General features: G+C 55.2%; 207 protein-coding genes, 5 tRNA genes and 7 pseudogenes (1 of these 219 cut by a window edge). 97 read left to right on the top strand and 122 right to left on the bottom strand.

Annotated elements, in window-relative coordinates; all coding sequences use genetic code 11:
- A protein-coding gene (gltA, locus tag AB3175_RS01095; RefSeq protein WP_367359092.1) for an NADPH-dependent glutamate synthase crosses the window boundary here: on the top strand, nucleotides 1–320 show its end. Its footprint begins 1,096 nt before the window's first position; only the last 320 of its 1,416 coding nucleotides appear in the window; its start codon lies beyond the left edge, outside the window; it ends in the stop codon at nucleotides 318–320.
- A gap of 122 nt (nucleotides 321–442) precedes the next feature.
- On the opposite strand, the gene AB3175_RS01090 is transcribed toward gltA, so the two are convergent.
- Both AB3175_RS01090 and AB3175_RS01085 read right to left on the bottom strand, forming a co-directional pair.
- A complete protein-coding gene (locus tag AB3175_RS01090; RefSeq protein ID WP_367359091.1) occupies nucleotides 443–739 on the bottom strand; it encodes a hypothetical protein in 297 nt (98 codons plus the stop codon).
- Between the two features lie 488 nt (nucleotides 740–1,227).
- Entirely contained in the window at nucleotides 1,228–2,490 is a 1,263-nt protein-coding gene (locus tag AB3175_RS01085; protein WP_367359090.1) for a hypothetical protein, read from the bottom strand.
- 488 nt (nucleotides 2,491–2,978) lie between these two features.
- Between AB3175_RS01085 and AB3175_RS01080 the strand changes: the two genes are divergently transcribed.
- Complete coding sequence (locus AB3175_RS01080; protein ID WP_367359448.1) at nucleotides 2,979–3,077, top strand: toxin-antitoxin system HicB family antitoxin; 99 nt, start codon at nucleotides 2,979–2,981, stop codon at nucleotides 3,075–3,077.
- A 439-nt stretch (nucleotides 3,078–3,516) separates the two neighbouring features.
- Here the strand turns inward: AB3175_RS01080 and AB3175_RS01075 are convergent, their stop codons facing one another.
- From AB3175_RS01075 to secA, 28 genes and pseudogenes are all read right to left on the bottom strand, one after another.
- Nucleotides 3,517–3,744: a hypothetical protein gene (locus tag AB3175_RS01075; protein WP_367359089.1), complete on the bottom strand. Its 228-nt coding sequence runs from the start codon at nucleotides 3,742–3,744 to the stop codon at nucleotides 3,517–3,519.
- A gap of 141 nt (nucleotides 3,745–3,885) precedes the next feature.
- Nucleotides 3,886–3,962: transfer RNA gene (locus tag AB3175_RS01070), tRNA-Pro, on the bottom strand.
- Between the two features lie 13 nt (nucleotides 3,963–3,975).
- Nucleotides 3,976–4,590 carry an XTP/dITP diphosphatase gene (locus tag AB3175_RS01065; RefSeq protein ID WP_367359447.1) on the bottom strand — a complete coding sequence of 205 codons (615 nt, stop codon included), beginning with the start codon at nucleotides 4,588–4,590 and terminating at the stop codon, nucleotides 3,976–3,978.
- Entirely contained in the window at nucleotides 4,587–5,309 is a 723-nt protein-coding gene (gene rph, locus AB3175_RS01060; protein ID WP_367359088.1) for a ribonuclease PH, read from the bottom strand. Before rph ends, AB3175_RS01065 begins: the two co-directional genes overlap by 4 nt.
- Nucleotides 5,310–5,361: 52 nt before the next feature.
- Nucleotides 5,362–6,096 carry an N-acetylmuramoyl-L-alanine amidase gene (locus tag AB3175_RS01055; protein WP_367359087.1) on the bottom strand — a complete coding sequence of 245 codons (735 nt, stop codon included), beginning with the start codon at nucleotides 6,094–6,096 and terminating at the stop codon, nucleotides 5,362–5,364.
- A gap of 58 nt (nucleotides 6,097–6,154) precedes the next feature.
- The gene (locus AB3175_RS01050; protein WP_367359086.1) at nucleotides 6,155–8,326 is read right to left on the bottom strand and encodes a bifunctional (p)ppGpp synthetase/guanosine-3',5'-bis(diphosphate) 3'-pyrophosphohydrolase; all 2,172 of its coding nucleotides are present in this window, start codon (nucleotides 8,324–8,326) and stop codon (nucleotides 6,155–6,157) included.
- Nucleotides 8,327–8,478: 152 nt separating this feature from the next.
- Nucleotides 8,479–10,224, bottom strand: a complete 1,746-nt coding sequence (locus AB3175_RS01045) for a proline--tRNA ligase (protein ID WP_367359085.1) — start codon at nucleotides 10,222–10,224, stop codon at nucleotides 8,479–8,481.
- A gap of 74 nt (nucleotides 10,225–10,298) precedes the next feature.
- On the bottom strand, nucleotides 10,299–11,387 hold the full coding sequence (ispG, locus tag AB3175_RS01040; RefSeq protein ID WP_367359084.1) for a flavodoxin-dependent (E)-4-hydroxy-3-methylbut-2-enyl-diphosphate synthase: 1,089 nt from the start codon (nucleotides 11,385–11,387) through the stop codon (nucleotides 10,299–10,301).
- A 264-nt stretch (nucleotides 11,388–11,651) separates the two neighbouring features.
- The gene (locus tag AB3175_RS01035) at nucleotides 11,652–13,055 is read right to left on the bottom strand and encodes an amidophosphoribosyltransferase (protein ID WP_367359083.1); all 1,404 of its coding nucleotides are present in this window, start codon (nucleotides 13,053–13,055) and stop codon (nucleotides 11,652–11,654) included.
- Nucleotides 13,056–13,112: 57 nt separating this feature from the next.
- Nucleotides 13,113–14,306, bottom strand: coding sequence for a pyridoxal phosphate-dependent aminotransferase (locus AB3175_RS01030; RefSeq protein WP_367359082.1), 1,194 nt, complete (start codon nucleotides 14,304–14,306; stop codon nucleotides 13,113–13,115).
- Between the two features lie 8 nt (nucleotides 14,307–14,314).
- Complete coding sequence (gene coaD / locus AB3175_RS01025) at nucleotides 14,315–14,809, bottom strand: pantetheine-phosphate adenylyltransferase (RefSeq protein ID WP_367359081.1); 495 nt, start codon at nucleotides 14,807–14,809, stop codon at nucleotides 14,315–14,317.
- A 10-nt stretch (nucleotides 14,810–14,819) separates the two neighbouring features.
- Complete coding sequence (gene rsmD, locus AB3175_RS01020; RefSeq protein WP_367359080.1) at nucleotides 14,820–15,380, bottom strand: 16S rRNA (guanine(966)-N(2))-methyltransferase RsmD; 561 nt, start codon at nucleotides 15,378–15,380, stop codon at nucleotides 14,820–14,822.
- Nucleotides 15,377–16,393 (bottom strand): aspartate-semialdehyde dehydrogenase, encoded by a 1,017-nt coding sequence (locus AB3175_RS01015; RefSeq protein ID WP_367359079.1) that lies wholly within the window; start codon nucleotides 16,391–16,393, stop codon nucleotides 15,377–15,379. Before AB3175_RS01015 ends, rsmD begins: the two co-directional genes overlap by 4 nt.
- A 143-nt stretch (nucleotides 16,394–16,536) precedes the next feature.
- Nucleotides 16,537–17,301 carry a CDP-diacylglycerol--serine O-phosphatidyltransferase gene (gene pssA / locus AB3175_RS01010; RefSeq protein WP_367359078.1) on the bottom strand — a complete coding sequence of 255 codons (765 nt, stop codon included), beginning with the start codon at nucleotides 17,299–17,301 and terminating at the stop codon, nucleotides 16,537–16,539.
- On the bottom strand, nucleotides 17,301–17,942 hold the full coding sequence (locus tag AB3175_RS01005; RefSeq protein WP_367359077.1) for a phosphatidylserine decarboxylase family protein: 642 nt from the start codon (nucleotides 17,940–17,942) through the stop codon (nucleotides 17,301–17,303). Before AB3175_RS01005 ends, pssA begins: the two co-directional genes overlap by 1 nt.
- 219 nt (nucleotides 17,943–18,161) lie before the next feature.
- A complete protein-coding gene (tsaB, locus tag AB3175_RS01000; RefSeq protein WP_367359076.1) occupies nucleotides 18,162–18,863 on the bottom strand; it encodes a tRNA (adenosine(37)-N6)-threonylcarbamoyltransferase complex dimerization subunit type 1 TsaB in 702 nt (233 codons plus the stop codon).
- A gap of 10 nt (nucleotides 18,864–18,873) precedes the next feature.
- Entirely contained in the window at nucleotides 18,874–19,974 is a 1,101-nt protein-coding gene (gene rseP, locus AB3175_RS00995) for an RIP metalloprotease RseP (protein ID WP_367359075.1), read from the bottom strand.
- A gap of 5 nt (nucleotides 19,975–19,979) precedes the next feature.
- Nucleotides 19,980–21,143, bottom strand: a complete 1,164-nt coding sequence (locus tag AB3175_RS00990; protein ID WP_367359446.1) for a 1-deoxy-D-xylulose-5-phosphate reductoisomerase — start codon at nucleotides 21,141–21,143, stop codon at nucleotides 19,980–19,982.
- Nucleotides 21,140–21,946: a phosphatidate cytidylyltransferase gene (locus AB3175_RS00985; protein ID WP_367359074.1), complete on the bottom strand. Its 807-nt coding sequence runs from the start codon at nucleotides 21,944–21,946 to the stop codon at nucleotides 21,140–21,142. The genes AB3175_RS00990 and AB3175_RS00985 overlap by 4 nt, the downstream gene beginning before the upstream one ends.
- A gap of 75 nt (nucleotides 21,947–22,021) precedes the next feature.
- A complete protein-coding gene (locus AB3175_RS00980; RefSeq protein WP_367359073.1) occupies nucleotides 22,022–22,768 on the bottom strand; it encodes an isoprenyl transferase in 747 nt (248 codons plus the stop codon).
- Nucleotides 22,769–22,856: 88 nt separating this feature from the next.
- Nucleotides 22,857–23,414, bottom strand: a complete 558-nt coding sequence (gene frr, locus AB3175_RS00975; RefSeq protein WP_367359072.1) for a ribosome recycling factor — start codon at nucleotides 23,412–23,414, stop codon at nucleotides 22,857–22,859.
- Between the two features lie 4 nt (nucleotides 23,415–23,418).
- Entirely contained in the window at nucleotides 23,419–24,132 is a 714-nt protein-coding gene (gene pyrH, locus AB3175_RS00970; protein WP_367359445.1) for a UMP kinase, read from the bottom strand.
- Nucleotides 24,133–24,199: 67 nt separating this feature from the next.
- A complete protein-coding gene (tsf, locus tag AB3175_RS00965) occupies nucleotides 24,200–24,805 on the bottom strand; it encodes a translation elongation factor Ts (RefSeq protein ID WP_367359071.1) in 606 nt (201 codons plus the stop codon).
- A 2-nt stretch (nucleotides 24,806–24,807) separates the two neighbouring features.
- Nucleotides 24,808–25,662, bottom strand: a complete 855-nt coding sequence (gene rpsB, locus AB3175_RS00960; protein ID WP_367359070.1) for a 30S ribosomal protein S2 — start codon at nucleotides 25,660–25,662, stop codon at nucleotides 24,808–24,810.
- Between the two features lie 204 nt (nucleotides 25,663–25,866).
- On the bottom strand, nucleotides 25,867–26,535 hold the full coding sequence (locus AB3175_RS00955) for a polysaccharide deacetylase family protein (RefSeq protein ID WP_367359069.1): 669 nt from the start codon (nucleotides 26,533–26,535) through the stop codon (nucleotides 25,867–25,869).
- A 14-nt stretch (nucleotides 26,536–26,549) separates the two neighbouring features.
- Nucleotides 26,550–27,662, bottom strand: a complete 1,113-nt coding sequence (locus AB3175_RS00950; RefSeq protein WP_367359068.1) for an NADH:flavin oxidoreductase — start codon at nucleotides 27,660–27,662, stop codon at nucleotides 26,550–26,552.
- Between the two features lie 89 nt (nucleotides 27,663–27,751).
- Nucleotides 27,752–28,945: a bifunctional glutamate N-acetyltransferase/amino-acid acetyltransferase ArgJ gene (gene argJ, locus AB3175_RS00945; protein WP_367359067.1), complete on the bottom strand. Its 1,194-nt coding sequence runs from the start codon at nucleotides 28,943–28,945 to the stop codon at nucleotides 27,752–27,754.
- A 64-nt stretch (nucleotides 28,946–29,009) separates the two neighbouring features.
- Nucleotides 29,010–31,525, bottom strand: a pseudogene (gene secA, locus AB3175_RS00940) (preprotein translocase subunit SecA).
- 448 nt (nucleotides 31,526–31,973) lie between these two features.
- Here secA and AB3175_RS00935 point away from each other — a divergent pair.
- Together AB3175_RS00935 and recJ are read left to right on the top strand one after the other, a co-directional pair.
- Nucleotides 31,974–32,417: a universal stress protein gene (locus tag AB3175_RS00935; RefSeq protein ID WP_367359066.1), complete on the top strand. Its 444-nt coding sequence runs from the start codon at nucleotides 31,974–31,976 to the stop codon at nucleotides 32,415–32,417.
- A gap of 195 nt (nucleotides 32,418–32,612) precedes the next feature.
- On the top strand, nucleotides 32,613–34,313 hold the full coding sequence (gene recJ / locus AB3175_RS00930) for a single-stranded-DNA-specific exonuclease RecJ (protein WP_367359065.1): 1,701 nt from the start codon (nucleotides 32,613–32,615) through the stop codon (nucleotides 34,311–34,313).
- Nucleotides 34,314–34,316: 3 nt separating this feature from the next.
- Here recJ and AB3175_RS00925 read toward each other — a convergent pair whose 3' ends face one another.
- Complete coding sequence (locus tag AB3175_RS00925; protein WP_367359064.1) at nucleotides 34,317–35,687, bottom strand: sigma-54-dependent transcriptional regulator; 1,371 nt, start codon at nucleotides 35,685–35,687, stop codon at nucleotides 34,317–34,319.
- 19 nt (nucleotides 35,688–35,706) lie between these two features.
- Complete coding sequence (locus AB3175_RS00920) at nucleotides 35,707–37,413, bottom strand: nitrogen regulation protein NR(II) (protein WP_367359063.1); 1,707 nt, start codon at nucleotides 37,411–37,413, stop codon at nucleotides 35,707–35,709.
- A gap of 163 nt (nucleotides 37,414–37,576) precedes the next feature.
- Between AB3175_RS00920 and AB3175_RS00915 the strand changes: the two genes are divergently transcribed.
- The 4 genes from AB3175_RS00915 (at nucleotide 37,577) to AB3175_RS00900 (ending at nucleotide 45,193) form a co-directional block, all read left to right on the top strand.
- Nucleotides 37,577–40,045 (top strand): DNA internalization-related competence protein ComEC/Rec2, encoded by a 2,469-nt coding sequence (locus AB3175_RS00915; RefSeq protein WP_367359062.1) that lies wholly within the window; start codon nucleotides 37,577–37,579, stop codon nucleotides 40,043–40,045.
- Nucleotides 40,046–40,152: 107 nt separating this feature from the next.
- Nucleotides 40,153–41,418 (top strand): histidine--tRNA ligase, encoded by a 1,266-nt coding sequence (gene hisS / locus AB3175_RS00910; protein WP_367359061.1) that lies wholly within the window; start codon nucleotides 40,153–40,155, stop codon nucleotides 41,416–41,418.
- Between the two features lie 6 nt (nucleotides 41,419–41,424).
- Nucleotides 41,425–43,200, top strand: coding sequence for an aspartate--tRNA ligase (gene aspS / locus AB3175_RS00905; RefSeq protein ID WP_367359060.1), 1,776 nt, complete (start codon nucleotides 41,425–41,427; stop codon nucleotides 43,198–43,200).
- A gap of 103 nt (nucleotides 43,201–43,303) precedes the next feature.
- Nucleotides 43,304–45,193: a histone-lysine N-methyltransferase gene (locus AB3175_RS00900; RefSeq protein ID WP_367359059.1), complete on the top strand. Its 1,890-nt coding sequence runs from the start codon at nucleotides 43,304–43,306 to the stop codon at nucleotides 45,191–45,193.
- A gap of 45 nt (nucleotides 45,194–45,238) precedes the next feature.
- On the opposite strand, the gene AB3175_RS00895 is transcribed toward AB3175_RS00900, so the two are convergent.
- Nucleotides 45,239–45,703 carry a hypothetical protein gene (locus AB3175_RS00895; RefSeq protein WP_367359058.1) on the bottom strand — a complete coding sequence of 155 codons (465 nt, stop codon included), beginning with the start codon at nucleotides 45,701–45,703 and terminating at the stop codon, nucleotides 45,239–45,241.
- Between the two features lie 218 nt (nucleotides 45,704–45,921).
- On the opposite strand from AB3175_RS00895, the gene AB3175_RS00890 reads away from it, so the two are divergent.
- On the top strand, nucleotides 45,922–47,118 hold the full coding sequence (locus tag AB3175_RS00890) for an FAD-dependent oxidoreductase (RefSeq protein ID WP_367359057.1): 1,197 nt from the start codon (nucleotides 45,922–45,924) through the stop codon (nucleotides 47,116–47,118).
- A 10-nt stretch (nucleotides 47,119–47,128) separates the two neighbouring features.
- On the opposite strand, the gene AB3175_RS00885 is transcribed toward AB3175_RS00890, so the two are convergent.
- Nucleotides 47,129–48,232 carry an MBL fold metallo-hydrolase gene (locus AB3175_RS00885; protein ID WP_367359056.1) on the bottom strand — a complete coding sequence of 368 codons (1,104 nt, stop codon included), beginning with the start codon at nucleotides 48,230–48,232 and terminating at the stop codon, nucleotides 47,129–47,131.
- A gap of 434 nt (nucleotides 48,233–48,666) precedes the next feature.
- On the opposite strand from AB3175_RS00885, the gene AB3175_RS00880 reads away from it, so the two are divergent.
- Nucleotides 48,667–49,083, top strand: a complete 417-nt coding sequence (locus AB3175_RS00880; RefSeq protein WP_367359055.1) for a DUF2177 family protein — start codon at nucleotides 48,667–48,669, stop codon at nucleotides 49,081–49,083.
- A 317-nt stretch (nucleotides 49,084–49,400) separates the two neighbouring features.
- On the opposite strand, the gene AB3175_RS00875 is transcribed toward AB3175_RS00880, so the two are convergent.
- The 3 genes from AB3175_RS00875 to AB3175_RS00865 all read right to left on the bottom strand — a co-directional run bounded on the left by AB3175_RS00875 (nucleotide 49,401) and on the right by AB3175_RS00865 (nucleotide 53,505).
- Nucleotides 49,401–50,141 carry a hypothetical protein gene (locus tag AB3175_RS00875; protein WP_367359054.1) on the bottom strand — a complete coding sequence of 247 codons (741 nt, stop codon included), beginning with the start codon at nucleotides 50,139–50,141 and terminating at the stop codon, nucleotides 49,401–49,403.
- A gap of 726 nt (nucleotides 50,142–50,867) precedes the next feature.
- Nucleotides 50,868–52,841, bottom strand: coding sequence for an ATP-dependent helicase (locus AB3175_RS00870; RefSeq protein ID WP_367359053.1), 1,974 nt, complete (start codon nucleotides 52,839–52,841; stop codon nucleotides 50,868–50,870).
- 22 nt (nucleotides 52,842–52,863) lie between these two features.
- The gene (locus AB3175_RS00865; RefSeq protein WP_367359052.1) at nucleotides 52,864–53,505 is read right to left on the bottom strand and encodes an adenylate kinase; all 642 of its coding nucleotides are present in this window, start codon (nucleotides 53,503–53,505) and stop codon (nucleotides 52,864–52,866) included.
- Nucleotides 53,506–53,714: 209 nt separating this feature from the next.
- Between AB3175_RS00865 and AB3175_RS00860 the strand changes: the two genes are divergently transcribed.
- The 4 genes from AB3175_RS00860 to AB3175_RS00845 all read left to right on the top strand — a co-directional run bounded on the left by AB3175_RS00860 (nucleotide 53,715) and on the right by AB3175_RS00845 (nucleotide 57,576).
- Nucleotides 53,715–54,128: a GNAT family N-acetyltransferase gene (locus tag AB3175_RS00860; protein WP_367359051.1), complete on the top strand. Its 414-nt coding sequence runs from the start codon at nucleotides 53,715–53,717 to the stop codon at nucleotides 54,126–54,128.
- Entirely contained in the window at nucleotides 54,125–55,072 is a 948-nt protein-coding gene (locus tag AB3175_RS00855) for a DUF2156 domain-containing protein (RefSeq protein ID WP_367359050.1), read from the top strand. Before AB3175_RS00860 ends, AB3175_RS00855 begins: the two co-directional genes overlap by 4 nt.
- A 31-nt stretch (nucleotides 55,073–55,103) precedes the next feature.
- A complete protein-coding gene (locus AB3175_RS00850) occupies nucleotides 55,104–56,444 on the top strand; it encodes a YihY/virulence factor BrkB family protein (RefSeq protein ID WP_367359049.1) in 1,341 nt (446 codons plus the stop codon).
- A gap of 112 nt (nucleotides 56,445–56,556) precedes the next feature.
- Nucleotides 56,557–57,576, top strand: a complete 1,020-nt coding sequence (locus AB3175_RS00845) for an endonuclease/exonuclease/phosphatase family protein (RefSeq protein WP_367359048.1) — start codon at nucleotides 56,557–56,559, stop codon at nucleotides 57,574–57,576.
- A gap of 83 nt (nucleotides 57,577–57,659) precedes the next feature.
- On the opposite strand, the gene purB is transcribed toward AB3175_RS00845, so the two are convergent.
- Nucleotides 57,660–58,973 carry an adenylosuccinate lyase gene (gene purB, locus AB3175_RS00840; RefSeq protein WP_367359047.1) on the bottom strand — a complete coding sequence of 438 codons (1,314 nt, stop codon included), beginning with the start codon at nucleotides 58,971–58,973 and terminating at the stop codon, nucleotides 57,660–57,662.
- A 235-nt stretch (nucleotides 58,974–59,208) separates the two neighbouring features.
- On the bottom strand, nucleotides 59,209–59,436 hold the full coding sequence (locus tag AB3175_RS00835) for a hypothetical protein (RefSeq protein ID WP_367359046.1): 228 nt from the start codon (nucleotides 59,434–59,436) through the stop codon (nucleotides 59,209–59,211).
- Between the two features lie 213 nt (nucleotides 59,437–59,649).
- Between AB3175_RS00835 and AB3175_RS00830 the strand changes: the two genes are divergently transcribed.
- The 7 genes from AB3175_RS00830 (at nucleotide 59,650) to AB3175_RS00800 (ending at nucleotide 68,132) form a co-directional block, all read left to right on the top strand.
- Nucleotides 59,650–61,353, top strand: a complete 1,704-nt coding sequence (locus AB3175_RS00830) for an FG-GAP-like repeat-containing protein (protein ID WP_367359045.1) — start codon at nucleotides 59,650–59,652, stop codon at nucleotides 61,351–61,353.
- Between the two features lie 134 nt (nucleotides 61,354–61,487).
- Nucleotides 61,488–61,564: transfer RNA gene (locus tag AB3175_RS00825), tRNA-Met, on the top strand.
- Nucleotides 61,565–61,747: 183 nt separating this feature from the next.
- Nucleotides 61,748–62,632, top strand: a complete 885-nt coding sequence (locus AB3175_RS00820) for a CoA pyrophosphatase (RefSeq protein ID WP_367359044.1) — start codon at nucleotides 61,748–61,750, stop codon at nucleotides 62,630–62,632.
- An 89-nt stretch (nucleotides 62,633–62,721) separates the two neighbouring features.
- A complete protein-coding gene (locus tag AB3175_RS00815; RefSeq protein ID WP_367359043.1) occupies nucleotides 62,722–63,375 on the top strand; it encodes an HAD family hydrolase in 654 nt (217 codons plus the stop codon).
- Nucleotides 63,376–63,661: 286 nt separating this feature from the next.
- Nucleotides 63,662–65,260 (top strand): citramalate synthase, encoded by a 1,599-nt coding sequence (cimA, locus tag AB3175_RS00810; protein WP_367359042.1) that lies wholly within the window; start codon nucleotides 63,662–63,664, stop codon nucleotides 65,258–65,260.
- A gap of 236 nt (nucleotides 65,261–65,496) precedes the next feature.
- On the top strand, nucleotides 65,497–66,108 hold the full coding sequence (locus AB3175_RS00805; protein ID WP_367359041.1) for an L-threonylcarbamoyladenylate synthase: 612 nt from the start codon (nucleotides 65,497–65,499) through the stop codon (nucleotides 66,106–66,108).
- A 122-nt stretch (nucleotides 66,109–66,230) separates the two neighbouring features.
- Nucleotides 66,231–68,132, top strand: coding sequence for a ribonuclease E/G (locus AB3175_RS00800; protein WP_367359040.1), 1,902 nt, complete (start codon nucleotides 66,231–66,233; stop codon nucleotides 68,130–68,132).
- A gap of 140 nt (nucleotides 68,133–68,272) precedes the next feature.
- Here the strand turns inward: AB3175_RS00800 and proC are convergent, their stop codons facing one another.
- Nucleotides 68,273–69,091: a pyrroline-5-carboxylate reductase gene (gene proC / locus AB3175_RS00795; RefSeq protein WP_367359039.1), complete on the bottom strand. Its 819-nt coding sequence runs from the start codon at nucleotides 69,089–69,091 to the stop codon at nucleotides 68,273–68,275.
- 320 nt (nucleotides 69,092–69,411) lie between these two features.
- Here proC and AB3175_RS00790 point away from each other — a divergent pair, with 320 nt between their 5' ends.
- The 7 genes from AB3175_RS00790 to AB3175_RS00760 all read left to right on the top strand — a co-directional run bounded on the left by AB3175_RS00790 (nucleotide 69,412) and on the right by AB3175_RS00760 (nucleotide 73,462).
- Nucleotides 69,412–69,711, top strand: a complete 300-nt coding sequence (locus AB3175_RS00790; protein ID WP_367359038.1) for a YggT family protein — start codon at nucleotides 69,412–69,414, stop codon at nucleotides 69,709–69,711.
- Nucleotides 69,712–69,745: 34 nt separating this feature from the next.
- Nucleotides 69,746–70,099 (top strand): DUF167 domain-containing protein, encoded by a 354-nt coding sequence (locus AB3175_RS00785; protein ID WP_367359037.1) that lies wholly within the window; start codon nucleotides 69,746–69,748, stop codon nucleotides 70,097–70,099.
- Nucleotides 70,096–71,670 carry a murein biosynthesis integral membrane protein MurJ gene (gene murJ / locus AB3175_RS00780; RefSeq protein WP_367359036.1) on the top strand — a complete coding sequence of 525 codons (1,575 nt, stop codon included), beginning with the start codon at nucleotides 70,096–70,098 and terminating at the stop codon, nucleotides 71,668–71,670. The genes AB3175_RS00785 and murJ overlap by 4 nt, the downstream gene beginning before the upstream one ends.
- Nucleotides 71,671–71,774: 104 nt before the next feature.
- On the top strand, nucleotides 71,775–73,052 hold the full coding sequence (gene serS, locus AB3175_RS00775) for a serine--tRNA ligase (protein ID WP_367359035.1): 1,278 nt from the start codon (nucleotides 71,775–71,777) through the stop codon (nucleotides 73,050–73,052).
- Nucleotides 73,053–73,079: 27 nt separating this feature from the next.
- A tRNA-Ser gene (locus AB3175_RS00770) sits at nucleotides 73,080–73,165 on the top strand.
- A gap of 81 nt (nucleotides 73,166–73,246) precedes the next feature.
- A tRNA-Ser gene (locus AB3175_RS00765) sits at nucleotides 73,247–73,340 on the top strand.
- A gap of 45 nt (nucleotides 73,341–73,385) precedes the next feature.
- A tRNA-Arg gene (locus AB3175_RS00760) sits at nucleotides 73,386–73,462 on the top strand.
- A 203-nt stretch (nucleotides 73,463–73,665) separates the two neighbouring features.
- Here AB3175_RS00760 and AB3175_RS00755 read toward each other — a convergent pair.
- On the bottom strand, nucleotides 73,666–73,863 hold the full coding sequence (locus AB3175_RS00755; RefSeq protein ID WP_367359034.1) for a hypothetical protein: 198 nt from the start codon (nucleotides 73,861–73,863) through the stop codon (nucleotides 73,666–73,668).
- A 718-nt stretch (nucleotides 73,864–74,581) separates the two neighbouring features.
- Between AB3175_RS00755 and AB3175_RS00750 the strand changes: the two genes are divergently transcribed.
- Nucleotides 74,582–75,886 (top strand): DNA polymerase IV, encoded by a 1,305-nt coding sequence (locus tag AB3175_RS00750; protein WP_367359033.1) that lies wholly within the window; start codon nucleotides 74,582–74,584, stop codon nucleotides 75,884–75,886.
- A 17-nt stretch (nucleotides 75,887–75,903) separates the two neighbouring features.
- On the opposite strand, the gene AB3175_RS00745 is transcribed toward AB3175_RS00750, so the two are convergent.
- From AB3175_RS00745 to AB3175_RS00725, 5 genes are all read right to left on the bottom strand, one after another.
- Nucleotides 75,904–76,392 carry an aminoacyl-tRNA deacylase gene (locus AB3175_RS00745; protein WP_367359032.1) on the bottom strand — a complete coding sequence of 163 codons (489 nt, stop codon included), beginning with the start codon at nucleotides 76,390–76,392 and terminating at the stop codon, nucleotides 75,904–75,906.
- A 43-nt stretch (nucleotides 76,393–76,435) separates the two neighbouring features.
- On the bottom strand, nucleotides 76,436–76,642 hold the full coding sequence (locus AB3175_RS00740) for a hypothetical protein (RefSeq protein ID WP_367359031.1): 207 nt from the start codon (nucleotides 76,640–76,642) through the stop codon (nucleotides 76,436–76,438).
- A 56-nt stretch (nucleotides 76,643–76,698) separates the two neighbouring features.
- On the bottom strand, nucleotides 76,699–76,974 hold the full coding sequence (locus AB3175_RS00735; protein WP_367359030.1) for a hypothetical protein: 276 nt from the start codon (nucleotides 76,972–76,974) through the stop codon (nucleotides 76,699–76,701).
- 132 nt (nucleotides 76,975–77,106) lie between these two features.
- A complete protein-coding gene (locus AB3175_RS00730; RefSeq protein ID WP_367359029.1) occupies nucleotides 77,107–77,313 on the bottom strand; it encodes a hypothetical protein in 207 nt (68 codons plus the stop codon).
- Nucleotides 77,314–77,396: 83 nt separating this feature from the next.
- Nucleotides 77,397–77,699 carry a hypothetical protein gene (locus AB3175_RS00725; RefSeq protein ID WP_367359028.1) on the bottom strand — a complete coding sequence of 101 codons (303 nt, stop codon included), beginning with the start codon at nucleotides 77,697–77,699 and terminating at the stop codon, nucleotides 77,397–77,399.
- Nucleotides 77,700–77,966: 267 nt separating this feature from the next.
- Between AB3175_RS00725 and AB3175_RS00720 the strand changes: the two genes are divergently transcribed.
- Both AB3175_RS00720 and AB3175_RS00715 read left to right on the top strand, forming a co-directional pair.
- On the top strand, nucleotides 77,967–78,149 hold the full coding sequence (locus AB3175_RS00720; protein ID WP_367359027.1) for a hypothetical protein: 183 nt from the start codon (nucleotides 77,967–77,969) through the stop codon (nucleotides 78,147–78,149).
- Between the two features lie 746 nt (nucleotides 78,150–78,895).
- A complete protein-coding gene (locus AB3175_RS00715; RefSeq protein WP_367359026.1) occupies nucleotides 78,896–79,171 on the top strand; it encodes a hypothetical protein in 276 nt (91 codons plus the stop codon).
- A gap of 217 nt (nucleotides 79,172–79,388) precedes the next feature.
- On the opposite strand, the gene nadD is transcribed toward AB3175_RS00715, so the two are convergent.
- Nucleotides 79,389–80,039, bottom strand: coding sequence for a nicotinate-nucleotide adenylyltransferase (gene nadD, locus AB3175_RS00710; RefSeq protein ID WP_367359025.1), 651 nt, complete (start codon nucleotides 80,037–80,039; stop codon nucleotides 79,389–79,391).
- Complete coding sequence (locus AB3175_RS00705) at nucleotides 80,036–81,292, bottom strand: glutamate-5-semialdehyde dehydrogenase (protein ID WP_367359024.1); 1,257 nt, start codon at nucleotides 81,290–81,292, stop codon at nucleotides 80,036–80,038. The genes nadD and AB3175_RS00705 overlap by 4 nt, the downstream gene beginning before the upstream one ends.
- Nucleotides 81,293–81,516: 224 nt before the next feature.
- Here AB3175_RS00705 and AB3175_RS00700 point away from each other — a divergent pair, with 224 nt between their 5' ends.
- Nucleotides 81,517–82,584: a hypothetical protein gene (locus tag AB3175_RS00700; protein ID WP_367359023.1), complete on the top strand. Its 1,068-nt coding sequence runs from the start codon at nucleotides 81,517–81,519 to the stop codon at nucleotides 82,582–82,584.
- A 499-nt stretch (nucleotides 82,585–83,083) separates the two neighbouring features.
- The gene (locus AB3175_RS00695) at nucleotides 83,084–83,428 is read left to right on the top strand and encodes a hypothetical protein (protein WP_367359022.1); all 345 of its coding nucleotides are present in this window, start codon (nucleotides 83,084–83,086) and stop codon (nucleotides 83,426–83,428) included.
- Between the two features lie 685 nt (nucleotides 83,429–84,113).
- Here the strand turns inward: AB3175_RS00695 and AB3175_RS00690 are convergent.
- Nucleotides 84,114–84,542: a hypothetical protein gene (locus tag AB3175_RS00690; protein ID WP_367359021.1), complete on the bottom strand. Its 429-nt coding sequence runs from the start codon at nucleotides 84,540–84,542 to the stop codon at nucleotides 84,114–84,116.
- A 437-nt stretch (nucleotides 84,543–84,979) separates the two neighbouring features.
- Between AB3175_RS00690 and AB3175_RS00685 the strand changes: the two genes are divergently transcribed.
- Nucleotides 84,980–85,552, top strand: coding sequence for a TMEM165/GDT1 family protein (locus AB3175_RS00685; protein WP_367359020.1), 573 nt, complete (start codon nucleotides 84,980–84,982; stop codon nucleotides 85,550–85,552).
- Nucleotides 85,553–85,578: 26 nt separating this feature from the next.
- Here the strand turns inward: AB3175_RS00685 and AB3175_RS00680 are convergent, their stop codons facing one another.
- Nucleotides 85,579–86,298, bottom strand: a complete 720-nt coding sequence (locus AB3175_RS00680; protein WP_367359019.1) for a murein L,D-transpeptidase family protein — start codon at nucleotides 86,296–86,298, stop codon at nucleotides 85,579–85,581.
- A gap of 165 nt (nucleotides 86,299–86,463) precedes the next feature.
- On the opposite strand from AB3175_RS00680, the gene AB3175_RS00675 reads away from it, so the two are divergent.
- A complete protein-coding gene (locus AB3175_RS00675) occupies nucleotides 86,464–87,342 on the top strand; it encodes a L,D-transpeptidase family protein (protein ID WP_367359018.1) in 879 nt (292 codons plus the stop codon).
- A 149-nt stretch (nucleotides 87,343–87,491) separates the two neighbouring features.
- Here the strand turns inward: AB3175_RS00675 and AB3175_RS00670 are convergent, their stop codons facing one another.
- A complete protein-coding gene (locus AB3175_RS00670) occupies nucleotides 87,492–87,860 on the bottom strand; it encodes a hypothetical protein (protein WP_367359017.1) in 369 nt (122 codons plus the stop codon).
- 405 nt (nucleotides 87,861–88,265) lie between these two features.
- Between AB3175_RS00670 and AB3175_RS00665 the strand changes: the two genes are divergently transcribed.
- Nucleotides 88,266–88,604, top strand: coding sequence for a hypothetical protein (locus AB3175_RS00665; RefSeq protein ID WP_367359016.1), 339 nt, complete (start codon nucleotides 88,266–88,268; stop codon nucleotides 88,602–88,604).
- Between the two features lie 46 nt (nucleotides 88,605–88,650).
- On the opposite strand, the gene AB3175_RS00660 is transcribed toward AB3175_RS00665, so the two are convergent.
- Entirely contained in the window at nucleotides 88,651–90,630 is a 1,980-nt protein-coding gene (locus AB3175_RS00660; RefSeq protein ID WP_367359015.1) for an EAL domain-containing protein, read from the bottom strand.
- 14 nt (nucleotides 90,631–90,644) lie between these two features.
- Nucleotides 90,645–91,292 (bottom strand): transglutaminase-like cysteine peptidase, encoded by a 648-nt coding sequence (locus tag AB3175_RS00655; protein WP_367359014.1) that lies wholly within the window; start codon nucleotides 91,290–91,292, stop codon nucleotides 90,645–90,647.
- 377 nt (nucleotides 91,293–91,669) lie between these two features.
- On the opposite strand from AB3175_RS00655, the gene AB3175_RS00650 reads away from it, so the two are divergent.
- Nucleotides 91,670–92,494, top strand: coding sequence for a hypothetical protein (locus tag AB3175_RS00650; RefSeq protein WP_367359013.1), 825 nt, complete (start codon nucleotides 91,670–91,672; stop codon nucleotides 92,492–92,494).
- An 81-nt stretch (nucleotides 92,495–92,575) separates the two neighbouring features.
- Here AB3175_RS00650 and AB3175_RS00645 read toward each other — a convergent pair whose 3' ends face one another.
- The 3 genes from AB3175_RS00645 to AB3175_RS00635 form a co-directional block, all read right to left on the bottom strand.
- Nucleotides 92,576–93,070 carry a septal ring lytic transglycosylase RlpA family protein gene (locus tag AB3175_RS00645; RefSeq protein ID WP_367359012.1) on the bottom strand — a complete coding sequence of 165 codons (495 nt, stop codon included), beginning with the start codon at nucleotides 93,068–93,070 and terminating at the stop codon, nucleotides 92,576–92,578.
- Nucleotides 93,071–93,342: 272 nt separating this feature from the next.
- The gene (gene rnk / locus AB3175_RS00640) at nucleotides 93,343–93,759 is read right to left on the bottom strand and encodes a nucleoside diphosphate kinase regulator (protein ID WP_367359011.1); all 417 of its coding nucleotides are present in this window, start codon (nucleotides 93,757–93,759) and stop codon (nucleotides 93,343–93,345) included.
- Nucleotides 93,760–93,825: 66 nt separating this feature from the next.
- On the bottom strand, nucleotides 93,826–95,058 hold the full coding sequence (locus AB3175_RS00635; RefSeq protein ID WP_367359010.1) for a DEAD/DEAH box helicase: 1,233 nt from the start codon (nucleotides 95,056–95,058) through the stop codon (nucleotides 93,826–93,828).
- Nucleotides 95,059–95,246: 188 nt separating this feature from the next.
- On the opposite strand from AB3175_RS00635, the gene AB3175_RS00630 reads away from it, so the two are divergent.
- From AB3175_RS00630 to epsC, 3 genes are all read left to right on the top strand, one after another.
- The gene (locus AB3175_RS00630) at nucleotides 95,247–97,136 is read left to right on the top strand and encodes an ATP-binding cassette domain-containing protein (RefSeq protein ID WP_367359009.1); all 1,890 of its coding nucleotides are present in this window, start codon (nucleotides 95,247–95,249) and stop codon (nucleotides 97,134–97,136) included.
- Nucleotides 97,137–97,161: 25 nt separating this feature from the next.
- A complete protein-coding gene (gene larE / locus AB3175_RS00625; RefSeq protein ID WP_367359008.1) occupies nucleotides 97,162–97,974 on the top strand; it encodes an ATP-dependent sacrificial sulfur transferase LarE in 813 nt (270 codons plus the stop codon).
- 105 nt (nucleotides 97,975–98,079) lie between these two features.
- The gene (gene epsC / locus AB3175_RS00620; RefSeq protein ID WP_367359007.1) at nucleotides 98,080–99,036 is read left to right on the top strand and encodes a serine O-acetyltransferase EpsC; all 957 of its coding nucleotides are present in this window, start codon (nucleotides 98,080–98,082) and stop codon (nucleotides 99,034–99,036) included.
- 17 nt (nucleotides 99,037–99,053) lie between these two features.
- Here the strand turns inward: epsC and AB3175_RS00615 are convergent, their stop codons facing one another.
- A complete protein-coding gene (locus tag AB3175_RS00615) occupies nucleotides 99,054–100,190 on the bottom strand; it encodes an MFS transporter (protein WP_367359006.1) in 1,137 nt (378 codons plus the stop codon).
- A gap of 437 nt (nucleotides 100,191–100,627) precedes the next feature.
- Between AB3175_RS00615 and AB3175_RS00610 the strand changes: the two genes are divergently transcribed.
- From AB3175_RS00610 to AB3175_RS00600, 3 genes are all read left to right on the top strand, one after another.
- On the top strand, nucleotides 100,628–101,590 hold the full coding sequence (locus AB3175_RS00610; RefSeq protein WP_367359005.1) for a L,D-transpeptidase family protein: 963 nt from the start codon (nucleotides 100,628–100,630) through the stop codon (nucleotides 101,588–101,590).
- Between the two features lie 104 nt (nucleotides 101,591–101,694).
- Nucleotides 101,695–103,014, top strand: a complete 1,320-nt coding sequence (locus AB3175_RS00605) for a L,D-transpeptidase family protein (RefSeq protein ID WP_367359004.1) — start codon at nucleotides 101,695–101,697, stop codon at nucleotides 103,012–103,014.
- A gap of 182 nt (nucleotides 103,015–103,196) precedes the next feature.
- Nucleotides 103,197–103,484 (top strand): Lpp/OprI family alanine-zipper lipoprotein, encoded by a 288-nt coding sequence (locus AB3175_RS00600; RefSeq protein WP_367359003.1) that lies wholly within the window; start codon nucleotides 103,197–103,199, stop codon nucleotides 103,482–103,484.
- Between the two features lie 233 nt (nucleotides 103,485–103,717).
- On the opposite strand, the gene cysK is transcribed toward AB3175_RS00600, so the two are convergent.
- From cysK to AB3175_RS00570, 6 genes and pseudogenes are all read right to left on the bottom strand, one after another.
- Nucleotides 103,718–104,674, bottom strand: coding sequence for a cysteine synthase A (gene cysK / locus AB3175_RS00595; RefSeq protein WP_367359002.1), 957 nt, complete (start codon nucleotides 104,672–104,674; stop codon nucleotides 103,718–103,720).
- 116 nt (nucleotides 104,675–104,790) lie between these two features.
- A pseudogene (locus tag AB3175_RS00590) lies at nucleotides 104,791–105,237 on the bottom strand (PLP-dependent transferase); the annotation flags it as partial.
- Nucleotides 105,238–105,353: 116 nt separating this feature from the next.
- Nucleotides 105,354–106,424, bottom strand: coding sequence for a tRNA 2-thiouridine(34) synthase MnmA (gene mnmA, locus AB3175_RS00585; protein ID WP_367359001.1), 1,071 nt, complete (start codon nucleotides 106,422–106,424; stop codon nucleotides 105,354–105,356).
- 237 nt (nucleotides 106,425–106,661) lie between these two features.
- Nucleotides 106,662–107,345, bottom strand: a complete 684-nt coding sequence (metW, locus tag AB3175_RS00580; protein ID WP_367359000.1) for a methionine biosynthesis protein MetW — start codon at nucleotides 107,343–107,345, stop codon at nucleotides 106,662–106,664.
- A gap of 196 nt (nucleotides 107,346–107,541) precedes the next feature.
- Nucleotides 107,542–107,987 (bottom strand): annotated as a pseudogene (locus tag AB3175_RS00575) (alpha/beta fold hydrolase); the annotation flags it as partial.
- 282 nt (nucleotides 107,988–108,269) lie between these two features.
- A complete protein-coding gene (locus tag AB3175_RS00570) occupies nucleotides 108,270–108,698 on the bottom strand; it encodes an Rrf2 family transcriptional regulator (protein WP_367358999.1) in 429 nt (142 codons plus the stop codon).
- Between the two features lie 241 nt (nucleotides 108,699–108,939).
- Between AB3175_RS00570 and AB3175_RS00565 the strand changes: the two genes are divergently transcribed.
- On the top strand, nucleotides 108,940–110,313 hold the full coding sequence (locus AB3175_RS00565) for a cytochrome c biogenesis protein ResB (protein WP_367359444.1): 1,374 nt from the start codon (nucleotides 108,940–108,942) through the stop codon (nucleotides 110,311–110,313).
- Complete coding sequence (gene ccsB, locus AB3175_RS00560; RefSeq protein WP_367358998.1) at nucleotides 110,310–111,155, top strand: c-type cytochrome biogenesis protein CcsB; 846 nt, start codon at nucleotides 110,310–110,312, stop codon at nucleotides 111,153–111,155. The genes AB3175_RS00565 and ccsB overlap by 4 nt, the downstream gene beginning before the upstream one ends.
- A 40-nt stretch (nucleotides 111,156–111,195) precedes the next feature.
- Here the strand turns inward: ccsB and AB3175_RS00555 are convergent, their stop codons facing one another.
- The 13 genes from AB3175_RS00555 to gspG are packed head-to-tail and all read right to left on the bottom strand — an operon-like array spanning nucleotide 111,196 to nucleotide 123,281.
- The gene (locus tag AB3175_RS00555; protein ID WP_367358997.1) at nucleotides 111,196–112,308 is read right to left on the bottom strand and encodes a Kelch repeat-containing protein; all 1,113 of its coding nucleotides are present in this window, start codon (nucleotides 112,306–112,308) and stop codon (nucleotides 111,196–111,198) included.
- A gap of 17 nt (nucleotides 112,309–112,325) precedes the next feature.
- Nucleotides 112,326–114,437 carry a type II secretion system secretin GspD gene (gspD, locus tag AB3175_RS00550; RefSeq protein ID WP_367358996.1) on the bottom strand — a complete coding sequence of 704 codons (2,112 nt, stop codon included), beginning with the start codon at nucleotides 114,435–114,437 and terminating at the stop codon, nucleotides 112,326–112,328.
- Nucleotides 114,434–115,108, bottom strand: a complete 675-nt coding sequence (locus AB3175_RS00545) for a lytic transglycosylase domain-containing protein (RefSeq protein WP_367358995.1) — start codon at nucleotides 115,106–115,108, stop codon at nucleotides 114,434–114,436. Before AB3175_RS00545 ends, gspD begins: the two co-directional genes overlap by 4 nt.
- Nucleotides 115,105–115,806, bottom strand: coding sequence for a hypothetical protein (locus AB3175_RS00540; protein ID WP_367358994.1), 702 nt, complete (start codon nucleotides 115,804–115,806; stop codon nucleotides 115,105–115,107). The genes AB3175_RS00545 and AB3175_RS00540 overlap by 4 nt, the downstream gene beginning before the upstream one ends.
- Nucleotides 115,803–116,384, bottom strand: coding sequence for a hypothetical protein (locus tag AB3175_RS00535; RefSeq protein ID WP_367358993.1), 582 nt, complete (start codon nucleotides 116,382–116,384; stop codon nucleotides 115,803–115,805). The genes AB3175_RS00540 and AB3175_RS00535 overlap by 4 nt, the downstream gene beginning before the upstream one ends.
- Nucleotides 116,344–117,528: a hypothetical protein gene (locus AB3175_RS00530; protein WP_367358992.1), complete on the bottom strand. Its 1,185-nt coding sequence runs from the start codon at nucleotides 117,526–117,528 to the stop codon at nucleotides 116,344–116,346. Before AB3175_RS00530 ends, AB3175_RS00535 begins: the two co-directional genes overlap by 41 nt.
- Nucleotides 117,529–117,533: 5 nt before the next feature.
- Nucleotides 117,534–118,463 carry a general secretion pathway protein GspK gene (locus AB3175_RS00525; protein WP_367358991.1) on the bottom strand — a complete coding sequence of 310 codons (930 nt, stop codon included), beginning with the start codon at nucleotides 118,461–118,463 and terminating at the stop codon, nucleotides 117,534–117,536.
- Complete coding sequence (locus AB3175_RS00520) at nucleotides 118,438–119,109, bottom strand: prepilin-type N-terminal cleavage/methylation domain-containing protein (RefSeq protein ID WP_367358990.1); 672 nt, start codon at nucleotides 119,107–119,109, stop codon at nucleotides 118,438–118,440. The genes AB3175_RS00525 and AB3175_RS00520 overlap by 26 nt, the downstream gene beginning before the upstream one ends.
- Nucleotides 119,093–119,530, bottom strand: a complete 438-nt coding sequence (locus AB3175_RS00515; protein ID WP_367358989.1) for a hypothetical protein — start codon at nucleotides 119,528–119,530, stop codon at nucleotides 119,093–119,095. The genes AB3175_RS00520 and AB3175_RS00515 overlap by 17 nt, the downstream gene beginning before the upstream one ends.
- On the bottom strand, nucleotides 119,527–119,946 hold the full coding sequence (locus AB3175_RS00510) for a Tfp pilus assembly protein FimT/FimU (protein WP_367358988.1): 420 nt from the start codon (nucleotides 119,944–119,946) through the stop codon (nucleotides 119,527–119,529). The genes AB3175_RS00515 and AB3175_RS00510 overlap by 4 nt, the downstream gene beginning before the upstream one ends.
- Nucleotides 119,947–119,956: 10 nt before the next feature.
- On the bottom strand, nucleotides 119,957–121,156 hold the full coding sequence (locus tag AB3175_RS00505; RefSeq protein ID WP_367358987.1) for a type II secretion system F family protein: 1,200 nt from the start codon (nucleotides 121,154–121,156) through the stop codon (nucleotides 119,957–119,959).
- Nucleotides 121,156–122,832, bottom strand: a complete 1,677-nt coding sequence (locus tag AB3175_RS00500; RefSeq protein WP_367358986.1) for a GspE/PulE family protein — start codon at nucleotides 122,830–122,832, stop codon at nucleotides 121,156–121,158. Before AB3175_RS00500 ends, AB3175_RS00505 begins: the two co-directional genes overlap by 1 nt.
- A 2-nt stretch (nucleotides 122,833–122,834) precedes the next feature.
- Nucleotides 122,835–123,281 (bottom strand): type II secretion system major pseudopilin GspG, encoded by a 447-nt coding sequence (gspG, locus tag AB3175_RS00495; RefSeq protein ID WP_367358985.1) that lies wholly within the window; start codon nucleotides 123,279–123,281, stop codon nucleotides 122,835–122,837.
- A 289-nt stretch (nucleotides 123,282–123,570) separates the two neighbouring features.
- Here gspG and AB3175_RS00490 point away from each other — a divergent pair, with 289 nt between their 5' ends.
- Nucleotides 123,571–124,827, top strand: coding sequence for an FG-GAP repeat protein (locus AB3175_RS00490; protein WP_367358984.1), 1,257 nt, complete (start codon nucleotides 123,571–123,573; stop codon nucleotides 124,825–124,827).
- An 84-nt stretch (nucleotides 124,828–124,911) separates the two neighbouring features.
- Nucleotides 124,912–126,435 carry a GEGP motif-containing diheme protein gene (locus AB3175_RS00485; RefSeq protein WP_367358983.1) on the top strand — a complete coding sequence of 508 codons (1,524 nt, stop codon included), beginning with the start codon at nucleotides 124,912–124,914 and terminating at the stop codon, nucleotides 126,433–126,435.
- Between the two features lie 75 nt (nucleotides 126,436–126,510).
- Here the strand turns inward: AB3175_RS00485 and ftcD are convergent, their stop codons facing one another.
- The 4 genes from ftcD to AB3175_RS00465 are packed head-to-tail and all read right to left on the bottom strand — an operon-like array spanning nucleotide 126,511 to nucleotide 129,443.
- Complete coding sequence (ftcD, locus tag AB3175_RS00480) at nucleotides 126,511–127,401, bottom strand: glutamate formimidoyltransferase (RefSeq protein ID WP_367358982.1); 891 nt, start codon at nucleotides 127,399–127,401, stop codon at nucleotides 126,511–126,513.
- Between the two features lie 47 nt (nucleotides 127,402–127,448).
- Nucleotides 127,449–128,078, bottom strand: a complete 630-nt coding sequence (locus AB3175_RS00475; protein WP_367358981.1) for a hypothetical protein — start codon at nucleotides 128,076–128,078, stop codon at nucleotides 127,449–127,451.
- Between the two features lie 33 nt (nucleotides 128,079–128,111).
- On the bottom strand, nucleotides 128,112–128,999 hold the full coding sequence (locus tag AB3175_RS00470; protein ID WP_367358980.1) for a hypothetical protein: 888 nt from the start codon (nucleotides 128,997–128,999) through the stop codon (nucleotides 128,112–128,114).
- A 15-nt stretch (nucleotides 129,000–129,014) separates the two neighbouring features.
- On the bottom strand, nucleotides 129,015–129,443 hold the full coding sequence (locus AB3175_RS00465; RefSeq protein WP_367358979.1) for a hypothetical protein: 429 nt from the start codon (nucleotides 129,441–129,443) through the stop codon (nucleotides 129,015–129,017).
- 337 nt (nucleotides 129,444–129,780) lie between these two features.
- Here AB3175_RS00465 and AB3175_RS00460 point away from each other — a divergent pair, with 337 nt between their 5' ends.
- A complete protein-coding gene (locus AB3175_RS00460; RefSeq protein WP_367358978.1) occupies nucleotides 129,781–130,263 on the top strand; it encodes a hypothetical protein in 483 nt (160 codons plus the stop codon).
- A 362-nt stretch (nucleotides 130,264–130,625) separates the two neighbouring features.
- Nucleotides 130,626–131,189, top strand: a complete 564-nt coding sequence (locus tag AB3175_RS00455; protein ID WP_367358977.1) for a hypothetical protein — start codon at nucleotides 130,626–130,628, stop codon at nucleotides 131,187–131,189.
- Between the two features lie 52 nt (nucleotides 131,190–131,241).
- On the opposite strand, the gene ftsY is transcribed toward AB3175_RS00455, so the two are convergent.
- The gene (ftsY, locus tag AB3175_RS00450) at nucleotides 131,242–132,186 is read right to left on the bottom strand and encodes a signal recognition particle-docking protein FtsY (protein ID WP_367358976.1); all 945 of its coding nucleotides are present in this window, start codon (nucleotides 132,184–132,186) and stop codon (nucleotides 131,242–131,244) included.
- 375 nt (nucleotides 132,187–132,561) lie between these two features.
- Between ftsY and abc-f the strand changes: the two genes are divergently transcribed.
- Complete coding sequence (abc-f, locus tag AB3175_RS00445) at nucleotides 132,562–134,559, top strand: ribosomal protection-like ABC-F family protein (RefSeq protein WP_367358975.1); 1,998 nt, start codon at nucleotides 132,562–132,564, stop codon at nucleotides 134,557–134,559.
- A gap of 11 nt (nucleotides 134,560–134,570) precedes the next feature.
- On the opposite strand, the gene AB3175_RS00440 is transcribed toward abc-f, so the two are convergent.
- The 3 genes from AB3175_RS00440 to AB3175_RS00430 form a co-directional block, all read right to left on the bottom strand.
- Nucleotides 134,571–135,089, bottom strand: coding sequence for a ferritin family protein (locus AB3175_RS00440; RefSeq protein ID WP_367358974.1), 519 nt, complete (start codon nucleotides 135,087–135,089; stop codon nucleotides 134,571–134,573).
- A 142-nt stretch (nucleotides 135,090–135,231) separates the two neighbouring features.
- On the bottom strand, nucleotides 135,232–136,830 hold the full coding sequence (locus AB3175_RS00435; protein ID WP_367358973.1) for a Na/Pi cotransporter family protein: 1,599 nt from the start codon (nucleotides 136,828–136,830) through the stop codon (nucleotides 135,232–135,234).
- A gap of 115 nt (nucleotides 136,831–136,945) precedes the next feature.
- The gene (locus tag AB3175_RS00430; protein ID WP_367358972.1) at nucleotides 136,946–137,443 is read right to left on the bottom strand and encodes a rubrerythrin family protein; all 498 of its coding nucleotides are present in this window, start codon (nucleotides 137,441–137,443) and stop codon (nucleotides 136,946–136,948) included.
- A gap of 379 nt (nucleotides 137,444–137,822) precedes the next feature.
- Here AB3175_RS00430 and AB3175_RS00425 point away from each other — a divergent pair, with 379 nt between their 5' ends.
- The 3 genes from AB3175_RS00425 to AB3175_RS00415 all read left to right on the top strand — a co-directional run bounded on the left by AB3175_RS00425 (nucleotide 137,823) and on the right by AB3175_RS00415 (nucleotide 140,801).
- Nucleotides 137,823–138,479 (top strand): VPLPA-CTERM sorting domain-containing protein, encoded by a 657-nt coding sequence (locus tag AB3175_RS00425; RefSeq protein ID WP_367358971.1) that lies wholly within the window; start codon nucleotides 137,823–137,825, stop codon nucleotides 138,477–138,479.
- Nucleotides 138,480–138,704: 225 nt separating this feature from the next.
- Nucleotides 138,705–139,697: an SIS domain-containing protein gene (locus AB3175_RS00420; RefSeq protein WP_367358970.1), complete on the top strand. Its 993-nt coding sequence runs from the start codon at nucleotides 138,705–138,707 to the stop codon at nucleotides 139,695–139,697.
- A gap of 69 nt (nucleotides 139,698–139,766) precedes the next feature.
- A complete protein-coding gene (locus AB3175_RS00415) occupies nucleotides 139,767–140,801 on the top strand; it encodes a hypothetical protein (RefSeq protein ID WP_367358969.1) in 1,035 nt (344 codons plus the stop codon).
- An 18-nt stretch (nucleotides 140,802–140,819) separates the two neighbouring features.
- On the opposite strand, the gene AB3175_RS00410 is transcribed toward AB3175_RS00415, so the two are convergent.
- Genes AB3175_RS00410 through larC form a run of 3 tightly spaced genes read right to left on the bottom strand, consistent with a single transcriptional unit; the run spans nucleotide 140,820 to nucleotide 143,199 of the window.
- Nucleotides 140,820–141,224 carry a secondary thiamine-phosphate synthase enzyme YjbQ gene (locus AB3175_RS00410; protein ID WP_367358968.1) on the bottom strand — a complete coding sequence of 135 codons (405 nt, stop codon included), beginning with the start codon at nucleotides 141,222–141,224 and terminating at the stop codon, nucleotides 140,820–140,822.
- Between the two features lie 13 nt (nucleotides 141,225–141,237).
- A complete protein-coding gene (gene larB, locus AB3175_RS00405; RefSeq protein ID WP_367358967.1) occupies nucleotides 141,238–141,978 on the bottom strand; it encodes a nickel pincer cofactor biosynthesis protein LarB in 741 nt (246 codons plus the stop codon).
- 24 nt (nucleotides 141,979–142,002) lie between these two features.
- Nucleotides 142,003–143,199 (bottom strand): nickel pincer cofactor biosynthesis protein LarC, encoded by a 1,197-nt coding sequence (gene larC / locus AB3175_RS00400; protein WP_367358966.1) that lies wholly within the window; start codon nucleotides 143,197–143,199, stop codon nucleotides 142,003–142,005.
- Nucleotides 143,200–143,420: 221 nt separating this feature from the next.
- Here larC and nikR point away from each other — a divergent pair, with 221 nt between their 5' ends.
- The gene (gene nikR, locus AB3175_RS00395) at nucleotides 143,421–143,840 is read left to right on the top strand and encodes a nickel-responsive transcriptional regulator NikR (RefSeq protein ID WP_367358965.1); all 420 of its coding nucleotides are present in this window, start codon (nucleotides 143,421–143,423) and stop codon (nucleotides 143,838–143,840) included.
- 329 nt (nucleotides 143,841–144,169) lie between these two features.
- On the opposite strand, the pseudogene mtgA reads toward nikR, so the two are convergent.
- A pseudogene (gene mtgA / locus AB3175_RS00390) lies at nucleotides 144,170–144,963 on the bottom strand (monofunctional biosynthetic peptidoglycan transglycosylase).
- Between the two features lie 436 nt (nucleotides 144,964–145,399).
- Between mtgA and AB3175_RS00385 the strand changes: the two are divergent.
- From AB3175_RS00385 to AB3175_RS00365, 5 genes are all read left to right on the top strand, one after another.
- Nucleotides 145,400–146,422, top strand: coding sequence for a LysM peptidoglycan-binding domain-containing protein (locus AB3175_RS00385; protein ID WP_367358964.1), 1,023 nt, complete (start codon nucleotides 145,400–145,402; stop codon nucleotides 146,420–146,422).
- Between the two features lie 395 nt (nucleotides 146,423–146,817).
- A complete protein-coding gene (locus AB3175_RS00380; RefSeq protein WP_367358963.1) occupies nucleotides 146,818–148,749 on the top strand; it encodes an aconitate hydratase in 1,932 nt (643 codons plus the stop codon).
- 96 nt (nucleotides 148,750–148,845) lie between these two features.
- The gene (locus AB3175_RS00375) at nucleotides 148,846–150,069 is read left to right on the top strand and encodes an NADP-dependent isocitrate dehydrogenase (protein ID WP_367358962.1); all 1,224 of its coding nucleotides are present in this window, start codon (nucleotides 148,846–148,848) and stop codon (nucleotides 150,067–150,069) included.
- A 67-nt stretch (nucleotides 150,070–150,136) separates the two neighbouring features.
- Nucleotides 150,137–151,201, top strand: coding sequence for a 23S rRNA (adenine(2503)-C(2))-methyltransferase RlmN (gene rlmN / locus AB3175_RS00370; protein ID WP_367358961.1), 1,065 nt, complete (start codon nucleotides 150,137–150,139; stop codon nucleotides 151,199–151,201).
- On the top strand, nucleotides 151,189–153,939 hold the full coding sequence (locus tag AB3175_RS00365; RefSeq protein ID WP_367358960.1) for a UPF0182 family protein: 2,751 nt from the start codon (nucleotides 151,189–151,191) through the stop codon (nucleotides 153,937–153,939). The genes rlmN and AB3175_RS00365 overlap by 13 nt, the downstream gene beginning before the upstream one ends.
- On the opposite strand, the gene AB3175_RS00360 is transcribed toward AB3175_RS00365, so the two are convergent.
- From AB3175_RS00360 to AB3175_RS00340, 5 genes are all read right to left on the bottom strand, one after another.
- Nucleotides 153,936–154,403, bottom strand: a complete 468-nt coding sequence (locus AB3175_RS00360; RefSeq protein ID WP_367358959.1) for a lytic transglycosylase domain-containing protein — start codon at nucleotides 154,401–154,403, stop codon at nucleotides 153,936–153,938. The genes AB3175_RS00365 and AB3175_RS00360 overlap by 4 nt on opposite strands.
- A gap of 419 nt (nucleotides 154,404–154,822) precedes the next feature.
- Complete coding sequence (locus AB3175_RS00355) at nucleotides 154,823–155,563, bottom strand: hypothetical protein (protein ID WP_367358958.1); 741 nt, start codon at nucleotides 155,561–155,563, stop codon at nucleotides 154,823–154,825.
- Nucleotides 155,564–155,649: 86 nt separating this feature from the next.
- Entirely contained in the window at nucleotides 155,650–156,477 is an 828-nt protein-coding gene (locus tag AB3175_RS00350; RefSeq protein WP_367358957.1) for a tetratricopeptide repeat protein, read from the bottom strand.
- On the bottom strand, nucleotides 156,474–157,079 hold the full coding sequence (locus AB3175_RS00345) for an HD domain-containing protein (RefSeq protein ID WP_367358956.1): 606 nt from the start codon (nucleotides 157,077–157,079) through the stop codon (nucleotides 156,474–156,476). Before AB3175_RS00345 ends, AB3175_RS00350 begins: the two co-directional genes overlap by 4 nt.
- Nucleotides 157,076–157,297 carry a hypothetical protein gene (locus AB3175_RS00340; protein ID WP_367358955.1) on the bottom strand — a complete coding sequence of 74 codons (222 nt, stop codon included), beginning with the start codon at nucleotides 157,295–157,297 and terminating at the stop codon, nucleotides 157,076–157,078. The genes AB3175_RS00345 and AB3175_RS00340 overlap by 4 nt, the downstream gene beginning before the upstream one ends.
- A gap of 524 nt (nucleotides 157,298–157,821) precedes the next feature.
- Between AB3175_RS00340 and AB3175_RS00335 the strand changes: the two genes are divergently transcribed.
- From AB3175_RS00335 to AB3175_RS00325, 3 genes are all read left to right on the top strand, one after another.
- Complete coding sequence (locus AB3175_RS00335; protein WP_367358954.1) at nucleotides 157,822–159,483, top strand: LysM peptidoglycan-binding domain-containing protein; 1,662 nt, start codon at nucleotides 157,822–157,824, stop codon at nucleotides 159,481–159,483.
- On the top strand, nucleotides 159,483–160,457 hold the full coding sequence (locus AB3175_RS00330) for a tRNA 4-thiouridine(8) synthase ThiI (protein WP_367358953.1): 975 nt from the start codon (nucleotides 159,483–159,485) through the stop codon (nucleotides 160,455–160,457). The genes AB3175_RS00335 and AB3175_RS00330 overlap by 1 nt, the downstream gene beginning before the upstream one ends.
- 279 nt (nucleotides 160,458–160,736) lie before the next feature.
- Nucleotides 160,737–161,084 (top strand): IscA/HesB family protein, encoded by a 348-nt coding sequence (locus tag AB3175_RS00325; protein WP_367358952.1) that lies wholly within the window; start codon nucleotides 160,737–160,739, stop codon nucleotides 161,082–161,084.
- A gap of 253 nt (nucleotides 161,085–161,337) precedes the next feature.
- Here the strand turns inward: AB3175_RS00325 and AB3175_RS00320 are convergent, their stop codons facing one another.
- Together AB3175_RS00320 and AB3175_RS00315 are read right to left on the bottom strand one after the other, a co-directional pair.
- Nucleotides 161,338–162,873 carry a DUF4301 family protein gene (locus tag AB3175_RS00320; protein ID WP_367358951.1) on the bottom strand — a complete coding sequence of 512 codons (1,536 nt, stop codon included), beginning with the start codon at nucleotides 162,871–162,873 and terminating at the stop codon, nucleotides 161,338–161,340.
- A 136-nt stretch (nucleotides 162,874–163,009) separates the two neighbouring features.
- Complete coding sequence (locus tag AB3175_RS00315; RefSeq protein WP_367358950.1) at nucleotides 163,010–163,228, bottom strand: hypothetical protein; 219 nt, start codon at nucleotides 163,226–163,228, stop codon at nucleotides 163,010–163,012.
- Nucleotides 163,229–163,408: 180 nt separating this feature from the next.
- Here AB3175_RS00315 and AB3175_RS00310 point away from each other — a divergent pair, with 180 nt between their 5' ends.
- From AB3175_RS00310 to AB3175_RS00290, 5 genes are all read left to right on the top strand, one after another.
- A complete protein-coding gene (locus AB3175_RS00310) occupies nucleotides 163,409–164,263 on the top strand; it encodes a 3-hydroxyacyl-CoA dehydrogenase family protein (protein ID WP_367358949.1) in 855 nt (284 codons plus the stop codon).
- A gap of 17 nt (nucleotides 164,264–164,280) precedes the next feature.
- The gene (locus AB3175_RS00305) at nucleotides 164,281–165,060 is read left to right on the top strand and encodes an enoyl-CoA hydratase/isomerase family protein (protein ID WP_367358948.1); all 780 of its coding nucleotides are present in this window, start codon (nucleotides 164,281–164,283) and stop codon (nucleotides 165,058–165,060) included.
- 185 nt (nucleotides 165,061–165,245) lie between these two features.
- A complete protein-coding gene (locus AB3175_RS00300; RefSeq protein ID WP_367358947.1) occupies nucleotides 165,246–166,625 on the top strand; it encodes an FAD-binding oxidoreductase in 1,380 nt (459 codons plus the stop codon).
- Between the two features lie 19 nt (nucleotides 166,626–166,644).
- A complete protein-coding gene (locus tag AB3175_RS00295; protein WP_367358946.1) occupies nucleotides 166,645–167,913 on the top strand; it encodes a (Fe-S)-binding protein in 1,269 nt (422 codons plus the stop codon).
- 503 nt (nucleotides 167,914–168,416) lie between these two features.
- The gene (locus AB3175_RS00290; protein ID WP_367358945.1) at nucleotides 168,417–170,054 is read left to right on the top strand and encodes a mechanosensitive ion channel domain-containing protein; all 1,638 of its coding nucleotides are present in this window, start codon (nucleotides 168,417–168,419) and stop codon (nucleotides 170,052–170,054) included.
- 344 nt (nucleotides 170,055–170,398) lie between these two features.
- Here the strand turns inward: AB3175_RS00290 and AB3175_RS00285 are convergent, their stop codons facing one another.
- Nucleotides 170,399–170,614, bottom strand: a complete 216-nt coding sequence (locus tag AB3175_RS00285) for a hypothetical protein (RefSeq protein WP_367358944.1) — start codon at nucleotides 170,612–170,614, stop codon at nucleotides 170,399–170,401.
- Between the two features lie 419 nt (nucleotides 170,615–171,033).
- Here AB3175_RS00285 and AB3175_RS00280 point away from each other — a divergent pair, with 419 nt between their 5' ends.
- On the top strand, nucleotides 171,034–171,666 hold the full coding sequence (locus AB3175_RS00280) for a hypothetical protein (protein WP_367358943.1): 633 nt from the start codon (nucleotides 171,034–171,036) through the stop codon (nucleotides 171,664–171,666).
- Between the two features lie 37 nt (nucleotides 171,667–171,703).
- Here the strand turns inward: AB3175_RS00280 and AB3175_RS00275 are convergent, their stop codons facing one another.
- Nucleotides 171,704–172,381: an ankyrin repeat domain-containing protein gene (locus AB3175_RS00275; RefSeq protein WP_367358942.1), complete on the bottom strand. Its 678-nt coding sequence runs from the start codon at nucleotides 172,379–172,381 to the stop codon at nucleotides 171,704–171,706.
- Nucleotides 172,382–172,787: 406 nt separating this feature from the next.
- Between AB3175_RS00275 and AB3175_RS00270 the strand changes: the two genes are divergently transcribed.
- The 5 genes from AB3175_RS00270 (at nucleotide 172,788) to AB3175_RS00250 (ending at nucleotide 178,563) form a co-directional block, all read left to right on the top strand.
- The gene (locus AB3175_RS00270) at nucleotides 172,788–173,525 is read left to right on the top strand and encodes a class I SAM-dependent methyltransferase (protein ID WP_367358941.1); all 738 of its coding nucleotides are present in this window, start codon (nucleotides 172,788–172,790) and stop codon (nucleotides 173,523–173,525) included.
- A gap of 158 nt (nucleotides 173,526–173,683) precedes the next feature.
- The gene (locus tag AB3175_RS00265; RefSeq protein WP_367358940.1) at nucleotides 173,684–175,174 is read left to right on the top strand and encodes a helicase HerA-like domain-containing protein; all 1,491 of its coding nucleotides are present in this window, start codon (nucleotides 173,684–173,686) and stop codon (nucleotides 175,172–175,174) included.
- A 232-nt stretch (nucleotides 175,175–175,406) separates the two neighbouring features.
- Complete coding sequence (gene folE2, locus AB3175_RS00260; protein ID WP_367358939.1) at nucleotides 175,407–176,174, top strand: GTP cyclohydrolase FolE2; 768 nt, start codon at nucleotides 175,407–175,409, stop codon at nucleotides 176,172–176,174.
- A 4-nt stretch (nucleotides 176,175–176,178) separates the two neighbouring features.
- Nucleotides 176,179–178,245, top strand: coding sequence for an NAD(+) synthase (locus tag AB3175_RS00255; protein WP_367358938.1), 2,067 nt, complete (start codon nucleotides 176,179–176,181; stop codon nucleotides 178,243–178,245).
- 33 nt (nucleotides 178,246–178,278) lie between these two features.
- The gene (locus AB3175_RS00250; protein WP_367358937.1) at nucleotides 178,279–178,563 is read left to right on the top strand and encodes a hypothetical protein; all 285 of its coding nucleotides are present in this window, start codon (nucleotides 178,279–178,281) and stop codon (nucleotides 178,561–178,563) included.
- A gap of 48 nt (nucleotides 178,564–178,611) precedes the next feature.
- On the opposite strand, the gene AB3175_RS00245 is transcribed toward AB3175_RS00250, so the two are convergent.
- From AB3175_RS00245 to AB3175_RS00235, 3 genes are all read right to left on the bottom strand, one after another.
- On the bottom strand, nucleotides 178,612–178,989 hold the full coding sequence (locus AB3175_RS00245; RefSeq protein WP_367359443.1) for a YajD family HNH nuclease: 378 nt from the start codon (nucleotides 178,987–178,989) through the stop codon (nucleotides 178,612–178,614).
- Between the two features lie 358 nt (nucleotides 178,990–179,347).
- Nucleotides 179,348–179,722 (bottom strand): hypothetical protein, encoded by a 375-nt coding sequence (locus AB3175_RS00240; RefSeq protein WP_367358936.1) that lies wholly within the window; start codon nucleotides 179,720–179,722, stop codon nucleotides 179,348–179,350.
- 57 nt (nucleotides 179,723–179,779) lie between these two features.
- A complete protein-coding gene (locus tag AB3175_RS00235; RefSeq protein ID WP_367358935.1) occupies nucleotides 179,780–180,163 on the bottom strand; it encodes a YtxH domain-containing protein in 384 nt (127 codons plus the stop codon).
- Nucleotides 180,164–181,212: 1,049 nt separating this feature from the next.
- Between AB3175_RS00235 and AB3175_RS00230 the strand changes: the two genes are divergently transcribed.
- Genes AB3175_RS00230 through AB3175_RS00220 form a run of 3 tightly spaced genes read left to right on the top strand, consistent with a single transcriptional unit; the run spans nucleotide 181,213 to nucleotide 184,670 of the window.
- On the top strand, nucleotides 181,213–182,889 hold the full coding sequence (locus AB3175_RS00230; RefSeq protein WP_367358934.1) for a hydantoinase/oxoprolinase family protein: 1,677 nt from the start codon (nucleotides 181,213–181,215) through the stop codon (nucleotides 182,887–182,889).
- A complete protein-coding gene (locus AB3175_RS00225) occupies nucleotides 182,886–184,196 on the top strand; it encodes a histone deacetylase (RefSeq protein WP_367358933.1) in 1,311 nt (436 codons plus the stop codon). Before AB3175_RS00230 ends, AB3175_RS00225 begins: the two co-directional genes overlap by 4 nt.
- Before the next feature lie 57 nt (nucleotides 184,197–184,253).
- A complete protein-coding gene (locus AB3175_RS00220; RefSeq protein WP_367358932.1) occupies nucleotides 184,254–184,670 on the top strand; it encodes a carboxymuconolactone decarboxylase family protein in 417 nt (138 codons plus the stop codon).
- Between the two features lie 78 nt (nucleotides 184,671–184,748).
- Here the strand turns inward: AB3175_RS00220 and AB3175_RS00215 are convergent, their stop codons facing one another.
- A complete protein-coding gene (locus AB3175_RS00215; protein WP_367358931.1) occupies nucleotides 184,749–186,308 on the bottom strand; it encodes a methylenetetrahydrofolate reductase C-terminal domain-containing protein in 1,560 nt (519 codons plus the stop codon).
- Between the two features lie 24 nt (nucleotides 186,309–186,332).
- Nucleotides 186,333–187,214 carry a bifunctional 5,10-methylenetetrahydrofolate dehydrogenase/5,10-methenyltetrahydrofolate cyclohydrolase gene (locus AB3175_RS00210; protein WP_367358930.1) on the bottom strand — a complete coding sequence of 294 codons (882 nt, stop codon included), beginning with the start codon at nucleotides 187,212–187,214 and terminating at the stop codon, nucleotides 186,333–186,335.
- 355 nt (nucleotides 187,215–187,569) lie between these two features.
- On the opposite strand from AB3175_RS00210, the gene AB3175_RS00205 reads away from it, so the two are divergent.
- Nucleotides 187,570–188,466 carry a carbohydrate kinase family protein gene (locus AB3175_RS00205; protein ID WP_367358929.1) on the top strand — a complete coding sequence of 299 codons (897 nt, stop codon included), beginning with the start codon at nucleotides 187,570–187,572 and terminating at the stop codon, nucleotides 188,464–188,466.
- 207 nt (nucleotides 188,467–188,673) lie between these two features.
- Nucleotides 188,674–189,699, top strand: a complete 1,026-nt coding sequence (locus AB3175_RS00200) for an endonuclease/exonuclease/phosphatase family protein (protein ID WP_367358928.1) — start codon at nucleotides 188,674–188,676, stop codon at nucleotides 189,697–189,699.
- Between the two features lie 132 nt (nucleotides 189,700–189,831).
- On the opposite strand, the gene AB3175_RS00195 is transcribed toward AB3175_RS00200, so the two are convergent.
- The 7 genes from AB3175_RS00195 to AB3175_RS00165 all read right to left on the bottom strand — a co-directional run bounded on the left by AB3175_RS00195 (nucleotide 189,832) and on the right by AB3175_RS00165 (nucleotide 196,126).
- Entirely contained in the window at nucleotides 189,832–190,449 is a 618-nt protein-coding gene (locus AB3175_RS00195) for a carbonic anhydrase (RefSeq protein ID WP_367358927.1), read from the bottom strand.
- 50 nt (nucleotides 190,450–190,499) lie between these two features.
- The gene (gene coaE / locus AB3175_RS00190) at nucleotides 190,500–191,123 is read right to left on the bottom strand and encodes a dephospho-CoA kinase (RefSeq protein ID WP_367358926.1); all 624 of its coding nucleotides are present in this window, start codon (nucleotides 191,121–191,123) and stop codon (nucleotides 190,500–190,502) included.
- Between the two features lie 67 nt (nucleotides 191,124–191,190).
- Nucleotides 191,191–191,493: a GYD domain-containing protein gene (locus AB3175_RS00185; protein WP_367358925.1), complete on the bottom strand. Its 303-nt coding sequence runs from the start codon at nucleotides 191,491–191,493 to the stop codon at nucleotides 191,191–191,193.
- 74 nt (nucleotides 191,494–191,567) lie between these two features.
- Entirely contained in the window at nucleotides 191,568–192,032 is a 465-nt protein-coding gene (gene grdA, locus AB3175_RS00180; RefSeq protein ID WP_367358924.1) for a glycine/sarcosine/betaine reductase complex selenoprotein A, read from the bottom strand.
- Between the two features lie 29 nt (nucleotides 192,033–192,061).
- Complete coding sequence (grdC, locus tag AB3175_RS00175; protein ID WP_367358923.1) at nucleotides 192,062–193,510, bottom strand: glycine/sarcosine/betaine reductase complex component C subunit beta; 1,449 nt, start codon at nucleotides 193,508–193,510, stop codon at nucleotides 192,062–192,064.
- A gap of 14 nt (nucleotides 193,511–193,524) precedes the next feature.
- Nucleotides 193,525–194,829, bottom strand: coding sequence for a glycine reductase complex selenoprotein B (gene grdB / locus AB3175_RS00170; RefSeq protein ID WP_367358922.1), 1,305 nt, complete (start codon nucleotides 194,827–194,829; stop codon nucleotides 193,525–193,527).
- A gap of 7 nt (nucleotides 194,830–194,836) precedes the next feature.
- The gene (locus AB3175_RS00165) at nucleotides 194,837–196,126 is read right to left on the bottom strand and encodes a glycine/sarcosine/betaine reductase component B subunit (RefSeq protein ID WP_367358921.1); all 1,290 of its coding nucleotides are present in this window, start codon (nucleotides 196,124–196,126) and stop codon (nucleotides 194,837–194,839) included.
- Between the two features lie 636 nt (nucleotides 196,127–196,762).
- Between AB3175_RS00165 and AB3175_RS00160 the strand changes: the two genes are divergently transcribed.
- The 3 genes from AB3175_RS00160 to AB3175_RS00150 all read left to right on the top strand — a co-directional run bounded on the left by AB3175_RS00160 (nucleotide 196,763) and on the right by AB3175_RS00150 (nucleotide 199,213).
- Entirely contained in the window at nucleotides 196,763–197,665 is a 903-nt protein-coding gene (locus AB3175_RS00160) for a lytic murein transglycosylase (protein ID WP_367358920.1), read from the top strand.
- A 75-nt stretch (nucleotides 197,666–197,740) separates the two neighbouring features.
- Nucleotides 197,741–198,367: a hypothetical protein gene (locus AB3175_RS00155; protein WP_367358919.1), complete on the top strand. Its 627-nt coding sequence runs from the start codon at nucleotides 197,741–197,743 to the stop codon at nucleotides 198,365–198,367.
- Nucleotides 198,368–198,559: 192 nt separating this feature from the next.
- Nucleotides 198,560–199,213, top strand: a complete 654-nt coding sequence (locus AB3175_RS00150; RefSeq protein WP_367358918.1) for a DUF4412 domain-containing protein — start codon at nucleotides 198,560–198,562, stop codon at nucleotides 199,211–199,213.
- A gap of 226 nt (nucleotides 199,214–199,439) precedes the next feature.
- On the opposite strand, the gene AB3175_RS00145 is transcribed toward AB3175_RS00150, so the two are convergent.
- From AB3175_RS00145 to ydiK, 3 genes are all read right to left on the bottom strand, one after another.
- Nucleotides 199,440–200,303 (bottom strand): prohibitin family protein, encoded by an 864-nt coding sequence (locus AB3175_RS00145; protein WP_367358917.1) that lies wholly within the window; start codon nucleotides 200,301–200,303, stop codon nucleotides 199,440–199,442.
- 229 nt (nucleotides 200,304–200,532) lie between these two features.
- Nucleotides 200,533–202,758 carry an ATP-dependent RecD-like DNA helicase gene (locus tag AB3175_RS00140; protein WP_367358916.1) on the bottom strand — a complete coding sequence of 742 codons (2,226 nt, stop codon included), beginning with the start codon at nucleotides 202,756–202,758 and terminating at the stop codon, nucleotides 200,533–200,535.
- 154 nt (nucleotides 202,759–202,912) lie between these two features.
- Nucleotides 202,913–204,004 (bottom strand): AI-2E family transporter YdiK, encoded by a 1,092-nt coding sequence (ydiK, locus tag AB3175_RS00135; RefSeq protein ID WP_367358915.1) that lies wholly within the window; start codon nucleotides 204,002–204,004, stop codon nucleotides 202,913–202,915.
- A 286-nt stretch (nucleotides 204,005–204,290) separates the two neighbouring features.
- On the opposite strand from ydiK, the gene AB3175_RS00130 reads away from it, so the two are divergent.
- Together AB3175_RS00130 and AB3175_RS00125 are read left to right on the top strand one after the other, a co-directional pair.
- Complete coding sequence (locus AB3175_RS00130; RefSeq protein ID WP_367358914.1) at nucleotides 204,291–204,518, top strand: biotin/lipoyl-binding protein; 228 nt, start codon at nucleotides 204,291–204,293, stop codon at nucleotides 204,516–204,518.
- Entirely contained in the window at nucleotides 204,515–205,171 is a 657-nt protein-coding gene (locus AB3175_RS00125) for an efflux RND transporter permease subunit (RefSeq protein WP_367358913.1), read from the top strand. The genes AB3175_RS00130 and AB3175_RS00125 overlap by 4 nt, the downstream gene beginning before the upstream one ends.
- Nucleotides 205,172–205,235: 64 nt before the next feature.
- Here AB3175_RS00125 and AB3175_RS00120 read toward each other — a convergent pair whose 3' ends face one another.
- The 6 genes and pseudogenes from AB3175_RS00120 to nrdD (AB3175_RS00095) form a co-directional block, all read right to left on the bottom strand.
- Nucleotides 205,236–205,913 (bottom strand): orotidine 5'-phosphate decarboxylase / HUMPS family protein, encoded by a 678-nt coding sequence (locus AB3175_RS00120; protein ID WP_367358912.1) that lies wholly within the window; start codon nucleotides 205,911–205,913, stop codon nucleotides 205,236–205,238.
- Between the two features lie 78 nt (nucleotides 205,914–205,991).
- On the bottom strand, nucleotides 205,992–206,615 hold the full coding sequence (locus AB3175_RS00115) for a DUF3334 family protein (RefSeq protein ID WP_367358911.1): 624 nt from the start codon (nucleotides 206,613–206,615) through the stop codon (nucleotides 205,992–205,994).
- Nucleotides 206,616–206,898: 283 nt separating this feature from the next.
- Entirely contained in the window at nucleotides 206,899–207,543 is a 645-nt protein-coding gene (locus tag AB3175_RS00110) for a hypothetical protein (protein ID WP_367358910.1), read from the bottom strand.
- Between the two features lie 120 nt (nucleotides 207,544–207,663).
- Entirely contained in the window at nucleotides 207,664–208,263 is a 600-nt protein-coding gene (locus AB3175_RS00105) for a cyclopropane-fatty-acyl-phospholipid synthase family protein (protein WP_367358909.1), read from the bottom strand.
- Nucleotides 208,264–208,403: 140 nt separating this feature from the next.
- Nucleotides 208,404–209,615, bottom strand: coding sequence for an anaerobic ribonucleoside-triphosphate reductase (nrdD, locus tag AB3175_RS00100; RefSeq protein WP_367358908.1), 1,212 nt, complete (start codon nucleotides 209,613–209,615; stop codon nucleotides 208,404–208,406).
- Nucleotides 209,534–210,487: pseudogene (gene nrdD / locus AB3175_RS00095) on the bottom strand (anaerobic ribonucleoside-triphosphate reductase); the annotation flags it as partial. The pseudogene nrdD (AB3175_RS00095) and the gene nrdD (AB3175_RS00100), both read right to left, overlap by 82 nt.
- A gap of 144 nt (nucleotides 210,488–210,631) precedes the next feature.
- Here nrdD (AB3175_RS00095) and AB3175_RS00090 point away from each other — a divergent pair.
- The 13 genes and pseudogenes from AB3175_RS00090 (at nucleotide 210,632) to AB3175_RS00030 (ending at nucleotide 224,519) form a co-directional block, all read left to right on the top strand.
- The gene (locus AB3175_RS00090; protein ID WP_367358907.1) at nucleotides 210,632–211,762 is read left to right on the top strand and encodes an SPFH domain-containing protein; all 1,131 of its coding nucleotides are present in this window, start codon (nucleotides 210,632–210,634) and stop codon (nucleotides 211,760–211,762) included.
- Nucleotides 211,749–212,975 carry a hypothetical protein gene (locus AB3175_RS00085; protein ID WP_367358906.1) on the top strand — a complete coding sequence of 409 codons (1,227 nt, stop codon included), beginning with the start codon at nucleotides 211,749–211,751 and terminating at the stop codon, nucleotides 212,973–212,975. The genes AB3175_RS00090 and AB3175_RS00085 overlap by 14 nt, the downstream gene beginning before the upstream one ends.
- Nucleotides 212,976–213,104: 129 nt before the next feature.
- The gene (ettA, locus tag AB3175_RS00080) at nucleotides 213,105–214,790 is read left to right on the top strand and encodes an energy-dependent translational throttle protein EttA (RefSeq protein ID WP_367358905.1); all 1,686 of its coding nucleotides are present in this window, start codon (nucleotides 213,105–213,107) and stop codon (nucleotides 214,788–214,790) included.
- A 123-nt stretch (nucleotides 214,791–214,913) separates the two neighbouring features.
- A complete protein-coding gene (locus AB3175_RS00075; RefSeq protein ID WP_367358904.1) occupies nucleotides 214,914–215,381 on the top strand; it encodes a thioesterase family protein in 468 nt (155 codons plus the stop codon).
- A gap of 103 nt (nucleotides 215,382–215,484) precedes the next feature.
- Complete coding sequence (locus tag AB3175_RS00070; RefSeq protein ID WP_367358903.1) at nucleotides 215,485–217,326, top strand: carbon starvation protein A; 1,842 nt, start codon at nucleotides 215,485–215,487, stop codon at nucleotides 217,324–217,326.
- A gap of 256 nt (nucleotides 217,327–217,582) precedes the next feature.
- Nucleotides 217,583–218,929 carry a cytochrome ubiquinol oxidase subunit I gene (locus AB3175_RS00065; RefSeq protein WP_367358902.1) on the top strand — a complete coding sequence of 449 codons (1,347 nt, stop codon included), beginning with the start codon at nucleotides 217,583–217,585 and terminating at the stop codon, nucleotides 218,927–218,929.
- Nucleotides 218,930–218,948: 19 nt separating this feature from the next.
- Entirely contained in the window at nucleotides 218,949–219,974 is a 1,026-nt protein-coding gene (gene cydB / locus AB3175_RS00060) for a cytochrome d ubiquinol oxidase subunit II (protein ID WP_367358901.1), read from the top strand.
- Between the two features lie 98 nt (nucleotides 219,975–220,072).
- The gene (mscL, locus tag AB3175_RS00055; RefSeq protein ID WP_367358900.1) at nucleotides 220,073–220,531 is read left to right on the top strand and encodes a large conductance mechanosensitive channel protein MscL; all 459 of its coding nucleotides are present in this window, start codon (nucleotides 220,073–220,075) and stop codon (nucleotides 220,529–220,531) included.
- Between the two features lie 1,316 nt (nucleotides 220,532–221,847).
- The gene (locus tag AB3175_RS00050; protein WP_367358899.1) at nucleotides 221,848–222,090 is read left to right on the top strand and encodes a hypothetical protein; all 243 of its coding nucleotides are present in this window, start codon (nucleotides 221,848–221,850) and stop codon (nucleotides 222,088–222,090) included.
- Between the two features lie 159 nt (nucleotides 222,091–222,249).
- Nucleotides 222,250–222,771, top strand: a complete 522-nt coding sequence (locus AB3175_RS00045) for a hypothetical protein (RefSeq protein ID WP_367358898.1) — start codon at nucleotides 222,250–222,252, stop codon at nucleotides 222,769–222,771.
- A gap of 396 nt (nucleotides 222,772–223,167) precedes the next feature.
- Nucleotides 223,168–223,731: pseudogene (locus tag AB3175_RS00040) on the top strand (Eco57I restriction-modification methylase domain-containing protein); the annotation flags it as partial.
- Between the two features lie 409 nt (nucleotides 223,732–224,140).
- On the top strand, nucleotides 224,141–224,290 hold the full coding sequence (locus AB3175_RS00035; RefSeq protein WP_367358897.1) for a hypothetical protein: 150 nt from the start codon (nucleotides 224,141–224,143) through the stop codon (nucleotides 224,288–224,290).
- Nucleotides 224,291–224,309: 19 nt separating this feature from the next.
- On the top strand, nucleotides 224,310–224,519 hold the full coding sequence (locus AB3175_RS00030; protein WP_367358896.1) for a hypothetical protein: 210 nt from the start codon (nucleotides 224,310–224,312) through the stop codon (nucleotides 224,517–224,519).
- Between the two features lie 136 nt (nucleotides 224,520–224,655).
- On the opposite strand, the gene AB3175_RS00025 is transcribed toward AB3175_RS00030, so the two are convergent.
- The 4 genes from AB3175_RS00025 to AB3175_RS00010 form a co-directional block, all read right to left on the bottom strand.
- Entirely contained in the window at nucleotides 224,656–224,961 is a 306-nt protein-coding gene (locus AB3175_RS00025) for a type II toxin-antitoxin system RelE/ParE family toxin (protein WP_367358895.1), read from the bottom strand.
- Nucleotides 224,952–225,179, bottom strand: coding sequence for a DUF6290 family protein (locus tag AB3175_RS00020; RefSeq protein WP_367358894.1), 228 nt, complete (start codon nucleotides 225,177–225,179; stop codon nucleotides 224,952–224,954). Before AB3175_RS00020 ends, AB3175_RS00025 begins: the two co-directional genes overlap by 10 nt.
- Nucleotides 225,180–225,428: 249 nt before the next feature.
- On the bottom strand, nucleotides 225,429–226,427 hold the full coding sequence (locus AB3175_RS00015) for a diguanylate cyclase (protein ID WP_367358893.1): 999 nt from the start codon (nucleotides 226,425–226,427) through the stop codon (nucleotides 225,429–225,431).
- Nucleotides 226,424–229,750 carry a response regulator gene (locus AB3175_RS00010; RefSeq protein WP_367358892.1) on the bottom strand — a complete coding sequence of 1,109 codons (3,327 nt, stop codon included), beginning with the start codon at nucleotides 229,748–229,750 and terminating at the stop codon, nucleotides 226,424–226,426. Before AB3175_RS00010 ends, AB3175_RS00015 begins: the two co-directional genes overlap by 4 nt.
- A 422-nt stretch (nucleotides 229,751–230,172) precedes the next feature.
- Here AB3175_RS00010 and AB3175_RS00005 point away from each other — a divergent pair.
- Nucleotides 230,173–230,686: pseudogene (locus AB3175_RS00005) on the top strand (CRISPR-associated protein Cas6); the annotation flags it as partial.

Raw genomic sequence — 230,686 nt, 5'->3', positions numbered from 1 at the left:
TCGAAATGGAACTTGGCGAACCCGATGAATCCGGTCGCCGGAGACCCGTCGAAAAGAAGGGGTCTGAATTCGTCATCGATGTGGACACGGTCGTTGTTTCCGTGGGAACCAACGCCAACCCGATCATCCCCATGACAACGCCCGGTCTTGAAACGAACAAGTGGGGCTACATCGTGGCCGACGAGGAAACTGGAAAAACGAGCCGCGAGGGCGTTTACGCTGGCGGTGATATCGTCACCGGATCAGCAACCGTCATCCTGGCCATGGGTGCCGGGAAGAAGGCCGCTGCATCAATCCACGAATATCTTTCCAATAAATAGAATCAGGAAAAACGAGGAGAGATCCTCAGCCTTTTAAAACAAAACCCTTCCCTCAGCGTTCTTTGGGGGGAAGGGTTTTTTCTATCGTTATCGCCACACGTCGCACAGACACAGAGGCCTCATCAATCAAAGCCCAAATAGGGCATCGGAGGCAAATAGCCACTGTTCTCCCACATCCTCGCCGCTTCCGAGATGGAGATCCCCTCTGGTTGGCAACGCTCACCGTCATGCTCTCGCGGCCGCAGCATACGGCATCCATAGGGGCGTTCCTGCCAGGACAGTTCGCAACCGTTATCATTGTGGAAGATGCAACCAGCCATCCGGTCACGATATTTGTAATGCGGACGAATCACCCGAGCCCTTATGTCTGAATCCAAGAGCAGGATTACACCGTACTTGCCGCTGTTCAATGCCTCCATGACCGCCTCCGCGGACCCAAACTCCGAAGGCAGACAGTGTCCGGGCTGTATCTGACAGCATTTACCTCTGCAGCGCACGCACATCTCGGTCTCCCGGTATCCTTCTTTCATTTCCCCGGCACTTACCGGATTCCCTGATAAAAATGAATGATCTTCGGCCATGGTATGTTTGTCCTTTGCTGACAACAGCTTCTGAAATCGTGAGAACTCTTTTAAAGAAAAGAGGAGCCATGTAATACTTTATTAGGATCATCTGGTTGCTGAATTTTTTCCTTGATTATGTTGAATCCGTTTTTCAATGACTTTATCTACCAAAGCGACGAAAAAATTGATCATTCACTTGATTTCTTAATGTTCGAGAATAGCTGTCATATTCAGTGAACAGCCCGATGTGGACCCTCATGCCGGTGGGTGTGGAAGGGGTTTGGAAGGCTGAAGAAGAGCCCCCCCGCCCACTCGATTAGCCATCATTCATTCGTTGGCTAACATCAAATAGCCTCGCATACCTTAGTGAGAATCTCTTGCCGACTCTGCTCGTCTTGTTTTTGGAAAAATTCACGAATTTGCCTTTTTACGTCTTCCTTGTCAACCAGATCACACAAGGCCTCAATTGCTTCCTCTCCACCCCCCCCAAAAAACTGACCCCTCGGGTAACGCATGGTTTGGTGTGTCAATTCCAAAACCACCTTCAATGCACCATATTGTTTCTCTGCCTTTATCATACGCGCCACAGGCGGAATGAAACGATCGAGCACGTAAGGTAAATAACCCAAGCCCATGAAAAAGCCGATTTCATGGAGTTTCTCATCGATGAGTTTATAATGCGCCGCATCATCAGATGGTGACGTTTCTTCAAGTATCAATCTTGCTATGCCGAAAGTATTGATAATCTCAGTGAGCACTGCCTCGCGTCCAAGCATATTATCGGGAGTGACATGCCTATCCCAACATGGCGCATAGGGAAAGGACACGGGAATAGGAGGCTTGTCTAACGGTGGGTAAACTAGTTCCTTATCCTGATCGGTAGTCATTTCTTTGTATGGAATGCGAATCCTGGTATAGTATCGCGCATTCGTCTCTGACGACATTTGGACACATACATCCTCGGCGCCTTCCGCATGAGCGCCGTAGCGACGGAATGGTTCATTGTTAAGCTGCAAAAGTGGATAATGAAATGTATTAGGGGACAGCCTGACTTTAAGCCGAAGGAAAATAGGAGGTGCCGCTGGTGCGGTGTAATCGATTTTCGTTTCTGGTTCACACTTTTCAACAATCAAATTCATCTCAGGAACTTTTACGGCTCCACCACCTATATTCATCAGACAAAAGTTCAGTTCATTATCAGATACCGGATATTTGGGATTATATTCAGGCTCACTGATTATAAGCTTAGGTACAGTCAATGCGCTTTTCGTCTCTTCGACCAATTTTACAACAGAGCCAATAAGAGCATTCAGACGGTCTACATCCTCGCCTAATGCAGTCAGCCCATGAAGAAAATCATCGTCAGAACGTTGCATATCCTGTAGAAGTTCCAAAACATCCCCTATGCCCGGTCCGCCTGCAGCTCTTGACTTTAGTGCTTGTTTGACCGCTTTCGAAAGAATCGTGCCCACCAGGGGCACCGGTATTTTTTTTAGTTCCTCGCTGAGCAATTCAACTGCTGTTTCTTTGGCGGCTTCAGCCAAATCACGTGGAAATTTGGATAGTATTCCGTCGACTTGCTTTCGTGCTTCTGTGAGCCATTCCATTTTCAGCCTCCTTGATAGGCATTTTGGGAATCTTGGTGCAAGAGATGGCTAATAATTAATATCCGAACTTCGCTTTTTTCCGATTTATTGTTACCATAATTAGGAATTTAAATTTTTTAAAATAAGTTTTATGTCTTATATTTTCATACATATAGCAATCTACGGAACTTCGAATATCATGGAAATAAGGACTAAAAGCGATCTTCTTAATTTATGGAAATTTTGTCAAAGATTGTCGTTCGAAATCAAGTAATTTTATCCATAGCGACGCGTAACTGACTAGAGGTGGTCTGGGTGGTCAATTTTGGGTTATCACAACCACCAGACAAACTGTTTAAACTGTCTATCTGGATTCCATGGATCCCAATCCCACTATTGCCATAACTCCCAATCGAATTAACGCCAAAGAAATGAGTCAAAGAAATGATTTCTATCCAATGTCAAAATTGATAAGCAACTATTTTTAGTTTTCTCTTTACGGCAATGAAATTGAATTCTGTAAGGAACACGATAGGCATCCGGAAAAATCTTTCAAGGGTTCCTTCAACATCCGTCTCACCTCAGAACTTCATCAAATACTTGTGTAGCACGCCTTGTCGGAAGGGTTGACACTGAATAATTTTGTATGATCGTCTGCATCGTTAAGTCCGCTCACCATGGGTTCGATTCCCATGCACTCCCGCCATTTATTCAATAATTTCAAAATATATTCTGGGCATGAAAAGAACACGGAACGAACATGCTTTGCTGTGATTGGCCGAATTCGTCCTACGGCATAAAAAAAAGAGAGTACGAATAATCCGTATCCTCTTTTTTATTGGTCGGGGCTGCTGGATTTGAACCTGAATAACGTTGCAATATAATCTATCAATTTAAATATAAGTATGTAAAAAAAGATTTAGTGGCTATCTAGAGGCTTTCTAAGAACATATGAGCCTCAATGGATCAAATACGCTCCTGAGACGTTAGTTCAAAAAACCCCGACGGATTTCTCCATTGGGGGTTTTTTGATAATGCAAGTTCAGACTATTGGTTAATTATTTCTTTGATTATTTGTTCACATCCAGCCATGATTTCATCAAATACTACCGGGGGGACATCGAGTCCCAATTCTTCAAAATGCTTTTCGCCTTGAGTCTTAATTTCTTTCAACGTTGCCAGGGGGTCTTCGGTTGCCAAACATTCTCCGATAACATCGTTGAATGCCAGTATCATCTGCTTCTTCTGTTCTTTTTTCTTTTGCCTTTTATTCATATGAAGTATCTCCTTTGCCTTCTTATTAACATATCGTCTCCAAGGGACGAAATAAATTAAGCTGTTTGTTCATATATTTTCCCCGATTTGATTACAAAATAAAAAAAGGGCTATGGCATACCCATAACCTCTTGATAATATTGGTCGGGGCGGCAGGATTTGAACCTGCGACATCCTGCTCCCAAAGCAGGCGCGCTACCAAGCTGCGCTACGCCCCGTATTTATATGTGCTTATGATTCTTTTTTGGCCGGATATGACCGTTTTCTTAAATGATCCTTCAGTGCTTGAAGGGCTTTCGCCCGATGGCTGCTTCTGTTCTTTTCCTCGGATGTCAACTGCGCCACGGTTCTGCCGGATTCCGGAAGCAGGAAGACCGGATCATAACCGAAACCGCCGGTTCCTGCAACCATTTCGCTGATGAATCCATCCCATCTTCCGTCAAACGATTCGTAGTTCCCATCCGGATGATAAAGAACCAGCACACAGCGAAAGGCAGCCGACCGGTCCTTCGCTGGGACCCCATTCAACAGCTCCATCAGTCTCTGGTTGTTCTGATTGTCATCCGCACCCTCACCGGCAAAGCGGGCAGAATAAATTCCCGGTTGGCCGTTGAGTGCATCGACTTCCAATCCTGAATCGTCAGCCAGGGCGATTTCACCCGTGAATTCAGATATGACTCTGGCCTTTTTCAAGGCATTTTCGAAAAATGAGCTTCCGTCCTCGACAACGTCAGGGGCATTCGGATATGCCTCCAGGGATTCCAGGTTGACGTCCAGTTCCTCGAGAATCGCCCGGACCTCCCGGACCTTTCCTTTATTTTTAGAGGCAAAAACGATCTTGATCAGAACTGGCCTCCCAGTGTCTGCTTCTGAATTTCAGTCAGTGCCTGGATTCCCCTTCCGGCCAGCTCGATCATTTCCGTCAATCGGTCCCGGGAAAAGGGGACTTTCTCTGCGGTTCCCTGCACCTCGATAAATTTCCCCATGCCCGTCATGACCACATTCATATCGACGTCCGCCTGCGAATCCTCGACATACTCCAGGTCGAGCATAAGCGTGTCGTTAATAATCCCGACGCTGACGGCACTGACGTAATCCAGCAGCGGCATGGAGCCGCACCTTCCCTCTTCCTTCATCTTGCGGAAAAGGTCTGCAAGGGCGACGAAACTTCCCGTAATGGACGCCGTGCGTGTACCGCCGTCAGCCTGGATGACGTCACAATCGATATATACGGTGTTTTCCCCGAAACTCTCCAGGTCGGTAACAGCACGCAGGGAGCGCCCTATCAACCTCTGTATTTCATGAGTCCGCCCTCCGATTCGACCCTGCGCGGCCTCTCTTTTGTTTCTCTCCTGAGTCGCCATGGGAAGCATGGCGTATTCAGCCGTCAGCCAACCCTTTCCCGAATTCTTCAAGAAAGGCGGAACTCTCTCTTCCAGCGTGGCCGTGCAGATGACCTTCGTGTCCCCCATCTCAATCAGGACGGAACCCTGTGGATGTTTCAAGTAATTCCGCGTGATTTTCACGTCCCGGATTTCATCGTGTCTGCGGTCGTTTTTCCTCAAACTTAGAAGGCTCCCCGAATAGATATGACTGCTGCAAAGGAATGCGGACTGTTCAGTAAAGTTCTTTGATGCTCTTGCTGATGGCCCTGGCAACGGCGAGCTGGATTTCCTTTTCCAGCATCTGCTTCTTGTCCTCCGGGTTTGAAACAAAACCAAGCTCAACAACGACGGCCGGCTTGACGATGCCCTCCAGAACGGGAACCGCTGCCTCTCGAAGCCCGCGGCCTTTCCTGGGAAATACCTGCTCCAGGTTCTTTTGCAGGATATAGGCGAACCGCACGCTGTCATTGAGATGTTTGTTTCTCGCCATGTCCGTCAGGATCACAGACGAATCCTCATTCTCACCTTGCGTGTTCCGCTTGAACCCCGGGAAATAAATTTCGAATCCCGATGCCTTTTTTCCGAACCCGGCGTTTACGTGCAGGCTGAGAAAAAGATCCGGGGCTGCATTGCGTGCGAATTGTTCCCTCTCGCGAAGGCTGAGCGTCCGATCCGAATCACGGGTCAGCTGCACGCGTATGTTCTGAGACGTCATCAATTCTTTCTGAACGCTGCGGGCAATGGCCAAGGTCACGTCCTTTTCATAAACGTCGTCCGAAAACCGCACCCCTTTTTCTGAACCGCCGTGGGCCGGGTCAAGGACGACCAGCATCCCCTCCCGCGCTGCCAATGCCGAAAGGGGCAGCACATACATGGCCAGAAGCAGCAGAATCAGCCATGAAAAAACGTTATTGAGACGAACATACGGAAACGCCTGTCGCACCATCTTTCCTGTACTCTTCAACATAAATTGAGCCTCTCATACAGCAAACAACAAATCTCTGTCAACACATATATGGGAAACATCAGCCGGATAGGCGTGGATGCTCCTTTACCTTGTGCACCCTTTCCACTGAAAGGACTTCCTTGATCTGCTGAATCGCCGAGGTCAGTGTTTGCAGCTGCCTCAGCCCAGTGACATCAAGCCGGAAAAAGCAATTCACCCGCATGTCCCTGCTGGTATCCACTCTGGCGGTGCTGATGTTTACGTCAAGGGAAGAAATCACCGAGCTGATTTCCGCCAGGATGCCTTTCTTATCCTTGCATGTGACGACCATATTCACGGAATAGGTCTGCGATGCCTTCGCACTCCAGGCCACGTCCACAAACCTTTCGGAATCCAGCTCCGAAAGACGTTCACAATCGGCCGTATGAATCGTAACGCCCCGCCCCCTTGTTATGTAACCGACGATCTCATCTCCGGGGATAGGGTCGCAGCAGTGGGCAAACCGCACCATGATGTCCTCAATGCCGGTAATCAATATCCCCTGGGAGTCCTCTTTTTTGGTCCTTTTCGCTGCCCTGTCGGCAGGCACCCTTTCAGGGGCGCTGATTTCATCATGGATAAAATGATGGACAACCCTTTTCGGGGAGACTCGTCCGTAGCCCACAAGGGCGAACAGATCGTCCGGGGTGTTAATCGATAATTCCGTGAAAAGATCGCGGATTTCATCCGATTTAACCGCCGAGCTCAACTTGAGGGAGTTCTTGCGGAACTCCTTCTCCAGCAGTTCCCTGCCGAGGGTGATGCTCTTTTTGCTTTCCTCTGCCTTGACCCAGCCCTTGATCTTTGACCGCGCCCTTGATGTGACGGCGTACTTCAGCCAGTCCTTGCTGGGATGGTGTCCGGCCTGCGTGATGATCTCAACGGCGTCACCGTTTTTAAGCTCATATTTCAGGGGGACGATGCTCCGATTGACCTTGGCCCCGACACAGGTATGCCCCACGTCGGTATGGATGCTGTAGGCGAAATCAATCGGTGTGGCCCCCTTCGGAAAAGACCGGACATCGCCGTCGGGCGTGAACACATAAACCTCATCGGGAAACAGGGCCAGCTTCAGGTTCGTCATGAACTCGCGGGGGTTTTTCAAGTCCTGCTGTATTTCCAGCAACTCCCGCAGCTTTCGGATCTGCTCCTCGTCGGCGCCTGGAAGCATCCGTTTTTCCTTGTACCGCCAGTGTGCGGCAATCCCCTCTTCCGCCCATTCATGCATCTCTTTCGTCCGGATCTGGATTTCCACCCGCTGGCCGGACGGACCGATGACGGTCGTGTGGAGGGAGCGGTAGTTGTTCGCCTTGGGCATGGCGATATAATCCTTGAACCTTCTTGGAACCGGTATCCACAGGGCATGCACGATACTGAGGGCTTCATAGCAGTCTTTTTCCTTGTCGGAATCCAGGATGATGCGGAAGGCCGTCAGATCATAAACCTCGTCGAAATCAATTTTCTGTTCGTGCATTTTCTTGTGGATGCTCCAGAAATGCTTTGCCCTGCCCTCGACTACGCCTTTAAGGCCGTACTCGTCGATCTTTTCCTGGATCATCCTCTTGACTTCCCTGGTATATTGATCCCTCTTTTCCCGCGTTGAGTCTATCCGCTTTGTCAGATTGGAATAGGCGTCGTAATCCAGGTAGCGGAAGGCCATGTCCTCCAGTTCAACCTGCATCCGGTAAATGCCCAGCCGATTGGCCAGGGGCGCATAGAGTTCCATGGTTTCCTTCGCAATATACCGTTGCCTGTCCGGTGTGTGGAACTCAAGAGTTCTCATGTTGTGAGTGCGGTCCGCCAATCTCACCAGGAGAATCCGGGTATCCGCGGACATGGCCAGAATCATCTTGCGGAAATTCTCCGCCTGCCGCTCCTCCTGACTTCTGAAGGTGATCTTGCTGATCTTTGTCAACCCGTCGACCAGGAAGGCGACATCTTTTCCAAAGAGCTCTTCTATCTGTTCAAGGGTCGTCAGCGTATCCTCAACGGTGTCATGGAGGAGTCCCGTCGCTATGGACGCGGCATCAAGCTCCATGTCGGCGAGGATTCCGGCAACTTCCATGGGATGGGTCATGTAGGGCTCACCGGATAGGCGCACCTGCCCCTGGTGAACAGAGGCCGAAAAGATGTAGGCCTTTTCGATCAGCTCCTGTTCTCCCGGAGTGAGATATTCCTGTGTTTTGTCAAGGATATCGATGATCCGCAGCATGACGTCTCTTTAATTCCAGCCCTTCATGTTCCCGGCTACCTGACCTGGTCCCATTTTCTTTAACGTGCAACCCGCGGCCTGGCCGATGGCCCCCGACAAAGAGCGCATTGATCGCAAAGTGGTCTGTAAATCCAGGCAGAAAGGGTTTCCGGCTATTCGCTGCCCGCTGAACCGCTGTTTTCCAGGTTCATTTTCCCGCTGATCAGTTTCCGGATATAATTCTCAACCTCTTCCAGGGGGACGGCGGTCACCTCGCCGGTGTCCCTCAACCGGATTTCAACCTTTCCCTCGGCCAGTTTCTTGGGACCGATCGTCACCCGGATCGGGATGCCGATCAGGTCCGCATCCTTGAATTTAACGCCGGCGCGCTCATCGCGGTCATCGAGCAGCACCTCGAATCCGCCGGCGGCGAATGAGCCATAAAGTCGCTCCGCAGCCTCGGCAAGGGCGGAGTCGTTCATATTCACAGGCGTGATGATGACATGGAAGGGCGCAATCGGCATGGGCCATACAATTCCATTTTCATCATTGTTCTGTTCGATGCATGCCGCGACGGTTCTTCCGGTTCCTATCCCATAGCAGCCCATAATCATCGTCTGCTCTTTACCGTTCCGATCGAGAAAAACGGCCTCCATGGCCTTGCTGTATTTTGTTCCCAGTTTGAAGACGTGCCCGACCTCGATGCCCCTGGCGAAGGACAGCGCCTTCCCGCAGCGGGGACAGTCGTCCGTTTCCCTGGCGATCTTCAGATCCGCGAAAGCCTCAATCTGGAAATCACGGCCGGGATTGGCATTGCGCAGATGATAGTCCTCCTTGTTTGCACCCATGACCACGTTCCTCATGTTGATCAGCGTGTTGTCCGCAATGATCCGGCCCCGAAGCCCGACGGCCCCGGCAAATCCGCGGGGGGCGCCCGTAATTGCTTCAATCATGTCATCCATGGCCAGTTCGAGCTCGTCACAGCCCAGGTAATTCCTGACCTTGATCTCGTTGACCTCTTCATCTCCACGAACCAGCACGGCCACAGGCTTCCCGTCGGCGCTGAAGATCATGGTTTTCACGATCTCCCGGGGGGACACCCCGAGAAAGGCGCAGACCTCTTCGATGGTTCGGATGTCCGGGGTGTGTACTTCCGTCAGGGGCAGCTCTTCCACTGCATCCAGGTTTTCTTTCTCCGGCGGATGCACCTCCGCCTTTTCCAGGTTGGCCGCATAGGAACATGAGCTGCAGAACACCAACCCGTCCTCCCCTGAATCGGCCATCACCATGAACTCATGGGAAAAGCTTCCGCCGATCGTCCCGGAATCGGCCTCGACGGGGCGGAATTTCAGTCCGCACCGGGAAAAAATCCTTTTGTATGCTTCAAACATCTTCGAATAACTGATCTCGGCCCCTTCCTCATCGGCATCGAAGCTGTAGGCGTCCTTCATCCCGAATTCCCGGCTCCGCATGACTCCGAAGCGGGGGCGGATCTCATCCCGGAACTTGGTCTGGATCTGGTAGAGATTTTTCGGAAGCTGCCGATAGGTTTTGAGCTCATGGCGGACCAGGTCTGTAATGACCTCTTCGTGAGTCGGCCCCAGGCAGTATTCCCGGTCATGTCGGTCCCGGAAGCGCAGAAGCTCTTTGCCATAATGCTCCCAGCGCCCGGACTCCTGCCACAGTTCCGCCGGCTGGACCATGGGAAGAAAAACCTCTTGGGCACCGGCCCGGTTCATTTCTTCACGGATGATCTGCTCAACCTTTCTGATGACCCGGTAACCCAGGGGGAGATAGCAGTAAACCCCGGCAGACAGTTTTCTGATCATCCCCGCTCGGAGCATGAGCTGATGACTGATGACTTCGGCATCTGAAGGGACTTCTCTTTCTGTGGGCAGGAACATTTCCGAATAGCGCATTTAACCTCCTTGTCCTTGCATAGGCGATAGAATGAACGGAGTTAAAGAAAAATCAGGGCCACCACCGGTCCCGTTTATTTCTCTTCGATATTCCTTTTGTTTCTTGTTATTTCCGAAATTTCTTCAAGCAGTACTTCAAGAAATTCCTCCTCCTTGATCTTGCGGATGACGTTTCCCTTTCTGAACAGGAGACCCGCCCCCCGGCCGCCGGCGATTCCAACATCCGCCTCAGCCGCTTCTCCCGGTCCATTCACGACGCAGCCCATGAGGGCGATCTTCAGGTCGTCCTTCATCCCGACCAATGCCTTCTCGACCCTTTCAACCAGGGAGAACAGGTCGATTTCACAGCGTCCACACGTGGGGCAGGAGATGATATCCGGTCCGACCCTGCGAATGTCCAGTGCCCGGAGAATGCCGTAGGCCAACCCGACCTCGGAAACGGGGTTGCCTGTGACAGAGACGCGGATCGTGTCGCCGATTCCCTCGTAAAGGAGCACCCCCATGCCGATGGAGGATTTGATGGCTGAATTTACCAGCGTCCCTGCCTCGGTCACCCCCAGGTGCAGCGGGCAGTCCGTTTTGGCCGCAACGATCCGGTAGGCGTCGATCATGGTGGGGACGTGGGAGGATTTAAGGGAAAGCTTGATGCGATCGAATCCCAGATCTTCCAGAAGGGCGAGATTATTGAGGGCGCTTTCCGCCAGGGCTTCAGCGGTAGGCCCGCCATACTTTTCCAGTATGGGCTTCTCCAGCGAGCCGGCATTGATGCCGACCCGGATGGCCGTGTTGTAATCCCTGGCGGCGCGCACAACGTCGGCAATGTTCTCTTTTCCCATGTTGCCTGGATTGATGCGGATGCCGTCCATATGCTGCTCGATGGCCATGAGGGCATAACGGGCATTGAAATGGATGTCGGCGATGATTGGGATGTGGATGGCCTTTTTGATCTCACCCAGAACCGATGCCGCTGCCTCATCGGGCACCGCCACGCGGACGATTTCACAGCCGGCGTTTTCAAGGGCTTCGATCTGGGCTACCGTTTCAGGGACATTTCGTGTATCCGTACACGTCATGGACTGAACGGCAACGGGTGCATCTCCTCCAATCTGAACATTTCCCACCCAAAGGGCCTTTGTTTTTCTTCTCCGGAACGGGCGATTCAATGTAAATCCTTATATTTTTCGATTGGTTTTTTGTATAGCACAAAGATGCGAATGCCTTCAACGGGGAATATCTTTCCGAGCATTGAAGGATAGTGACTTCGGGATGTCTGTTCTTCTGATTGAATTGAGGAGCTCTTGGAGGTGCGTTTTCTTTTCCGGTATTTCAGCAAAAAATCGTGAGGAATCGGATTTTCCCGTCAACGAACCTTCCGGATCCTTCGCCCTCGGTAAGCCCGATCCTCCGCCTTTTCGCGGCAGACCTGATCAGAGGTCACCCCCCCGCCAGCAGTGGAGGCAAAGCTGATCTTCCGGAAGGCCGATCGCCTCGATCATGGCTTCAATATTCAAGAATTTCAAAGTCGTCACGTTGAGGTCCCTGCGGATCCACTCGACCATTCTTGAATATTCCTTCGAGCGGCAATCCAGATAGGGGGTGATATCGGAGGGCTCCTTTCCCTCGATGGCCAGGATCGCCCTCCGGGCAGCCAGTTCCGATGTAGAGCGCGTTGAAGATCCGTAAAGGCAGGTAAACATGAGCGGGGGGCAGGCCGGCCGAACATGAATTTCCCGGGCACCATTCTCCCACAGCTTCTTCACTGTGTAATTCTTTAACTGTGTTCCGCGGACGATGGAATCATCACAGACAATCATCCGGTTGCCGTTGATGACGTCATGGACCGCGCTGAGTTTCATGGTGGCGACGAGGTCCCGGATATCCTGTGACGGCGGGGTATAGCTCCTGCCGTACCCGGGGGTGTATTTGACCAGGGGACGGCGATAGGGGATTTTTGATTCGGCGGCGTACCCCAAAGCGTGCCCGACACCTGAGTCGGGAATGCCGCAGACAAGATCCGCGGAAATGTCATCCTGCCTGGCCATCGCCCGGCCGCAGCGCTCACGGGTATTCTCCACGGAAATTCCCTCGTAGGAGGAGGAGGGATAACCGGTATAGATCCAGAGAAAGGCGCAAACTTTCCGCTGGTTGTTTGCAGGGCGCAGAACCTTGTATCCGTCGGCGGTCAACAGGACAATTTCTCCCGGGCCGATCACCTTGTCCAGCTCATAGTTCAGGTTGGGGAAGGAACTGGATTCCGTTGCCACGGCAAATCCCTGCCCCGCCCGCTCCCTGCCGATTGCCAGAGGAAACCGTCCATATTTGTCCCGTGCGGCATAAAGGCCCTCCTCCGTCAGGATCAGAGTGCAGATGGACCCCTCGATGGCCTCCTGCATCCGCACAATGCCTTCGACAAGGCTTGTCCCTCTGCTGATCAGCTTGGCCACGAGTTCCACGGTGTTCACGACGCCGTTTTTTATCTCACTGAACGAGGTCCCCTCCCGAAGCAGCTCCGCCGTCAAACGATCCTTGTTCGTTATCAGGCCTGATGCCGCGATGGCAAAAGTCCCGAATCTGGAGCGGATGATCAGCGGCTGCGGCGAATCGTCGTCAATGGCCCCAATTCCCGCTGTCCCTCTCATCTGCCGGTAGTGATCGACGAACTTGGATTTGAATTGCGCCTGACTGATGCTGTGAATGGCCTTCTTGAAATTGTTTTCCCCGAATACGGCCAGACCGCCATTTTCCGTTCCCAGATGGGAGTGGTAATCCGTTCCGTAAAAAAGGGTCTTTATGCAGCTTTCTCTCGCTACGACTCCAAATAAACCGCCCATGAAATAAACGCCCGCCCCTATTGATGTGTTGACATTACAAAATTCCGCTGATGGTTCTCATTTCAAACGCATCAGCGCATTCCCGATCCGCTCCAGTCCCTTTTCAATCAGCTCCATCGATGTTGCGTAGGAAATCCTGATGTAGCGGTCATCTCCGAAGGCAGCTCCGGGCACGACGGCCACCTCGGCCTCCTCGAGGAGATATTCCGCCATTGCAGCGGAATCGTTGATCTTCCGATCCCCACAGCTCAATCCATACAATGTGGAGACATTGGGAAAGACGTAGAAAGCCCCTTGGGGTTTCAGGCAGGAAACGCCATTAAAGGAATTCAGGACGGAAACGATGTAATCCCTCCGCCTCTGGAACTCCTTGACCATTTCCGAAATGACCTGCTGATCCCCGGTCAGAGCCTCAACAGCAGCCTTCTGGGAGATGGAAGCCGGATTGGAGGTGCTCTGGCTTTGAATCTTTCCCATGGCCGCGATGACGGCCTCCGGCCCCGCGGCATAGCCGATCCTCCAGCCCGTCATGGCATAGGCCTTGGAGACACCGTTGACAACGATGGTCCGGTCCTTCAGAGCGGGAGCAACGGCCGCAATATTCCAGAAATCCAGCCCGTCGAAGAGGATCTTTTCATAAATATCGTCAGAAATGATCATCATCGAATGGCGGAGCACCACCTCGGCCAGCGCGGCAAGCTCCTCCCTCGTATAGGCGGATCCTGTGGGGTTTGACGGGCTGTTGATGATGAGCGCCCTGGTTCTTTCCGTGATGGCGCGTTCCAACCCTTCCGGGGTTAATTTAAAGCCGTCCTGTTCCCGGGTGTTGACAATGACAGGTTGCGCCCCGGTATAAAGCACGAGGTCCGGATAGGAAACCCAGTAGGGTCCTGGAATAACGACCTCATCCCCCTCCTCGAACAGGACCTGGGCAAGATTGAAAAGCGTGTGCTTGGCCCCGCAGGAGACGACGATCTCCGAACGCCTGTAGGAAAGGTGGTTATCCTTTTGAAGCTTCCGGATAATGGCATCCTTCAGTTCATCGATGCCTCCGACCGCCGTATAGCGCGTAAAATTTGATTCCACCGCCTGGATGGCTGCGGCCTTGATGTGTTCCGGGGTGTAGAAGTCCGGCTCTCCCGCCCCGAAATCGACGATGTCCCGGCCCTCCGCGCGCAAAGCGGCCGCTTTGGCGGTAATGACCAGAGTTGGAGACGGTTTGATTAGCGATACTCTCGATGCTAGCTTCATAATACTCTCTAAATTTTGATCATTTTGGGAAACTTTTCCTGCATTCTCCGATAAACAACCTCTGGAACAAGCCCTTTCGGAGAGCCGCCGAGACGGGCAACTTCCTTGATGATCGTAGAGCTTGTATAAAACCATTTGTAGCCGGTCATAAAGAAAACCGTTTCCACATTGCGGTTGAGGCGACGGTTCATCAGGGCGAGCTGAAACTCATACTCAAATTCCGACATGGCTCTCAAACCGCGGAGAATGATGTTTGCTCCGGCATTTCGGACATAATCGACCAGCAGACCGTCATGACTGTCCACCAGGACCCGTTTCCGGTCACGAAGAGCCTCTTGGATCATCTCTATCCGCTCCTCCACGGTAAACAGGGACGTCTTACTGGCATTGTAGGCAACAAGGACGATGATTTCATCGAACATGGACAGGCCTCTTTTGATTATATCAAGATGGCCGTTGGTTATGGGATCAAAAGAACCGGGATATACAGCAACCTTTTTCATATCATCCTCTTTAATTTTCTGAATGCCTCATGAACGACAACAGGGTATCTCCATATTTTCTCTCATCGACCAGCGTCATTCCCTGGTCTCCTTCGATCACCAGGGGCTCTTCCCGGGCGCGTTGGAGAATGGCCACCCCTCCGGGGGCCAGCAGGGACACATGAAAATTCAGCAGATCGACCGTCCGGGCTATCTGCCCTTTTCTGTACGGCGGATCAGCGAAAATCACGTCAAATTGAAGCCCTTTCTCAACCATGCGACTGAAGGCCGGCCCTATGTCCGAGGCAATAATCTCATATCCTCCGGAAAAGCCGAAGACCTCCAGGTTCCGCTTGAGGGCTGCAACCAGGGAAGGAATCCTTTCAACGAAAACCACCTGCCGGGCTCCCCGGCTGAGGGCCTCCAGGCCCACGCTTCCCGTCCCCGCGTAGAGATCGAGAAAGGTCTGACCTTCCAGGGGCCCCAGGATATTGAACAGGGCCTCCTTGATTCGGTCTGAAGTCGGACGGACGGTATAACCGGGCGGTACGGCGATGCGCCTACCCTTTGCCCGCCCTCCGATGATCCTCATAGATAATCCCGGATCAGCACCTCGGCGATCTGAACGGCATTGGACGCCGCGCCCTTGCGGATGTTATCCGCCACGACCCACAGGTTGATCCCGTTGGGAATGGATTCATCCTCCCGAATCCTGCCGACAAAGGTGTCATCCTTTCCTGCCGCATGGATCGCCAGGGGATAGGCGTTTTCTTTCGGATTGTCAATCAGCGTTACTCCGGGAGCCGTTGACAGGAGCTTTTTGACCTCTTCCGCCGATATCTTCTTCTCCGTTTCGATATTCACCGATTCCGAATGTCCATAAAAGACGGGAACCCGGACTGTCGTGGCCGTCACCCCGATCGACGGATCATCGAAGATCTTTTTTGTCTCGTTGACCATTTTCATCTCTTCCTTGGTATAGCCGTTATCGAGGAAGACGTCGATATGGGGCAGACAATTGAAGGCAATCTGATGGGGATAGACCTTCACTTTGACCTCCTGGCAGCTCATCAGCGCCCGGGTCTGTTCAGCCAGTTCGGTAATGGCCTTTTTCCCTGTTCCTGATACCGCCTGATACGTGGATACAACGACCCGCCGGATACGAACGGCATCGTGAATCGGCTTGAGGGCTACGACCATCTGGATGGTGGAGCAGTTGGGGTTGGCTATGATCCCCTTCTTTTTGTACTGCCCGATGGCCTGGGGATTGACTTCGGGAACGACCAGGGGAACCTCCGGATCCATCCGGAAGGCACTGGTGTTGTCGATGACCACGCATCCCGCCGCCGCGGCGATGGGGGCATACCGTTCGCTGACGCTTCCTCCCGCCGAGAACAGCCCGATCTCGATTCCCTTGAAGGAATTCTCATCGAGGACCTTCACCGGTATGGGTTTACCGCGGAAATCAATTTCAACGCCTAGTGAACGCTCAGATGCCAGAAGGGTCAGCTCCCGGACAGGAAAATCGCGTTCCTCCAAAACCCGGATCATTTCATTGCCTACCGCGCCGGTCGCACCGACTACGGCTACGTTATATGAATCCATCTATCCACTTCTCCTTATTTCGCAGGTCTGATCTTAAAAGCTTTTCATCGGTCCGGCAGGCCATTCTGCTGCCGAAGCGACGGGATAAGCCGGGCCCCGGCTATTGCACCTCCCGTGTCTTCCGCACCCCGGTGGACCCGTCTCTAGGTCCCTTGAGCTTCCGTCGCCGGCCGGCGATGGCGCTTCACCAATCTCAGAAGAAACCAGGCAGGTCCCGAAAGGGCATACCCCGTCATCACCGTGAACAGCATGACCTGAGGCTCAGCAACAACAATCAGCAAAGCCAGGACAATCACTAAAAAAGACATGAAGGGCTTGCGGGCAAAATAATTCAGGTTCTTGAAGCTGTAATATTTCACATTGCTGACCATCAGCAGCGACAGGATGACGACAGCGGCAAGAACAAGAATGTGAGGATAGGGTCCCTTACCCACCTTGTCTTCATAGAGCAGAATTCCCGTCACGATGACCGCGGCCGCTGCCGGTATCGCCAGACCCTTGAAGACCTTGCTTTCAACAATGCCGATCTGGATATTGAACCGGGCAAGGCGCAGAGCCCCGCACAGGACGAAAAGGCAGGCCGTCACCGATCCCCATTTTCCAAAGGATGAAAGAGACCACAGGTAAATGAGCACGGCAGGCGCCACGCCGAAAGCCACCAGGTCGGACAACGAATCGTATTCGATTCCGAATTTGCTCACCGAATTGGTCATTCTGGCAATCCGGCCGTCCAGGCTGTCCAGGACAATGGAAATCAGGACAAAAAAAGAGGCCTCGACAACGGCTCCGCGGATGGAATAAAGAATGGAATAAAAGCCGAAAATGAGGTTCGCCGATGTAAAAAGGTTTGGTAAAATATACACCCCTTTTTTCATGTGGCTTTTGCCCAGTTTCCCTTCCTTTTTCATCAAAACGTCCCTATCGGCGTCTGCCCTGCCTGCACCTTGTCCCCTCTGGCTACACAGAGTTTTGCCTCCATCGGCAGAAACACCTCCAGACGGGAGCCGAAACGGATCAACCCGAAGCGCTCGCCCCGTGTGAGACCATCGCCCTCTTCCACCCAGCAGACGATTCGGCGGGCGATCAACCCCGCGATCTGAATGGTCAGAATTTCCTTGCCGTCGTCCGTCAGGATCAGAACGGAATTTCTTTCATTCTGCTCCGACGCCTTGTCCAGGTTTGCAGAAAGAAAGCGTCCCGGATGGTAGACGATTCGGGATACCTTCCCGGAGTAGGGAATCCGGTTCACATGAACATTGAAAATATTCATGAAAATGCTGACCTTCCTGCACGGCCCGGAAAGGAGTTCGTGATGGACACCCTCGTCGATTCGGATGACTTGACCATCGGCGGGCGATACAATCATCCTCTCATCTCCGGGAACCCGCCTCTCGGGATTGCGGAAAAACCAGGCTGAAAAGAGCGTAGGGGCAAGAAAAACGGCTGCAATTCCGTATGATTTTAACAAGACGACCGCCAGGATGGTCGCAGCGCCGAAAAGAGCGATAAAAGGTATTCCCTCAGGAGCAATCAGGCTGTCATGCTTCATCTCGAAACAATCCTAAATAAATTCATGATTCTTCACGAGGGTCCCATCAGAATGAATATGAACAATTCGTCACTGTTGATAACGTGTATGTAACAACTTTCCTGGTTTTTTCTTCCAAGCCAGAGTGACTTATCTTAATTAAAAAAGCTTGTCAATCATTCTTGTCGGACGGCGGAAGCGCACTGCCGGAACGGCAGAATCCCTGATTCGCCGGGCCTTTCAACCCTGCTGATCCTGCTGCAGGCGCTTCACTTCCGCTTCAGAAAGGCGCAGGTAACGGGGCGTAAAGGTTAACAGATCGAGAATCTCGCCCCGGCGGTGGCTCTCTCTGCCCAGGAGGCCGACAGCACAGGCCCGGACGGCATGAAGATGAGGGGCGGCAAAACAGGCCCGATCAGGCAGGCATTCCACAATCCGCTGCTGGTTTTTCAAGGCCCCGTCACCCAGGAAGAGGGCCTTTTCCGTAATCCGGGGCAAAAAGGCCTCCAGGTCGGCCAGCCTCTCTTCTCCGATTCTTCTCAGGGAGAAATCGCTTTCGGCGGTGTACAGGGCTGTGTAAACCTGGTTTCTCTGTGCGTCCATCATGGGGCAGATCACCCTAGAGGAATGGATGCCGTTAAACGCCAGGGCCTCGAGGGTGGAAACTCCGGCAATGGGCCGTCCCGTGGCCAGTGCCAGCCCTTTCAGGGTGCCGAGCCCGATTCTCAAGCCGGTGAACGAACCGGGCCCCGTGGTGCAGGCCCACAGGTCGACATGTTCCGCGTCCATTCCCGCCTTCTGGAAGACATCCCTGATGGCCGGCAGCAGCAGAATGGAAGAATTGACCCCCAGATTAAAAAAGCTTTCCACAAGAGTCTCGTCGTCCTCCAGGAGCGCAATCCCGACGGTCTTTGACGATGAGTCCAGAGCCAGAGTTATCATGAGTGTTCTTTCACCTGCCGATCATTTTAAGAAAATCATTGACAAAACCGAGATTCAAGCGGTCAATGTCCATGGCGAAGGCGAACGCCATCAGGAGAATCAGGATGATGAGCCCTACCTGCTGCGCCCGCTCTCTCCAGCGGACACTGACTTCCCGGCCTATGACCGCCTCGATCATGAAGAACAGGAGGTGGCCTCCATCGAGAACGGGGATTGGCAGAAGATTGAGAATGGCCAGATTGATGCTGAGAAGCCCCATGAACATCACAAAGGGGGTAATCCCCTCCTTCACCTGGGCACCGGCGATCTGTGCGATCAGGATCGGGCCTCCGATGTTTTTCGGAGAAATGACCCCTTCGATCATCTTGACGATTCCCACCATGGTCAGCTTGGATATCAGCCAGGTCTGCTTCAGACTCATCCAGAAGGCGTCTATGGGACCTTTTCTCGCAACCAGGATATAGGAAGAGGCACTGATTCCGATCCGGTACTTCTCCACTTCCTCCTCGAAGATATTCTTCGCTTTCATCAGCTTCGGAACGAGGGTCACGTCCCGGGTGGCGCGGTCCCGCTCGATCCGCAGCGTCAGAGGCTTTCCCCCGCTTCTACTGATCTCTTCGGCCATCTCATCCCATTGGGAGACGGCTTTTCCGTTGACGGCAAGAATGGTGTCATCCTTAAGAATCCCCGCCTGGTGGGCCGCGCTCCCCTCTTCGACCCCCCCCACCTTGGCCGAAAGAACGGGTACACCGGTCATATAAATGATCGTAAACACAAAAATGGCAAAAAAGACGTTGAAGAGCGGTCCGGCCGCCACGATCATGATCCGCTTCCAGACATTCTGTTTCAGAAAGGACCGCTGATTCTCTTCAGGTGGAAGCTCATCATCGGGAGATTCACCCAGAAGCTTGACATAGCCTCCGAGAGGTATAAGAGACAGGAGATATTCCGTCTCCCCCACTTTCCGTCCAATGAGCTTCGGTCCAAATCCCAGCGAAAATTTCAGAACGCCGACACCGGCATATTTCGCCGCCAGAAAATGCCCCAGTTCATGCACGAAGATGAGAACGCCCAGCAGGACGACAACGGATAGAATGCTGATTCCGATCATTCTCTTTAATCCCTCATGTTCTTAAGAAGTTTCTGCGCTTCCCGCCGCGCCCAGGCATCCGCTTCGAGAATGTCCCCCAGATCCGGAAGTCCCTTGATTCCATGGGAATCCATGACCCTTTCAACAAGCCGGGGTATTTTCATGAACGGCAGGCGTTCCGCAAGAAAGGCCTCAACGGCCACTTCATTGGCCGCGTTCAGCACGGCCGGCATGGTTCCTCCCTCCCTCGCCGCCTTGTAAGCCAGTCCAAGGCACGGGAACATTTCGATATCCGGAGGAAAAAATTCCAGGGTGCCGATCTTGAAAAGATCGAGGGACAGCTCCGGACAGTCCATCCGCTCCGGAAAGGAAAGGGCGTAGGCGATGGGGATTTTCATGTCGGGAATGCCGAGCTGCGCCAGCACCGAACCATCCGTAAATTCCACCATGGAATGGACGATGCTCTGCGGATGGATGCAGACCAGGATCTGATCGACCTCGACGCCGAAAAGCCATTTTGCCTCGATCACCTCGAGGCCTTTGTTCATCATTGTCGCGGAATCAATGGTGATTTTGTCTCCCATGAGCCAGTTCGGGTGCTTCAAGGCGTCCTTCGGCCCCACCGTTTCCAGGCGTTCTCTTGAGCAGCGGAAAAAGGGGCCTCCCGATGCCGTCAGGTGAATATTCCGGATCCGCTGAGATCCCTGGCCTGACAGACATTGGAAAATGGCGCTGTGCTCGCTGTCCACGGGCAGAAGATTGACCCCTCTGCTTTTTGCCAGTTCAAGAACGAGGCTGCCCGCCATGACGAGGGTTTCCTTGTTGGCCAGAGCAATATCCCTGCCGGCCTCAATGGCCGCCAGGGTCGGCAGAAGACCTGCAGCCCCCACCATGGCCGAGATGACCAGATCGGCATCGGGCAGCGAGGCAACCTGGCGATAGCCTTCAGATCCGTAGAGAACCTCCAGGCCCGCCAGCGAGGGCAGTTGCCTTTTCAGCTCGAGGGCGTGGTGCTCATCGATAACGGAAACGGCCGATGGCTGAAATTCCTCGATCTGCCGCTTCAGTTCGGAAAGATTCCGCCCTGCGGCAAGGGCGATGATTTTGAACCTGTCCGGGTTTCTGCGAATCACATCCAGGGAACTTCGGCCGATAGACCCGGTAGAACCCAGAAGGGATATTTGTTTTATGGAATGCATAACATACGATAATAATATACGAAAGGCACAAGAAATATCAGGCAATCCAGCCGGTCCAGCATCCCGCCATGCCCGGGCAGAATCGTTCCGGAATCCTTGACGCCGGCAGCCCTCTTGATCATGGATTCAAAAAGATCCCCCAGTTGGCTGATGCCGTTGCCGATCACGGCCAGGACCGCGGCATGAAGGAGAGGCAGGGAAGTCAACACGAAGGAGGAATACACCATGACCGCCAGAACGCTGCCCACCATTGAGCCGATAGAGCCTTCAACGGTCTTCCCCGGACTGATCCTCGGATAGAGCTTATGCTTTCCCAGGGTCCTCCCGAAATAAAAAGCGGCGATATCGCCCGATATCGGCAGCAACAGTACGAAGAAAATCCACAAAACCCCGTTTTCCGTCTTCCGGAGAAGGATAAAATAGGAAAGCATCAAGGGGAGGTACGCAAGGCCGAACAGGACTTTGCCCACGGGTTCGAGCGATATTCCGCCCTCTTTGACGCGAAACAGGGAGGCCAGGAATACCGCCACGGTCAGCAGGGCCAAAATGGCCAGCAGAAGCTTTTCCCCGCCGAGGAAGGCTCCAAGAGGCAGAAGCAGAGCCCCGCAGAGGACTTCCCCTTTTTCCCAGGAAAACCCCTTCCCGAAACTCAGAGCATTGTACTCCAAAGCGGCCACCAGGACGATCGCCGTCAATACGCCCGAAAAAAGCGCCTCGGAGCCGAAGAAAACCAGGGCAAAGACGATGGGGACTGCAACGATGGCCGTTATCCATCTCTTAAGGTGTGGTGTCATGCTCGTTCTTCCCGGGGTTCAGGGTGGATCCTCCGTCTTCTGCAAAGGGGCGGCGATTCCGCGAAAGCCATGGAACTAGGAGGTTCCGCCGTTTGTCCGGACCTGTTCACTCGTCATCCCGAAGCGCCTTTCCCGCGATTGGTAATCAGCGATGGCGCTCACAAGATCCTCGCGGCTGAAATCCGGCCACAATACTTCGGTGAAATGAAACTCGGTATAGGCCATCTGCCAGAGGCAGAAGTTGCTGATGCGCTGTTCACCGCTGGTCCTGATGAGAAGATCCGGGTCCGGCATGCCGGCGGTATAAAGATAGCGGGCGAAGAGCTCCCGATCGAGATCCTCCGGCGTCAGTTTCCCGTCCATGCAGTCCCGGACGATCTTTCGAAGGGCGGAAACGATCTCTTCCCGTCCTCCATAACTGAGGGCCAGAGTCAACGTCATCCCCTTGTTCCGAGCGGTTTTTTCCATGACCTCATGGAGAATCTCCTTCACGGAATCCCTCAACTGTTCGATTTCGCCCATGGTTTTCAGACGGATCCCGTTTTTCATCATCTCCCCGAGCTGGTTGCGGAGATACTCTTCCAGGAGATCCATGAGCGCATGAATTTCGCTTCGAGGACGGGACCAGTTTTCCGAGGAAAAGGCGTACAGAGTCAGATACTCGACTCCCAGCTCCCGACAGGTCCGGACTGCGATGTTTACCGCCTCGGCTCCCCGTTTGTGTCCAAAGATCCGTCCAAGGGCATGCCTTTTCGCCCATCGGCCATTGCCGTCCATGATGATCGCAATATGGCGCGGCATTTTTTTCGGGTCAAGATTCATTCGATGTGATTCCCATCTTTGAACAAAATGGGGAGCCTCAGGGCTCCCCTCATGTCATTCCCAACGAATAGAGACCTCAAGAAACCGATCAGATCTCCATGATCTCCTTTTCCTTCTGCCCCAGAATCCCCTCGGCCTTGGCGATGTAGCTATCCGTTATTTTCTGGACCTGTTCCTGGTAGTCATGCATCTGATCCTCGGAGATGTCATTCCCCTTTTTCAGGGATTTGAATTCCTCGTTGGCATCCCGCCGGTCATTCCTCAGTTTGACCTTGCATTCCTCCGCCATCTTCCGCACAACCTTGACCAGTTCCTTTCTCCTGGCTTCCGTCAGCGGGGGGATCGAAATGCGGATGACTTTGCCGTCATTGTTCGGCACCAGCCCGAGGTCCGCTTTCTGGATCGCCTTTTCGACGGCATTCAAAGCGCTCGTGTCCCAGGGGGAAATCAGGATCAGCCGGCTTTCCGGAACGGAAAGCGTGGCCACCTGGTTAAGCGGCGTCGGGGTGCCGTAATAATCCACTTTGATCCCGTCAAGCAGCGATAGCGAAGCCCTGCCCGTACGGACCTTGTTGAAGGACTTTTCCAGGGCCTGCAGTCCCTTTTCCATATTCTGTTTCAGTTCTTCAAAGATAATATCCTTCATAATCTCAATCTCCAACAAGAGTTCCTACGCGACTTCCGGAAACCCCCCGGACGATATTGCCTGACTTCTGCAGATTGAAGACCAGAACCGGCAACCCGTTGTCCCGGCACAGAGAGATCGCTGTTGCATCCATCACTTTAAGATTCTTTGCCAAGACATCGTTATAACTGATTTTCTGGTACATGACGGCATCGGGATGCTTTACGGGATCCTTGTCATAAACCCCATCCACCTTGGTGGCCTTCATGATGACGTCGGCCTTGATTTCCATCGCCCGCAGCACGGCGGCCGTATCGGTGGTAAAATAGGGATTCCCCGTCCCCGCGGCAAAGATCACGACCCTCCCCTTATCCAGATGCCTCATCGCCCTTTTCTGGATAAAGGGTTCCGCGATTTCCCTCATGGCAATGGCCGTCTGTACCCGGGTCTCGATACCTGCCCCTTCGAAGGCGCTCTGCAGCGCCAGGCTGTTGATCACCGTGGCCAGCATGCCCATGTAATCCGCCGAGGTCCGATCCATCCCCTTGGAGCTGGCTTCCACCCCGCGAAAGATGTTTCCGCCGCCGATCACGACACCGAGCGAAACGCCCAGGCGGACAACCTCCCGGATCTCACCGGCAATGGCCTCGACCACCGCCGGATCGATGATGCTGCTTCCCCGGGATTCGCCCATCAGGGCTTCACCGCTCAGTTTCAACAGAACCCTTTTGTACGCCATTGGTTCCAAGGATTATATTCCGCTCCCCTTCATGTATGGCCGTCGGTTCAGCACTCCCGTGAAATCCTTATTTCTTGATTTCCTCTCCGAGCTGAAATCTTGCGAACCGGCGGACAAGGATATTTTCACCCGTTTTTGCGATCAGGTTGTTGATCAGCGTTTCGACGGTCACATCGGTATTCTTGATGAATTTCTGCTTGGTCAGGCAGACTTCCTCGTAATATTTGTTCAGCTTTCCCTCTATGATCTTGTCCCAGATCTTCTCCGGCTTCTTCTCGGCCAGGGCCTGGCTGCGATAGATCTCCTTTTCCCTTTCCAGTACATCTTCCGGGACATCGGCAGGACCTACGTACGTTGGATTGGAGGCGGCCACGTGCATGGCGAGGTCCCTGGCGATCGTCTGGAACTCTTCGGTCTTTGCGACAAAGTCGGTCTCGCAGTTGAGCTCGACCATCACCCCGATCTTGCCCCCCATATGAATGTACGAGGCAACGGTTCCGTCCTTGGCCGCTTTGGAGGAGCGCTTCGTTGCCGCGGACATCCCCTTCTTGCGCAGAAAATCAATCGCCTTATCAAAATCCCCGTTTGATGCGTTCAGGGCTTCCTTACAGTCCATCATCCCCGCACCGGTTTTTGTTCTCAGTTCCTTAACCATTTCTGATGTAATAGCCACTTTTATTCCTCCTCTACATTTGACTGCCCGGTGACTTCCCGATCCGAACTTGCCGCAGCGGAAACGCCTTCCTTGGTCTCGACGCTCTCGGGAACATCCGACTCCGAATTATCTGCCGCTTGCAGCGCCGCAGGTTCCGTATCCTTGTCCGTTTCCGCCTGAAGTTTTTCTTCGTAGCGCCGCTTGCCTTCGAGCACCGCGTCCGCAAATTTCGAAGAAAAGAGCTTGATCGCCCGGATGGCGTCGTCATTTCCGGGGATGATGTAATCGATGGCGTCAGGGTCACAGTTGGTGTCGACAATGGCTACGATGGGGATGTTCAGTTTTCTGGCTTCATTGACGGCAATGGTTTCCCGCTTCGGATCGACGACGAACATCGCCGACGGCAGTCTCTTCATCTTCGAAATGCCCCCGATGACCTTCGACAGCTTTTCCTTTTCCTTCTGAAGCCCCATGATTTCCTTTTTGGGGAAAGCCCGGACGCTGTCGTCCTCGAACATCTGATCCAGAGAGTTCAAACGGTCAATCCGTTTCTTGATGGTGACGAAATTGGTCAACATGCCGCCCAGCCACCGCTGGTTGACATAGGGCATACCGCATCGCGATGCCTCGTCGCGGATGGAATCCTGAGACTGCTTTTTTGTGCCTATGAACAAGAGCTCACCGCCCCCGCTGACGGTGTCGATGACAAAATTGTAGGCCGTCTGAAAAAGGCCCACCGTCTGCTGAAGATCGATGATGTAGATATTGTTCCTCGCCCCGAAAATATAGGGCTTCATCTTCGGGTTCCATTTGTTGGTCTGATGTCCGAAATGAACACCCGCCTCGAGTAACGACTTCATGGAAATGATCGCCATAAAAATCTCCTTTTCTGTTTTTTGTTTTCCTCTACCCTCTTCATCCCGAGCGGAAACTCTTGTTTTTTCAAAAGCAACGTCCTCTCGGTCCAAGGATGTGTGAAGTTGGCAGGCGAATAGCACAAAGATGGATAATACGCAAGATAAAACAAAAAATGATCACCCTGATGAAATGCACCGTTTAGAACATGTTGTCAGAGTTCCTTAAATCGGCATGAGAGGAGGCTCAAACAGATCGCCGATAAACGACCATTCCGTATCGCCGTCGGACGATATCCTTTCGATCCGCCTTTCAAAATCGTCCCACAGGGCCTCCGTGCTCAGTTCATAGCTGTGCCCCCAGAAGAAAAAGCCCCCCCCCGTCTTTTTCGCACCTTCGTATTTCCGCCAGAATTCCGGGTCGAGGACGCGGCAGGTGGGGGAAAACTCCAGGGGATCTACCGGCGGGAAACGGTGCAGCCCCTCCCTTTTGCCCCGGCCCCAGCGATAGCCGGCCGAGCGGACGGCGGAAAGCACCGGGTCGTTGTAGGCATTGAAGGGATAACAGAATCCCGTAACGGGTCTTGAAAAGAGCTGCTCCAGGAGATCCCGGCTGGCCCTGATTTCCCAGTCCAGCCGGCTGCCGTCGAGATCCGTCAAATACGGATGGGTCATGGAGTGGCTGCAGATCTCAAATCCCTGGTAAACCGCCGGAAGTTCCTGAAGGCCGAGCCTCCAGATCTCCCGGCCTTCCGAAAGCCATCCGAAGGATCGATTGTTCTGATACAGCCCGGGATTCAGGCTGAATGTCGCCTTTGCCCCATGGCGCCGTAGAAGATCGACGAGGCGGGCATCGCTGACCACGCCGTCATCCCAGCATTGAAGTATTTTCATACAAAATCAGGAATTCACGAAATCTGCGCCGCTTCCCTCTCCCGGGTAACGCAGTACACGCCGTCGCCCTTAAAGCCGGGCGCAAAACAGAGATTGTCGGAGGTGCATTCCGCCCGGCGGCGATCCCCTGCCTTCCAGCGGCTGATCAGGTCGGGCTCCCGGATAAAGGGCCGGCTCATGGCGATGTAGTCGGCTTCCCCGTACTCCAGGAGCTCTTCGGCAACCTCGAGAGAGCGTATTCCGCCAACGAGGATCAGGGGAATGTTCAATTCCCTTTTAAAGAGCCGCGCATCCTCCCGGAAATAGACCTCCTTCTGCACGGTGTCAATCCGCGGCCGGCTTGGGGATGTCTTGATGCTCTTGAGCAATCCTCCGCTCAGTTCCAGGGCGTCGAGGCCCGCTTCTTCCAGGAGCTTGGCCATCTGGACGGACTCTTCCCGCACAAGCCCGTCTCTGCTGTAATCCTGTCCGTTCATTTTCATGAGAACGGGATAGTCACTACCCACGCTCTCCCGGACAGCCGAGAGGATTTCAAGGCCGATCCGGGCCCGATTTGATGTGCTTCCGCCGTAGGCATCCTTCCTCCGGTTATACAGGGGCGAGAAAAACTGGCTCAGGAGATAGCCGTGAGCGGCATGAAGCTCCACGCCGTCAAAGCCTGCCGCTTTCGCCCTGCGGGCGCCGTCCGCGAAGGCGGCAACAAGCTCCGTGATATCCTGCAGGGAAATTTCCCTTCGGGGAGACTCGGCCAGGCCCTCGTAATTCGACACGGCCAGGGGCGGATGGTCCCTGAGGGATTCGACGGCAAAGGCGCCGGCATGAGCCAGCTGCAGGACGATCCGTCCGCCGCATTCGTGAACGGCCTCAGCCATTTTTTTCAGGCCGGGGATCAGTTCGTCCTTGTAGATGCCCAGCTGCCAGGGTGTCGCCTGACCTTCAGGACTCACGTAAGTGTGGCTGCTGACGATCAGTCCGACCCCCCCCCTGGCGAGTCGGGTCATTGTTTCAATCAGCCTCGGCGTCACCTCGCCCTCGGCGGTCGCCATTCCCTCCCAGGTCGCCGAACGGACAAAGCGGTTGGGTAGCTCCATCCCGTTAATCCGGCTGGCCTCGAATAATGTTTTCATGGAAGTTCCCCTCTGATGCCTGAAATCGAGACGTCTGGAACTGAAGGGCGAACATTGGGGATCCTGTCGCCCCGAAAGCCGCTGCTGAATCAGGTATGATAATGGGCGTTGATTTTTACGTACTCGAAGGAAAGATCGGAGGCATAGATCCTGAAGCTCCCGGTTCCCATCCCCAGTTCGAGCCGGACCCGGATCGTCTCCTGGGCCATGATGGCGGCCACCCGGTCGGTTGGAAAGGCCGTCCCCTGCCCGGCCTCAAACAGGCAGACCTCTTCAAAAAAGAGCCGCACGGACTGTGTTGGAAGGGGGATGCCGATGGAACCGGCCGCGGAGATGATCCGCCCCCAGTTGGGGTCGCCCCCGTAAAAGGCCGTTTTCACCAGGTTGGAATTGGCCACGGCGTAGGCCACACGACGGGCCTCTCCCCGGGTGCGCGCACCGTCAACCACCAGTTCGATGAGCTTCGTCGCCCCCTCGCCGTCGCGCACCATTCCCCGGCAGAGGTCGTCCAGAACGGTGGAAAGCATCTCCCGGAAAGGGGCATACTCCCGGGAGCGGCGGCGAATCTGCCGGTTTCCGGCCCTGCCGTTGGCCAGGATCAGGGCCGTGTCATTGGTGCTCATGCAGCCGTCCACGGTGATGGCATTAAAGCTCTGCGCAATTCCTTCCGAAAATACAGCGTGCAGCGCTTCGCCGTCAATGTCGGCATCCGTCATCAGGTAGGCCAGCATGGTGGCCATGTTGGGCTGGATCATGCCCGCCCCCTTGGCGATGCCGCAGAGGGTCACTTCCCTTGAGCCGATCATACCTTTCCGGCAGGACATCTTGGGAAACCGGTCCGTGGTCATCATCGCCGCCTCGGCATCGGGAATCCCGTCCCTGCGCAATCCGGCAACCAGGGGCTCCATTCCCCGTTCAATGATCTCCAGCGGCAGGGAATGGCCGATCACGCCGGTGGAGGCCACCAGAACGAGATCTTCGGAAATCTTCAGCTCCTTCGAAGCGGCGCGGGACATGGCCAGGGCGTCCCGGTATCCCCGTTCTCCCGTCGCGGCGTTGGCATTGCCGCTGTTGGTCACGATGGCCTGTGCCGCTCCCGCGGACATGCGCTCCATGTCCACCAAAACGGGGGCCGCCTTGAAACAGTTCGTTGTGAAGACGCCGGCAGCCCTCGCCGGAACTTCCGAAAAAATCAGGGCGAGGTCCTTTCGCCCCTGCTCCTTGATTCCGGCGGATATTCCGTTGGCCAGAAATCCGGGAACAGCATATTCGTCACAATTCACGGTGCACCCTGCCTTTCCATCGTTATTCTCCGGAAGAACCCCGGGGGTTTCTTCGCGTTGGCCCTTATGCCCCACAGCACTTTTTGTACTTCTTCCCGCTTCCGCAGGGACAGAGATCGTTTCGGCCCACCTTCTGGGTCTTGCGGCGGACCGTTGAGGTAGCAGGGGTATCCTCACCCCGGTTCATGATGTAATCCTGCCGTTGCTGCTCCCTCATCTCCTCCACCTCTTCTTCCCGCTGAATCTGGACAAGGCAGAGCTTTCGGACCGTGTCTTCCTTGATCCGCTGAATCATGTCCATGAAGAGGTCATATCCCTCCTTCTGGTACTCCCGGACCGGATCCTTCTGGCCGTACCCGCGCAGGCCGATGCCTTCCTTCAGATGATCCATGCCCAGCAGATGATCCTTCCAGTGGATATCGATGGACTGCAGGCTGATCATGCGGACAAGATAATCCATCAGAGGGGTCCCGAACTCCGCCTCTTTCCTCTTCAAGAGATCGTTGACGGCGGCAACGATCCTCTCTTCGATATCCTGGCCGCTTCCCAGGTCGTCGCCTCCCAAATCCATCTTCAGCGCAAACTGGGCGTAGACCCTTTCCTCCAGACCCTTGAGGTTCCATTCGTCGGGGTGCTTCTGTCATCCACATACTCAGGAACGAGATCCTCAACCGTCTCCTCAATGATGTCCTGAAGATCCGCCCTCAGATTGTCCCCCTTCAGAACGCTCTTCCGCTGTTCGTAGATGACCTGGCGCTGCCGGTTCATGACGTCGTCATATTCCAGCAGATGCTTGCGGATGTCGAAGTTCTGTCCTTCAACCCGCTTCTGGGCATTTTCAATGGCCCGGGAAATGAGCTTGTGCTCAATGGGCTCGTTTTCCTCGATGCCGATTTTATCCATGATGGAGGAAATCTTTTCGGCTCCGAAGATCCGCAGCAGATCGTCTTCCAGGGAGAGGTAAAACCGCGAAGAGCCCTGGTCCCCCTGCCGGCCGGAACGTCCCCGGAGCTGGTTGTCGATGCGGCGGCTTTCATGCCGCTCCGTACCCAGGATGTGCAGGCCGCCCAGTTCCGCGACGTCTTCACCCAGCTTGATGTCCGTTCCGCGTCCGGCCATGTTGGTGGAAATGGTCACCTGGCCGCGCTGGCCGGCCTGGGATACGATCTCGGCTTCCCGTTCATGGTTCTTCGCATTGAGAACATGGTGCTGAATTCCGGTCTGGTTGAGATACTTGCTGAGAAGCTCCGACTTTTCAATGGAAATGGTGCCCACCAGGACCGGCCGCCCGGCCTTGTTCAGCTCCCTGATTTCCTCGATGACCGCCGCGAACTTTTCCTTTTCCGTTTTATAGATCACATCGGTATGATCCACCCGGATCATGGGCATGTTGGTGGGAATCACCACGACATCGAGGTTGTAAATCTTCTTGAATTCGGCGGCTTCGGTATCGGCGGTTCCCGTCATCCCCGCCAGCTTGGAATACATCCGGAAGAAATTCTGGAAAGTGATGGAAGCCAGAGTCTGGTTTTCCTGCTCGATCTTGACTTTTTCCTTGGCCTCCAGGGCCTGGTGCAACCCATCGCTGTAGCGTCTGCCGGGCATGATGCGCCCGGTGAATTCATCCACGATGATCACCTGCCCGTCCTTCACCAGGTAATCCACATCCCGCTTGAAGAGCGTATGGGCCTTCAGGGCCTGGTTGACATGATGCAGCGTGTCGATGTTACGGGGTTCGTACAGATTCGAAACCTTGAGATGGGACTCCACCCGGGCCACGCCCTCCTCCGTCAGGACGACCGTCCGGCTCTTTTCATCGATGCTGTAATCCGTGTCCCTCCGGAGCCGGGGGATCACCTGGTTGATCCGGTAGTATTTGTCCGTGGATTCTTCAGAGGGGCCGGAAATGATCAGCGGGGTTCTGGCCTCGTCGATGAGAATGCTGTCCACCTCGTCCACGATGGCGTAATGAAAGTCCCGCTGGACATAATCCTCGATGGCGAACTTCATGTTGTCGCGCAGGTAATCAAATCCGAACTCGTTGTTCGTGCCGTAGGTGATGTCGCAGCCATAGTTCTCCCGCCGTTCGTCATCATCCAGACCGTGGACGATCACACCGACGGAAAGGCCGAGAAACTTGTAAATCGGGCCCATCCACTCGGCATCGCGACGGGCCAGATAATCGTTGACGGTGACCAGGTGGGCGCCCCTCCCCTCCAGGGCATTGAGATACAGTGGCATCGTGGCCGCCAGCGTCTTTCCTTCACCCGTCTTCATTTCGGCGATTCTGCCTTCATGAAGGACCAGGCCGCCGATGACCTGGACATCAAAGGGGCGCATTTTCACCGTCCTGCTGGCTACTTCGCGGACGACGGCGAAGGCTTCGGGAAGGATCGTGCTCAGGGAGGCGCCATTGTCCAGCTTCTCCTTGAAATAAGGCGTCTTCGCCTGAAGTTCTTCATCGCTCAATCTTGAAATGGAAGATTCCAGATCGTTGACTTCACGGAGGATTGCCGAAAGTTTCTTTATTTCTCGGTCATTTTTTGTACCGACAATCTTTTTCAGTACGGATGCAAACATAGGTCAACCTTTTTCTGCTGGGAAATACTGACTCGATTGGTCAGTTTATAGTTTACCGGCTTTTCATACACCATTTTGCTAGGATGTCAACCGTTCATCAGATAGTCCACGCCCCCCGATCCTCACCCACCGAGCGTCAAGCGAGCAGAATACGCCTCGTATTTATTCGCTTTTCACCGATTCCGGACCTTGGCGGACAACATATTGACAGCCATCATACAAGTCATGTGCCATGCACCCTTAAGTCCTCTGCTTCCGTCGAGCCGGGATGCGCCTCATAGCTGATTTCCAACCCTTGCGCCTCCTGCTCCCCGGTCCGGCGGATAAAAAATTCGACAAACAGAAGGGAATGTGAGAAAAATAGGCACATCGTTCAATGCGGGAGGAATGCCGTTCCATGGGTGACCCTTTTACCTGGGCGTCTTGACGGGATGATACCGGAGAGGAGATGAAAAGAATGTTTCAGAAGATTCTATATCCTACGGATTTTTCAGACACTTCCAAAAAGGCCCTGGAATATCTCCTCCGCCTCAGAGAGGCCGGGGCAAGGGAAGTCGTCATCGTTCATGTCGTTGACACGAGAAGCCTCCACATTCCCGAGGTCTACTCCCTCCTGGACCTTTCCCGGCTGGGAGAAAAGCAGGAAATCTCCGCACGGGAGGAGGCGGACAGAATAGCGGCACGACTCAACGAAAGGGGAATCGGCAGCCGTGTCAGGATCGAAAAAGGCATCCCCTTCAGGGAGATCCTTCGAGCGGAGGCGGAAGAGGATGTATCGATGATCGTCATCGGCTCCCACGGCATGAGCAACGTCAAGGAAATGCTCATGGGATCCGTCTCCGAGCAGGTCATCCGCAAGGCCAGAAAGCCGGTCCTCGTTGTCAAGCGTTGACAGCCCTGAACAGGATGCGCAGCGCTCAAGCGGCGCGCCTCCTGCGTCCGCTCCATCCGGGGCAACCTTTTCCTTGACATCGGAAAAAACCTGACTATCATTTGACAGTTTATATTGTGGTCTTCCCGATAACCCTTCTCTTTTCCAATTTAGCCGATCATGTTTAGAAACTGTTTACCGACAACAAACTGGATTATGCCGGACGGCAATGAGGAAGAGCGGAATCTTCTTGTCAGAGAACTCGGAATTCACTGGATTATCTCATCCATCCTGACCGGACGGCACATTCTCACCCCCGACGAGGCCCGAAAATACCTGTATCCTTCCCTCCACGACCTGCATAACCCTTTTCTCATGAAGGACATGCTCCCCGGAGTCGACCGGATGATTTCGGCTGTCTACAGGAAAGAAAAGGTGGTCGTTTACGGCGATTACGATGCCGACGGGATTACCTCCGTCGCCGTGCTGGTCAAGTTTCTCCGGGAGATCCAGGCCGACGCCGGCTATTACATACCCGATCGGATCGAGGAGGGATATGGCCTGAACCGGAAGGCGATCGACAGGATCAAGGACGGCGGTGCTTCACTGATCGTCACCGTCGATTGCGGCATTTCCGACCGCGACGAGGTTCTCTATGCCGCTTCCCTGGGGCTGGATACCATTATCCTGGACCATCACGAGGTTTCCGGGCCTCTGCCCAATGCCGTCGCCTCGATCAACCCCAAAAGGCCCGATGACACGTTTCCCCTGAAGCACCTTGCCGCCGTGGGCATCGTTTTTAATTTCCTCATCGCCCTTCGCGGGAGCCTCCGGAAGAACGGCTTCTGGCACGACAAGCCCTACCCGAATCTGAAGGAGTACCTCGATCTCGTCGCCCTGGGAACAATCGGCGACATCTGCCCCATGGTTGATGAGAATCGAATCTTTTCCCGTGTGGGCCTTGAGCTCCTTACAGAGGGCAAACGAACCGGGATCCGCGCGCTGAAAGAAATCAGCGGAATTGACGATTCGACGGTCGATTCCGAAAAGGCCTCCTTTTGCCTGATCCCCCGGATCAATGCCGCCGGCAGGGTCGGATTGCCTGGAGAGGCCGTTGAGCTGCTCTTGAGCGACTCGGTAACCGAGGCAAGGGAACTGGCCTTGAAGCTGGAAAGCTACAACCGGAAGCGGAGGGCCCTGGAGAAGGTCATCCTGGACGAAATTGTCGAACACATCGACAGCACCATCGATTCCAGCAACAGAACGTCCTTCGTCATGGCATCGGACAAATGGCACCCCGGCGTCATCGGAATTGTGGCGTCAAAAATCGCCGACCGTTACGACCGTCCGGCGATTTTGATCAGCCTGAGGGACGGCGTCGGCAAAGGATCAGGACGAAGCATCGCCAATTTCAACATTTTTCAGGGATTAAAGGAATGTGAAGACTACCTGATCTCCTACGGCGGCCACCGCTATGCGGCGGGCATTTCCATTCTTGAAGAGGATATTGCGCAATTCTCCGATCTTCTCGATGAAATCGTCCGGGAAAATGTGCAGAAGTCGGATTTCGTCTCCGCAACGTTCATTGACGCTCAATGCCACTTGAACGACATCACCCATGAACTGTTGTCCCAGATGGAGCTGCTGGCCCCCTTCGGAAGTCGGAACCCGGAGCCGGTCCTCTGCGTGAGGAATGTCAACGCCTTGTCCCCGGCCATCGTGGGCAAGAATCATCTCCGGATGCGTGTGTCCCAATCCGGTGTGTCCCGAAACTCGATCTGGTTCAGCCAGGGCCATTTTATCCGCGATCTTCACGATTCCTTCTTCGACATCGCCTTTACACCGCAGATCAACTACTGGAACGGCTCCTCGGATATTCAGTTGAAGATGAAGGATATCAAGGTCAGAGAAAACTGACGTTCACATCCCCAGCTTTTCGATGCGGTAACGCAGCGAATCGAAACTCACCTGCAGGAGCTCCGCCGCCCTTGTTTTTGAGCCGTTGGACTTTTCCAGGGCTCTCTCGATCATGTCCCGTTCGAATCGTGCCATCTCCGCACCCAGGTTGATTCCCTGATCCGGAAACGGCCCCGGGTTACTGCAGCCGTCGCCCTGATCCGCCGAGTGGCTTCCGGAAATCACCAGGTTTTCAGGGAGGATGATGTTGGACTGCTCCAGGGCCACGCTTCTTTCAATGATATTCTCCAGCTCCCGGACATTGCCCGGGAAGGAATAGTCCATGAGGAGTTCGAGTCCATAATTGGAAATATTCCGGATGCCCTTCCCGAATTCCCTGGCATATTTTTCAATGAAATACCGCGTGAGGATCGCGATGTCCTCCTTTCGTTCCCGAAGGGCCGGAATTCGCACCGGGATCACGTTGAGGCGGTAATAGAGGTCCTCCCGGAATTCTCCCTTCCGGATCATCTCTTCCAGGTTTCGGTTCGTTGCCGAAATAATCCGGACATCCACCCGGATGCTTTCCGTTCCGCCTATTCTCAGAAACGTCTTCTCCTGAACCACCCGCAGGAGCTTGACCTGCAGAACGGGGGGCAACTCTCCCACTTCATCGAGAAAGACCGTCCCTCCCCTGGCAATCTCGAAAAGGCCGGCCTTTTCCGCATAGGCGCCGGTGAAGGAACCCTTCATGTAGCCGAACAGTTCACTCTCCAGCAGGGTTTCCGGTATACCGCCGCAATTGATCGCGATAAAGGGCTTATCCTTCCGCGGACTGTGCGCATGAATAGCCTTGGCAACAAGCTCTTTGCCCGTTCCGCTTTCTCCGAGAACGAGGACATTGGCCGTCGTCTCGGCCACCTTCTTGATCAGGGTATATACCTTGCGCATCTCCCTGCTCTTGCCGATCATCTCCCCAAAGGAAGCGGCGTTTTCCATATCCCTGATAAACTTGGCGTCATCGCGCATCCGGCCATTGGATTCCAGGGCGTTGCGGATGGTCGACGTGAATTCTTCAATGTTGAAATTCTTTTCGATATAGTCATAGGCGCCTTCTTTCATCGCCCGGACGGCGGTTTCACCGGAGGCATAGGCCGTAATCAGGATGACCAGAGATTCCGGGGATATCTCCTTGACCGCCTTGAGAAACTCCAGGCCGTCCATCCTGGGCATCTTCAGATCTGTCAGGATCAGGTCATAGGAGCGCTTTCTGCACGAGGTCAGCGCTTCCGCGGCATTTGACGCACATCGGACGTCGTATCCCTCACGGGTCAGCATGATGTCGAGAAACTCCCGCATTCCCTTGTCATCATCCACCACAAGAATGGTAGCCATGTTCCCTCCCTTTGAAATATCAGGCAGCCCGGCTGTTTTCCAGAAGGTGCAGGGGGGCGTTCTGAACTTCCCGGTTCCTCGGCAGGCAGACGCGGAAAATGGCGCCCTTCCCTTTTTCGCTTTCCACCGCCAGAGTTCCCGAGCCGTTTTCAATAATCCTGCCCACAATCGCCAACCCCAGACCCGTCCCCCTTTCCTTCGTGGTAAAGAAAGGTTGAAAGATCTTCTCCATGATCTCCTTCGGGATGCCCTCTCCGCTGTCCCCGATCCGCACCTCCACGGATTCCTCCCCCGTATCGGCAGTCGCCGTGCCCGTCCCGACAGACAGGCGGCCTCCGCAGGGCATGGCCTGCAGGGCGTTGACAATCAGGTTCCACAGCACATGCTGCATTTCGGTCCTGTTTGCGCAAAGCGTGGCGCTTCCGGACAGGTTCTTCTCGACCGTGATTTTCTCCGTCCAGTCCGGAAGATAAACGAGAGATTCCAGAATCTCCTCGATCAGGTCATCCAGGTTTATCCATTCCCTGTTTCCCGCTGCCGGCCGGGCCAGGAGGAGAAAGTCCTTCATGACATTTTCGAGCTGATCTTTGCCGCGCAGCACGATCTTCATCAGCCGCTCATCCATGGGATCCAGCTTCAAATCCTTTTTCAGCATCTGGATCGAGCCGCTGATGGCGGCAAGGGGATTGCGAATTTCATGCGCAAGGGCCGCAGCCATCTCGCCGACGAAGGCGAGACGCCTGCTCTTTTCGTAGGCCGCCTCGATTTTTTTGATGTCCGTCAGATCCTGGAATATCAGGATGTGCCCGAGGTGTTCTCCCCGGCTGCCCTTGAGCACCGAGAGAGAACAGCCAAGAATCTGCTCCTCCCTTTCCCCTTTCCTGATCCTCATCTCCATCCGCCTCTCCGATCCGTTGGCCGCCGGAATCCTGGAAGAGCGCTCCTTCAGAGCATTGAACTCGGGAAATACGGATTGAACATCCCGGTTTAGAACGCTCTCCACAGACAGCCCGGATATCCTGGCCGCCGCCTGGTTGAACGATTGGATCCGCCCCTCCAGGTTGACGGTGAGGATGCCGGTGTCAATCGATTCAATGATGCTCCGATGGAGCATGCCAAGCTTGTCCAGGGCGCTCTCCTTTTCAGCCAGGAGGGTTCGGGTCGCTTTTTCCTGCTCGATGACAAAGCTGGCCAGGAAGGCGATGATGTAGAAGGAAAGGGCATGGATGCTGATCCTTGAGTACATGTAGCCGGAATTCCATGGGGTTTCCATCATCAGCTCTGAAGGGGTGCGCTCCAGAAAACCGTTGAATTCCAGGAGCAGCAGGGATCCATAGAAAAGGCTGCAGGCGGTGGCTGCGAGAAAGCCGCCCCGGCGATCGGAAAAAATCACCGTATAAATAATGACCATGGGATAAAGAACGGAATAGACGCTTCCGGCCCCGCCGGTCAGGTGAACAAGGACGGTGATCAGCAGGACGTCGCATGCCACCTGAAGACAGGCGGACACCAACCAGGATTTGACGATTTTTACGAGAAAGACATAGACAAAGGAAAGGAGATAGGTGACGAGGATCAGGCTGTAGAACGGCTGAAAACGGATTCCCGGGTGGGATGAAGTTTGCTTGAGATCAAAGAATACAAATATTCCCAGGAGAATCGTGGCGACAACGATCCGGGATAGAATCAGCCAGTGTAATCTGTGGAGAATATTTTTCTTCTGCAAGGCCGGTTTCTCTGCAGGATTCAATAAAAAGCGGCTCCTCTCTTCTCAAGGGAAAATACCGCTTCAGGATTTACTTATTCGAAGATCCCGTCGGGGAATTCTATCGTCATTGACAGTGCCAAGATCCGATAAATTCAACCGATTGGGCAGACAACCCTGACACATGCAAAGGCCTTTCCTTTTCCTTCTGGCAGCTCTGATTTCCGGCATTCTCGCCGGAGAGTTTTTTTCTCCCCCGGCATTCCACCTCCTGATCTGCCTGGTTCTCCTTCTCGCCCTTCTTCTTGCCGGCGTCCGCCTGAAAAAACCCTTTTTGATCCTTCTGGCTGTACCGGCCATCCTTTTTCTTCAGGGGAGCCTCAACATTCTGCGCTTCGAGCCCTCCTCCCCCTCTTCCGCGATCCTTTCCCTGCAGGAACGGGGAAAGAGCACGATCCTGGAGGGAATCATCTGCGAATCACCGGAATTCGCCCCGGACAAAACCAGGCTTGTCCTGCAGGCAACGGGCATCTCAGCGGGCGGCATCCACAAGCCCGTATCGGACAGGGTTCTGTTGACCGTCAAGGGACAGCAGGCGTTGAAATACGGAGACGTCATCCGCTGTGGCACCCGCCTGCACAAACCGCATAACTTCAACAATCCCGGTGGTTTTGATTATGAAAGGCGCCTGCGCTTTGAAAAGATCTCCTCTGCCGGCTTCGTCAACGACGCATCCCGGGTGATTGTGCTGCGGCATGGCCAGGGAAATCCGATACGATACTCGCTCGAAATATTCCGGGGTTACATACGCGACCTAGTTAACAGGCATGCCCCCTATCCGGAGCGGACGATTCTTGCCGCGATGATTCTCGGCAGTTCGAGGGAAATCCCGCCGCCCATCCTGGAAAAGTTCAATCTGACCGGAACGTCCCACATCCTTGCCGTTTCCGGTTTCAATGTCGGGCTGATCGCCTTGTGGACAATCATGGTGATGCGCTGGATTCTCAAGAGATCGGAATATCTTCTTCTTCGCTTTAACGTCATCAAGCTGTCCCTTGTGTCAGCATTCCTGCCGGTCCTGTTGTACGCCTTTGTCGCCGGCGCCGGCATGTCCGTTCTGCGGGCGACCCTCATGGCCATGGTGTTCATGATCGCCGTGCTCCTGGACCGTCGGCAGGACATGATCAATACCCTGTCCGCTGCGGCTGTGCTGATCCTGACGGTCTCCCCCGAAGCCCTCTTCGATCTCTCCTTCCAGCTCTCCTTCGCCGCCGTTGCCGCCATCATCCTGATGGTCCCCCTTTTCTCCGGGCATCGCCACGAGGTCCAGTCGTTGCCGCGCTCATCACCGGCGGCGCTCCGGATCAACAAAATTCAGGGCCAGGTCTGGCTGTTTCTGATCACCACGATAAGCGCCACCCTGGGAACATTGCCCATCCTGGCCTACTACTTCAACCGGGTCTCCCTTCTCGTTATTCCCGCCAATGCGGTCCTGGTTCCGATCCTCGGTCTGCTGGCCCTTCCGCTGAGCATGCTGGTCATCGCCGTCAGCCCCTTTTCAGAGCTCCTGGCTGGCCTCTTGATTTCGAGCTCCGCCTGGCTGGTCAAGGTCTCCCTTTTCCTCGTCGACTTCTTCGCCTCCCTTCCCGGGGCCTCCTTTTACGTCTGCACCCCTTCCCTCTGGCAGTTGGGGTTGTTCTATCTCCTTCTTCTCTGCGCCGTCGCGCTGATCTCTATGGACAGGAGGCAGGGCGTTCCCGGTCAGGACGAGAGAAAGCGACGGCTCCGGATTCTCTTCGTCCTCATACTGATTTCCCTTTCGGCTTCCTTGGCCTGGAAGTATCTCCGGCCTTTTCAGGACCGGGGGCTCACGGTAACCGCCATCGATGTCCATCAGGGCAATTCCGCCCTCGTCCGCTTTCCCGGCGGAAAGACGATGCTCCTGGATGGTGGTGGAGTCCCAGGTGACGGATTTGACGTCGGCCGTTCCGTGGTCGCCCCCTTTCTCTGGCACGAGGGAATTCGAAAGATCGACATCGTTGTGCTCAGCCACGCCCATGTCGATCATCTCGGTGGCCTCCCCTTTATCCTGGAACATTTTTCCGTTTCAGAAGTGTGGTCCAGCGGGGAAGGCGACGATTCGGAAGCGTATCGCCGTTTTGTGGAAATCATCCGGCGCAGGAACATCCGCCATCGGATTATAAGGGACCGGGAAACCTTCCTGAAGGTCGGAAAGGTCGGGATTGAACTTTTCAATCCGGGAATAAGGAGCCCCTCCGGTGGAAATCTCAACGAAAAGTCCCTGGTCATGAGGCTGACCTATGGAACAGTGCACCTGCTGTTCACCGGCGACATATCGGCTGACGAGGAGAAGCATCTTCTCAGCCGCTCATCGGATCTCCGCAGCGCGGTCCTGTTTGTCCCACATCACGGGAGCCGCTCATCGAGCAGTCTTCCTTTCCTGAACGCCGTACAGCCGCAGATTGCCGTGATCAGCTGCGGTCCTGACAATGTCTTCGGCTTTCCCCATGGGGAAGTTCTGGCGAGATACCGGAGTGCCGGGGCCAGGATCTTCCGCACGGATAAGCAGGGGGCGGTCACCGTGTCGACGGACGGAAAAAAACTGCTGGTGAAAGGGTTCAGGAAGGAGTAGAAAACCACCGTTGTTCATGAGGCAAAATGACATAATTTCATTGTCATCCAATACGTTCTATGTTAAGCATCTTGGCCTTAAAATAAGGCTGGGTAGAGTTTATAAAAATGGAAATCATTACGGCAGTTAAAGGGTTTAAGGATATTCTGCCCGAGGAAACGGAAAAGTGGCGCTTCGTGGAGAACGTCGCCAGGGAAGTTTTTTCCCGTTTCGGGTTCAGGGAAATCCGCCTGCCCGTCCTGGAAAAAACCGACCTTTTCAAGAGGGGAATCGGCGAATCCACGGACATCGTTGAAAAGGAAATGTACACCTTCCTGGACCGTGGGGACGAGTACCTGACCCTGCGGCCGGAGGCAACGGCCTCCGTTATCCGGGCCTACCTGGAGCACTCGCTCCACAATGCCCAGGCGGTAACGCGGCTTTTTACCATCGGCCCCATGTTCCGCCGCGAACGGCCTCAGAAAGGCCGGTTCCGGCAGTTTCACCAGATCGATGCGGAACTGCTGGGCCTCGATGATCCCCGGGCCGATGCGGAAATCATCCTCATGCTCATGCACTTTCTCGACCGAGTCGGCCTGAAGAGGGTCAGCCTGGAGCTGAATTCCCTGGGGTGTTCATCCTGCCGTCCCGCGTTCAGGAACGTCATTACGGAATTTCTTCAGGGAAAGGAGGCGGGACTCTGCGACGACTGCAAGCGACGCCTGGGCACCAACCCCCTCCGGGTTTTCGACTGCAAGTCGAAAGAGTGCCAGGAGATCATTCGCGGCGCGCCTCACCTCGGCGACTTTCTCTGCGGAGACTGCCGGGAGCATTTCGGAAAGGTGACTTCCGCCCTGGAGGAATTCGCCATACCCTACACGGTGAATCCCGGAATGGTCAGGGGGCTGGATTACTACACGAAGACGACCTTCGAAGTCACAACGGAGCATCTGGGCTCCCAGAATGCCGTGGTCGGCGGCGGCCGCTATGACCGCCTTGTCCAGGAACTGGGCGGCCCGGATATCCCCGGCATTGGATTTGCCGTCGGGTTTGAACGGCTGCTTGCCCTTTTGGAGGTGCCGGAGTCCGCTTCTGAGCGCCCACCGGACATCTTTCTGGCCTCCCTGGGGGAACAGGCCCGGAATTTGGCCTTTACCCTGTGCAATCAATGGAGATTGAAAGGGATTTACGCAGAGCAGGAATTTTCGTCTAAAAGCCTTAAAAGCCAGATGAAAAAGGCGGGTCGGTTGAACTGCTCCTATACGCTGATACTTGGGGACAGGGAAATCGAAGAACGGAAGGTCGAGCTGCGGGACATGAAAACCGGAACTCAGCAGACCGTTTCCCTTGATGATCTGGATCAGCACATTCTGAATCTTATAAAAGAGAGGTAACGACCTTTGTCGGATTTTCTAACGACCATGAAGAGAACGCATTACTGTGGACATCTGGGCACCAATCAACTCGATTCGGAAGTCATTCTCATGGGTTGGGTGCACCGCCGCAGGGACCACGGCGGGGTCATTTTTGTGGATTTTCGAGACCGTGAAGGCCTTGTTCAGATCGTCTTCAACCCGGAATTCAGCCCCGATGCCCACCGCGAGGCCCACAAGATCCGCAGCGAATATGTCCTGGCCGTCCGGGGAACGGTTCGCGGTCGTCCTGAAGGAATGATCAATCCCGACATGAAGACGGGAGCCATCGAGGTGATGATCGAGGAACTGGAAATCCTCAACGAATCGCAGACCCCACCTTTCAGCCTCGAGACGGACAGCGACATCTCGGAGAACGTCCGGCTCAAGTACCGTTACCTGGATCTGCGCCGACCGCATCTGCAGAAAAACATCATGCTTCGGAGTCGGGTGGCGGCGGAAGCGCGCCAATATTTCCAGGAAGAGGGCTTTATTGAAATCGAGACCCCCTTTCTCACCAAAAGCACCCCGGAAGGCGCCCGGGACTATCTGGTCCCCAGCCGGATCAACAAGGGGAGCTTCTACGCCCTTCCCCAGTCGCCGCAGATCTTCAAACAGCTGCTCATGGTGTCCGGCTTTGACCGGTATTACCAGATCGTCAAATGCTTTCGTGACGAAGACCTCAGGGCGGATCGCCAGCCGGAATTTACGCAGATCGACGTGGAAATGTCCTTCATTACGGAGAACGACATCATCGAAATCATGGAAGGCCTGATGGCGCACCTCTTCTCGCGCTGCCTGAACCGGCAGGTCTCCCTCCCCTTCCCCCGCCTTTCCTATGCGGAAGCCATCAGCCGCTTCGGCAAGGACAACCCGGATGTCCGGTTCGGTCTTGAACTCCGGGACCTCACCGATATCCTGGCCAATACGGGATTTACGGCATTCCGTGATGTGGTCGCCGCCGGCGGCGTCATCAAGTCCATCCGCATCCCCGACGGGAAGCGCCTCTCACGGAAAGATCTTGATGATCTCCAGAATGTTGTCGCCATCTACGGGGCCAGGGGGTTGGCCTGGGCCCGGATCACCGCCGAGGGATGGACGTCACCGATCTTCAAATACCTGACGGCGGAAGAAGTTTCCAAGATCAATTCGAAAATGGAGGCCGCTGAAGGCGACGCCCTGGTTTTTGTCGCCGATACGCCTGCCGTGGTGACCGATTCCCTCGGGAACCTGCGGGCTCATCTCGCCAGGAAGCTCAATTTGATCGACCCCGGCGAGTTTGCCTTCGTCTGGATCACCGAGTTTCCCCTCATGGAATTCAGCGATACGGAAAAGCGCTACGTCTCAACCCACCACCCCTTCACGTCCCCGGTCCCGGAGGATGTTCCGCAGCTTCGGGAGAACCCGGGCAGAGTGCGGGCCCGGGCTTACGATCTCGTCCTCAATGGCTCCGAGGTTGGTGGAGGAAGCATCCGGATCCACAGAAAAGAGATCCAGTCTCTCATCTTTGAGGCCCTGGGCCTCCAGAGCGAAGAGGTCCGCACCAAATTCGGATTTCTCCTCGATGCCCTGGAATATGGAACGCCGCCCCACGGGGGGATCGCCTTCGGGCTGGACCGGCTGATCATGATGATGACGGGTGCGGAATCCATTCGCGATGTGATCGCCTTTCCCAAGACCCAGAAGGCTACCTGCCTGATGACGGACGCTCCTTCCAAGGTAAGCATCGAACAGCTGATGGAATTGTCCCTCAAAATTGTCTAGAATTATTACGATTGACATCCAATAATAACCTCTTATATTTTAGAATATAAGTGCAGGGAGAACTGTCTCTGCAGAGAGACTTTTATGATTTGGAGTTTAAGACATGGCAAAATGGAATCCCGAAAAAAGAGTCCTGAATCACCAGCATACCCGGTTCTGGCGCTTCGAGCTGCGGGATGTGGACGAACCGAATCTGCAGAAGGAAGTCTTTCCCTATGAAGAGGTCAGCCGGATCGACTTCGACCATCGGATTATTCCCATTCAACCGGCCGAAGAAATTTTCATTACCGATACGACCTTCCGGGATGGGCAGCAGGCTCGGCCGCCTTACACCGTCCAGCAGATCGTCGACCTCTATTCGCTGATGAACCGGCTGGGCGGAGAGAACGGGATCATCCGCCAGACGGAATTTTTTCTCTACAGCAGGAAGGATAAGGAAGGCGTCGCCCGATGCCAGGACCTTGGACTCCGCTACCCGGAGATCACCGGCTGGATCCGGGCGGCCAAGGAGGACATCCCCCTGGTCAAAGAGGCCGGCTTGAAGGAAACGGGGATTCTGACCTCCGTTTCCGATTATCATATCTTCCTGAAATTGAACAAGAAGCGCAGTGAAGCCCTCAACGATTACCTTGACATCGTCAGAGCAATTCTCGACACAGGGATTGTTCCCCGCTGCCACTTTGAGGACATCACCCGGGCCGATATCTACGGCTTCTGCATCCCCTTCGCCCTCGAGCTGATGAAGCTCCGGGAGGAAAGCGGCATCGACATCAAGATCCGCCTCTGCGACACCATGGGATACGGGGTGACCTATCCGGGGGCCTCGCTGCCCCGCAGCGTTGACAAGCTGGTCCGGGCCTTCATTGACGATGCAGGCGTCCCCGGGCATCTCCTGGAATGGCATGGCCACAATGATTTCCACAAGGCTCTGATCAACGCGACCACCGCCTGGCTCTACGGCTGCAGCGCCGCCAACTCCACCCTCCTCGGGCTTGGTGAGCGGACGGGCAATCCGCCCATCGAAGGGCTGATCATGGAATACATCGGCCTCATGGGAGGGACCAACGGGATCGATACGACGGTCATTACCGACATTGCTCAGTATTTCCGGAATAAGATCGATTTCAAGATTCCGGCCAATTTCCCCTTCGTCGGTTCGGATTTCAATGTGACCCGGGCGGGCGTTCATGCCGACGGCCTCATCAAGAACGAGGAGATCTACAACATCTTTGACACGACCAAGATCCTGAAGCGTCCCATCGTCCCGATGGTGACCGACAAGTCCGGAAAAGCGGGCATCGCCTACTGGATTAATTCGCACTTCGGCCTGACCGGCGACAGCGCCATCGACAAGCGGCATCCGGGAATTTCCAAGATCAACAAGTGGATCAACGAGGAATACGAAGACGGGCGCATGACAACGATCTCTTCCGAGGAGCTGGAAGCGAAGGTCCGCAAATATCTGCCGGAACTCTTCATGTCCGATCTCGAACGGATCAAATTCCAGGCTGCGGAGGCCGCCATTGCCGTCCTTCGCAAAATCATCGACGATCCGGCTATGAAGACCATGAAGCCCGAGCTTCAGGAGCCCGTGATGCAGCGGTTTATCGAAGAGTATCCTTCGATCCAGTTCGCCTATGTCGTCGACATGAACGGAAAGAAAACCACTAAGAACATCACGAATTTCGTCGATCGGGCCAAATATGAGAATTACGGAGTCGGCACGGACCAGTCCGACCGCGAGTGGTTTATCGAACCGATGCGTAAAGGAAAACTGCACGTCACGGATTTCTACATCTCCAAGATGACCGGCGCCCTTTGCTTCACCGTTTCCGAACCTATTACGGACGACAACGACGAGATGGTGGGGATTTTCGGCGTGGACATCAAGGTGGAAGACCTCGTCAAGGAACCGGAGTATATCGCCGAAGCGACCCAGATCGCCCTGAAGGCGGAGTATGACGCAAAGTACAAGTCCGATCGCTGGATGTAGCTTAAATTCAACAGCGGCGGCCGGATCGATTCTTTTCGCGTCCCCTCACTTCTCCAGGGTAAGCTTGACGAGATGCCAGCGGCCTTTTTCCGGTTCATAGCGAAGGACGCATTCATAATTCTTCCGCTGAATGGCTCCTTCCCAGGTTCTGGCTTCTACATAGGAGTTTACGGTGTATTGGTCGTTTTCTCCCTTGGTCACCCTTGTTTGAGCAGGTGATGGAAATTGTGCCGTCCATGGCGCTTTCAACTTTCTCATGATGAATTTCTGGGACACCTGAACGGCTTCTGTTTCCCGATCCTGTTTGGAGGATGTTGCGGCAAATTTTCCACTGTGAATGATCGAAAAGACAATGACAAACAAGACGATCCCGATGGCGGAAAAGGCAATCCCCCGCAGGTACCTGGATATCCCCCCTGAAGAAGGCCTGATAGGGCTTCCGCATTGGGGACAGGCCGTGGATCCGCTGTCTGTTTCTTTTCCGCATTGACTGCACGTACGAATGGACATCTGCCCCCCGCTATGAACACCCGCGTTTTTCAGAGTTCCTCTTCCCCCACGCTTTCCTTTGCCGTTGCGGGAAAACGAATCAACAGATACGCGGTTTCTTACAAGCACCTTGCAGCTTCTGTGAACGGTGCCCTGACGATCTTCAAATAGCACGGGAGCTCTGGAAAGGCAACGATTTGACAGAAGATTACCAGTGCTCCTCGTTGAGGATGGTTTTTTTGAGCAAAAAACATCTTTCATCCAGATTTTTAAGGGCAACGAGGTATTTTATTTTTGTATATGGCGGATTAAGCCCCATGATTGAATGTGATGTCGCTATCGTCGGCGCAGGTCCGGCAGGATGTTCGGCTGCCCGCGAATGCACCCGAAGGGGATTGAAAGCAGTCATTCTGGAGAAGAAAAGAATCCCACGCCACAAGGCATGCTCGGGTATCCTCGTGCCGGATTCAATCAGAACTCTTTCGGAACATTTTGGCGACATGGCACAGGATGTCTTCGCCTCCCCATCTCACGTCCATGCCATGCGGATGCATTTTCCGAGCGGCAACGCGGGAGATATACCAATCCAGGGATTGATGATTTGGCGGGATCGTCTCGATGCATGGTTGTGCAAGTCTTCACAGGCAGTAGTTCTTGATGAAACAAAGATGCTCTCCTTTAAAGAGGGCATTGATGGCGTCGATCTCCTCTGCATCAAATCGAATGGAGAGCTTCTTGAAGTTCACAGTCGAATACTGATTGCCGCTGATGGCGGTGCGTCACGCACTGTGAAGCAAATTGATCCGTCATTAACGGCGAAATTGACCTGGTATGTTGCCCTGCAGGAAACCTATGCCTGCGAGTGTCATCTTGAGCCCGGTTTATTCCATTTTTTTGCCTTTCCTGGAATTTCTTTGTACCCATCCGCTTATGTCAAAGACGGCCTGCTGGTGATGGAAGTTGTCGCCCAGCCGAAAGACAAGGCCACCTCGGCCATGGCCAGATTTAAGGAACATCTTTGGAGGCGAATCGGCATCCAACAGGCGTGTTTGATTAGGCGGCTCGGGTGCAGGGTCACTTATGCAGCGCCAAAGGGATTGTTTTGTTTCGGTTCAGAGCGCATCCTCGTTTCCGGAGAGGCAAGCGGGCTTTTGAATTTCTTCGGCGAAGGTATTTCATCTGCCTTGGCATCGGGCAGGATAGCTGGGAGTGTTTCCTTCGAGAGCATTCGTCAAGGGGTATCCCCGGGGCGGCTTTATCGACAGGAAATTGAGACAGAAAAAAGAAAGACGGTGAGCACGTTCAATTACAAGACGCTTCTTTTCCAAGAGGGCAACGCTTTCAACTTCAAAAAGGGTTTGCAGGTGCTGAATTGGAGGGAACGTGTCAGATTATCAAAGAATCTGTTGAAGTGGTTTCTGGCGGTAAAGGGATAAAAGCCCTTCGTTACTTTGGATCTCGACTGCCTAGAGGCAAAAGCTGGCCGATGCCCATGACGATGATCCGGGCCGGATCGGTGTCGCTGAATTGCGCGGCCTTGGAAAGCGCAGAAGGCGCCTGCCCGACCGGTTCGTCTCCCAGCCGGAAGGTACCCCATTGGGTCGGGATGAAGTAACGTGCTTCCAGGTCGCGGAATGCATCGAGGGCCTCCCGGGCATCCATATGGGCATAATACATGAACCAGCGTGGGTGATAGGCGTTGACGGGCAACAGGGCGTAATCAATGCCGGGATAGCGGCGTCCGATTTCCCGATAGCCGATAAAGTATCCGCTGTCGCCGCCGTAATAGATTTTCCTGTCGGAACTCACCAGCAGAAAACTCGCCCATAGGGTGGTATTAGTGTTTTGCGTGATCCTTCTCGACCAGTGCTGGGCGGGAAGGCAGACGACCTGGCAGCGGTCGCCGCAGGAAACCGTTTGCCACCAGTCCATTTCCACCACGTCCTGTTTTCCTAGGCCATTCATCAGAGCCTTGAGTCCCAGGGGGACATAGATCCGAGTGTCGGCGGGGAGACGTCGGATGCTTTCGGAATCGAGATGATCGTAATGGCTGTGGGAAATCAGCACGTTTTTCTTTCCGGGCAGGGCCGCAAACACATCAAGGGAAAGACCGGGCGGGGTTTTCCGTTTCGGCAGCAGTGCCCGCTCCGAAAAGATCGGATCGGTAATCCAGTATGCCCCATCGATTCTGATCAGAAACGAGGAATGACCGATCCAGGCGATAAAATCGCCCGGTGTTGACCGGATCCGATCAGAGAGGTCCAATAAAACATCGAGAAGCTCCTTTTCCTCCTCCGGAGCATAGAGGGTCCTTTCGGAGAGCTGCCAGCGTAGGAAATCACGGAAACCCTTCTCCATGGGCATCCAGGGATTGAAATAGCGTCCGTCTTCCCGATGCGGGGCATAGAGAAGCGCCGGGTCTGCAGACTCCACTTGCGCCCACCACCTCTGTTCATCGAAGGGCCTGACAGGCAGCAAGCAGGAAGCCAGCAGCAGGGCCTGCAAAAGGATCGCAGCCGCAGAGACCGTTTTTCGATTAGAAACGTTCATGCGCTCAGATGGGCTGATTCGATGTGGTTTCCCTGCCCCATTTCTTCTTTTCCTCCTTCCTAAAGGATCCCGAAACAGGTCGTTTGGCTTAGCGGTGATCAACGGGCCTCCTGACTTCCGATCAGCGGCAAGACGTTCTCGGCGCTGAAATAAACGACCAGACGGTCCTTGACGTTTTAACGGGAATAATCGCACTACCATCAGATCTCCGGAATGAGCTCCTCCTTCTGCTCTTGTTTCAGTTTTTTCAGATAAATCTTCTTGCCGGACCATCCCCCTCCCGCCTCCATGAAAAGGAAGCGACCTGTTCGTTTGATTTGAGGTTCTCGAATGTTGACTCTTCAGATCAAGGACCTTATATTTGAAGCAAATCTATGTCAATTCAGCCGGCAAAGGTTATTTGACCTCACTTCAAAGAAAGGATGGTTATGCCGATGTTATCCTATGTAAAACTTTATGTCATCAGCCTATTTATTTTCATCGTTGTTGATCTCATCTGGATTGCAGGGATCATGAAGAATTTTTACCGGCTGCAATTGGGACCCTTGTCCAGGATGACGGGAGGAAGCATGAGCCCGAACATCCCCGCCAGCATCCTTGTTTGGATGCTCATTGTTCTTGGTTTGATCCTTTTCGTTCTGCCGAGGATTCCAAGAACAGGAACCGGTATTGAGGGTGTCCTCTGGGGGGGCCTTTTTGGTCTTGTTGTATATGGAGTTTATGATCTCACAAATTACGCTCTCTTGAAAGATTGGCGCCTTTCCATGACGATTGTAGATATGCTTTGGGGCATGGCCGCCTGCGGAATCTCCGGCTTTGTTGTCGGGCATCTGGCGCGAAGGCTTCTATGATTGGATATTGGATCAGATTTGAATAAATTTGAAACAGGCATTGGCAAATGTTCCGGAAATGACCAGTAAGTTGATTCAATCTTTGATCGAACGCTTTTTTAAGAACCTTACGCCAATTGATGGGGTGCGTTGGCTACTTGACCGACGATATGGCACCATTTCTTGTTAATGAACAAATAGTTAAGAGCATTTAAGCTTGTGCGAAGGTTGATAAACCATGCTTTAAAACCCAACGAAAAGGCCAGATACCCTTTGCCCCCAGAGCGGGGAACGAGCGGTGGGGTGCAGCGACAGCCGTACCTACTGGTTCGACAACGCTATTCTTCCGGCGGTTCGTCCATCATCCACCAAGGGGTATTGATTAACCTGGCTCCGTCGTCCTTCTCGTAGAAGGTATGCATGGCGTCATTCGTGAAGTAGCGCCAGAACCCCGCCTCGTACTGCTTGTCGATGATCTGGAATGCACCCTTCTTCTCCTGTTCCTTCAGAAAATCCCGATATGCGTCCAGTGGCTCGACACCAGCCTGCTGAAAGATGACTCGTCCCCCGTACTTTTCGTACAAGGCCTTGTTGATCATCCACAACTTGACGATCTGCTGTGCTATTTCGCGCTTCATGGGGCGCATCTCTTCTTCCATCCCCTTGGTCCGCTCATTCATCTCTTGCATCGCCTTCAGGTTGCTTTCAATTGACTCCAGATGGGAGGCCTTCTGCTCACGCTCTCGATCTGACAGGGATGAGCTTTTGAGTTCCTCAATCAGCTTCTTCCTGTCCGCATCCATCTTGATCTGGTGCTGCCTCTCCTTCTCCTCGATCTTCAGAATAAAGGCGTCCAGTTCTTCCTCTGTCGGCTCGATCTTATTCTCCGTGGCGAACTGCTGCAAGAGTGAGTCAAATATGAGTTCGTTGAGTTTGTCCTTTTCCGCTGCGGTGATCTTCTTCCCGAGGACAACTGCGACAACATTTGTATCCGTCGCACCCGCCTTGGTGCTATCGGTCTGCGCGAAACACGACACTGCCAGAACGAACGTCACAACCGCTGCGATCACATGCTTCACATCTCTCCCCTTTCTCTCTCGAACGACTCCGCTCACCGGTGTGGCGCTAAGTATTGTCTATTCCAGATGATACACTCCACCCCACTGCCGCTAACACCATGTTGAACAGTTCCTGCGGACTATCGGTCGCACCCAAGGCTCCGTGGCGTTTCACATCCGCTACATACTGAGGGGCTCGCGAACCTGCATAGATGATAAAAGGAACTTCATATTTCGCCGCGCGAAGTTTATCAAGAAGCCCAAATCCGAACCTGAAGTTAATGGCCCAAGTCTGTGAAGTCCTCAGATATCACCACTATGCATATCGCACAGAGCAGACCTCTTGTTAACGGATTCTTCGTTATATCCATTACTTCGGCGATAAAACCCATCCGCGTTGCAGAAAGCCGTCAAACGGGCTGCAGAGTAAGTCGGGATTGTCAAAAAAGTGGGATGTCACGCGCTGCGCATCAGTTTTGCCGCACACATAGTGGAAAACGGCGTCACGATCCGCTTCATCAGGAACTCCTCGGCCACGCGGATGTCAAGACCACGGAGATATGTCCCCATGTGATCTCCCACGATATCCGCGGTCTGTATATTCCACTGGATAAACTCAGACCGGTGCCTACGATTGAGGTCCTGGCTGAAACCGTCCCACGCTCATGGCAGGAGGAAGAAAGAGATTAAAAGTTCATTAGCTGGATGAACCGTCTTTATTCGGGATTTGAATAAGCGGAGAGGAGGTTACCAGTGCTCCTCGACAATCCAGTGTTCAAAGGGGAGTTCCTTCTTCCGTGAAGACGGGATCAGTTCCCTGATGAACCGCGAAGGGCTGAGGTTGGAAAACCCGGTCCACCCCGATGAGGCGGTCTGGGGATAACAGAGATAGAGATAATCCTTGGCCCTTGTGGCGGCCACGTAGAACAGCCTCCGCTCTTCCGCTTCGCCGCCCTCCTCCCGCAGCGCCCGATCCAGCGGAATCATGCCCTCGGCGCATCCCACCAGCAGAACCACCGACCATTCCAGTCCCTTGGCCTGGTGAATGGTGCTCAGAACGACCTTGTTCTCCGCTGCCTCCCCGCTGTCCGTTTCCTCCCGCCCGTCGGCATCCATGTTGGTCAGGAGGGACAGTTCGCTCAGGAAATCCCCGAGAGAAGAAAATTTGCCGGCAAACTCCGCCAGCTGTTCCAGATCGTCCTCGCGTGAAGCTCCGTCGCTGTACGTTTCCTGCAGATACTTCCGATAGCCCCTGTCCAGAATTCGATCAACCAGGCCCGGAAGAAACGACGCATCCCCATTCTCGCCCCCGAGATCCGCCATTAATTGCTGAAAACGCACCAATCCGTCCCTGGCCGATTTCGAAGCGGCCTTCAGAAACCCTTCCGTTAAAGCAGCCTCCAGCGGTTTGTCCGATGCGGCGAGAAAGTTCCAGATTTTTTCGGCCGTTTTTTTCCCGATCTTCGGGTAAAGGCCCAAAAGCCGTTTCCAGGCCAGTTCATCCCGGGGGTTTTCCAGGATCCGCAGATAGGAGACGACATCCTTGATATGGGCCTGCTCGAAGAAGCGGACGCCGGAGCGGATTTCGTAGGGGATTCCCCGGCGGGTCAGCTCCATCTGAACATCCATGGCATGGAAATGGGCCCGGTAAAGGACGGCCATTTCCGAAAGGGGAACGCCGTCCCTATGAAGCTCGAGGATCCGTTGGGCGACGAATTCGGCCTGCTGCAGGGCATTCCGGGAGGGGACGACCACAGGCCGCACACCGGCTTCGCGGACGGCGCGCAGGGATTTGGCAAATTGATTTTCGTTGTTGACGATGCAGAGGTTCGCTAAGTGGAGAATTTCCGGGGTGCTGCGATAATTGGTCTCCAGCTTGAAAATCCGGCAGTCCGGATACTTTTCCGGGAAGGACATGATATTGGCGTAATTGGCTCCCCGGAAGGCGTAGATGCTCTGGGAGTCGTCTCCCACCACCATGATGTTGCGGTGCCGGGAAGCCAGCAGATCCATGATCTCCGCCTGGAGAAGATTGGTGTCCTGGTATTCGTCCACCAGGAGATGCTCAAACCGTTCGCTGTAACGCTCCAGGACGTCGGGACATTCCAGCAGCAGTCGGCGCCAGTTGAGGAGGAGATCGTCGAAATCCATGAAAGAGGACTGGCGTTTGCGCAGATCGTAGAGAGCGGCCACCTTCCCGATCTCTTCCCTCCGGTGACTGAAAAAGGGATAGCGCTCCTCTAGAATCGTGGCAAGATCAAGCGCCGTATTGGCGGACAGACTCAACATCCCGTAAAGGACATTGGCCTTGGGGAAACTCGTCCCCTTCGTTTCGATGCCCGCCTCGACGATGCAGGTGGAAATCAGCTGCCGAACATCCTCCGTATCCAGAATGGAAAAATTCCGCGAATAGCCCAGCCGTTCGGCATGGGCCCGCAGCATGACGTGGCCGTTGTGATGAAAGGTTCCGCCGAGCAGACGGCTGAGATCGACGGGAACGAGTTCCCGCACCCGGTTGAGCATGGAGCGGGCGGCCTTGTTCGTAAACGTGGCGAGGAGAATCCGCTCGGGTTTTATCCCGGTTTCGATCAGCCGGGCCACCCGGTAGGTCAGTGTCCGGGTTTTCCCGCTCCCGGCCCCGGCAATCACCAGCATGGGGCCTCCCGGTTCCAATACAACCCGGCACTGTTCTTCGTTCAGTTCTTTCTTGTAGTCGATCATGGCGGAACATTCCGTAAAAAACTCAGAGGGCCTTTTTAACCGCTTCCACCGTTTCGGCGCTGTTGACGGATGCAAAGGTCTTGAGCAGTCCTTCTTTCTCGTAGAATCCGATCAGGGGGGCTGTCTTTAAATTGTAGGTCTCCAGGCGGTTGAGAATGGCCTCCTCCGTTTCATCGTCCCGCTGGATCGTCATGCTTCCGCATTTTTTGCACGTGCCGTCGGGCAGAGGGGGGTTGCTCTTGATGTTGTAGATTTCCTGGCAATCCGGATTGGAGCAGGTCCTCCGGGTCGTCAGACGGTCCAGGATCACGTCCCGCGGGACTTCCAGGTTGACGACGAAATCCAGACGGATGTGAAGCTTCTCAAGAAGCGACTTCAGGGCCTCGGCCTGGGGTATCGTCCGGGGAAAACCATCCAGGATGAACCCTTTTTCGCAGTCCGGCTGCTGAAGGCGGACCTCCATCATCTGCATGATGAGCCCATCGGGAACCAGATCGCCCCGGTCCATGTACCCTTTCGCTTCCCGTCCCAGATCGGTGCCTTCCTTGACGGCTGCACGCAGGATATCCCCGGTGGAAATCTGAACGGATCCGTCATAATCGGTCAACAGTTTGGCCACCGTTCCCTTGCCGGCCCCCGGCGCTCCCAAAAGAATGATCTTCATGTCGAAATAACCTCCTTCGTGTTTTAATGACGACCGTTAAGGTCGATCGCAGGGTTGGGACTATAGGAAAAAACCCGCGCAGGGTCAAGGAAATAGAGGTCCGCGGAGGCATTAATTCTTGACTTACCCGGCGGACCTTTTCTATAGTTGACGGACTATGGCTGAAAGGAACAGGCTGAATTCCCCGAATTCGCCTTAGCCCGGCTCTCATGATTCGATATTCCTTCGTTGAAAATGCTGAAGCGGAGCTTTTAGATCAGGTCCTCGACCTGTACCGGATCGCCGGCTGGTGGCCCGAAGAGCCGAACCGGCTCCTGGCAGCCCGCATGATCTCGGGAAGCCATTTCTTTCTTGCCGCCATGGACGGTCAGCGCCTGGTGGGAATGGGCCGGGCTATCAGTGACCGCGCCAACGATGCCTACATTCAGGACCTGACGGTGCATCCCGATTATCGTCATCGCAGGATCGGCACCTGCCTGGTCAAAATGCTCCTGGCCCGCCTTCAGGCAGAGGGCCTCTCCTGGATCGGGCTGATCGCCGAACGGAATTCGTCTTCTTTTTATACCCCCTTCGGCTTTGAACCCATACCGGACTCAACCCCCATGCTATTCAAAAAATCATGATGTCATCGAAATCGTTCAAGCTGCTTTCCCTGGCGGATTTTCCTCGTCTGAAGCCGTTTTTTGAGTCCCTGAGGTTTCCCCTGGCGATTTATTCCCTGCCCTCCTTGATCGCCTGGAACAGCGAGGCCAATCCAACCCATTACCTCCTGGAGGAGGATCTTCTCCTCTTGAAAATGGGGGGGATGCTTCTCAGGGAGCCGGAACGCGATTGCCTGCTGCTGCCCCTTTCCCCCGCCCGGGACGTGACGCCGCCTGAACTGGAGGATATCGCCCGGCGCCATTGCATTCCCACGCTTTGCTTCGTTCCTGAAAATTATGTGGATCATTTCGGCGCTTCCACCGTGTTCGATCGGTTTTCCCTGACAGAACAGCCGGATTACAGCGATTACGTCTACAGGACAACGGATCTTGTCGAGCTCAGGGGGAACCGTTACCGGTCAAAGCGGAACCATATCTCGAAATTCCGCAAGATGTACGTGGAAACGGGCCGGGCAGCCGTCGAAGCCCTCTCGGCCGCCAATATTCCCGATGCCCTCATTTTTCTGGAGCGCTGGTGCGCGGAGAACAATCGCTGCCATCCGGAAGAGAACCCCAATCTCGCCCTGGAAAGCCAAGCCAGCCGCATTCTGTTGGAGTACCTGGAATTCCTGGAGGCCCAGGGGATCGCCGTCCGGATTGACGGAGAGATCCTCGCCTTTGGAATCGCCACGACCCTGACCGGTTCGATGAAGATTCTCAACGTTGAAAAGGCCGATGCGCACGTCAGGGGGCTTTACCAGTTTCTCGATCAGGAATGCGCCCGACATCTTTTTGGAGGGGTTGAGTTCATCAACAAGGAAAGTGACATGGGGGTCCCGGGACTTGCTTCCTCTAAAAAATCCTATGATCCGGTGAAACTGATCCGGTCCTACGAAATGTCGCTGCGGAACAGAGCAGGAATCTGACTCGAACGGGCGGGTCTTAGGGGAGGAGCTCATGAAACCTATCGGAACACGTCTTCTAAGGGGCGTCGAGTTTATCCGGCGCGATATTTGGAGAATACGAAGAATCCACCTTCCCCCGGGAAAATCCTTCTTTCTGAATCTCCTGAGGGTCCTGCTGCTCTCCGTTCGAGAATTTCTGGAGGACAAGTGCTACCTCCATGCGTCGGCCCTGACCTTTTATTCCCTGATCTCCATCGTCCCTGTTGCGGCCATGGCCTTCGGAATCGCCAAGGGGTTCGGATTCGAGAAGGTGCTGGAGGCTCAATTGCGGGAAAGACTGGCCGGCCATGAGGAAGTCCTCGCCAACGTCATTCAGTTTTCTCATTCTCTTCTGGAAAACACAAAGGGGGGATTGATCGCCGGGGTCGGCCTGCTTGTTCTCTTCTGGGCCGTCATCAAGATGCTCAAGCAGATTGAAGACTCCTTTAACGACATCTGGGGCATAAAAGAACGGCGGTCCATCAGCCGGATGTTCACCGATTATCTGGCCATCATGCTGATCGGCCCTGTCTTCGTTATCCTTTCCAGCAGCATGACCCTGTTTATCACGACCCAGGTAATCCTGATTCTGGAGACGTTCCCGTTCCCCGGATTTTTAAGCCCCCTGGTCTTCGTGCTGCTGAAGCTTCTGCCCTTCGGTCTTCTGTGGAGCTTTTTCACCTTTCTCTACATCTTCATGCCGAACACAAAGGTCCGCTTTTCTTCAGGCCTGCCGGCAGGCATTTTGGCGGGCACACTGTTTCAAATGCTCCAGTGGGTCTATTTCTCCTTTCAGATCGGCGTCGTTCAATACAATGCCATTTACGGAAGCTTTGCCGTTTTTCCCCTCTTCCTGATCTGGCTTCAGCTCAGCTGGCTGATTGTCCTTTACGGGGCGGAACTATCCTTTGCCTGCCAGAATGTGGATACCTACGAATTCGAGTCCGACGCCCTTCAGGCAAGCCACCGTGTCAAAACCCTTCTCGCTCTTCTGATCGCCTCTTCCCTGGTAAAAAACTTTGCCGCGGGGGGGCCCCCTTTGACGGCGCCGGAGATCTCGCGACGGCTCGAAATTCCAATTCGCTTTGTTCACGGCATCCTTTTTGAACTGGCTCAGGGCCATATCGTCGTTTCCGTATCGGGGGGCGATGCAGACGGGGAGGAGGCTTATCAGCCGGCTCTTGACATCAGAAGGCTGACGGTCCTATATGTCCTGGAGGCACTGGACCGCAGGGGTCTCAATACGCTCCCCTTCATCCATTCACCCGAATTTATGCGGTTGTCGGAAACCATGGAGCTCTTCGGTCAGACCCTTGAAAAGCTTCCGACCAACAGGCTATTGAAAGATGTATGATTTTCCGATCTCGTACCGAGGATTCCAGAAATGATGGGACATTTGGATTGCCCGCTTTCCAGGGTCGGCCGTCGCCTTTCCCGGCGCGGGGCCCTTGAAAGCAGCCTTTGTAGTGCGTTTTCTCAGCTTGATCTATGGGCTGATCCTGGCCGCCATCTCTTTTCTGAACTGGAAAGGTCCGGACTTCTTCTGGCTTGGCGCCTTGAATCTGTATCTTCCCCAGGTCTTCTGGACAGTGCCGGGAATCCTGCTGACCCTGTTGAGCTTGAAGGTCGACCGCTCATGGAGATGGATTCCGATCCTGTGCATCCTCTGGGTCCTTGGCCCCATCATGGGGTTCTGCTGGTCGCCGGACCGCCCCGAGCCGGCACCGGGGGACGCGACGTTGAGGATCATGACCTGGAACATCAAGTACAAGGCTCCAAAGAGCACCATTCTTCTTGACGAGATTACCCGCTGCAGCCCGGATGTCGTCCTCTTTCAGGACGCGTACCGTTCTCTGCGGGGGCCGCTGGGGAACTACTTCCGCAAATGGCACGTTTATACCTCGGAACAGTACGTTATTGCCAGCAGGCATCCCCTGTCCCACCTGGAGGTGATCGAGCTTCCCCTTGCCGGAAGGGGAAAGCAGCAGTTCCTTCGCTGCCGCGTTTATCTCGGCCCCCGGGTTGTATCCCTGTACAACATCCATTTTGTGACGCCCAGGCAGAGTCTCAATGCCATCAAGGCAACGAGGAAACGAATAGGAGACCTGCCCGAAGCCGGTTCAACCCTGGTCCGCAACGCAAAGATCCGCACCGCCCAGGCCGAAGCGGTGGCAAAATACCTCCGGGACGAACCGGGACCGGTCATCCTGGCCGGCGACCTGAACGCGCCTGATCCGTCCCGCGTCTGCGCGACGCTCCGGGAAGCCGGCCTGCACGATGCCTTTGCCGAAGGGGGAAAGGGTTACGGCTATACCTACGGACACTTCCTGCTGAAGGACAGATACCCCTGGCTTCGCGTCTCATGGATGCGGATCGATCACATCATGGCCAGTTCCGGTTTCACAGCGCGGCGCTGCTGGACCGGAACCGGAAGGGCATCCGACCATCGTCCGGTTATCGCCGATCTGATCTTGAAAAGCCTCTGATTCGTTTCAGGAATGTGCCCCCTTTCAATACCCGTCTGCCCTTGCCCGCCGGGGATCGAAGGCTCTGCGTCTCCTTTTGAGCCTCAGCCGGAAACCGACGGCTTCCCACCAAAAACCCTCTGGAAAATGAAGTCCACATGCTTCAGGAAGTTTTCAATACGGAAGACATCCTTCAATTCCCCTTCCGAAAGGTACGAACGGACCTCATCGTCCTGCATCAGCAGCTGCTGAAAGGAAATCCCTTCCTGCCAGGCCTTCATCGCGTTCTTCTGGACGAGGGCGTAGCCCTGTTCACGGCTCATTCCTTTATCAATGAGGGAAAGAAGGACCATCTGGGAAAAAATCACGCCATGGGTCCTGTTCAGGTTGTCAAGCATCCGTTCCGGATAGACGACCAGCTTATCCACCAGACCCGTAAAGCGTCCCAGCATGAAGTCCATCAGGATGGTGGCATCGGGGCCGATCACCCTCTCCACGGAGGAATGGCTGATGTCACGTTCATGCCACAGAGGGATATCTTCAAGGGCCGCCAGCGAATAGGAGCGCATCAGACGCGCCAGACCGGAGAGATTCTCCGAAAGGACGGGATTACGCTTATGGGGCATCGCCGAGGAGCCTTTTTGACCCGGCGAAAAATACTCTTCGGCCTCCCGCACCTCTGTCCTCTGAAGCAAACGAATCTCCTGGGAATATTTGTCTATGGAGGAGGCAATGATGGCCAGGACCGCGAAGAATTCGGCATGCCGGTCGCGCTGCACAATCTGTGAAGAGATGGGAGCCGGTGTCAGCCCGAGGCGACGGCATACATAAGCCTCCACCTCGGGATCGATAAAAGAGAAGGTTCCTACGGCCCCGGATATCTTGCCGGCACTGACCGCTTCCCTGGCTCGAACAAGACGTTCCCGGTTGCGGATCATTTCCGCATACCAGAGCGCCATTTTGAGGCCGAAGGTAATCGGCTCGGCGTGTATGCCGTGCGAACGGCCGATCATGACGGTGTCCTTATGCTGGAAGGCCTTCCTCTTGAGAGTCTCCAGGAGCTGATCCATATCTTCGATCAGGATATCCGAGGCCTGCTTCAGCAAAACGGCAAAAGAGGTGTCCAGGACGTCGGACGAGGTCATTCCCATGTGAATAAACCGGCCATCCTCCCCGACTTTTTCCGTCACGGAGGTCAAAAAGGCGATCACGTCATGCTTCGTTGTTTTCTCGATCTCGTCAATTCTGTCACTATCAAAAGCGGCCCTGCTCTTGATATGTTCAAGAGAGTCCGGGGGGATCAGGCCCAGTTGAGACATGGCTTCGCAGGCGAGAATTTCAATATCCAGCCAGGTCTGGTACCTGTTTTCCGGTGTCCAGATGGCAGTCATTCGATCTCTGGAATATCGCGGGATCAATATGCTTCTCCTTGTCTTTATTTTTTTATGTTAACAAAATTTCGGTCCCTCTCATAAACTAAAATAATCCAAAAAGGAATTAAAAAACTATCCATCCCCAAATAAATATATTATAGGAACGGCTCTTTGCGAATAATAAATGACGGGGTTTGCACTTTACAATCCGCCCGTTCGTCTCTAAGGACATGACCGTTAACAACATCGGCTTCCTCTCGATCTGATGGACAAAACGCTTCTAAAAAAATTTCTCCGGCATTCCCTGGGATGGTCCTTTATCCTGCTTGGAATTCTGGGTTGCTTTCTTCCGATTCTGCAGGGGGTCCTCTTTCTCTTTGTCGGCTCGCTCATCCTTGCGCCCGAAGTCCCTTTTTTCCATCGACAGCTCGGCAGATTCCGCACCCGCCATCCACAGATTTTTTTTAACGCCCGTCTGCTCATTCGCCGCGTTAAACGGTTCTTTCACCGGCGCCGCCCGCCACTGTAGCCATGTGACACTGAAGGATCCCGGCTGGAAATGAGCCCTGTGTCGGGGCAGTGGATGGGCATTCAAAATCCCTCAGCCTTTGTGAGAACTTGGAATAAGGGTTGAATTTTGTTGCATCTGCCGGATGAAGATGTTAGGAGCGTGGTGTATGTTGAATAGCAATGCGATGACCATCTGGTGGAGGTTCCTTCCATGAAAAAGATTTTGCAGCTGCTGGTACTTGTTTTCTTGACAGCCATGGCCTTGCCGCTGGGGGCGAAGGATAGAGCAACGGTGGCCGTCGTGCCCTTTACCGTCCACAGTGCCGATAACATCGACTATGTAAGGCAGGGCATCTCGGATATGCTGGCGTCCCGCATCGCTGCCGATGGGAAAATCACCGTACTCGGCAAAGAGCTGATCCATGAAGCCATCAAGGACAAAGCCGGGAAGGACCTGACCTTGACAGATGTGACCGCCCTGGGGAAAAAATTGAACGCCGATTATGTCGTCTCGGGAAGCATCACAAAAATTGGAAACAGTCTGAGCATCGACGGAAAGCTCGTTGATACCGCCACCTCCAAATCCTCCGTCGGTATCTTCGCCCAGACCCAGGGCATGGATGAAGTCATTCCCAGGATTAACGATTTCGCCCAGCGCATTGTGCAGCAGATTTCAGGGGCCGCGCCTTCAGGCTCCTCCCCTCCAGCCGTTGCGGCCCCTGCGCCGCCGACCTCACCTGCCGCCCCTGCCAGGCAGCTCCGCGGCGACCGTGAGTCCGGGATTGTCAGCGGCATGAAAAGCAGCAGGAAGGGAACGTTCACCTCCATTATCAACCCCGATTTCATCGAAGGTGCCCAACCTCTGGATCGAAAGGGATTCTGGATCAGCCAGAAGTACCCCGTTGAATTTCGAGGAATCTCCATTGGAGACGTAAACGGTGATAAACTGCAGGAGGTCGCCGTCGTTGATCGCAGCAACCTGTATATCTACCAGAAGAAAGACAAGGATTTCAATCTTCTCCATAAGATTCCAGGATCCATCCAGGACAGCTACATCGCGGTGGACGTGGCGGACATCAATCAGAACGGCGTTGCGGAAATTTTTGTGACCAGCGTCAAGGAAAAGCAGCTCAACAGCTTTGTCGTTGAATGGAAAGAGGGCAAATATCAAGTCATAGCCAAAAATCTGAGGCTGTTTTTAAGGGTGATCGAGCCTTCCGTCTCCTCCCCTCAACTCCTCGGTCAAGCCTGGGGTCTGGATGGAACGTTCAATACGCCCATACATGATATTATCTGGGACGGGACTCAGTACAAACCGGGAAACAGGATGAAAATTCCCCAGGGCTTATCGGTGTATGGATTGACCCTGGATGATATGGGGATGGGTGGGGGTGAAAAGATCATTGCCCTTGACGACTACGACTATATCCGGATCTATCAGCAAACGGACAAGCCGCTGTCAAAACTCAACGTTTTCGGAGGAAGCGACGAGCTGCTTTGGAAGAGCGACGATGTCTTCGGTGGAAGCAATACCTACGTCGAGGACATCAACAACCCGAATCCCCTGGATGACGTGAAACGGACCTACATCAACCTGCGGATCCTGACCTACGACATCAACAAGGATGGGAAAAAGGAGATTATCCTGGTCAAAAATCTCTCTTCGGTCGGCCGGGTTTTGCAAAACATGAAGCTTTTCACCTCCAGTGAAGTCTACAACCTGGAATGGGACGGTCTCGGTCTTCTTGAAAACTGGAGAACGAGAAAGATCAACGGGTATGTGTGTGACTACGCCTTCAAGGATATCGACAATGACGGCCAGAACGAGATTGTTCTAGCCATGGTTTTATCCACGGGGGTTTCCGTTCAAAATCGAAGCGCCCTGGTCGCCTATAAATTATCAACCCCGCAATAAGGGGGTTGACAACGGCAAACAGGTAGTATATGGAGGTTCTTCCCAAAGTATAACGGCACAATACAGTCGAGAGATCATTTTTTTGAGAGGATATCCGCAGAGTATTTTATAAGCGGTTCCTTAAGAGAGTACGAGGCGGTGTAGCTCAGGTGGTCAGAGCATGCGGCTCATATCCGCAGTGTCCGGGGTCCGAATCCCTGCACCGCCACCAAAACAAAAAAACCCGGTCGGAAAACCGGGTTTTTTTATGATCCATATCCTTTCCGGATCATCGACGCTCAACAAGACAAGACAGGACCGCCGCAGTCGTCAACAGCCCTGCATCGCCGGGGGCGTGCAGGTCGTCTGCCGGACAGAGCGCCTTTTTCAAGATCCCCCGCATCACGGAAACAACATGAATGCTGTCAGAAATGAAATCGCTCCCGCTCTTTTGCAGCAGCGGGCTTCCCTTCGTTGCCGCATCGAAGAGAAGCTGGGAAATGCCCCCCTGGATTACGCAGATCAATTTTCATATATCAAGAAGACCTGGAAGGAGCACAAGAAGCATCTCGCCGCCGGCGTGTTTCTCCTCCTCGAGTACCGGGGCGGGCCCGAACGGGCAGAGGATGCGGAACCCCTCATCGTTCTGATCAAACGTTCTTCAACGGTGTCGCAATCGGGAGATATCAGCTGTCCCGGAGGAATGTTGAACCCCCTGTTCGATTCCCTGGTCAGCTGTTTTCTCACAGTGGGAGTTCCTCCTATGCTAAGGGGAGAGGCTTTGAAGTTCGCTCGCCGGAGAGACAAGCGCACATTTCGTGCGATACGCCTGTTTCTGGCCAATGCGGCCAGGGAGTCCTGGGAGGAGATCGGTTTGAGCCCTTTCAATGTCTCCTTTCTGGGTGCGTTGCCGACCTATTCCCTGCGTCTTTTCCGAAGGACCATTTTCCCCGTGGTCGGACTTATAAAACATTCCTGGCAATACAAATCCAACTCCGAAGTTGAAAAGATCATAGAAATACCGTTAAATGCCTTCTTCAATCCAGGCAATTACGGCCGTTTTTACTTCCAGTCCGATCGTTCATGGCAGAAAAGCGATGAATATCCAGACTATTTTCCCTGCCTGATCCTCAGGCAGGAGGATGATACGGAAGAAATTCTATGGGGAGCCACCTTCAATATCGTTACGAACTTTTTGCGTATCGTGTTCGAGTCACCCCTGCCCATGTTCCATGAAAACACCAGGTACGTCAGCAAAATCTTTCCGCCTAACTACCTGAAGGGGAATACCAGGGAATAGCGGAGGGGCGTTCATCCCGACCAGGGGAAACGGGGTCTTTTTTTTGCAGAAGGGAATTTCTCTGCAATTTCCAGAGGAACACAAAGAAGATGAACATGTTTAAAGCCTTTGTTTTCGATTTTGACGGGACGCTTGCCGAGCTGAACATCGACTTTACGTTCATGAAAGAAAGCATCATTTCCCTTGCAAAGGGGTACGGAGTCGCACATGAATCCCTGGGGAACCTGCTGATCCTGGAGTTGATCGATGCGGTCCGGGAAGAGATTTCCAGGGAAGCCCCGTCCAGGTCCGCGGTCTTTTACCGGGAGGCGCATCACCTGATCGAGGAGATTGAACTGGAGGCCGCCCGCAGAAGCGTTTTACTGAGCGGAACGCTGTCTCTTCTGTCTACATTGAAAAAACAGGGCCGTTCAATCGGAATCATCACCAGAAACTGCCATGCCGCCCTGACCCTCGTTTTCCCGCAGATTGAAGACTATTGCGATGTTCTTCTCAGCAGGGACCACACCGAAAAGGTCAAGCCTCACCCGGATCATCTTCTGAGAACCCTTCGCCTTCTGGATACGGCACCGGACCGGGCGGTCATGGTCGGGGATCATCCCCTGGACATAGGCCTGGGCCGCAGGGTGGGGACCTACACGATCGGCGTTCTGACGGGAAACTCGTCCGCCGACGCTCTGGCCGCGTCCGGCGCCCACCGGGTTCTCAACTGTGCCGTCGACATTCTTGACTTCATAAGCTGAACTTTCAGCCGCTAAAATTATCTATTGACAAACATTTTGAAACTCAGTAATAAAAATCTCATAGAAAAGAAAATGATGTTCAGAAGACAGAATGGACGAAGGCTTTTAGAAATGACAATCCTCACCCCCAATATCCGCATCGCCATAATTATCGGCATAATTAGACCCGATCGTGATCGGGGCCTGATAGGGGGGTAGTCTTTTTCTGTATAGAATCGAAAAATCCGTTATCAGGTCGAACTGATAACGGATTTTTTTTTGCCGGAACTCAAGGAGAGCAAAAAAGATGACACAGCCAACAGACGTATTAATCTACGACACCACCCTCAGGGACGGAACGCAGGGGGAACGCGTCAATTTCTCCGCAGAAGAGAAGCTTCGGATCGCCCAGAAACTCGACGAGCTGGGATTCCACTATATCGAAGGAGGATGGCCTGGCTCCAACCCCAAGGACATGAGGTTTTTTGATCTTGCAAAGCGAATCCCTTTCAAGAACACCCGCTTGACGGCTTTTGGCAGCACCAGACGGCCCAATATCCGCGTCGAAGACTGTGAAAATATCCGGACTCTTCTTGCGGCGGAGACGCCCGCCGTTACGATCTTCGGAAAATCCTGGGATCTTCATGTCACCGATGTACTGGTCATTCCTCTGGAGGAAAACCTTTCAATGATCCGGGATTCGGTCGCGTATCTGAAGGCGAACGGCAAGGAAGTCATTTATGATGCGGAACACTTCTTCGACGGCTACAAAAAAAACAGGGACTACGCCCTCTTGAGCCTCGACACGGCCTGGAAGGCGGGAGCCGACTTTCTCGTCCTCTGCGACACCAACGGCGGCACCCTTCCCCATGAACTGACTGAAATCGTGGCTCACATCCGGAAGATCCTGCCTGAGGCTCCCCTGGGGATCCATGTCCACAACGATGGAGATCTCGCGGTAGCAAACTCCATTGCCGCCGTTCATGCCGGAGCGACCATGGTTCAGGGCACCATAAACGGCTACGGTGAGAGGTGCGGCAACGCCGACCTGATTCCCATCATTGCCAATGTCCAGATTAAAATGAACCGGCGGTGCCTGCCTGACTCCTCGGTCCGGCAGCTGACGAACCTGTCTCATTACATCAGCGACGTGGCCAACATTCCGCCGCAGAATTCAAGGCCCTTCGTCGGCCGCAGCGCCTTCACCCACAAGGGAGGCGTCCATGTAAGCGCCATTCTGAAGAATTCTGCAGCGTATGAACACATCAAACCGGAGCTGGTGGGCAACCAGCAGCGCGTCCTCGTCTCCGACCTCTCCGGTAAGAGCAACATCGAGTACAAAGCCAGGGAGCTCGGGATCAGCCTGGGAACCAAGGACGCCATCAGCACAAAGATCGTCAAGAAGATCAAGATCATGGAAGATGAAGGCTATCAATTCGACGCTGCGGACGGATCGTTGTCTCTGCTGATGAAAAAGATCACCGGCGAATTCAAGGAGCCCTTCGTGCTGGAATGCTTCAATGTCATCAACTCCAAAACGGAAAACAATCCTTCCTTGACGCAGGCCACCATAAAGATCGTCGTGGGCGATGAGGTGGAGTTGACCGCCGCCGAGGGCAACGGGCCGGTCAATGCCCTGGACAACGCCCTGCGCAAGGCCCTGGTCAAATTCTATCCCCAGATCAGCGAAGTTCACCTGGTGGATTTCAAGGTCCGGACCCTCGAAGGCGCCGACGGAACCGCGGCCAAGGTCAGAGTTCTCCTTGATTCAAGGGACGACGAGGAGGTCTGGAGCACCATCGGAGTTTCCACCAACGTCATTGAAGCAAGTTGGCACGCCCTTGTGGACAGCATTCAGTACAAACTCTGCAAGGATAACGTCAACAAGCACCATACAAAGGAATGAGGCCGCATCAAAACGGCTTCTTCCCCGCCAGGCACCTGCCCCGAGGCGGCACCAGCACCCCTTGTCTTTCCTGAAATTCTGCAGGGTGACAAGGGGTTGTTTTATTTCACCCTGCCACGCGACCGATCCACAAAGTTTTATTTCAACAGCACTCCGTAATATTGATATATTCATTATTTTATGTTATTAATCCAAGTTAATGAAATTATATCCGTGACACTGAAAGCACCTTCTCTATGCTGTTATCAATAAACAGTCAGAACCCCCAGGCCCGACTGATCAAGAAAGCTTCCGAAATCCTGCAGAACGGAGGGCTTGTCATTTATCCAACGGATACGGTTTACGGTCTCGGATGCAGTCTCTTCAATAAAAGAGGGATTGAAAAGATATACGAAATAAAAAAAAGAAGCAAAAAGCAGCAGCTCAGTTTCATCTGCTCCAACCTCAAGGACATCAGCCAATACGCCCAGGTGACCGATTTCGCTTATAAAACCATGAAGCGTTATCTCCCCGGGCCCTACACCTTCATTCTCAAGGCTTCAAGGCTCGTTCCGAAAATCATTCTGCCAAAGAAACAAACAACGGGAATTCGAATACCGGACAATCGGATCTGCATGGCCCTGGTGGCTGAGCTGGGGCAACCCATCATCAGCACGAGCGTCAAAGCGGATGACGATTCCTATCTGAATGATCCTGAAGAAATTGAAAAGATGTTCAAAAACCGAGTGGACATTACGATTCATGGGGGCATCATCTCGCCTGAACCCTCCACGGTCATCAGCCTGATCGACGATACCGTGGAAGTTCTGAGAGAGGGCAAGGGAGATGTTTCCGAATTTACCTATTGACATTCCCACAGGCCGAACCAAGGCGGCCAGGAATAATAAAAGACGCCGGAAGGAAAGCCCGGGAACAAAAGTCCGGGCTGCAGTCCGCAGGAGCGGATGCCTGACGCAATAAAAGGAATCTTATGAAACATATCATGTTGATCAACGCTGTTCATCAGGAACAGAAACGCATGGCCATCGTTGAAGACGGCAAACTTGTGGAATTTAACATCCAGATGTCCCTGCGGGAACCCATTACAGGAAATATTTACAAGGCCATCGTCCTGAAGGTTGAGCGTGGCCTGCAGGCCGCCTTCGTCAATTTCGGCGTCGGCAAGGACGGGTTTCTCCCCCTGCGCGATGTCAGTCCGGAATACTTTACCGAAAAGAAAGATAATGGCCGGGACGGTTCCGGTTCCCGGAGCGCATTAAAAACCGGGCAGGAAGTCATCGTCCAGGTGGCCCGCGAAGTCAGCGGGCGGAAGGGAGCTCTGCTCACTACGTACCTGTCCCTTCCGGGACGCTATCTTGTCCTTCTGCCCAACAAGCACAGCAGCGGAATCTCCCGGAAAATCGAGGACGAAGAAGACCGGAAACAGTTAAAGACCCTTGTGGAGCAGATTAAAATCGATGAGGGAATGGGCTTTATCGTTCGCACCGCAGGGATCAGCCGGACCAAGCAGGAGCTGTCCCGCGATTATCAGCACCTGCTGAGACTCTGGAAGGAAATCAAGAAACGGGCGGAAACAGAGCCGGCACCGTCACTGATCTATCAGGAAAGCGATTTCGGTGTGCGCAGTCTCAGGGATTACTTCACTTCAGAAATTGAAGAAATCCAGGTGGACGATATCGACACCTATCGCAAGATGAGGGCCTACTGCAAGACCGTCGTCCCCCGGAATCTCAGGATGATCAAGCAGTACAAGGAAAGGTTGCCCATTTTCGGCCGCTACAACCTCGAGGAGCAGATCCGGGAAATCTACCAGGAACGGGTGGAGCTCAAATCCGGCGGATCCATCGTCATCTGTCCGACGGAAGCGATGATCACCATCGACGTCAATTCCGGAAGGGCCTCCAACAAAAAGAATGTGGAAGACACGGCCTTCAAGACCAACCTTGAAGCCGCCGAGGAAATCGCCCGGCAGCTTCGGCTGAGGGATCTTGGAGGGTTGATTGCCATCGATTTCATTGACATGATGGACAGGAAACACGAGGCTGAGGTGGAAAAAACCTTCAAGAAGGCCCTCACCCTTGACCGCGCCCGCATTCAGCTGTCCCGAATTTCGAAATTCGGGATTCTTGAACTTTCACGTCAGAAGAAGCATTCCACAATCCAGGAAATCAGCTACACCTCCTGCCCTTTCTGCAGCGGTCGAGGCGCGCGCCCCTCTCTCGAATACACGGCTCTAAGCGCCTTCCGAAAGATTGAAACGGACGCGGCCAAGGAAAAAGCCAGCGCCCTGAAGATATGCGTTCCCCACGAAATCGCCGACTACCTGCTCAACCAGAAGCGCAGCGACATTCAGAGGATCGAAGGCATGTACGATCTCTCCATTCACGTATCGGGAAAAGCGGACATGGTCTGGGACCACGCGATCATTACATCTGTTCCCCGAGAAGCGGTCACAGATTTGTCCGATCTGAACGGAGAGGGCAAGATGGTCCTGTCGTCTGAAATGCCTTTCGCCAGGGAAAGCGACCTTGCCGCTCTTGAAATCCCTGAAGAACAGCCACAGAGCGCCCCGGAAGCCGACACTTCGGAGGAGCGCTCCGCTGCCGCCGAACCGGCCAAGAAGAAGAGCCGGCGTCGTCCGCGCCGTCGACGTAGAAAACCGGAAGAGAAGACCGAGATCGCCCTGTCGGGTTCCCAACAGGGCAACCCGGATGAGGTTCTTACGGAAGAGGGGGCAGACATCAAAGAAGGCATCGGCATTCCTCCCCAGCCCATCGCCGAGCCCATCGAAACCGGCCCTTCGGATCCGCCGCGCGCGCGGGAGAGCGAGAGCGAACATCACGATGTTGCCGAAAAGGAACCGTCCGCTTAATTGCGGCATCCTTTTCCATACGGGTGCAGGGGCGTTTCGCCCGGACAGTGGACCTGCCGAAGCTTCCGGGAAAGACGACGCCTTTCTTCCATTAACGGTGTGACCCGTTGAATGGAAGGCGACTGCGCCTCACCAGTTCCTTACTCGTCCCCGGCCAGGGCTCTGGATCGAAGGGCAGCCTTTTCAACAGCCGACATCAGCGTTGCTCTCACTCGGCCTTCTTCCAGGGCCTTTAACCCGGCGATGGTCGTTCCGCCCGGAGAGGTGACCATATCCTTGAGCTCTCCCGGATGTCGACCGGTTTCGAGACAGAGCTTTGCCGACCCGAGAAGGGTCTGCGCTGCCAGTTTTAGAGCGATGTCCCGCGGCAGCCCCAGAAACACGCCGGCATCGGCCAATGCTTCCAGCATGACGAACACATAACCTGGACCGCTGCCGCTGAGACCCGTGACGGCATCCATATGATTTTCAGAAATGGTCACGGTCAACCCCACAGACTGAAAGACCCGGTCAGCCGTTTCAAGGTCCTTCTCCGTGGCGTGAGAACCCGCAGCGAGGGCCGTCATTCCTTCCCCGACCAGAGCCGGCGTATTGGGCATGGCCCGCACGACCCGCACCGGCCCGGAGAGTCGTTTTTCAATCGCCCTCGTGGAGACGCCCGCGGCAATTGAAATAATCAATTGACCCGGATGGGCGTCGCTTGAAATCTCGTCCAGAAGAGCCGGCAGATTCTGGGGCTTAACCGCCAGGACCAGGATATCCACCTCCCGGACAAGCTCGCGGTTTGCCGCCGGAACGACCAGGGGATAGGCCTTGGATATTTCCTCAAGACGCTCCTTGACGGTATCCGCAACACGAATCTGCGCTGAAGACACCGGATAGCGACCGAGAATTCCTTTCAGCAGAATCGTTCCCATCTTTCCGCAACCGATCATCCCGATTTTCTTATCTTCCAACATGCCTCTGATCTTCCTCCTTCCTCTCCTTTCACCGCCTATCCCGCATGGCGGCGCTCGTCCCGGCACCCCGGCTGGGGCAAGAGCACCGCACGTCAACAGGCGGTGCGGATTCGCAATCTCCGCCACGCCGCAGGCACTTCAACGTCCTGTCGGCGGGCATTCCCGTGGCCGTTTCCCGGCGGGTTCGACGATGGCCTATTTTCCCGAAGCTGTCAACCATGAAATCGCTTCGAGGCAAGAAAACGTTTCCTTTGCACTCTGACCGTCTTTATGGTAGCAACAACTCTTTATTATTTATATCAGCTCCCAAAGGAGTCGCTATGTTTATCGCTGAAAACCTTCTTATGGCCATAGCAAAAATTCTGGATATCGCACTGACGCGCTATATGTGGGTCCTGATCGCTCGGGCTGTCATTTCATGGGTCAATCCCGATCCTTACAATCCCATCGTCATGTTCCTTTATCGGGCCACCGAACCCGTTCTGGCTCCGGTCCGGCGGTGGCTTCCCTTCCGGAACCTGGGCATTGATCTCTCCCCCTTGATCGTCATTCTAGCCATTATTTTTCTGCAGACCTTTCTGATCGGAAGCATGAAGCAGATGGCCATGCTCTTCCGCTGAAGCTCGAAAAAGTCGAAACCCTCAAAGGCTCTTCGTGGTCGATATCCAGGAAAGAAAAAACGCCCTCTCCTTCTCCGTTCAGGTGCTGCCTCGCTCCCATAAATGCGCCCTGGTTGGAATCCAGGAAGGATCTCTCCGGCTTAAACTCACCGCGCCGCCGGTCGACGGCAGAGCCAACGAAGAATGCCTGGAATTCCTCGCCGAACAGCTGGGGTTGAAAAAAGGGCAGTTGGACATTATTCACGGACACAAGTCCAGGAAGAAAGTGGTCCAGATCGAAGGATTGACGCGGGAGCAGCTTGAAGCCCGCCTCTCCCTTCTCATGAAGGCTGAATTTCCCAATGAGCAGACAGCCCCGGAAGTCGCACGGATCAGCAAACGAAGATGACGCATCGCGGCGAAAATGAAAATGTAGCCCGGGCTGCCGGCATCGTGGGAATGGCCACGATGTTGAGCCGAATTTTCGGATTTATCCGGGACATGGTGGTGGCCGCCTTCTTCGGCGCAGGCATCGCCACGGACGCCTTCTTCGTCGCCTTCCGGATCCCCAATCTGCTGCGGAGACTTCTTGGGGAGGGTTCCCTCACCGTCGCCTTCATTCCCGTGTTTACGGAATATCTGAAAACGAAGTCCAGGGAAAGCGCCCTGGAGCTGGCAAGCATCGCCCTGACCTTCCTTTCGATCGTCCTGGTGCTGGTCTCCATGGCCGGCGTGCTTTTGTCGCCTCTCGTCGTTTCCCTCATGGCTCCCGGATTTCTCAAAAACCCGGAGCAGTTCGACCTGGCGGTTTTTCTCACCCGGATCATGTTCCCGTACATCTTCTTCATCTCCCTGGTAGCTCTTTGCATGGGGATCCTCAATTCACTGCGTCATTTCGCGGCCCCCGCCCTGGCGCCTGTTGTTCTGAACATTTCCATGATCTTGACCACGCTGCTTCTCCACCGGTCTTTTGAGCAGCCGATCACCGCTCTCGCGGTCGGGGTCATGCTGGGCGGAGCCCTGCAGCTGGCGATGCAATGGCCTGTTATGATCCGGATGGGTGCCATCCTGAAGCCGAATTTTCATTTTCGACATCCCGGCATGAAGAGGATTGGACGCCTGTTGATTCCCACCCTGGTCGGTTCGGGCATCTATCAGATCAACATTTTTATCGGCACCATCCTGGCTTCCATCCTGCCCAAGGGCAGCGTTTCCTTCCTTTACTATGCCGACCGGGTCGTCGAACTCCCGCTGGGCGTATTTGCCATTGCCGTGGGCACGGCAAGTCTTCCCAGCCTTTCCGCCCAGGTCGCAAAAGGGCTTTTCGAAGATTTTAAAAAAACCATTTCCTTTTCCCTGCGCCTTATTCTCTTTATTACGATCCCAGCCACGATAGCCCTCATTGCTCTGCGTGAACCGATCGTTTCCGTTCTCTTTCAACGAGGCGCCTTTGATGCCTATTCAACCCGGATGACCGCCCAGGCGCTTCTTTTTTATACCGTCGGCCTGTGGGCCTTTTCCGTAATCCGCGTGATCGATTCAGCTTTTTTCTCTCTTCAGGACAGGAAATCGCCGCTGAAGGCCGCTGCCGTGTCTCTGATTGTCAATGTCGGGCTGAGCGTTCTTCTCATGTTCCCCTTAAAGCATGGGGGGCTTGCCCTGGCAACCTCTGCGGCCTCGGCTGTGAACGTTTTGATGCTTTCCTACATTCTCTGGAAGAAAATCGGCACCTTCCTGGATACGCAATTCTACTCCTCCGTGGCCAAGGCCTGCGTTGCCTCTGTCGTAATGGCCGTCAGCTTCTATCTCGTTACTCTTTTCTTCCCCTGGAATATTGAAGCCCCCTTTGATGCACGGGTGCTCTTTCTCTCGACCTCCATCGCCGCAGGAATCCTGACCTTTTTCGGAACGTCCTTCCTCCTGAAAAGTGACGAAATGGTGGCCCTTCTCAACGTGATCCGCCGGAAGCTCAAATCGTGAGTGTGCTGAAATCCCGTTGCAGGCGGATAAAATGATTGACTTCAAAATTCCAAAATGTTAGGAACAACGTCTCTTGCAGAATGAAATCCTTCTAAGGCATTCCCATGCTTGACATCAAATTTCTGAGACAGAACCTCGATTTTGTTAGGACCAGAATCGCGGAGCGAGGGCAGGACATCGATCTGGATGCCTTTGTTCGCCTGGATGGCAAGCGGCGGGATATTCTTCAGGAAGTCGAGGCACTGCGCAACGAACGAAATGCCGTGTCCAAACAGGTCGGCGAAAAGAAGAAGCGAAAGGAAGATTCCCAGGATCTGATCTCCAGGATGGGGGAGGTTTCCGCCCGTATCCGGGAGCTTGAGGACGCGCTCAAGGGAACGGAAGAGCATCTGCAGAACCTGCTGATGACGATTCCCAACATCCCCCACGAATCCGTTGTCTGCGGAACGAACTCCGAGGACAATCCCGTTATCCGGGTCTGGGGTGAAAAGCCGAAATTCGAGTCTGCTCCAAAGCCCCATTGGGAAATCGGGGAAAATCTCAATATCCTTGACTTCGCCCGGGGCGCAAAAATTGCGGGTGCCCGCTTTACCCTCTACCGGGGGGCAGGTGCTATGCTGGAACGGGCCATCGTCAATTTCATGCTGGATCTCCATATAACGGAGCACCGATACACGGAAATCCTGCCTCCCTTCATGGCCAACAGGGAAAGCATGACAGGAACGGGCCAGTTGCCGAAATTTGCAGAAGATCTTTTTAAAATTGAAAACCAGGAGTATTATCTTATTCCTACAGCGGAAGTTCCCGTGACCAACATTCACCGCGATGAAATTCTGGATGAGAAGATTCTCCCTGTCTATTATGTGGCCTATTCGCCCTGTTTCAGGGCTGAAGCAGGGTCCTACGGGAAAGACACCCGCGGCCTGATCCGCCAGCACCAGTTCAACAAGGTGGAGATGGTCAAATTCACTACCCCGGAAACGTCTTATGACGAATTGGAGATGCTGACGCTTAACGCGGAAGAGGTTCTGAAGCGCCTCAATATCCCCTACCGGACGGTCAGTCTCTGCACCGGCGACCTGGGCTTCAGTTCAGCCAAAACATATGATGTAGAGGCATGGCTTCCGGGGCAGGAAACATACCGGGAAATTTCTTCGTGCAGCAATTTCGAGGATTTCCAGGCCAGGAGGGCTTCTATTCGCTTTCGCCGGACGTCAACGGGGAAACTGGAATTTGTCCATACCCTCAACGGCTCCGGACTGGCGGCCGGCAGGACGCTGGTGGCCGTTCTGGAGAATTACCAGCAGGCAGACGGCAGCGTCGTAATTCCCGACGCCCTGCGTCCCTACATGAGAGGAATGGATAAAATTCCCGCAGCGTAAATCGGGAATGCAAAGAAATAATGATTCGGAGGGATGGCCGAGTGGTCTATGGCGGCGGTCTTGAAAACCGTTGACCGAAAGGTTCGCGGGTTCGAATCCTGCTCCCTCCGCCAGAAAAACAAGAAAAACTTGGCAGGATGCGGTCTATCCGGCCTTGTCGCTCTTTATGGCTTTTGTTCCAACTTAAAGTTTGCGGAGAGATGGCTGAGTGGCCGAAAGCGATCGCCTGCTAAGCGATTGTACGCCCTATAAGGTGTACCGCGGGTTCGAATCCCGCTCTCTCCGCCAGCTACTTCTTTCAAATGTGCAGCAGAATCATCGCACCCAATAGATGCGCCCATGGCTCAGCTGGATAGAGCGTCGGACTACGAATCCGGATGTCGCAGGTTCGAATCCTGCTGGGCGCACCATTTAAAAAAAGGACTTAGCCATATCTGGCTAAGTCCTTTTTATTTAAAGCCATTTTATGCCACTCAAAATCGGCTTTCCTGTTCGATCAGTTCCGGAAACCGTGTCAGTTCAAATCGGAATCGGTGTCCAGTATCCTCCCCATTGTGCAATATCAGACAAATCCACTAGAAGGACAAAGCGGCCGCACATTTTTTCTCTTTTTTTACTTCCTTTTGCTGAACACATCTATTGCCAGGGGGATTGTGCTTATCACCCCTATGAGAAACATCGCCCATCCAAGTTTCTTTCGCCGTTTCGTATCCAGCTTGTCTGCCAGCAAAAGGGCGACCCCGGCTCCACAGATTAAACGGGTTCCAGCAATAATTCCGATTTCGGGAATCGTCAGGGCCGATGTTTTCATGACAACCTCCTTGAATGCTATGTAAAGGTTAATACAGAGGGAATTTATTCATGTAAAAAGAAAGGCCACTTCAGAGCGTATCCCGTGATGACATGGCAACGTGCACTCTTTCGTGGTCTGTGAAGAAAAGAGAAAAACCACCCTGGAAGTTTGAAGGCCAGGAAGCTGAAGCCGCTTGAACCTCCACGGCAGAGTTCATGAAGGAAAGGATAAATCCCTGGCCCCCCTTCAATGGGGGAAGCGTTCTGCTGTTTCCCGTTTCAGCATCCAGCGCCAATAGGCACGCGCCATATGTGAACGTAGCCAGGGTATTTTCACCAAAGGGAATCAACCGCCAACTTCAAGGCAACTGGTACGCTCCAAAAAGAATTTACCAGATACACGGCTTTTTCCCCTTGGGACCTGTTGAAAAGAACTTTTAAAAGAGAGCCGCTGCGCCGTTTGCCGTTGACTGGAGTCGTGTCCTAAAAGACTTGGTCTATTTGGGGTGACAATCACCACGAAGACCCTTTGCCTTCTTATCTCATTCAAACCCAGTACTATGACTCATCCCGTGCGCCGCAGCATCTCTTTTCTTTCACCTATAATTTATTCCTCTTCTCCTAATTTGTCAAGAGAATCGACGTGTTAATTCCTCAGAGCCGACCCTTCCCGCTCGCCTGCGAGGCTCTATTGGACTCTTCTTGACAGTAGAACATTTGTTCTATAATATAAGGCCATGAACGATATGATTTTCAGCCATCATTCCTGGCCGCGGGCCATTGTCCATATCGACGGGGATGCTTTCTTCACCTCCTGCGAAGAGGTCATCCATCCGGAGCTTAAGGGAAAGCCCATGATTACAGGCGGAGAGCGTGGAATTGTGGCCTGTGCCAGCTATCCGGCTAAAAAGATGGGAATCACCCGGGGCGTCCCTCTGCACCAGGCGAAAAACATCTGTCCAAATCTTATCATCCTGCCCTCCGACTATGAAACCTACAGCCTGTTTTCCCGGCGGATGTTCAACATTATGCGGCGCTTTACCCCGGATGTGGAAGAGTATTCCATTGATGAGGCCTTCTGCGACATCACGGGAATGCGCCGGGCCTTGCGCTCTTCCTATACTGGAATTGCCGAACAGATGAAACGGGCCATCGAAAGGGAACTGGGGCTCGGGGTTTCCGTGGGGATCAGCCTGACCAAGGTGCTTGCCAAGGTGGGTTCCAAACATCAGAAACCAAGTGGCTTAACGGTCATTGCCGGCCGCTCCATCGCCCGGTACCTGGAGCATCTTCCCGTGGGAAAGATCTGGGGAATCGGCCCGGCCACAACCAGCTATCTGGCGAAGATTGGCGTTAAAACCGCCTTGGAGTTTGCCAGAATGCCGGAAGCTGCTGTGCGAAAACGCCTTACCAAACCCGGCGTCGAAATCTGGAGGGAGCTGAGGGGAGATTCCGTCTATCCCGTGATCTCCGAGGAGAAAAGCGTTTACGCATCCATCAGCAAGATGAAGACCTTTGCTCCTCCAACATCCGATCGGGAATACCTTTTTGCACACCTGCTGCGGAATCTGGAATCAGCCTGCATCAAAGCCAGGCGTTACGGGTTGGCCCCCAGGAAGATCATATCCCTTCTCAGGACCCGGCAGTTCGGGGATGTGGGCAGCGAGGCAACACTTGTTCGTCCCTCGGCCCTTCCGCTGGAACTGTCCGGTCTTCTGCGGGAGCTGTTTGATTCACTCTACCGGGAAAAAGAGCTCTATCGATCAACAGGCGTCATCCTTCTGGAACTGACGCATGATGTCACTATTCAGTACTCCCTTTTTGAAAGCCCGATGAAAGCGGAGAAGATTCGGGAACTTTATGAAGCCATGGACAGCTTAAGTGGAAAATATGGAAAACATTCCCTGCATCTGGGCGCTTCTCATCCCCTGGAACAACTTGGCAAGGGAAAACGGGGAACGCCAACGGTCCGGGAAGAGACGAAGTTCTTCGGTGAGACCAAACGCCGTCATCTCGGCCTGCCGATTCTCCATGTGAAGTAGACAGATTCTGCCGGGCATCAGGGGCTTACGCCGACTTTGACGGAAATGGGGTGCAGCACGCGGATCAGCTCGGACGGCGGCATTTCCGCCAGAAGCCCCCGGCTGCCGGCGTTGATCAGGATGCGGGGCAGTGCGGCAATGGTTTCTTCCATATAGATGGGCATGGTCTTTTTCGTACCGAAGGGCGACGTCCCTCCAACCTTGTAGCCGGTGTACTTCTCCGCGATTTTGGGATCACAGGGATGAACCGTTTTTACCCCGAGAAACCTTGCCAGGTTCTTCGTAGAGACCTCCCGATCGCCGTGCATCAGGATAATAAGAGGGGCCTTCCGTTCGTCCTCCATGACCAGCGTTTTGATCACTTCATGTTCATCAACCCCCAGCGCCTTTGCCCCCACGCGGGTCCCGCCATGTTCCACATACTTGTAGGTTCGAGGCACGAAAACCACCTGGTTTTTCTTCAGGGCCAGCAACGCAGGCGTAAGGGGGATTTTTTCCCGTGACATACCCGGAATCCCTCTGTTGATCTCCTGTTCTTATCGTTCTTCTTTATCGCCCTTCCCTTCTTTGAGGTCTCTTATCTTGAGCTTCCAGAACATTGCTTTCGGCAATGCGCATTGAAAGCTTCGATTTGAGCATCGTGTTCTCCCGGATGAGAACCGCCATTTGCTCTTTAACAAAAGCGACATGATCTTTCAATTTGGATGACGCTCCATGTTCATTCAGAAAATTCTCTATCTCATCAAAAATGGTCATGTTGGAACTCCTCCGAAAACTGCTGAATGACGGCATCGAATTAGCATACAACGGAATCAACTTTTTCCCTGAGAAGTTTGCTCTTTGAATTGTATTTCGATTTGTTCAAGAAGCTTGGCCTTATGAAGATTGTAGGTTGCTTGAAACATGACGCTTTGATCATCTTCCCTCTTTAAAGACCGAAGCCCGTCCAGGAGCGCCTGACGGTCGATGCACGGCTGCTGCGCCAAAAGGCAAAATGCGTCCTGAAGCAGTGCAGCCATGGCAGTAGAAGACTTCAAGCACGTTTCAGTCACGCGTTTGACGGCGTCATTTATTTCTTCATCAGTCAATGTTCATTCCCCCGGTAGGATGTGAAACGATCGAACGTCTTGCTGAACCGCCGTTTCCGATTCATAGACGGTGGTGACTCACCACCATGACCTTACCCATAGAGACGAAACAGCCTGCCGCACGGCAGCCGCTCATCCCCAGCAATCTTCCTCGCGTGTCCCGTAAGAAATCCAGGATGAATTTTCCGGAGCGGAAGGAGAATCGGGATGCTTAACCGCATATTCCCTCTTCGCCTTTTCTACAGCTTCCTTGTCGCACTGGGCATAAACAACCACGTGGAACAGTTCTTTCTGCGCTCCGGTCCCGGACACGTCAAGAAGCTCAACTCTGAATCGCATAGTGGCTATTTGCTTTCGATGCCGCCCTTATCCGAAAAGGGCGACCCTCATGAATCATGAAATAACGGAACATGGAGAAACCATTAATGACACCCGTCGGAATATTCCGAAAAATCCGAGTGCAGCTCTTCGAGCAGTGTCATGACATGCTGCCGTTCGGATTCAAGCAGGGCAAGGGCTTTTCTTCGATCTTCTATCGTGATCGGAGTTTTGGCGATTTCCTCTTGGCTCGCGCCCTCTAATTCCATTTGCTGTTGTCTGTTTCTTCTCATGGCCTGCGCAATTTCAAGAACAATTTCCGTAAAGATATATTCATTGAGAAGCTCGGTTTTCATATGATTCCCTTTCAAAACGTAATGATCAAAGTCATTACCATAGGTATCCAAGGGAAACAAGGTAAGATTCAGATAAATTCAGGCTGTTAGCTTCGTCTATTTTCTGGGCGGCCAGGAGCGAATTGCCAATGATATCAGATTTGAGAATGTTCAACTGACCCCCTTCGCCACAAACCATGAGGCCGGTGGTTCATTTTCTTTTATACCAGTATTGTGCAAGTATTTTTTCCGTAATTAATGTGGGTTTCATTATTTTAACGGTTTGTCCATAATGAAAATTGAAAGATTGCTAAATTACACGCTGAGGAGGGATTCATTGTGAAGAGGAAAATGAAGGCGGATGAATTACAGAAACTGGGCATCGTTGCAAAAAAAAGAGGCAATGACTGGGAAATATTTCTCAATGGCCACTTGGCCATGATAGGACTGTCCGATAAGGATGTTGAGCTTTTTCAACAAAAGTCTCCAAAAGAAATGGTCAACATTCTTTCAATGATATGAAGCCCTCTTATCATGGCCGTTATCCCGATTCTGTTCGAGTTTTCTTTTCTGGATTCGAAAGGCGCAAACGTTCCTCTGCATCGCTCAGAAAATAGGCCGGATTTTCCCTGGAATAAAGCCCCCTTTCAAGATGCCTGATCTCTTTGAGTGACACTCGAAATGAAACGTTACTTCATCAGGATGGCAACCCACAACTGGTTCTGAACCACTCACCGGAGAGTCTTTTTATTTTTTAACCCATTGATTCTGAACCGGTTTTTTGCCGGGAGGCCATTGGGGCTGATATCTCTGTATCATGTAAGGTCTCTATGAACCGTGTCTCCATCCGCCAGGCATGGGACGACGTCATGCATCCCTTCCCCAGCGGAATGGCCATATGCCCCTTGACAGCGAATCCTCGGGGATGGTATTAGGTACACCGTGCCGAAGTTGCCCGAAGGCTGTTTTAAGACGGGTCGAAGGAAACCTCGAAGAGATACCGGGCATGGAAGCTGCCGGAAACAGCCGCCAAAGTATTCCTGGAGTCACTCAGCTGTGGGAAGATGCCATCCCAATTCAGACTTACAATAAGGATTGCCTTATCTGTCTGGTTGCCTGACTTGAAAACGCAGGCGTAAAACAGTGATCTCAGCTCTCTAAAAAGACATGCTCCGAGGCACACGTGCGGGAGTGGATTCAGAAAACATGGATCCTTCATTCTGCCTTCGACCTGTCCCGCCCAACGATACTGTTATTCAGGAGGTTCAATGCAATATTACTGGCTTAAAATATCCGAAGAAGAAGAAGGCGAAGTTCAACGCCACCACTATATCGTATCTGCCGAAGACGCCACCGAGGCACGTAAAATCGCCCGCGAATTCATGAGGAATTTCTGTGAGGATGATGAAAATCCCGAACCGATCAAGGACGGATTTTCTTTTTACAACAACGCGGTTCAGGTGAGACTGACGGATGTGAAGGAGACCACCAAGGAGGAATTCACCCAGTTTATTTTCAAACTGCACTCAATTGCATGGCGCTGAGAGGATCCTCATTGAAGGCAAATAGTCCAAGGCCGGCGCACATCCCGGGTCCCCTTGATCCAGCCCGCCCGGTTGAACGCCCGGGGGGGCTCCTGCCGATGGGTCTCCATTGTCGTGATGAGAACTTGCCAACCAGGCACCAAAGGAGCTTACGCTTCTTTTTCCTGGAGGCGCTGACAGGGGAGCTGCGTCACAGCCCGCAAAGATTTTCCGGAAATCAGTCCATCTGAAAGAGATTATTTTTCTGGATATAGTGCCTGACCGGATCCGGCGTCAGGTACGTAATCGATTTTCCATGCCTGACCCTTGACCGGATGTCCGAAGATGAGATATCCAGGAAGGTCACCTTGCGGAAATAAATATGATGGCCTGTGGGCCCCCGATACCCGGAGGTTTTCTCATCATAGGTGAACTGAGCAGAAAATTCTTCCGGCAGCGCCCCGGACAGACCCATATTTTCGTATCCCGGCCGTGTGAGAACGGCAAAATTGCACAAAAGCAGAAGCTTCTGCCACTCCTTCCACGTCTGGATGGCCTGAAAGGCATCCTGACCGAGGATGAAATAGATTTCAATCGACTTCAGATATTTGTTCAAAAAATACTCCACCGTTTCAATGGAGTAAGATTTTCCAGCCCGCTGATGCTCGACATCGGAAAAAGAAAAGGAGGGATTTCCTTCAATGGCGAGCCGAACCATCTGCGCCCGGTGATAGAAAGAGGTAATCTCCGCATCCAGCTTGTGGGGCGACTTCGACGCCGGAATAAAAACAATCCGGTTCAATTCAAAGATCTCCCTTATTTCTTCGGCGCAGCGCAGATGCCCCATATGAATCGGATCAAAGGTTCCCCCCAGCAACCCCCACTTCATACTCTCACCTGTCCATTTCCGTAAATGATGAATTTGGTCGTGGTCAACTCTTCCAATCCCATGGGGCCGTAAGCATGGAGTTTCGTTGTGCTGATCCCGATTTCCGCCCCAAGCCCCAATTGAAATCCGTCACTGAAGCGGGTAGAGGCATTCACCAGCACGGTGGAGGAGTTCACTTCGCTCAGAAACCTCTGAGCGTTGGCATAGTCCTTTGTGACGATGGCTTCCGTGTGGAGCGATCCGTAACGGGCGATATGATCCATGGCCTCATCCATATCGTCCACCACCCGGATTGCGAGGATCAGATCCAGGTATTCCCGGTACCAGTCGTCTTCTTCCGCCTTATCGGCATCGGGAATGAAGACGCGGGTTTTTTCACAGCATCGAAGTTCGACCCCCTTCTCCCTGAGTTGACGGGCGATTTCCGGAAGAAAGCGTGGGGCCGCGTCCCGGTGAACCAGCAAGGTCTCCAGGGCGTTGCAGACGCCCGGACGCTGAGTCTTGCCGTTGATGCAGATGTTTGCCGCCATGTCCAGATCCGCATCGGCGTCTACAAAGACATGACACACCCCTTTGTAATGCTTGATCACGGGGATTCTGGATTGCCGGACAACGGCACGGATGAGGTCCTCCCCGCCGCGGGGAATGATCAGGTCGATGTATTCTTCAAGCTGCAGCAGTTCATACACCGCCTCGCGCTCCGTCGTTTCAACGACCTGAATCGCCGCTTCCGGAAGCGAATGCTTTTTCAGAACATCCTGGAGAAGCCGCCCAATGGCGATATTGGAGTAAATGGCTTCAGATCCTCCGCGAAGGATGACGACATTCCCCGATTTCAGGCAGAGCGCCGCTGCGTCAGCCGTGACATTGGGGCGCGACTCATAAATAATCCCGATGACTCCCAGGGGGATTCTCATCCGGCCGACCATGAGGCCGTTGGGCCTCCGCCACATTGAGGTGACCTTTCCCACCGGATCGGACAGCGCCGCGACTTCGCGGATGCCGGTGGCCATATCCTGGATGGTTGATTCCTTCAATGTCAGCCGGTCGATCATGGCGGAAGCAAGACCGCTTTTTACCGCAAAGGTCACATCCTTCTTGTTCTCCTGCATCAGGTGGCTGGACTGCTGAAGAAGCTGTTCCGCCATATCCATCAGGGCCCGGTTCTTAACTTCCGTCGAGATTCGGGACAGTTTTCGGGAAGCCTCGCGGGCGCGATCCGCCACTTGCCTCATTTCTTCGCGAATATCCATTTGCCGTTCCTTTCCAGGTTGCACAAAATCAGATTTTCTGGTGCCCGGATACAATAGCCGTTGACAGGAGATGAAATATTCGTGTAAAAACCCCAATCTTTCCAAATATCGATGGCCGGTTGCCTTGACGAACCCATCCCTTGTCGCGAGCGGTGCTACTCTACAAAAATGCGTTCGTTCATGTCAAGGTCAAATGCCCGTGGCCCGGCGGGAAAAGCAGAACCATGAACAGCATCCGCATCAAAGCAGGCCGGAAAACCTACGAGTTGATTCGCGATGGCGGGTTTTCCCTGGACCAGGTATCGACCTTTTTTGCTCCGGCGGCGGGTCCGCGATGGCTTGTTGCAACGGGCTTCGATCTGACCCTTCTCAAGGCGGGCTTTCTGGGGCGGAAAAGGCCGATCCAGCTGATCGGCTCCTCTTCCGGGGCTTGGCGTTTCGCGGCCTGGCTGCAGCCCGAAGCCGAAAAAAGCTACCGGAAACTCATGGATGCCTACATCCGGATGTCCTTCAGCCGCGAGGATTCCGCCCGGACGGTCATGGACAAGTTGATTGATGTGGTGAACGCCTATCTTGAAGACGACGCCCTCCCCTTCGCCCTGGCTTCCAAACAATACCGGCTGGCGGTCGTAACAGCCCGATCGAGACATCTGGTTGCCTCCGAAACCATCTGGATACAGTCGTCGGGACTGCTTCTGTGCTTTCTCTTGAACGCCCTGAGCCGCTCCCGTCTCTCTTCATTCCTCGAACGGGTAGTATTTTTCAGCGGACCGACCCGGCCCCGCTTCAGCTTCCACCGCTCCTTTCACGGCTCTTTCGTTCCCTTGAATCAGGCGAATTTCAAGCAGGCGGTTCTTGCCTCCGGTGCCGTTCCCCTTGCCGTGGCCGGAATTCGAGACATTTATGGCGCGCCGCGGGGAATCTATCGTGACGGCGGCCTGGTGGATTATCACCAGACCCACGATTTCGCCGAGAGGGACGACGAAGTGACCCTGTTTTTCCACTACCAGGGCCGCATCATTCCAGGATGGTTCGACAAGCGGCTCACGTACCGCAGCACACCCGCCGACGTCCTCGATCATACCCTGCTGGTCTTTCTCAGCGACGAATTTGTGGAACGGCTCCCCTTCGGCAAAATACCGGACAGGGACGATTTCCGGACGTTCGCCGATGACCCGGAAAGGCGGATCCGCTATTGGCAGGAAACGGTGAGACTTTCTGAGTCCCTTGGCGAGCAGTTTCTGGAGCTTCTCGAAAGCGGAAAACTCAGAGAGGCCGTTGAGCAGCTATGAATTGAGGCGTCAGATCAAAGACGTTCTTCATACGGTCTTTCTTTCGATACATCGTAACGTTCGTCAAGATTTTCAGCCCTGGTATCATCTGATCAATTAACCCACAGAAAAGCTAAAAGCCCGCATGCGCGTCTAAGATTCCAGCTTTCTGTCTCGAAAACAAATATCGTTGACAGTGCGGTTTTAACAGAATAGTATACTACCATGGTGGGAAAGTCGTTCTGTAAAGATTGCTTAGTTGTTGCCTAATAATGAACGTCGAGACATTCCTGTCGTTTTCGAGCACAAGATCTATATCGGCCTTGAACCGGAGTGAGTGTGAGCAACATGATCAGGGAGTGCCTTAAATTACCGTTAGACCGTCGCCCTTGGGGAAAATAGCATCAAGGGCGACAAGCTCTTGAACTCCGCTTCTGTAAAATAAAGGCGGATACAAACAGGTTCATTTAAGGACATCCATTGAAAAAACATTTAAATCAGAAATAAAGGAGAGGTCATCATGAAGAAAAGTCTGATCGTTTTGCTGGTTGCTGCAGCCGTTGTACTGAGCCTTTCGTTTGGTGCGGGGGCTACTTGCACCATAATCGGGACAATAAAACATACCATTGCCACCTCAGGTGGACAATATATCGATGTTGCGCCCTCCAATACAGGTTCTGTCTCTACTTATGTTTACAGGTACTGGATTCCCAACAGCTATAGCGGAATGGCAAGTGCAGCATCGTCAGCCAGGGGCGGTCATCAAACTGTGAGAGTGGTCGGCAGTGCTGCCAGCTGCCCAGCATCAGGTACGATAAGAAGTGCGGGAACCGCCACAACGCTGTATATTTTGATGAATTATTAACGGTAATTCTGTCGCTTCGATTGTCCTGTGAACAGATGGTATTATGAAAAAGGACCTATTCTTTCTCCAACGGGTTCTGCGTCCGGCGATTGCGTATATGTTTCGGCAAAATCAGAGGCCCGGACATGACAAAAAGATCCGCTAGTCGCAGATCTGCTGACGAAAAACGAGCCTTCCTGAACCAAAGGAGGGAATCAAGCCTTTCATGGCGAGGACAATCCGGCATTCAGCAGCGGAAAAACAGACGGGTAGTGCCGATCATGTCTCTAACCCCTTACCTCCAGGAACCAGGATGCTTCCCAGCCAAGGCCCTGATTGAACTATTCAGGGCCTTGGCGATAAAAAGGGGAGAAACAGCCCCCCGCGAAGTCATCAATTTTTCCAGGACAGACCCCAATTTAGGAATACCCACCTAGGAAGTCAGAGCATCATCCAACCGCAACACAGAAAGAACGCATTGAGCTGAAAGACCACTGGCAGGAAGAGTTTCCCCAAATCCGCCACCTCCATTGGCGGAATGAAACATTCATCAAAATTATCCGTGAGGGAATTTCGGCTTTGATGCAGATCCATCAATTCTGGGCTTACATGTTTTCAACAAGACTTGAGTTGACGGCAACCCGATCCTGCCCCATTCTTAAGAACATTTAAGCTGCTGTCATTTCGCAGAAAATCTTCCCGAGCTTCAACTGTCCTGACCCTGGTCCGGGGGGAGGACGTCCGAGTTGGGCGGCATGACGTCCTCGTCTGGCGGGTTGACGCCCTCGTCAGGGGGTACGACATCCTCGTCTGGCGGCATGACCTCCTCGTCTGGCGGCATGACATCCTCGTCTGGCGGCATGACCTCCTCGTCTGGCGGCATGACCTCCTCGTCTGGCGGCATGACCTCCTCGTCTGGCGGCATGATGTCTTCCTCTGGCAGGATGGCGTCCGACTTCGGTGGGATGACGTCCTGGTCCGGCGGTACGATGTCCGAGTCCGGCGGCACGACGTCATGAGTCAGGCTCATGTATGCAGACTTGGCATGAGGGATATTATGTGGCGAAATCACAAAAAAGGCGAGAAAACCACACATCGCTAAAAATATGTTAAGAGGATTCTTTTTTCTGTTCATATGTTTTTCCGAATGGGAGCGGCCAAGCGGTTATGCCATGCCGGGAAATTAGTACTATCACTTTGAGCCTCTTTGCAGCATTGTTTTTCAGTTAATCTCTCCGGATTCGTTTTAATGAAGGGAAAGTTAATTCCTGATTTTGTACAGGATGACCGTTGAAAATTTTTTCCGACACGACAGGCTGATGTTTGATTTATCCATTTACCCTTGGCTTTCCGTGGATGGCATAATATCTCAACCATAGATCCCTCTGGATAAGGACATCCCCTTTCCTTTTTTCAAAATGCTCAGCTCTCAGATGCATTGACTTCGCATATACGGGAGTGGTAAAGGCACCGTTTAGAACGACTCAAAAGCTTCTACGAAGATCCCTTAAAAGACTGACGTGATCCCCCTCTTCCTTTAAAGGCTTATTCTTCCAAAGAAGGAGAAAGATTTTGGAGACCCTCTTCTGGTCCACTGCCATTGTTGCCATTGCTGAAATGGGCGACAAGACTCAGCTCCTTTCTTTTGTCCTGGCGGCAAAATTCAGGAGCAGGCTGCCGATCATCCTCGGCATTCTCTTCGCAACCCTGGCGAATCACTTCGCCGCAGGTGCCTTGGGATCCTGGCTTTCAAGTCTTGTGTCTCCCGATATTTTGAGATGGATTGTCGCCCTTTCTTTTTTCGGGTTCGGAGCCTGGGCGCTCGTACCCGACAGGTTGGAAGAAAATCGAAATCTCAAGGGCGCCGGGGTCTTTTTTACAACCCTGATCGCCTTTTTCCTGGTGGAGATGGGCGATAAGACCCAGCTTGCCACGATTGCCCTGGCTGCCCGCTACGACTCACTGGTCGCCGTTGTGCTTGGAACAACGACAGGAATGATGATCGCCAACATCCCAGCAGTCCTGATCGGAGAGTCACTCGCTCATCGAATCAACATGAAGATCATGCGCTGGGTGGCGGCGGCGCTGTTTGTGATCCTGGGTATTCTTGCCCTGCTTGCTCCGGCAGCAGGGATGCGGTACTGATCTTCCCGAAGCCGTGGAATCTTCAATCAGGCGCCCTGCCTGGTTTTGAATTTTGAAAGCTCCCGCCAGATCGTATTATACAGATCGGGCACCCAGGAGGGATCGGACACTCTGCCGGGGTTGGGTCCGTACTTCCGCATATCATGGGGGGTGATGATCACATTGACATTGTTCGGACCTGTCTTTGCGACAAGGACGAACAGCTCCTCAATGGCGGTATCGCCAACGGCAAGGCACCCATGGGATTTATCCTTTCCGTGAATGAATATATCACCTCCCAGATTGGATCTGTTTTCATCACGAGCCCTCTGAAGGTCATAATCATTGGGATAATTGATTTTCATGGACAGATGAAACTGGCTGGCCGGATTCAGGGCGATGATCTGATAGATGCCCTCGGGAACCTGGCGGTCTCCCCTTCTCAGTTTGGGGCCATGCCAGCCGCTTGCAGCCAGGATTTCATAGTCGCGTACATGGGTCCATTTGCCTTCATTTTCAGCCCAGACCTCAAGGACCATTTCTTCTTTCACGACAACAAAACTGAGACGGAAAGAGGGGTATGGGACACCGGTCCGATCGAAAAAGGGTTTTATTCGGGCCTCGGCCCTCGGACCGATCGTACTGAGCACCCTCTCCACTCCGAATTCCTCGTAAAGGGCACCTTCCTGAGGACCGGTAACAGCGGCTTCGCAGCCACATCCGGAAACCATAACGCAAAGCCAAACCGCAACAGCGTAAAGTGCCATGCATCCTGTACGTTTACAATTCAGCATGATTCATGTATGCTCCATTGAAATTTAATCCCGGACAGCCGCCCCTGTCCTCCAATGGCTCTTGCCAAAGATGTTCCAAACTGACATCAGGTCTTCAAAAAGTAAAGATTACGCTCTTAATAGTGATTTATAGCCTTTATGACAAGATTATTTTTCTTCTTTTTACTTCTGGCTCTGTTTCTGCCCCCCGCCGTGGCCCAGGGAGAATTTTTTTCCCTGGCGCCGTCGGACACGGTTGTTGGGGCCGTCAGGACTTACAGCGTTGAACGGGGGGAATCCCTGATTGAAATCGCCAGGAAATTCGAACTGGGGTACAATGAAATCACCGAGGCGAATCCAGGAGTGGACCCTTTTGTACCCGGCGAGGGAACACCGGTGAGGATTCCTACCATGTGGATCCTGCCCGACATGGAGATGTCGGAACAGATTCTCATCAATCTTTCCGAGTATCGCCTGTATTACTTTTTTGAATCCGGGGGGTCACGATTCCTGGAAACGTTCCCTATCGGCATCGGCAGAGAAGGCCACGACACGCCCGTGGGGGAATTCAAGGTGATCGAGAAGATCGCCAATCCGCCCTGGCATGTTCCCGAATCCATCCGGCTTGAAAAGCCTGAACTACCGCCGGTGGTGCCTCCGGGACCCGACAATCCGCTGGGCACTCACGCCCTGAGGCTGTCCGACCAAAGCATCCTCATTCACGGTACAGACAAGCCTTTTGCCATCGGCAGAATGGCCAGTCACGGCTGCATAAGGCTTTATCCTGAGGACATTCCGATTCTTTACACGCTGGTGCCAAACGGTGTCCGCACGATCATCGTGCGCCAGCCTGTCAAAGTGGGCGTCCACGGCGGCAGGGTTTATCTGGAGGTGCACAACGATCCGTACGCTGAAACGACCCTGGCTGATGCCGCGGCATTGCTGATCCGAAGAGGTCTTCTTGGAAGGACGGATGTTTCGAAATTGCGGAATGCCTTTGAAAAGAAAGACGGGATGCCGACCGATATAACCCAGTAATTCCGGAATGCGGCTTACCGGAATGAAAAGCGGGGATCTAAGCCGGCCATGGGAAACACGGGACGTTGCGTTTCTTGAAGACGAGTTTTGATTCTTGCCGGGGCCGCTCCTGCATCCTGGCACAGGAGCCCGGCCCCCGCAAGAATTGCCTATTTTCTCTGGTGCAGTTCAAAAGCCTTTTCGGCTTTCTTTGCAGCAGCCTCCGACCTTCTTGCCGCAGCCTCGGCCCTGTCCGCAGCGATGTCACCCTGATTGCGGCTCTCCTTAGCCGTTTGCAGAGCCTCTGCCGCATCTCTCGCCGCTTTGTCCGCTTCAGCCTTGGCTGCGCTGCAGCCGGCCTCAAGTTTCGTGACCCTCTCTCCCAACTGCGTTGAGGAATCCCTGGATGCGGCTTCCAGCTTGGAGATTCTGTCCGCCAGGGGATCGGTCTGCTGCCTGACATAATCCTTGGATGCACAGCCATAGGAGATGACCAGCACAAGGCTCATCAATAGCATGAAAACAATGGATTTTCTCATTTCTTCACCTCCCTTCCGCCTGAAATATACTGCAGCTTAATGCCAAAGATGAAGAGTTTCAACCCATAAAATGCCTTTTGCCTGTGCGGCTTGAAACTTGTGACCAGAAATCGCCCGTCCAACCGGGTCTCTATCGCTCTCGTTCCCTTCAACCCCGACTCCTTCCCCGGCAGGATCTTCCGATTTCAACGGCCCCTGTGATGGCGCAGGGTGGCACGTCCTTCTTTCGGGACCCGGTTTCTTTATCCCCGCTCTTATCCTTACAGAGAACCCGATCCTCAGCGATTGAAAAATGAAGAATAAATCTGTTTACATTACGGGGTCAAAAGATCATATTGAAGTGAAGAACCGCTCCGGAAGCTCTATAGGGACAGGCCCGGGGCTCAAATTCACAGAGGATGAACAATGAACGGAAAGAGAAACGTCGTTTTTTTTCTTTTTTTGATGGCGGCAGCGCTGATTGCAACCGCATGCTCGACGCGGACTCAGGAACTCCTTGCCGAGGATTATATGAAAATGGGAAATGAGGATCTTCTCCGCTACTTCTATCGCCTGGACGATGAGATCCAGCGTCAGGAAATGCCGCAGGGTCCGGAAGTCGGGTTCGGAATAGGAACATTCGGTCATCACAGCGGCATAGGTCTCGGAATCGGAACAGGCTCCCTGGGTTATACGGCCGATGAGCTCAGAAAACGCAGGATCGATGTCCGGCTGGAATTGAAAAAACGGGGGTTGAATCCCTGAAATCGATTCTGCGGTGAGGAATAGCTTTTTCTTTTCAGGATAAGATTCAGCTTCCCGCTGAATTCCCTGCCATCGGCTTCGGACGATCGATGGCATACCCCTGCAACCCGTCGATATTCAGTGTTTTGAGCATATCAATCTGCTCCTCCGTCTCCACACCCTCCGCTATCACCAGGACATCGATGCTGTGGGCAACACTGCAGAGCGACCCGATGTAGAATCGGCTGTCGCCCGCCGAATCCTTCAGCGCTTCCGTGTACGCCCGGTCAACCTTCACATAATCGGGACGCAGGAGCTGCAGATAGCCCAGCCTGGAGAGACTCTGCCCGTAATGGTCCAAGGCCACGGCGTGCCCCCACTGCCGGATATGCTCCCGAAACTGCCTGACGGAATCAAGGCTTCGGATGGCCGCGGATTCGGCGAATTCAAAGACAAGGCGCGGAGCCGACGGAGGCAGGTCCCTCAGGGCGGAATGCAGCCAGCTGCGGAAGTCATCGTCATGAAGGGAGGCAGGGGAAATGTTCACGGCCACGGCGTCAACGCCGAGTTTCTGCCGATCGAGGCGCATCGCCTCTTCCAGGACAATGCGATCCAGGAGAGAAACAAGCCCCAGGCGCTCCGCAAAGGGCAGAAAGAGCTCCGCACGAAATTCCACGCCGTCCTCTCCTCGAACGATCCTCGAGAAGACTTCCAGATGCATGCAGTCATTCCGGACTGCCGTTCTCACTACAGCTTGAGCATCGAACCGGATTCTCCGCGCCTGCAACACGTCTTCCAGTGTGCGCCTCCATTGCTGCTCTCCGGCGTGCAATTTTTCCGTCTCTTCCGTAATTCCCCGGATATGCCAGGCATTTGGCCCCTTCTGCTGCGCCGTCCTCAAGGCCAGGTCGGCCTCCGACAACAGGCTGCCAAGTGCCGTGGGGGTGTCATAGGTCACGGCGCCGATATTGGCCACATTCTCCGTCGCCGATAGCTTCCTCTCGGCAAGGCGGCTTAAGGCATTCGCCGTCTTCTCCGCAATCTTCGGAGCCTCCCAGGACAGCGAATCGGGCAGAAAGGCGGCAAAATCCCCTCCCGTAAGCCGTGCAAGGACAGGATTGGAACAGGACTGCGCGAGGTCCCGGAGGATGAACGCGGCCGCTTTCAACAGCTCGTCTCCGGCCTGAAGGCCTCGCTGCCGGTTGAGGCGCTGCAGATCGCGGATCTGGACAAGCAGGAGAAGGCCGCCTCCGGCTCCTTCACGCTCTTCCTGCCTGGACCGCATCTGCATTTCGAAGTAGCGGCGATTTCCCAGCCCCGTCAGGGAATCGAAATAGGCATGCTCCCGGAACCCCTCCGCAAAGGCGGCCTGCTCCTCGAACATCTCCTTCACCTTGAAGGTCATCCGGTTCATGGCGATAACCACCTGGCGGAGTTCCCTTGTCCGCGGCAGAGGTTCCTGACTTTCATACTCCTTCCTGCAGATCGCGTCAGCCTGGCGCTGCACGAGCGCCAGCGGCCTCAGAAGCAGCCGCAATCCGAGCCCTCCCACGAGAAACACGAACACGGCGCAGGAAAGAAACCAGAGGGTCATTCTCGCACTGTCTTTCCACAGGGCAGAGTAGGCAAATCCCGGGTGGCTCCTTACATAAATCTTTCCCCCCTGCCGCCAGCCGGCCATGACATTCGCACTTGCCTCGGGGGGATCGAGGGGGGCCAGGGCAATGAACCAGGATGGCACATCCTCGAACGTCACGGCAAGCTGACGCTCCACGACGACCTTTCCCTCCACGTTGACGTACCGGATGGTCTGGTAATATCCCCGATCGAAGACGGCGTTGATCATGCTTTCTAAACTGGCCCGGTCCTCTTCGACGGCCCGTTGTGAAATCGCCAGCCCCAGAGATGTCGCCGTATCCTGCGCATGGGATTCAAGCTGATTGAGCAGAAAAGAACGGGTATTGTTGAAGCTGAGAAGCAATGTTCCCGTAAACAGAATCAGGAACAGCATCAAGGTGAAGAGGATGAGCTGCTTAAAGAGTGTCATTCTTAACCCCTCGTTCAGATTTTGTGATCCGACATTCGCGTAAGGAGATCTCTCCATTTTCTGAGCCGGCTGCTGGCGGTTATGCTGCCCCGCCCCCGTTGCTGGGCCATCCAGAGACCGGAACCGTTGAAACTGAATATGGGCGATAAATCGCCCCGCTGTGAAGAAGGCTTGATGGCGTTGATGAGATTATCGAGGATAAGGGGTTCTTCCCCTGGGTCACGGTAATAGGTAAGGACCATGTGTGGCCTGTTGATCTCCAGGGCTTTAACATAGGCAATGTTCAGCTTTTCTTCCGAGATTCCCATGGCCTTCAGAGTAAAATATTTGGCAATGGCGTAATCTTCACAATCCCCTGCCCCCAGGCTGAGCAATTCCACCGGCGTCGCCCAGTAATCATTCACACCCCAGAGATGAAGATCTTCGGCATAGGAAACGGTGCTGTTAAAGAACGAATTGACCCTGTCAAGCGTCTCCAGGTCCGACTGAGTCCTCCCTTGACGGACGAGATGTTCCCAGGCGATCAACCGGCCCGGAGCCGCTCTGCCGAACCGTTCTTCCGCTTTTTTCAAGACCTCCTCATCGATATGAAATCTGTCAGCCGCCATACCGGTTTTGACAAAGGCGAGACCGAAGAGAACGCCAAGAATCCATATGATCAATCCCGCTTTCTTCATAGTTGTGGCCGGCGTCATCTTTATGACTATTGGCGTTGGAATGGGTCGACTCCAGGCGCCTGTTCCTCCCGGAATGGCACATGGAGGAAAGTTCGATAACTTATTTCATCTAGGTTCGGTAAGACATTATTTTTGACGGTGTCAGTATAAAACCCGTCTTTTCATGTGTCAATAAAGAAAGATAACCAAAATAATTACAATTACTTCCACCGCCGGAGGGAATATTCCAGGAGTGGCGCTTTAATTGCATCAACTTCCTGAAGATCATCCCTAACATTCCCGGATTCTAAAACCGGAGATTCAGCCGATGACCGACACAAAGACATCGAGCTGATATTCCTTGGGGATGGGAGCAGAGAGTTATGAACCAGCTCAACCGCCGCAGACGAAATGTTGCCGCCATCGTTTTCATCCTGATCCTGGCCATCCTGGCGGTTTTCCTTTACTCCCCGGCAAAGGAGCAGAAACAGCCCCCTGCCCCCGGAGCCGTCAAACAGACCGAAGGCCTTCAAAAAGAATCGGCCAGGCAGGAGTTTGAAGATGCCAGCTTTGAAGGAAATGGAAAGTGGTACGGGCTATGTAAAAAGAACTCCATTCATTCCCTTGACGATTTCCGCAAGGCGGTGCTCAGCGACCCGGTGCTGAAAACGCACTTTACGGGATTCAAATGGGAAAACGCGAAAATGGGCAGACTGGACAAAGCCACGCGGGCCTACGTATATTACAGGAAAGACGATACGATCTTTCGAAAAAAGACGCCGATCACGCTGCCGGCCGGCGACGGATATATCACCGACGGCGATACAACCGTCAGAACGATGTGCTGCAACAGTTACGCAGCCGCCCCTCCCGCCTATGCGGAACCCGAGTTGGAGGCAGAACCCGCTGCCGGTCCACAGCCCCTGAATGTCAACACCTATCCGGCGCCTCCGGAACCGGCCGAAACGCTTATCCCTGAAGAGCTGATCGGGAGAACATTGGCCGATTCCAGAATTGTGGTCCCGCCTGTGATCATTCCGCATCACACTCCAGACGACCGGCCGCATCCGCCATCCCACGACCACCCGGAGGAACCCAAGGAGCCCCCTCCCAAGCCACCCAGGCCCGTACCCATTGTTGCTCCGATCCTTCTGCTGGGTACCGGTCTCCTCGCACTAACCGGGATCAAAAGAAGGTTCAGGAAATAGGATTTCCATTTCACAAGGAGCGGGAAATCGTGCTCCTGAAAATTCAGTTCCGCCGCTGCCACGACAGAAAAATCCGGATTCCTACTGCGCGGCCTCGTCGAGTTTCGTGATCCTGACCATAGCCGTCCCCCTGCCAAGAAAACCCAGTTCACGCGCCGCTGCATGGGACAAATCGATCAACTCATACCCGTGGTTTCGGCAGCGGTCATTGACCGTCACGATGACGGACTTTTGGTTGTCGAGATTTAAGACCTTGACCCGGGAACCCAGAGGCAGCGTCGGATGGGCCGCCGTCAGTTTCTCGGGATTGTAGAGCGCACCGGAACTGGTTCTTTTGTTCCGGAAGCTTTTGTTATAGTAGTGGGCCTTTCCCAGAACCCCTTTGCGTTTCTCCGGTTCGATCGTTTCATGCTGCTCGCTTTCAATCAATTCCCGCTGCAGGGATGTGTCTGCAGAAACGGGTCTTACCGTGACCAGAAGGCCCAGCAAACAGGCAAACGCCCAGCAAGCGGCCTTCCGATGATGCTCCCTGAAATGCATGGTGAACTCCTTGTTGCTGCCGGTTTCATGCTCCATTCTTTATCCTCGGGTTCTTGCCGTCCGCGGTCCGGTCATTCTTCTCCAGTTACCCTTCAAAAGACATTTTTCCTATATGAAAAAAGCGGGCCTGATTCCGTCGGTCCATTCTCCCCCACCGATTGAAATCAAAGCCTCAGAACGGGGGTTACCCGGAAAGCCGCTGACGTTCTCGGATTTCAATCGGCCGGAACGTCAAATTTCTTCAAACGGCCGATAACCCGCTTCTTGGGATTTGGCAGGAATTTCCCGGGAACCGACTTCCTCGTTCCCTACAGGTGATAATCACCGGCTGCCTCCGGCTGGTAGACGACGTTATCCACCCTCAGACGCTTCGTTCCGGAAGGAACATTCCACTCAACGGTATCCCCCACACGATATCCAAGCAGCGCCGTTCCAATGGGAGACAGGATGGAGATTCTTTTCTTTTCAAAATTCGCATCGGAAGGAAAGACCAGCGAGACCGTCATGGTTGCCCCGGAATCCAGGTCCGTAAAAACGATCCTGGAATTCATCGTAATGACATCCTTCGGGATTTCGTCCGGTTCGACGACAAGCCCCCGGTCCAGCTCCTTTTCAAGCATATCAAGGTTTGCCTTCCTCTTGTCGTCGTGCTGGCGGATTTCATCAATCAGGCTCCACAATCGCTCCAGGTCAAATTTTGTAATATAGATCTCTCTGTCAGACATGATCTTCTCCTCCTCATGGATACGTTCGTCAGATCAACCGCTTCAGTCATACCGCGTCCTGATCATTCAGGATTTCTTTCTCCTCCTGGACCTGATCCAGGCTTCGTGCTCTTCGATCAGCGCCTCGGCACCGGTTTTCCTGCTGGAGAGGGTCAAGGTGAAATCGTAATCGTTTTTCCCGATCTTGACAACCTCAATCTCCCTGTTCAGGAACTGCCGGATTTCCTCCAGGCGCTCTTTCTCTTCCGTGCTGCAGAAGGAAAGGGCAACCCCCTTGTGGGAACCCCGCCCTGTTCTTCCCACCCGGTGGACGTAATTTTCCGCCTTATCCGGCAGATCATAGTTGATCACGTAGTTGACATCCGGGATATCAATGCCGCGCGCGCTGACATCCGTTGCAATGAGAAGATTGACTGTCCCCTCCTTGAACCTGCTGAGCACAAGGGATCGTTCTTCCTGGTCCTTTTCGCCATGAATGGTGAGAGCCTCAATCCCTACCCGTTCCATGGCTTTGGCAACCCGCTCCGCCCGCACCCGGGTCCGGACAAAGACCAGGATCTTGCTGTCCCAGTGCTCCTTGATGAAGCGCTCCAGGAAGAACCGCTTGTCATCCATCTCCACAAAGAGGACCGCATGGGAGACATTGGCGGCCACGGGATCGTCGGGGGATATCGAAATACGGATCGCCGTACTTTTTACCTGGGAAAAAGCGAGTTTCTTGATCTCCGGATTGATGGTTGCCGAAAAGAACAGTGTCTGATGTTTTCGATGGAGCATTCTTTTGACGGCCTGAATGTCCTTGATAAATCCCAGATCCAGCATATGATCCGCTTCATCCAGAATCAGGGTCTCCAGGGAATCCAGCCGGATGAATCCCTGGTGGATGAGATCGAACATCCGCCCCGGGGTGGCAATCAGCACGTCGATCCCATCCTGGAGCCGTGCAATCTGAGCATCCTGCTCGACGCCGCCGATCACGGGATAAGATTTCACCCGTGTGTGCTTCGACAGCGCGGCAAATACCCCGCCAATCTGCAGGGCCAGTTCCCTGGTGGGCACCAGAACGATGCACGTGATGCCGAAAACCCGCTGACGGCCTTTTTTCCGGTGAATTCTGTCAATCATGGGGATGGCGAAAGCGGCCGTCTTCCCTGTTCCCGTCTGCGCTATGGCCAGGACATCCTCCCCCTTGAGAATCGGCGGAATGGATTTAAACTGGATGTCCGTCGGCCTCTTGAAGCCGAGCTGGGCAAGATTCTTCTTGATCGCCTCGGAGATGGCGTATTTCTCAAATTTCATGATTCCCCTACTCTTTCCCGATACGTCATGGTAAATACCTTTGAAACCCGATAAAAGCAATTTCAATGTTTCAAAGAGGAAGTGGAGAAATCCGCCTCTTTTGCGGCAGGTAAAATCTTTTTTCCCCTCAGCCACGAAATTTCCGGGACAGAGCGGAGATTTCGGCAGAAGGGATACAGGAACTGGCGATGGCATTCGTATGGATTCATGATGTCACCCTGAGCCTCGGAGGGCCTCTTCTCCTGGAAGGAGCAACACTCCGGATCGAGGAGGGTGAGCGCATCGGACTGGTGGGCCGCAACGCAGCCGGAAAATCAACCCTTCTGAACATGCTGAACGGGGACCTCCCCCCTGATGAAGGAGAGGTCGTTAAAAGCCCCGACGCCCGGATTGCCCTGCTTCCGCAGGATGTCCCCGACGATCTGCCGGGTACGGTCTACGAGATCGTTTCCTCCGGTGCACCGGAACACCTGGAGCTGCTGAGGCAATATCACGAATTGACGGGCCGTCTTTCTCAAAACGCAGACCTGGATTCTCTGAAAAAGCTCGAACGGGTTCAGCACATCATGGAGACATCCGGTGCCTGGCATTTTCACCAGCGGGTCGAAAATCTGATTTCCCAGAGCGGCATCGGCGAAAACATCGAATTTCGCACCCTCTCGGCAGGACTGAAACGCCGGGTCTTTCTGGCCAGGGCCCTGGCGGCTGATCCGGACCTTCTCCTGCTGGATGAACCCACCAATCATCTGGACATTGACACCATCCTCCGGCTGGAAGAGTTTCTACTCAAGTTCAGCCGGACGGTCATCTTTGTGACCCATGACCGTGCCTTTCTTCAGAAGCTGGCAACCCGCATTGTGGAGGTGGACCGGGGCCGGCTTCTTTCCTTCGATTGCCCTTACGATGCCTATCTCGAACGCCGGCAGGCCATGCTGGACGCGGAAGAGAAGGCCTGGCAGGACTTCGACCGGAAGCTCGCAAAGGAGGAAATCTGGCTGCGTCAGGGGATCAAGGCCCGCCGCACCCGGAACGAAGGCAGGCTGAGGGCTCTGGAGCAGCTGCGCCGCGAACGGGCCCTGCGCAGGGAACGGGCGGAAACCGCGCGGATGGCCATTTCGGAGGCGCAGCGCAGCGGAAAGCTCGTCGTCCATGCCGAAGGGATCGATTTTTCCTTCGGCGACCGGGTTATTATCCGGAACTTTTCCACCACCGTCCTGCGCGGCGACAAGGTGGGCATTCTCGGCCCCAACGGATCGGGAAAAACAACGCTGCTCAAGATCCTCCTGGGAGAGCTGACGCCTCAGCACGGCCGGCTGCGCCTCGGCGCCGGCCTGGAGGTCGCCTACTTCGATCAGCTCCGGGCTCAATTGGACGAAGAGCGCACCCTCAAAGATAATATCGCCGGCGGCAACGAAACGGTCTTCACGGGAGCTGCGCCGCGGCATGTTGTCGGGTATCTTCAGGATTTCCTTTTCCCGCCTGAACGGATCCTGTCGCCTGTCCGATCCCTTTCCGGCGGTGAGCGCAACCGCCTTCTCCTGGCCAAACTCTTCAGTGTCCCGTCCAATGTCCTGGTCCTTGACGAACCCACCAATGACCTTGATTCAGAAACTCTGGAGCTTCTGGAGGAGAGGCTTCTCAATTACGGCGGAACGATCCTGCTGGTCAGCCATGACCGCGCCTTTCTGAACAACGTCGCCACGTCCACCCTTGTTTTCGCAGGGAACGGACGCCTGGAGGAATATGTGGGCGGATATGACGACTGGCTTCGCCAGAGGCCCGCCCCAGCCAGCCGGGAGACGCCGGACAGGGCGGAAAAACCTGGACGGGAGAAGAGGGTTCCGGAACAGCGGAAACTATCCTACAAAGAGACGCGGGAGTTGGAGGCTCTGCCCCGGAGAATCGAGGCCCTGGAACAAGAGAAGGCGGGGATTTACGCCATCCTGAGTTCGCCTCAATTCTACGCCAGGGGCGATTCCACCGCGGTGGCCGGAACCAACGCGCGGCTGGAGGCTCTGGAGCGGGAGCTGGAACAGGCCTATCAGCGCTGGGAGGAACTGGAAGATTTTGTATCATAAAAGCACGCAGCAGGAGAACAGGACCATGAGCGAACAAAAACTCGATGCCCTCCAGAACCTGATATCAACCTTCCCGAGCGCCGTCCTGGCGTTTTCCGGCGGAGTCGACAGCACCCTGCTGGCCGTCATCGCCCACCGGATACTGGGAAACCGCTTCCTGGCGGTCACGGCAGCTTCCCCCGTTCATCCGGAATCTGAACTCGTTGCAGCAAAGGAACTGGCTGCTCAGTTTGGATTCCGTCATCAGGTCATCTTCACTCAAGAATTTGCAGAGGCCCATTTCATCCGCAACCCGCCGGAACGTTGTTATTTCTGCAAGCTGACCTTATTTCGGGAATTGAAGAGCATCTCGGAAGAAGAAAATTTTTCCGTTCTTCTCGCCGGCGACAATTATGATGACCTGGCGGATTACCGTCCCGGCCACCGTGCCGCTCGGGAGATGAATGTCCGAAGCCCTCTGCAGGAAGTGGGGTTATCCAAAACGGAGATCCGAGAATGGTCAAGAAGGGAAAATCTTCCCACCTGGTGCAAACCGGCTTACGCCTGCCTGGCGTCCCGGATACCCTATGGCCGGGCCATTACGGTGGAAGCCCTGGCCAGAATCGATCAGACGGAGAGTTTTCTCCTCTCGCTGGGGTTTCTGGAAATCAGGGTTCGGGACCACTTTCCCGTGGCACGGTTGGAGTTCGGAAAGGCTGAACTGGAAAGGGCCTGGAACCTCAGGGAGTTGATTGCCGCCACGGTGCACAAGTTCGGCTTTCCCTATGTCGCCATCGATCTCGACGGATTCCGTTCCGGAAGTATGAACACCGTGTTGCCGGATATGCTTATGGGGTAATGGCATTCGGTCCATCATCTGAATCCAGGGTAAACAAATGCTCTTTCCATCGGGAGAGCATTCCGGAACCCAATTGAAAATCCCAAGTACCAGGAGGTTATGAACATGGAAGGACCCGGAAATCTGGAGCAGGAAACAAAAACGTGCAAGGCCGACGCGACATCACGGTCCCGTTACCGCGAAACCCTCCCGCAGATCATCGATTCCATTGTGGACTCCTGCCAGAAAGAGACCCGTTTATCCCATATCAGCCCGGAACGGATCCCCTCCAGGCAGGCCGTCAAGGAAATCCTGAGCCGCACGCGCCAGCTTCTCTTTCCCGGGTATTTCTCCCGGGAGAATATCGATCCGGTCAATCTGAATTATGAAATCGGGTCCATGGTCACGGTCCTTTTTGAATTGCTGGCCAGGCAGATAACGCACAGCTTCCGGCATCAATGTTTCCGATACAGCCTTCCCTGTGTGGGATGCGAAGAAAAGGGCTATCAGGAAGCGGTGACTCTGCTGCTCAGCATCCCCGGTCTGCAGAAAATACTTTCGACCGATGTGATGGCCGCCTACGAGGGGGATCCCGCCGCAGGCAGTTCGGACGAAATTATTTTCAGTTATCCCGGAATTTTAGCCATCAGCATCTATCGGATCGCCCACCAGCTTTACAAACAGGAAATCCCCCTGCTGCCCCGGATGATGACGGAATACGCCCACAGCATCACCGGCATCGACATTCATCCAGGCGCTACCATCGGCGAAAGTTTCTTTATCGACCACGGCACGGGCGTCGTCATCGGTGAGACCACGGAGATCGGGAAAGGGGTGCGCATCTACCAGGGGGTTACGCTGGGGGCCCTTTCGCTTCCCAAGGACGCAGGAGAGCAATGGAGGGGGAAAAAGCGCCACCCCACCATCGAAGATGACGTCATCCTCTATTCGGGAGCGACGATTCTCGGCGGAGACACCACCATCGGCGCCCGGTCGACCATTGGCGGCAATGTCTGGATCACGGAATCCGTCCCACCGGACACCCGGGTTATCATGGAAGAGCCGCGGCTGCACTTCAAGTGAGAAAGGGAAGCGGTTCGTCAATGCAGCGGCATTTTTATCTTCTGGGTGAAGTACAGCGAAACAAGGGTCAGGCCGGCGCCTATGATGAAGGGAAGCTTCCAGTTCAGCAGCCACAGGCTGCCTCCTAACAGGGGAATAACCACGGCGGAGATATGGTTGATCGTGAAGCCGATGGCGGTGCTTTGCGCCAGATCCCCCGGATCGGCCGTTTTCTGGAGATAGGTGTTCAATCCGATGGCGAAATTGAAGAAGATGCTGTCCAGAATGTAGAGGACAACGGCCACCCATGCATTTTCGATCAAGGCATAACCCAGAAAAAGAATAAAGAGGCTGGCGCTCTCCAGGGAGAGGACCACCCGCTCGCCGTAAACGTTGATGGCCCGGGAGATGTACCGGTTGGTCAGGTACGTCAGAGTATAATTCAGGACATAGATGCCGGCAATGGTGCTGACGCTCAGCCGGTATTTTTCGACGAGAAGGAAGACGGCAAAGACAATGAAAATCTGCCTCCGGGCGCCACTGAGAAAGTTCAGGACATAGTACAGCCAGTATTTCCTGCGGAGGACGAGTTTGTTCTGCCGTTGCAGTCCATGCTCCTGAACGGGATTTTTCGACAGCATATAAATTCCGGCAGATGAAATAAAGATCCCCAGAAGCAGAAAATTCAGATGATAGGGCAGAAGAAAGGAAAGGCCCCAGACAATCGTCCCGACGGCAATATTCGCAAGGGCCCCATACCCACGCAACCGGGCAAAGACAACGGGCGCATCCCTCCTGTCAAAATACTGAACCGTCAGGGATTTGTTCGTCGTTTCAAAAAAATGAAAGCCAACCGACATGATCACCGTTACCATCAGCATCCCGGGGAACGTTGGAAAATAACCGGTCGCCCCGATTCCGATCCCCAGAAGTACCACGGACCAGGCCGACAAGCGATGCTCCTTCATGATCAACAGGACGTACATGACCATAAAGGTCAGAAATCCGGGGATTTCACGAACCGCTTGAGCCACGCCGATCTGAAAGCCGTTTACTCCCACCACTTCCTTGGCAAAATTCGTGAACAGGGCCATCCATCCCTGCAACCCGGCACTGGCGCATATCACCAGGACCATCAGGTAGGTGTACATCGGTTTTTCCTTGAAGAGTTCCATAAGCGCCCCGGTATTGTAGAATGTTTAATCCGGCTGGCCGATCCGCAGCAAAAGCCTGGCGATGCTGAACAGATTTATGGCTGCTTGTCAATGTCTTTTAAAGTGAAGATGTTCGAGCGCTATTCTCACAGTAGTTATTCTCTCTTAATTGTGCTATGAACAACCTGCCGTTGGAGCAACGGCGATCCAGTCATCTGAACATGTCAAGACACAAACCGCATGTGGATCAAGACGCTAGTCCTGAGATCCGGATGACTGCAGACGAAGGCTTCCTTTTTTTGGTATCCTCGGGTTAACGAGATCCCCCTGAGCAGAACCGGAAGGACGTCGCCGATCGTTCCCCAATAAAGCAATGAATTTCAAAAGAGTTATGCGCCCCGAGGCTTGAAATTGACACCGCTTTAAGGACCCTTGGGAAAGGATTGATTCAAGAGCTTATGACAAAAATTCCCCGCATCCGGCCGGACGGAGAACAAAGCAGGATCAAGGCGCTTCTTTCCTGTTTCATGGCCGTCATCCTGCCGTTTCTCATCGTTGGGTGCACCCCCTCTTATGAGGGCTTCCTGTTCAAGTCGAACCTCCGGGAAGCCAATGATTTCTTCAATCAGGGAAACTACCGGGCATCTCTAAACAAATATGAACAGATGATGAGCGATTATCCCGAGTCGGCAGACAGGGTTCTCTTCGAGATGGGTGTGATTTACGCCCATCCTGAAAACAAGCAGAAAGATTATGAGAAATCCCTGGAATGCTTTCAGAAGCTCCTGAAGGATTACCCGGAGAGCAGATATCGGCAGAACAGTATGGCGCTGACATCCCTGGTCAAGGATGCCATGAACAAAGAGAACAGGATGACCGCGCAGGAAAAGCAGATTGAGACAGTCGGGAAAGAGCTGCAAAGCAAGGGGAACGAGGTTATTCTACTGAAAAAAAGGATTGAAGCCCTCGAAAAGAAGGCCTTGATCACACGGACCGGCCCGGCTGACAGAATCCTGGTTTTAAAGAAAGAACGACTGTTGATGCTGATTTCAAAGGACCAGGTGTTGAAGACCTACAAGATCGCCCTGGGAAAGGACCCGAATGGTCCGAAAGAAAGGGAGGGCGACAACAAAACCCCGGAGGGAACCTACATCATCGATTCACGTAACCGGGACAGCAAGTATCATCTGTCGCTTCATATTTCCTATCCAAACGAGAGAGACAAAAATCGAGCAAAAAAAATGGGGGTTTCTCCAGGCGGAAACATCATGATTCACGGCATTAAGAATGGATTCTCATGGATTGGTGATTTTCACAGAGGATTTGACTGGACGAACGGCTGTATTGCCGTAACAGATGAAGAGATCGAAGAAATCGCCAGGCTGGTGCCAAATGGAACTACGGTTGACATAAGGCCATAAGAGTCCGCTTCGTCCTCGCAAGGCAGAGCCTCCTCGGGCCCTGAACGATCCGGGATATTTTTTCAAAAAAGCTTAATTCGTTCTGATTCAACGTTGTCTGATTGATGTGCAGAATACTTGAAAAGACCATTTTATCCGACATTCTCCGCCACCTTGTCCTGTTGATCCTCATCCTGGTGCTTTCTGGATGCGCACCGCGAAGGATCTTGAATGCGAACCCCCATCCCTTCCCAAGCTCCCCGGCAGAAAAAATCGAGCGCAACAAATTTTCCGTTGATAAAGGCGATGATGTCATTGGCCGGCTGGCATTTCTTCGGCTCGAAAGAGGGGATACTCTGCCGGATATTGCGAGGCACTTCGGTCTGGGCATCAATCAAATCAGTTCAGCCAATCCCGGGGCAGATCTGTGGGTTCCTGCTGCCGGGGAGCGCATTTTACTTCCCATGAGCTTTATCCTGCCGGACCACCCCAGAACGGGGATTGTGATCAACTTAGCCTCCATGAGGCTCTTTCAATTCAAGGAAAACGGCAAGTCGGTGTCCGTTCATACCTATCCAGTCGGTATCGGTTCCGCTGAACGTCCAACCCCCAGAGGCCAGATGCATGTCAGCCGCAAGATGTTCCGGCCGACTTGGTATGTGCCCGCCTCCATTGCAGAGGATCATCGAAAGAAAGGGGACCCCCTGCCCGCAAAAGTTCCGCCGGGGCCTGACAACCCCCTGGGCGAATATGCTTTATACCTGGATGAGCCCACCTATCTGATCCACGGAACGAATAAACCGGCGAGCATCGGTCTCAATGCAACCAATGGCTGCATTCGACTCTACCCGGAAGACGTGAAGAAGCTCTACGACGAGACTCCGGTCGACACCCCTGTGAATATCATGCGTCAGGCATATCTCACCGGCCAGCGAAACGGCGTCATTTACCTGGAAGCCCATGGCTCTTCCGGAGACTCCGATGCGATTGAGTTAAAAACGATCTACGCAAAATTGAGGGCTATGGAAAAGAAATCGGCTCACAGAATTGACTGGAAAAAAGTTGAGAACGTTCTGGCCGAGGGCAAGGGAATCCCAGTAGCCGTATCCCGGTTCCAGCAGAAAAGCGGGACAGGAGCCGAGAGGGTTATAGAACTCCGGCATCCAGGCAGATTATACGGCAGGCCGGAAATACCGGAGTTGAAGATGGACGCCTGGTATGTTCTGGCTGCTGAGATGGGCGACAAGACGGATGCGGAGAGGGCTGCCGCCATCATCAATCACCAGGGGCCGCCGATCCCTGCGAGGGTGCTGCCGAAGGGAAATCGCTACCGGGTCATTGCCGGCCCGTTCGAAAACCTCGGCACGGCTGAACTTGCCGTCAGACGTTTGAAAACAGATCTGGAGATGGAAGGCATTTTGATTGAACCTCCCAGCAAAAGATAGCCGATCCCCTTTTTTACGTTTGTATTATCCCCTAAAATATCTTAAAGTACCCTCAACTTAAACGCCTACAAAAAGAAATTTTAGCGGGGGGAAAAGGGCAAGAAGGACTGATCACGGGCAAGAAATTTCAGCATGTGCTGAAAAATAGGCAAGCTTCTATAGAAAGGAGGTGATACGGGAAGATGAAGAAGAGTCTTTGGGTGATTTCCATTCTGTTTGTTCTCGCCACTCTGGTGGGTTGCGCAACGAAGGCTGACCTTCAGAAATTACAGGCCGATGAACAGCAGATTAATATGAAAGCCGATCAGGCATTGAAGGATTCTCAGGATGCCAAAGAGGCCGCAGTGAAGGCAGCCGATGCCGCGGCTCGGGCCGAAGAGCGGGCGAGGATCGCCGAGGAAAAGGCCAGGATCGCCGAGGAAAAGGCAAAAAAGGCTGATGCCGTTTTCGAAAAATCCATGAAAAAGTAAGTTGATTCTGCTGGAGAATGTAACCCTTGCTTCAGAAAAAGTGGTGTCTGAGCCTCAAGGCCCAGACACCACTGAAGAACTGAAGTTGCCGACATCTCCTCTCAGGAAGAGGGATATTCAGCTCCCGCTTTTTCCCCTGTCAGGAAACTGGAGTAATCTCATCTCCGACTTGAATTGCGCCCCCCTTCAGGACGTTGAAAGGAAAGAGACGGGATTCGACTTCCGAACGTCAATTACTCACCGATCCCCTCAAACAGGACAGTAGAGAGATATCGCTCACCGGCATCGGGAAGGATTACGACAAAGGTCTTGCCCTCAAATTCCTCCCGGCCGGCCAGTCGCATAGCGGCAGCCACAGCGGCTCCACTGGAGATGCCTACCAGGATTCCCTCCTCGCGGGCCAGCCTCCGGGCCGTCAACACAGCTTCCCCGCTTTCCACGAGTTCCACCTGGTCGATCAGCGACAGATCCAGATTGTCGGGGATAAAGCCGGCGCCTATGCCCTGAATCTTGTGGGGGTTCGGCCGTAGTTCTTCTCCGGCCAGGTGCTGGGTAATCACCGGGCTTTCTTTGGGTTCAACCGCCACGGAAAGAATCGGCTTACCCATGGCTTTCTTGATATATCGCGATATCCCCGAAATGGTTCCCCCTGTCCCTACGCCGGACACGAGGACATCCACGGATCCGTCCGTATCCGTCCAGATTTCCGGAGCCGTGGTCATCTCATGGATCGCGGGATTTGCCGGATTCTTGAACTGCTGGGGCAGAAAAAATCGCTCCGGCGCCGAAGCCGCCAGAGCCTCCGCCCGACGGACCGCCCCTTTCATTCCTTCCGCTCCGGGTGTCAGCACCAGATTGGCTCCAAAAGCGGCAAGGACCCGACGGCGTTCGATGCTCATCGTTTCGGGCATCGTCAGCGTCAGATTATATTTCCGGGCAGCAGCAACGTAAGCCAGGGCAATTCCCGTGTTGCCGCTTGTCGGCTCGACAATTTCCATTCCCGGGCGAAGAATGCCTCGCTCTTCGGCGTTCCAGATCATGGCCGCACCGATCCGACATTTTACCGAATAAGCGGGATTCCGACCTTCCACCTTGACGAGGACCGTCGCCGACATCCCCTTTGTCAAAGAATTCAGTTTTACCAGCGGCGTGTTGCCGATGGAGCGGGAATTATCTTCGTAGATTCTCATGAATTCATCCTCCTTCTTCGTTCCTGGAATCAGGCTGTATCCAATCGCAGCCGCATGATTCTTCCCGCCGGGGGCTTCCCTGCCGGTCTTTCACCGGCACCTTTTTAAGATATCCTTCAGGATACCTTGTCGAAGGCCTGTTCGAGATCGTTCAGAATATCATCGATGTGTTCGATTCCTATGGACATCCGGATGAAATCAGGCGTTACACCCGTTGCCGGCTGTTCTTCCGCGGACAATTGCTGGTGAGTCGTGGTTGCCGGGTGAATGGCCAGGGTCTTGGCATCGCCCACATTGGCCAGGTGGGAAACCAGGGAAAGGGAATCGATAAACGTTCTTCCGGACTCCAGCCCACCTTTAATCCCGAAGCCTAGAATGCCCCCCGCTCCCAGGGGAAGATACCTGTCAACTTTGTCCTTTTCCGGGCTGTCGGGAAGTCCTGGATAGTTCACCCAGGAAACCTTGGGATTCCTTTTCAGATAGTGGGCAACGGCCAGGGCATTTTCCGCGTGACGGATCATCCGCAGATGGAGCGTCTCCAATCCCTGGAGAAAGAGAAAAGATGTGGTCTGGTAAATCGGGACGGCGCGGGCTCCCGTGGCCGGATCAGGCTCCTGGCCCTCATGGATTAGAAGGGTCTCTCTTTTTAAGGATTTCACGATCGTACTTCTAAGACCTCTCAAGAATGAGTTGTGGATCGCAGGACTTCTTCGATGACGCCTCCGCCCAGCACCTCGTCGCCAGAGTAGAGGACGACAGCCTGACCGGGGGTGATGGCATCCTGGTCTTCGGAAAAATGAATCCGGACTCGATCCCCGTCGTGAATGATTGTACAGGGCGAGGATCTCTTCCGATACCGGATTTTGCCTTCCGCTTCCCGGGGCCGGTCCGGAGTCAGCCAGTTCATATCGCCGGCGATGAGCGCCGATGCATAAACATCCCGCTTTTCGCCCACGATGACCGAATTTCGGACGGCATCGATGGCCACCACATAGAGAGGACAGGGAGAACTGATCCTCAGGCCGTGACGCTGTCCGATCGTGTAGAAAACCGTTCCAGAATGCTCACCCAGAACCCGACCGGAACGGTCGACGATGGGTCCCGGCTCAACCGGGCATCCCCGTTCCCGCAGGAATTCCCCGTAACTTTCCTGGGTCACGAAGCACAGATCCTGACTCTCCGCCTTGCCGGCGATGGGGAGACAGGCCTTCCGGGCGATTTCCCGCACCTCTTCCTTCGTGAGGTCGGCAAGGGGAAATAAAATATGTTCCAGGGCTTCGAAGGGTATGGGATAGAGAAAATAGGTCTGATCCTTTCCGGAATCTCTTGGTTTCTTGAGAACCCACCGGTTTTCCTTCTGCTCGATCATAGCGTAATGGCCGGTAGCCAGGTAATCGAACCCCATGGCGCGAGCCTGTTTCAGCAGATGACCGAACTTCAGATACCGGTTGCAGTCGATGCAGGGGTTGGGCGTCCGGCCGAGGCGATATTCCCGCGTGAATTTGTCGATCACGCAGCTTTCCAGAAGCGGCACATAATCCAGGACATAATGGGGAATATCGAGCATGCCGCAGACTTCCCGGGCATCCTCAATGGCGTCCCTTCCGCAGCAGCGGGTCTTGATTCCCTCGTCGCGCACGCCAAGACACATGGTAACCCCGGCGACTTCATATCCCTCCTCTTTCAGAAGCCATCCGGCCACGGAAGAATCCACACCGCCGCTGACGGCCAGGAGAACCTTTTTTTTCAAGGCTGCTTCACCCCTTCCCGAATGTTTATTCTTTGATTCCTTATTCTGGATTCCAGCTCCCTTGTTGAAATCACCCCGGCATACCTGGACCGGGGTCATCCGACGGTTGGGCGGGTCACTGTTGACCAGGCTCCCTTTTGCATTCTTATGGAATTCTTCGCCCTCAGGAGACGACCGACGTAATCAGCGATATTCTGCGCCTCCGGACACGAGTAGTTGTGCGCCGGGATCACGGCCTTACGCTTCCGCTTCAGCTTGGCAATGATCTTCATGATGGTTTCCATGATTGACAGTTCCCGGTTGGGATGCATGTTCTGCCGTCAAAAGAAACACCGCCGCTTCGGCCAGCAGATTCGGCCGGCAGGATACAGTTTTTCCGCCGCGGAGATAACGGGCCTTGAGGACCTCGATCCCCTTCTGATTACAGAAATCGCGGAAATCGTCAATGCTGAGAAACCTCACGTTGGGCGAATCGTACCAGCGGTAAGGCAGGGCGGCGGTGATCGGTGACTTTCCCTGAAAGAAAAGGCGGCCGCGCGAGCCGATCCAGGCGAAATTGGGAAAGCCTGCGATCCCCCCCCGACCGACTCGCAGGGCATCCGCCGGCAGGGCGTCTGCCTGTCGGATTTCCTGAAGGCTCTGGTTCAGAATCACATAATCAAAAGACCCGGCGGGATATTCCAGCAGGCCGCTTTCAATATCGCCATGGCACACATTGAGCCCCTTCTCGACACATTCGCGGACGGCAAGTTCGTTCAGTTCGATGCCCTGCCCCCGGGTATGGCGGCTTCGAACCAGAAAGGCCATCAGATCGCCGGAGCCGCAGCCCGAATCGAGGATGCGCGCGCCGGAATCGATCAGTTCGCTGATGATCCGGTAGTCCGGAGGAACAAGATTTGTCTGTTCAGTATGAGTCGTCATTGCTGCTTAAAATATTCCGGATCAGCTGGGTCTGCCCTTCCGTCTCCAAAATAAAGGCGTCATGGCCATAGTTGGATTTCAGATCGCAATAGGCCACATCTGCATGACTTTTTTTCAATTGCCGCACAATGTCCTTGGACTGGGTGGGTGGATAGAGCCAATCCGATGAGAAAGAAAGAACGAGAAACCTGATGTCGCGCATCCCACCCATGGAGCCTCCGGCGACGCAGAGCAGCCGATCGATTCCGAGAACATCAATCAGGTGCCGCCGGGCCTCGACCATGTCGGCGATCGTAATGACGGGGAAGCTCAAGCCATAGGGTTTTCCTGTTTCCGGGTTAAGAGATGCCGGCCCCGTCGATCCCTTGCACCCCCCGATCACGTTGGAACAGATGACAAAGAAGCGGTGTCAAAGGCTTTGCCGGGCCCGATTGAAGTATCCCACCAACCCGACTTCCTTATGCCGGCGGAATAGCCGGCGGCATGGGCATCGCCCGACAGGGCGTGACAGATCAGGATGGCATTGGATTTCTGAGCATTAAGCTTTCCATAGGTCCCGCAGGCCAGAGTCACCGGCCCCAGTTTCTCCCCACCGTCCAGAACCAGTTTCTCTTCCGGCCCCTTGGCGAATGTGAAATGCAGGGTCTCGACCCAGTCCGGCGTGTTGGATGGTAGTGCCCTACCCGCTGCCGCTCCAGCGATATTCACTGAATTTAAAGGAATCTCTTTCATTTCAGACGATCTCTGTTCAGACTGCCATTCAGCTGGAAATAAAAAACCCGCATTCTTCGCGAAGGTTCAGGCTGCGGGTAAATGATCAATGCCATGTAATCCTTTTCCGAGGCTACATGCACGGCCCCCCTCTGCCCGCACAGCGGGTTATCATTTTCAAGCGGCACATCATTCGGGATCCGACGCTCCCCTTCATTTTACCTGTTCCTCTTTTTCCGTCTGACGTTTGACCATGGCATCCAGGGTCAGAGATTCCAGGGTATGGAGCATAACCCGGGTTGCTTCCTGCCAGATGTCACGGGTGATACATGTCTGCGCCCGCTGGCATACAGAATCATTGTCAACACAGTCGACAAGCGCCAGTGAGCCTTCCACTGACTGCATGATTTCCTTCAGGTTGATTTCGCTTGGCGCCTTCGCCAGGAAATAGCCGCCATGAGCCCCTCGGTTTGAACGGATCAATCCCCCCGCCTTGAGGGGGTGAATCAGATGCCAGAGATACTTTTCCGAAATACCCTGGCGCTGGGCGATGTCCTTCAAAAAAATGGGCCCCTGATTGTAATGAAGCGCCAGATCCAGCATAAAGCGCAGCCCATAGCGACCCCTCGTAGAAAGCTTCATGTTCTTTACGTTTAACCTTTTGCTTATCTCTACTGTTTTGGTAGAAATTATAAAAATAAAAATGACCCTGTCAAGAAGTATTTTAAGCGCGGGAATAGAAATAAAGGAATCTCTTCTATTCTCCTTGCCGGAACAGTCGTCAAATGATAAATTCGCAATGACTAGTCACCTCTCAACAACACGTTGACATGGCGCCGCAGAAGCATGCCCACGTAGAAATGGAGAACAGCGAGTGACCGAGATGAAAAAAGCCCTCAGATCTTTTTTTTCTTCCATCAAACTGACCGTTGTCCTTTTGATCGCGATGGCCCTGCTCTTCATGGTGGGAACGTTTCTTCCCCAGAGAGAGGGCGCCATGGAATTCGCCCAGAAGCTGTCTCCCGGCATATCCGGCCTGTTTTACGCTCTCGGCTTGTTCGATGTCTACCATTCCCCTCTCTATTACGGTCTTCTGGGTCTTCTGGCCCTCAACCTGACGGTCTGCTCCCTGAATCGGCTTCCCGGTTCGTGGAAGTTATATCGGACGCCCCATTTTCCTGTGCCGGTGGGACTCTTCAGCAAGCTCCCCCCGAACCGGGTTCTTCTGACCGAGCAGAATCGCGAGGGATGTCTCTCGTCCCTGGAAAACCTGCTGAAGGAGAACTATGGAGCCATTGAAAAGGACGTCAAAGGCGGCCATGTCTTTTTTTCCATTCGGAAGGCGGGTCTGTCACTGTTCAGCGTCTACGGGGTTCACTTGAGCATTCTGTTTATGATCGCGGGATCGGTCATCGGTTCCGTCCTTGGTTTTGAAGGATACGTCAACATCAGCGAAGGAGAAACCACCAATCTCGTCGCCTCCAGGAATGGAGGAGACATCCACCGCCTCGATTTTTCGGTGCGCTGCGATAAATTCACCCTGGAAACATACGCCAACGGCATGCCCAAGACCTACCGGTCCGACTTGACGTTCCTCAAGGGCGGTCAGCCCGTCCGTCAAGGCGCGCTGATGGTCAACCATCCGATCCATGTCAATGGATATCGATTCTACCAGTCTTCCTTCGGCAGTGCTCCAGGCGGCCGTGCCGTTCTGGGCTATTCAACGGGAAAGGGACAGGAGGAGAAAGTGGCTGTTTCGGTTGGCGACCGTTTTGACCTCAAGGAAGGCGGCGCCCATGTCGAGATCCTGCGCATCGAAGGAAATCTGATGAAATTCGGCCCCGGGGTGAAACTGGACATTGCCTCGCCGCAAGGCCGCCATATCCAGTTCTGGGTCCTTCAGCACATCGACGAGATCGCGGAGATGTACCCGGAGCTGTTAACCCAGTTCCCTCTCTTCGATCCCGCCCTATTCAAACCGTACCGCTTTTATCTCAAGGAGATTGAACAGCAGTACTACACGGGTTTGCAGGTCGTCCGTGATCCAGGCGTTCCGCTGGTCGCATTGGGGGCCTTTCTGATGGTGGCCGGCCTCATTCTCCGGCATTTCATGCCTCATCGACACATCTGGGTCCGTGTCGATGAGGCAGGGCGGCAGACACGTATTTCACTTGCCGGCAGAAGCCGCCATATGGCGGCGCTCGATCGGGAGCTTGATCTGCTGGGCCGGCGGATTCAGGAGAAAGGAATCGTATGAGTCACACTCTCATTCTGAGTTGGGTTACGTTTATTTACTTCGGCGCCTTCGTTCTGTACCTCTTCCGCATGATCCTTGGAGGCCGGTCCTGGGGCAAGCTGGCTTCTCTTGCGGCGTGGGCGGGCTTTGCCGCCCAGACGGCGGCCATCCTGTGGAGGTGGAAAGTCTCCTACAGCCTGGGGATCGGACACGCGCCGCTGTCCAATCTCTATGAATCGATGATCTTCTTCGCCTGGGCGATCATGCTGCTCCACCTCTTCATTGAATGGCGGACCGGAAGCAGGGCCTTCGGCGTCTTTGTCGTTCCCCTTGCCTTCCTGGCGATGGCCTATGCCTCTATCGCCCCGGGCGTCAACAACGAGATTCAGCCCCTTATTCCCGCCCTGCAGAGCAATTGGCTCACAAGCCACGTGGTGACCTGCTTTATGGGTTATTCGGGCTTCGCCTTTGCTTTCGGATGCGGCTTGATGTACTTCCTGAAAACGGCGGACGCAGACAAACCCGAAAACTCGAATCGTTTTCTTAAACGGCTTCCGACGCTGGCGAGCCTTGACCTCATGATCTACCAGAGCATCGCCCTGGGATTCGTCTTCCTGACCATCGGCATCATGACGGGCTCGATCTGGGCGCATTACGCCTGGGGCTCTTACTGGAGCTGGGATCCCAAGGAGACATGGTCGCTCATTACCTGGATCGTCTATGCCGTGACCCTTCATGTCCAGTATATCAAGGGCTGGCGGGGAAAGCGGATGGCCGCCTTGACCATGGTCGGTTTTGCCTCCGTCCTGTTCACGTACCTCGGAGTCAACTATCTGCCGGGTCTGCACAGCTATCTGAATTGATTTGTCCGCGAAAGGCCGGATGGAAGATCTCTGTCGGAAATCATTCTTTGAGTCTGAGAAGGGCTGCCGCTTTATTCTCCAGATTGGCGCAGAAGAGACGGCCGTCATCGAGTTCGACGCACTGGCCGTTTCCGAGCCGGGGTGGAAAGCCGATCTGTTCCGTCGAATTCCCGGCGGGGTCGAAAACCCTCAGCTGCCGTCCGGAAATGAAGAGGATTTTCCCGCCCCTCAGGGCCGTGATGGATGACGCGGCAGGGTTCATCCGGAATGCGCCTGCCGCCAGAAGGGTTTCATAGCGCCATTCGGAAGGATCATAATATTCGGGATAGGTTGTCTCACCTTTTTTCATGAGGATCACGTTCCCGTCGGGCAGTGCGGCCGCGGCATAAGGGCCGGGACCGCCCGCCGGCTGCATCCTCATGGCCGATGAAACGTTGTGCTCCGGATCGTACGATTCGGCTGCCGGCACCGCGGGAGACGAATAATCGCTCATTCCTCCGATGTTTAATATTTGTCCCGTAGCGAGCAGAATGGAGACATGCCCTGGTCCGGATCGCGGGGAAGCCAGTTTTCCGACACGCGGAACAAGGGTTGAGCGGCTGAAGTCGAACCTGTCCAAAAGAACATTGCCGCTGCCCACGGTTCCCTCATAAGCGCCTCCGGCGATGAGCACGTTTCCGTCGGGCAGAGCCGTGCAGGTTGGAGAGGCCATTCTGCCGACCGACATGTCCCCGACCTTCGTGAACCGGCCCGTCCGCGCATCATAGAGTTCAACGCTCCTCAGCTCGTGAAGGACGCGCCCGGCTGACCCTCCCGCCACAAGGACGCTTCCGTCCGCCAAAGCCACGCTGCAGTGCCCGCTCCTTCGTTGATGCATCGAACCGGTGACTCGAAAGGTTCCCGCAGCCGGGTCGAACACTTCCGCCAGGGCATGGGTCTGACCGGCATCCCCTGACGCCCCGCCGATCAGAAGGACCCGGCCATCCCTCATGACCGTCATGGTCCCCGCCTTATGAACATGCTTCATGTCGGGCAGGGGCGTCCATTCATATCCCGCTGTCGGCGCTGCGCACAGCAAACACACGACAAGCGCGAAAATAGAAGAAAAAATTCTTGTTAGTCCGGTCATCACCTGGTTTTCCTTTTCCTGCATGAACGCGCTCCCGGCCGTCACTTGATCCATTTCAACTCGTCCCTCAGTTGACGGGTCACCCTGGTTGCATCATCGGCATTTGTCAGAATGGTGGGGGTCACCAGCACGAGGAGCTCCGTTTTCTCCTTTGTTTTTCCCGTGGACTTGAAGAGGTTTCCGAGAAAGGGAATGTCGCCCAGCAGGGGCACCTTGTTTTCGGTGAGGCTCGAGGTCTCCTCCATGAGGCCTCCCAGCACGATTGTCTGTCCGTGCGTGGCGACCACAGAGGTGTTGATTTTTCTCGTTGTGATAATGGGAGATTCTCCGACACCCGCGCCTTCGACCTTGGAGACCTCCTGGCTGATCTCCAGGGTCAGCAACCCCTCCGTGTTGATGGTCGGCTTCACCTTGAGCATGATTCCCGTACTGCGGTACTGGATACTCTGGGCAACGCTGGTTGAACTGGTCGTAGTCCCGCTTACATCGGTAATCTGTCCTGTAACGGTCGGCACGTCCTGACCGATCTGGATGGTGGCTTCCATGTTGTCGAGAACCATCAGGCGGGGCGTGGAAAGGATGTTGGCCTTGTTCGCCAGGGCGTAGGCGTTGATCAGGGCCCGAAATTGCCCGGTCCTGCTCAGGAAAGAATAGGACAGGCCCACGGGATCCGTGCTGAGCCCTGTGCCGAGATGCCCCAAGGTACCCAGCACGTAAGCGTCACCGTTCCATGTATTTCGGATCAGCCACTCCACGCCGTATTTCAATTCATCCGTGAGCTTCAGGGAGACAATCGTCGCTTCGATAAGAACCTGCCGGGCCGGAATATCCAGTGTCTGCAGAAGGTTGAGGAGATTCCGGTAGACATCGGGCGTGCTGAGAATGATGATCATGTTTTTCTTGTCATCCGCCGACATCTTCAGACCGGTGGATTCGAAGGAGCTGTCCTTTCTTTCAACGGCGGCTCTTGCCGCCGCCGGTCTTTGAGGTCCGGCGGCAGCCTGCATCGCCGTTCTCCCGGTTACCGGCATCGAACCATAGAGCTTCTGGATGGACTCCACCAGTTCCGAAGCCAGGGAGTATTTCGGGATAAAGGTGTAGGCCTTAAACTCCGTGCCGGCCGCCTCCGGGGTGTCGAGCTTTTCCTTCCAGCCCAGGATATTCCCGGCCGTGGTTTCATCGGGTGCGATCACCAGGACGGCGTTGAGCTGCTTGATGGGCATCAAGAGCGGCCCAGGCTCCCTGGGCGTCTTGGCAACGATAAATCCGAGGCCCTCCATGATGCTTTTAAGCTGGGCGATAAACTCATCCGTCTGCCAGTAAGTCAGCCGGAGAATAAAAACCTTCTTTTTCTGCAGATAGGGAACATCGAAGGTCTCGAGAAATTCCATAACGGGCTTCATCTGCGACGCCCGGCCATACAGAACAATGACATTCTGCCGGCTGTAGGGCTTTACCTGGACACCGGACCGGAAGAGATCCTTGATCAGGGGCTCCACATCGGCGGGGCGGACATGACGGAGAGGAACGACCTGCAAAATTTCTGCAGGGCTGTTTTCCGGCGTTGTGCCGACCCGGATGTCCACAGGAGATCTCGGCTCCCTGGGTTCGGGGGGTTTTTCAAGGACGTAGAGGGCTCCGGCTTTTTCATCCAGATAATATCCGTATTTTTCCAGCATCCCCATGATCATCTCCAACGCCTTTTCGGGCGGCATGGGCTCAGGCATCCGCATGGTGATGGGCTTTTTGTTGTTCAGCATCTTCTCGTCCATCACGAAGGCGACTTTCAGCGTTTCCCCAAGGGCATGGATGATAAAATCGGAAAGGGGCATCCGTTCGGCGTTGATCATGACCGGAGTATCAACCATGGTCACACGGTGCGCCTCAATGGGCTTGACGGGGGGGGGTAGCTTTTTCTGGGGCGCTTTCCTCTCAAAGGCCGGTACCGTGATTTCTTCAACCGGCGGTCTCATGGCCGCTGCCTCGGAATCGCCGCTCCCGCCGATTTCACCCTGCTTTTCCGTCCCTGCCGGCCGGTCCAGCGAAACATGCTGACGCCATCGCGGCTGATTCATGCAGCCACTGAGCGCAAGGATACATACCAAAACGAACACGGCGGACAGAGTCTTCCGCTGTCGATCCCTTTTAATCATAACGAGTCCTTCCCTTTGAAATGCTCATAATAATCCAGCACCCTCTCGATGTAATTCCGTGTCTCCCGGAAGGGGGGAATGCCGTTGTAGTTCATGACCCGCTGCGGACCTGCATTGTACGCGGCGAGCGCCAACGGCAAGTCGCCGTTGAGGCTGTTCAGCAGTTGACTTAAATAGCCCACACCGCCGAAAATGTTTTCAACGGGATTGAGGGGATCGGACACCCCCATTTCGCGGGCGGTATTCGGCATGAGCTGCATCAGTCCGATGGCCCCTTTCGGCGATCTTGCCCCGGGATCGAAATTGGATTCCGCCTTGATCACGGCTCGGACCAGGTGGGGATCCACGGCAAAATGCTCACAGGCGGACAGGATCGCCTCGTCATACTCCAACTGCTCGGCGGCTGGCCCCATCCCCGTCCTCCGGGGTACGGAAGCCTTCTTCTTCGCCCTCATTCTCAGAACGTGGGGATTGATCTTCCGGTGTCCCGGACCGGGGACATTGGTGTAATAAATCTGCCCGCCTTCCCCCTGGAAGGAGTAAAGCTCAATGGCCGCGGCGGTCAGGGGGAACAGAACGGCCATTCCCAGAAGCAGCAATCCCAACGGCACAGCAGCGGAGATACATTTCATGGCATTTCCCTCTCCATTGGACGGGGCATCCGATGTCATGTTTCCTTCCCCGTTTCATCAGGGTCCTTGTGCTCCTTACGTAACGGGCTTTCTCGTTTCCCCTTCCCCGCTCCGGGTTTCCCCATCCGGCTACCTTCTTTACCACCATCCGGTAAAGAAGGGGGGATTTTTATTTCTCCTTCAGGCGCTCGGGGAACTCGGTCCCTCCTTGCCGGCTTCGCATCCGGGTTCTTCCCTGCCGCTTCCCCCCCGACGGCATCCGCCGGCTTGCGGCGCACATCAAAGAGGCTCAACTCCCTCGTCTGTCTCCCCTTCCTTGTCCAAACGGAACGGGGGGATATGCGGGTAAGCACAGCTCCGTCTATGAGCGTTTTCCCCTTGGTCACCGTGTGGATGGTCCCCTTATAATCCCTGAAGACGGCCTTCTGCTCCTTCCCCAGCATGACGGCCACCAGGGAATAAGGGTTTTCCGGAAGCACTTCGGGTGCTTTCCCGGTTTTCTTTTCAGGAAGGTCGTAGCGCCCGGCCTCTGAAAACAGGTTGCGCTGCTTCAGTGCCGTTTCCAGCACGACGGGAGGGGCCCAGGCCTCTTTCTGTCCGACAGCCGCTTTCGCGTCCGTTCTCTCCGGCCGGACCGGCGGCGGAGAGGTTGAGGGGGAGAGACCTGCGGCGATAAAAAAAGCCAGCGTCACGATGATGGCTGCCATCAGGAGATCCGGAAGGGCCTTTTTGATCATCTCTCTAACCTGTAAGCCGAAAGGGTCAGTAAAAGCAGGAACTCCTGCGGGCTTTTCGTGATTTCCATCCCCTTGACGTCAAGAGATTTTCCCGTCGATTCCGCGGCCCTCAGGATGTTCATCAGGGCCTGCGGCGGTCCGCTGAACCAGAGCGTCACGGGGGCTTCGCTCAGGGTGCGTCCTGGAATCGTTTCGAGCATCTCGAAGCGTACCAGCTCTCCTCCCTTTTCCCTGGCAACGACGTTCATCCTGTGAACGATGTCCAGTTGAATCCCCGTGAGGCTTTGCTCCTTCCCGTAAAGATAAGGGGTCAACCGCTCCCTTCCCACGAAGGCAGCAAGGGGCGCCCCGCCTTGCTGCTGATTGAGAAGGCGGGTCTTCAGGGTCAGGCTTTTCTTCTGCTCGTCAAGAATCTGTTTCTGCCTTTCCAACCCATTGTACAATGGATAAATCAAAAAGCGCAGCAAAGCGAGCAGAATAATGAGGTAAATGCCCATCGCCCTGATCGAGCCCTCTTTTCCCGCACCGGCCATGGGTCTATCCTGCCAGTTCAATGGTAACGACGAAAGAATACTCACCGGTTTTTCCTTCCATGTTCAAAGGGCCTTTAAGCTGGATGTTCCGGATGCCTTTCTCTTCAGCCAACGCCTTGAGAGCAGCCAGTGGTTCCTTTGAGATGATCAGAACTTCCACATTGTTCTCATTCAACTGCACGCTGCTGATATAACAGTCCTCGGGCAGTGTGCGGGCCAGCATGTCCAGGACGCTCAGCGGAGACTGCCGGGCATTGAGCCTGTCGCTCAATTCCTTCTGTACCGCGGAGTAATCGATGGCCTGGATTCCCTGCCGGGACTCCGCCAGTTGGATTCTCCTGTCCATCTGCCGCGATATCTCCTGGAGCGCCTGGCTGGCCCGCTCATGATCCCTCATGTTCAGATAGAGCACCAGGCCGCAGCCCAGGACACCGTAGATCGCCATTCGGAACAGGAGTCCCGGGTAGGCAGGAATCCGCAGTTCCCTCTTACACCGGAATTCCCGGAGGTTCATGGAGGGGATGTTGTCCAGGCAGGGAGAGTATCCCCTGTCGGGCACGTTCTCTACAAAGAGGGCAGGCCTTTCCCTCACGGTGACGGGAAGAATTCCGTACACCCGCATCCTGTGCATTTCAGCCCCGTAGGCCTCCAGGCTGTTCAGAAACCGTTCGGCATCCTCCTCCGTGAAGGCATCGGCCGGATGGGAGGCGGCGCCGAGAAACCGGCGTTCCGATACGGCGAGCAGATGGGTCACGTCCTTCCAGGTCCACAGGAATATCTCGGCTGTCGAGGAGGAAAACGCCGCTTCTTCAGGGATCGCGTAATGAAAAGGCAGGACGTTTCGCAAAAGGCTGTAAGGCTCGCTTTCCCAAGCCCAGATATCCAATTCCGTATAGGCCGAGGACGAGGAGTTTACGCGACAGTAAAAGTCCGGCCGGGAAAAAGGGAACAGCTCCCCCAGTTCCAGCCGGACCGCTTTGGCCAGTTTTTCCTTCGGCGCCGGAGGGTAGCGTTTACGGATGTGAAGGAGCCGGTCTCTTCCGATGATCAGGACGATCCTCTGCAGTGCCCCCCGAAGGGGGGTCAGCTCATCCAGGGAGCCGCCGCCGGTCCGGACCGGCTTCCCCTTTACATAGCGATAGAGATCAAGGCCGTTTCTGTGCCAGTATCCCGCCGTCAGTCCCTGCATGTTGCCTATTCCTCCCGCCAGTAGAGAACGCTGTAAGGTGCGATGTTGTTCTGTCGCAGACTCAATCCCGCCTTGATGGTATACATGGCCTTCGGTTGACCGGCACTCACCGAAATATCCATGAAAAGGGATGGTTTGAAATAGATCATCTTCCTGTTCTTGGCCATCATGCGCCCCGTCAAAAGCTGAAGCGCACCCTCCGTAATCACCCCGTGTTCAGCCTTGAAATTCTTTATGCTCTGAAGCGTTTCTTCCGTAATATCCAAAAAGGCCATCATGACCTCATCAGGCGCCGTATTGGGGTTGAACCCCGTCGCGGGAAGCATGGTGAGACAGGGTCGGAGCCGTTCATATCCCTCCGGCGTCATTCCCCGGACAAACCCCAGTTCGTCCATGTACTGGAGGGCGTAATTGCGGGGTGGCAAACCCCGATGGCTCCTGTAGTAAGAGGCCTCCGCCCCGTTCAACCGGGTAAGATCGTCCTGGTCGGTCCAATCCTGCAGACTGGCCAGAGGGACCGAGGCACTGTCGACCGACAGGACCCGCTGGAGAAGCTGCTGCATCGCCGCCGTATTGATCGTTGCCAGGGAGATCAACCCGTTGCTGTCCTGAAGACGGACCGTTATATCATCGGACAAAGGAACCGGAGCATTGTCCAGGGGAAGCGTTGAAACCAGGGTCAGATCCTCCGTGCCGGAGAGCACGACCTCCCGGGGCATTGTGCGTCCCCTGAGGAGGAGGTAAATCAGAGTGTCATAGGCCGACCGCGCCTTCACGATGGCTTCCGCCTTGTTTTTCAGGTTCTCCGATGCCTGAAGATGCTCCTTGACGAGCCAGTTGAACCCCAGTCCGACGGTCATGATGACCGTCACCATAAAAACCATCAGCATGGTGGCCGAACCCCGGCTGTCAAGGCACAGCTTGATAGGCGTCATTATATTCCGTCTTCATCAGCGAGTTTACATACAGGTTGAAAACGATTTTCCCCGAATAATCCCCCTGCCGGTAGGACACCCGGACCATCGCGGGAAGCCGCTTCATCCTGCTTCCCTCATACCGATCAAACCAGACGTATCCGCGTCTTGCGGAGTCGTAGCCGAAGTAGGAAAAGGCGATGCTGTCCACCTGCTCCAGGATCCGGACGCCCTGCCCTTCCCTGTAATTCCCGGAGAGAAAATCCCTTTCAATATCCTCAAATGTTTTCGTGTAAACGGGCCGTTCATAATAGGCCAGGAACAGTTTCCCCTGCTGATCCATTTCCTTTCTGACCCAGACGACCACCGGCAGCTCACCGGCAAAGGGGGCAAGGGACACATAGGATACACGGTCCATGTCACCCCGGAAATAGGGGAACCATCCGTCGCTCCGGGTCCGGACATAATAGTCGGTTGTTGAGGTGAAGCTCTTTTCGATCCAGATCATCCGGGCATAATCCCAGAAGTTCAAGCCCTTTTCCATGAGATTTCGGTACTGCTGCAGTCCCTGATTGATCGCCATGCCGGCCAGCATGACCATCACGGTAAAAATGGCGATCGCCACGAGAACTTCAATCAGGGTGTAGCCCTTAGGATGTGGGTTCATTTGTTGTCTGCAGGGCCTTGTATCTGAGAACGTGCATTGAATAGTCTCTGCTCACTCCCTGTGCCGAAAGGGTGAATTCCACCTGGTAGAGCAGGAGATGATAGAGGAACGAAGACGCCTCTTTCTTTTCGGCGGATACCGGCATCATGGAGGAAAGAACCCCGGCATTCCATTTGAGGGTCACTCCCTCGCCCATCTCCTCCGTTCCACTCACCTTTTCCAGGTCAAGGGACCGGATCAGGCCGGTCGCCTGAACGAGCTTCGCTGACAGCGTATTGGATATTCTCGCCTTCTCGAGGTGTTCAAACCCCATCCGGAACAGATACATGGTGGCGGCAATCCCCGCGGTAAGAATCAACCCCGCAATCAGGATCTCCAGGACAAGAAAGCCCCCGGATTTGAAATCTCCCCGCCGTTTCATGCGGCCTCTTCCGCGGGCTCCAGGGAGAGGGTCCCGAAGGGGGCCGTCACGTGGAGAAGATAGCGCTCTCCGTCCACGGTAATGTCTATCCGTCCACCGGTGGTTGTCCCGTTGCTGTAAAAGAAAATAGGGGGCTCAACCGTGACCTGGACATCGGCGAACGGGATCGGTGCCCCATCCACCGTCAGCGTATTTTCCAGAGAACCCAGGAGATGCTTTTCACTGTAGAGAAAGGCGTCCCGTCGGAGTCCGGACACATAGAGCATGACCTCCTGGGCGCGCAGAGCTGCCCCATACCGGCGCACCATGTTGTAAGAGACCGGGAGGACGGCGGAAAGCAATACAGCGAGAAGAATCATGACCACCAGGATCTCGATGAGGGTGAAACCCCTCTGCCGTGTCGGAAGTTCGCGCATGTCCGGACCCTCAAAGTTTGATGCTGCTGACGCTCATCACGGTCAGGATCAACGTAATGACAATGAAGCCGACGACAGCCCCCATCACGATGATGATCACCGGCTCCACCAGGGTCAGCATCCGCTTTACACTGTTTTTGAAGCGCTCGTCAAACATCGAGTAAAGTTCAAAGAAGACCTCCTTCAGGCTGGAACTTTCCTCCCCCACCCTGACCATGTTCGCTACCATGTCGGGAAGAAGGGGAATCTCGGCGAAGACGTCGGCAATCTTCCGCCCTTCCTTGACCAGCCCCACGGTGGGCATCATGGCGCTTCTTATGGACGCGTTCTGGATCAGGGAAATGGAAAGCCTCAATGCGCGGAGGAATTCAACGCCGCTGAGAAGCATGGAATGCATGGAGTAGCAGAACCGGGAAACCTCCAGGTTGATAATCAGCGTTCTCAACCCCGGAAGATGAATCAGGCGGTCCGACAGATCGGGCAGCCTGACATGGGCGGGATAAAATCGGCGGGCCGCCAGGAGAATGCCCACCAATGCCAGGAATATGGCCAGGGAACGGAAGTTGACCCACCCGCTCAGGGTGTACAGCACCTGGGCCGGCAGGGGCAGACTTTCCAGCTGGGCGCCGAAGATGCTGAAAAACCGGGGAACGACAAACTGGAAAATAACCAGGAACGTCACGATGCTGGCGAAGATGAGAAACAGGGGATAGGTCATGGCATTCCGGATTTCCGACCGGAAGGCGATTTGGAACTTCAGGTACTGGGCGATGTTCTCGAAGGCGGACTGCAGATTGCCGGCGGCCTCGTTGACCTGGATCATGCTGACCAGAAAGGGTGAGAAATAGCCCGTCTTTTCAAAGGCGCGTGCGACGTTTCCCCCGGCTTTGATGTCCTGAAGAACGGCGTTGAGCACCTCTTTCATCTCCTTCTTTTTTGCGCCATTGCGAAGAAGCTCCAAGGCGCGGTCGATCCGAATCCCCGAACGCAGAAGGGTGCTCACCTCCCTGGAAAGGCTGTAAACGTCCTGGGGCATGATTCGCTTGCGCAGGACAAACCGGCGCTCCTCTTTTCCCGTCTTTTCGGTGAGGTTCGTTACCGTCAGTCCCCGGGCTCTCAGCTTGGCCAGAGCCTCTGTGTGATCGGCGGCCAGCAGGGTTCCCCGGACTTCACGTCCTGTCGAATCCAGTGTCGAATAGGCGAATTCCATCAGCAGACCCTCAAAACTTCGTCCAGGGTCGTCTGCCCCCGTGCGACCTTCAGGATCCCGTCTTCCCGCAGGTAGCGGAAAGACGGCCGCTCCCGCAGGGCTCCCCTCAGGGCTTCCAGCGACATCTTCTTGAGAAAGAGCTCCTTGAGATCATCCGTGTAGTCAAAGAGTTCAAAAATGGCCATTCTCCCCCGATAACCCGTTCCACCGCAACGAGGGCACCCCTGCCCCCGCTGCAGATTGATCCCGTCCCCGAGGAGATGGCCGCACTTTTCGGCGACATCGTGAAGGGCATATTCCCGCAGCAGCGCTTCGGCCCCCGGATCGGGACGGCTGCAGAAAGGGCAGTTTCTCCGGAGAATTCTCTGGGCCATGACCCCGACGAGAGCCGCGTTAAGCAGATAGTCTTCGATTCCCATTTCCACCAGTCGGAAGAGGCTGCTGGGCGCATCGTTGGTGTGCAGCGTGGAAAGGACGAGATGCCCCGTCAGGGCCGACTGGATGGAGATTTCCGCCGTCTCCCGATCCCGGATTTCTCCGACCAGAACGATGTCCGGATCATGCCTGAGGATGGAACGCAGAGCCGCCGCGAAACTCAGCCCGATGTCACTGCGCACCTGGATCTGATTGATTCCCTGAATCTGGTACTCCACCGGGTCTTCGATGGTGATGATTTTACGGTCCGGATGATTCAGGCGTGTCAGCATGGAATAGAGGGTCGTGGTCTTCCCGGACCCGGTGGGGCCGGTCACGAGCAGCATTCCATACGAAGAACCGATCATGCGGACGGCAAGTTCCTTGTGGTCCGGTTCCAGCCCCAGATAATCGAGATCCAGAGAAACCTTTTCCCGGTACAGGAGGCGGAGGACCACGCACTCCCCGTTGACGGTGGGAAGCGTGGATACGCGGATATCGAGGAACAGCGAGGCGATCCGCGTGGAGAATTTCCCATCCTGGGGCAGCCTCTTCTCGGCGATGTCAAGCTCCGCCAGGAGCTTGATGCGCGAAACGACGGCAAGATAAAACGCCTCCTCGAGGGTGTCGATGTCATGGAGAATCCCGTCAATCCGGAATCGGACCCGGTGTTTCTTCTCGGCGGATTCCATATGAATGTCGGAAGCTCTCATCTCAACGGCCTTGTTGAGCAGGCTGTTGAGAAAGGTGATCACCGGCGCTTCGAAGGCCATTTCCTTCAGTTTTTCCGCGTCCTCTTCAACGGTCAGGGGAATGAATTTACGCTCCTGGACCTCTAAATAGCCCCTGGCCAGATCCTCCACAACCTTTTCCGGAGCCAGCTGCAATTGAACGGCATAGCCGAGATTTTTCACGACATAATCGGGCATGGAAGAATTAAAGGGATCGCTGGTAACCGCTGAGAGAATTTTCCGTTCATGGTCGATCGACAAGGGGAAGAAGTGGTTTTTGAGAAGAAAACCGTAATCCAGGCACCCTTCCAGGCAGGCGACCAGCGAGTCATCCGCGGGATATTCTTCCTCATAGAGGGGAATCTTGAGATAGGACGACAATCCTTCGAGCCGCTGACCATCCGTTATGGAGCCGACCTGCACCAGAAGCCGGCCGATATCCCCCCCCAGGTCCTTCTGCAGCTTTAGGGCCTTCTCAAGATCTTCATCGGGCAGGCGATAGATCTCCTTCAAGAACTGTGTGAGAGACATGGCTACCAGCTCTTCGCCGACTTGTCATCCAGTTTGCCGTTGGGTCCGAGAGAATAAAGGTCAAAGGGGCCATGTTCGCCTGGGACCTTATATTGATACTCCTGATCCCATGGGTCCTTGGGAATGATCTGCTTGGACAGGTAAGGCCCACGCCATCTGGTGTCCGACGACTTGATCAGTTCCTCCAGCGTCGAGGGGTAGCGGCCCACATCCAGCTTGAAGGACAGGACCCCGGAGGAAAGCATCTCCACCTGGGTTTTCGCGATTTCCTCCTTCGAGCGCTCATAGCGCCCGATCAGATTGGGGGCGATCAGAGAAGCGATGAGGCCGATGATAATGACCACGATCAGGATTTCAATGAGGGTAAATCCCCTTTCCTTTCCGGTTTTCCGCCTATATCGCCACGCCCTGTCCGCATCATGCCACCTGGTCGTTCTTAATCGGGACATTGAAAATCCCCCTGTCTTTTTCTTTTGGATTGCAGGAAATGTTGCACATTGAAAAAGGGATGTCAATGTTTAGATCATGGCGCCTTTCCGTCGGTCACTCAGGAATATCCTGATCCAAGACGTTCAATTAACTGATCGATTCCTTAAAGCCTTACTCAGGGAAAGGGTTTTTGTGTATTTTTTATTCCCTGACTTCAGGACAGAAATTAAGGATGGATAAGTTACATCACTTGTGACATAACTTATCCAATCAAGTCTTGCTCAATATCGGTCTGTCAAAGGAGGAATTATGAAGAGTATCTCATACATTAGGATTTCCGCTTTCTCTGTTTTCTTTTTGCTCATCCTGCTGGGCATCAGCAGCATGGCTGTAGCAAGGCAGCCTGAAGCCTGTGACATTCGGCTGACCGCAGGTGACCCTGTCGAAGGGGCGGAGTTCGGCCGGTCCGTTGCAATCGACGGGAATCACGTGGCTGTGGGGGCAGGAAATGCCAATGCCGGATCGACAAGCGGAGCCGGTGCCGTTTACCTCTTTCACCGTCAGGGACAGAGGTACATCCGAGAAGCGAAGCTGGTTGCCCCCGATGCAACTTCAGGGGCTGAGTTTGGCCGGGCTGTCGCCATCCAGGGCAACCTGGTCGCCGTCGGCTCCCGTTTTGCTGAAGCTGGCGGCTTAGAAAAAGCCGGTGCGGTCTATCTCTTTCGGAAGCACATGGGATCGTGGCGATATGAAGCCAAGGTCTCCTCTCCGAACCCAGCCGATGAAGACAATTTCGGCAGGGCCCTCGCCCTTCAGGGAAATGTCCTCGTCGTGACCTCCCGCAAAGAGGAGAGCGGTGCCGACGATGTTGGGGCCGCCTATGTCTTTCTCCACAGGGGAAATCAATGGGTCTTCTCGGAAAAGCTGACGGCGGGCGATCCAGTCCCGAAGGCCTATTTCGGCCAATCGGTGGCGCTGCGGGGGAACCTCCTGGCCATCGGCGCTCGAAATGCCGATCCAGAGGGCGCCGGTGCCGTCTACCTCTTCCAAAGGACGGGAGAGGGCTGGAAGGAATTTGCCAAAGTCATTCCGCCGGATGGGGCGAAGGACGACAATTTTGGTTTTACGGTGGCGATGCTCGGAAACACGATGGCAGTGGGTGCAAGAAGGGCGGATCCCGGCGGAACGGAGGACGCTGGAGCGGCATATGTTTTTGCTGTGAACGGGCATACCGTTGATCATGTGGCCACACTGACGGCCAGCGATGGCCAGAAGAAGGATCAATTCGGGCAGTCCGTCTCCATGGCCGGTGATGTCATCGCCGTCGGCGCCAACCGCACCGATATCGGCAAAAATGCCGGGAAGAAAGCCGATCAAGGAGCCATCTATCTCTTCCGCAGGGCGGGCAATTCCTGGAAGCAGATCGGGAAACTGACGGCCTGCGACGGTCTGGCAGGCGATGAATTCGGATATTCCCTGTCGGCCTTCGGCAATAAGCTCGTCACCGGAGCACACTTTGCCGACTCTACCGCTGGCGCCGCTTATGTGCTGACTCTGAAGCCCTAGGCGACACGGCGCAGAGGAACGGGTTCAAAGGGGCCAGCCTCATCGCGTCGGTCGAAAAAAAATCATCTTAAGGGAGAAACCATCATGAAGAAAGGAAAAAGGAATCTGTTTGTTCTACCAGCCGTCCTGGTCTCTGTATCCTTCCTGTTGTTTTCCGGAATTCAGATTTATGCAGCGTACAATCACCAGGGCGATCTGGACTCGGCAAATTTCCGGGAAGCCTATCCCGGCCAGATCAGCACCAAGCTTGACAGCTGCACCCTGTGTCACTCTGGCGGTTCATACACATCGGGGAAAAAGGTCGTGACGCTGGGCAGCTGCCAGTGGTGTCACTACAAAACAGGTTACGGGGCTGACAGCAGCGAAGAGAATCTGCTGGCGACTCTGAATCCCTATGGTTTGGCCTACAAAAACAAATGGCAGACCAGGGGAAGAACGGCCGCTGCATTGCTGGCCATTGACGGTGATGACTCCGATGGCGACGGCTTCAGCAATGCAAAGGAAATCGGCGCCGGAACATATCCCGGCGACGCAGCCGATGATCCGTCAAAAATACCGGCCCCTTCCCGTGTCCTGTCACTTGCGGAATTTGAAAGGATGGCTCAGCACACCCAGTTCATGATGATGAATGCCAGCAAGTCGGATGACCGGTACACGGAATACAGGGGAATAGACCTTGAAGACCTGATCCGGGCGATCATGCTCGATTCAGCCACCGGCATCACGGTTTATGCCCCGGACGGATTTGCCACCTATCACCCGCTGAAACCCAGCGCCAATGACAGCTCTTATCATGTCCTCGGCATCTATCCCAAGGGGACTTTCTACTATGACAGGCAGGCGGATATGGCAACCAACCCGGCAACCGGGTGGTGCGATTACAGTTCGCCCGCAGCCGCCGGAAGGGTAAACGGAGAAGGGATAACCAATCCCGATGATTTAAAAATGATGCTGGCTTTCAAGCGGGACGGCGAGTATCTGACGCCGGGTCTATTGAATTTATCGAACAAGCTGGACGGAGAAGGCCCCTATCGTGTCGTACCTCCCCAGAAGACTCCGGGCCCCCCGGATCAGCGTTCGAACGCCCCCAACCCGACTGCCGAGGATGCCTGGATCTGGCCGTACAATGAAGACAATTCCATCAACGATCATAATGCGGGATTTTCATCCCGGACCGTCACCATGATCAAAGTGGAACCGCTGCCTCCGGGAACAACGGACATCAACACGCTCGAAGCCGGATGGCCCTATGTTGACGAGAAGAAGGTCATCATTTATGGCGCCATCAATCCCCGGCCCCTGTATCGTCTGTATACAGGCCTGGACATTTTGATCAATACCGTTAAAGCTCAGGGCACGAAGTCTTTCAAAAACAGATCGTCTCAACTGGCTCTGGTCACACATCTCGAGACGATAAAGAAGCAGGTGGCCAGAAAGGCCTATTCCGCCGCACGAAATAACCTCAAACAGAATGTGGCGAACAAGATGGATGGATACCTCACCGGCAAGGTTGATGCCAATGACTGTGTCGTGGACCTGAAGGTTCAGAAGCAACTCTACAATGATCTTCAAAAAGTCTGGATCGCCCTCGTCATTTTAGGCGGTTGACCGTTAGGCGCCTCTCAGCCGGCTGCCCGGAATGTGTGCACCATGGGGCAGCCGGCTGTTTTCTGGCCCGGAACGTCAAAGGCAATTTTCAAGAATGCGCTTTTCAGAAAAGTCCTTCAGCCGGTAGTACTCAGGGGGCCGGCCGGCCAGCGCCGCCCGGGGGACCAGGCCGATCAGCTCCGATTCCAGGATTTCAACGCCGAGACGTTCGGCCTTCGCCTTGATTTCATCGAACACCCGGCGCATGGAGGTTTCCCGGTAATCGGTCAGGTTCATCGAAACCTGAACGAGGTTCCGGCTTTTCAAAGGAACACCGAGGGCCTTTATATGCCTGAGCCCCCCGCTCGACTGCCGGATGCTGCGGGCGATATCCTCCGCCGGTTTCAGTTCGCCGCAGCTGAGGACAACATTGAAGGCCACAAGAGGTATCCTCGCACCTACAGCCGTGGCCCCGCTGTGTACATTAAAAAAAGCCGGTCCCGCATCCGGTTTCCATTTCGGATCCTTCAGCCGCTCTTCGAGGCCCTCGTATCCGCCCCTCCGTATATCGGGAAGTTCCCGCCGCTGTGGACTCAAGGCTGCCGACCCGTAAAAATAAACGGGAATCCCGTTCCGGGTTCCGAACAGCGAGCCGAACCGGTGCGCCGCATCCACGGCGTCTTTCATCTCCGCATCGCCGAGAGGGATAAAGGGCACCACGTCCACGGCCCCGATTCGGGGATGAACGGCCCCCCTGTGCATTCTCATGTCGATCAGCTCGGCGGCCCGGCTGCAGGCGGCCAGCGCCCCGTCCACGATACGTTCCGGCGGCCCGATAAACGTAAAGACGCTGCGGTGATGATCCGGATCCATGCTGTGATCAAGCAGACGGACACCGGAAACCGCCGCCAACGCCGAGGCGATGTCCTCTATGATCCCCTGGTTTCTGCCTTCACTGAAATTCGGCACACATTCGATAATGTTCATCCCTTCTCAAATCCCCCGGCAATTAACGATTCAAACGGACCCGGCAATCAAAACTGCCAGGTCCCGTGCCGGCGCGGCCGGATCCCCGGTTCATTCATGGTGAACTCATCCGTCGGCTCATCCTCTTCTTGAACGTCCCCTGGATCCGGATCCGGGGCGGTTGCCTCATTTCCGTCCTCATCTTCAGGCGCTTCCCCTGTCGTGGAGTCGCCGGCGGCCTCTTCATCGTGGGGAACAGCCTCTTCCTCCGGCATCTCATCCTCCTCTCCATTCAACGATGGAGCCGATTCCGTCCCGTTCTCAGGCTCCGTTGAATCGGATTCGGCAGACGCCCCGTCATCCTCGCTGCCGCTTACCCCGATTTCTATGGAGTGATCATCCCGGGAAAAAATCAGGGAATTCCATTGCGGCACAAGCCTCTGAAGAGCCTCGGCAACGCCGACGCCTTCGATTTCACACGCAACCACCGCATCTTCCCTTGCACCGTAGGCATGGATCGTCATACCAAGCTTCCGGGACAATTTTTCCAGAATCTCGGAAAGCGTCGATTCCGTACTTGAAATACGGACAAGGCCGTTGCTTACGGAAACATGCAGCCCCTCTTCACCTCCCTCAGAGGCTCCACAGAAACCAAAAAACAAGGCCATGACAAGGAAAATACCTATCCTGGATGTCATGCATTGCTCCTTTCTCTCCCGCGTCCATCCAACCTATTCCGGTCCTGTGATTCCAAACATGATCCGCTGATGGGGGGGGAGTTTTTTAAAAATTCTGTCATACAGCTCCTGTTCCTTTGCAGCCAACGGATCGGCATACCTGACATCCGGCGGCAGCGGCAGCGGCGCCAGGCGGCCATCGGCGCTCAGCCGGTAAAAGGATTTCTGCTTCTCAAAGGTTCCCTGCAGGAAGTGTCCACTGGGAAACAGGATGCCGTCATACTTCCGGCTGATGACGGCCTGCTGCGTCCGAACGGCTTGGCCCTTCGGAGTCAGGATCTTCACGTTCCCCTCCAGGACGAGGTTTTTAAAATCACCTCCCAGAAACGCTTTTTCAGCGGCAAGTTCCAGGACCGTTCCTGCGGAGTAATGAATCTTCACGGCCAGGCGATCAAATTGTATCCGGCTGAGGATATCAGGTTCCCCATCGGTGTTTTCCTCAAAATAGGAACCGATGGGGCTCGCCTTTTCCGCTCCGGGCACAAGGTGAATGCATCTCTCCAATAAGTGGAAAGGGATGCCGTACTTTTCCGCGGAAGAGGATGCATCGGACAGGTAGATGTCAAAGACCGCGGAACGAAGGCGCAGCTCCTTCACATTCTGATATTCAAAAAACGGTGTTTGTCTTTTTCTGTGGATGATCTCCTCGATGGACAATCGGATCGTCAGATCATTCTGGTCATATTCCAGAAGGCTGACGTTTCCGGCGCGGAACTTGTCGTAGGTCCGCTCTGCCGCCGCTCGGGGTTGTACGGCACTCTTTTCCCCGTCGCTCCTGACAGCGGAACAGACAAGCCAGGCAGCAAAAAGCGCCAGCAGAAGGCCGGACAGAACTCGCTTAACCCTTTGCGGGACCGGAGAAGGAGCTTGGGATGGAGCCATGGAACTCACAGGCTGTTATGGAACATTCACCAAGCAGGTGCCTCCTCCCAGGGAGTTCCCGCGGGCATTGACAAAGTCCACAACCACCATGGCCATTTTCCCCTTGAAGTCGGCCGAAACGGAGTTGACGATAGAAAGCGAAGAAATTTTAACGGTTTGCCCTGTTGCCGGGATCGTTCTGGGGTTCATCGTTCTCGCGTAAGGGCCGAACACACGCGACGAGCTCAGGACGTTGTTGGTGTTGGTGCCAACCATCCCCGCCGCATACCGGTTCAGGGTTACAGCACTATCTCCATCGTTTGACACATAGGCAGTCACCCTCAGCACGCTGCCTGCATAGACAGAAGTGGGGCAGGATAATTCAACATCCAGATCTTCTGCAAACGTGCCACTGACCCAAAAAGCCGTTATTCCCATCAATAAAATTAATACTCTTTTAATCATAAGTCCCCCTTGACATCACCAGAAAGATTCACGGAACCACAAACTCCATCCCTTCGTTTTCATTAAACGAATCTTGATATTATGTCAAGACATACCGGCGCGTTTCCGCAATGCCCTGCCCGGCCCATTTGAGGCCTTCATTTGCCGACTCTGCCACAAGACGAGAAACCCGACGCGGCACCGGCTTACATGACGGGAGGAGATCCGGTAAAAAAGTGTTGCACAACTCCTGTGAAGAGATTTAAACGCGAGTTGAAAGAGTTAAACCAGGAGGCAGGAAGGCGGCATGCCTTGAAGAACATCAAACCGATGAGAACAACCCGTGAAGGAGGTCACCATGAACATCAGGAGTCTTTGTTTCAGATTCGTTCTCTGTTCACTCTTTGCAGGCCTTTTGTTAATTTCCGACGTAAAAGCTGAATCGCCGGCCATTTCCACCGAGACGGCGAACGCCGCATGGATTCCTCCTGCGAATGAGGATGTATGCTGGGGTTCAGGAGGCAACGTCATCAGGCTGCGCTTCAAAAGCGCTGGTGGCGGATACTATCAGGTTGTCGGCAATATGATCGAGTCCAGCGGCGTCATAGGCGCTCTCTTTGGCAGCGCCGTAAAGACATCCAGCACGATTCTTGTCACGGCGACCTGGAGTGGCGCCAACTCCAAAGAGGCCTGGTTTGAGACGGGCCGCTTCTCAATCAACAGGAAATCCGTAAAATTGACCGGCTATGGGGCGGGAATGGAACATAAATTTTCCATTCCGGAGAGCGCTGAACCATACGCCGGAGGAAAACACACGTTTCCGAAAATTCCCTGCCCGTAGGACTGAGGATAACGCCCGGACTTTTGAGAGTCTGAATCCCTTTGTTTCCGGAGAGTTCAAGATTTCGCCAAGGACTCTCCATTGGAAGGCATGGATCATGGCAGCACCCTGCGTCACCATGCCCTGCGGTGAGGCAGGGCGCAGGCGGTCGGATCCGGAGGTGGACGGCGGCACAAGGAGTCGAACGTTCCGGAACACTATTTTTTGAATCGTTTTTACTGTCTTTCCATACTATTTGCTTCTGTTTCCCCCGAGAGTTTTCCGTACCCGTTTTTTTATGACCTGCTGAAATCAGCCCTCCGGACCCGGGCAGGGGGAGCGCCGGCAAGAAACAATCCATCACATGAGATAAGGGGGATAACATGTTGCTGAAGGTCTTCTGTTTTGTTCTGGCTTCACTGGTATGGGCCGCCGCGGTTTGTTCCTCGGCTGAACTGCGGGACGAGAACCTGGTCCTGAACATTCCATCGGGCTATAAAGTGGATTACCAGGTCAGACAGGGGAACATGCTCCTGACGGAAATGGTTCCCCATCATCAATCCGTCAAAAATTGGACAGAGATGGTGACCATCAACACCCACCTCGGTCTCAGGAACATTTCACCGGAAAGCTACCGGGCAAAGATCCAGCAGTTGTGGGACGCATCCTGCAAGGGCTCTCAATTCGCTCCGGTGACGAAGGGGAAGGAAAACGGCTATCCCTTTGTGCTCTGGCTTTCGGTCTGCCCTCTCAACCCGTCCACAGGAAAGCCCGAATATACATGGTTCAAGGCCATTCAGGGCAACGACAGTTTCTATGTCGTTCAAAAGGCTTTTAAATTCAATCCCTCTGAAGAGCAAATCACCCAATGGATGACGTACTTTCGTTCCATCAGAGTCTGTGATTCGCGTTTGAAAGACCGTCCATGCCCAAAGGTCATGAAGTAAACTCCCCGGAAGGGACATGCGCCGGGAACGTGCCGGGAAAGCAGGACACGAACTAGGAATTTCCCTGTTCGAAAAGGGCCGACACGAAGTCCTCGCTGCTGAATTCCCGGAGATCATCCAGCCCTTCACCGATGCCGATGTAGCGGATGGGGATATTGTATTCCTTGGCGATGCGGAGAATGACACCGCCCTTGGAGGTGCCATCCAGCTTGGTCAAAACAAGGCCGGTCACCCCCACGGAATCGCTGAACATCTTCGCCTGGCTGACGGCATTCTGACCCGTTGTCGCGTCCAGGACGAGAAGAACTTCGTGAGGCGCTCCGGGAAGCTCACGGCTCATGACCCGCTTCATCTTCTTCATCTCTTCCATGAGGTTGACCTGGGTATGCAGTCTCCCCGCCGTGTCGACAATAAGCACATCGGCCCTGCCGGTCTTCGCCGCTGCTATGGCATCAAAAACAACCGCCGATGGGTCTGAATTCATTTTCTGCTTGATCAGGGGAACCCCGACGCGCTGGCTCCAGATTGCCAGTTGTTCAATCGCCGCAGCCCGGAAGGTGTCGGCGGCAACCATCAGGACGGAATGTCCCTGCTCCTTGAACTGATGGGCCAGCTTTCCGATGGTGGTGGTTTTTCCCGTACCGTTGACGCCGACGACGAGGATGGTGAAGATCCCGTTTTTCGGAAGCACCAGGGGGGCTTCATTTTTCTTCAGAATGGCCTTCATCGTGTTACGCAGGACCTCCTTGAGCCGCTCCGGAGAATCCAGCTCCTTGCGCCTGACGGAATCGGTCATCCTTTCGATCAGCTCCGCGGTGAAGGCGGGCCCGACATCAGCCGCGATCAGGGCCTCCTCCAGCTCGTCGAACAGCTCCTGGTCAATCTCCTTCTTTCCCAGGATGATATCGTTCACATCGGTCAACAGCAAATCCCGCGTCTTGGCGAGACCCCGCTTCAGTTTTTCAAAGAACCCCTGTTTTTTTTGGAAGATGCTCATACGATCCCCTGCTCCATCCATCGCTTAAAACGGTAACGCATCGCCGGGACCGCTTACGTGAACCCTCATGATTTCCCCGTTCTGCGCCAGTTCGCACCGGAGGCGTCACCGCCTGCATGCCCTGCTGTTCCCCTTGACTGGTAACCGGAATATTTCGCCTATTGACTATTATCCCCCTCACGGCCATCTTATGGTGCCGTCGGACCCGGCACGGCGGAAACGGCCGCGGCACCTTGGCTGTTATACAGAGGATCATCGCCTTGTCAATGTAAAATTCCAGGAAAATACATTTCAAGAGTTGTAATTTTCTGGAAATTCTGATTAACGGGGAAGCATTGAGGACCGGCTGGGCCGGCGGAACAAAGGGGCTCTATTTTGATATCCTTGAAGCATATTTTTCTTTCCTTTGGCAAACGGGTGATCTTTGACGATGTGACCTGGACCATTACCCCGCGCAGCCGGATCGGTCTGGTGGGAGACAACGGTGCGGGCAAGACGACCCTGCTGCGCGCCATCGCGGGAGTTCAGGAACTGGACGGCGGCAGCATCGAGATGATTGACCGCAGGAACACCACGCTCGGCTACCTTCCCCAGGATCTTGTCGAACTGGAATCCCTCAATATCCTGGATTTTCTGAAAAAGCGAAGCGGATTGTCCGATCTTGAAGCCACCCTGAAAACCTGCGAGGAACAGGTCTCCCTCTGTGCGCCCGACAGCCCCGATCACGGGGCGTTACTGAAGACTTACGAACAGGCCATGGCCGCGTTCCAGACCCGGGACGGCTATGCCTTCGAAGCCCGCGCCAGGCAGGTGCTTCACGGCTTCGGATTCCGGGACTCGGATTTTGAAAAAAACTGCCTGGAATTTTCCGGAGGCTGGAAAATGCGGATCCTCCTCGCCGTCATCCTGCTGGCACGTCCCGATGTCATGCTCCTGGACGAACCGACCAATCACCTGGATACGGAGAGCATGGAATGGCTGGAGAGCTATCTCCGGGATTATCCCGGAACGCTGATCACGGTTTCCCATGACCGCACCTTTCTCGACAAGATCACGACCGTAACCGCCGACCTTTCTCTGGGAAAAATATCGCTCTACAAAGGTAACTATTCCTTTTATCTTGAAGAAAAGGAGAAAAGGCGTCTGGCCCTATTGAAGGAGATGGAAAGCCAGAAGGCGGAAATCAGGAAGATTCAGGAATTTGTCGAACGGTTCCGTTACAAGGCCACCAAGGCGGCCCAGGTCCAGAGCCGGCTGAAAATGCTCGAAAAGGTGGAGCTGATCCAGTCGTCAGGAGCAAAAAAGACCGTCCGGATCGCCTTTCCCTCCTGCCCACCCAGCGGCCGCGATGTGATCATCCTGCGCGGGTTGTCCAAAAGCTACGGAAAAAACAACATCTTTTCCGATCTGTCTTTCACCATCACCCGTGGCGAAAAAGTGGCGCTCGTGGGCATCAACGGGGCTGGAAAATCTACCCTCTCCCGGCTTCTGAGCCGGGTTGAAGAGCCTGACGCAGGAGAAGTCCTCTATGGCCTGCACGTCAAGCTCTCCTTCTTCTCCCAGGAAAATGCCGAAAATCTCAATTACGACCGGACCATCCTGGAAGATGTCAGCAGCATTTCCACCCGGTGCACCGACCAGGAAAAGCGGAATCTCCTCGGGGCCTTTCTCTTTTCCGGCGACGACATCTACAAGCCGGTCGCGGTCCTGTCCGGCGGCGAAAAATCCCGCCTTGCCCTGCTGAAGATCCTCATGCAGGACGCCAATCTCCTGATTCTTGACGAACCGACCAATCACCTCGATATGAAAACGCGGGATATCTTTCAGGAAGCCCTGCTGGATTATACAGGAACCGTGATCCTCGTTTCCCACGACCGGTATTTTCTGGACCGCCTGGTCAATCGGGTCATCGAAATCCGGGATGGCCGGGCTTTCGAATACAAGGGCAATTACTCTTATTTTATTGCAAAACGGCAGGAGGCTTTAGGCGGTTCCGGAGCCTCGCCGTCCGCGGAAAGAGCGGCTGACCCCATTGATACCGGCAAAGGCGGAAAATTTCTGAGGAAAGAGCTTCGGCGCCTTGAGGCGGAAGAGCGGAACCGCCTCTCGAAAGTCCGCAGCGCCCTGAAAAAAGAGCTGGCAAACCTGGAAGGGTCGATCATGTCCCTGGAGGAAAAGAAGGGGGGGCTGGAAACGACCCTCTGCGCGCCGGATATCTATCGAAACCCCGAGCAGCTGAAGACGCTCCGGCAGGAACTGCATGCCGTCAGCCGGAACCTGGAGCAATCCTACCGGGACTGGGAGGAGCTTTCCTCGAAGATGGAAGCTCTGGAACATGAAGCCGGGGAAAGCCCTGCGCCTCCCCCGGCATGAAATTTCCCGCCTCAGGCACCGTCCAGCCCGGACCGCTCCTTTTCCTGGTACCAGGCCGCGGGATTCGTCAGGTATTGCTCGGTGTCCTTCAGGGAACTGTAATGCTCCTGTTCAATCGAGGCCAGAAGATCGAAAAAGGCCTTTTCCCGGGGATCGGACACCTGATCGCGAAGGCGGGCATAAAAGGTTGCCCCCCTGGCTTCAAATTCAATGGCCGTCTGAAGGGCCTTGCGGTCATCATCGTCCCCTTCGGGCATCTGGGAAACGGCTTTGATGACATTGTTCAAAACGTTTTTCACGGAAGTTTTTTTGACTTTGAGAGGAAGCGTTTCCGGCCATTTTCCTTCCTTGGACCAGCGGTCATGCAGTTCCTTGAGCCTTTCGTAGTGCTCCAGCTCTTCATCGGCAATCTGCGTGAACATGGCCTTTCCCAGCGGATTCAGGGTTCGTTCAGCATTTTTCAGATAAAATTCTCTCTCATTGGATTCGTTTTTCAAAGCGATGTTCAATGCATTTAAACGTTCTTCCATAGACCGGCCTCCTGGTGCGACGGGTTGATAAGTTCCATGCGGGCAGACAGGACATTCCCGCGATCTTTTGAATAAATAAACCGTTAAGCTTCCTGGAAAACTACCACAGGGATTACCGGTGGGTCAAGGGGTTTGCCGGGCGTCAGTCCTCCAGTTCGCAGATAGATTCGGCAATATTCTGGCAGTGATCGGAAATCCTCTCCAATTGAATGAGCAGCTCCACAAAGATGGGGCCTGATTCCGCCGCCGCGAGGTGATGATGAAAACGCATCAGGTGGCGGTCCCTGGCTTCCTTGACTTCCACATCGATCTGCGCCTCGCGGCAGGTGATGTCGCGGATGCATTCTTCATTGCGCCTGGAGATCAGCTCCATGGCATCCGTCATGTTCGCTTCAACAAGCTGCCGGATATGGAGCAATTCCACACTTCCCTCCACGGTGACGGGGATGTTTCTCTTGTGTCGGTTTCTCGCAATTTCCACAATATTGACGGCATGATCGGCAATCCGCTCGATATCATCGACCATGGCCGTGTAATTGAACAGCCGCCGGGACATCTGGGGCGAAAGATCTTTCGAAGACAACTTCGACAGGTATTCGACCACTTCCCGCCGGATATTGTCAACGACCAGCTCCATGTAAAGGATGTTCTTCTGCCTGATTGGTTCATAACGATCAAACAGGGCCATGCTTTCCGTCAGCATCCGGTTGGCCAGAAAAGCCTCCCGCGCCAGCTCTTTTTTTACAAGGCGGAGGGCTTCTCCGGGATTGTTCAGGCAGGCGTCATCCAGGTGCTGGGGCCAAAGCGGCAGGGTTTCCTCTTCACCGGGGATCATTTTTTCCATCAACCGGGAAAAAGGCTTCAGGATAAACATGAAACAGACCACCAACAGGATATTGAAAATCAGATGGCCCAGGGCGATCTGCTGCGCCGTCTCAGCGGAAAGGTCCTTCAGAATCCCGATGAAGACCGGCAGGGCGCCCAAGCTCAGAACGGCGGCGGTCAGCTTGAAAATGAGGTGCGATACAGCGCTTCGCCTTCCGCTGACTCCCGCTAAGGAGCCCGCCATCAGGGCGGTAACGGTCGTCCCGATGTTGGCGCCGATCACGATCGGCAGGGCGTTTTCTATGTTCATCGCACCCTGCTGGGCCAGGATAACCAGCATGCTGATGGGTATTGCCGAGGCATGAACCAGCCCCGTGAATGCCGCTCCCACCAAGACCCCCAGGAGGGGATTTTTCGATTCCTGAAACAGGTGGATGAAGGAGGGATGATTTTGAAGGGGGGCTGTCGCCGTGGTGGCAAGGCTCAGCCCGAAAAAAATCATTCCGAAGTGAAAGATGGATTCCCCGACGGATTTCCAGGTCTCTTTCCCAAATACCCAGAGCCCGCCCCCCAGAACGACAAAAGCCGGCGACAGGGCGGTGAACTTCCAGACGACGAGCTGCACCGTCAGCGTCGTCCCGATATCGGCTCCCAGAATGGTCCCGAGGGAGGAATAAAAACTGATCAACCCCGCATTGACCATGCCGATCGCCAGGAGAGTCGTGGCGGAACTGCTCTGAAAAAGCGCCGTGGCGATCATTCCGGTCAGCAGACCGTGGAGGGGCCTTTCCACGGCAAAACGGATATAGCTGCGTATCCGCGAGGTGAACAATTCCTGCACGGACTCGCTCAGCTTCATCATCCCGAAGAGGAACAAAACCAGCCCGACGCACAAGGTCAGAATGTCTGTCAGCATAGCGCAGCGTATCCGCTTTAAAGAAAAAATCCGCCCGGCAGCAGAAACCCTTCAGAAACCGCCGGGCGGATCTCCTTAAAGATGCTGAAAATCAGTATGGCACCGATTCCCGGTTTCAATCGATCTTCTTGAAGACTTTTCCCTTGGCCCCACAGACCGGGCAGGTCTCCGGCGCCTCGCTCCCCACGGTGTAGCCGCAGACGGGACAAACGTAGTAGGAATAACTTTCCCTTTCGCTGCCCATGCCGGTCAGGGCCTCCTCGTACAGGCGGTGATGGACCTTTTCTACCTCATTGGCATAGACGAATGTCCGTTCCGCCTCCGCATTGCCCTCAGCTTTGGCCGCATCAATCATTCCGGGGTACATTTCCTTGAACTCGTGCCCCTCCCCGGCAATAGCCTCCTCCAGATTTTCCCGCGTTCCGCGGATGCCCTTGAGCGCCCGCAAATGATTATGGGCATGAATCGTTTCGGCTTCGGCCGCAGCTCGGAACAGCCTGGCAATCTGTGCATATCCCTCCTGATCCGCCTTTGCCGCAAAAGCCAGGTACTTTCGATTTGCCTGGGACTCGCCGGCAAACGCCTCCATCAAGCATTCCTCCGTTTTAGTCATTCCTGTATCCTCCTCGCTGATTTCAAGATGTTCTGGATCTGTTCAAGACCGGATCCCTCCGGAAGCAAAGAGCCCCGGGCAATGTTCTGCCCCCGGCGACTTCCGCAACAGGGAAACATTTACGTGTGGACTATATAGCATCAACCCGGATGCTAAAGCAATGATCGATCATTCATTGCCCCTGCTCCCGGCCATTCCCCTTTTTTCCTCATGCAGGGTCTAAGATATTTCAACCGACGTAAGATTTTCTGAAGTCAAAAATCAGGGTTCTCCCGAATGGTAGAGACCGGGATTCTGTTGTATATGACACCAAAGAGATCCGGTGAGTATTTTTTTAAGGAATGAATCGTTAACCACGATCAAGGAGGGAATGATGAAGATGAAAAAATTGCTGTTCGGGACCGTTTTATTCCTGATCCTGATCCTGTCCGTTTCCGCTGCCCAGGCCGGCACGGTGTACTGGACGGATTGGGCGGCATCAGGCCCCGGGACGGTGACGGGAACGATGAACATCGGTTCGGAAACCGTCGACGTGACATTCAGCGGCGCTTACTCCTTCGCCCAGACCAGCGGTGGAACAAATTACTGGAACCCTGCCACGCCCTATCTCAGCGCAACCGTTGAAAACGCTCCTCCTGCCTCCGACATCATCGCATTAAGCAGCAGCGGAAGCGTAACGATCACCTTTTCGCAATCGGTGACAAATCCCCTGCTCGCCCTGGTGAGCTGGAACGGTAATCGTCCCAGATTTGAAAATGAGATTGAGTTCCTCAGCTATGGACGAGGTTATTGGGGCAACGGCACCCCTGTCATGGATAGCGACAAGAAAGGATTCTATGGAAGCGGTGAGGTTCACGGGGTCCTTCAAATGGCCGGCACCTATGATTCGATCACCTTCACCCACACCAGCGAGGGCTGGCATGGCCTGACGGTCGGTGTGGTGGATGTCGCCCCGGTTCCCCTTCCCGCCGCTCTGTGGCTCTTCGGTTCCGGGCTGGCAGGGCTGGTTGGACTGAGAAGGAAACTCTTCAGATAAAGGCCGCGTTCTTCTCATCTTTTCCGCTCAAGGGCGGGATCTTCGGGTCCCGCCCTTTTGTGTGACCGAAGGAATCTGCCCGCTTCCTGATGGAAGCCCACCCAAAGAAGGCCGATGAGATTTCCGCCGGGATCATATTCATTCTTGTCATGCCATTTTTTTTCTGATACCAAAGCGGCTGCTTAACGGTTATAGTCCAAATTTTTAAGGCAGGGCGATAGAACAATGCGGAAGGATCAGGCGATTGTCCGGGCGGAGGAAGTGCTCCGGGTTGAAGCGGAGAGCATCCTGCAGCTCATCGGGAGACTGGACGAAAATTTTTCCAGGGCGGTGGACATCATCTACCGCTCCACCGGGCGTGTGATTGTCACCGGCATCGGGAAATCGGGGCTGATCGGGAAAAAGATTGTCGCCACAATGACCAGCACCGGCACACAGGCCCTGTTCCTTCATCCTGTTGAAGGCCTTCACGGAGATCTTGGAATCGTCACGAAAGACGACGTCGTACTGGCTATCTCGAACAGCGGGGAAACGGATGAGGTGAACCGCCTTCTCAGCAGCATCCGGAAGATCGGTGCGCCGGTGATCTCCTTTACCGGCAATCCCTCCTCAACGATGGCCCGCGCCAGCAACGCCGTGATCGATGTGGGTGTGGAACGCGAAGCCTGCCCCTTTGGACTGGCCCCCACGTCCAGCTCCACGGCCTCGCTCGCCATGGGAGACGCCCTGGCCGTCGCCCTGATCGACAAGCACAAGTTCAGCGAAAAAGATTTCTATAAATTTCATCCCGGCGGAAGTCTGGGACAGCGCCTGCGGGCAAAAGTCCGGGATGTCATGATCAGCGGCCCTGATATTCCCATGGTGGTCACCGGAACCCCCTCCCTTGAAGCCCTCTCCGTTCTCGACGAAAGAAACAAGGGCTTTGTCCTGGTCACCGACCGGCAGAATCGCCTCCTGGGAATCATGACGGATGGTGACGTCCGCCGGCTGGTTCGCAAAGGCATCTCCATCTCCGATCTGCCGATCGACGAGATCATGACCCGCTCGCCCAAAACAATACGGGACGACTGGACGATCGCCCGGACGGTCGAGTTCATGCAGAGGGACGAAATCACCGCCCTTGCCATCGTGAACGGCGACAACATCCTCCAGGGGTACATCCATCTGCACGACATCCTCGGTCGGGGGGGAACCATCCGCATCTCCATCCCGGCATAGCCGGATGCTCCCGCCCTGTAAACATCAACAGCTCAATGGCCGTGACGAGTCATCCGGTGGAACGAGATCATGAACAGCCCTCTTTTCAGAAAGAACCTCCTGCCCTTGGCGCTCCTGCTCGCCGCTTCGGTTTTCCTTCTCCTGCCTGAAGCGGGCCTCTCTTCCGGGGAGATTCCCCTCAACAAAGGGGCTGTTCTCCAGATCACGGATTTTGACGATTCCAGTACGGCTGGCCCCGATCCTTCCCTTTTCAGCCGGAAATACAGCGGTGCCGCCAAGAGTGACCCCTCCCTGAAAACGTTGCGGGCCATGGCCAAGGCATCACCGGGGTCGAAGGCATCCTACCAGGCCAGGATGGCGACTCGATTCACCATCCAGAAAGGGCATAACGGGTCCTCCCGCGGCAAAGCCCGGATCACGCTTTACGGCCTCTCCTATGACGGCGTCGTGATCACCCCCCGGGCCGCGGCCGGAAAATCCCAGTTGAAGATGACGGTTTCCAGCGCTGCCGACCGAACCGGAACAGAGTTGATCCTTTTAACGGCATCGGGAAACGGTGCATCTCCGAAGATTTACCAGAAGGACCGAACGGAAGGCTCCGTCGAGATCCAGGTTGCCGCCGGTGACACATTTGTTGTGGCATTGGAACTCGTCGTTTCGGCAGGCACCGGAACCCAGGATTTTCCTGCCGAGGTCGACTTCTATTCAAAGGAGAACAAGGTGCGCTTTGAGGGAGTCCGGGTTGAGATTCTGAATACGGAAACCCCACTGCCTATTGTGACGCCCCTTCCCGACCAGGTGTTCCTTTACGACAACCCCCGGTGCCTTAACCTCTCCTTATCGAGCTGCCTGATCGTGAACAAGGGTGAGCAGATTGAGGACCTGTCCAAGGTCCCCCTGACCGAGGGGCTGCCTGATACGTGGAACGACCGGATCAACTGCCTGAAAATGGGAGCCAACGTCAACCGGGTCATTGTCTACCAGCACCCCGGTTTTAAAGGGCGGAGCCGGACGTATACCCGGACAGGCCCGAACCCCGGAGGGGTCTGGAGTCTTCAGGGAAGCGGGTGGGATAGAACCGTCAGTTCCATCGTGGTGGAATGATCCCCTCCGCCGCCCGGATCAGGGCAGGCAACCGAATGTTTTCACGAGAACTTTTCGTGTTCTCGGTCCATCAAACTCGCAGAAGAAAAGGGACTGCCAGGTTCCAAGAACCAGGCGGCCGTTTTCGACCGGCACCATTTCCGAAGAACCCACCAGCGATGTCTTGAGATGGGCGTCGGAGTTGCCTTCCGCGTGCCGGTATTGAGGGTCGTCGCAGGGAATGAGCTTCTGCAGCCCCATCAGGATATCCCCGGGTACGGCGGGATCGGCGTTTTCATTGATGGTGACGGCAGCGGTCGTATGAGGAACGAACACGAGACACATGCCGTCCTGAAGTCGACTTTCCTGGACCGCCGCCTGAATTCGGCCGGTGATGTCGATCATCTCGGTGCGTCGGACCGTCCGGACAGAAATGGATTTCATTCGTCTCCCCCCCTTACAGGTTGTTGATCATGCTGGCAATGTAGCCGGCGCCATAACCATTGTCGATATTGACGACACTCACACCGCTGGCACAGCTGTTGAGCATGGCAAGAAGAGCGGAAAGGCCATGAAAGCTTGCCCCGTAGCCGACGCTTGTGGGAACGGCAATGACAGGTTTGTCCACCAGGCCCCCTACGAGGCTGGGAAGGGCCCCTTCCATTCCGGCTACGACGATGACCACACGGGCACCCCGGATCGTTTCCAGATTGAAGAAGAGTCGATGAACGCCGGCAACACCCACATCGACGATCCGTTCAACACGATTGCCGAAGAGTTCAGCCGTCACAGCGGCCTCTTCGGCAACAGGCAGGTCGGAGGTCCCGGCAGTAACAAGGGCGATATAACCGGGAGGGGCTTTGACCTCTTTCCGCCTGATGGTAACGGCTCCGGCCAGGGGGGAGTAACGGGCGTCGGGGCAGATTTCCCGAATCTCCTGATACAGCTCCCGGCTGGCCCGCGTTGCAAGGATATTGACCTCCCGTTCCAGCATCGCCTTCAGAATCGCTGTGACCTGCCCGGATGTCTTGCCTGCACAGTAAATGACCTCCGGATAGCCGACGCGTCTTTCCCGGTGGAGGTCAACCTTCGCACAACCGACATCATGGTAGAACTGGCCTTTCAACAGGCCGAGGCCTTCATCAACCCCGACAGTTCCGGCCTTCACTTTTTCGAGAATGTCCCGGATTGCTTCCATCGTTTCTGATCTCCGTCCCTTGCGTCAACCGGTTCCCTTTCCAGGGACTCCAGAAGCCAGCATCTCCAGAACTTCTCTGATGCTCACGCCCTTTTCCCTGGCGATCCTTTTACAATCCGCGTACTCCGGTTTTGATTTGATTTTTCGGCCCCGGAAAAAGCCGTGCTTCATGGTCACAGGGCCATATGGGGTTTCCACTTCGGAAAGCTCCCGCTTCAGCATGGTCTTGGCAATCGGGCAGGACCGCAGCCCGAACGTGGTCGTCTGATACCACAGGACCTCTTCCATGTCCTTTTTCCGGCGGCTGTCGCAGATGATGCTGAGTGTCACCGCGGGACGTGACTTCTTCATGAGGATCGGCGTCAGATAGACATCCCGGGCCCCCTTTTCCAGCAGGGCGTCCATAACCTCCTCGTAGAGTTCGGGATTCATATCATCGATGTTGCATTCCACCAGCCAGGCGTCCTCCTGTGCCGCATCATCTCCCGGTTCATCTTCTTCAAGTTCGCCAAGGTACAGGCGCAGGACATTGGGGATCTCCGTATCTCGCGTCCCGATCCCGTAACCGATTTTCTGCGGTGTAAAATTCATCCTGTCCGTAAAGGAATGGACCGTGGCGGCAAGGATGGCCGCGCCGGTTGGCGTGGTCATCTCAAAGGGAACAGCTCCGGACGTTACGGGAATACCCTTGAGCATCTCAATGGTTGCCGGAGCCGGAACCGGAAGAATCCCGTGGGCGCACCGGACGACCCCGCCACCCAGCTCCACGGCCGATGAAAGCACCCGGTCCGCTTTCAAGTAATCCAGGCACAGGGCGGCACCGACCACATCGATGATGGAATCGACCGCTCCGACTTCATGGAAGTGAATTTCTTCCAGGGTGCATCCATGCACCCTGGCTTCCGCCTCGCCGATTTTCAGAAAAAGACGAAGTGAAAGATCCTTCACCTCTTCAGACAGATCACTTTCCTGGATCAGCCTGCTGATATCCCTGTAATTTCTTTCGTGCCGGGAAGAATCCTCCCTGGAAGTGAGCACCTCGAATCGTGTCCCGGCAATGCCGCGCCGCTGATCCCGCTGAATTTGAATTTCATAGGAACCGATCCGGATCTTTTTGAGCTCATCGAGAAGATAGGACGGGTCCACACCGAGATCGAGCATGGCACCCAGATTCATGTCGCCGCTGATCCCGGAGAAGCAGTCATAATACAAGACTTTCATGATCACCTTCCGCCATGGATGTTCTGGATCGTTTTCCCGATCGTTCCATTGAAGAAATGCCCTTTCCCCTGCCCGTCCATTTTCTGCGGCACGGTTGCTGAATTTCTGCCGGTCATCGGGATACGGAGGCAGACAGGGGACTGCTCAACTACAATCAATTTGACGGACGATCCTATTAAGCGCTATAAAGCAAAAACAATCCAAATTCAGGGGAAAAGAACATGGCTGAGATCGTCAGATTCGGGGTTTCACTGGAAAAAACCCTGCTCAAACAGTTCGATCAACGGATTGAAGAACAGGGGTATACGAACCGTTCAGAAGCCATCCGCGATTTGATCCGCCAGGAACTGCTGAAGAAGGAATGGGCGGAAGATCACGAAGTTGCCGGTTCTATTACCTACACCTACGACCATCACCAGCGGGATCTGCTGAACAGAATCATTGATGTTCAGCACGATTTCCAGGATGTGATCACGTCGACGCAGCATATTCATCTGGACCACGACAACTGCCTGGAGATCATCGCCGTCAAGGGAAGCTCCACAATCATCAGCAATCTTTCCAACGCGCTGAAGGCCCTCAAAGGCGTAAAGCACGGATCTTTGAGCATTTCAGGCATCGGCTGGATCGCACAGCGGTAACGTAACCTTCATACTCATAAATCCGTTCCCCAAGTCAAGACAATTCTGGTTGATCCGGCTGAGACCGCCGGCACGGAACGTGGCCCGGTCATTGCCCTGCAGGATCGCCTCCTTGTTTTCTGCCGGCAAAGGGAACGCGGGGATGAAACGTTTGGAGGTTACACTTCCTTCCCTTGGCTCTTCGGCACGGAATTTCATCTCCCTCCAATCAGGACTCCGGATCCGGAAAGGCCAGGAATACGAGCGATCACGAAGATGGAAAGGGTTGACGGCCTCCTTCAACACGATCAGGCAACGTGTACATCGACGGAATGAGCCATGGCCCTCCCCTAGCGATCCTCTTCCGCTGCCGACGCTTCAGGCTTTTCCAGGCCCTCGGCCGTCCCGAAAGGCTCCGTTTTTCCCTCACCGGCTTGTTTCGCCTCTTCGAAAGACGGCTCCTTGAGCTCCTCGACCGGATTTTCCGTCCCGGTCGGCAGTTCCGCCGGGCTTTCCGGAACGGCTGGATCTTCCGCGGGTGCCTCCTCGGGTTCCTTCATAACGGCCTCGTACTCTGGAATAATGATCCCGCGCCTGACCATGATCCGGTAAATTCTTTCAGAACGATTCCGAACATATTTTGAAGACCCCAGGGGGTTGTATCTCCTGGGATTGGGAAGAACAGCGGCCAGAGCCGCCGCTTCGCGCGCCGACAATGCCGAGGCCGATTTCCCATAATATTTGCGGGCTGCAGCTTCAATCCCGAAGATTCCCTCCCCCCACTCGGCCACATTGAGGTAGAGTTCAATGATCCTCTTCTTGGACAGGGTGTTCTCAATCCGCCAGGTTAAAATGGCCTCCTTGATTTTCCGGATGGGATTCTTGGACGGGGAAAGATAGAGATTTTTGGCCAGCTGCTGGCTGATGGTGCTCCCCCCACCTTGAATGTTCTCTTCTTGAGATCCTCTTCGAAGGCTTTCTGAAGAGCCTCGTAATCAAAGCCTTCGTGATGCCAGAACTTATCGTCCTCCGAGATGATGACCGCCTTGATGACAAGCGGGGAAATGCGGGAAAGCCTGACCCATTTTTGCTCAATTGCCTTATCCTTCCCCTGGTTTCTCCATTCCTCTTCACGAAATTTCATGAACGCTGTTTTTGCCGGATTTTCTTTTTTCAAGGTGGTGACATCCGGGTAAAAAAAATAACTGACGGTATGGATCAGAAGTCCGACAACAAGGAATGCCGGGATCAGAAGGAACATCTTTTTCATCATGGCCGCTCCCTTTTCAGAAGATCATATTCATATATTGGCTCACTATTTGCTTTATACACGTCACAATTATTTTGGGATGTCAATGGACACCTCTTATCGTATTCCCTTTTATTTTTAAAGAACTAAATGATGGTGATTATTCATTATTTTTTTATGAACAGATAAAATTCTAAAAAAAAATTTGACTATTTCCACGTATTTCTATAAATGGTGATGAATTTCACAGTGTACAGTTTGTCGTCCAAGGCTAAAATCTGTGCATCGTTAGATAGTGGGGCAGCCCCCGAATAGACTAAGGAGGTACTTCATGACAAAACGACGGATTTTCTTTTGGATGGGACTTACGTTCCTGTTCGTACTGGGCCTTTCTCAGGAAGGGCTTTCAAAAGAAACCTACAAAGTAAAAAACGGCGATACGCTTTCAAAGATTTCGAGCCAGTTCGGGGTGCCCATTAAAGATCTGATGCGGATGAATGGGCTAAAGAAGCCAGCCCTGAAACCCGGTCAGCATCTCACAGTCTCACAATCCCCATCAAAGAAATCTTCAAAACATACCGTCGCCAGATCCAATACAAGCACTAAATCCAAAGCCGATTCCTATACCGTTAAACGAGGCGACACACTCCAGAGCATTGCCAAAAAGTCCGGTATCTCCATCGCAGAGCTCAAGGGCTTGAACGGGATGCGGAACAGCACCATAAAAACCGGACAGAAGCTGATTCTTGCCAAACGTCAATCCGTCCCGTCAGCTGTAAAAGAGAACAAGGGCCCTCGAGTGGTGATGGCCCTTGATGTTGAGGATAACGAGCTTTATCCCGAGGAGGATGCCGAGGAAGGGGAAATCCCTGACGAGGATTGGACGTCCGTCGAGAGGGACAAGGAAGCCAGCACCCAGCTGATGGGAAAATGGAACAGCCCGAAAGAAAGGCAGATCTTTGTGCGGGTCGTCAAGGGATTTCTCGGGACGCCCTACAGGTTCGGCGGATCGTCCGTTCGGGGCATAGACTGCTCGGCTTTCGTTGCCAAGGTTTACCAGTTCTTTGATGTCAAGTTACCGAGGACGGCAAGGGAACAGTCCCGCATGGGGGTGCGCGTGGCAAAAAGTGACCTCGAAGAGGGCGATCTCGTTTTTTTCAACACCCGGAGGGCTTTCGGCCATGTGGGCATCTATATTGGAAACAACGAGTTCATCCATGCCTCTTCAGGCCGTTCCGGGAAACATGTACGGATCGACAGCCTGGATAAACCATACTACAACCAGCGCTTCATCAAAGCGGTTCGGGTTAAGGGAATGAAAAACGTCCAGTCGGATGAACGCGACGTATCCTGACGGAGAGAAGACTTCCTCCTTCTGAACAAACAGGTCGAAAAAAAGCGGTGTCATAGCGGAAATATCGGGCATCGGAATCCTATCCTGGTTCCGGTGCTTTTTTTTCATGCGGGTTGGCAGGAATAAGGTCTTCTCCAGAGGCGTACGCGTCCGGAAATTATTTTATTGATTTTTCGGGATAATACCATTAAATTTACTAGAAGTTTCGTAGTGTTATCCTTGTTCATCCCTTCGTTCCCGAAAAAGAGCGGACAGAACGGGTCACCCCTCTGCGGCCCGGAAGGTCCTGCGGGCAACCGCCGTTCTGTGATCCTCCTGTCCCCCTGAGAACAAGGAACTCGCGGGATGGTTCATTTGGAAAAAAATACCTGAAAAATCTGGGGAAACGTTCTCCTATGAAAAAAACCCTGACGCAGAAAATTCTCGAACATCACCTTGTTTCAGGAACCTGCATCCCGGGAAGGGAAATAAGCATTCGGATCGATCAAACCCTGACCCAGGATGCAACGGGGACCATGGCCTATCTCCAGTTTGAATCCATGCATGTCCCCAGGGTCAAGACCGAATTGTCCGTCAGTTATGTGGATCACAATACGGTGCAGATCGGATTCGAGAACGCCGACGACCATCGATATCTTCAGAGCGTTGCCGAAAAATTCGGCCTTTATTTTTCCAGGGCTGGAAACGGCATCTGCCACCAGGTTCATCTGGAGCGTTTCGGCAGGCCGGGCAAAACCCTCATCGGTTCCGACAGCCACACTCCCACAGGCGGAGCCCTGGGAATGATCGCCATCGGCGCCGGAGGCCTGGATGTGGCCCTGGCCATGGCGGGCGAGCCTTTTTATCTGACCTGCCCAAGAGTCATCAACATCCACCTGGAAGGGCATCTTCAGCCCTGGGTCTCGGCAAAGGACATCATCCTGAAAGTGCTCGATCTTTTCGGGACCAAGGGAAATGTGGGGTCTGTCTTCGAGTATGGAGGCCCCGGTGTGGAAACCCTGTCCGTTCCGGAACGGGCAACCATCACCAACATGGGGGCGGAATGCGGCGTCACAACATCTATTTTCCCAAGTGACGCAATGACCCTGCGTTTTCTGAAAGCCCAGCAGCGGGAGGAGGACTGGCTTGAATTTGCGGCGGATCACGGCGCACAATACGACCGTGTTGTGGAAATCGACCTTTCGAAGCTGGAACCGCTGACGGCGATGCCCCACAGCCCGGGCAATATCGCGCGGATCAGGGACTGCGAACCCGTCCCGATCCGGCAGGTCTGCCTGGGAAGCTGCACCAATTCCTCCTACAAGGATCTGGCAACCGCCGCGAAAATCCTGAAGGGCACAGTGGCCCATCCCGATGTCAGCTTCATCATTGCACCCGGATCAAAGCAGGTTCTGGAAAATCTGGCCCGGGACGGTTACCTTGCCGATCTGCTTGCCGCGGGGGCCAGACTCATGGAGAATGCCTGCGGCTTCTGCATCGGCAACAGCCAGAGCCCGCCGTCAGGCTCTGCATCCCTGCGCACCTCCAACCGCAACTTTTTCGGACGCTCTGGAACGAGGGACGCCCAGGTCTATCTGGCCAGCCCCGAGTCGGCCGCGGCAGCCGTTCTCACCGGCCATCTCACGGATCCCCGCGATCTGAATCTCCCCTACCCCGACATCTCTCTGCCTGAGCGGTTTCATGTGGACGACCGGTTGATCATCGAGCCGATGGATCCCGAGAGCGCCGCCGGAGCCCCCATTTACCGGGGCCCAAACATCGGCCCTCCGCCGGCCAACGAACCCCTCCCGGATTCCCTGGACGGCATCGTCACGCTGAAGGTGGGAGATCACATTACGACGGATCACATCATTCCCGCGGGCGAACGGATGAAATACCGCTCCAATATACCGAAATACGCGGAATACCTGTTCGAGATCGTTGATCATACCTTTTTCCGGCGGGCCATGCAGATCAAGGAATCCGGCCATTCCAACATCATTGTGGCCGGAACATCCTATGGTCAGGGCTCCTCGAGGGAGCACGCCGCAATCTGCCCCATGTATGTGGGTGTCAAGGCGATCCTCGCCAAGTCTTTTGAGCGCATCCATGCGGCCAACCTGATCAACTTCGGTATCCTGCCTCTTACCTTCCTCGACGAGGAGGACTATGACCGCCTGGCCGATGGGGACAGACTGCTGTTCCCGGATATCCGGAGCTCCCTTGTCGATGGGGACCGAGTGCGCCTTTTAAACGATACAGGGGGGACCTCGATGGAAGTGGCCTTCGAGCTTACCAACCGACAGAAAAAAATTCTCCTGGCCGGTGGTGTTCTAAATCGCTTTTGAGGTTTCTGTCCAATGACGGCTGCATCCTATCCGGAAGACACTCGGCCGGGAAAGAGCGGCAGGAAAACATCCAAACATCGGTAGGAAAGATCGTTCATGAAAGCTAAAATCAAAGTCCTTACGCCCCTTGTCGAACTGGACGGCGACGAGATGACCCGGGTCATGTGGCAGATGGTCAAGGAGAAGCTTCTCCGGCCTTACCTGGAACTGCCCGTGGAGTATTACGATCTGTCTCTGGAGCACCGGGATGAAACGAATGACCGGGTGACGGTCGACGCGGCAGAGGCCATCAAAAAATACGGCGTCGGGGTAAAATGCGCCACCATAACGGCCAACGAGGATCGCGTCCGGGAGTATCACCTGAAGGAGGCATGGAAAAGTCCCAATGCAACCATCCGGTCGGCTTTGGACGGTACGGTCTTTCGAAAGCCCATCCTGGCCAGGAATATCCGACCGGCGGTTTCGAGCTGGAAGAAGCCCATTATCATCGGCAGGCACGCCTATGGAGATGTGTACGACAACAGCGAAATCCGCGTGGACGGCCCTGGAACGGCGGAGCTTGTGTTCACCCCCGCAGCGGGAACTCCCGTTCGAAGGAAGATTCATGATTTTTCTTCGCCGGGCGTTATTCAGGGAATCCATAACACCGATGACTCGATTGCCAGTTTTGCCCGCTCCTGCTTCGCCTTCGCCCTGGATCAGAAGATGGATCTCTGGTTCAGCACCAAGGACACGATCTCGAAAATCTATGACGCCCGATTCCGGGAGATCTTTGCCCGGGAATATGAAACGTCCTGGAAAGAGGCCTTTCAAAGGGAGGGCCTCGACTATTTTTTCACCCTGATTGACGATGCCGTCGCACGGATCATGAAATCGGAGGGGGGCATTCTCTGGGCGCTTAAGAATTATGACGGGGATGTTCTGTCGGACATGATCGCCTCGGCAAACGGGAGCCTGGCGATGATGACCTCCGTCCTCGTTTCACCGATGGGCTGTTACGAATACGAGGCGGCGCACGGCACGGTACAGAAGCACTACTACAGGCATCTCAGAGGCGAGGAAACGTCCTCGAACTCTACGGCATTGATTTTTGCGTGGTCTGGTGGGCTGCGAAAACGCGCCGAATTCGATTCCACACCGGAAGTCGCCCTTTTTGCGGACATGCTGGAGTCCGCCACACTGGAAACGATCGAAGGGGGGAGCCTGACGGGAGATCTGCTCCTCGTCGCCGAACCGAGCCCCCACAACCGCAAAGTCGACACCCCGGGTTTTATAAACGCCATCGCAGCCAACCTGGAAAAAAGGCTGGCGCAGCGGTAACATCAACAGGAAAGGCCCCGGGTGCCGCAAAAGACGGCATCCTGCCGGAAAGACTGCAATCATCGTATTGGCTATGAAACGAATCAATATCCGAGATCTGTCTCTTGAAGAAATCGAAGCCTTGATTTCAAGTCTGGGAAAGGAGCGATACCGGGCCCGGCAGATCATGAAATGGCTGTACTCCGGGGGCGGTGTGCAATCCTTCGAGGAAATGACCACCCTCTCCAAACCATTCCGCAGCCAGATGGAGGAACTCGCCTTCATTGGACTCCCCGAAATTGAAAAAATCCAGGCTTCAAAGGACGGAACCAAGAAGATCCTCTTTCGCCTGGAAGACGACCTCTTTATCGAGAGCGTCCTGATTCCCGGCAAAAACCATTGGACGGCCTGCATCTCCACGCAGGTCGGGTGCCGCATGGGATGCCGTTTCTGCCTGACCGCCCGGCAGGGGTTCAGGCGCAACCTCAGACCTTCGGAAATCACCGGTCAGCTGGAGATCATCCTCTCTTCTCTGCCGGAAGGGCCCAACGTCCGCAGCATCGTGCTGATGGGGATGGGAGAACCCCTGGCCAATTACAGAAACACGTTGAAGGCCCTTGGCATCCTTACCTCGGATTACGGCTTCGGCTTCTCGAACAGGAAGATCACCCTCTCCACCTGCGGTGTGGTTCCCATGATCCGGCAACTGGGGCGGGACATCTGCATCAACCTGGCGGTTTCCCTCAACGCCCCGGACGATGCGGTCCGGAACCAGCTCATGCCGGTCAACTGGAAGTATCCCCTGGAAAGCCTTCTTGCAGCATGCCGTGATTATCCCATGCCGGGCCGCCGCATGCTGACCTTCGAATACATCCTGATCGACGGCGTCAACGCGTCACCGGCCCATGCAGAAATGCTCTCCCGCCTGTTGAGGGGAATCCGCTGCAAACTCAATCTCATCCGATTCAATGAATTCCCCGGGTGCCCCTTCAAGTCCCCTTCGGAGGATACCGTCCTGGCCTTTCAGCAGATTCTGGTAAAACATCATTTCACCGCCATCATCAGGGCGAGCAGGGGGCGCGACATTCTGGCCGCCTGCGGCCAATTGAGCGGTAAAGCCCTTGAGGAGAACACATCACAATGCCTGGTCTAAAGGTGCCGTCTACAGGGACCCGCAGTTACAAAGGGTTGATTTTCTTTCTGGCCGCCTTTATCGGCATCAGCTTCTTCTGGCAGATCATCCGTCTGCTCACCGACTGGTTCTGGTTTCAGGAAGTCGGCTACGAGCCGATTTTCACCGTGACGCTCTGGAGTTCCATTGCCTCAGCCGCTTTTTTCGGTGCGCTGTTTTTTGTGATCTTCTTCTTCAATCTTTACCTGGCCGACCGCCTTTCGCCGCCGTCCGGCGTGACCGACCAGCAGGGCTCCTTCCCCCATCCCCATCGACTGCCCACCCTGGGTCCGCTTCGTACGATCATTTTTCTGCTCTCTCTTCTCTTCAGTTACGCTGCCGCCATGAAAGCGGCCTATCTCTGGAAAAGCATCCTGAGTTTCTTTTATGCGGTCCCCTTTGATCTGAAGGATCCCCTGTTTCACTATGACATCGGTTTTTTTGCTTTTCGGCTGCCTCTTCTTCAGGAACTTTCTTCCTGGCTTTTTTCAACCCTGATCCTTACTGCCGTCGCTACGGGCATTCTCTACTTTCTCCGCCGCTCGTTTCTGTTTTTCCCGCCGAAAACATTCCATGTTCTCCCCGCGGCAAAGACGCACCTTCTCATCCTGATCGCCCTGCTTTTTTTCCTGGGGTCTTTCGGCTTCTGGCTTCAACTGATGGAGGTGCTGTTTACAAAGCGGGGGGTGGTCTTCGGTCCCGGCTATACCGATACAACAACCCAGCTGTCGGTCCTCCGGTTGCTCATGGTTCTCAGCATCCTCTGTGGAGCCTCTCTTTTCGCCTTTGCCTTCGGGAAGTCCTGGCGGATACCGGCAGTCTCCGTGCTGCTCCTGTTGCTGGTCATGGTGATCGGCCGGGGCCTGTATCCTTCCTTCATCCAGAAATTCAAGGTTGTCCCCAACGAGATTGTTCTTGAGCGGCCCTATCTCGAACACAATATCCGGTATACAAGGATCGCCTACGGACTCAATCATATAGAGGACAGCGAATTTCCGGCGGACAATACGCTGACCCAGCAGGACCTGGTGAAGAATTCTCTGACCATCAAGAACATCCGGCTGTGGAACCATGGCCCCCTTTTACAGACCTACAGCCAGATGCAGGAGATCCGGACGTATTACAAGTTCCTTGATGTCGATAATGACCGCTACATCATCAACGGGGAGTATCGCCAGATCATGCTTTCACCCCGGGAGATTTCCTACGCGTCGCTGCCCTCGCGAAGCTGGGTCAATGAGCACCTCACCTATACGCATGGTTACGGCGTTGTCATGGGTCCGGTCAACCGAATTTCCCAGGAGGGGCTTCCCGAATTTTTTATTCGTGATATCCCGCCGGTTTCTACCACCTCCGTCGTCGTCAAACAGCCAAAGATCTACTACGGGGAAAAATCCAATGACTATGTCTTTGTCAACACGAAGAGGCCTGAGTTCGATTATCCCGTGGGGGACAAGAACGTCTATTCCCGCTACGACGGCAAGGGAGGGGTGCCTCTCTCCTTCTTGAAGAAGCTGCTTTTCGCGGCTCGCTTCGGTTCGTTGACGATCCTGCTGTCCGATGACATTACCCCGAAGAGCAAAATCATGTTTTATCGGGACATCGAGGAACGGATTGCCCGGATTGTGCCCTTCATCCGCCTCGATAAAGACCCCTATCTCGTCATTACCAAGGAGGGCAGGCTTGTCTGGTTCGTCGATGGTTACACCACCACGACCAGGTTTCCCTATTCCGAACCCGTTGCCGGCATCGGCAACTACATCCGCAATTCCCTGAAGGCGACCGTTGACGCCTACGATGGAACGGTTCAGCTTTATATCAGCGATCTCAACGATCCGATCATCAAGACCTATGCCCGCATGTTTCCAGGCGTTTTTCGTCCCCTTTCCGCAATGCCGGCAGATCTCCTGAGTCATATCCGTTATCCCGCCGGCATGATGTCCATCCAGGCCAGAATGCTCCGAACCTACCACATGGAAGACCCTCAGGTTTTTTACAACAAGGAAGACCTCTGGACCATCCCCCGTAAATTCGGTGCGGAGAACAATGAAGAGATGGAGCCTTATTACACCATCATGAAGCTTCCAGAGGAAAGCAGGGAGGAATACATCCTCCTGCTTCCGTTCACACCCAGCAACAAGGATAACCTCTCGGCGTGGATGGCCGCCCGCTGCGATGCACCAAACTACGGGAAAATGATCGTTTACCATTTTCCGAAGCAGAAACTCGTCTACGGAACACGCCAGATCGAAGCCCGCATTGATCAGGATACGGAAATCTCCAAGCAGATTTCTCTCTGGAACCAAAGCGGTTCACAGGTGATCCGGGGCAGTCTTCTCGTGATCCCGATTGAAAAATCGCTTCTTTACGTCAGTTCCCTCTACCTGGCGGCGGAAAAAGGCCAGCTTCCCGAATTGAAGAGAGTTATTGCCGCTTACGGCAATGCCATCGCCATGGAGGAAAACCTGGAATTGTCCCTTCAGCGGATTTTCGGGGGAAAACTTTCCCGGGACGGCGAGACGCCGACTGCTGAGCCTCGGACGGCAGCCGTTCAAGGCAGCGGGTCCGTTTCAGAAGAAACGGACCGGGGAATCGGCCTTAAGGCTCTGGAGCATTATCGACGGGCCCAGGATTTTCTGAAGCGCGGGAATTGGGGCTCTTACGGGGAGGAGCTGGACAAGATGGCGAACCTGCTGAAGAAGCTGGAAAAAAAGGACTAGATGGCAGGCAGGGTTAAACGATTGCTCTGAAAGGCACTGATGACCCGCTGGGTAAACGTGCTGTTCGGATCTTTGTGATCCGGCATCCTGGCCAGATGTCGCTTTGCCCGGTACGGCCCCACGTTATAGGCATATAAAGCCTTCCGGAGCGTTTTGAATTCATCAAGCAGCTGCGATAAAAAATACACGCCGATTTTGATGTTTGTTCTCGGATCAAAGAGATCTAAAGAGCCATTGCTTGCGGGGTCGGCCTTTCGAACAATTCCCCGGGCTGTTGACGGCTTCAGCTGCATAATTCCTTTTGAGCCGTCGGGTGAAACGGCATCATGCCTGTAGTTGCTCTCCACTTCCATCACGGCAAGAACAAGGCGGTAATCCACATTGCGAATCTGCGATTCTCTGCAGACGGTTTGGGCAACAGCCCGCAGATTTCTACCGCCCAGTTTTGCCTTCTTATCCTTCAAGTGCTGCTCAACTTTGCAGACGACTGCTTCGGACGCTTTACTTTCCCCGGCTATTGCCTCTGAACCGGAAAGATCAGGGAAGCCCAGAAAGATAATGATGAGGCATGATAAAACACTGAAACACTGCTTTCTGTATTTTCTCATGGGCGCTTGGTTAACATAAGAAAACTCATTATGTCAACCTTATTTTTTATCAGCTAATTCCTTAAGCCAAACTTAAAAATTCGGCTGAGGATTTCCGCCATGATCCTCTTGAATTTCAGGAGCATAAAATAACCCGATGTGTCTGATATAATATGGAAAAGCATTCTTCAGAACAAAAGGCGGGGACTCATCCTTCCCAACGTCGATGGAGGGGTTCCAGGCCCGGATCGCCCTGGACTGTTTGCGCAGCGTGTTCGTTTTTTATCTTTTTTTTGTCACAGGGGCATGAAGAGCCGGAACGTCTTGCCCGTTTCGATGTCCCGCACCATCAGCCGAAGCTCCCGGGCTTTTTTCGCCTCCCCGGGAAAGAAAAGGAATCCATGAGCGATTTCTCCCGCCTGGATGGCCCTTTTTTCCAGAGAACGGGTAGCGAGATCTTCGTTGATTTCCCGCTGGACGTCAGCATCGGTCATCCCCTTGATTCCTCCAAGGGTTGCTCCGGCAGCGGCTCCGATGGCCGCACCCTTCCCCAATGCCTCCCCGACATTGGTCCCTGTGACGATGCCGACGGCTGCTCCAAGAAGGGCCCCCGCCGCACCACCCAGCAAGCCCGTGGTCGCCGCTTCAGGGGCCACCTTTCCGAATTTGGTCGCCTTCTCGATCCGGTCATACGCCATCCGCGCGTCAAGAATCGGCCACATGTTGCTTTCTTCATCGATCAGCCAGGTCTGTTCCGGAATGATCTCCAGGGGCGAGGGCCCCTTGTTGTCAAAAACAACCTGAACAGGAAGGATTCCGGCGCCGCGGATGTCAAAGCCGAATGCATTCTGGGCCTCCCGGTTGTCATCATAGGACCGTGAGGCAATCTGAGCACCGGCCGCCGACTGGACATTGGGGTAGGCGGCAGGGACTTTGAAGGGAACCACCTGCCTTTCATACCTTGTACAGGCAGAAAGAACGAAGATGGCGACAAGTACAGGAATGATACAACACCAGACATTTTCTTTCTTCATCATGACACATGTTCTCCTTGATGCAAACGGCGATTCTTTTTCCGGCATACCTGCCGCGACCACGGATGAGAGCAGGCATCTTCCGCAGGTCAGCGACGGAAGGACAGTTCCCGGATCTTCTTTCTGGATTTTTCACCCCACTCCGTATCGGGCGCCAGCCGGATCACCTCCTGGAACGCCTCTTTCGCCTTCTCCCTGTTTCCCTGCTCGACAAAACATTGCCCGATCCAGTAATAGGACTCTGCCAGGGCGGGAACCAATTCTACCGACTTCTGCAAATGCTTGAGGGCTTCATGGGGACGCCCGGAGGCGAGAAGGGCGATTCCCCAGTTCTTTTCGAGAAATGGCAAATCGGCGGGTTCAGGGTTCTGTGTGCTCGCCAGGCCGTACTGCTGCAGTGCGGCCGCATAACTCCCCTTGTGGTAATAGGCCAGCCCCATATTGTAATGAGCTTTTGCCGGTGTGTCGTAAAGGATGTTGGCCAGGGCCTTTTCAAAGGATTCTATGGCCAGATCCCACTTTTCCATGTTCAGATAGATCGTCCCTAGGAAGTTGTGCGCCTCCGAGTAGTTGTTATCCAGGCTGATGGCTTTTTTCATCTCTGCGATGGCGAGCTCCTGAAGCCCTTTGCCGCTGTAGGCGATCCCCAGCAGGTAGTGGATCTTTGGATTCGCTTCCCCCAGCTTCTCCGCCTTGAGCAACTCCTTCAGTGCGGAGTTATATTCCCCCGATTGCATATAGGCGACCCCTATGTTCATATGGGATTCCGCCTGCTCCTGATTGACTGTGACACATCCCGCCACAAGAAAAAGCCATGAAAACCATACCCCGACGGTGAAAGAAAAGACCCTGGTTCGCCTCTGGCCGGTTCTGCCGCTGCCGGCAGGGAAAAGCTCTCGATTACGATCGTCCTTCATCTTGCGCTGTCTGCCCCCTTGGAATATTTTCCCTTGTTTCCGTTAATCCACCAATCACTCTTATCCTGAAACCACCAGTCGGAGGAATCCGTCTCCAGGATCTGATTCGCCGTTTCACGCGCGCTGTCCGTGCAGAGGCGTTGAATGGCGAAGGTAATCCACTCTCTACTGTATTTATTACCAAGATCCCCGTATTCCTTCAACTGAAGAATCAAGGCGAGCTGATCCGCATCACGGACAATGAGAGACTCCCGGGTCTTTCCCTCGTTGAATTCATCAATGCATGCCTTGATCTCTTCCCCGAAGAAGAGGGTGTCCGTCAGCTCACGGACCGCTTTGCCTTCGTCCACCGTCACGTATTTTTTGTTCACGTAGTTCATATCGCCTGTCCTGGCTTCGGGAAGGTCATGGAAAAGGCACATTTTTAACACCCGGCGCTCGTCAATGTCCTGCTCCAGCTTGCAGAGGGTATAACCGATGAAAATCGTCCGGAGGATGTGCTCCGCAACAGATTCACAACCCGAACCGAGAAATTGAAAACCCGTCCGCGGAGTCTTCTGCAGCATGCCGACTTCAAACAGAAAATTCACGATCTCTTTCACTTCGCATCCTTCTTCAACGTCTTGATCCGATTGGCCATCATTTCCGACACTTTTTTAACCTGGAGCTGCAGAGCGGCAATCCCCTCGGGCTTCATGGCCACAATCCTGTCCAGTTGATCCTTCCAATGCTCAATGACGGCCACTTCATTTTCCCGTACCCTTTTTTCAAACCGCGTCTGCACTTCCTTCAAAAAGGCTGCTTGATCCTCTTTAGCCACGGCGAACCCCCTTCTTTTCTTTGTGTTTCGAACCTCTTCATTCCTGTCCCGGTCCGGTCCGGCGGCTTCACCACCTCTTCACGGCGCTGCAGGCGGAGTCTCGGCCACGCAGCCCGTTCGTCCGCTGTGGAATGAAATGCGGCTGAAATGATGCCCTGTTTCTGCGGGAATTCCAGCGCCTGAATATCCGGGTAATGCGGCCTGCCTGCAAGGAATTCCCTAAATAATCCTTGAATTTCCTATAACATTTAACTAAATCTTGCAAACATGAAGTTGTCGTTGCCTTGACTTCAAAAAATTGACATTCCTCTACAAGTTCGATATGTACTTCAGGCACTTTAACTTTTGCGGTCATGGCCATGTCGATCGTGTCAACTCCATATGGAAACACCTTCTCGGCTGGCGGTCCTGTCGGCTTCTTCACGGATGCGGCGTTCTTTCCGCATCGCCTCTAAACCGCTGCCCGGCGATATTCAGCAACCATTGGAATGACCTGTCATTGACCACGACTTGAGGATACTTACATGAACAAATGCCTTCTGCTGTTCTTGATTCTAGGGTCCTGGTCTCTTCTGACACAGCCTATCCCCACTTCGGAAGCCAAGGAAGATACGGCCCATATGGTGCTCCGCAAAACCGCGGGAACCGGAAAGACAACTCAGGAGTATGTAGTCCGGAAGGGGGACAGCATCGATCGGATCGTCAAGCAATTTCTCAAGAACTCCGCGCACCGCTACACGCTCATCAGAGAACTGAACCCGGACTTGAAGGACCTTCACAGGATTTACCCCGGCCAGACGATTCTTCTTCCCGTCCTGGCAGAAGAAGGAAAGGAGTCCGTTGCCCCTGCACCGGCTCAGAACGGTCAGGTCGTCCCATACCAGGTCAAAAAGGGGGATTCCATCATTCGGATCCTGAAGCATCAGTTAAAGCTTCAAGAAGCCGAAGCCCACAAGGCTTTGCGGATTGTCAGCCAGGTGAATCCAGGGCTCAAGAACCTCAGCCGCATTTCGATCGGCCAGACGATCATGCTGCCGGCCATCAGCCTTCTGACGTCTTCACCGGCCGTTCAGCCCGAACAGAACGCCGAAAAGAGAAGGGTGGAGATCAAGCCCATCCTCCCGCCCGACAAGGACATGGCTCTCCTGAAACAGCTTCTCGGCAGAAGCCACGGAAATCTGAATCAGAAAGGCAGTTATTTTCTTCCCCTGCCGCAGATGGGGCGGGTTACGATTGACTGCAGCGCCATCCCGGTGGTGGAGTTTGACGACGGCAGCACCATTCTGCTGGATTTTGGAAACAGGATCCCGGACTCTCTGCAGAGGCTGATTAAAGCGAACTGGAAAAACTATTCCGTCCTCAAGGTCAAACCGTCCCAGGATATCTTCCTGATTCTCCAGGAAATCATGAACGCCTCGGGCTCCTATTCCATGCGAAGGGGGCTCAAACCAATCCTGTTGGAGAGGAATCCGCAGGTGCTGATTAATCTCGACTGGATCATCACAACAAAAAACCCCACGGCGGACAGACCTAGTTTTCATGGCATTCTCCTGGTTTCCGACAAAACGCGCCTCCTTCCCGGGCAGATCAGACAATATGCCTCCCAAAAAGGGTTTCAATTCACGGAAGTGGTCAATGGAGAGATTTCCTTCCCACCACCTGCCGACAAATCTCCTCCAACCCTGCAGCCGAAATCGATTGACGCCGTCGACCGGATGGATTTGATCTTTAACCTGTTGACTGAACTGGGCTACAGCCCTGCAAGAAACCAGGAGATCAGGCTCCTGGACAACAGCAGCGCCGGATTTCATCTGTCGCTGAAACCCGATATTCTCCTTAAAACAGAGTCACGCGAAATCCTCATGTTTACGAAAAAGCCCCCTCGGCAGTTTCTGGAGGTCCTGTCGAAGCAGAAAAAGGAGGTCCTCCTGGTCAATACCCGGCTTTCCAAAAAGGCCAATCTCAGCCAGGTTCTTTCGGCGCTTTCCCTTCCCGACGCCTTCGATAAACGTTACGCATTCTATATCGCCGAACGGGGCAGAAAAGCGACGATCACCGTCACCCTCTCCGCCTTGAAAATTGAACGGCCGAACCGCAGTCCCCTGTTTCTTGTCGACTGCAGCCTGGACCCCAATCTTTATTCCCTGCTTCATAAGGATTGGAATGTGGAACTGGTTCAATATTGATGACCCGGGGGCTTGCCGTATTTTCCGGAGGTCTTGACAGCATCCTTGCCGTCAAGGTCATCCAGGATCAGGGAATCGATGTCCTGGGGATCACCTTTGAAACCCCCTTCTTCAGCGCAGGGAAAGCCCGCCGCGCCGCCGCGCAAATCCGCCTTCCCCTGACCGTTCTGGACATTACCGACGAACATCTGCGGATGCTTCTTTCCCCCAGGTACGGATACGGAAAGAACCTGAACCCCTGCATCGACTGCCACATCCTGATGATCAAAACGGCGGGGGATAGAATGGCTGAACTGGGAGCGGATTTTATCTTCACGGGTGAAGTTCTTGGACAGCGGCCCATGTCCCAGGGAAAGCAGATGCTCGAAGTGATTGCCAAAAATTCCGGATATCGCGATGATCTCCTGAGGCCGTTGTCCGCCAGGCTGCTGCCTGAAACCAGGCCGGAACGAGAGGGGATCGTTCAGCGTGACAGGTTATTGGACATTTCGGGACGGGGCCGGAAAATACAGATCGAACTGGCCGATTACTACGGAATATCCGATTACGACCCCCCTGCCGGCGGCTGCCTCCTCACCGATCCGATGTTCACCATACGGCTTAAGGATCTTTTCAGCCACAAACAAGATTTTTCCCGCCGGGATATTGAACTTTTGAAAGTCGGCCGCCACTTCCGTTTGAACGAATCAACCAAAATCGTGGTGGGCAGAAACCGCAATGATAATGAAACAATCCAGAAGTTGACGGAGAAAGGGGATGTCACGGTTTACATGACCTCTTTCCGGGGGCCCACCGTTCTGATTCCCGGGGGCGGCAGCGCTGAAGTGCTGCATCTGGCTGCGGCAATTTGCGCCCGTTACAGCGATGCCCCAAGGGATGCCGACGTCACCGTGACCTGCCTATGTGAAAGCCGGACCTCTTTTGTCGACGTTACGGCAGCCTCACCGGAAATCATCGCCACCTGGAGAATTTAGCGCCCCCTGTTTTTCCTCTTCATATAACCTGTACCCTGCGAAGGGCCTTTCGTTGAACACTCCTCGAGGAACAGCCCTTCGCCTTTTCCGACAGGCTCAAAAATTCCCATTCTTATCATGCAATACCGATGTTGTCGTTTGCCCCCGGAGGACATGGATGTGCTCCGCTTGAAATAGACGGAGCTTGACAAGTGTCGGATTAACACATAATATGTCATTAGAGGTAACAAATAGTCATTACAAAGAAGAATAACAACATTTTACGGAAAGGAGCCCTATATGTTTGAAGTCAGCGAAGACGCATCGAAAAAGATCAAACAGTTCCTTGAAGAACAAAAAAATGTCAGGCCTATCAGGATCCTGGTCTCTGAAGGCGGATGGCGAGGTCCATTTCTTGTGATGGCTATGGATGATAAGAAGGAGGATGATGAGGTTTTTACCGATAGAGGCGTGAGGTTTCTCGTGGAAAAATCTCTTTTTGAAAAGGCAAAGCCCATCAGCATCGACTACGTTCACTCCACCTTCGGTTCCGGCTACATCCTGAATTCGGAACTCTTGAAGCACTGGAAAGGCGGTGTGTTCGGGGGATGCAGGAACATCTGTGAAAGCTGTGAAGATTTCAAATAACGGGGATCCCCGCAGAAGCAGGCGGGGCACTGAACGTTCGCACAATTCATCCCGTTGAATTACGGAACCGACAGCCACCCCGACCGGACGCGCCTTCTGCAGGCGGCCTCCGGCCGGGGTTTTTATGTTTTGCTCCCCGGACGCGGCTTCGCTGTCCGATCCGTCCTGATCCATCCTTGCTTCCCCGATCATCGAAGGGCAGAGGGGTGCATTTCTTTGCCGCGGAGCCCAGAACCGATCGACGAGCCCCCCTTCATTTCTCCTGGTGCTGCGGTCGAAGGAGATCTTCAACTGTTTTGACGGGATTGAACGTCTCCAGGGGCACTTCGATCAGCACGGTGTTCCAGTCGGCCATGGCGCCATTCCACAACCCCGGGAGTTCCAGCGCATACAATTCTCTGCCCTTTTCCGTTTTCCGGGCAATGGAAATCGCCCTGGGATTCACAAATTGCCGCAGGTCGAACTTCCTAGACAAGTAATCCCGGACGCCGCAGACCAGATCCACGGGGTTGAAATGGGTTGCAGCCCGCCAGAGGGAGCGCTGTGACTCGGAGTTCGAGTCCACTTGAATCTCCTCAACGATCTGGAGGGACAACGCGCCGGTTTCGTCCTCAACCCAGAAAGGGCCGCCACCCGGTTCGCCGACGTTTCTGACAACACCGCAAACCCGCAAGGGACGGTTCAAGCGCTGGAAAACCTGTCTGCATCGTTCGGAGAGTGAAGCCCCGTTGAAAGCCGGTGGGAAGGAGAGGCACAGATCCCTCCGACAGAATGCGATGATCTCGGAGAGCTCGTCTTCGGTTAGTCCGCCTTCGGTCAACCTTGCGGCATAGGAGAAGATTCTCCTCTGCAGCCGTATGAGGTATCCCCCCAGAATCTGTTTGTACAACACCGTTGACGGCTTCAGGGAATCGGGGACGACATTGTCGATGTTCTTGATGAAGACGATGTCTCCATCCAGGGCATTCAGATTTTCCAGCAGTGCACCGTGGCCTCCGGGACGGAACACGAGGAAACCATCCAGATCGCGGAAAGGGGCCTTCTCCAGATCGACGGCAATGGTGTCGGTATGGGCATGCTGGATGGAAAGGGACAGATCGAATGACGCATTCCACCGTTTCTCATAGATCTCGTCAATCCGCCTGAGAAATTCCTGAATCGCCCCTTCGTGCTCGGCAGAAACCGTAAAGTGGACACGGCACCTTCCCTGAGCATCCTTGACATAAAGCGCCGCTTCCACAAGATGTTCTTCAATAGCCGTCCGCGAGCCTTCCGGAGATAAGTGAAACTTCAGAAGCGCCTTGGGCAGTTGACCGTAGCTGAGGCCGTCCGCGGCCAGAACCGTTGACAGGATCGGGCAGACATCTCCTTTTTCCAAAAGGTCATCGAGATTCCTCCCCGCTTTGGCCAAGACGGATTTCAAATCTTCAAAAAAAGCGTACTTTTTCAGATCCCTCAAAAATTTCGTTCTCGAATCCTCATCCTGCAGTCCACCGGCATCCAGAATCCGGTACCAGTCCTTGAACATGCGACTGGCCGCCCCTGAAGCGGGAACAAACTTCAGCATCCGCCCGGCCCGGGCTTCTTCCTCGTGGAGACGGACCAGCTCCCCGCCCTCCTCCTCGCCGACGACGAAGATCCCATCCTGGAGGGTACAGGGACGATTCAATTTCAAAGGAGCCGCCCCTTCCCGAAAAATCCTGATCTGCTCCATCGCCTGCTCAACAGACAATCCCCGCTCCTCAATCTGAGCCTTATCCTGATCGGAAAATATACGTTGTAACGTCATGGTCATATCCCTCTGGTTGCGTTCCCTGGTATCGGGGCATCGATCTTCAGCCCGCTGCATGGTTTTCCTGTCTTTGCGTCGCCTTTGCGGATGGCATTCTTCAAGCACGGATCATGCGGAAAAATTCCGCCAGGCGTTACGATCCGCTTTTCCTGCCGCTGTTTCTTCTGCGGATCCTGTCCTTGACAAACCGCTTATTCTCCCTCTGTAAGCGGGATATGTCCTTCTGTCTCCGGCTGACCCTTTCCCTGGACATGGCTTTCTTCTCCGTCCGTCCTGCAATGCGATTTTCCACCCGTCCGCAGCGGCTGCAGATCAGGCCCGGCATCCTGTTTTCCACCTCTTTGCCTTTCATTTTACCACAATACCTTCCCGTTTTACATTGTTTACTGGATCGCCGCCGCCTGGTGCCGTGGAGTTTCTGCCGGACAGGCATAAGCTCCGCACCCGCCTCTCTCAGGATAAAAGCCTTGACAGCTCTGTTTCTATGAATGTATAACCCCGTAAAATATCAGCTCAGAGGAGGTTTATGCAAATGACGGTAAAAAAACTTGGTGTTCTTGGCGCCGGCGCCATGGGCGGCGGGATTGCCCAGCATGCGGCTCAACTTGGCGTTGAAATCGTTCTTGGCGATATTGATATGAAGTTTGTCGACGGCGGGATTGCCCGGATGGAAAAGCTGATGGCCGGCTCCATCAAAAAGGGAAAAATGACGGAAGCGGAGGCGAAGGCCGCCATCGGAAGAATCAAGAAAACCGTCCAGATGGAAGATTTTGCCGACTGCGACTTTGTCATCGAAGCCATTATCGAAAACCTGAAGATCAAGCAGGATGCCTTTGCAAAACTCGATTCGGTGGTCCGTCCGGACACCATTCTGGCATCGAATACCTCGTCCATGTCCCTGACTGAAATTGCCGCCGCCACCAAACGGCCGGACCGGGTCGTCGGCATGCATTTCTTCAATCCTCCTCAGGTCATGAAGCTGGTCGAAATCATCCGGGGATATTTCACCTCCGACGAGACCGTCAAGGCTACGGAAGACTTCACCAAACAGCTCAACAAGATCTCCGTCGACATCAAGAAGGATGCCCCCGGCTTCGTCGTCAACCGCATCATGATGGCCTCGGCCGTGGAGGCCCTGAAGCTTTACGAGGAAGGCGTAGCCACCATGGAAGACATCGACAAGGCGGTCAAGCTCGGCCTGAACTACCCCATGGGCCCCTTTGAGCTGATGGATCTGGTGGGTGCGGACATCAACAAGCACATCCTGGATTATTTATTCGCCGAAACCGGTGAAGTCCGCTGGAATTCTCCCCTCTCCCTCAAGCTGAAGACGAAGGCGGGCCAGCTGGGCCGAAAGACCGGCGCGGGCTGGTACAAATACGAATAGGCAAGGGGGTTTTAGAGATGGCATATGAAATGATCCTTTTGAACATTGAAGGCAGAATCGCCACCATATCGCTCAACCGGCCTCCGATGAACCCACTGAACAGCGTCATCCTCCGGGAAATCACGGAAGCCATAAGTGAAATCGAAGCGGACGAAAACGTCAAGGTCGTTATTGTCAACAGCGTTGGCGAGAGAGCTTTTGCGGCAGGCGCCGATGTCAAGGAAATGGTGAACCTGACCCCCGTGGAACTCTACGATTTCTGCCAGGGCTTCCGCAAGGCCTGCGAAAGCCTCAACAGGTATGCTCTCCCCGTAATCGCCGTCATCAAGGGGCTGACTCTGGGAGGCGGATGTGAACTGGCCATGGCCTGCGATTTGAGAATTGCAGCGGAAAATGCCAAGTTCGGTCAGCCGGAAATCAACCTGGGCATCCTTCCCGGCGCCGGCGGAACGCAGCGATTGACCCGGCTGATCGGTCCGGCCCGCTCCAAGGAGATGATCCTGACAGGGGATATGATTGACGCAGCGACAGCCGAGCGCTATGGCCTGGTCAACAAGGTGGTTCCCCTTGAGGACGTTGACAAGGCGGCGATGGAGCTGGCGGAAAAGCTGGCATCGAAGCCCAAAGTGGCCCTCAAGATGGCCAAGGCTGCCATCAATGCCGGACAGAACGTCGATCTCGGAAGCGGGCTTGATTTTGAAATTCTCAGCTTTGCCTTAGCGAGCGCATCCGAAGACAAGCTCGAGGGGATGACGGCCCTGCTGGAAAAGCGGAAAGCGAACTTCAAAGACAAGTAACCCACGACCCTGTTCCTGAATTCCTTGTTTGGAAGGGTGAGCGTGCACGCGCCGAAAAAAACGCTCATCCTTCCGGACTGTTCATTCTTCACTCAGCCTCTTTTTGTCCCGACCAGCCTCACGGCCCATTTACTTCAACCTACGATCCCGCTTTTTTAACGTAGGGATTTCATAAGGAAGCAGCCATGATCAGCGAATCCGTTCTCGTTGAACTGCAGAATATCTTGGGCAGGGAAGATGTCCTCACCGCCAGGGAAATTTTGAAGACCTATTCCTATGATGGAACATCACAGTGGACCCATGAACCCGATGTGGTCGTTTTCCCTCGGACCGCCGAACAGGTATCCGCCATCATGAAACTGGCCAACGCCCACAGGATCCCCGTGACGCCGCGAGGCGGTGGAACGAATGTCAGCGGCGGGTCCATTCCCGTCCTGGGCGGCATTGTGCTGTGCACCACCAAGATGGACAAAATCCTCAACATCGACAGGGAAAATTTTACGGCAACGGTCGAATGCGGAGTAGTCCTGATGAATTTCAACACCCGCCTCGCCGCGGAAGGGCTCTTCTTTCCCCCGGATCCCCAGAGTTTTCTGGCTGCGACCATCGGGGGCATTGTGGCGGAAAACGCCGGAGGACCCGCCGGCGTCAAATACGGTGTCACGAAGCAGTATCTCCTGGGCCTGGAAGTTGTTCTGCCCACAGGCGAGATCATTCAGCTGGGAGGGCGCACCGTAAAGAACGTTGTGGGATACGACCTGACGATGCTCTTCTGCAGTTCTGAAGGGACGCTCGGCATCATCACCAAGGCGGAATTCAAGGTCAATGCAATCCCCCCCGCGAAAAAGACGATCCTGGCCATTTACGACGACGTCGCCGTCGCCGGCGAGAACGTCTCCCTGGTGCTGAAAAGCGGCGTTACCCCGGCCAAGATCGAGCTTCTGGACAACTGGCTTATTCACCGCATCGAAGAAGCCTCTCCCCTGGGACTGCCCGGGGAGGCCGATGCGGTCCTGATCTTTGAAGTGGATGGAATGGCGGAAGCTGTTGAAAAAGAAGCGGATAAGATTATTGAAATCGCCAGGATGAACGGAGCCAGGGAGGTGCGGCCCGCCAGGGACCAGGACGAGGCGAATCGCTTCTGGATGGCCCGCCGCGCCGGATTTGCCATGATCTTCGGCAGGGCCCCCACGGTCCTGGCGGAAGACGTCACCGTCCCCCGCGGCCAGATTCCCGCTCTGATCCGGAAGTGCCGGGAGTTATCCAGAAAATACGATCTTGAAATTGTGGTCATGGGCCATGCCGGGGACGGCAACCTTCATCCCTCGGTTCTGACGGATATCAAGGACAGGGAACATTTTGCACGTGCTGAAAAAGCCGTCGAGGGAATTATCGAGGCGGCCCTCGAGCTGGGCGGGGTTCTTTCCGGAGAGCATGGCATCGGGTTGGAGAAGCAGCGGTTTTTCCGACGGGCCCTGGGACCGACCGTTACCGATCTGATGAAGAACATCAAATCCCTGGTTGACCCGAACAACATCATGAACCCCGGCAAGATATGGGACTGAACCGATAACGAGACAGGCGTTGGAAGATTTGAACGAGCTTAAAAAAATTGAACAATACGTCGACCAGTGCATGAAATGCGGGTTCTGCACCTTCTTCTGCCCGATTTACCAGGAAGAGCTCGTGGAATCTTCCGCGGCTCGAGGCAAGATATTCCTGACGAAGCAGGTCCTAAAGGGCGGGCAGCAGCTCAGCGATCAGGCAATGGACATCATCGGAAAATGCCTTCTCTGCAAGGCCTGCGCAGTCAATTGCCCGGCAAAAACCCAGGTTGATCGTGTCATTGTCGGGGCCAGAGCCGAGCAGGTCCGGCAGCAGGGGCTTCCTCTTGTCAAGAGGCTGATCTTCCGCCACGTGATGGCCAATCGCCGGCTTTTCGGATGGACCGTGAAACTCGCCTCGAAACTCCAGTGGATGATACCGGGAAAGCAGGGCAAAATGAAGCACTTGCCTGATTTTCTTAAAGCATTGGGGCAAGGAAGGAACATCCCGGCCATCTCCAGCGTTCTCCTCCGGGATCAGGTTCAGGAAGTGAATCCGCCCTGGGATTCGAAGGCGCCCAGAATGCGGGTGGGATATTTCATGGGGTGCGCCACCGATTTTATTTTCCCCGAAACAGGCCTTAAAACCATTGAATTTTTAACCAGACACGGGATTGAAGTCGTTGTTCCCAAAGCACAGAGCTGCTGCGGCGCCGCCATTTATTTCAGCGGCGATTTAGAGACGGGCAGAATGCTCGCTTACAGGAACATGGAAGCCTTCAAGGACCTTGACTATGTCGTCACGACCTGCGCCACCTGCAGTTCCAGCCTCAAGGACTATAAAGTCTACCTTCCTGAAAACGACAAGCAGAGGAAGGAATTTGAGGATTTTTCGAAGAAGATCAAGGACGTGACGGAATTTCTCGTGGATGTTCTGGACATTCCGCCTCAAGAATTTCATCTGAGGAAGGAGTTTCAGGGTAAAACCATCACCTGGCATGACCCCTGCCACCTCGTTCGCTACCAGAACATCCGCAACCAGCCTCGCCGGATTCTTCAGGCTCTTCAGGGATCGACCTACGTTGAAATGCCCAACGCCGACCGCTGCTGCGGCATGGGAGGATCCTTCAGCATTTACCACTATGATCTGACCAAGAAAATCGCCGACAGGAAAGTGGAAAGCGTGAAAGCCACCTCTGCCGATATCGTCGTAACGGCCTGCCCCGGCTGCATGATCAACCTGGCGGACCATCTCCAGAGAGCGGAAATGCCGCAGCAGGTGCGCCATCTCATGGATCTTTTTGAGTGAGGGGATTGAGGCGCCAACGCGCCTCACTTGAAAGGCCCTTCTTTCCGGTCAGCACGGACCGCTGCCCATGGACGTCATCACAAGGATCAACAGATTGTCATGGCCAACAGCACCTCGCCCATGAACCGGTCCATCTTCTCTCCATTGTCCTTCCTCGTCGCTTTCTGCTCAGCAACGGCCGAGTCTCTCTGGAGCCGGGGAGCTGTGAGACGGCAGGAACATTACCAGCCTCCCGATCCTTTCATTTCCGTCTGAAGCCTGTTTTCGGGTAAGCGGTCCGTCGGCTGCACCATCCGCAGGGTCCGCTCAAGGGCTGTGAGTTACGGTAAACGTCAGACGGTACGGATGCAACCCCCTCCCCGAGGCGACAGGCCCCTGTGGTCGGTTCATTAAAAAACGCCGGAACGATCCTTTTAACAATTTCATCAATGAGCCGTCATTTGCTATAATATCGCTATCTGAAAGCATGAAGCATCATATCGCCCGATAGGGAGGGAATGGCAATGATCCGCACGATCGTCGTTCTGCCGGTCCTATTGCTCCTGTTTGCGATTTCGGCTTTTTTTGCAGACGCCGCCGTTGATGGAAGAGGCATGGCCGATGTCGCTGCTTCGGAAGCTGAACCCGTCACGGCTCCGGTCGAGATTGACGGCGAGGTGCTGTTTCGTGTGCGCGGGGCGTCGTCGTTTCCTGCCGGACAGCGCGCTCAGGCAATCAAAAACCGCATCGAGGCCACTGCCGCCGACACATCCATCCGCAGTGACATGTTGCGCTCCGTCGAATCCGACAACATCACCACTCTCTTCGCCGGCAACCGGCTGCTGATGAACATCACCGATTCGGACGCCCTCCTGGAGCATTTGAATCGCAGCTATCTCGCCAAGGTTCATTTAACGAGGATCCGCCAGGCAATCAACGACTACCGTTACATGCGCAGCCGTGACGTGCTGCTGCAGGGATGCCTCTATGCCCTGGCAGCCACGGTCCTTCTGCTGCTTGGAATTTTTCTTCTGCTTCGGGTTGGCCGGCAACTCACCGAATTTCTCGACCGGCGTGTCAAGAGCCGGATTCGTTCTCTCGAGATTCAGTCCTTCAAGGTCGTCCGAGCGGAGCAGATCTGGCTGGCCATTCAGGGGATGCTTTATGCCATCCGCCTCGTCGTTATTCTGGCAGCGTTCTTTGCCTACCTGGATTTTGTTCTCGCCCTCTTCCCCTGGACGCGCGGCCTTGCCAACCGCCTTCTCGATCTCATCACCGGCCCGCTGACCCAGATGGGAAAAGCGTTTTTGGATGCGATCCCCAATCTCCTTATCCTTGTAATTCTTTATTATTTCTTTCGTTTTGTCCTGAGGCTTCTACGCCTCTTCTTTGATGCCCTATCCAAGGAGCGAGTCACGCTTGCCGGGTTCGATCCGGACTGGGCGCCCTCAACCTACAAGATCATCCGCTTCGCTCTCGTTACCTTCGCCCTGATTGTAGCCTATCCTTACATCCCCGGTTCCGGGTCTGCCGCCTTCAAGGGAATTTCGATCTTCCTCGGTGTCGTGTTCTCGCTGGGCTCCACCTCTCTGGTTTCGAACATCATTGCCGGTTACATGTTGACCTACCGCCGGGCGTTCAAAATCGGAGACCGGGTGAAGATCGGGGACGTGACGGGGGACGTGACGCTGACACGTCTGCAGGTCACCCATCTGCGCACCCTGAAGAACGAAGAAGTGAGCATTCCCAATTCGCAGATTCTCAACGGCAATGTGGTGAACTACAGTTCTCTTGCCCACACACAGGGGCTGATCCTGCATACCACGGTCGGGATCGGTTACGAAACCCCCTGGAGACAGGTGGAGGCCATGCTGCTCATGGCGGCAGATCGCACCCCGGGATTGCTGAAAGCCCCTCCTCCGTTTATTCTGCAGAAGGAGCTGGGAGACTTTGCCGTGTTCTATGAACTCAATGTCTATACCGATAATCCCCTGGAGATGACCAGGCTCTACACGGAACTGCATCGGCAGGTCCTGGACGTCTTCAATGAGTTCGGCGTCCAGATCATGACTCCTGCTTACCGGTCTGACACGCTGGAACCCAAAGTCGTCCCGCGGGAGCAATGGTATGCGCCGCCGGCTAAGATCCCTCCAGAAACTTGAAGGGCTTCACGATGGACCCTGCCCCCGGAAACCCGGCCATGTTGAACTGGGATCGTTTCCACGGGAAGTCAACGGCATTGCGGAAAGAGCAGGAAAAAAGCCGCAGAAACGAGGCTTTTTCCCGACGTGGCAGTGGGGGGGTATCGGCCAACCCTTTCGGCTCCTTTCATGAAGGATTTTAACATGGTTTGCGGCAGGCTGATCGGCCGGGGAAACGAGGCGAGGCCAGAGCGAAATGGCCTGAGCAGGATTGATGACGGAGGCATAAGCACTTCCCGCAGGGCAACACGGTGAGCAGCGGCAGCGCCGCCAAAGCCGGCGAGGCGGAACCGGGAAGCGGTTTCTCAGTGAGGCAGCCTGTCTGCTGCGGTGCGGTCATTCATCGACATTCCCGGCTGCTGGTATTTATCCAGAAACACCTTCAGGTATTCCGTAATTGCATCCAGGTGATCTCTCTTCATGTCTCCGCTGGCCTCCGACTGTTGATACACCGTTCCCAGGACATCACATATGCCCTTGATATCTTCGTACTCAGTCATCAGCGGTTGAATTGCCTTCATACGGCCTTCCTTTCTGCCCCGATCCGTTTCTGGTAAAAAAATCCAATCAAAAGTGGATTTGAATCCGGCCCAGGCCTTGTTGAACAGGTGCACATGTCCGGCAGGGCCTTAAGGATCTTTCTCCAGGGACTATATAGGAAGGATGCAACTTTTTCACTACTGGACAACTACGGATTGTATCCCAGTTAAAAACTGGAATTATTCGCCAAAGGGATGGCTCCTGACTCCAACAGGAAGGAATCCGAAAACCGCAAGCCCCTTATCCCACGGCTCACTTGTTGACTGGATAAAGTCGTGGCGCCAAAACTTCTTGACACAGAAATCCACGCTTTCTATATTACATCGGCCGACCGGATGCTCGCCGCACGCAAGCTGTGCTCGACTCGGTCGATCTCTTGTTTCAAGAAAGGGAATTGCACATGAAAAAAATGTTTCTCCTCCTTCTGTTAGTGTGTTTTGCTGTCCCCTGTCTGGCTGATGACACCATCTATTGCCCAACGGACGCCAAGGAGCGCGAAAAAAAGTGCCAGCAGGCCAAAGAGGAGAATAAAGCGATTGATGAAACCATCAATCGCTGGGAGCCCATGGTCAACAACAGCACTATGATGATGTACATGATCACCAGGATGAAGGGGGAAAGCCCAAATCAGTATGTCAGCCGGGTAAGTTCAATGAAAGCATTTTATTACCGTGGGTTGAATTATCCGGTCCGTGGAAGATTCACAAGAAACGGGACAGCCTTTATTCCGCTGACCTATCAGGAGGCGGAAGGCGTCTTGAGCCGCGCCTTTCAAAGCCGGCAAGAGGTGGCACAGCAGATGGAACATGTCAGGAAGAACACCCAGACCTTGAAACCGATGATCAAGAATAAAATGGCACAGCTTCAGAAAGATCGTCAGCGAAACTGGCTTTTCCTGGCGCAGTGTTGCGGATACCGCTGGACGACGGAAGAGCCCCCGAAAACGCCGGAGAGGACACCCGACACGGGTGGCCAAAGGGGATTGCTCGGAGTTGAATCCGAGGAACAAACACAGCAGGGAATCAAATATTGAGAATAGCGCGGGCAACGCCGGCATTCACTCCCCTGGTTTATGGCCTGCCCTCATGAGACCGGCCGGCATCTTCCGGGATTTCGGAAGGCTTGTTCTGGCTCCCCTTCTTCGCGCCTGCCTCACGTAAATATTCGACCAATTCCGGGCTGCCAAAGTCCTCGGCGACATCCAGAACCGTCTTGCCGTCATCATTGACCGCATGAAGATCGGCGTTGACGGACAGCAGGTATTTAATGCCTTCCAGATAGCTACTGTAAGCGAACCAGATAAGGGGCGTGTTTCCCTTCAGGCTTCTCGCATTCACGTTCGCGCCTGCTGCGACCAGTAGACGGGCAATCGGCACCTCCTGGAAAAACAGCGGCGTCATGCCGGACTGCCTGTCGGGCAGGTTGACGTCTGCGCCCCGTGAAATCAGGTATTCAGCCGTAGCGGCATCTTTCACCAGATGAAGGGCGGATTCGCCCTTTTCGTTGCGCACGTTCATGTCGATCCCCCGGTCCAGGCATTCTTTCACGTTGTCCAGAAAACCATTCTGAACAGCTTCAAGGAATTGATCCGCTGTCACCCGGGCTGGACCGGCTTCAAGAGCCGAAGCGTCCACACCGCTGCCAATGGCCACGTGTCCTGCACCTTCAGCCTGTGGAGATGATAAAACAGGAAGCATCATGGCCGCCGCAACCAGGACCAGGCAGATTGTTCCAGGGAAAAGAATCATACGGCACCTCGTGAAACCCACTGGCATGGAATGGAAAAACACTCCTGTTTTCATAGCACGGATACGATGGATTTTAAAATAATACATCTCTTTTCCTGCCTCATCAGAGACATGACCAGTTCCTTTCCCGGGCAACATGTTGTGTGACGGTATCACCGAAAAGACGGCCAGGCCATATCTCCCCCCGCTGCCACAATTCATTTCCATACCGGCTGTCATTTGCTTACCCCATCCTGCGCCGTGAAGTCCCTTGACACATACGGCCCCCTTTCCCTATACTCAGACCCGCACGAGGGACGTTTTTGTGAGGAAATCCGAACGGCCGGACAAATAGGGAAACGGAACAGGACGCGTATGGTCTTCAATCCGGAGGCGTTGAGGGTTCCACCCGGCGGGAAGGAACGCCATGTATTCTGATTTTAAAATCATTTCCGCCTATTATGACACCTTGTATGTAAACGACCGGGAATACGGGGCGGAAGCGGGCAGGGTGAAAGATCTGCTGACCAGGCATGGCGCTCCGCCGCGGGCAGATCTTCTCGTGCTGGCCTGCGGCACGGGAGGTCACATCCCCTACTTCAGGGACGAGTATACTGTTTCCGGGCTGGATCTCAGCGAGGATATGCTTGATCTGGCCAGGAAAAAGTTTCCCGAGGTCGGATTCCATCTCGGTGACATGATCAATTTTGAATTGGAGACGGATTTTGACGCCGTGGTCTGCCTGTACGGATCCATTGGGTTCGTCAAAACCGTGGAGAATTTGCGCGCCGCCATGAACCGTATTGCCTCCCACCTGCGGCCCGGAGGCCTTGCCCTGATCACCCCCTGGAGCACGGCGGAGGATTTCCGGGACCTCATCGTGGTCGATGCCGCCGACCGGCCGGATTTGAAAATCGCCCGCATGGAGCATGTGCGCCTCAAGGAGCCAAACATGGTGGAGGTTACGTTCCACCATCTTCTTGGAAACAACAATGACGTAACCTACCATAAACAATCCATGGAAATCGGCCTTTTTTCGCGGGAAGAATATGCAGCGGCCATGATCAATGCCGGATTGAACGTCGTGGAGGTCTACACGGGAAAGGACGTGCGCGGGGGGGCTTATATCGGGAAGCGAGTGGCCGGTCAGGTCCGCAAGCAATGACCTGATGAAGAACAGAGGGCAGGCCTTCGCAGAACCCGGGCGATCTTTCCGCCTGCCGGTGCGCACATTGCCGAAGTTCTCCGCTCTGCATCGAGTGCACAACGTGGCATCACACTGGCAGGATCATCTCATTCTCACCTTTAAAGAGGAGGTAATGCATGAACCAGATACTTATCGGCAAGGGCGAAAAGCCAGTCTACCTGCTCGCCGAGTACGGCAACCGCCATGGCCTCGTCGCGGGAGCCACCGGCACCGGAAAGACCATTTCTCTCCAGGTACTGGCAGAAGGCTTCTCGCGTCTGGGCGTTCCCGTGTTTATGGCTGACGTCAAAGGCGATGTCTCCGGCTTGGCGCTGGCGGGTGCCGCCAATGACAAGGTCCGTCAGCGCGTGGCCCAGATCGGCATGGAGGGCTACACCCATGAAGGAAGCCCGGTCCTGTTCTGGGACGTATTCGGCAAGGCCGGCCATCCCGTCCGCACCACGATCAGCGAAATCGGCCCGAACCTGTTAAGCCGGATCCTCGAACTCAATGATACCCAGGCCGGAATGCTTGAGATCGCCTTCAAGCTGGCGGACGACCGTGGGCTCCTGCTGCTTGACCTCGACGACCTGCTTGCCCTGCTCGGGTTTGTCGCAGACAATCGAAAGGAGATATCGACGCAATATGGCCTCGTAAGCACCCAGTCCGTCTCGGCCATTCAGCGCTCGCTTCTGTCCCTGGAGCGGGAAGGGGGCGAACTTTTCTTCGGCGAGCCCGCACTGGATCTCAACGACCTGCTCCGTACCGACCTCAGCGGCCGCGGCATCATCAACATCCTGGCTGCAGACAAGCTCATTCTCAAGCCTCGGTTGTACGCAAGCTTCCTCCTCTGGCTGCTGTCGGAGCTTTTCGAAAACCTGCCCGAGGTGGGCGACCTTGAGAAGCCGAAGCTGGTGTTTTTCTTCGATGAGGCTCATCTCCTGTTTGACGACGCGCCGCCGATGCTGCGCCAGCGGGTGGAGCAGGTCGTTCGGCTCATCCGCTCCAAGGGCGTGGGCGTTTACTTCTGTTCGCAATTCCCCGATGACGTGCCCAACGAAATTCTGGGCCAGCTCGGGAACCGCATTCAGCATGCCCTGCGGGCTTATACGCCCCGTGACCAGAAGGCCGTGAAAACCGCCGCGGAAACCTTCGTTGCGAACCCGAAACTGGACATCGTCGCGGTGATCTCACAATTGGGCGTTGGCGAGGCCCTGGTTTCGACGCTCCAGGAGAAGGGCGTGCCGATGCCGGTTGAAAGGACGATGATCTGCCCCCCGCGGTGCCGGATAGGCGCTGCCACCCCGGAGGAGCGGGCAGCCGTGTTGGCGCGCAGCCCGATTGGCGGCAAGTACGATTCACCGGTGAACCGCGAGTCTGCCTATGAAATCCTCAAACAGCGAACAGCGGAAAAGGAAGAAGCCGTGTCGGAGCCCGCCCAGGCTCAGGCCGACGAGTCTTCTGAAAGCGGTGGGGTGATCAGAGATTTTCTGTTCGGCACCAAGCGCCGCCAGGGCATGGTGGAAACACTGGCCAAACAGGCAGCCCGGACCGTCGGCAGCCAGATCGGCCGCCAGATCCTGCGCGGGGTGCTGGGCGGCATACTGGGAGGTTCACGCCGCCGATAACGTCAGGGACACATGGGTCGAACAGGGTCATTCCCGGGGTTCAAAGCTTTTTTTTTTCAACAGAGGGCGGGGCAAAAGAGCTCGATTTCCCGTTGTAATATCCGATCATTTGTTCTAAGGTGCTGGCTTCTCCCGTATATCCACGACAGATGAACCCATAACGAAATGCAGCCATATGGGGATAAATGCCATTTCCGGGGCAATGCCCCGACATCCCCGGCAAGAATGTGTCATGATCGATATTCAAAGTCAGAAGGACCACAGAAAAATCAATATCCAGAAGGTCGGGGTCAAGGGCATCAAGTACCCCATCATCGTCCTGGACAAGGAGGCGGGCACCCAACCCGTCAACGCGTCCATCAACATGTACGTCAACCTCCCCCATTCCTTCAAGGGGACGCACATGAGCCGCTTCATTGAAGTTCTGAATGAATTTCGCGGAGAGATCAACATCCGGACTTTTCATACGATCCTGGAAAAAGTCAGGGAAAAGCTCCACGCGGAATCGGCGCACATGGAGATCGAGTTCCCCTATTTCATCGAGAAGACGGCCCCCGTGTCCGGAGCGAAAAGCCTGATGGAATACCGATGTCTCTTCAGCGGATGCAACGCCGAGAGCCAGAAGGACTTTCTCGTGGGAATCGTCGTCCCCGTGACGACCGTCTGTCCATGCTCCAAAGAAATCAGCAGCATGGGGGCTCACAATCAAAGGAGCTTCGTGACGGTGAAAGTCCGGTTTCGCAGGTTTTTCTGGCTGGAGGATCTCATCAGGCTCGTCGAGACATCCGCCAGCGGAGAGGTGTATTCCCTGCTCAAACGCGTGGATGAAAAGTATGTTACGGAGCACGGCTATGAAAACCCCATGTTTGTCGAAGATGTCGTCAGAAACGTCGCTGAACGGCTAAACGGCAACACCAACCTGACCTGGTACAGCGTGGAAGCGGAAAATTTCGAAAGCATTCACAATCACAACGCCTATGCCTATGTGGAAAAAGAATAACCCCATGCCGCCTCAAGCGATCGATTTCTTCAACCTCTATTCCCACGGCTTCATCAAGGCGGCGATCTGCATCCCCGAAGTCCGTGTGGCCGACACCTGTTTCAATGCGGAAGAGACGATTTCAATGGCCGGGAAGGCGGCGGCCGGCAAGGCCATCTTCGCGCTGTTTCCGGAACTGAACCTGTCGGCTTACTCCAATGAAGACCTCTTCCACCAGGACACCCTCCAGGAAAGCGTTTACGAAGCCCTCTTCAAGGTCGCCCGCGAAACGGCCTCTCTGAACCTTATTCTCGTGGTCGGCGCTCCCATCCGGGTGGACTGCCGCCTTTACAACTGCGGGGTTGTTCTTTACCAGGGGCGGATCCTCGGGATCGCCGTAAAATCCTACCTCCCCAATTATCGTGAATTCTACGAGGTTCGACAGTTCAGCCCGGCGGAACAGGCCATCTCCACGGCCATTGATTTAGGCGATCAGAAGGACATCCCTTTCGGCGCCGACCTGGTCTTTGAGGTCAGGAACATCCCGGATTTCAAATTTTTCATCGAACTGTGCGAAGACGTGTGGGTTCCCATTCCGCCGTCCAGTTTTGCGGCTATGGCGGGTGCAACGGTGATCGCCAACCTGTCGGCGTCCAACATTACGATCGGAAAAGCCGAGTATCGCCAGAGCCTTGCGTCCAATCAATCCGCCCGGTGTGTTGCAGCTTATCTCTATGCCGCCGCCGGACCCGGTGAATCCACAACGGACCTCGCCTGGGACGGCCATGCCATGATCTACGAAAACGGCAACCTTCTGTCGGAATCGCATCGCTTCTCCCGCCAGCCTCAGATTCTTTTTGCAGACATCGATCTCGGCCGGCTGGCGCAGGACCGGATGCGCCTGACCAGCTTTGGGCAGAACGCCAGGGCGCACAAGGAAATGCTCGGCAGATTCCGCCGGATCTCTTTTGAAGTTGCCCCACTCAAGGGAAAACTCCTCCTGGAGAGGCAGTATCCCCGCTTCCCCTACATCCCGGCCGACCCTGAAAAGCGGGATCAGCGCTGCTACGAGGCCTACAACATCCAGGTGCAGGGATTGGCCAAGCGCCTTGAATCCGCGGGAATAGAAAACGTCGTGATCGGCATCTCCGGCGGGCTGGATTCGACTCAAGCCCTCATCGTGGCCGCCAAGACGATGGATCTTCTCGCCTATCCGCGCTCTTCCATCAAGGCCTATACCATGCCCGGGTTTGCCACGACGGATAAAACCTACACCAATTCAATACGGCTGATGAAGGCGCTCGGCGTGGAGGCCAACGAACTGGACATCCGCCCCAGCTGCATACAGATGCTCAAGGACATCGGCCATCCTTTTGCCGAGGGAGAACGGCTTTACGACATCACCTTTGAAAATATTCAGGCGGGTGAGCGGACCTCCCATCTCTTTCGAATTGCCAACATGAGGAATGCCCTGGTGGTCGGCACGGGGGACCTCAGTGAACTGGCCCTCGGCTGGTGCACCTACGGCGTCGGCGACCACATGTCTCACTACAATGTCAATGCGAGTTTACCAAAAACCTTGATTCAGCATCTTATTCGGTGGGTGGCCCAGTCGGATCAATTTTCGGCAGAAACTTCCGAGGTTCTTCTCGACATCCTGGCGACGGAAATCAGCCCGGAACTCGTTCCCGGCGAAGAAGACCAGCAGCCGGCCCAGAAGACGGAGGAGATCATCGGCCCCTACGAACTTCAGGATTTCAACATTTTTTATACGACGCGTTTTGGCTATCTGCCGACCAAAATCGCCTTTCTGGCATACTGCATCTGGAGGGATAAAAGAACCGGGCTGTGGCCCGATCTTCCGGAAGAAAAAAGGCATGAATACTCAATCGCAGAGATCAAGCACTGGCTTCAGATTTACCTCCTTCGATTTTTCAAGCTGAGCCAGTACAAGCGCTCCTGCATTCCCAACGGCCCGAAGGTGGGCTCCGGAGGATCCCTTTCCCCCCGCGGGGATTACAGGGCGCCGAGCGATAGCGAGGCAACGGTGTGGCTGAAAAACGCGGAGCGGATTCCAGAGCATGACGATTGATCTCGGCTCCGGATTGGGGAAAAGGATGGCGGAATGCACCCACGGCCATGCTGCACGAATGAAGAATCGTCAACGGGCCAGAAGAACGTCGTCACGGTGAGCGCCATGCACAACAGGATCCCGAACAGGACCGGCAGGCAGGAAGATGCCTATCAGGATTTTGAGGCCACGGAACTCTATTGCCCCCGCTGCAGGCAGGCGGTCCCGGTCAGAAAAAGGCTTCTCCTTATCCTGAGCAGCGGGGAAATATACGATTATACCTGCATCTATTGCGGGACTTCGGTAGGGGAAAAGACCACCACCCGCCGGACGGGATAGCGCCATCTCCTTTTTCGATGCCCCTGTGGGATGCCGCCCGTTTTTTTTTCAGGGTGACGATTTTCGTTTTTTTCCCATCGCACTGAGGAGCTGCTGCCCAAAGGTGCCGAGGTCGGCATCCCCCTTCCTGGCGTTTTTGTCGTTTGAATAAACCAGGCTTGTTTCCTTTTCCCCGGATCCTCCCTGGAGGTACTCTCCCAGGAGCTCTCTGCTGTGAACATCTTCATGGCAATAAGCGCAGAGATTCTCCCAGTTGCTCCCATCGGGCGGGTTGTTGTGATGATTTCCGTCCTTGTGATGGACGGTCAGCAGATGACGGTTCGCCTGATCGAATTCCCTTCCGCATCGCGCGCAGATGAGCCCATGGAGGGCCAGCGATCGTTCGCGGTAGTCTTCACCGGGCGGCCTGTCCGCCTCTCTTTTCAATTCACGAACGACATCTTCCGGCGGTCTGGAGGGACTTCCTTTGCCGCTGCTGCTTTTGCTACGTACGCGCCCCCATTTACTGCCGAAGGTGACCTTGGCCATGCAATGTACTCCCTACCCGACTGATCCTGAGCTTCTTTAACGGTATGATGTTTCTGAATGGAAGCTTTCCTGACAGGAAGCGTCTGTTCAGGGACGGACGGGCATTTCTGAAAAAAAACGCATACCCGCCCGTCTCCTGCCCTTTCGCATCGTTTAGCCGGCCTGGTCGACCCGGTGCCGGCGCCTCAAAAGATCCGCCCCCCGGCGGCCCCCCGTCCCGGCGTTGTATATGCTCCCGTGGAACAGAGCCCGCTGTTCACTGCACAGGATTCCTGGTGCTGGTGTTTAACACGCGAAAGAACGTCTTGACGCCTTTCAGGGCGGGAAGGGCATTTTTCAGGAACCGGAGGGGCTTCCCCTGCTTCGAACCCACAACGTGATTTACACTCTGGAAGGAGCTTAAAAAACCATGAACCCTCTGAAGTGCGGAAGAAACTTCGGCAACGCGGGCATTGACATTCGTCGTTGTCTCGTTCAGATTCCCCGTGATGTCTTCGACATTCTTTAAAATGAACGGCAACCTTGAATTCAAGGTTCGAAGGGCGATAGTCAGCTGTTCAGCCGTCCTCCAGAGCTGATAAAGCAAAGGCAGAACCAATATCCCTGCCAGCACCAGAAATCCGACTAACACATACAGTAAGGTCTCCTGATTCATGCAACCGCTCCATTTCTAGCCCAACAGCCTGTGTTATTCCGCCGGTGTTTCCTTCTCGCTGCGGTAGGCCTCGAGCCCCGCATCAACAGCCCTTTTAAAACGGCCTGCACCCTCCTCCAGGGATTCCTTTCCACGCTCTTTCAGCTCGGCAGCGGTTTTTTCAACCTCCCCTACCCTTTCCTCCGCCTTCTTCCGAATCTCTCCAATAGCCTTAACGGCCGTTTCATAGGTTTTTCTGCTTTTTTCCAGGGCCTGATCGTACTCATCCTTAGCCTTCACCATGAGCTCATCCGTCTTCCTTCCGATATCATCCCTCGTCTCACGGCCGCTTTTCGGCGCATAGAGAATACCAATGAGCACACCCGCCAGCCCCCCGATGAGCAGTCCTGTTATGAAATCACTATTTCTCTCGACCATGACATTTCCTCCTTTCCCTCATTTCGTAATCCGCTCTGTTTTGTCAACGGTTCCCGCCATAGGTGTTTTTCAGGAACCGGCTCCACCACCTGGATGGTCTTGTTTATATTTCTAACATGAAACAGTTGTCCATATCAAATAAATTTACAAATGATTTCAATACAGAGAACGGCCTTCATCCATGAGAGGGACCGAATCTCCCGACGGATCGGGAAATGCGGTCAACCAGGGCCGGCGGAAAAGCGGGGCGTTTCGTTTTGAAAAAAAACAAAAAAACCAACCGGATATTTGAATCAAGACAAATAACCGGTTGGTTTTTTACTTCATGACTTCTTATAAAATTACTTTGCCGGGGCCGGTGCGGGAGCCGCTTCAGGGGCCGGTGCGGGTGCAGGCGCTGCTTCAGGGGCCTTGGCTGCTTCAGGGGCCGGTGCTGGCGCTGCAGGCGCTGCCGGGGCCGGTGCAGGTTCTTCCTTCTTCACCTCTTCCGCAGGCTTCTGCTCCTCTGCCTTCTTGCAACCTACGACTGCAAAGGACAACGTCGCAAAGAAAAGTACTGAAAACAGAACGGATAAAATCCTCTTCATCTTCGATATCACCTCCTTTTCACTAAAATTGGTCACGCCATATATCTTTCAATGATGCTACTTCGCCGGGGCAGGTGCCGGAGCCGCTTCAGGGGCGGGTGCCGGGGCAGGAGCTGCTTCAGGAGCTTTAGCTGCTTCAGGGGCCGGTGCTGGCGCTGCAGGCGCTGCCGGGGCCGGTGCAGGTTCTTCCTTCTTCACCTCTTCCGCAGGCTTCTGCTCCTCTGCCTTCTTGCAACCTACGACTGCAAAGGACAACGTCGCAAAGAAAACCGCCGAAATAACGAATGCTAAGACCTTCTTCATCGAATGTCACCTCCTTTCAATCATTTACACTCACTTTTTTTTAAATCCTTCAAATGCATGTGAGAGCGAAACATACGCCTTTTTTTTACCTTGTCAAGACAAAAAATTATCAGTATATAAATTCTGCAGTTTTTCAGAATACATGAGCGAGGTACCCTTATGATTCTTGGCATTGACGTGGGTGGCACGCACACGGACGCCGCTCTGATTGATTCCGGCCGAATCAGAAAAACGGCAAAAGTGGCAACTAATCCCGGACATGTTGTGGAGTCCCTTTCCGGAATCGCCTCAGAGGTGCTCAAGGGTGAACCCCTGGAGAACCTTCAGCGCATCGTGCTCAGCACGACCCTTTCCACCAATGCCATCGTGCAGAACAAAGTGGATCCCGTGGGACTCATGGTCATCAGCGGCCCCGGCCTTCCGCCCTCCTACATTTCAACCGCGGAGAACACCCACTTCCTCTCAGGCTATGTCAATCACCGGGGCATTGAAACGGCGCCCATCGATCCCGTTGCCGTCACCCGCATCTCAGACGATTTCCGGAAGAGGGGGCTGAATCATGCGGGGATCATCGGCAAATTTTCAACCCGCAACCCGATCCAGGAACTTCAAATCGAAAAGATCGTCTCCAGCGGCATGAAACACGTCTCTCTTGGCCATCGCATGTCCGGTCACCTCAATTTTCCAAGGCGGGTTGCCACAACGTACCTGAACGAGGCCATCTGGGAGCTTTATTCGTCCTTTGTCAAGCAGGTCGTTGACTTTTTCAGAACCATGGGGGTTTCCGTCCCCATCTATATTCTGAAGGCCGACGGCGGCACCTTCAACATCGAGCAGTCCGTTGAATTTCCAGTTTACACCATCCTTTCCGGACCGGCGGCAAGCATCATGGGGATTCTGAGCATGACCGAGAACAGCGGAGAGGACGCCATCGCCCTGGACATCGGCGGCACAACGACGGACATCGCCCTTTTTGCCGATGGCGTTCCGCTCCTGGAGCCCTTCGGGGTCACCATGGAAGGCCACAAGACCCTGATCCGGGGCCTGCGTTCGAAGCCCCTGGGAATCGGCGGCGACAGCAGGGTGCGTTACGAAGGCGGTCAGCTCCTCATCGGGCCGCAGCGCGAAGGTCCCGCTGCTGCCTTTGGCGGTCCCTGCCCCACCCCGACGGACGCGATGATCCATCTCGGACTTACCGACATCGGTGACCCGTCCAAAGCCGAAAAGGCGCTGCAGGGCGTCGCCGATGCCATGGGATGCACCGTACAGAAGGCCGCCGAAGCCATTTTCGAGGGATCCTGCCAGATCATCGCGCGCCATGTCCGCGCCGTCATCGAGGAGATCAACAACAAACCGGTTTATACCATTCATGAACTCCTGGAGGGGAAGCGGATTTCGCCAAAAATCCTTTACATCATCGGCGGACCGGCCAAGCCCATGTCCACCCGCCTTGGGCAGCTGCTCGAATGTCCCGTCCATATCCCGCCGCATCCGGAAATTGCCAATGCCGTCGGTGCCGCCCTTGCCCGGACAACCGCGGAGCTTACGATTCTGGCCGACACCGAGCGGGGAACCATGACGATCGGCGAGGAAGGGATCTCGAAAAAGCTTCCACCTCGCTTTTCCAAAGGAGATGCCATCGAAGCGGGCAGGGAGCTTTTGAAGGAGCGGGCCCTGAGAATGGGTGCCCGGGAGGAGGACCTGGAGATTGAGGTCATAGAAGATCAGGAGTTCAACATGGTCAGGGATTTTTATCTGGCCGGGAAAAACATCCGCGTCAAGCTGCAGGTTAAACCGGGCCTCATTGCGGGATTCAGCACAGGAGAACTCTCATGAAACAAGCACGTAAAACGGGGCTGATCTTTTTCCCGGCCTTTGACTGGGCCATCTCGCCAACCCACCCCGAAAGGGAGGAACGCCTGCTTTACACCCAGGATCAGGTTTTTGAAGAAGGCCTCCTCGATCTGGAGAACATTGTCGAGTACAAGCCGTCCATCGCCTCCTACGAGGATATCAACCGGGTTCACTTCTGCGTGCCCGATGCCAGCGCCGTGACCACGGAATCCCACCTGATTTCCGCGGGCGGGGCGATTACCGCAGCCCAGAAGGTCATGCAGAAGGAGGTGGACAACGCCTTCGCCCTGGTCCGTCCACCGGGACATCACGCCATGCTGGTCGTTCACGGGGCGAGAGGTTTCTGCAACGTCAACATCGAAGCCATCATGATTGAATACATCCGTCACCATTACGGCCATCGAAGGATCGCGGTGGTAGATACCGACTGCCATCATGGCGACGGCACCCAGAACATCTACTGGAATGATCCGGACACGCTGTGCATCTCCATCCACCAGGATGGCCGGACCCTTTATCCCGGGTCGGGCTTTCACGAAGAATTCGGCGGCCCCAACGCCCTGGGAACCACGCTGAACATTCCCCTGCCGCCGCGAACCTCCGATGAAGGGTTTCTTTACATCATGAAAGAGGCCATTCTGCCCATCCTATCCGAATTCAAACCGGATCTGGTGATCAATTCCGCCGGTCAGGACAACCATTTTTCCGACCCCATCACGGACATGCGCTTCAGCGCGCATGGCTACGCCACTTTGAACGAGATGCTGTCTCCCGACATCGCCGTTCTGGAGGGCGGTTATTCCATCGAAAAAGCGCTCCCCTACGTCAATGTGGGCATCATCCTGGCCATGGCCGGCCTCGATTACAGCTACGTGCGGGAGCCGGAATACCGCTCGTCCAGCCTTCGGCAGTCGGAAGACATCTCCCGCTACATCGCCCAGGAGGCGGATGCGATCTATGAACTCTGGTCGCGTCGCGAAGAAATCCGGGAGAAGGTGGTCGGTGACAAGAAATATATAAGAAACAACAAAAGCATCTACTATGACACCGACGGGATTCGAGAGCAGCAGGAAGTGGTCGTCCGGGTATGCCACGATTGCGGCGGTCTTGTCATGATCGATTCCCGTTCCGACCTGGGCCATCGCATCTTTGCCGTCCTGATTCCCTGGAAAGCCTGCCCGCAATGCCGCCGGGAGGGCGAGGACGCTTACGACAAAGCCGCCAGGAAGGACGGGTTCCAGTATATTTATCTCCAGGACAAGGACAAAGATCTCTTCCTTGTCAAATAGGAGAAGGGGCCGAACCGAATCAGAAAAGAAACCGCAGGAAAGGAGATAAGAACGACATTGGACGAGGAAGCAATCAGGAACAGAACACAGGAAACGGCAAAAAAGCTCTTTGGCAAGGGGGCCAAGATGGATCCGCCCTACCTCACCTGGAAGGCTTTTGACCGCGACCTGGCCAACGATTTTTCCATGTTTATCACTGGAAATCTCTATTCACGGACCGTACTGACCCTCCCGGAGCGCCAGATGGCGGCCTGCGCCATTCTGGGAGCCATCCGGGCGACGGACGAGCTGAAGCTTCATGTCAACGCCGCCCTGAATGTAGGCTGCGACCCGCGAAAGCTGACGGAGATCTTCTTTCAGATGGCCCCCTACGCGGGAATGCCCGCTGTCAACGAAGCCCTCAACGTCTTCCGGGAAGTTCTGAAGGAACGCGGGGAATGGCCGATTTCAGACAAAACCGCCCCCGCCCCCTAGGATGACCTCCGCCGGGGGGCGCTGCCCTGAGATGTTCCGCCCCCGGCGAATCCTCATCCTCCGGCCAGAACACCGGCGTCAGCGGGATTGGTCGGAAGGCTCTTCAATGCCCAGGCGCTTCGCCGTGTGGTCCTTCCCCAGAAAGAAATTCAGCCAGCCGGAAGAGGAATTGAGGTCCCAGTTGCAGGGCGGCACCGGAATTTCCTCAAGCCGGCTTTCCTGCTGGCTGCCTCTCAACCGGTCATAGGCCCGCACATAAACACAGCGACGCCGGCCTGGATAGACTTCGCACCAGCCCTGGAAGCTTCCCCCGCAGGGGCCGTTGCGCTGCTGTTTCGGGCACTGGGACATGGGGCAGAGAAAAGCCACATCCACCAGGGCGCAGTCTCCGCAGTCACGGCAATCGTACAGAAGGGTTTTCAGCAGATGCTCCAGCTTGTGCAGAAGGCCTTCCAGCCGGGAGCCTTTCAGCTTCGCGGCCAGGCTGCGCATCAGGGCAAAGCCTTTTGTTCCCGGTTCGAAGATCAGGTTGTGAAAGAATCGTGAGATGCCGTACAACCTTCTTTCCGAAAGGCTGGAGCGGCTGCCCTGCCGGCTCTCCGGGATGAGCTCATTGAGCCGGCCGTAGGGGTCTTTCCTGAAATAGTAAAAGGCGCCGGGTGTTGAGTACTGAAATTCAGGAATCAGACTTTCCCACGAGGCGCTGAGCTCTTCCCCTTTTTCAATGACCGCCTCCACCTGCTCACAGGTGACCAGATGGCCCCCGACATGGACTCCGCTGAACCCCAGCCCCTTGAGCAGGGCATACATTTTTGCGCCCCTGGACAGCCGCGCCTCCAGACCCTTGTCAGGCAGGGACCGTTCCCGATCCAGCTGTGCCAGCAGATCGTCCGGAACGACGCACCCGGGCAGCCGGTTTTCCATCATCAGCCGGGCAACGGGATAGGACAGCAGGAAGATGTTTCCCAGAACGGGAACATCAATCTCCCGCCTTTTCATATAGAGCAGAAGCTCATGATACTTGCGGACATCATAGCCCAGTTGAGTCACGATAAAGGAGGCGCCGCTGTCGATCTTTTTTTTCAGCTTGTAATACTGGCAGAGAAGCTCCGCTTCGGTGTGCTTGAAGGGGGACACGGCAGCCCCGGCAAAGAAATGGCCGGGTTGAAGCTCTCCCGTTCCCTTCGGCAGGGGAAATTTCAGCCCGCCGTTGAGTTCCCGGATCAGCTCCAGGACATGGGTGGGGTCAAGATCGAAGACCGGTTGAGGGCGTCCCTGAAATCCGGATACAGGGTAATCGCCGGACATCACGATGAGATTGCGGATCCCCCACCGTTCCAGCGCGTACAGCTGGCTTTCGATCTGGCTGCGGTTTTTGTCCTTGCATGTAAAATGAACAAGGGGTTCGATACCCAGCGCCTTGATTTCAACGGCAAGGGCATCCGCCATCAGGGCCGGCTGCCCGCCCGGGTTGTCCGTTAAGGAAACGGCGTGGATCTTTCCTCCCCGAGCCGCCTTCTCTGCTTCCAGAAGGACGGAGTCCTGGGCCTTTTCCCTGGCTCCCCGGCCCGGCACGAGTTCCCAGGTGACCGTCATGACCGCCGGATCCTTCAGGGATGCCTCAAAAAGAGTCTCCAAATCACGCCTCCCGCCGCCCTTTTTTTAAAGACCGGCCGCCATCCTGGCCGCTTTGACCGTATTGGCCATCAGCATCGTGATCGTCATCGGGCCGACCCCGCCGGGAACAGGAGTGATCGCTCCCGCCTTCTGCCGCACCGCTTCATAATCCACATCACCGCAAAGCTTCGCCTTACCTTCCGGCGTAAAGCCCAGCCGGTTCACACCCACGTCGATGACGACGGCACCCTGCTTGACCATGTCGACGGTAATGGCCATCGGCCTTCCCACGGCCGCGATGAGAATATCCGCCCGGCGGGTGTGGAAACCGATGTCGCGTGTTCCGGTGTGGCAGACCGTCACCGTGGCATTTGCCCCGTCCCCCTTCTGAAGAAGCATATTGGCAATGGGTTTGCCGACAATATTCGACCGACCCACAACAACGACCTCCGCTCCGTCGATCGGGACGCCCGAACGAAGAAGGAGCTGCTGAATCCCCGCCGGCGTGCAGGGGAGAAAATCCGCCTGTCCGATCATGAGCTTGCCGACGTTGAAGGGATGGAACCCGTCAACATCCTTGCCCGGATCGATGGCGTAAAGGATGTTCTGTTCGCTGATGTGGGGAGGCAGCGGCAGCTGCACCAGGATCCCATGAATCCGGGGATCCCTGTTGTACTGAAGGATCCTCTCAAGCAGCAGGGCTTCCGATATGGTTTCAGGCTGATTGTCCTGGACGGAATGAAAGCCGAGTTCATGGGCCGTTCTCTGTTTTCCCGCCACATAACTCATGGAGGCGGGGTTCTGGCCCACAAGGATAGTGACCAGCCCGGGCACGACCCCCCTTTCCTTTAAGAGGGCGGTCTCCCTCTTCAAATCCACCCGGATCTGCTGGGCGATCTCACTGCCGCGAATGATTTTTGCCGCCATTTCAGCTCCTTCAAATGGATATCGCCATGACGTCGGCGGGATTCCCTGATGATGGATCCCTCGGTCAAAATTCTCCAGAAGCTCAAAAACATTTCATTATTTCACGCGTCCTCCGGAGTGAAACCTGTACCAGTTCACCTTTTCAGAGTCAAGACCTAACTGGTGGAGCGCCTGATTCCACGGGGGGAAACCCCTGTTTCCCAGAATTGAGATTTCTCAGGATCTGATGTAAAGTTCCCGGCAATCCAGAAATTCTATCCTGTTTCGATTTCAGGGGAATTCAAGACGGAAAACAAGGGAGGGTTAAGGCTTTTTTTTCATGACCGCGGAACGGGAAGTATTCCCTTCAGGCCCCATGGTCCTAGGACTCGGGCAGTGCTCCCTGGACTATCTCGGTCGCATCCATGAGTATCCAGTTCCCGATGCCAAATGCGAATTTTCCGGGCTGGTCATCCAGGGTGGCGGACCGGTGGCCACGGCCCTGGCAGCCCTTTCCCGCTGGGGGCTGCGTTGCGTCTTTTCCGGGATGATCGGCGACGACGCCTTCGGGCAGACCATCGAGGCCTCCCTCCGGGAAGAGGGCATCGATACGTCCGAAATGGTGGTTCGGCGGAACGGCGCATCCCAATTCGCCTTCATCGCCGTGGAACCCGATGCCGGACGGCGGACCATCTTCTGGCAGCGCCCCACGGGCCAGCCCCTTCAGCCGGAGGAGGTCCCCCTGGACAAGATCCGCCAGGCCGCCGTGCTCCATACCGACGGCCTCTTCATCGACGCCTCCCTCCTGGCCTGCCGCACCGCACGCCAGGCAGGAGTTCCCGTGGTCGTCGATGCCGGCACCCTCCGGGACGGGATGCTGGAACTCGCCCGGTCGAGCGATTACTTCATCGCCTCGGAAACCTTCGCCCGCCAGCTGGTGGGAAATCGGGACCCCCTGGACGCCTGCGCCCTTCTTCTGGACCAGGGACCCCGCCTGGCCGCCGTCACCCTGGGGGCCGCCGGGTATGCCGCCCTCTGCGACGGGGAGGTGATCCGCAAGCCCGCCTATCCCGTCAACGCCCTGGACACCACAGGCTGCGGCGACGTCTTTCACGCCGGATTCATCTTCGGGCTGGTTCAGTCGTGGGACTATGGTCTGTGCCTCGATTTCGCCGCCTGGGCGGCGGCGCAGGTGAGCCTCGAAATGGGAGGCAGAAGGGGAATCCCCTCATTGTCCGGAATCAGGCGCCAGGGCTATCCCGTGAGCATTTAGGGCCCCGGCAACCCGAATCTCCGGGCACAGAGCGTGCATCGGCTTTCCAGGACAAAGTTCCCATGAATGTCATCTGGAACGAAGGCCTCGAAAGCCCAGAATGCCCTGAACGGCCTTGCTTTTTTTCTTTTAATGATTATTATAGGCAAATTATCTGCTGCAGATAATAGATCCAATCGAAATGGTCATGGAAGGCAGACAAACACCATGGAGAAATTTAAATTCGCCGCCGATTTCATCCAGCAGACCCGACAGCCCGTAACGCGGTTTTTCGGCTTGTCCCCGAAGCCTGCCGCTTCCGGCCCTGATCGGCAGGACTCTTCCATTGAAGTCCCGGCGCCGGGCGCCGGTCTGGGCCTCAACGTCATGAGCTTCAACATCCGCCGCGGAACCAGGAGAGACGGAAGAAACTCCTGGATTCACCGCCGCAGGCTCGTCCATGAAATCCTGCAGGGCTATCGTCCCGATGTTCTCGGCCTCCAGGAGGCATTGGATTTTCAGATGGCGGAAGTCCGTGCCATGCTTCCCGGATACAAATCGATCGGCATCGGCAACCTGGGAGGCAGCCGGGGTCTCCATAATGCCGTTTTCTATGATTCCGAACGGTTTTCCCTCTCCGAGGAGGGGACCTTCTGGTTATCCGGCACCCCTGATCTTCCGGGCTCCCGGGGGTGGGGAAACATTATTCCCCGCATCTGCACCTGGGTCAGGCTGATTGAAAACACCTCTCAGCAGGCTTTCTATTTCTATAACACGCACCTGGATCATCTTTCCCTGCGCTCGCGGAAGAAAAGCGTTCTTCTGCTCACCCAGCGCATCTCCATGCGGAGCTTGCCGGACCCGATTGTGCTGACAGGGGATTTCAATGCCGGAGAGATGAGCATGCCCATCCAGTATTTAAAGGGCAACAAGCCGTTACGAATTAACCTGAGCGTCAAGAAGACCAATCCGGTCCCCTTGATGGATACCTTCCGGCAGCGGCATCCGAAAATCCGCAATGCCGGAACATACCACGGATATAACCGGTATTTCATCCGCCTCAAACTGGATTACATCTTCGTCCCGGCTTCCGCGCGGGTCATAGACGCGGAAATCATCTCCCGGCGCTGGGAGAATTGCTATCCTTCCGATCACTTTCCCCTTCTTGCCCGGGTGGATCTGCCCGTGTCCATGGCTTTCGCGGCTCCTCGCCCCGGCTATCAGGATGCGGTGAGCGCCTGCCCGCCCCACTGACAGGGAGATCAGAATTTGTGAAGCCCTCTTGGATTCTTGACGCCAGATTATCGATGTGTGCGGCGGGATGGTTTCAGGGGGGCTTGAGACTCCCCCCTGAAGTACGTTTCAAAGGCGGGGGTTAAGGCGCGGTCATGACCTCTCCTGCTTCAGGTACCCCTTGGCCAGCGCTTTGTTCACGTGCAGAACCCCCGCATTCATATCCTTCATGGGATAGTCGTCCGTAATGACGGGAAGGGCGTCGGCCTCTTCCTGCGTCTTGACGACGGACCCCGCAGGCACATATCGCCCATCAGCCACGCGGACCCCCATGAGCAGGACTCCCGGTTCAATGACGCAACGGCTGCCGACGTAAGATTTGAAGACAAGCGACTTCATTCCAACGAACGTGTCATCCATAATCACCGCCGGTCCGTGAACATGAACCTGGTGAGCCAGGGATACGCGATGCCCTACATAGACGGCATACTTTTTCCCGTTCACTTCAACGAGATTCTTTTCGACGGGCTTGCCGTCCAGCTCTGTTTCCAGGGCATGGATGATGACCCCGTCCTGGACGTTTGAATCGTTGCCCACGTGAAGAGGCTGGCCTTCATCGCCGCGGACGGACGCCCCGGGGGATACCATGACATTGTCTCCGATGATGACATTCCCGATCACAGCCGCAAGGGGATGAACAAAGGCGGAGGAACCGATCACCGGTTCGACGGCCCTGGCGGAAAAGTCCGTAACCACGTTTTTCCCTATCATTACTCTACCTCCAGATTTTTTATGAAATTCTTTCCCCCGCACCAGGAATGTCAAGCCGGTTTCCTCTTCCGCCGCTCCTTCTCCAGAAGCCGGGGCCAGATGTCATCAATGAATGTCCTGGTCTGTTCCATCGTTCCCGAATTGTCCACGAGGATGTCGGCAAAGGGGATCTTATCCTCAATGGGCATCTGTGAACGGACCCGCTGAAGCGCCTCCTCGCGGGAATACCCGTTTCTCAGGATGAGACGGCGAATCTGCTCATCCCGCGGGATATAGACCAGCATCACCAGATCCACCCGACCCTGCATCCCCAATTCGACGAGCAGGGGGATGTCGGCAATGACGATGGCATCGGGACGGTTCGCCCTGATGGCCGCCATCCTGCTCTGCCACGCATCGAATACGGCCGGATGCACGAGTTCGTTGAGTTTGTCCAGTTTACGACGGTCCGCAAAAACGATGGCTCCCAGTCGAGCCCGGTCCAGGGTTCGATCGGCCCTCAGGACCTCCGGTCCGAAACAGTCGACAATGTTACGCCACGCCGGCTGATCCGGCTCTTCAACCTCGTGGGCAAGGCGGTCGAAGTCAATGAGGAAGGCCCCCTTTTCCTCGAGCATGCGGCCCACCGTGGATTTTCCGCAGGCGATTCCGCCCGTCAACCCGACATTCAGCATGGCCCCCTTTACCACAGGGGAGCGTTTCCGGGCAACAAAAAACCTGTTCCCTGCCAGGGAGCGGCCCTTACGTTTTCAGGTTTGCGACCAGGGACTCAAAACGGTCCCACTGCGTGGCGATCCACGTCTCTGTTGTCGCATGGCCGAAGGAGCGGACAATCAGGGCCACCTTGGTTGCCGCATCGGCATCGGGCGCTTCGAAGATGTCCAGGTAGTCGCATGAGCCGAGAACGGCGTAATTGGCAACCCACTTCACGTCCGGGCATTCGGCTTTGATGCGGGCTGCCACCCGGTCATTGAGCTCCGTCAAGGACTGCGGCCTGGCGACGGCCTCAGGCGACAGCCTGGTCATCATGATGTACGTACCCATCGTTTTTCTCCTTTCTTCAACGCGATCCTGTTAAGATGCTGACCAGAAAAATCCGCGTTCTCCGGGGCCACCTCTCAGGCCGTTTCCAGCCTTCCCCTGATTTCCCGGAAGATTCTGCCGATTTCCTCCGTATCGGCCACCAGCTCCAGAAATCCCGCCTGCTCTTCGTAGATTTCCGCAGGGATGGCCGATTTTACTTCCGGTTCGAGGATGTGATACACGGGGAGCCTCAACGAGACTCCGGCCAGCGGACCTGCGAAGCTCGGATCTCCGAAGGTTACGGTTTCCGCCGTAACGGAAGCCACTTCCGGATCGGCGGCCCCGATGACCACCACCAGATCCTGCGCTCCCAGATCGTCCACGAGTTTCTTGATCGTAGACTGCTTCTCCATGTCCACTGCGCCTGCCGATGTTCAGACGAAGCACTCCGTCGCGGTCAGAACGATCTCCGCCCCGGCCGCCTTCATGCATGCCGCGATGGCAGGGCCCGGCACTCCGTCCCTGTCCCCGAAAATAATGGCCTTTTTTCCTTTAAACATGCCTTGATCCTTTCCTGCCCGAGGCAACATCACTTCCTTCTCCCAGGGTTCCTCTCCAGAAGAAAGGAAAGTCCGTCAGAAAGCTGGGTCATCCTTCCCAGGAAGAGGCTCCCCCGGGCGATAAACATGGCGTTGTTCAGTTCCCCCCTCCGGATGCCGTCCATGGCATGCCCCAGAAAGGGGACCGCCGCCGGAATGTGCCCCTGCGTGGGGGCGAATCCCGGCATGCCATGCTCACGAACGAACCGGTCGATCTCCTGCCGGGCGATTTCCTTCCTCAGGACCGCCAGGGCGCCGATCATCCGGTAATTGGCCAGAGGGACGTTACCGCTTCCCCCGGAAACGGTGACTTCGGGGTTCTGCAGCTCTACGGCGTACTTGTCGATATCGGTGACCTTCAATCCCACCCGGTCCAGGGGCTTCAGAACCAGGGATTCCAGGATATTCTGCTGGGACGAACCGGAGCCGATATCATGTTTGCCGACGGCATCCAGGCGGACCACCGGACTCTGCCCGTCATCTCCGGTCACCAGAAAGGCTATCCCCCCGAGCACATCCTCCAGGATGGGCATTCCCCTCGCGACATGCCCCTGAAATTTCATGCCCAGCTTGGCTAAGGAACCGCCTCCCACAACCGCCACCCTCTCATAGAGGCCGGCCTTCACCAGGCCGGAGGCGAACAGCAGGGCATAGAGAGGACCGGTACAGAAGGCCTTGACATCGCAGCCGGTAGACGCCACGCAGCCGCACATCTCGCCGATGGCCTTGGCCAGCCCACCGCCTCCCCGGTTGTACCGGTCCCCTACGGCTTCTTCGGAACAGTTGAGGAGAAGATCGATCCCGTCCCCCCCGATGTCCGCACTTCGCAGGAGATTCTTCAGAGCGAGAGCACCGGAAGCCTTGGCCAGAAGGTTTTCCATCAAAACGTGGGCCTTGAGGTTGTCGTCCCGGTCGTGATGCCGGTTGACGCATCCGACCCTCCGTCCGCCATGGAAGAGGGGAAGCGACCCGGAATGCTCGATCAGCCCATCCACCCTCCCCGGATCAACCCCCTGGCCGATTCTGCCCGGATCCGCGCCCCTCCAGAAAGGATGGGATTCGAGGAGCCCTTGCAGCACAGGTGCAGAATCCTTCTCGATCTCCACCAGGCCGAAGTCGTCAGCGAGCTTTATCATTCCCAGAAGCAGCTCTTCCGGGTAAATCTCGCCATAGGGGCCCCGTCGCGGGGCTGGGAACACGGGATGGTCGTACCAGGGCTGCCCGATGCCGTGCAGGTCATCGGGCTTGAGATTTCCGATGAAGACCTGGTTGGGGGGATAGGCCACGACCTCCTCAAAACCGCGCAGATGCCCTTCGATGGCGGACAACACAAGCGCCGGACGGTCGGCGATTTCGCGGCTGGGTTTCGATCCGTAGCGGACGAAGCCCGGCGCGTGTGCCAGAATGCAGGAAAAGGCGTCAATGACGGGATCGGGCATCGTGGCCCTCCTGTTCAGAACACGGTCTGGCCTTCGATTTTCGTTTCCAGCGCCTGCAGGGCCTTCTCCACAAGCGCCCTTCGGAGGCTCTTTTCCTCGGTTTTCGATTTGCAGGGGTCGCCGAGGGGGTGGGGAATGGCGACGGCGGGAACGATCCGGTTTGCCCCCACCGTCCGGGAAATGGGAACGATGGTGCAGATATGGACGGCCGGTATCCCCGCTCTCTCCATCTCCTTTGCCATCGTTGCCCCGCAACGCGTGCAGGTTCCTCAGGTGGAGGTAATCAGAACGGCCCCAACGCCACTCCGGATCAGATCCCGGGCGATCTCCCGGGCAAACTGTCCGCACCTGGCTACGGACGTGCCGTTCCCCACGGTGGCATAGTAAAAGGGATGGAGTTTCCCGATCCGCCCTTCCCTCTCAAGGTCTCTTGCCGCATCGAGGGGCAGCACCCGGTTCGGATCAGCGTTGGCATAGGTGGGATCGTATCCGCCGTGGGCGGTTTCATGGGATTCCGGCGTCATTTCGGAAAGCGCGCCGATGTCGTATTTTCCGTACCGGGTCGCACTGGAGGCTTCAATGCAGTCCGGATTCCCCCTGGGAACGATCCCGCCGCTGGTGACCAAAGCCAGGGTGACCCGGCTCATCCTGTCGACCGGCGGCAGAAGCGGCACCCGGTCGAATGCGGGAAGGGGGTATTCTGTTGCGAAAGGCTCCCCTTTCATTTTCTGCAGGAGCATCTTCACGGCCCGGACGGCTCCGGTTTCTGCTGAAAAGGTGTTCCGGCGGATGCCCCGGGGAAGGTACCCCTCCTCTTCCGGAAACCCGACGGGCTCGCCCCGGAGGAGTTTTCCCGCCAGGCGGCTCATTTTCTCGGCCGCCTCTCTCATACCGGCCGTGGTACCCCGGGTCTCCACGATAAAAACCGACCTGCGGGACAATTCCGCCCCGGGGTTTTCGGGATACATCCCGGTCACGGCGGGAATTCCCAGCCTGTCGACGACGGCGTTGCAGACCGAGCCGCAGGCGATCCCATAGCGTCCCGCATTGAATGCCGGGCCGGCCAGGACCAGATCCGGCCGAAAGCCCTCCATCAGGGCCAGAACCCTTTCCGTCGCCTCCTCGAGGTGCTCGCTGAAGTAATTATCCCCGCAGATGACCGTCGCCACCATCTCGACCTCCGGCCCGAAAAGCTCGGCAAAGAGATTCCCGGGCCCCACGGGGCCGCTTCTGACGACGGGTTCCATGCCGGCCTTTTCTTCCCCGCCGATGCCGCCGAAAAATTGATTGAGATAGACAACCGCTTTCCATGGTCCCATGGCGCCCCTATCCTCCACGTGCGTACAGAACTTCGAAACCCAGTTCATTCGTGGCGCCCAAGAGCGCCTGCAGTTCGACCCCGAGCCCCCCCGCCCGGGCAAGGCTGCCGGACTGCCCTCCCGCCAGTTTTTCCGCCACCCGGATATCGCCGAGCACCCGCTCCATGGGCGGAAGAGTAATCCGCTCATTGGCATTGCCCACACTCACAATGGCATCCGCGTGGGGCGTCACATCCGCCAGGGACTGAGAGGCTCCGTCGCTGCCAGCAAATTCGTCGGATATCAGGACGGTCCGGATTCCCCTCTCCTCCAGGCCGGCGCAGATCATCATGGCATCGGCATCGGGATTTCCGAAGCCCTCCTTGGAGACGACGGCCCCCCGGGCGCCCAGCATCTCCACGAGCTTGACGGCATATTCAGCCGATCGGACCTTATCGCGAAGCGTCACGTTGGCATTGGTCACAACCGTTCCCAGGAAGCGCAGATCGGTTCCATCCCGCCGCAGCAGTTCCGAGATGACCGGGTTGTTCTGATGGTGATAGGTGGTGTTCTTATCACAGGCGGAAACGCAGTTTCCGCTCACGATGGCCCCGTCCATGGACTCGGTGGGCAGCAGGAGCGTGGGCAGAAGGCTCTTTACATCGCGCCCGTACAGGTAGGTGTCGTGGAGCAGTCCCTGGCTCAGAAGCATGCAGACATAGGCGACATCGGGAAGACCGGCGTCGCGCCGGACGGGAGTCGGAAACCGGGGCCATTCGAACCGCTCAACCGACTCGGGAACGGCGCTTCGGCAGGCCTCTCCCAGATAAGCGGCGGCGCGCAATCCGGCCAGCCTCAGGGCTTCCTCGTGCTGATGCGGGGAAATTCCAGGCAGAACGTCAATGCCCAGAACGATGTTGAGGAGGCGGGAAAAAGAACTGTACCGCGCCCCCGGGCCGCTCATGTCGATCAGCCCCTCCTGAAATCCCACGACCTGCCCCGCGGTTACGACGGCGCACCCCTTCAGCACATGGGTCCGTCCCGTTCCAACGGTCTCCACGCCCGAAATCAGGCCGGGAAAGATTCCTCCCCTTCCTTCGATCTTGACGCGGGGTTCGATGACATCCTTGACGGGAAGAATGCGCACACTTTCTCCGGGCCTTGCCAGATCGGCCCTGACGGAAGCGATGCGGAAGTCGTTCCCCCTTGTTTCTTCGATGAGCTCTTCGCGGTGGATGTGCAGGGCCTTGCCGTCGATTGCGGTCTTTCGTCCCCAGTCGATTTCCTCTACAGGTATGATGCCCAGTTCGAGAAGCATGACGGGTTCTCCTTCTCTGTGTCCGGGTGCGGATGGGGAAATTTTCGGATCCGCCCTGTGCAGGCACGTTTTCCCCGCCGTCCATCGAAGGGATGCTTCCTGCAGGGACGTCGCACAAGGCCGGTTTCAGAATAAATTACAGAGCCCTCCCTGTCAAGCATGAAAGAATTCCCCCTTTCCCCGCAGATTTCGGCCCGTTGTCGGAGGGCCGGCAGGCCCCGGAAATCGTCGCCGGCTGGACCCTCTGCACCAGGCTTCCGGAAAGGGCGGTTTTGTGCCGGGAGCGAAGGCGTTTCTCTCTCTCGACCGGGAAGCTTCTTTTTCGGGAGTGCGAGGCTTTCTCGTGCTGCTGGAAACCTCGGAAACAGCCAGCGAAAAAGGATGTGGTATGACGATTGCTTCTTCAGGAATGGCAGTTCTCGGGCAAGCTCCTTTTCGCCTGCCCTGTGTGCCTGAGCCCCAGGGGCTCTTTGGACTTCAGCCGCCGCGACCCGATGGCAGAATCCTTTCAAGAACGACCGGATTACCCTTTGACAGCCCATCGCCTGCCATGCCATGATAAGGCATCAGCCGCCGCACGGCAGAGCCGGTTTCTTGAATTTTTATGATCTTCCGGCCGGTTACAGGAGATTTTCCATGAATAGAACCTTATCGGTGATCGAAACATTCCGCCTCATCACGATTTCCCTGATCTTCTTTTTTGCCGCTTTCGGCCAGGCCTGCGCCGATGTAGCGCCCAAAGCCTTCTTCGATGAGCTGCAGAGGCGCCTTATCGCCGACGGCTTCGACGGCAAGCGCATCCGGGAACTCTATCGGAGCGAGGAGATCTCCTTTGAAACCCGGGGCGTCGCAGCCTACTTTCAGCACAACGAAGCCAGGCTGGACTACGGGAAGTTTACAGCACGGCCCGCCCTGATTGACGATGCCCGCAGCTACATGAACGAACACGCCGTAACCCTGTCCGCGGCAAGAGAAAAGTTCGGCGTCGATCCCGGGATCATCACGGCCATCATCCTGGTGGAAACCAACCTGGGCCGCAGCCTGGGAAGCCGCCCGATCATCAGCACCCTGTCGACCATGGCCTCTCTGTCGGAGCCGGCGCCCCGGGAATACCTCTACGGGCGGCTCAGTGAAGGCAGACGCTTCGACCCGGGCAAATACAATTCCCGGGCTGACAGAAAATCCCGCTGGGCCTATAAAGAGCTTAAAGCCTTTCTGATCTATACCGAACGCCACGAGGTCGATCCCCTCACCGTGGTCGGGTCCTATGCCGGTGCGCTGGGCATCGCCCAGTTTATGCCAAGCAACATTCTGCACTATGGCCGGGACGGCAACGGCGACGGCCGCATCGATCTATTCCACGACGCCGATGCCATCTTCAGCATTGCAAATTACCTGAAACAATTCGGCTGGAAGCGGAATCTCAGCCATGACCAGGCCTTCAGGATCATCTACCAGTACAATCACAGCCGCCAGTACGTAAACGCCATCCTGAAAATCAGCGATCTGCTGGCCCTTCAGGAGTCCGCCCCTTCGTGACCTTCGTGCACAATGCTGACGCCGGGGCGTTCTTTATGATAAACTGGCTGCATGAAGTCTCGAGGGAGGATGGCCATGCCGGATTTGCTTTTTCTTCTGATGATTTGTTTCGGGCTGTCGAGCCTGGTTTTCCTGATTCTGGCTTTTGCGGCCATAGGGAAAAGGAAGTTCATCGGCTCGGCAGGCGTCTTGATGGTCGCACTCCTCTGCCTTGCCCTTACCGCCTTGCTCGGAACGATCACCGTGGCCACAAAAGGTTACCTGGCTCTCACTCATGAAGAAACGGCGGCCGTGGTCAGAGTCGAACCCCTCGAAGGAAAGGTGTTTCTGGCGCATTTTGAATTTCCCGACGGGAAGAAGGCTTCTTTCCGGCTGGCAGGCGACGCGATCTATGTCGATGCGCATGTCCTCAAATGGAAGCCCTGGGCCAACGTGCTTGGTCTTCACGCCAGTTATGAACTGGACCGCGTTGCGGGCCGCTACCGGGACATTGACGAAGAGGTCAACGCGTTGCGCACGGTGTTTCTACTTTCCGAAAAAAAGCCGCTTAACATGTTTCACCTGAGAAAGAACTATCGGTTTCTTGAGCCGCTCCTTGATGCCGAGTACGGCTCCGCCGTGTTTGTCGACGTGACAGGGCCCTCGCAATTTGAAATCAAAGTTTCCACAACAGGGCTTTTAGCCAGACCATCCGGATCTTGAGCGTGCTGAACAGGGAAAAGGCATCCATCCGCAGGCGGCAATCCGGTCTGCGGGGAACGGGTTGTGCAGGCACCTCTCCAGATCCCGGGAAAAAGCCGATGTCATCCGGTCTTTGACATCAGGGCGGTCCGTGGTGCATAATGCGCCCTGTTGTTTCCGGAATTCCACATTATTCTTTCAGGAGGTGTTCAAGTGAAAAAAGCATTGATCGCAGTCGTGATGGCCCTGTGTGTATCCTTCTTTGCCGTGGGCTGCAGCAAGGAGAAGGAGCAGGGGAAAGCGGAGCCGGCAGTCGAAAAGGAGATGAAAGCCGCCGCCGCTCAGGAATTGTCGGCAACGGTGGTGAGCACCGCCGCCGGCCGGACCATGTCGATGAAAGTCTACATGAAGCCGGACAAATACCGTTCCGATGATGAATCGACGGGCACATCCACCATCGTGAGAAAGGACCTCAACAAGGTCTGGACGATCATCAAACCGCAAAGCGTATTCATGGAGATGCAGGGCGTAACGGAGGAACAGAGTAAAGCGGCCGATCTTGAGGTCAAGGGGGAAGTCAGCCGAAAGGCGGTCGGCAGTGAAACGATCGGCGGCCATCCCTCAACAAAATACGAAGTGACCGCAAAGGTCGGCAACGAAACCGTGACAACCCACATGTGGTGGGCGACGGACATCAACTTCCCCGTGAAGACCGCCGCAGTGGACGGCAGCTGGTCCATGGAATACCGGGACATCAACATCGGCAAGCAGCCGGACAGCCTTTTCGAAGTGCCCGAAGGGTATACAAAGATGTCAATTCCTGGAATGCCCGGCGGACATGCGGAAGGCAAAATTCCGAAGATGTAGGGGAATCGCCCTCTGATCTCGATGCCGGCATCCCGCATTCCTCGTTCTCCACACGGAAATGATGGTGGTGCATCTCAGCCGCAGGGACATCAGGGGAAGGTGAACGGATCCCGTGATCCGTTCACCTTCCCCTGCTTTTTTCCTGAACGGAGAACGAGAAAAAGCGCATCGTCAAAGCCCCTTGAGACCCGCCACGGGTTGCCCACAAAAGCAGGTAGAGCCTTCATTATTCTTTCTTTTTGGAAATATCGGCCAGCCCGATCATCGGAATCGCTCCGCTGCCCGTTACCTGGGGAAGTATTCCGTTCCACTTTTCGATCGCCTTCATGTTGGCTTCGATTCTCCGCAGCTCTATCAGGTCCGGGGAGATGTTCGCCTTCTGCAATTTCAGTGACTCCGCTTCCGCCGTGGCCGCGGTGATCTTCTGCTCCGCCTCGATTTTTATCCTGTCAAGATCCCTTCTCGCTTTCAACGCGAGCTGCTCCGCCGTCTGCTTGGCTTCAATGGCCTCGGTGAACACCGGCGAAAAGCTGAACACCACGATCGAAAAGGCGTCAACGGCAATGTTGTTGGCCATCAGCCTTTCCGTTAAAGCCAGCCTCATCGCCTCGCTGACGGACGGCCTCTTGGTGATAAGCTCTTCCGCCGTATAATTTGCCGTCACGGCCTTGACCACCTCCTGGATGGCGGGGTCGATGATGCGCTCCTTGAACTGTACCCCCAGCTTCTGATAGACAATATTGGCCTTCTCTGGAACGATATGGTAATTCAAGGCCACCCGGGAAGTGACATCCTGAAGGTCTTTCGAGGCGGCCGCAGCCTCCGTCTCAGCCTTTTGAACCTTGACATCCACCAGCACGATCTCCTGCATCACCGGTATCCTGGGATGGAGCCCTTCGTTCAGGACACTCTTCTGCACGGCGCCGAAGTTCAGAACAACCCCTCTCTGCCCGGGACCGACCTGGGTCCAGGGCCGGAAAAATACGAGGATGAACAGGATAATCAACACAATCGCCAACCAGGCCGGCGGCACATTTTTCTTTATGGTGCGGATCGCCTCCCTTGTCTTGTCGGCTTGACTTTCGTACATGCTTTTTACCTCCTTAATTGTTGAAGACCGGCGTTAACGGGCCGTTGCCAGGCTTTCCGGCGCAGAAACGGCGTTTGCCCCGGGAATGGCGTCCCGGCAGTCTCTATGTGAATTTCGGCATGGCCCGATTCTTTATAGAGCTAACCGATCCGGACACACATGTCAAGTGTTGGGGCGGAACTCCGCTTCCGAGCTACGGTCCCGGCCTGCAGGTTGATGCCATCGCCCTTCAGGCCGTCTGCAGGCGTTGGCCCAGGAGGGAAAAGCGCCTCTGGGTTTTGTTGTTGCGAACGGCGATGGCCAGCGCTTTTTTCGTTCCCACGATGACAACGAGTTTTTTCCCCCGCGTCACCGCCGTATAGAGAAGGTTCCGCTGGAGGAGCATGTAATGCTGCATGAGCAGAGGCAGCACCACGGCGGGATACTCCGCTCCCTGGGACTTGTGCACCGATACGGCATAGGACAGGACGATCTCCTCCAGATCCCCGTAATCGTAGATGACCTCTCGCCCGTCAAAAGTCAGGGTAGCCTCCTGCAGCTCATTGTCCAGGCGGCTGATCCGGCCGATATCGCCGTTGAAAACCTCCCGGTCGTAGTTGTTGCGGATCTGCATCACCTTGTCCCCTTCACGGTAAAGCCTCCCGCCCCGCTGGAGCTCTTCCCCTCCGGGGTTGAGCGCCTTCTGCAGGACGCTGTTGAGATTTGCGGCGCCTGCCAGCCCTTTGCGCATCGGGGTGAGCACCTGGATGTCCTCCAGGGGATCCAGACCGAAGCGCTGGGGAATGCGTTCCGACACGAGGCGGACAATGAGATCGACCACTCTTTCCGGATCCTCCTGCTCGACGAAATAGAAATCGCCCAGCAGCCCCCGGGAAGATTGAAGGCGGGGGGACTCCCCCCGATTGATCCGGTGCGCATTGAGGACAATCGAGCTTTCCCGGGCCTGGCGGAAGATCTCCTGAAGTTCGGCCACCGGCACGCGGCCCGATCTCATGACGTCCGTCAGGACGCTCCCCGCCCCCACGGAAGGCAGCTGGTCTCCATCCCCCACCAGGATAAAGACCGCCGACGGAGGAAGGGCCTTCAGGAGATGGTGCATCAGGATCAGGTCGACCATGGAGGCTTCATCCACGATGAGCACCTGGCAGTCCAGGGGTGACGTCTCGTCCCTTGAAAAGCCCCTCTTCTGCGGGCTGTATTCCAGCAGGCGATGGATCGTTTTCGCCTCCCGGCCCGTCGCCTCGCTCATCCTCTTGGCGGCACGGCCCGTGGGAGCCGCCAGCAGGATCTTCGCCCTGCAGGCGGCGAAAATGCGGAGGATGGCGTTGATGATCGTCGTCTTCCCCGTTCCCGGCCCGCCGGTGATGACCGTCGCCTTGTGCGACACGGCGGCGCTGACCGCTTCGAGCTGATGTTCCGTCAGCCGGGGAGAGCCTTTTTCCGGCACGGAGGTCAGCGCCGGCCCGGCATCGATGGCCCGGAGCGTCGAGGGGGTCTGCAGCAGCGTTTTCAGCCGCGAAGCGGCCTGTGTTTCCGCCAGGTGATACCCGGCCAGATAAACGATCCGATCCCTGCAAATCTCCGGCGGGGCCCCGGGAAAAGCCGCTCCGTCCTCGATGACGATCTGCCGCTGCTCTGCCGCCGCATCCAGGGCCGCGGCGATGATCTCCGGATCGATCTCCAGGATTTCCCTGCACTTTCGTATCAGCGGTTCAGCGGGATAGAGGACATGACCTTCATCGGCCAGTTCATGAAGGACAAAGAGAATCCCCGCTTCCGCCCGAAGCCGCGAATCGCGCGCAAAGCCCATCTTCTCTGCGATCCGGTCGGCGGTGAGAAAGCCGATCCCGAAGATGTCCGTGGCCAGGCGATAGGGGTTCTTCTGAAGGATTGAAACGGCGGCATGGCCGTACTGACGGAAAATCCGTGACGCATAGGCGCCGCTGACTCCATGGGACTGGAGGAAGAGCAGAACGGCCCGGATCTCCCGCTGCTCCTCCCAGGCCTTGCGGATCATCGCCAGCCGCTTTTCGCCGATGCCCTCCACCTCCAGGAGACGGGAGCTTTCGGATTCAACAACCTCCAGGGTGCCTTCGCCGAAGGCCTCCACCATCCGCCTGGCCATCACGGGTCCGATCCCCTTGATCAGTCCCGAGCCCAGGTATTTCTCGATACCGTAGGCCGTTGCCGGAATGGAAGATTCGCAGGACAAGACACGGAACTGTTCACCAAACCGGGGATGATTTGTCCACTCCCCTTTCATCCTGACCTTTTCGCCTGGTGCGGGGCTGATCATGCCTCCAACCACCGTCACCGGCTCCCGGCGGCCCGGCACCTTGACGCGGGCCACGGTATATCCGCTGTCTTCATTAACGAAGGTCACACGCTCTATGTGCCCCTCCAGGTCAACCAGCGAGCCCGCCCCCCGATATTTCCCGCCTGCCCTGTCCGTCATGTGCTCATTGCCGTTGCGGGTCCCTTGCGACGCTCACCGGAAGGGCATCCGTCCGGAGGCGCTCCGGAAACTGAGGGCCCCGGATCCCGCAGCCGGCGGAATTCCGGACCCGGCAGAAAAAGGGGAATATTTCCGGCAGAGAATACCACCGCTTCTAACGATCCTCCCTTGACGGAACCTCTTCCCGATCCGATGCCGCTTCCGTATCGCCCGTCCACAAATCGAGCAGCCTGAAGGTCACCGAAAGCACCACCGGACCGATAAACAGCCCGACAATGCCGAAGGAGGCCAGACCTCCGATGACGCCGGCAAAGATCAGGACCAGGGGCAGATTGGCGCCCTTCCGGATGAGAATCGGCCGGATGAAATTGTCCAGGGTGCTTGCCAGCACCGTCACGACGAGCAAAACGGTCCCCCAGACGTTCGAGCCGCCCCAGTAAAGCCAGATGACCGAGGGAACAAGGACGAGACTGGGGCCAAGCTGGGCGATGCAGAGCATGAACATCACCGCGATCAAAATCGGGGCAGCCGGCACCCCGGTAACGACCAGGCCGATTCCTCCGAACAGCGTTTGCACCAGGGCCGTGCCGACGACGCCCAGGGCAACGCCCCGGATGGTTTTAGCCGCCAGTTCGGCCACCTCCCTGCCGCGGGCGCCGCCCAGCCGGCACGCAAAGCGAAGGACGCGCGCGGCGGCCTCCTCTCCGCCGGCGTAGAGGATCGCGGAAATGATCACGGTGAGGAGAAACTGAAGCGCGATGATCCCGATGCTTCCCGCCTGGGACAGGAACCACGTCAACACCTTGCCGGCGTAGGGCGCCAGGCGCGCCGTCAGCCCCTCCTGCCCGGTTCTGACGCTTTCCCAGGCGGCGGCGAGCTTCGGGCCAACGACGGGAATCCCGCTCAGCCAGCCGGGCAGGGACGGCAGCGCCTGCGTCGAGACGGATTCCACAAGCTCGGCGATTCTGTCCGCGTTGTCGATGATGGCGACGATGGCGAGGGTGAAGGGGAGGATGAACAGGATCAGCATGGCGATGGTCATGGCCGTTACGGCGAGGCCCCTCCTGTTCCAGAGCCAGCCTTCCACTTTCAGCATGAACGGCCAGGTGGCCACAACGATCATCAACGCCCAGATGATCGACAGCAGAAAAGGCCTCAGGATCCAGAAGCACGCGGCAATCAGGATTCCAATCCACAGAATCTGCAGGGTGATCCGGGTCAGGTCCGGCGCTTCCGGTCTAGGCATGGTCATGATACTCCTCTTTTCTGCCCGGCATAAGAATGTCCCGGACGGGATCTCTCAACGCTTCGCGTCGATCATTCTGCCATGGTTCAATCCGAAATTCTACCGCTTTTGCTCTTCCCTTTTCGAGCCCTTTTCATCGGCGTTTTGCCGGCCAAATAACCGGAACTCATGAGGAATCAGTTTTTGACCTTTAGCTGAAGATTGATCCTTATGCCTCGTATTTTTTCCGTATAACCCGGTCCCGGATCAATGGCTCTCTCAACAGGCGGGTCTACAGGAAAGCGCATTGGTCAAGGCAGGACAGATCCTCTTCGAAATGGACCCCAAGCCCTTTCAGGTCAAGCTCGACCAGGCAAAGGCCGCCCTCGCCAGGCAGGAGGCGGCGCTGAACGTCGCCCAATCCAATCTTGCCCGCGTCAAGCCCCTTACCGCGCTCAACGCCCTTTCGCAGCGGGATCTCCATGACGCGTGGGGGAATGGCATGGAAACGACTGGTTCATCACGGAGGGTTTGAAGGCCGGGGAACGCGTCGTCGTCGAAGGGGGATTGTCGCTGCAGAAAAAATCGTCGAATATCCTGATGATCCTCGCCCTCTGCAACCAGGACGGACGCTACAGCCCCGAATACGTGGACAATTACGCCAACGTCTATGTACTCGACGCCGTCAGGCGGATCAACGGAGCCGGTCAGGCGACGTTCTTCGGAGTCGCGGACCAAACCATGTGCATCGTGCTTCTCAGGCACGAGGAAAAGCCGCAGCGCGGATTCTTCGCCTGGTTCAACCGCCGGATCGACCGGATCACCCTGGCCTTCGGCCATGCCGTAACCCTGATCATCAAGCGGATGGTCCCGGCTTTTGTGCTGCTTGCCTTTTTTCTCTGGAGCCTGGTCCAGTTGTTCCTGACCATCCCCGCCGGCTTCGTTACCAACGAGGATCAGGGATGCGTCATGGCGGCCATGGAATATACCCGTCTGGCCCAGTTGCAGTACGATGGGGGCTACGTCCCTTATTCCACCGTTCTCCAGGCGCAGGAACAGTTATTCCCCGCAGAGCTCAATTATGCGCTGTATCGCACGGCGCTGCTCACCTCGCTGGTCGATATCTACAAGGCCATGGGTGGTGGCTGGGTGACGCTGGCGGACCGGATGACCGCCGGCGGAAGCTGAATGTTTTCGAGGATTCGGAAGGAGAGAAAGGTCCGCCCCTGATTGGGACACGGACCGCCCTGCGCTACTGCATTTCTTTGTATATCCGCGTTATGGCGTCCATCAGATTTTCGGCCGTCGTGATGGGACGGCCGATGACGACATAATCGGCATCGAGGCGCAGCGCTTCCCGGATGGAGGATATCCGGACCTGGTCATGCCGCTCCCTGTACCAGGCCGGCCGGACCCCCGTGCAGATCTTCTTCAGTGGATTATCCTGGATCAATGTCATGTCCTTCACGGACCCCACGATGTACTCGTAGTTGTTCATCAGGGCGATGTCCGAGAAGGCCCGGACAATTTCCTCATGGGCCTTGTCATAAATCCATTTAATTTCCAGGTTGGTGAAGGAGGTAAGGGCCGTAACTCCGGCAATGTACTTCAAAAGCCCCGTATTTTTCGGACGGTAGTTCGATGAGCAGTGAATGGTGACGATGTTCGCCCCCGAGTTGACGAGTTTTGAGATGCTGTTCTCCATGGTCGATGGAATGTCATGAAGCTTGACATCCACCATGACCCCCAGCTTGAATTCATCCCTCAGGGACGTCATGATTTTAGCCACGTCGCCGCTGTAAAGCATATCATTGATCTTGATGCCCCAGATCATCCCCTTTTCGCGCGCCTGAGAAAGCGTGGAAAGGGCTCCCCCCTCTCTTGCCGCGTTGAAGGTCATGCCATCCAATGCCACAATGATCCCCGTCATGAACCCCTCCTTCCCTGCAATCGTGTTCCCCGGTTTATGTCCAAAAAATGACAGGCTCCCGCATCCGGAACAAACCGGTTACGAGCCGCCTGCTCCATGGGCCAGCATCTCTTCGATGTTTGGAATCTCCGCTTTCTGAAAGTCAAAAAGGGAATAGAACTTGATTTCCGGCAGGGCGACCTCAAGGTAAAAGCGGTTGCCGTTGACCGTCTTGAAGGAAATCTGCCGCAGCTGCTGTCTTTCGATTCCCATTTCAATGGCGATCTGCACCGACTCGTTGACCACCAGCATTTTCGGCTGATTCTGATTCACAAAAATGCCTGTTCTGCCCTCCAGGTCGAATCGGAATTTTCCGACGCATTGATTCAGCAACTCTCCAAGACTGCTGGCCACTTCGTCGGTGGTATGGTTCCGCGCCAGGTCATCCTCCGGCATGCCCATTCCGATCATGTAATTCCGGTAGATCTCCAAGGCGGCCTCCCTGGTGAAATTGATGATGATCAACCCGGAAAAGTCGCCCTGGAACAGGACAAAACAGCCGATGTCAGGCTTCAGGCAGGTGTTTTCAAGCTCCTTGACCATGGGCGAGATTGAAACGGCGCTTCTTGTCGTACTGGAAAGAACCGACTGCACGGAGCTGCAGAGAATCTTGACCACGTCGTCCGTAGAAATCACGTTTGCCTCGAGGGGCTGTGTCTCCATGATGATGTATCCTCCATAAAGAGTGGCTTATCAACCGATATCGGTTTTCTGTCGAATCCGATGAAATGAGAGGCGCACACAGGCCCATGGCGATGCCTTCCCCCGTGGTCTTCCTCTTGATCGGGGTGGGCGGGACGATGCCGGCCTTTTGCCGTTGCGGGAGCCCTTGTTCCCGCTGCCGGGGAGCCGTATGATTTCATAGCCTTCGATAACGGCTATGCATGTTTCATGCAATGGGTCAACTCAGGATGAAACGGGAAGAAAAAAGTCTTCCAAGAGCCTTTCAAAAATGATAGCTCACCCCTGCGCCCATGGCATTGGAAGCGCCATGGACCCCGTGAAAAAGGCCGAATACCCCGGAACGGTGATGAATGCGCCACACCAGGCTCCACCTGGGCAGATCGGGCAGGCCAATGGAAACCTCAATCAGGAGATAATTCAGGAACGCCGAGGTCTTCTCATGGCGCAATGCCTCAATTTCCGGCGTCTCTGTCGCCAGCGAAAGCCCCTCCCCCACGGCCAGGCTCGTGCCGAGATGGCGATCCCAGGGGAACCTGTTCCATCGGGCGATGAGAAGACCGTTGAATTCAAGATGGTGCTGCCCTCCGAAGTGCTTGACGACCTGAGCCTCCCCTTCAAAATCCAGATTCTCCCCCATGGAGCCGATTTTCCTGTTGAGGGCAACGGCCACGAATTTGTAGCTGCTGTCGAAGTCCGGATCGAAGAACATTTCGTGAAGCTCGCTGTGCGCCTGTACCGCCCCGTATGCCGTGACGGTCCAGTCTCTTGCCTCCGCCGCCTGCCAGTAAGCGGGGAAAAAAATGACGGCGGCACTGCTGATGACACCGATCCGTTTCCACATCTTACGGAAGAACGGCGGATTCAGAACACGGTCCGGCCGATGCGGGAAGGCGGACGGTTTCCACATCCGGATGCCTGCCGAAGCTTCTGTTAATAGCAACGTTAAGAAGATGACTGCCGTCCTCATCGGTTCCACCTCTCTTTTTTCCGGTCCCTCATCATGCGGATGTCTTTGCGCTCCTGAAATTCATTCCCAAGGGGGTTCGCCCCCTGCTGAACGCCCGCCGGGAAGGGAGTCGGGAATCCGGTAGATATAAATCGGATCGTTGTGGAGTTTGGAGTCGGCGTGGAGAACGGACAGGGGTTTCCATCCCGGGATGGGAAAATTGAAGGAAATCACCCTTGAACCGTGGGCCAGTTCCCCGGCAAGCTTTTTCTCCAGGCGCGGCATCACATCGGGAAAGAGGTAACAGGACACGACATCCGCCTTCCCGAGATCGACTTTCCAGAAGTTGCGGTAGAAGATTTTGATTCCTTTTCTCCCCGCCGTTAAGGCCGTCGCCTTGAGAAAGGCCAGGGGATTGATTTCGTATCCGTGGCAGATCACCCCGTAGCGTCTCCTGGCCTCCCGCAGGGTTCTGCCGTCTCCGCAGCCAAGATCGACAAAAAGCCCGCCGGGCTTCATGGACACGGCATCAAGGGCCCTGCGGATCTTCACCCGCGCCGTTGACACATACATGGCCCCCTGGGTGACCGGATGGACCGCGACGATGGCAAGGGCATGCACCAGCTTCAGGACGGCCGCCGTCCCCAAAATCGTAAAGGTCATGATCAGCCATGTCGGCATAGCCTGTCTCCTGGTTCCGTTTGCCGCATCAGGGGCGGATCATTTCAACGGGGCTTCCCGTCACCCGTCTCTTTTCCCGAAATGCGGGGGTCTCTGCTCCCGTGATCTTCTCAGGGGGCTGATGCGTGCCTGCCTCACCTTCAAAAGCCCGAACTGCAGCGAAAGCAGTCTTTCAATTCCGCCAGTTTACCCTTGTTCCACCCGGAGATGTGGCTGTAATACCGAGTAATCCGGGCCAGGCTCCGGACGGCTGTCCCTTCGCAGAAGGGGCACGCATCCCGGATTCCCCGCACCGTCCGCCGGCAGTCGGGGCACGTTGTGAATTCCGACGAGAGCACAACTCCGGCACTCCGGGTTTCAAAAAACACCTGCCCGATAAAGGAGGCCAGGTCCTCTTTCGAAGGCCTTCTCTCCTCCAGCCTCAGGTTGGTCAGCGCCGAGCCTTCGAGAAAGGAATGAAAGAGTCCCTCCTGCCGGACGCGCTCCAGGGGCCGCACCTTCGCTGATACATCGAGATGGGTGGAATTGGTATAGTACAGCCCCCCCCGGACCACATCGCCGCGAATGTGGCGGCCCGCCGGGGGAGAGAAATAGCGGAGATCCAGGCGGGCAAATCGATAGGCGGTCGTCTCCGCGGGGGACTGCTCCAGGATCAGCCTCAGGCCGTGTTTCCGGCTCAACCGGTCGACCTCCTTCTTCATGTGCCCGACGATTTTCAGCCCCAGCTTCAAGGCGGCAGAGGACTCGTGAAGGTGCTTTCCGCACGAGATCCGGACCAGTTCATTGAGACCCACCATGCCCACGAGATAAGCCATCCGATCGGGACGCAGATAGGGATGGCCGTCCCGGTTCATGGTCATCAGGGACAATGGGCCGGAGTCCCCGTGGCTCAGCAGCTCCTCGATAAAGGCTTTCTTCTGGAGGTGAGCCTTGACGGCCAGCTCCAGCTGGGCCGACAGCATTTTCAAAAGACGGCGGGCATCCCCGTCGGCCCGGTATCCCAGCCGGGGCAGATTCAGAGAGATGTTCTGCATGGAGGCGTTCCGCATCCGTTCCGGATTCTCCACATCGTCCGAATACGAGGGGGATCGCCCCAGCGGAAGAGAGCCGCATTCCGAAAGCCTCAGGAGGCCGCCCCGGTCAAAAACGAGAAAGGGACTTCCCTTGTCGGCGGACGTTTCACAGAGATGTTCGAGAAAGTCGCGGCATCCGGGAGTCTGGAAAAGGCCTCCGAAAGATGAACGATCGGCCGCGGAAAAACGAAAGGCTGTCCGGCGGCATCCCCCTCCCGGAAGACATCGCACAGGGACCACAGGAAGCGTTGCGCTTCGGGAAGATAGTCTCCGTAGCATTTCCCGGTCCTTTTCCCCCCCGGCCCCAGGGCCGGCGCATCGGCAAGATACTCCGGCACGTCCCAGGAGAGATGGATGTCGGTGAAGATGGATTGCCCCCCTGTCGCCGAAGCCAGCTGGGCGAATTCGTAAACGAACATCTGGGCGAGCTGCCGGATCGCTTCCTCCGTCATCCCCACCAGATAAGGGGCGAAGAAGAAATTCACTCCATGCCAGGCCACGACGCCGGAAAAATGGCCCTGCAGAATCGCCGCGTAGCGCACCATGTGGGCCAGCAGCACATCACCGTGGCGCGCGGGGCCGGCGACATTGACGGAGTGCGGCAGATCCATTCCGAATTTCTTGACGTACTCCAGGGATGAACAGATGCTGTAGGGGCGGTCGATATAGCCCAGGGAATGGATGTGGAGATCCCCCGCCGCATGGGCGTCACCCACGTCCCGTGAAAACACCTCATGAAGACCGTAGGCCCGCTTGATCCCTTCCGCCAGGATCAGATTGGTCGCCTCCGGATTGTGGGGAAGGTTGGCGTTTCCCCGGTGGGGATGGAGAATCAGCTGGCCGACGTCATAAAGGGGAAACCCCAGGCGGGCATGCTTTCCCCGGGCGTGCTCCAGCCCCCGCTCGATCAGTTTTGCGTCCACCAATTCGCGGATGAGCGTTGAGGTGAGCAGGCTGATTCCGGAATTCATGAGCTGCTTCTCCACTTCGCGGCTCACCGCATCCGCCGTGCCGTCATCGATGTCCGTTTCCCGGATCAGGGCATCGACGATCCGCTGCCGGTTCCATCGGACGATCTCCTCATCCGATGTGCGTACGAAAAGGGTCAGATCCGTCGTATCGCGGCCACCCTTCGTCTCCGATTTTTCCACACCCAACCACCCCCTCTCAGGGAAATATTCTCCGGCCCTTTACCCTATCCCCGCCCAAAGATCAAACGACAATATAGAGGCACATTTAATGCAAAACAGGATTCCGGCAATTCTCAAAACACCTCTTTTTAAAGGACTCCTTGCATGGGAACGGACAATCTTATATTTCTGGAAGTGCTTGAATGGTTTGATGAATCCGGCAGAGAACTCGTCCACAGGATCCCCGAGGCGGGCTCGGGGGAAATCAAGTGGGGCGCGCAGTTGACCGTCAGGGAAAGCCAGGCGGCCGTCTTCTTTTACAACGGCAGGGCCTGCGACGTCCTCGGTCCGGGGCGGCATACCCTGAAGACGGCGAACCTGCCCATCCTGACGAAAATCCTGAGCATCCCCTGGGGAATGAGGAGCCCTCTGCGGGCGGAGGTTTTCTTTGTCAGCAAGAAGGTCTTCCCCAATTTGAAATGGGGAACACGCGATCCGGCGGCCTTCCGGGATGCGGAGCTCGGCCTTATCCGTCTGCGCGCCTTCGGCATGTTCAACATCCGCGTTCTGAACCCCCTGCTTTTCATCAACGAGCTGGTCGGCACCCAGGGCGTATTCACGACGGAGGCGATCGCGGAATACCTGAACTCCGTCATCGTATCCTTTTTCAACGACTACATGGGCGAGAACATCGACACGATCTTCAATCTTCCCGCCCGCTACTCGGAGATGTCCGGGGCTTTGCGGAGCCTGCTCGAGGGCGAGTTCTCCCGCTTCGGCCTGGAGCTCGAAGAGCTTTACATCAACGCCATTACCCCCCCTCCCGACGTGCAGAAGGCCATTGACGACAAAAGCCGCCTTGGCGTTTTCGGTGATCTCAATTCCCTCGTGAAGATGAAAGCGGCCATGGCCATGGAAAATGCCTCCTCGTCACAGGGTGAAGCCGGAGCCGGACTGGGCATGGGTATCGGGCTGATGATGCCCGGCCTGTTCGCAGAGTCTTTTCGGACGGCTCAATCGGGCTCCCCGCCCCCCCCGGATTCCGCCACGGCGACAAGCTGTCCGGTCTGCAGAAGGCCCTTCCCTCCGGAAGCTAAGTTCTGTCCGCACTGCGGAAGCTCTCTTGCGGCAAGGCGCGTCTGTTCGGCCTGCGGCGCCGCCCTGCCTGAAGGGGCGAAATTCTGCTCCGCCTGCGGCGCCGCGGCAGCGATTCCGGCATCCCGGACCTGCGGCAGATGCGGGACGGCCAACGACTCTTCTTCGGTTTTCTGCCACCGGTGCGGTGAACGCCTCTAATTGGTCCGTTGAATATTCCTGCCCTCAGTGCGGCGGGCCGATCTCCCTGGAGGAAACGGACCGGCTGGTTACCTGCCCCTTCTGCCGGACCCGGGTGTATCTCGTGGCGGAGGATTCCTTCCGGTACCTCCTGCCGCCTGCCGAAGGAATTTCACAACCGCTGCACTTTATACCCTACTGGCGCCTGAGAGGGCTCACATTCCTCTTCCAGCCCACCGGCATCGCCGCGCGCTTTACCGACGCCAGCTTCCTCTCCCTTCGGCACAGGGGGCTTCCGCCATCGCTCGGCCTCCGGCCGCAGGCGATGAAACTTCAGTTTGTCACCTCCCGGGTTTCGGGCCGATTTCTTTCCTCCAACCGAACGATCCGCGATTTCCTGCCTCTGCTGGCGGCTCAGGATGGAAATGCCGCGGCCCTGCGGGCCTTTGTCGGGGAGACGGTGAGCCGGATCTACGCCCCTTTTTACTTCCGGGACGGCCGCCTTTATGACGCCCTGTTGAAGCGGGCCGTCCCCACCGCGACAGACCTGGATCCGTCGGCCATCGAGGGCGCCCCGGAAATTTCCCCCTGGAATGTCTCCTTTGTCTCGACCCTCTGCCCCTCCTGCGGCTGGGACCTGCAGGGTGAAAAGGACGCCCTGGTACTTGTCTGCCGGAACTGCGGCTCCCTCTGGCAATGCCGGCGAGCCGGCCTGGAGAGGATCCCTTTTGCCAGCCTCGCCGACGGCCCGGCGCCTCTTCATTACCTTCCCTTCTGGCGGATGAAGGTGCGCATGGAAGGCCTGGAACTGTCCAGCCTGGCGGATCTGGTCCGCATCGCCAACCTGCCCCGGGCGATCTCCCCGGAGCTGCGGAACACACCGGTCTATTTCTGGTCGCCTGCCTTCAAGATCAACCCGGCCCAGTTTCTCCGCTGGGGCCGGCAGATGACGATCGCCCAGCCGTCGGGGGAATCGCCGGATCATCTCCCGGAAGGCACCCTTTACCCGGTGACCCTGCCCGTCACCGAAGCCCTGGAGGGCATCCGCGTGACGCTGTTCGGCATAGCCACCAACAAGCGCCAGGCCTTGTCCGTTCTTCCCGGCATCCGCATCTTCCCCGAAGAGTCCCTGCTGGTCTATCATCCTTTTCATCCCGGTTCCCGGGAGCTCGTCCATTCCCGCATGGGGCTGACCGTCGACCGGACGGCCATGTCCTACAGCACCCAGCTCTAGCGCCCCGCCGTCCGGCTTGGGGCAGGCCCTGCAAAGAACCCTCCGCTTGTCCTCGAAGACCTCCTTGTACATCCTTTTGACTTGTATTATAAGGCATCTTAAGTCGCGTTAAGGAGGAAGAATTTCAGCATGGCCCGGGATCCCCGCAAAGTCATCTACTCCATGATCGGAGTGACCAAGGTTTACGACAAGAAACCGGTTCTCAAGGACATTTCCCTGTCCTATTTTTACGGAGCCAAGATCGGCGTCCTCGGACTGAACGGGTCGGGCAAGAGTTCCCTGCTGCGGATCCTGGCCGGGGTCGATACGGAGTTCAACGGCAAGACGATCCCCTCGCCGGGATATTCCATCGGGTTTCTGGAGCAGGAGCCGCAGCTGGATGAGGCCCTGACCGTCCGGGACATCGTGGAGCAGGGCGCTGCCGCTACGGTGGAACTCCTGGCGGAATACAACCGGATCAGCGAGCAGTTCTCCGACCCCATGTCCGATGAAGAGATGACCCGCCTGTGCGACCGGCAGGCGGAGGTCCAGGACAAGCTGGACGCCATGGACGCCTGGGACCTCGACGCCCGCCTGGAAATGGCCATGGACGCCCTGCGCTGCCCGGCGGGAGACACCCCCGTGAAGGTTCTCTCCGGCGGCGAGCGGCGGCGGGTGGCCCTCTGCCGCCTCCTCCTGCAGAGGCCCGACATCCTGCTCCTCGACGAACCCACCAACCACCTGGACGCAGAAACGGTGGCCTGGCTGGAGCATCACCTGAAGACGTACGAGGGAACGATCATCGCCGTCACCCACGACCGGTACTTCCTGGACAATGTGGCCGAGTGGATTCTCGAACTTGACCGCGGGGAGGGAATTCCCTGGAAGGGCAACTATTCCTCGTGGCTGGAGCAGAAGCAGACGCGGCTGCGCAACGAAGAGAAGAAGGAGACGGAGCGGCAGAAGACCCTGGAGCGGGAGCTGGAGTGGATCCGGATGAGCCCCAGGGGCCGCCACGCCAAATCGAAGGCCCGCATTTCGGCCTATGAAAACCTTCTCGGCCAGGAAGGGGAAAAGCGGGGCGCCGAACTGGAAATCTACATCCCCCCGGGACCGCGTCTGGGCAGGCTCGTCATCGAGGCGGAGCATCTCAGCAAGGCCTTCGGGGAGCGGATCCTCATCGACGATCTTTCCTTCGCCCTCCCCCCGGGCGGAATCGTCGGCGTCATCGGCCCCAACGGCGCAGGCAAAACCACCCTCTTCAGGATGATCACCGGCCAGGAAAAGCCGGACAGCGGTTCCCTCCGCATCGGAGAGACGGTTTCACTGGCCTATGTGGACCAGAGCCGGGATGTCCTCGATCCGAACAGGACGATCTGGGAGACGATTTCCGAGGGACTGGACACCCTTTCCCTGGGAAGCCGCCAGGTGAACTCCCGGGCCTACGTGGCCCGCTTCAACTTCTCGGGAACGGACCAGCAGAAAAAGGTGGGGGACCTCTCCGGCGGGGAGCGGAACCGCGTTCACCTGGCGCGGATGCTGAAGCAGGGGGCCAATGTCCTCCTGCTCGACGAGCCCACCAATGACCTGGACGTCAATACCATGCGCGCCCTGGAGGAAGCCCTGGAAAATTTCGCCGGCTGCGCCGTTGTCATCAGCCATGACCGCTGGTTTCTGGACCGCATCGCCACCCACATCCTGGCTTTTGAGGGCGAAAGCCGCGTCGTCTGGTTTGACGGAAACTATTCCGAGTATGAAGCGGACCGGCGGGCCCGCCTCGGAAGCGCCGCCGATCAGCCCCACCGGATCAAATACCGCCAGCTGACCCGCATTTAAAAAACCTGTGCGTTCAAAAAAGCGGGGTATTGCCTTCCGGCCCTTTTAGGAATAGGATGAGCCGAAAAAACGGGAGACGGGAACCCGCCGGCCTCTTCGCTGCGGCCGTTCAAGGGGAAAGGAATGGATCTGTTGACAGAAGGTGGAGAGTTTCTCGCGGCTATCCGCGACATATTCGAAGAAAAGGCCCCCTTTCATAAAATCCTGGGCATTAAAATCCGGTCGATCAGTTTCGACCGCGTTCAGCTTCTCCTTGAAATGCGGGAGGAGTTTGTCGGCAACTATGTCCAAGGAAGCCTCCATGGCGGGGTTATTTCATCCCTCATTGACGTCACCGGCGGCCTGGCGGCTTTCATGGGCATTCAGGGCAAGCTGCCCGGAGAATCCCTGGACAGGAGACTGGCGCGGATCGGCAAGCTGGGCACCATCGATCTGCGCGTGGACTACCTGCGTCCGGGCCGGGGGAAGGAGTTCATCTCCACGGGTTACAATTTAAGAACGGGCAATAAAGTCGCGGTTATCCGGGTCGAACTCCACGATGAATCGAACCAGCTCATCGCGGTGGGCACCGGCTCCTATAACATTGCATGAAGCCATAAGTTCATCGCCCTCATTTCTGAGCGTTTACGGCCGGAGCCTGCCTTCGAGACGGACCGCCGGCTTAAAAACCATTTCTAAGGAAAGGAAATAATCCGTGAGCGTCCTGTACTTACTGATCGGCAGCTTATGCGCCTTCGCCCTGGCTTACCGCTATTACGCCGCTTTCATCGCCGCCAGGGTTCTTCTCCTCGATGACCGGAACATCGCGCCATCCGTTCTATGCAACGACGGCCAGAATTACGTTCCCACCAACAAATGGGTTGTCTTCGGCCATCATTTTGCCGCCATTGCCGGGGCAGGGCCCCTGATCGGACCCGTCCTGGCCGCGCAGTACGGATGGGGGCCCGGCTTTTTCTGGATTCTCCTCGGCTCCATTTTCGCCGGCTGCGTCCACGACATGATCATCCTTTTCGCCTCCTACCGCCATGAAGGCCAATCCCTGTCGGTCATCGCCGAAAAGGACGTGAGCAGAATCACGGGGGCCGTCACGGCGGTCGTCATCCTGTTCATCATCCTGGTGGCCCTTGCCGGGCTGGGCGTTGCCGTCGTCAATGCCCTCTTCAACAACCCCTGGGGCGTTTTCTCCATCGCCATGACGATCCCCATTGCCATGGTGATCGGGCTCTACATGTTTCGAATCCGGCCCGGCGCCATTCTGAGCGGCTCGATTGCAGGCGTCACCCTGGTCTGCGCCGCCGTCTTTTTCGGGCCCCATATCGCCGATTCAAGCCTTGCCGGCTGGTTTACCTTCGACAAGAAGCAGATGTCCATTCTCCTGCCGATCTACGGCTTCTGCGCCGCCGCCATCCCGGTGTGGCTCCTTCTGGCGCCCCGGGATTACCTGAGCACCTTCATGAAAATAGGTGTCGTCGCCGCCCTGGCCGTCGGTCTGCTGTTCGTCAACCCGACGATCAAGATGCCCCTCGTGACAGACTTCGTCCACGGCGGGGGCCCCATCATCCCGGGTCCCTGGTGGCCCTATGTGTTCATCACCATCGCCTGCGGAGCCATTTCCGGATTTCATGCCCTGATCGGCTCGGGAACGACCCCTAAAATGATCGAACGGGAGACGGAAATTCCCGTCATCGGATACGGCGCCATGCTGACGGAAGCCTTCGTGGCCATGATGGCCCTTTTTGCCGCCGTGACCCTTGTTCCGGCCGATTACTTCGCCATCAACACCTCTTCGGCCGTCTTCTCGAAATTGAACATGCAGGTCGTCGATCTGCCGTACCTGAATCAGCTCGTCGGGCTGGATGTCGCCCACCGCCCCGGCGGCGCCATTTCCCTGGCCGTCGGCATGGCCCATATCTTCTCCAGCATCAGCGAGGGGCTCCGCCACACGATGAAGTACTGGTTCCAGTTCATCATCATGTTCGAGGCCCTCTTCATCCTGACAACCATCGATGCCGGCACCCGCGTGGCCCGCTACATCCTCCAGGACGTCCTCGGCTACGCCTACAAGCCTCTGAGCCGGAAGGACTGGATGCCCGGCGTGATCGCCACAAGCGCCATCGTCTCCCTGGCCTGGGGCTACCTCCTCTACACCGGGGATGTCTCCTCCATATGGCCCATGTTTGGTGCCACGAACCAGACGCTGTCCGCTGTGGCCCTGGCCATCGGCACCACCATCATTTTGAGGATCGGACGGAAGAAGTCCTACGCCCTGATCACCTTCGTCCCCTGCATCCTGATCACGATCACCACCCTGGCCGCCGGATACATGAACATCCAGACCTACCTGGCCAAATCCCAGATGCTCAACGTCTGGCTCAGCATGGCCGTTATTGCGCTGGTGGTGATCATTATCGCCGACAACATCCGCGTCTGGCTGAAACTTCTGCGGACGGACAAGCCGATCGGGATGAACGACGACCGCGACCAGATTTACTGCCCCATCGTTCCGGCGGATGCTCCGCCTGACGCAAGGCCGTAAGGCCCTTAGACCGTCAGCGGCACCGGGTATCGGCGATGCCGGGGAGCGAACCAACTTGAGATCCGCGAACCGGGCAATGAAATGGCGCATTCTCCCAGGGAAAGCGGGGGTGTGCGCCCCCATCCGTCCGGCCGGGACGGCAAATCTGGTTGCATTGAGGGGCATTTCCTGCGATAGTACACGGCAGAGCTGAACACTGGCCTACCGACAGGCAGAGATTGATCCCCGAACCTCCAATCCGCAAGGAGAATGCGCTATGGATGTGCTGTCGCTCAGTCGATTGCAGTTCGCCATGACGGCGGGTTTTCATTTCCTCTTTGTTCCCCTGACCCTGGGGCTCACCGTCCTGGTCGCGTTTATGGAGAGCCGGTATGTTTCCACCGGCAATCCCCTTTACCTTCGCATGACGCGCTTCTGGGGCAAACTCTTCCTTATTAATTTCGCCATTGGACTCGTCACCGGCCTGACCCTGGAATTTCAGTTCGGGATGAACTGGGCCGCCTATTCCAGGTTCGTCGGAGATATCTTCGGCTCGCCCCTGGCCATCGAGGCCACGGCCGCCTTCTTCCTGGAATCCGTATTTATCGGGCTGTGGATCTTCGGGTGGAAGCGCCTCTCTCCACGGATGCACGCCTTCTCCATGTGGATGGTCGCCCTGGGCACGAACCTGTCCGCCCTCTGGATCCTCCTGGCGAACGGCTGGATGCAGCACCCCGTCGGCTATGTCCTCCGCAACTCGCGGGCGGAAATGGTCGATTTTACGGCCCTTGTCACCAGCAGTTACGGCTGGCTCAAGTTCCTGCACACGATTTCCGCCGGTTATGTCACCGCTGCGTTCTTCGTTCTCGGCATTTCCGCATGGCATATCCTCAAGGGGCGCGAACTGCCTCTGTTCAAAGCCTCTTTCCGCATGGCGGCCGTTTTCGGTCTGGTAAGCTCCCTTGGCGTCGTGGGCATCGGCGACTTCCACGGGGCTGAAGTGGGCCATGTGCAGCCGGCCAAACTCGCCGCCATGGAAGCCCTCTGGGACACGCAAAGCTCCGTTCCCCTTTACCTCTTCATCATTCCGGACGATAAAAACGAACGGAACAGGGTCGAGGCCATCGGCATCCCCTACCTGGTCAGCCTGCTCGCCTACCGCGATATCCATGCTGAAGTCAAGGGTCTCAAGGAGTTTCCCAAGGAGGATCGGCCGCCGGTCAGCGAGGTTTTTTACGGCTTCCGCTTCATGGTCTACCTCGGGGGGCTGTTTATTCTCCTGTCCGCCGCCGCCCTTTACCTCAGTGTCCGGAACCGCCTGGAAACCTTTCCCGGTTTTCTGCGCCTGCTGGTGTTCTGCATTCCCCTGCCCTACCTGGCGTCCCAGGCAGGATGGATCGTGGCGGAAGTGGGACGGCAGCCCTGGATCGTTTACGGCCTGATGCGGACCAGGGACGCCGTGTCCCCCAACATAGCCGGCAGCCAGGTGATGTTTTCCCTCATCGGTTTCGGGCTCCTCTACTCCCTGCTGCTCATCGTCGGGCTCTACCTGATGATCCACCACATCCGTAAAGGGCCGGACCCCGCCGGGACGCCGGCGCCGAACACCACATCTTCAACATAAGAACCGGAGGTACGACGTCATGGATTATCCGCTCGTGTGGTTTGCTCTTCTGGGAGTGCTCTGGGCCGCCTATTTCGCAACGGATGGATTCGATCTCGGCGCGGGAATGCTTCTCTCCACTCTCGGCAAGACGGAAAAGGAAAAACAGGCCATCCTGGAAAGCTTCGGCCCCCTGTGGAACGGCAACGAAGTGTGGCTGGTCACGGCGGGCGGGGCAACCTTTGCGGCCTTCCCGGCGGCCTACGCCGTCATCTTCAGCTCCTTCTACATTCCCCTCCTGCTGGTTCTGTTCGCCCTCATCGTCCGGGGCGTGGCCCTCGAATTCCGTGAAAAGCTCGAATCTCCGGCATGGCAGGCCGCATGCGACGCCGGCATTTTATTCGGAAGCGCCTTGCCGGCGTTTCTCTTCGGCGTGTTTTTCGGCAACATCTTCCGGGGTCTTCCCATGGATGAACGCGGCTTCAGCGGGCCGTTCATGGAGCTGCTCAATCCCTATGCACTGCTGGTCGGAGTGCTTTTCTGCGTCCTTTTTCTTGTCCACGGGGCTTTGTGGATCGCCCTCAAAACAGAGGGTGCTCTTTCCGCGCGGGCCGGCGACTTCGCTCGGCGGTTCTGGATACCCCTGATGGCCGCCGTCATCCTTTTTGTGGTCGGCTCCGGTTACAATTCGCGCCTTCCCGTCGCCTTTTTCCAGAATGGCGTGTTGCTGATTTTCCCGGTCCTCACCCTGGCGGCCCTTTTCGCGATCAAGGTTCATCTTCAGAGGTCCTCTTATCTCAAGGCCTTTGCGGCCTCAGGGCTCTCCATACTTCTACTGATGGCCTCCTGCTTTGCCGGCCTTTATCCCGACCTGCTCCCTTCACGCACCGATCCGGCCTTCAGCGTCACTGTTTCCAACGCGGCGTCGGGAGTTTACACCCTGAAGGTCATGACCATTGTGGCCGCCATTTTTGTCCCGCTCATTATCTTTTATCAATCCTGGGCTTACCGGGTGTTCCGCGGGAGAATTTCGCCCGAAGAGATCGGCGAAAGTTCTTATCTGTAGCGGCAGGGGTTGATGTTTCCGTTCGACAGGCGCGTCTTTTTGGCAGTTGGTAAAGAGAAACCGATTCTTAAAGAGTACATTTGTGAGGAGGAGAAGCTATGTTAAAGGAATTCAAGGAGTTCGCATTAAAGGGAAACGTTGTGGACATGGCTGTGGGTATCGTTCTCGGCGTCGCTTTCGGCGCAATCATCAAATCCCTGGTGGATGATCTCCTCATGCCCCCGCTGGGCCTCGTCTTGGGATCTGCGGATTTCACCAACCTCTTTATGATCATCAAGGAAGGCGCAAGCCCCGGCCCCTTTGCCACCCTGGCCGAGGCCCAGAAGGCGGGAGCCGTCACCGTCAATTACGGCCTTTTCATCAATACAATCGTCAACTTCGTCATTGTCGCCTTCGCCCTTTTCCTTGTCATCCGCAACATGAACGAACTCCGCAGAAGGATGGAAAAGCCCGAGGCCGAGGCGGCGCCCGACACCAAGGAGTGCCCCTACTGCCTTTCCACCATCCCCATTAAGGCCACCCGCTGCCCGAACTGCACGTCGGAGTTGAAGAGCTGAGCCCGCTGGAATCCCGGAAGCGGGGGCGGGTGGGACACCCCGCGGCGGGAGGGGGCTTCTCCGTGGAGCTTTTCTATTCCCCCTTTCCTCAAAGAGCAATTTCCCTATCGAAACATGGGAGTTCCTTGACCTCTGGTCGCTGACATGATAAGGGTTGCGACAAGCTTTTTCCTGAATTCAATTGATGTTCATTTTTCCCGCCTCACACGACGATGAAAAAGGCCAAGTGACATGAAACTGGACTTAAAAACACCCGGACAGACAATCAATAAGGCTTACGCGAAACAGACCGTCCGCCGTGACGAGCTGGATAAATTCAGAGAAAACCTTTCGTTCTTTTTGAACGCCTGCGTACAGATGAGAGAGAAGAACACCTAAAGAATTTTATCGCCGATTTCCTCAAGGACACCTGGTACCGCCGCACCAATCTCGTAAATACCAGCGATCACATTGATCTGCCATCTATACCGGACCATCTTCGTCTGACCCGGTGTCCGTCCTGATAGAAACCAAGACCCCGGTCAACAGACAGGAGATGATGACGCGGAAAAACCCAATGCCAAGGCCTTTCATGAAATCATCCTGTATTATCTCGGCTTGCGTGATTGAAGAACATAATCATGACATCAAGCACCTGCTGGTCACGAATACCGGATGAATGGTTCGTCTTCGATGGTGTTTGGTTCGAAAAGCATATCCGGCGGAATCCCAAGCTTGTCAAGTGTTCAAGGAGTTGAGACCCGGTGGTCATGATAATCGCTTTTTTATGAGGATGTGTTTAACCATGGCTTGACGCCCTTGACGTCGCGATCCCCTGTTGCTGGCCTGATCTGGCGAAACTACGCGAAGATCATCAATGCTCGGAAGGTCGAAAGCAGGAAACTCATCGATCTGTTCAAGCTGTTCTCACTCCCGGCACCTTCTGAAACAGCCTTTTGCCAATGACAGCAACTCGCTGAACCGAGCTTTTTACGGCGAGCTGTTACACACATCGGGCTGGAGGAGGTCAAGGAAAAGGGTAAGAAACTCATTCGCCGTAAAGTTGAAGGGCGGCGTGATGAAGGCTCGCTTTTGGAAAACACGATCAATCTCCTCCAGGTACAACAGACGCTGGTGACCATGGAAAACCTCGCAGAATATGGTCCCGGCGAGGAGGAACAAATCTTCAGCATTGCCCTGGAGTTGTAGACACCTGGCTCAATCGCCTCCTGTTCCTCAAACTGCTGGAAGGTCGCCTGATTGCCTGGAACCAAGGCGACACAATCGGCGCCTTTCTAAACAGAGACCTCATCAGGGACTTCGACGATCTGCAGGAGTTGTTCTTCGAGGTCCTTGCCCGCCACCCCCGGGAAAGAACAGCGACAATCGCGTCCAAATTCGGAGACATTCCCTACCTGAACAGTTCCCTCTTCGAGTTCAGCGATCTGGAACGGCAGACACTCCAGATCTCCAATCTCAAACATCGCCTTGAACTCCCTCTCTATCCTGCCACGGTGTTGAAGGACGGTTCCGGCAGGAGGGCGAGCGGCACCCGCAACACCCCTTCATTATCTCTTTGAATTTCTCGATGCCTACGACTTCGCCAGTGAAGGAAACGCCCCGATTCAGGAAACGCCCAAAAAACGATCATCAACGCCTCGGTACTGGGCCTCATCTTCGAAAAAATCAACGGCTATCGTGACGGCTCATTCTATACGCCGGGCTATATCACGATGTATATGAGCCGCGAGTCAATCCGGCGGGCGGTGATGGAAAAATTCAATCGCCATTACGGCTGGAAATGTGCCGACCTCACCGATGTCTATAATGCCATTGCCCCCTCCCAACGGCGTAACGCCAACGAACTCGTCAACAGCCTGAAGATCTGTGATCCCGCCGTCGGCTCCGGCCACTTCCCGGTCTCCGCCCTGAACGAAATCATTGCAATCAAGTCTGAACTTCAAATCCTGATGGACCAGGATGGAAGATTACTGAAAGACTATGAAATCACCGTTGAAAACGATGAACTTTCGGCCTGGACGAAAACGGACCTTTTTGTTTATCGGCCCGGTAACAAAGAGTCGCAGCGGGTGCAGGAAACCCTCTTCCGGGAAAAGGCGACCGTCATCGAAAATTGCCTCTTCGGGGTGGACATCAACCCGAAATCGGTTGCGATTCGCCGTCTCCGGCTCTGGATAGAGCTCCTGAAAAACGCTCAATACCGTCAGGATGGAGAAGAAGGAAGCAACCGGGAGCCCTGAAACCCTTCCCAATATTGACATCAACATCAAAAGCGGCAATTCCCTGATCGCCGGTTTGCCCTGCAGGAGAGCGGCGTTTCCTATGCATTATGCACCGCCGGAGCGGCAGAAACTGGCAATCTGACCAAACGGTACAAGGAAAAGGTGTGGCTCTACAAGCTTTCCACGGATGGGTCGAAACACAAGAACCTCCTTCGGCGGGAGATCGAATCTCTCAAAGAACAGTGGTAATCCCTTTCCTTTCCCGCCGACTGGTACCTTGCGTGAATATCGGAAAGTACAAACCAGCTCGCCCAGACGGTTTTTGACTTCTCGACCAACACAGGAAAAACTTGAGGACCTGCAGAAGCGGGCGGAGAGCTGGAAAAGAAAATTTCCGAAAGGCAGCGGACGATCTATGCCAACGCCTTTGAATGGCGTTTCGAGTTCCCCGAGGTCCTGGATGAAAACGGGGAGTTTGCCGGCTTTGACGTGGTCATCGGCAATCCGCCGTATATGCGGGCCGACTCCGGCCAGGAGCACCTGAACATGCGTCGGAACATCATCGATTCAGAGCAATACGAGACACTATGGGAGAAGTGGGACCTGTATATTCCGTTCATGGAGTTGGGCTACCGGCTGCTCCTCGCCCCTTCGGGTGTTGAGGCCATGATCGTCTCAGATGCATACTGCCATGCCAAGTATTCCCGGAAATCTCAGGAGTGGTTCCTGAAAAACAGCGCCGTGACTGGAATCGACTTCATCGGCAGCCTGGATGTGTTTGATGAAGCATCGGTCCATAACGTCATCTGTTTTTTCGAGAAGCGCGACGGAAAAGCCAACCGGCCGCTTCGGCGGCTCCATGAGGGTGAATTCGGCAAGGTGCGTCTCCTGCCGACGGATGAGCAGGAGCGCTCGTCTTATCGGGTGTTCTTCCCGGAAGAAATGCCCTTCAACCTTCACCACAAACGATCCCTCTGACCGAGATTTTTTATATCACAAAGGGTATGGTAGTTCATGCCGATGAAAAAGCTGCACGAGGGGCTTTCCAGATGGAAGATCTCGTCGTGAATGAGCAGGACGACTTGCATCCCAAACCGTTTGTGGAGGGAAAACATCTCGGACCGGTGGCTACCAAATAATTCACAAGTGGCTGGAGTGTGGCCCAGAACGTGCTCCGACCTTGTTCAGTCGTCCTACTTTTCCAGAGTTGTATGACACTGGGGAAAAGATTTTGTTCAACGAAGTCCAGGTCCTGATCCCAAGGCATGTTATGATGATCAGCGGCTTTACTTTACAGAAAGCAGCGTGGGTTTCATCCGCTGGCAAAACCTCACAGGTATCCGCAACAGATCCCTTCAAAAAACCGCACGATACGCCGAAAAGTGCCGTGAGCCGATCTACCGCAGCGCGAACCCTAGAGGCGACGAGCCGCCGCTTCCATGTAAAATTCCTGCTGGCGGTCATGAACTCATCCGTCGCACGTGACTTTCTCCGCGCCAACCGGCGCAGCAACATCCATCTTTATCCCGACGACTGAAAAAAGCTTCCCATCCCGGATGTTCCACCTGAAGACCAGGCTCCCCATCGTTTCCCTGGTCGATCAGATCCTGACGGCGAGAAAAGCCGATCCGAAAGCCGACATCAGCGAATGGGAAGCGCAGGTGGAAGAACGGGTCAGACCCAGGCAGGCGCTTCTCCGTGGAGCTTTTCGATTCCCCCTTTCCCTCAAAGAGCAATTTCCCCTATCGAAACATGGAGTTCCTTGACCTCTTGTCGCTGACATGATAAGGGTTGCGACAAGCTTTTTCCTGAATCCGCCTGATATTCATTTTTCCCGCCTCACACGACGATGAAAAAGGCCAAGTGACATGAAACTGGACTTAAAAACACCCGGACAGACAATCAATAAGGCCTACGCGAAACAGACCGCACGCCGACATCCTCATAGACGGTTCGTCTATTCCGGATTCCGAGAATTTCCACCTCGAATTCGACAATCCTGAAAACAACCCGGTAATCGCCGACCCGCAGCTTCCAGTATCCTTTCAGGGTCTTGCGCAGCGGCTCTCCGTATTCGTGGGGGGCTATCCGCAGGCGCTCTTCAATGGCCTTTCGGATCCGATCTTTCGTTTTTCGGTCGATGAGCGCCAAGTCCTCGGTACGGACAGCCGGGTGATAGCAGAGGGTAAAGGCCATGGCTATTCCCACGTCTCTTCATGGGAGAGTGCTTTTTTCCGGTCAAAACTCTTCGTCCGTTCGTCTGCGAAAGCGGCCAGCGCCACATCTTCCCGCAATTCAATCGCCTCCCGGATCAGATCGCGGGCCAGGGTGGACAGGGACACGCCTTCACTGGCTGCCAGTTCCCGCATCATTTCATAGAGGGGTTTCTCGACCACGACGTTTACTCTCGGATTGCTGGTAGGCATGATCATTTTTCCTTTTTTGATGCAGTGTAACACTAGCGACACACTTCGTCAATTCCAGAAATATGTTTCTTCCGAATGGATGAGAACCTTGTCCCCAAAGAACCGTCAATAAGCCGGTCGGTTGACATTCTTTATTCGTGATCTTAATATTTTTGAAATTTTACCAAAGGAGGCAAGTGAAAAAGGAAGGCGCCACCCGCTGCCCGAACTGCACGTCGGAGCTGAAATCTTAATCGACAAACGGAGGAGTTACGCCCCGGCAACTTCAGCGGCGCAAACCTGCCGGATGTCGGCAGACTTGCGCTGCAATTCAGAAGCGCCGTCCCCGGCTTGATCGGCCTTGGAGCCATGGGCATAGGCCACCCGGTTGCGGCCCTCGGCTTTTGCCCTGTAAAGGGCCGCATCGGCAGCCCGAAGCAGCCCGTCAACACAGCTTTGTTCCGTCGCCTCGGCAACGCCGATGCTGACCGTCACGGGAACAGGCCCCGACGGCCCGGAAATCCGATTGGCGGCGACTCTCTTGCAGAGGCGTTCATAGAGCTGCCCGTCCGACTCCTTTCCCGACGCCGTCGAAATCACAAGGAACTCCTCCCCGCCATAGCGCCCAAAACTGTCGTATGGGCGCAGCTGGCCTTCAATGCAGCGGGTGAAAGCGGTCAGCACGTTATCCCCCACCAGGTGGCCGTGGGTGTCGTTTATCTTCTTGAAGTGATCGAGGTCGCACATGCCGATGCTCAATCGCCCCTTCTCCCGCTTTGCCCGTTCAAGCTCCTCGGAAAGCCTCATCAGAACGGCGCGTCGATTCAGCACCCCGGTCAGCGGATCGTGGGTCGCCTGGTGGCTCAGCTCCGCATAGGCTTTTGCCAGGCTGGCCTGCAGCTCGATCATCCGCCCCCCGACCCGGATTCGCGCCTGCAGTTCTTTCGGATCGTAAGGTTTCACGATGTAGTCATTGGCCCCGGCATCCAATCCCAGAACGATGTCTCCCTTCTCGTCCCGGCTCGTCAACAAAATGACATAAGGGGGATCCGATGTCCTTTCCTGCCTCAGAAGGCGGCAGATTTCCGGGCCTTCCATTTTCGGCATATTCCAGTCAAGAAGAAGAAGCTTCGGCGCGTCGGCCTGCTTCAGGATGTCCCAGGCCGCCTGACCGTCCTCCGTGACAACGGGATCGTAACCACACTTTTTCAAAATGGCCGTCAGAATTCGACGCGATGTGGAATCATCTTCGGCGATGAGAACCTTCATATCAGATCTTCCTCCATGCGCTTTTTCAGGACATCAAAATGCCGCTCCATCTCCGGCAGGATCAAGGCCATCTGCTCCAACCGGCCGCCCTTTACGGTCTTTTCCATATTCAGGGCCGCGGCGCTCAGCGCCATGGCCCCCACGTTGGCCGCGGCGCCTTTCATGGTGTGCGACATCTTCCCAACCAGGTCCCCGTCGTTCCGATCGACGGCCTGCCTCAACCGCTGAAACTGTTCCGGCATTTCTTCCAGGTAGCCTGCGCAGATCTCTCTAACCAGCTCCCGGTCTCCCAGCAGCCGGTCCAGAAGGGTTTGCCGATCGAAAACAACCGGCCCGGAGACCGGATCCGCCTCCCCCGATGACGCTTGAGCCGTCTGCGGAGCCGCGGCTTCCGGGGCGTGGACCAGCCATTTATCGAGCATCTCGGCCAGCACCCCGGGCATGATGGGCTTGGGGATGTAGTCGCTCATGCCCATCCCGATGCAGCGCTCACGGTCTCCCTTCATGGCATGGGCAGTCATTGCGATGATGGGAATCCCGGAATGAAGAACACCGGACCGGCCGTCCCGGATCATCCGCGTCGCAGCGAAACCATCCATGACCGGCATCTGGACGTCCATGAAGACCAGATCATAGGGCGCCCTTCTCAGGGCTTCGATGGCCTCTCGTCCGTTGCCCGCCACGTCGGCGGAAAAACCGAGCTTTCCAAAGATGTGCAGCGCAACCTTCTGGTTTGTGGGATTGTCTTCAACGAGAAGAAGCCGGGCCTTCCGCCGCTGGGCCTCGTTGAGCGTATGCCGGGTCACCATGGCGACATCTTCCGCTGCTCCGGGGTGGATGCTCCGGCCAAGAACGGTCGACAGGCAGTCGAAGAGCTGGGATTGCTTAACCGGCTTGGTCAGATAGGCGGAAAAACCGACGGAGTGCAGTCGCCTGGCATCGCCCCGTTTGCCCATGGAGGTCATCATGATCAGTAGGGTATCCTTCAACAGGGGGTCCGCCTTGATCGCCTTCCCCAGGGTCTCCCCATCCATGACGGGCATCTGCATGTCTGTCACGACAATCCGGTAGGAATCGCCTTTCTTGCTGGCTTCACGCAGGAGCGACAGGGCATCCGGTCCGTTTGTGACCTCGGTATGGCGCATCCCCCACGAATCCAGCTGTTCGGAAAGGATGAGGCGGTTGGTGGCGTTGTCGTCTACGGCGAGAACCCGCACTCCGCGGACATCGGCGCGTGGAAGTCCCGCTTCGATGTCCCTGCCTGGCTTCCTCCGCTTGAAGACGGCGGTGAACCAGAACGTCGACCCCTGACCCTCGACACTTTCCACGCCGATTTCGCCCCCCATCAACTCCGCCAGGCGCTTCGAAATGACCAGCCCGAGGCCTGTCCCGCCGAAGCGGCGCGTCGTAGAGGCATCCACCTGCTGGAAGGGGTTGAACAGAAGGCCGATTTTCTCCCGTGGAATCCCGATGCCTGTATCTCTCACTTCGAAGCGCACCATCGTTTGGGAGTCCGTTTCCTCCATGGAAGCCACATCGAAGGAAACCTCGCCGCGGGCGGTGAACTTGACGGCATTGCTTCCCAGGTTGATCAGGATCTGGCGGAGGCGCCCCGGGTCGCCGCACAGGTAGGTATGCAGCCCCGGATCGATGCGGCAGGTGAACTCGAGGTGTTTCTCATGGGCGCGCGTGGCGAGAATTGCCGCAGAATCCTCCACCGTATTGCGGATGTCGAAATCCAGCTCCTCCAGCTCGATCTTTCCCGCCTCGATCTTTGAAAAGTCAAGGATGTCGTTGATGATGCCGAGCAGCGCCTCTCCGCTGGAATGGATCGTTTCGCAATAGGCGTGCTGCTCCTTTGACAGGTCGGTATCCATGAGCAGGGCGGTCATGCCGATGACGCCGTTCATGGGGGTTCGGATTTCATGGCTCATGTTGGCCAGGAACTGGCTCTTGGCGATGTTGGCGGTCTGTGATTCAAAGGCCATCTCGTTGGCCCAGCCGATGGCCTTTTCAAGCTCATTGTTTACCTGCGCCAATTCCGCCAGGGTGCTGCGCAGGGTTTCGTCGGCTATTTTCTGATCGGTGATATCCCTCAAGATGGCCACGGTGTGCCACTGGTCCTTTACCTGGACGGAAGAAAGCGATATGGCCACGGCGAGCTCCTGACCGTTTTTCCGGCAGGCCTGCGATTCCATGGTTTTTCCCATGAGGCCCCCCCGGCCTGTCTGCTGAATTTCCCCGAATGCGGATTGATACGCCTCATGAAGGCGTTTGGGTGCGATGCAGTCGCAGAAATTCCGGCCCATCGCCTCCCCGCTCGAGTACCCGAAAATGCGTTCGGCAGCGGGATTCCAATAGGAGATTTTCCCCTGACAATCCGTCATGGTGATGGCATCCTGGGCGGAATCCGTGATGGCCTTCATCTTGGCTTCACTTTCCAGCAGGGCCTCCTCGGTCTGCCTGCGGGTGATGATGCGCCACAGGCCGTCCATCAGGAGTTTCAGCTGACGGAGGTCGTTCATTCCATAAGGCGTGGCCTTGTTGCCGACTCCCGCCACGGCGGCAATGCGATTCCCGCTGAAGATGGGGATGTTCATGTGCCGGATGATGGGGACGTGACCCTCCGGCGTCCCTTTCTTGCACGGGCTTGGAGCGGCATAATCGTTGGTGATGATCGCCTTCCTCCGCCGCACCGCCTCACCCCAGAGGCCCGTTTCTTCCACGGGATAGACGAGGGGCTTGTCGGCGATCCTGCAGGCGGCATGGGCGGACCGGGACCAGTATTTCATGGTCAACACCGTCTCGTCGTGGTTGAGAACGGCGAAATAGCCGATTCCGCTGTTCGTAAGGGCAATGCTCTTTTCAACGGCGAAGGGGATGATGGTTTCGATCGGCTGGTCGGACATGGAGTTCAGGGTCAGCAGCGATTCCATCCGCTCCGCATCCTGGATCAGCATTTCCGTCGATTTCCCCTGCTCCGTCCTGTCGTCCACGGTCTCGATGACGGCTGTCACCCGCCCGTCCGAAGAGGCCGCAAGAGGCGTTGAAAGGACATGCAGAATCCTGATCCCTTCGGTGGACCAGACTTCCATCTTCGCCTCATGGGACTGTCCGTCTTCCAGGGTTTTGAGGACGGGGCAATTCGGGCAGGTTTCCTCCTGCGGATGGAAGCGAAAGGCTTCATAGCAAAGCGGCTGTTCCTCGATCTTCAGTGCAGGGTACCATTCCCGAAACCGGTTGTTGATGGCCAGCACCTTGAGATCCGGGCTCAGCATCGCTACTCCAAGTGTACGCTCTTCCTTGACGTCTGAAGATATCACGCTAACGATTCTCCTTGAAATCCTTCGTCTTGAATACTTCCTGTCAATGTTACGAACAACTCCATGCAAGTGAAAAGCCTCACCCTTCATTATTTTCATCCTGACTTTCTTTTTTTATCTTTTTTCTGATGCAGCTCGGGCGGCAGGGTTCAGATGTTTATCTTATAAGGAGGCGGCCATTGACCATCTTCCGCATCTGTGCTACAAGAGACGGTATAAATATTGGATAATTCCAGTCATTCTCTCTGCTCCCAATCCAACACCGACATTTAATACGGGAAAAGGATTCCAAGGACAGGGATTTTCTGCTCTTTCACGAGGCATAATCCATCAGCAACGTTGCACCGCTGTTCTTTTTCTGCCGGGGCGCATAAAATCGCGTTCCAACAGATCAACACTCTCATTTTCAGGTGAACAGACGCATGTTGTACGGCAGATACTCATTTCATAATACCTTTCTAGATGATGCGGTTCTTCCCCATTATAAAGGTTCCACCTTCCGGGGCGTTTTCGGCCATTCCCTGAAGTCCGTGGCCTGTGCATTGAAGCGCCAGGATTGTTCCTCCTGCCTCCTGCGGGAAAAATGTGTTTACGCCTTCGTTTTTGAGATCCGCCCCAGTGAGGAATCGCGCACAGATCATCAGCCGGAAATGCTGCCGCCCGAGCGCCGGCGGATCGCCGCACCGCCCCATCCTTACGTCCTCGAACCCCCTCTCGACACCCGCAGGTCATATCTCCAGGGTGAGTCCTTCGATTTCGGCCTGATCCTTTTTGGCCAGGCCAACGATTACCTTCCCTATTTCGTTTACGCCCTCGAACAGATGGGTCAGTTGGGAATCGGCCGGCAGAGGGATCATTCGCGAGCCCGCTTTTTCCTTCAATCCGTCACGGCAGCCAATACGACCCTTTACGACAGCCGGGAACGATCCCTTCAAA

Source organism: Syntrophus sp. (in: bacteria), assembly GCF_040768185.1.
Taxonomy (GTDB): Bacteria; Desulfobacterota; Syntrophia; order Syntrophales; family Syntrophaceae; genus Syntrophus; species Syntrophus buswellii.
Note: the sequence above shows the minus strand (reverse complement) of the source record. Positions and strands in the feature narration are given on the sequence as shown.

Coding starts and splice junctions, on each gene's coding strand:
- AB3175_RS00505 (WP_367358987.1), bottom strand. CDS start 121,156: ATGGAATTCGCCTATTCGACACTGGATTCGACAGGACGTGAAGTCCGG.
- AB3175_RS00460 (WP_367358978.1), top strand. CDS start 129,781: ATGAACATCAGGAGTCTTTGTTTCAGATTCGTTCTCTGTTCACTCTTT.
- tsaB (WP_367359076.1), bottom strand. CDS start 18,863: ATGATAACTCTGGCTCTGGACTCATCGTCAAAGACCGTCGGGATTGCG.
- AB3175_RS00235 (WP_367358935.1), bottom strand. CDS start 180,163: ATGGTCGAGAGAAATAGTGATTTCATAACAGGACTGCTCATCGGGGGG.
- cydB (WP_367358901.1), top strand. CDS start 218,949: ATGGATTATCCGCTCGTGTGGTTTGCTCTTCTGGGAGTGCTCTGGGCC.
- AB3175_RS00015 (WP_367358893.1), bottom strand. CDS start 226,427: ATGAAGGTTCTCATCGCCGAAGATGATTCCACATCGCGTCGAATTCTG.
- AB3175_RS00255 (WP_367358938.1), top strand. CDS start 176,179: ATGCCGCCTCAAGCGATCGATTTCTTCAACCTCTATTCCCACGGCTTC.
- AB3175_RS00110 (WP_367358910.1), bottom strand. CDS start 207,543: ATGTGGAAACCGTCCGCCTTCCCGCATCGGCCGGACCGTGTTCTGAAT.
- AB3175_RS00500 (WP_367358986.1), bottom strand. CDS start 122,832: ATGTCTCTCACACAGTTCTTGAAGGAGATCTATCGCCTGCCCGATGAA.
- frr (WP_367359072.1), bottom strand. CDS start 23,414: ATGAAGGATATTATCTTTGAAGAACTGAAACAGAATATGGAAAAGGGA.
- AB3175_RS00375 (WP_367358962.1), top strand. CDS start 148,846: ATGAAAGCTAAAATCAAAGTCCTTACGCCCCTTGTCGAACTGGACGGC.
- AB3175_RS00310 (WP_367358949.1), top strand. CDS start 163,409: ATGACGGTAAAAAAACTTGGTGTTCTTGGCGCCGGCGCCATGGGCGGC.
- AB3175_RS00855 (WP_367359050.1), top strand. CDS start 54,125: ATGATGTCATCGAAATCGTTCAAGCTGCTTTCCCTGGCGGATTTTCCT.
- pssA (WP_367359078.1), bottom strand. CDS start 17,301: ATGAAAAAGGAAGGGAAACTGGGCAAAAGCCACATGAAAAAAGGGGTG.
- recJ (WP_367359065.1), top strand. CDS start 32,613: ATGCCGGACGGCAATGAGGAAGAGCGGAATCTTCTTGTCAGAGAACTC.
- AB3175_RS00455 (WP_367358977.1), top strand. CDS start 130,626: ATGTTGCTGAAGGTCTTCTGTTTTGTTCTGGCTTCACTGGTATGGGCC.
- larE (WP_367359008.1), top strand. CDS start 97,162: ATGAGCGAACAAAAACTCGATGCCCTCCAGAACCTGATATCAACCTTC.
- AB3175_RS00670 (WP_367359017.1), bottom strand. CDS start 87,860: ATGAGAAAATCCATTGTTTTCATGCTATTGATGAGCCTTGTGCTGGTC.
- nikR (WP_367358965.1), top strand. CDS start 143,421: ATGGCTGAGATCGTCAGATTCGGGGTTTCACTGGAAAAAACCCTGCTC.
- AB3175_RS00415 (WP_367358969.1), top strand. CDS start 139,767: ATGAACAGCCCTCTTTTCAGAAAGAACCTCCTGCCCTTGGCGCTCCTG.
- AB3175_RS00380 (WP_367358963.1), top strand. CDS start 146,818: ATGAAAAAAACCCTGACGCAGAAAATTCTCGAACATCACCTTGTTTCA.
- AB3175_RS00545 (WP_367358995.1), bottom strand. CDS start 115,108: ATGACATCGGATGCCCCGTCCAATGGAGAGGGAAATGCCATGAAATGT.
- AB3175_RS00090 (WP_367358907.1), top strand. CDS start 210,632: ATGGGAACGGACAATCTTATATTTCTGGAAGTGCTTGAATGGTTTGAT.
- ydiK (WP_367358915.1), bottom strand. CDS start 204,004: ATGCCTAGACCGGAAGCGCCGGACCTGACCCGGATCACCCTGCAGATT.
- AB3175_RS00435 (WP_367358973.1), bottom strand. CDS start 136,830: ATGCTGACAGACATTCTGACCTTGTGCGTCGGGCTGGTTTTGTTCCTC.
- AB3175_RS00195 (WP_367358927.1), bottom strand. CDS start 190,449: ATGATAGGGAAAAACGTGGTTACGGACTTTTCCGCCAGGGCCGTCGAA.
- AB3175_RS00570 (WP_367358999.1), bottom strand. CDS start 108,698: ATGAAGCTTTCTACGAGGGGTCGCTATGGGCTGCGCTTTATGCTGGAT.
- AB3175_RS00300 (WP_367358947.1), top strand. CDS start 165,246: ATGATCAGCGAATCCGTTCTCGTTGAACTGCAGAATATCTTGGGCAGG.
- AB3175_RS00045 (WP_367358898.1), top strand. CDS start 222,250: ATGAGCCGCGAGTCAATCCGGCGGGCGGTGATGGAAAAATTCAATCGC.
- AB3175_RS00600 (WP_367359003.1), top strand. CDS start 103,197: ATGAAGAAGAGTCTTTGGGTGATTTCCATTCTGTTTGTTCTCGCCACT.
- AB3175_RS00870 (WP_367359053.1), bottom strand. CDS start 52,841: ATGATCGACTACAAGAAAGAACTGAACGAAGAACAGTGCCGGGTTGTA.
- mscL (WP_367358900.1), top strand. CDS start 220,073: ATGTTAAAGGAATTCAAGGAGTTCGCATTAAAGGGAAACGTTGTGGAC.
- AB3175_RS00885 (WP_367359056.1), bottom strand. CDS start 48,232: ATGAACGTTTCTAATCGAAAAACGGTCTCTGCGGCTGCGATCCTTTTG.
- cysK (WP_367359002.1), bottom strand. CDS start 104,674: ATGAGAATCTACGAAGATAATTCCCGCTCCATCGGCAACACGCCGCTG.
- serS (WP_367359035.1), top strand. CDS start 71,775: ATGCTTGACATCAAATTTCTGAGACAGAACCTCGATTTTGTTAGGACC.
- AB3175_RS00615 (WP_367359006.1), bottom strand. CDS start 100,190: ATGGAACTCTTCAAGGAAAAACCGATGTACACCTACCTGATGGTCCTG.
- AB3175_RS00065 (WP_367358902.1), top strand. CDS start 217,583: ATGGATGTGCTGTCGCTCAGTCGATTGCAGTTCGCCATGACGGCGGGT.
- nadD (WP_367359025.1), bottom strand. CDS start 80,039: ATGAAGTGGGGGTTGCTGGGGGGAACCTTTGATCCGATTCATATGGGG.
- AB3175_RS00665 (WP_367359016.1), top strand. CDS start 88,266: ATGAACGGAAAGAGAAACGTCGTTTTTTTTCTTTTTTTGATGGCGGCA.
- AB3175_RS00660 (WP_367359015.1), bottom strand. CDS start 90,630: ATGACACTCTTTAAGCAGCTCATCCTCTTCACCTTGATGCTGTTCCTG.
- AB3175_RS00985 (WP_367359074.1), bottom strand. CDS start 21,946: ATGACACCACACCTTAAGAGATGGATAACGGCCATCGTTGCAGTCCCC.
- AB3175_RS00145 (WP_367358917.1), bottom strand. CDS start 200,303: ATGTACGAAAGTCAAGCCGACAAGACAAGGGAGGCGATCCGCACCATA.
- AB3175_RS00290 (WP_367358945.1), top strand. CDS start 168,417: ATGATCCGCACGATCGTCGTTCTGCCGGTCCTATTGCTCCTGTTTGCG.
- grdC (WP_367358923.1), bottom strand. CDS start 193,510: ATGCCCGATCCCGTCATTGACGCCTTTTCCTGCATTCTGGCACACGCG.
- AB3175_RS00230 (WP_367358934.1), top strand. CDS start 181,213: ATGATTCTTGGCATTGACGTGGGTGGCACGCACACGGACGCCGCTCTG.
- ftcD (WP_367358982.1), bottom strand. CDS start 127,401: ATGAACATTATCGAATGTGTGCCGAATTTCAGTGAAGGCAGAAACCAG.
- rseP (WP_367359075.1), bottom strand. CDS start 19,974: ATGATCGGAATCAGCATTCTATCCGTTGTCGTCCTGCTGGGCGTTCTC.
- AB3175_RS00275 (WP_367358942.1), bottom strand. CDS start 172,381: ATGATTCTTTTCCCTGGAACAATCTGCCTGGTCCTGGTTGCGGCGGCC.
- AB3175_RS00565 (WP_367359444.1), top strand. CDS start 108,940: ATGAAAAAAGCCCTCAGATCTTTTTTTTCTTCCATCAAACTGACCGTT.
- AB3175_RS00030 (WP_367358896.1), top strand. CDS start 224,310: ATGTTCCACCTGAAGACCAGGCTCCCCATCGTTTCCCTGGTCGATCAG.
- AB3175_RS00225 (WP_367358933.1), top strand. CDS start 182,886: ATGAAACAAGCACGTAAAACGGGGCTGATCTTTTTCCCGGCCTTTGAC.
- AB3175_RS00210 (WP_367358930.1), bottom strand. CDS start 187,214: ATGGCGGCAAAAATCATTCGCGGCAGTGAGATCGCCCAGCAGATCCGG.
- ccsB (WP_367358998.1), top strand. CDS start 110,310: ATGAGTCACACTCTCATTCTGAGTTGGGTTACGTTTATTTACTTCGGC.
- AB3175_RS00020 (WP_367358894.1), bottom strand. CDS start 225,179: ATGCCTACCAGCAATCCGAGAGTAAACGTCGTGGTCGAGAAACCCCTC.
- AB3175_RS00750 (WP_367359033.1), top strand. CDS start 74,582: ATGAACGATATGATTTTCAGCCATCATTCCTGGCCGCGGGCCATTGTC.
- AB3175_RS00250 (WP_367358937.1), top strand. CDS start 178,279: ATGCACCCACGGCCATGCTGCACGAATGAAGAATCGTCAACGGGCCAG.
- AB3175_RS00745 (WP_367359032.1), bottom strand. CDS start 76,392: ATGTCACGGGAAAAAATCCCCCTTACGCCTGCGTTGCTGGCCCTGAAG.
- AB3175_RS00635 (WP_367359010.1), bottom strand. CDS start 95,058: ATGAAATTTGAGAAATACGCCATCTCCGAGGCGATCAAGAAGAATCTT.
- AB3175_RS00365 (WP_367358960.1), top strand. CDS start 151,189: ATGCCTGGTCTAAAGGTGCCGTCTACAGGGACCCGCAGTTACAAAGGG.
- AB3175_RS00925 (WP_367359064.1), bottom strand. CDS start 35,687: ATGGCTACCATTCTTGTGGTGGATGATGACAAGGGAATGCGGGAGTTT.
- AB3175_RS00355 (WP_367358958.1), bottom strand. CDS start 155,563: ATGATGAAGAAAGAAAATGTCTGGTGTTGTATCATTCCTGTACTTGTC.
- AB3175_RS00695 (WP_367359022.1), top strand. CDS start 83,084: ATGAAGAAAAGTCTGATCGTTTTGCTGGTTGCTGCAGCCGTTGTACTG.
- AB3175_RS00525 (WP_367358991.1), bottom strand. CDS start 118,463: ATGACGCCTATCAAGCTGTGCCTTGACAGCCGGGGTTCGGCCACCATG.
- AB3175_RS00185 (WP_367358925.1), bottom strand. CDS start 191,493: ATGGGTACGTACATCATGATGACCAGGCTGTCGCCTGAGGCCGTCGCC.
- AB3175_RS00305 (WP_367358948.1), top strand. CDS start 164,281: ATGGCATATGAAATGATCCTTTTGAACATTGAAGGCAGAATCGCCACC.
- AB3175_RS01055 (WP_367359087.1), bottom strand. CDS start 6,096: ATGTTGAAGAGTACAGGAAAGATGGTGCGACAGGCGTTTCCGTATGTT.
- AB3175_RS00265 (WP_367358940.1), top strand. CDS start 173,684: ATGAACCAGATACTTATCGGCAAGGGCGAAAAGCCAGTCTACCTGCTC.
- AB3175_RS00830 (WP_367359045.1), top strand. CDS start 59,650: ATGAAAAAGATTTTGCAGCTGCTGGTACTTGTTTTCTTGACAGCCATG.
- AB3175_RS00140 (WP_367358916.1), bottom strand. CDS start 202,758: ATGACGGACAGGGCAGGCGGGAAATATCGGGGGGCGGGCTCGCTGGTT.
- AB3175_RS00805 (WP_367359041.1), top strand. CDS start 65,497: ATGCTGTTATCAATAAACAGTCAGAACCCCCAGGCCCGACTGATCAAG.
- AB3175_RS00645 (WP_367359012.1), bottom strand. CDS start 93,070: ATGGAGCATGAAACCGGCAGCAACAAGGAGTTCACCATGCATTTCAGG.
- AB3175_RS00165 (WP_367358921.1), bottom strand. CDS start 196,126: ATGCTTCTCGAACTGGGCATCATACCTGTAGAGGAAATCGACTGGGGA.
- AB3175_RS01085 (WP_367359090.1), bottom strand. CDS start 2,490: ATGGAATGGCTCACAGAAGCACGAAAGCAAGTCGACGGAATACTATCC.
- AB3175_RS00880 (WP_367359055.1), top strand. CDS start 48,667: ATGTTATCCTATGTAAAACTTTATGTCATCAGCCTATTTATTTTCATC.
- AB3175_RS00820 (WP_367359044.1), top strand. CDS start 61,748: ATGAATGCTGTCAGAAATGAAATCGCTCCCGCTCTTTTGCAGCAGCGG.
- AB3175_RS00955 (WP_367359069.1), bottom strand. CDS start 26,535: ATGAAAATACTTCAATGCTGGGATGACGGCGTGGTCAGCGATGCCCGC.
- AB3175_RS00895 (WP_367359058.1), bottom strand. CDS start 45,703: ATGTCCATTCGTACGTGCAGTCAATGCGGAAAAGAAACAGACAGCGGA.
- AB3175_RS00510 (WP_367358988.1), bottom strand. CDS start 119,946: ATGCGCGAACTTCCGACACGGCAGAGGGGTTTCACCCTCATCGAGATC.
- AB3175_RS00475 (WP_367358981.1), bottom strand. CDS start 128,078: ATGACATCCAGGATAGGTATTTTCCTTGTCATGGCCTTGTTTTTTGGT.
- pyrH (WP_367359445.1), bottom strand. CDS start 24,132: ATGGCGTACAAAAGGGTTCTGTTGAAACTGAGCGGTGAAGCCCTGATG.
- AB3175_RS01005 (WP_367359077.1), bottom strand. CDS start 17,942: ATGAAGCATGACAGCCTGATTGCTCCTGAGGGAATACCTTTTATCGCT.
- AB3175_RS00865 (WP_367359052.1), bottom strand. CDS start 53,505: ATGAAGATCATTCTTTTGGGAGCGCCGGGGGCCGGCAAGGGAACGGTG.
- AB3175_RS00705 (WP_367359024.1), bottom strand. CDS start 81,292: ATGGATATTCGCGAAGAAATGAGGCAAGTGGCGGATCGCGCCCGCGAG.
- AB3175_RS00790 (WP_367359038.1), top strand. CDS start 69,412: ATGTTTATCGCTGAAAACCTTCTTATGGCCATAGCAAAAATTCTGGAT.
- AB3175_RS00740 (WP_367359031.1), bottom strand. CDS start 76,642: ATGACCATTTTTGATGAGATAGAGAATTTTCTGAATGAACATGGAGCG.
- AB3175_RS00330 (WP_367358953.1), top strand. CDS start 159,483: ATGACCCGGGGGCTTGCCGTATTTTCCGGAGGTCTTGACAGCATCCTT.
- AB3175_RS00605 (WP_367359004.1), top strand. CDS start 101,695: ATGTGCAGAATACTTGAAAAGACCATTTTATCCGACATTCTCCGCCAC.
- AB3175_RS01030 (WP_367359082.1), bottom strand. CDS start 14,306: ATGAAGCTAGCATCGAGAGTATCGCTAATCAAACCGTCTCCAACTCTG.
- AB3175_RS00465 (WP_367358979.1), bottom strand. CDS start 129,443: ATGATTAAAAGAGTATTAATTTTATTGATGGGAATAACGGCTTTTTGG.
- AB3175_RS00540 (WP_367358994.1), bottom strand. CDS start 115,806: ATGATCAAAAAGGCCCTTCCGGATCTCCTGATGGCAGCCATCATCGTG.
- epsC (WP_367359007.1), top strand. CDS start 98,080: ATGGAAGGACCCGGAAATCTGGAGCAGGAAACAAAAACGTGCAAGGCC.
- coaD (WP_367359081.1), bottom strand. CDS start 14,809: ATGAAAAAGGTTGCTGTATATCCCGGTTCTTTTGATCCCATAACCAAC.
- AB3175_RS00850 (WP_367359049.1), top strand. CDS start 55,104: ATGAAACCTATCGGAACACGTCTTCTAAGGGGCGTCGAGTTTATCCGG.
- AB3175_RS00515 (WP_367358989.1), bottom strand. CDS start 119,530: ATGAAACGGCGGGGAGATTTCAAATCCGGGGGCTTTCTTGTCCTGGAG.
- AB3175_RS00815 (WP_367359043.1), top strand. CDS start 62,722: ATGAACATGTTTAAAGCCTTTGTTTTCGATTTTGACGGGACGCTTGCC.
- AB3175_RS00485 (WP_367358983.1), top strand. CDS start 124,912: ATGAAGAAAGGAAAAAGGAATCTGTTTGTTCTACCAGCCGTCCTGGTC.
- AB3175_RS00630 (WP_367359009.1), top strand. CDS start 95,247: ATGGCATTCGTATGGATTCATGATGTCACCCTGAGCCTCGGAGGGCCT.
- AB3175_RS00555 (WP_367358997.1), bottom strand. CDS start 112,308: ATGCAGGAAAAGGAAAACCAGGTGATGACCGGACTAACAAGAATTTTT.
- AB3175_RS00530 (WP_367358992.1), bottom strand. CDS start 117,528: ATGCAGGGACTGACGGCGGGATACTGGCACAGAAACGGCCTTGATCTC.
- AB3175_RS00440 (WP_367358974.1), bottom strand. CDS start 135,089: ATGGAAGAACGTTTAAATGCATTGAACATCGCTTTGAAAAACGAATCC.
- AB3175_RS00650 (WP_367359013.1), top strand. CDS start 91,670: ATGAACCAGCTCAACCGCCGCAGACGAAATGTTGCCGCCATCGTTTTC.
- AB3175_RS01035 (WP_367359083.1), bottom strand. CDS start 13,055: ATGGGCGGTTTATTTGGAGTCGTAGCGAGAGAAAGCTGCATAAAGACC.
- AB3175_RS00285 (WP_367358944.1), bottom strand. CDS start 170,614: ATGAAGGCAATTCAACCGCTGATGACTGAGTACGAAGATATCAAGGGC.
- AB3175_RS00690 (WP_367359021.1), bottom strand. CDS start 84,542: ATGAACAGAAAAAAGAATCCTCTTAACATATTTTTAGCGATGTGTGGT.
- AB3175_RS00715 (WP_367359026.1), top strand. CDS start 78,896: ATGCAATATTACTGGCTTAAAATATCCGAAGAAGAAGAAGGCGAAGTT.
- cimA (WP_367359042.1), top strand. CDS start 63,662: ATGACACAGCCAACAGACGTATTAATCTACGACACCACCCTCAGGGAC.
- rsmD (WP_367359080.1), bottom strand. CDS start 15,380: ATGAGGATCATCGGAGGGCGGGCAAAGGGTAGGCGCATCGCCGTACCG.
- AB3175_RS01015 (WP_367359079.1), bottom strand. CDS start 16,393: ATGGATTCATATAACGTAGCCGTAGTCGGTGCGACCGGCGCGGTAGGC.
- AB3175_RS00205 (WP_367358929.1), top strand. CDS start 187,570: ATGGTCCTAGGACTCGGGCAGTGCTCCCTGGACTATCTCGGTCGCATC.
- AB3175_RS00075 (WP_367358904.1), top strand. CDS start 214,914: ATGGATCTGTTGACAGAAGGTGGAGAGTTTCTCGCGGCTATCCGCGAC.
- AB3175_RS00980 (WP_367359073.1), bottom strand. CDS start 22,768: ATGAATCTTGACCCGAAAAAAATGCCGCGCCATATTGCGATCATCATG.
- AB3175_RS00385 (WP_367358964.1), top strand. CDS start 145,400: ATGACAAAACGACGGATTTTCTTTTGGATGGGACTTACGTTCCTGTTC.
- AB3175_RS00680 (WP_367359019.1), bottom strand. CDS start 86,298: ATGGCACTTTACGCTGTTGCGGTTTGGCTTTGCGTTATGGTTTCCGGA.
- AB3175_RS00610 (WP_367359005.1), top strand. CDS start 100,628: ATGACAAAAATTCCCCGCATCCGGCCGGACGGAGAACAAAGCAGGATC.
- AB3175_RS01090 (WP_367359091.1), bottom strand. CDS start 739: ATGGAGGCATTGAACAGCGGCAAGTACGGTGTAATCCTGCTCTTGGAT.
- larB (WP_367358967.1), bottom strand. CDS start 141,978: ATGGAAGCAATCCGGGACATTCTCGAAAAAGTGAAGGCCGGAACTGTC.
- murJ (WP_367359036.1), top strand. CDS start 70,096: ATGACGCATCGCGGCGAAAATGAAAATGTAGCCCGGGCTGCCGGCATC.
- proC (WP_367359039.1), bottom strand. CDS start 69,091: ATGTTGGAAGATAAGAAAATCGGGATGATCGGTTGCGGAAAGATGGGA.
- AB3175_RS00490 (WP_367358984.1), top strand. CDS start 123,571: ATGAAGAGTATCTCATACATTAGGATTTCCGCTTTCTCTGTTTTCTTT.
- AB3175_RS00520 (WP_367358990.1), bottom strand. CDS start 119,109: ATGAACCCACATCCTAAGGGCTACACCCTGATTGAAGTTCTCGTGGCG.
- AB3175_RS01045 (WP_367359085.1), bottom strand. CDS start 10,224: ATGCGCTATTCGGAAATGTTCCTGCCCACAGAAAGAGAAGTCCCTTCA.
- AB3175_RS00120 (WP_367358912.1), bottom strand. CDS start 205,913: ATGACGGGGATCATTGTGGCATTGGATGGCATGACCTTCAACGCGGCA.
- ettA (WP_367358905.1), top strand. CDS start 213,105: ATGGCCCGGGATCCCCGCAAAGTCATCTACTCCATGATCGGAGTGACC.
- AB3175_RS00420 (WP_367358970.1), top strand. CDS start 138,705: ATGCGGAAGGATCAGGCGATTGTCCGGGCGGAGGAAGTGCTCCGGGTT.
- AB3175_RS00935 (WP_367359066.1), top strand. CDS start 31,974: ATGAAAAGAATGTTTCAGAAGATTCTATATCCTACGGATTTTTCAGAC.
- AB3175_RS00800 (WP_367359040.1), top strand. CDS start 66,231: ATGAAACATATCATGTTGATCAACGCTGTTCATCAGGAACAGAAACGC.
- AB3175_RS00470 (WP_367358980.1), bottom strand. CDS start 128,999: ATGGCTCCATCCCAAGCTCCTTCTCCGGTCCCGCAAAGGGTTAAGCGA.
- ftsY (WP_367358976.1), bottom strand. CDS start 132,186: ATGAGCATCTTCCAAAAAAAACAGGGGTTCTTTGAAAAACTGAAGCGG.
- AB3175_RS00900 (WP_367359059.1), top strand. CDS start 43,304: ATGGCAAAATGGAATCCCGAAAAAAGAGTCCTGAATCACCAGCATACC.
- AB3175_RS00155 (WP_367358919.1), top strand. CDS start 197,741: ATGCCGGATTTGCTTTTTCTTCTGATGATTTGTTTCGGGCTGTCGAGC.
- AB3175_RS00700 (WP_367359023.1), top strand. CDS start 81,517: ATGAACAGCATCCGCATCAAAGCAGGCCGGAAAACCTACGAGTTGATT.
- metW (WP_367359000.1), bottom strand. CDS start 107,345: ATGACGACTCATACTGAACAGACAAATCTTGTTCCTCCGGACTACCGG.
- AB3175_RS01075 (WP_367359089.1), bottom strand. CDS start 3,744: ATGAATAAAAGGCAAAAGAAAAAAGAACAGAAGAAGCAGATGATACTG.
- AB3175_RS00730 (WP_367359029.1), bottom strand. CDS start 77,313: ATGCGATTCAGAGTTGAGCTTCTTGACGTGTCCGGGACCGGAGCGCAG.
- AB3175_RS00350 (WP_367358957.1), bottom strand. CDS start 156,477: ATGAAGGACGATCGTAATCGAGAGCTTTTCCCTGCCGGCAGCGGCAGA.
- AB3175_RS01050 (WP_367359086.1), bottom strand. CDS start 8,326: ATGCTGCGGATCATCGATATCCTTGACAAAACACAGGAATATCTCACT.
- rpsB (WP_367359070.1), bottom strand. CDS start 25,662: ATGGCGATCATTTCCATGAAGTCGTTACTCGAGGCGGGTGTTCATTTC.
- AB3175_RS00755 (WP_367359034.1), bottom strand. CDS start 73,863: ATGAAAACATCGGCCCTGACGATTCCCGAAATCGGAATTATTGCTGGA.
- AB3175_RS00200 (WP_367358928.1), top strand. CDS start 188,674: ATGGAGAAATTTAAATTCGCCGCCGATTTCATCCAGCAGACCCGACAG.
- larC (WP_367358966.1), bottom strand. CDS start 143,199: ATGAAAGTCTTGTATTATGACTGCTTCTCCGGGATCAGCGGCGACATG.
- gspG (WP_367358985.1), bottom strand. CDS start 123,281: ATGTCCCGATTAAGAACGACCAGGTGGCATGATGCGGACAGGGCGTGG.
- AB3175_RS00320 (WP_367358951.1), bottom strand. CDS start 162,873: ATGACGTTACAACGTATATTTTCCGATCAGGATAAGGCTCAGATTGAG.
- AB3175_RS00160 (WP_367358920.1), top strand. CDS start 196,763: ATGAATAGAACCTTATCGGTGATCGAAACATTCCGCCTCATCACGATT.
- hisS (WP_367359061.1), top strand. CDS start 40,153: ATGGAAATCATTACGGCAGTTAAAGGGTTTAAGGATATTCTGCCCGAG.
- folE2 (WP_367358939.1), top strand. CDS start 175,407: ATGATCGATATTCAAAGTCAGAAGGACCACAGAAAAATCAATATCCAG.
- AB3175_RS00270 (WP_367358941.1), top strand. CDS start 172,788: ATGTATTCTGATTTTAAAATCATTTCCGCCTATTATGACACCTTGTAT.
- AB3175_RS00410 (WP_367358968.1), bottom strand. CDS start 141,224: ATGAAATCCATTTCTGTCCGGACGGTCCGACGCACCGAGATGATCGAC.
- AB3175_RS00325 (WP_367358952.1), top strand. CDS start 160,737: ATGTTTGAAGTCAGCGAAGACGCATCGAAAAAGATCAAACAGTTCCTT.
- AB3175_RS00915 (WP_367359062.1), top strand. CDS start 37,577: ATGCAAAGGCCTTTCCTTTTCCTTCTGGCAGCTCTGATTTCCGGCATT.
- AB3175_RS00115 (WP_367358911.1), bottom strand. CDS start 206,615: ATGGAGACACAGCCCCTCGAGGCAAACGTGATTTCTACGGACGACGTG.
- AB3175_RS00860 (WP_367359051.1), top strand. CDS start 53,715: ATGATTCGATATTCCTTCGTTGAAAATGCTGAAGCGGAGCTTTTAGAT.
- AB3175_RS00425 (WP_367358971.1), top strand. CDS start 137,823: ATGAAAAAATTGCTGTTCGGGACCGTTTTATTCCTGATCCTGATCCTG.
- AB3175_RS00430 (WP_367358972.1), bottom strand. CDS start 137,443: ATGACTAAAACGGAGGAATGCTTGATGGAGGCGTTTGCCGGCGAGTCC.
- gspD (WP_367358996.1), bottom strand. CDS start 114,437: ATGATTAAAAGGGATCGACAGCGGAAGACTCTGTCCGCCGTGTTCGTT.
- rnk (WP_367359011.1), bottom strand. CDS start 93,759: ATGTCTGACAGAGAGATCTATATTACAAAATTTGACCTGGAGCGATTG.
- AB3175_RS00675 (WP_367359018.1), top strand. CDS start 86,464: ATGACAAGATTATTTTTCTTCTTTTTACTTCTGGCTCTGTTTCTGCCC.
- coaE (WP_367358926.1), bottom strand. CDS start 191,123: ATGCTGAATGTCGGGTTGACGGGCGGAATCGCCTGCGGAAAATCCACG.
- AB3175_RS00950 (WP_367359068.1), bottom strand. CDS start 27,662: ATGAAAACATTATTCGAGGCCAGCCGGATTAACGGGATGGAGCTACCC.
- AB3175_RS00335 (WP_367358954.1), top strand. CDS start 157,822: ATGAACAAATGCCTTCTGCTGTTCTTGATTCTAGGGTCCTGGTCTCTT.
- AB3175_RS00280 (WP_367358943.1), top strand. CDS start 171,034: ATGAAAAAAATGTTTCTCCTCCTTCTGTTAGTGTGTTTTGCTGTCCCC.
- AB3175_RS00105 (WP_367358909.1), bottom strand. CDS start 208,263: ATGCCGACATGGCTGATCATGACCTTTACGATTTTGGGGACGGCGGCC.
- nrdD (WP_367358908.1), bottom strand. CDS start 209,615: ATGCTACGGAGACTATCTTCCCGAAGCGCAACGCTTCCTGTGGTCCCT.
- AB3175_RS00315 (WP_367358950.1), bottom strand. CDS start 163,228: ATGAAAGGCAAAGAGGTGGAAAACAGGATGCCGGGCCTGATCTGCAGC.